Annotated in this window: 217 protein-coding genes, 4 tRNA genes, 3 rRNA genes, 1 other RNA gene, 2 pseudogenes and 1 riboswitch (2 of these 228 running past the window's edge); of the genes and pseudogenes, 141 read left to right on the top strand and 86 right to left on the bottom strand. The window is 58.3% G+C overall.

The genetic code is table 11. From position 1 onward, the window contains the following. Positions 1 to 355 carry the 5' end (the start) of a 3-phosphoshikimate 1-carboxyvinyltransferase gene (aroA, locus tag CKALI_RS09010; RefSeq protein WP_156193035.1) on the bottom strand. 953 nt of this gene lie to the left of the window's left edge, so 355 of the gene's 1,308 nt are visible here — the first part of the coding sequence; the start codon lies at positions 353 to 355; the stop codon falls past the left edge of the window. Positions 356 to 374: 19 nt separating this feature from the next. Between aroA and CKALI_RS09005 the strand changes: the two genes are divergently transcribed. Then, positions 375 to 1,031, top strand: coding sequence for an SOS response-associated peptidase (locus CKALI_RS09005; RefSeq protein WP_156193034.1), 657 nt, complete (start codon positions 375 to 377; stop codon positions 1,029 to 1,031). Here CKALI_RS09005 and ybaK read toward each other — a convergent pair. Further along, positions 1,008 to 1,508, bottom strand: a complete 501-nt coding sequence (gene ybaK, locus CKALI_RS09000; RefSeq protein ID WP_156193033.1) for a Cys-tRNA(Pro) deacylase — start codon at positions 1,506 to 1,508, stop codon at positions 1,008 to 1,010. The two genes, CKALI_RS09005 and ybaK, sit on opposite strands and share 24 nt — an antisense overlap. 74 nt (positions 1,509 to 1,582) lie before the next feature. On the opposite strand from ybaK, the gene CKALI_RS08995 reads away from it, so the two are divergent. The 4 genes from CKALI_RS08995 to CKALI_RS08980 all read left to right on the top strand — a co-directional run bounded on the left by CKALI_RS08995 (position 1,583) and on the right by CKALI_RS08980 (position 4,129). Next, complete coding sequence (locus tag CKALI_RS08995) at positions 1,583 to 2,158, top strand: sigma-70 family RNA polymerase sigma factor (protein WP_156193032.1); 576 nt, start codon at positions 1,583 to 1,585, stop codon at positions 2,156 to 2,158. Beyond that, positions 2,155 to 2,403, top strand: coding sequence for a mycothiol system anti-sigma-R factor (gene rsrA / locus CKALI_RS08990; RefSeq protein WP_156193031.1), 249 nt, complete (start codon positions 2,155 to 2,157; stop codon positions 2,401 to 2,403). Before CKALI_RS08995 ends, rsrA begins: the two co-directional genes overlap by 4 nt. A gap of 95 nt (positions 2,404 to 2,498) precedes the next feature. Next, positions 2,499 to 3,386 carry an ABC transporter ATP-binding protein gene (locus CKALI_RS08985; protein ID WP_231580450.1) on the top strand — a complete coding sequence of 296 codons (888 nt, stop codon included), beginning with the start codon at positions 2,499 to 2,501 and terminating at the stop codon, positions 3,384 to 3,386. 2 nt (positions 3,387 to 3,388) lie between these two features. Continuing rightward, on the top strand, positions 3,389 to 4,129 hold the full coding sequence (locus tag CKALI_RS08980) for an ABC transporter permease (RefSeq protein ID WP_156193029.1): 741 nt from the start codon (positions 3,389 to 3,391) through the stop codon (positions 4,127 to 4,129). 57 nt (positions 4,130 to 4,186) lie between these two features. Here CKALI_RS08980 and CKALI_RS12370 read toward each other — a convergent pair whose 3' ends face one another. The 3 genes from CKALI_RS12370 to CKALI_RS08965 form a co-directional block, all read right to left on the bottom strand. After that, a complete protein-coding gene (locus CKALI_RS12370) occupies positions 4,187 to 4,261 on the bottom strand; it encodes a 50S ribosomal protein bL37 (protein WP_106015642.1) in 75 nt (24 codons plus the stop codon). Between the two features lie 75 nt (positions 4,262 to 4,336). Then, positions 4,337 to 4,597, bottom strand: coding sequence for a WhiB family transcriptional regulator (locus tag CKALI_RS08970; protein WP_156193028.1), 261 nt, complete (start codon positions 4,595 to 4,597; stop codon positions 4,337 to 4,339). Between the two features lie 323 nt (positions 4,598 to 4,920). Beyond that, the gene (locus CKALI_RS08965; protein WP_156193027.1) at positions 4,921 to 5,889 is read right to left on the bottom strand and encodes a diacylglycerol/lipid kinase family protein; all 969 of its coding nucleotides are present in this window, start codon (positions 5,887 to 5,889) and stop codon (positions 4,921 to 4,923) included. A 60-nt stretch (positions 5,890 to 5,949) separates the two neighbouring features. Between CKALI_RS08965 and CKALI_RS08960 the strand changes: the two genes are divergently transcribed. Further along, positions 5,950 to 6,375 (top strand): hypothetical protein, encoded by a 426-nt coding sequence (locus CKALI_RS08960; protein ID WP_407643748.1) that lies wholly within the window; start codon positions 5,950 to 5,952, stop codon positions 6,373 to 6,375. Here CKALI_RS08960 and CKALI_RS08955 read toward each other — a convergent pair. Together CKALI_RS08955 and CKALI_RS08950 are read right to left on the bottom strand one after the other, a co-directional pair. After that, entirely contained in the window at positions 6,372 to 7,643 is a 1,272-nt protein-coding gene (locus tag CKALI_RS08955; RefSeq protein WP_156193026.1) for an Rv3212 family protein, read from the bottom strand. The two genes, CKALI_RS08960 and CKALI_RS08955, sit on opposite strands and share 4 nt — an antisense overlap. After that, positions 7,640 to 9,004, bottom strand: coding sequence for a DEAD/DEAH box helicase (locus CKALI_RS08950; protein ID WP_156193025.1), 1,365 nt, complete (start codon positions 9,002 to 9,004; stop codon positions 7,640 to 7,642). The genes CKALI_RS08955 and CKALI_RS08950 overlap by 4 nt, the downstream gene beginning before the upstream one ends. Positions 9,005 to 9,153: 149 nt before the next feature. Between CKALI_RS08950 and CKALI_RS08945 the strand changes: the two genes are divergently transcribed. The 8 genes from CKALI_RS08945 (at position 9,154) to CKALI_RS08910 (ending at position 21,688) form a co-directional block, all read left to right on the top strand. Continuing rightward, positions 9,154 to 9,378 carry a DUF3107 domain-containing protein gene (locus CKALI_RS08945; RefSeq protein ID WP_156193024.1) on the top strand — a complete coding sequence of 75 codons (225 nt, stop codon included), beginning with the start codon at positions 9,154 to 9,156 and terminating at the stop codon, positions 9,376 to 9,378. 33 nt (positions 9,379 to 9,411) lie between these two features. Further along, positions 9,412 to 10,263, top strand: coding sequence for a DUF3152 domain-containing protein (locus tag CKALI_RS08940; protein WP_407643770.1), 852 nt, complete (start codon positions 9,412 to 9,414; stop codon positions 10,261 to 10,263). 22 nt (positions 10,264 to 10,285) lie between these two features. Then, on the top strand, positions 10,286 to 11,155 hold the full coding sequence (locus tag CKALI_RS08935) for a TIGR02569 family protein (RefSeq protein WP_156193022.1): 870 nt from the start codon (positions 10,286 to 10,288) through the stop codon (positions 11,153 to 11,155). Between the two features lie 66 nt (positions 11,156 to 11,221). Next, positions 11,222 to 14,428 (top strand): ATP-dependent helicase, encoded by a 3,207-nt coding sequence (locus tag CKALI_RS08930; RefSeq protein WP_156193021.1) that lies wholly within the window; start codon positions 11,222 to 11,224, stop codon positions 14,426 to 14,428. Further along, positions 14,421 to 17,765, top strand: a complete 3,345-nt coding sequence (locus CKALI_RS08925) for a UvrD-helicase domain-containing protein (RefSeq protein WP_156193020.1) — start codon at positions 14,421 to 14,423, stop codon at positions 17,763 to 17,765. The genes CKALI_RS08930 and CKALI_RS08925 overlap by 8 nt, the downstream gene beginning before the upstream one ends. A 14-nt stretch (positions 17,766 to 17,779) precedes the next feature. Next, the gene (locus CKALI_RS08920) at positions 17,780 to 18,835 is read left to right on the top strand and encodes a potassium channel family protein (protein WP_156193019.1); all 1,056 of its coding nucleotides are present in this window, start codon (positions 17,780 to 17,782) and stop codon (positions 18,833 to 18,835) included. Next, positions 18,836 to 19,633: an NAD(+) diphosphatase gene (locus CKALI_RS08915; protein ID WP_231580449.1), complete on the top strand. Its 798-nt coding sequence runs from the start codon at positions 18,836 to 18,838 to the stop codon at positions 19,631 to 19,633. After that, entirely contained in the window at positions 19,634 to 21,688 is a 2,055-nt protein-coding gene (locus tag CKALI_RS08910; protein WP_156193018.1) for an ATP-dependent DNA helicase UvrD2, read from the top strand. Here the strand turns inward: CKALI_RS08910 and CKALI_RS08905 are convergent. Beyond that, positions 21,617 to 22,522 (bottom strand): hypothetical protein, encoded by a 906-nt coding sequence (locus tag CKALI_RS08905; protein WP_156193017.1) that lies wholly within the window; start codon positions 22,520 to 22,522, stop codon positions 21,617 to 21,619. The two genes, CKALI_RS08910 and CKALI_RS08905, sit on opposite strands and share 72 nt — an antisense overlap. 20 nt (positions 22,523 to 22,542) lie before the next feature. Between CKALI_RS08905 and CKALI_RS08900 the strand changes: the two genes are divergently transcribed. Further along, positions 22,543 to 23,043 (top strand): M48 metallopeptidase family protein, encoded by a 501-nt coding sequence (locus tag CKALI_RS08900; protein ID WP_156193016.1) that lies wholly within the window; start codon positions 22,543 to 22,545, stop codon positions 23,041 to 23,043. Here CKALI_RS08900 and CKALI_RS08895 read toward each other — a convergent pair. After that, entirely contained in the window at positions 23,040 to 24,341 is a 1,302-nt protein-coding gene (locus tag CKALI_RS08895; protein WP_156193015.1) for a zinc-dependent metalloprotease, read from the bottom strand. The genes CKALI_RS08900 and CKALI_RS08895 overlap by 4 nt on opposite strands. A 91-nt stretch (positions 24,342 to 24,432) precedes the next feature. Between CKALI_RS08895 and CKALI_RS08890 the strand changes: the two genes are divergently transcribed. Further along, complete coding sequence (locus tag CKALI_RS08890; protein ID WP_156193014.1) at positions 24,433 to 25,476, top strand: YlbL family protein; 1,044 nt, start codon at positions 24,433 to 24,435, stop codon at positions 25,474 to 25,476. Here the strand turns inward: CKALI_RS08890 and CKALI_RS08885 are convergent. Continuing rightward, a complete protein-coding gene (locus tag CKALI_RS08885) occupies positions 25,473 to 26,120 on the bottom strand; it encodes a hypothetical protein (RefSeq protein WP_156193013.1) in 648 nt (215 codons plus the stop codon). The genes CKALI_RS08890 and CKALI_RS08885 overlap by 4 nt on opposite strands. Before the next feature lie 4 nt (positions 26,121 to 26,124). Further along, a complete protein-coding gene (locus CKALI_RS08880) occupies positions 26,125 to 26,589 on the bottom strand; it encodes a PPA1309 family protein (RefSeq protein WP_156193012.1) in 465 nt (154 codons plus the stop codon). Positions 26,590 to 26,685: 96 nt separating this feature from the next. Between CKALI_RS08880 and CKALI_RS08875 the strand changes: the two genes are divergently transcribed. From CKALI_RS08875 to CKALI_RS08810, 14 genes are all read left to right on the top strand, one after another. Further along, a complete protein-coding gene (locus CKALI_RS08875; RefSeq protein WP_156193011.1) occupies positions 26,686 to 29,607 on the top strand; it encodes a UPF0182 family protein in 2,922 nt (973 codons plus the stop codon). 247 nt (positions 29,608 to 29,854) lie between these two features. After that, the gene (locus tag CKALI_RS08870) at positions 29,855 to 30,496 is read left to right on the top strand and encodes a DUF3558 family protein (protein WP_156193010.1); all 642 of its coding nucleotides are present in this window, start codon (positions 29,855 to 29,857) and stop codon (positions 30,494 to 30,496) included. Continuing rightward, positions 30,477 to 32,210: a hypothetical protein gene (locus CKALI_RS08865; protein ID WP_156193009.1), complete on the top strand. Its 1,734-nt coding sequence runs from the start codon at positions 30,477 to 30,479 to the stop codon at positions 32,208 to 32,210. The genes CKALI_RS08870 and CKALI_RS08865 overlap by 20 nt, the downstream gene beginning before the upstream one ends. 109 nt (positions 32,211 to 32,319) lie before the next feature. Beyond that, positions 32,320 to 32,393 (top strand) — tRNA-Met (locus tag CKALI_RS08860). Between the two features lie 98 nt (positions 32,394 to 32,491). Beyond that, entirely contained in the window at positions 32,492 to 32,821 is a 330-nt protein-coding gene (locus tag CKALI_RS08855; protein ID WP_156193008.1) for a hypothetical protein, read from the top strand. Between the two features lie 48 nt (positions 32,822 to 32,869). Beyond that, on the top strand, positions 32,870 to 33,508 hold the full coding sequence (locus CKALI_RS08850; protein WP_156193007.1) for a hypothetical protein: 639 nt from the start codon (positions 32,870 to 32,872) through the stop codon (positions 33,506 to 33,508). Positions 33,509 to 33,676: 168 nt separating this feature from the next. Beyond that, positions 33,677 to 34,435, top strand: a complete 759-nt coding sequence (locus tag CKALI_RS08845; RefSeq protein WP_197079672.1) for a hypothetical protein — start codon at positions 33,677 to 33,679, stop codon at positions 34,433 to 34,435. 125 nt (positions 34,436 to 34,560) lie between these two features. Beyond that, positions 34,561 to 34,842, top strand: a complete 282-nt coding sequence (locus CKALI_RS08840; RefSeq protein ID WP_156193005.1) for a FeoA family protein — start codon at positions 34,561 to 34,563, stop codon at positions 34,840 to 34,842. After that, entirely contained in the window at positions 34,839 to 36,770 is a 1,932-nt protein-coding gene (gene feoB / locus CKALI_RS08835; RefSeq protein ID WP_231580448.1) for a ferrous iron transport protein B, read from the top strand. The genes CKALI_RS08840 and feoB overlap by 4 nt, the downstream gene beginning before the upstream one ends. Positions 36,771 to 37,204: 434 nt before the next feature. Continuing rightward, positions 37,205 to 38,701 carry a methylmalonyl-CoA carboxytransferase subunit 5S gene (locus tag CKALI_RS08830; protein WP_156193004.1) on the top strand — a complete coding sequence of 499 codons (1,497 nt, stop codon included), beginning with the start codon at positions 37,205 to 37,207 and terminating at the stop codon, positions 38,699 to 38,701. 11 nt (positions 38,702 to 38,712) lie between these two features. Beyond that, a complete protein-coding gene (locus tag CKALI_RS08825; protein WP_156193003.1) occupies positions 38,713 to 40,272 on the top strand; it encodes an acyl-CoA carboxylase subunit beta in 1,560 nt (519 codons plus the stop codon). 12 nt (positions 40,273 to 40,284) lie between these two features. Next, entirely contained in the window at positions 40,285 to 40,545 is a 261-nt protein-coding gene (locus tag CKALI_RS08820; protein ID WP_156193729.1) for a hypothetical protein, read from the top strand. Between the two features lie 20 nt (positions 40,546 to 40,565). Further along, entirely contained in the window at positions 40,566 to 40,928 is a 363-nt protein-coding gene (locus CKALI_RS08815; protein ID WP_156193002.1) for a biotin/lipoyl-containing protein, read from the top strand. Positions 40,929 to 41,278: 350 nt separating this feature from the next. Next, entirely contained in the window at positions 41,279 to 42,130 is an 852-nt protein-coding gene (locus CKALI_RS08810; RefSeq protein ID WP_197079671.1) for a S1 family peptidase, read from the top strand. Here the strand turns inward: CKALI_RS08810 and hisN are convergent. Both hisN and CKALI_RS08800 read right to left on the bottom strand, forming a co-directional pair. After that, a complete protein-coding gene (hisN, locus tag CKALI_RS08805; protein ID WP_156193001.1) occupies positions 42,122 to 42,898 on the bottom strand; it encodes a histidinol-phosphatase in 777 nt (258 codons plus the stop codon). The two genes, CKALI_RS08810 and hisN, sit on opposite strands and share 9 nt — an antisense overlap. A gap of 9 nt (positions 42,899 to 42,907) precedes the next feature. Beyond that, a complete protein-coding gene (locus CKALI_RS08800; protein WP_156193000.1) occupies positions 42,908 to 43,744 on the bottom strand; it encodes an inositol monophosphatase family protein in 837 nt (278 codons plus the stop codon). Positions 43,745 to 43,978: 234 nt separating this feature from the next. On the opposite strand from CKALI_RS08800, the gene CKALI_RS08795 reads away from it, so the two are divergent. The 17 genes from CKALI_RS08795 (at position 43,979) to rrf (ending at position 63,198) form a co-directional block, all read left to right on the top strand. Next, positions 43,979 to 44,287: a hypothetical protein gene (locus CKALI_RS08795; RefSeq protein WP_156192999.1), complete on the top strand. Its 309-nt coding sequence runs from the start codon at positions 43,979 to 43,981 to the stop codon at positions 44,285 to 44,287. Positions 44,288 to 44,368: 81 nt separating this feature from the next. Then, a complete protein-coding gene (locus CKALI_RS08790; protein WP_156192998.1) occupies positions 44,369 to 44,830 on the top strand; it encodes a hypothetical protein in 462 nt (153 codons plus the stop codon). 11 nt (positions 44,831 to 44,841) lie between these two features. Further along, on the top strand, positions 44,842 to 45,942 hold the full coding sequence (gene prfB, locus CKALI_RS08785; protein ID WP_156192997.1) for a peptide chain release factor 2: 1,101 nt from the start codon (positions 44,842 to 44,844) through the stop codon (positions 45,940 to 45,942). Between the two features lie 93 nt (positions 45,943 to 46,035). Then, positions 46,036 to 46,725: a cell division ATP-binding protein FtsE gene (ftsE, locus tag CKALI_RS08780; RefSeq protein WP_156192996.1), complete on the top strand. Its 690-nt coding sequence runs from the start codon at positions 46,036 to 46,038 to the stop codon at positions 46,723 to 46,725. A gap of 3 nt (positions 46,726 to 46,728) precedes the next feature. Further along, on the top strand, positions 46,729 to 47,631 hold the full coding sequence (ftsX, locus tag CKALI_RS08775) for a permease-like cell division protein FtsX (RefSeq protein WP_156192995.1): 903 nt from the start codon (positions 46,729 to 46,731) through the stop codon (positions 47,629 to 47,631). Between the two features lie 41 nt (positions 47,632 to 47,672). Beyond that, positions 47,673 to 48,161, top strand: a complete 489-nt coding sequence (gene smpB / locus CKALI_RS08770) for an SsrA-binding protein SmpB (protein WP_156192994.1) — start codon at positions 47,673 to 47,675, stop codon at positions 48,159 to 48,161. A 13-nt stretch (positions 48,162 to 48,174) separates the two neighbouring features. Next, positions 48,175 to 48,633 carry a hypothetical protein gene (locus tag CKALI_RS08765; RefSeq protein WP_156192993.1) on the top strand — a complete coding sequence of 153 codons (459 nt, stop codon included), beginning with the start codon at positions 48,175 to 48,177 and terminating at the stop codon, positions 48,631 to 48,633. Next, a complete protein-coding gene (locus tag CKALI_RS08760; RefSeq protein WP_156192992.1) occupies positions 48,617 to 48,979 on the top strand; it encodes a DUF488 domain-containing protein in 363 nt (120 codons plus the stop codon). Before CKALI_RS08765 ends, CKALI_RS08760 begins: the two co-directional genes overlap by 17 nt. Positions 48,980 to 49,022: 43 nt before the next feature. Further along, positions 49,023 to 49,400: a transfer-messenger RNA gene (gene ssrA / locus CKALI_RS08755) on the top strand. 272 nt (positions 49,401 to 49,672) lie between these two features. Continuing rightward, complete coding sequence (locus CKALI_RS08750) at positions 49,673 to 53,323, top strand: phosphoribosylformylglycinamidine synthase (RefSeq protein WP_231580447.1); 3,651 nt, start codon at positions 49,673 to 49,675, stop codon at positions 53,321 to 53,323. Between the two features lie 276 nt (positions 53,324 to 53,599). Continuing rightward, on the top strand, positions 53,600 to 54,586 hold the full coding sequence (locus CKALI_RS08745) for a siderophore ABC transporter substrate-binding protein (RefSeq protein ID WP_156192990.1): 987 nt from the start codon (positions 53,600 to 53,602) through the stop codon (positions 54,584 to 54,586). 89 nt (positions 54,587 to 54,675) lie between these two features. After that, positions 54,676 to 55,653 (top strand): ABC transporter permease, encoded by a 978-nt coding sequence (locus tag CKALI_RS08740; protein ID WP_156192989.1) that lies wholly within the window; start codon positions 54,676 to 54,678, stop codon positions 55,651 to 55,653. A gap of 181 nt (positions 55,654 to 55,834) precedes the next feature. Next, the gene (locus CKALI_RS08735) at positions 55,835 to 56,770 is read left to right on the top strand and encodes an iron chelate uptake ABC transporter family permease subunit (RefSeq protein ID WP_156192988.1); all 936 of its coding nucleotides are present in this window, start codon (positions 55,835 to 55,837) and stop codon (positions 56,768 to 56,770) included. After that, on the top strand, positions 56,767 to 57,522 hold the full coding sequence (locus tag CKALI_RS08730; protein WP_156192987.1) for an iron ABC transporter ATP-binding protein: 756 nt from the start codon (positions 56,767 to 56,769) through the stop codon (positions 57,520 to 57,522). The genes CKALI_RS08735 and CKALI_RS08730 overlap by 4 nt, the downstream gene beginning before the upstream one ends. A 466-nt stretch (positions 57,523 to 57,988) precedes the next feature. After that, a 16S ribosomal RNA gene (locus tag CKALI_RS08725) occupies positions 57,989 to 59,505 on the top strand. A gap of 371 nt (positions 59,506 to 59,876) precedes the next feature. Further along, positions 59,877 to 62,950, top strand: a 23S ribosomal RNA gene (locus tag CKALI_RS08720). Positions 62,951 to 63,080: 130 nt separating this feature from the next. Beyond that, a 5S ribosomal RNA gene (gene rrf, locus CKALI_RS08715) occupies positions 63,081 to 63,198 on the top strand. The 16S, 23S and 5S rRNA genes sit together here, the layout of an rRNA operon. Positions 63,199 to 63,678: 480 nt before the next feature. Here rrf and CKALI_RS08710 read toward each other — a convergent pair. From CKALI_RS08710 to CKALI_RS08700, 3 genes are read right to left on the bottom strand one after another with little or no spacing between them, the layout of a single operon-like run. After that, entirely contained in the window at positions 63,679 to 64,320 is a 642-nt protein-coding gene (locus CKALI_RS08710; RefSeq protein WP_156192986.1) for a DUF3239 domain-containing protein, read from the bottom strand. A 9-nt stretch (positions 64,321 to 64,329) separates the two neighbouring features. Further along, positions 64,330 to 65,949, bottom strand: coding sequence for a DNA repair helicase XPB (locus CKALI_RS08705; protein ID WP_407643769.1), 1,620 nt, complete (start codon positions 65,947 to 65,949; stop codon positions 64,330 to 64,332). A gap of 51 nt (positions 65,950 to 66,000) precedes the next feature. Continuing rightward, positions 66,001 to 68,220, bottom strand: coding sequence for a helicase-associated domain-containing protein (locus CKALI_RS08700; RefSeq protein ID WP_156192984.1), 2,220 nt, complete (start codon positions 68,218 to 68,220; stop codon positions 66,001 to 66,003). 63 nt (positions 68,221 to 68,283) lie between these two features. Between CKALI_RS08700 and CKALI_RS08695 the strand changes: the two genes are divergently transcribed. Then, positions 68,284 to 68,478, top strand: a complete 195-nt coding sequence (locus CKALI_RS08695) for a hypothetical protein (protein ID WP_156192983.1) — start codon at positions 68,284 to 68,286, stop codon at positions 68,476 to 68,478. 384 nt (positions 68,479 to 68,862) lie between these two features. Here CKALI_RS08695 and CKALI_RS08690 read toward each other — a convergent pair whose 3' ends face one another. The 3 genes from CKALI_RS08690 to CKALI_RS08680 all read right to left on the bottom strand — a co-directional run bounded on the left by CKALI_RS08690 (position 68,863) and on the right by CKALI_RS08680 (position 71,819). Continuing rightward, positions 68,863 to 70,482: a solute symporter family protein gene (locus CKALI_RS08690; protein WP_156192982.1), complete on the bottom strand. Its 1,620-nt coding sequence runs from the start codon at positions 70,480 to 70,482 to the stop codon at positions 68,863 to 68,865. Continuing rightward, positions 70,482 to 70,826, bottom strand: coding sequence for a DUF485 domain-containing protein (locus CKALI_RS08685; RefSeq protein ID WP_156192980.1), 345 nt, complete (start codon positions 70,824 to 70,826; stop codon positions 70,482 to 70,484). The genes CKALI_RS08690 and CKALI_RS08685 overlap by 1 nt, the downstream gene beginning before the upstream one ends. Positions 70,827 to 71,198: 372 nt before the next feature. Further along, entirely contained in the window at positions 71,199 to 71,819 is a 621-nt protein-coding gene (locus CKALI_RS08680; protein ID WP_156192979.1) for a resuscitation-promoting factor Rpf1 domain-containing protein, read from the bottom strand. 8 nt (positions 71,820 to 71,827) lie between these two features. After that, a riboswitch (cyclic di-AMP (ydaO/yuaA leader) is annotated at positions 71,828 to 71,978 on the bottom strand. A 396-nt stretch (positions 71,979 to 72,374) separates the two neighbouring features. Here CKALI_RS08680 and CKALI_RS08675 point away from each other — a divergent pair. Further along, a complete protein-coding gene (locus tag CKALI_RS08675) occupies positions 72,375 to 72,761 on the top strand; it encodes a cold-shock protein (RefSeq protein WP_156192978.1) in 387 nt (128 codons plus the stop codon). Here the strand turns inward: CKALI_RS08675 and CKALI_RS08670 are convergent. Both CKALI_RS08670 and CKALI_RS08665 read right to left on the bottom strand, forming a co-directional pair. Beyond that, positions 72,758 to 73,249 carry a DUF2771 domain-containing protein gene (locus CKALI_RS08670; protein WP_156192976.1) on the bottom strand — a complete coding sequence of 164 codons (492 nt, stop codon included), beginning with the start codon at positions 73,247 to 73,249 and terminating at the stop codon, positions 72,758 to 72,760. The two genes, CKALI_RS08675 and CKALI_RS08670, sit on opposite strands and share 4 nt — an antisense overlap. Before the next feature lie 15 nt (positions 73,250 to 73,264). Further along, entirely contained in the window at positions 73,265 to 74,041 is a 777-nt protein-coding gene (locus tag CKALI_RS08665) for a glutaminyl-peptide cyclotransferase (protein ID WP_231580446.1), read from the bottom strand. A 36-nt stretch (positions 74,042 to 74,077) separates the two neighbouring features. On the opposite strand from CKALI_RS08665, the gene CKALI_RS08660 reads away from it, so the two are divergent. Further along, complete coding sequence (locus CKALI_RS08660) at positions 74,078 to 74,746, top strand: DUF3027 domain-containing protein (protein WP_407643747.1); 669 nt, start codon at positions 74,078 to 74,080, stop codon at positions 74,744 to 74,746. On the opposite strand, the gene CKALI_RS08655 is transcribed toward CKALI_RS08660, so the two are convergent. Then, the gene (locus tag CKALI_RS08655; protein ID WP_197079670.1) at positions 74,743 to 75,246 is read right to left on the bottom strand and encodes an aminotransferase class IV; all 504 of its coding nucleotides are present in this window, start codon (positions 75,244 to 75,246) and stop codon (positions 74,743 to 74,745) included. The genes CKALI_RS08660 and CKALI_RS08655 overlap by 4 nt on opposite strands. Before the next feature lie 92 nt (positions 75,247 to 75,338). Beyond that, a complete protein-coding gene (locus CKALI_RS08650) occupies positions 75,339 to 77,108 on the bottom strand; it encodes a chorismate-binding protein (RefSeq protein WP_231580445.1) in 1,770 nt (589 codons plus the stop codon). Positions 77,109 to 77,238: 130 nt separating this feature from the next. On the opposite strand from CKALI_RS08650, the gene CKALI_RS08645 reads away from it, so the two are divergent. Further along, the gene (locus CKALI_RS08645; RefSeq protein WP_156192971.1) at positions 77,239 to 78,696 is read left to right on the top strand and encodes an NCS2 family permease; all 1,458 of its coding nucleotides are present in this window, start codon (positions 77,239 to 77,241) and stop codon (positions 78,694 to 78,696) included. 48 nt (positions 78,697 to 78,744) lie between these two features. Then, positions 78,745 to 79,578 (top strand): TrmH family RNA methyltransferase, encoded by an 834-nt coding sequence (locus CKALI_RS08640; protein WP_156192970.1) that lies wholly within the window; start codon positions 78,745 to 78,747, stop codon positions 79,576 to 79,578. Here CKALI_RS08640 and CKALI_RS08635 read toward each other — a convergent pair. From CKALI_RS08635 to serC, 3 genes are all read right to left on the bottom strand, one after another. Beyond that, positions 79,575 to 80,435: a DUF6928 family protein gene (locus CKALI_RS08635; RefSeq protein ID WP_156192968.1), complete on the bottom strand. Its 861-nt coding sequence runs from the start codon at positions 80,433 to 80,435 to the stop codon at positions 79,575 to 79,577. The two genes, CKALI_RS08640 and CKALI_RS08635, sit on opposite strands and share 4 nt — an antisense overlap. 6 nt (positions 80,436 to 80,441) lie before the next feature. Further along, positions 80,442 to 81,278, bottom strand: a complete 837-nt coding sequence (gene sepH, locus CKALI_RS08630) for a septation protein SepH (protein ID WP_156192966.1) — start codon at positions 81,276 to 81,278, stop codon at positions 80,442 to 80,444. A 95-nt stretch (positions 81,279 to 81,373) separates the two neighbouring features. Continuing rightward, the gene (gene serC, locus CKALI_RS08625; RefSeq protein WP_156192964.1) at positions 81,374 to 82,501 is read right to left on the bottom strand and encodes a phosphoserine transaminase; all 1,128 of its coding nucleotides are present in this window, start codon (positions 82,499 to 82,501) and stop codon (positions 81,374 to 81,376) included. A gap of 640 nt (positions 82,502 to 83,141) precedes the next feature. Between serC and CKALI_RS08620 the strand changes: the two genes are divergently transcribed. Both CKALI_RS08620 and fkpA read left to right on the top strand, forming a co-directional pair. Beyond that, on the top strand, positions 83,142 to 84,440 hold the full coding sequence (locus tag CKALI_RS08620; protein WP_197079669.1) for a citrate synthase: 1,299 nt from the start codon (positions 83,142 to 83,144) through the stop codon (positions 84,438 to 84,440). Between the two features lie 114 nt (positions 84,441 to 84,554). Continuing rightward, positions 84,555 to 84,914, top strand: a complete 360-nt coding sequence (gene fkpA / locus CKALI_RS08615; protein ID WP_156192960.1) for an FKBP-type peptidyl-prolyl cis-trans isomerase FkpA — start codon at positions 84,555 to 84,557, stop codon at positions 84,912 to 84,914. A gap of 74 nt (positions 84,915 to 84,988) precedes the next feature. Here the strand turns inward: fkpA and CKALI_RS08610 are convergent, their stop codons facing one another. Genes CKALI_RS08610 through CKALI_RS08595 form a run of 4 tightly spaced genes read right to left on the bottom strand, consistent with a single transcriptional unit; the run spans position 84,989 to position 88,448 of the window. Then, positions 84,989 to 86,134 (bottom strand): NAD(P)-dependent malic enzyme, encoded by a 1,146-nt coding sequence (locus CKALI_RS08610; protein ID WP_156192958.1) that lies wholly within the window; start codon positions 86,132 to 86,134, stop codon positions 84,989 to 84,991. A 9-nt stretch (positions 86,135 to 86,143) separates the two neighbouring features. Beyond that, positions 86,144 to 87,640, bottom strand: coding sequence for a carboxyl transferase domain-containing protein (locus CKALI_RS08605; protein ID WP_156192956.1), 1,497 nt, complete (start codon positions 87,638 to 87,640; stop codon positions 86,144 to 86,146). A 59-nt stretch (positions 87,641 to 87,699) separates the two neighbouring features. Then, the gene (locus CKALI_RS08600) at positions 87,700 to 88,185 is read right to left on the bottom strand and encodes a hypothetical protein (RefSeq protein ID WP_156192954.1); all 486 of its coding nucleotides are present in this window, start codon (positions 88,183 to 88,185) and stop codon (positions 87,700 to 87,702) included. Continuing rightward, on the bottom strand, positions 88,185 to 88,448 hold the full coding sequence (locus CKALI_RS08595; RefSeq protein WP_156192952.1) for a helix-turn-helix transcriptional regulator: 264 nt from the start codon (positions 88,446 to 88,448) through the stop codon (positions 88,185 to 88,187). The genes CKALI_RS08600 and CKALI_RS08595 overlap by 1 nt, the downstream gene beginning before the upstream one ends. Before the next feature lie 87 nt (positions 88,449 to 88,535). Here CKALI_RS08595 and CKALI_RS08590 point away from each other — a divergent pair, with 87 nt between their 5' ends. From CKALI_RS08590 to CKALI_RS08565, 6 genes are all read left to right on the top strand, one after another. Further along, a complete protein-coding gene (locus CKALI_RS08590) occupies positions 88,536 to 89,408 on the top strand; it encodes an aldo/keto reductase (RefSeq protein ID WP_231580444.1) in 873 nt (290 codons plus the stop codon). Continuing rightward, positions 89,405 to 90,160 carry an enoyl-CoA hydratase gene (locus CKALI_RS08585; RefSeq protein ID WP_156192949.1) on the top strand — a complete coding sequence of 252 codons (756 nt, stop codon included), beginning with the start codon at positions 89,405 to 89,407 and terminating at the stop codon, positions 90,158 to 90,160. Before CKALI_RS08590 ends, CKALI_RS08585 begins: the two co-directional genes overlap by 4 nt. A gap of 21 nt (positions 90,161 to 90,181) precedes the next feature. Beyond that, positions 90,182 to 92,509, top strand: coding sequence for an HAD-IC family P-type ATPase (locus CKALI_RS08580; RefSeq protein ID WP_156192947.1), 2,328 nt, complete (start codon positions 90,182 to 90,184; stop codon positions 92,507 to 92,509). Between the two features lie 304 nt (positions 92,510 to 92,813). Next, positions 92,814 to 93,161 (top strand): DUF485 domain-containing protein, encoded by a 348-nt coding sequence (locus tag CKALI_RS08575; RefSeq protein WP_156192945.1) that lies wholly within the window; start codon positions 92,814 to 92,816, stop codon positions 93,159 to 93,161. Between the two features lie 3 nt (positions 93,162 to 93,164). Further along, the gene (locus tag CKALI_RS08570) at positions 93,165 to 94,781 is read left to right on the top strand and encodes a solute symporter family protein (protein WP_156192943.1); all 1,617 of its coding nucleotides are present in this window, start codon (positions 93,165 to 93,167) and stop codon (positions 94,779 to 94,781) included. A gap of 61 nt (positions 94,782 to 94,842) precedes the next feature. Then, the gene (locus tag CKALI_RS08565) at positions 94,843 to 95,622 is read left to right on the top strand and encodes a hypothetical protein (protein WP_156192941.1); all 780 of its coding nucleotides are present in this window, start codon (positions 94,843 to 94,845) and stop codon (positions 95,620 to 95,622) included. Here the strand turns inward: CKALI_RS08565 and CKALI_RS08560 are convergent. Together CKALI_RS08560 and CKALI_RS08555 are read right to left on the bottom strand one after the other, a co-directional pair. Next, positions 95,611 to 96,501, bottom strand: coding sequence for a DUF1906 domain-containing protein (locus tag CKALI_RS08560; RefSeq protein ID WP_156192940.1), 891 nt, complete (start codon positions 96,499 to 96,501; stop codon positions 95,611 to 95,613). The genes CKALI_RS08565 and CKALI_RS08560 overlap by 12 nt on opposite strands. 397 nt (positions 96,502 to 96,898) lie before the next feature. Continuing rightward, the gene (locus CKALI_RS08555; protein WP_156192938.1) at positions 96,899 to 97,762 is read right to left on the bottom strand and encodes a hypothetical protein; all 864 of its coding nucleotides are present in this window, start codon (positions 97,760 to 97,762) and stop codon (positions 96,899 to 96,901) included. Between the two features lie 252 nt (positions 97,763 to 98,014). Between CKALI_RS08555 and CKALI_RS08550 the strand changes: the two genes are divergently transcribed. The 3 genes and pseudogenes from CKALI_RS08550 to CKALI_RS12365 form a co-directional block, all read left to right on the top strand. Further along, positions 98,015 to 98,275 (top strand): class I SAM-dependent methyltransferase, encoded by a 261-nt coding sequence (locus tag CKALI_RS08550; protein ID WP_156192936.1) that lies wholly within the window; start codon positions 98,015 to 98,017, stop codon positions 98,273 to 98,275. Positions 98,276 to 98,718: 443 nt separating this feature from the next. Continuing rightward, on the top strand, positions 98,719 to 100,197 hold the full coding sequence (locus CKALI_RS08545) for a hypothetical protein (RefSeq protein WP_231580443.1): 1,479 nt from the start codon (positions 98,719 to 98,721) through the stop codon (positions 100,195 to 100,197). A 466-nt stretch (positions 100,198 to 100,663) separates the two neighbouring features. Then, positions 100,664 to 100,885: pseudogene (locus tag CKALI_RS12365) on the top strand (IS481 family transposase); the annotation flags it as partial. 26 nt (positions 100,886 to 100,911) lie between these two features. On the opposite strand, the gene CKALI_RS08540 reads toward CKALI_RS12365, so the two are convergent. Further along, positions 100,912 to 100,984, bottom strand: a tRNA-Arg gene (locus CKALI_RS08540). A 169-nt stretch (positions 100,985 to 101,153) separates the two neighbouring features. On the opposite strand from CKALI_RS08540, the gene CKALI_RS08535 reads away from it, so the two are divergent. Together CKALI_RS08535 and cobF are read left to right on the top strand one after the other, a co-directional pair. After that, positions 101,154 to 101,426, top strand: coding sequence for a hypothetical protein (locus CKALI_RS08535; RefSeq protein WP_156192934.1), 273 nt, complete (start codon positions 101,154 to 101,156; stop codon positions 101,424 to 101,426). Between the two features lie 65 nt (positions 101,427 to 101,491). Further along, positions 101,492 to 102,208, top strand: coding sequence for a precorrin-6A synthase (deacetylating) (gene cobF, locus CKALI_RS08530; RefSeq protein ID WP_156192933.1), 717 nt, complete (start codon positions 101,492 to 101,494; stop codon positions 102,206 to 102,208). On the opposite strand, the gene CKALI_RS08525 is transcribed toward cobF, so the two are convergent. From CKALI_RS08525 to CKALI_RS08505, 5 genes are all read right to left on the bottom strand, one after another. Further along, positions 102,198 to 102,446 carry a mycoredoxin gene (locus CKALI_RS08525; protein ID WP_156192931.1) on the bottom strand — a complete coding sequence of 83 codons (249 nt, stop codon included), beginning with the start codon at positions 102,444 to 102,446 and terminating at the stop codon, positions 102,198 to 102,200. The genes cobF and CKALI_RS08525 overlap by 11 nt on opposite strands. After that, the gene (locus tag CKALI_RS08520) at positions 102,443 to 102,949 is read right to left on the bottom strand and encodes a dihydrofolate reductase (RefSeq protein WP_156192930.1); all 507 of its coding nucleotides are present in this window, start codon (positions 102,947 to 102,949) and stop codon (positions 102,443 to 102,445) included. Before CKALI_RS08520 ends, CKALI_RS08525 begins: the two co-directional genes overlap by 4 nt. After that, positions 102,949 to 103,746 (bottom strand): thymidylate synthase, encoded by a 798-nt coding sequence (locus tag CKALI_RS08515; RefSeq protein WP_156192929.1) that lies wholly within the window; start codon positions 103,744 to 103,746, stop codon positions 102,949 to 102,951. Before CKALI_RS08515 ends, CKALI_RS08520 begins: the two co-directional genes overlap by 1 nt. Before the next feature lie 88 nt (positions 103,747 to 103,834). Continuing rightward, entirely contained in the window at positions 103,835 to 104,521 is a 687-nt protein-coding gene (locus tag CKALI_RS08510; protein WP_156192927.1) for a DNA alkylation repair protein, read from the bottom strand. After that, positions 104,508 to 105,266 carry a 3'(2'),5'-bisphosphate nucleotidase CysQ gene (locus CKALI_RS08505; RefSeq protein ID WP_156192925.1) on the bottom strand — a complete coding sequence of 253 codons (759 nt, stop codon included), beginning with the start codon at positions 105,264 to 105,266 and terminating at the stop codon, positions 104,508 to 104,510. Before CKALI_RS08505 ends, CKALI_RS08510 begins: the two co-directional genes overlap by 14 nt. Before the next feature lie 34 nt (positions 105,267 to 105,300). Between CKALI_RS08505 and CKALI_RS08500 the strand changes: the two genes are divergently transcribed. Further along, complete coding sequence (locus tag CKALI_RS08500; protein WP_156192924.1) at positions 105,301 to 110,043, top strand: ATP-dependent helicase; 4,743 nt, start codon at positions 105,301 to 105,303, stop codon at positions 110,041 to 110,043. Next, positions 110,043 to 110,849 (top strand): DNA-formamidopyrimidine glycosylase family protein, encoded by an 807-nt coding sequence (locus CKALI_RS08495; RefSeq protein ID WP_156192922.1) that lies wholly within the window; start codon positions 110,043 to 110,045, stop codon positions 110,847 to 110,849. The genes CKALI_RS08500 and CKALI_RS08495 overlap by 1 nt, the downstream gene beginning before the upstream one ends. Here the strand turns inward: CKALI_RS08495 and CKALI_RS08490 are convergent. Continuing rightward, complete coding sequence (locus CKALI_RS08490) at positions 110,838 to 111,365, bottom strand: DUF1707 SHOCT-like domain-containing protein (protein ID WP_156192920.1); 528 nt, start codon at positions 111,363 to 111,365, stop codon at positions 110,838 to 110,840. The genes CKALI_RS08495 and CKALI_RS08490 overlap by 12 nt on opposite strands. Before the next feature lie 27 nt (positions 111,366 to 111,392). On the opposite strand from CKALI_RS08490, the gene CKALI_RS08485 reads away from it, so the two are divergent. Continuing rightward, on the top strand, positions 111,393 to 111,806 hold the full coding sequence (locus CKALI_RS08485; protein ID WP_156192918.1) for a YccF domain-containing protein: 414 nt from the start codon (positions 111,393 to 111,395) through the stop codon (positions 111,804 to 111,806). A gap of 56 nt (positions 111,807 to 111,862) precedes the next feature. Here CKALI_RS08485 and CKALI_RS08480 read toward each other — a convergent pair whose 3' ends face one another. The 4 genes from CKALI_RS08480 to CKALI_RS08465 form a co-directional block, all read right to left on the bottom strand. After that, positions 111,863 to 112,495, bottom strand: coding sequence for a DedA family protein (locus tag CKALI_RS08480; protein ID WP_156192916.1), 633 nt, complete (start codon positions 112,493 to 112,495; stop codon positions 111,863 to 111,865). A 108-nt stretch (positions 112,496 to 112,603) separates the two neighbouring features. Further along, positions 112,604 to 113,092 carry a hypothetical protein gene (locus tag CKALI_RS08475; protein WP_156192915.1) on the bottom strand — a complete coding sequence of 163 codons (489 nt, stop codon included), beginning with the start codon at positions 113,090 to 113,092 and terminating at the stop codon, positions 112,604 to 112,606. Between the two features lie 139 nt (positions 113,093 to 113,231). Continuing rightward, complete coding sequence (pgi, locus tag CKALI_RS08470) at positions 113,232 to 114,866, bottom strand: glucose-6-phosphate isomerase (protein WP_156192913.1); 1,635 nt, start codon at positions 114,864 to 114,866, stop codon at positions 113,232 to 113,234. 72 nt (positions 114,867 to 114,938) lie between these two features. Continuing rightward, positions 114,939 to 115,235: a chorismate mutase gene (locus CKALI_RS08465; protein ID WP_156192912.1), complete on the bottom strand. Its 297-nt coding sequence runs from the start codon at positions 115,233 to 115,235 to the stop codon at positions 114,939 to 114,941. Between the two features lie 52 nt (positions 115,236 to 115,287). On the opposite strand from CKALI_RS08465, the gene pcrA reads away from it, so the two are divergent. Continuing rightward, on the top strand, positions 115,288 to 117,651 hold the full coding sequence (gene pcrA / locus CKALI_RS08460) for a DNA helicase PcrA (protein ID WP_156192911.1): 2,364 nt from the start codon (positions 115,288 to 115,290) through the stop codon (positions 117,649 to 117,651). Between the two features lie 154 nt (positions 117,652 to 117,805). Here pcrA and CKALI_RS08455 read toward each other — a convergent pair whose 3' ends face one another. Continuing rightward, positions 117,806 to 118,531, bottom strand: coding sequence for a M23 family metallopeptidase (locus tag CKALI_RS08455; protein ID WP_156192910.1), 726 nt, complete (start codon positions 118,529 to 118,531; stop codon positions 117,806 to 117,808). A 292-nt stretch (positions 118,532 to 118,823) separates the two neighbouring features. On the opposite strand from CKALI_RS08455, the gene CKALI_RS08450 reads away from it, so the two are divergent. The 3 genes from CKALI_RS08450 to purH are packed head-to-tail and all read left to right on the top strand — an operon-like array spanning position 118,824 to position 122,361. Then, positions 118,824 to 120,224, top strand: a complete 1,401-nt coding sequence (locus tag CKALI_RS08450) for a cell division protein PerM (RefSeq protein ID WP_156192909.1) — start codon at positions 118,824 to 118,826, stop codon at positions 120,222 to 120,224. After that, positions 120,214 to 120,783, top strand: a complete 570-nt coding sequence (purN, locus tag CKALI_RS08445; protein WP_156192907.1) for a phosphoribosylglycinamide formyltransferase — start codon at positions 120,214 to 120,216, stop codon at positions 120,781 to 120,783. Before CKALI_RS08450 ends, purN begins: the two co-directional genes overlap by 11 nt. Before the next feature lie 45 nt (positions 120,784 to 120,828). After that, positions 120,829 to 122,361: a bifunctional phosphoribosylaminoimidazolecarboxamide formyltransferase/IMP cyclohydrolase gene (gene purH, locus CKALI_RS08440; protein WP_156192906.1), complete on the top strand. Its 1,533-nt coding sequence runs from the start codon at positions 120,829 to 120,831 to the stop codon at positions 122,359 to 122,361. Here the strand turns inward: purH and CKALI_RS08435 are convergent, their stop codons facing one another. The 4 genes from CKALI_RS08435 to CKALI_RS08420 all read right to left on the bottom strand — a co-directional run bounded on the left by CKALI_RS08435 (position 122,362) and on the right by CKALI_RS08420 (position 125,066). Next, on the bottom strand, positions 122,362 to 122,736 hold the full coding sequence (locus tag CKALI_RS08435) for an RDD family protein (protein ID WP_156192905.1): 375 nt from the start codon (positions 122,734 to 122,736) through the stop codon (positions 122,362 to 122,364). It lies immediately after the preceding gene. Next, positions 122,736 to 123,152, bottom strand: a complete 417-nt coding sequence (locus CKALI_RS08430) for an RDD family protein (RefSeq protein ID WP_156192903.1) — start codon at positions 123,150 to 123,152, stop codon at positions 122,736 to 122,738. Before CKALI_RS08430 ends, CKALI_RS08435 begins: the two co-directional genes overlap by 1 nt. 99 nt (positions 123,153 to 123,251) lie before the next feature. Further along, positions 123,252 to 124,880 (bottom strand): FAD-dependent oxidoreductase, encoded by a 1,629-nt coding sequence (locus tag CKALI_RS08425; protein ID WP_156192901.1) that lies wholly within the window; start codon positions 124,878 to 124,880, stop codon positions 123,252 to 123,254. Continuing rightward, a complete protein-coding gene (locus CKALI_RS08420) occupies positions 124,881 to 125,066 on the bottom strand; it encodes a hypothetical protein (protein ID WP_156192899.1) in 186 nt (61 codons plus the stop codon). 172 nt (positions 125,067 to 125,238) lie between these two features. Here CKALI_RS08420 and CKALI_RS08415 point away from each other — a divergent pair, with 172 nt between their 5' ends. From CKALI_RS08415 to CKALI_RS08360, 12 genes are all read left to right on the top strand, one after another. Beyond that, on the top strand, positions 125,239 to 126,078 hold the full coding sequence (locus CKALI_RS08415; RefSeq protein WP_156192897.1) for an HpcH/HpaI aldolase/citrate lyase family protein: 840 nt from the start codon (positions 125,239 to 125,241) through the stop codon (positions 126,076 to 126,078). Continuing rightward, positions 126,065 to 126,673, top strand: a complete 609-nt coding sequence (locus CKALI_RS08410) for a TetR/AcrR family transcriptional regulator (protein ID WP_231580442.1) — start codon at positions 126,065 to 126,067, stop codon at positions 126,671 to 126,673. Before CKALI_RS08415 ends, CKALI_RS08410 begins: the two co-directional genes overlap by 14 nt. Positions 126,674 to 126,851: 178 nt before the next feature. Next, entirely contained in the window at positions 126,852 to 128,426 is a 1,575-nt protein-coding gene (locus tag CKALI_RS08405) for a carboxyl transferase domain-containing protein (RefSeq protein WP_156192895.1), read from the top strand. 11 nt (positions 128,427 to 128,437) lie between these two features. Continuing rightward, positions 128,438 to 130,456: an acetyl-CoA carboxylase biotin carboxylase subunit gene (locus CKALI_RS08400; RefSeq protein ID WP_156192893.1), complete on the top strand. Its 2,019-nt coding sequence runs from the start codon at positions 128,438 to 128,440 to the stop codon at positions 130,454 to 130,456. 13 nt (positions 130,457 to 130,469) lie between these two features. Further along, on the top strand, positions 130,470 to 131,627 hold the full coding sequence (locus CKALI_RS08395) for an acyl-CoA dehydrogenase family protein (protein WP_156192891.1): 1,158 nt from the start codon (positions 130,470 to 130,472) through the stop codon (positions 131,625 to 131,627). Between the two features lie 2 nt (positions 131,628 to 131,629). Further along, positions 131,630 to 132,112 (top strand): MaoC family dehydratase, encoded by a 483-nt coding sequence (locus CKALI_RS08390; protein ID WP_156192890.1) that lies wholly within the window; start codon positions 131,630 to 131,632, stop codon positions 132,110 to 132,112. Next, a complete protein-coding gene (locus tag CKALI_RS08385) occupies positions 132,109 to 132,939 on the top strand; it encodes an HpcH/HpaI aldolase/citrate lyase family protein (protein WP_156192888.1) in 831 nt (276 codons plus the stop codon). The genes CKALI_RS08390 and CKALI_RS08385 overlap by 4 nt, the downstream gene beginning before the upstream one ends. 6 nt (positions 132,940 to 132,945) lie before the next feature. After that, a complete protein-coding gene (locus tag CKALI_RS08380; protein WP_156192886.1) occupies positions 132,946 to 134,655 on the top strand; it encodes an AMP-binding protein in 1,710 nt (569 codons plus the stop codon). Next, positions 134,656 to 135,351: a CoA transferase subunit A gene (locus CKALI_RS08375; protein WP_156192884.1), complete on the top strand. Its 696-nt coding sequence runs from the start codon at positions 134,656 to 134,658 to the stop codon at positions 135,349 to 135,351. Further along, a complete protein-coding gene (locus tag CKALI_RS08370; protein WP_156192882.1) occupies positions 135,351 to 136,004 on the top strand; it encodes a 3-oxoacid CoA-transferase subunit B in 654 nt (217 codons plus the stop codon). Before CKALI_RS08375 ends, CKALI_RS08370 begins: the two co-directional genes overlap by 1 nt. Before the next feature lie 4 nt (positions 136,005 to 136,008). After that, on the top strand, positions 136,009 to 136,788 hold the full coding sequence (locus tag CKALI_RS08365) for a thioesterase family protein (protein WP_156192880.1): 780 nt from the start codon (positions 136,009 to 136,011) through the stop codon (positions 136,786 to 136,788). A 244-nt stretch (positions 136,789 to 137,032) separates the two neighbouring features. Then, complete coding sequence (locus CKALI_RS08360; protein WP_156192878.1) at positions 137,033 to 137,737, top strand: type 1 glutamine amidotransferase domain-containing protein; 705 nt, start codon at positions 137,033 to 137,035, stop codon at positions 137,735 to 137,737. Positions 137,738 to 137,785: 48 nt separating this feature from the next. Here CKALI_RS08360 and CKALI_RS08355 read toward each other — a convergent pair whose 3' ends face one another. From CKALI_RS08355 to CKALI_RS08310, 10 genes are all read right to left on the bottom strand, one after another. Beyond that, complete coding sequence (locus CKALI_RS08355) at positions 137,786 to 139,216, bottom strand: cytochrome b/b6 domain-containing protein (RefSeq protein WP_156192876.1); 1,431 nt, start codon at positions 139,214 to 139,216, stop codon at positions 137,786 to 137,788. After that, positions 139,213 to 140,112: an electron transfer flavoprotein subunit alpha/FixB family protein gene (locus tag CKALI_RS08350; protein ID WP_156192874.1), complete on the bottom strand. Its 900-nt coding sequence runs from the start codon at positions 140,110 to 140,112 to the stop codon at positions 139,213 to 139,215. Before CKALI_RS08350 ends, CKALI_RS08355 begins: the two co-directional genes overlap by 4 nt. Before the next feature lie 10 nt (positions 140,113 to 140,122). Then, complete coding sequence (locus CKALI_RS08345) at positions 140,123 to 140,890, bottom strand: electron transfer flavoprotein subunit beta/FixA family protein (RefSeq protein WP_156192872.1); 768 nt, start codon at positions 140,888 to 140,890, stop codon at positions 140,123 to 140,125. Positions 140,891 to 140,996: 106 nt separating this feature from the next. Continuing rightward, positions 140,997 to 141,830 (bottom strand): hypothetical protein, encoded by an 834-nt coding sequence (locus CKALI_RS08340; protein WP_156192870.1) that lies wholly within the window; start codon positions 141,828 to 141,830, stop codon positions 140,997 to 140,999. A 313-nt stretch (positions 141,831 to 142,143) separates the two neighbouring features. Continuing rightward, on the bottom strand, positions 142,144 to 142,392 hold the full coding sequence (gene rpsR / locus CKALI_RS08335; RefSeq protein WP_047239834.1) for a 30S ribosomal protein S18: 249 nt from the start codon (positions 142,390 to 142,392) through the stop codon (positions 142,144 to 142,146). 18 nt (positions 142,393 to 142,410) lie between these two features. Then, entirely contained in the window at positions 142,411 to 142,716 is a 306-nt protein-coding gene (gene rpsN, locus CKALI_RS08330; protein WP_156192869.1) for a 30S ribosomal protein S14, read from the bottom strand. Between the two features lie 3 nt (positions 142,717 to 142,719). Next, a complete protein-coding gene (gene rpmG / locus CKALI_RS08325) occupies positions 142,720 to 142,884 on the bottom strand; it encodes a 50S ribosomal protein L33 (RefSeq protein ID WP_156192867.1) in 165 nt (54 codons plus the stop codon). A gap of 3 nt (positions 142,885 to 142,887) precedes the next feature. Next, positions 142,888 to 143,124: a 50S ribosomal protein L28 gene (gene rpmB / locus CKALI_RS08320; RefSeq protein WP_156192866.1), complete on the bottom strand. Its 237-nt coding sequence runs from the start codon at positions 143,122 to 143,124 to the stop codon at positions 142,888 to 142,890. 199 nt (positions 143,125 to 143,323) lie between these two features. Next, the gene (locus tag CKALI_RS08315) at positions 143,324 to 143,923 is read right to left on the bottom strand and encodes a response regulator (protein WP_156192864.1); all 600 of its coding nucleotides are present in this window, start codon (positions 143,921 to 143,923) and stop codon (positions 143,324 to 143,326) included. After that, positions 143,920 to 145,050, bottom strand: a complete 1,131-nt coding sequence (locus CKALI_RS08310; RefSeq protein ID WP_197079668.1) for a sensor histidine kinase — start codon at positions 145,048 to 145,050, stop codon at positions 143,920 to 143,922. The genes CKALI_RS08315 and CKALI_RS08310 overlap by 4 nt, the downstream gene beginning before the upstream one ends. Positions 145,051 to 145,157: 107 nt before the next feature. Between CKALI_RS08310 and CKALI_RS08305 the strand changes: the two genes are divergently transcribed. The 8 genes from CKALI_RS08305 (at position 145,158) to CKALI_RS08270 (ending at position 151,495) form a co-directional block, all read left to right on the top strand. Then, positions 145,158 to 146,018 (top strand): CPBP family intramembrane glutamic endopeptidase, encoded by an 861-nt coding sequence (locus CKALI_RS08305; RefSeq protein WP_156192860.1) that lies wholly within the window; start codon positions 145,158 to 145,160, stop codon positions 146,016 to 146,018. Positions 146,019 to 146,159: 141 nt separating this feature from the next. Next, positions 146,160 to 146,426: a type B 50S ribosomal protein L31 gene (locus tag CKALI_RS08300; RefSeq protein ID WP_156192859.1), complete on the top strand. Its 267-nt coding sequence runs from the start codon at positions 146,160 to 146,162 to the stop codon at positions 146,424 to 146,426. An 18-nt stretch (positions 146,427 to 146,444) separates the two neighbouring features. Continuing rightward, positions 146,445 to 146,618 (top strand): 50S ribosomal protein L32, encoded by a 174-nt coding sequence (gene rpmF / locus CKALI_RS08295; RefSeq protein WP_156192858.1) that lies wholly within the window; start codon positions 146,445 to 146,447, stop codon positions 146,616 to 146,618. 156 nt (positions 146,619 to 146,774) lie between these two features. Further along, the gene (locus tag CKALI_RS08290; RefSeq protein ID WP_156192857.1) at positions 146,775 to 147,470 is read left to right on the top strand and encodes a response regulator transcription factor; all 696 of its coding nucleotides are present in this window, start codon (positions 146,775 to 146,777) and stop codon (positions 147,468 to 147,470) included. After that, the gene (locus CKALI_RS08285) at positions 147,467 to 148,921 is read left to right on the top strand and encodes a sensor histidine kinase (RefSeq protein ID WP_231580441.1); all 1,455 of its coding nucleotides are present in this window, start codon (positions 147,467 to 147,469) and stop codon (positions 148,919 to 148,921) included. Before CKALI_RS08290 ends, CKALI_RS08285 begins: the two co-directional genes overlap by 4 nt. Positions 148,922 to 149,049: 128 nt before the next feature. Further along, complete coding sequence (locus CKALI_RS08280) at positions 149,050 to 150,480, top strand: S1C family serine protease (protein WP_156192856.1); 1,431 nt, start codon at positions 149,050 to 149,052, stop codon at positions 150,478 to 150,480. Positions 150,481 to 150,588: 108 nt separating this feature from the next. Beyond that, a complete protein-coding gene (locus tag CKALI_RS08275) occupies positions 150,589 to 151,221 on the top strand; it encodes a MogA/MoaB family molybdenum cofactor biosynthesis protein (RefSeq protein WP_156192855.1) in 633 nt (210 codons plus the stop codon). 25 nt (positions 151,222 to 151,246) lie between these two features. Further along, complete coding sequence (locus CKALI_RS08270; RefSeq protein ID WP_156192854.1) at positions 151,247 to 151,495, top strand: hypothetical protein; 249 nt, start codon at positions 151,247 to 151,249, stop codon at positions 151,493 to 151,495. 61 nt (positions 151,496 to 151,556) lie between these two features. Here the strand turns inward: CKALI_RS08270 and mscL are convergent, their stop codons facing one another. The 3 genes from mscL to CKALI_RS08255 form a co-directional block, all read right to left on the bottom strand. Next, the gene (mscL, locus tag CKALI_RS08265; protein WP_156192853.1) at positions 151,557 to 151,961 is read right to left on the bottom strand and encodes a large conductance mechanosensitive channel protein MscL; all 405 of its coding nucleotides are present in this window, start codon (positions 151,959 to 151,961) and stop codon (positions 151,557 to 151,559) included. Between the two features lie 174 nt (positions 151,962 to 152,135). Beyond that, positions 152,136 to 152,768, bottom strand: a complete 633-nt coding sequence (locus CKALI_RS08260) for an SAF domain-containing protein (RefSeq protein ID WP_156192852.1) — start codon at positions 152,766 to 152,768, stop codon at positions 152,136 to 152,138. Between the two features lie 2 nt (positions 152,769 to 152,770). Continuing rightward, positions 152,771 to 153,376 (bottom strand): 5-formyltetrahydrofolate cyclo-ligase, encoded by a 606-nt coding sequence (locus CKALI_RS08255; protein WP_156192851.1) that lies wholly within the window; start codon positions 153,374 to 153,376, stop codon positions 152,771 to 152,773. A gap of 62 nt (positions 153,377 to 153,438) precedes the next feature. On the opposite strand from CKALI_RS08255, the gene CKALI_RS08250 reads away from it, so the two are divergent. The 6 genes from CKALI_RS08250 (at position 153,439) to CKALI_RS08225 (ending at position 158,728) form a co-directional block, all read left to right on the top strand. Then, positions 153,439 to 154,350 carry a UTP--glucose-1-phosphate uridylyltransferase gene (locus tag CKALI_RS08250; RefSeq protein WP_156192850.1) on the top strand — a complete coding sequence of 304 codons (912 nt, stop codon included), beginning with the start codon at positions 153,439 to 153,441 and terminating at the stop codon, positions 154,348 to 154,350. Positions 154,351 to 154,381: 31 nt separating this feature from the next. Continuing rightward, positions 154,382 to 155,668: a molybdotransferase-like divisome protein Glp gene (glp, locus tag CKALI_RS08245; protein ID WP_156192849.1), complete on the top strand. Its 1,287-nt coding sequence runs from the start codon at positions 154,382 to 154,384 to the stop codon at positions 155,666 to 155,668. Further along, positions 155,668 to 156,360 carry a GNAT family N-acetyltransferase gene (locus CKALI_RS08240; RefSeq protein WP_156192848.1) on the top strand — a complete coding sequence of 231 codons (693 nt, stop codon included), beginning with the start codon at positions 155,668 to 155,670 and terminating at the stop codon, positions 156,358 to 156,360. Before glp ends, CKALI_RS08240 begins: the two co-directional genes overlap by 1 nt. 116 nt (positions 156,361 to 156,476) lie before the next feature. After that, complete coding sequence (sepX, locus tag CKALI_RS08235) at positions 156,477 to 157,583, top strand: divisome protein SepX/GlpR (RefSeq protein ID WP_156192847.1); 1,107 nt, start codon at positions 156,477 to 156,479, stop codon at positions 157,581 to 157,583. A 30-nt stretch (positions 157,584 to 157,613) separates the two neighbouring features. Further along, on the top strand, positions 157,614 to 158,015 hold the full coding sequence (locus CKALI_RS08230; protein ID WP_156192846.1) for a DoxX family protein: 402 nt from the start codon (positions 157,614 to 157,616) through the stop codon (positions 158,013 to 158,015). Further along, the gene (locus CKALI_RS08225; protein WP_156192845.1) at positions 158,015 to 158,728 is read left to right on the top strand and encodes a zf-HC2 domain-containing protein; all 714 of its coding nucleotides are present in this window, start codon (positions 158,015 to 158,017) and stop codon (positions 158,726 to 158,728) included. The genes CKALI_RS08230 and CKALI_RS08225 overlap by 1 nt, the downstream gene beginning before the upstream one ends. Here the strand turns inward: CKALI_RS08225 and CKALI_RS08220 are convergent, their stop codons facing one another. Beyond that, positions 158,729 to 160,306, bottom strand: coding sequence for a dolichyl-phosphate-mannose--protein mannosyltransferase (locus CKALI_RS08220; RefSeq protein ID WP_156192844.1), 1,578 nt, complete (start codon positions 160,304 to 160,306; stop codon positions 158,729 to 158,731). A 41-nt stretch (positions 160,307 to 160,347) separates the two neighbouring features. Here CKALI_RS08220 and rsmI point away from each other — a divergent pair, with 41 nt between their 5' ends. From rsmI to CKALI_RS12360, 10 genes and pseudogenes are all read left to right on the top strand, one after another. After that, the gene (gene rsmI, locus CKALI_RS08215; RefSeq protein WP_156192843.1) at positions 160,348 to 161,190 is read left to right on the top strand and encodes a 16S rRNA (cytidine(1402)-2'-O)-methyltransferase; all 843 of its coding nucleotides are present in this window, start codon (positions 160,348 to 160,350) and stop codon (positions 161,188 to 161,190) included. 173 nt (positions 161,191 to 161,363) lie between these two features. Then, positions 161,364 to 163,133 carry a BCCT family transporter gene (locus CKALI_RS08210; protein ID WP_156192842.1) on the top strand — a complete coding sequence of 590 codons (1,770 nt, stop codon included), beginning with the start codon at positions 161,364 to 161,366 and terminating at the stop codon, positions 163,131 to 163,133. A gap of 44 nt (positions 163,134 to 163,177) precedes the next feature. Then, positions 163,178 to 165,016, top strand: coding sequence for a methionine--tRNA ligase (gene metG, locus CKALI_RS08205; RefSeq protein WP_156192841.1), 1,839 nt, complete (start codon positions 163,178 to 163,180; stop codon positions 165,014 to 165,016). Between the two features lie 56 nt (positions 165,017 to 165,072). Further along, positions 165,073 to 167,808 carry a cation-translocating P-type ATPase gene (locus CKALI_RS08200; RefSeq protein ID WP_156192840.1) on the top strand — a complete coding sequence of 912 codons (2,736 nt, stop codon included), beginning with the start codon at positions 165,073 to 165,075 and terminating at the stop codon, positions 167,806 to 167,808. Next, positions 167,801 to 168,640, top strand: a complete 840-nt coding sequence (locus CKALI_RS08195; protein WP_156192839.1) for a TatD family hydrolase — start codon at positions 167,801 to 167,803, stop codon at positions 168,638 to 168,640. Before CKALI_RS08200 ends, CKALI_RS08195 begins: the two co-directional genes overlap by 8 nt. Positions 168,641 to 168,827: 187 nt before the next feature. After that, complete coding sequence (locus tag CKALI_RS08190; protein WP_156192838.1) at positions 168,828 to 169,970, top strand: resuscitation-promoting factor; 1,143 nt, start codon at positions 168,828 to 168,830, stop codon at positions 169,968 to 169,970. Between the two features lie 23 nt (positions 169,971 to 169,993). Beyond that, positions 169,994 to 170,869 carry a 16S rRNA (adenine(1518)-N(6)/adenine(1519)-N(6))-dimethyltransferase RsmA gene (gene rsmA / locus CKALI_RS08185; RefSeq protein WP_197079666.1) on the top strand — a complete coding sequence of 292 codons (876 nt, stop codon included), beginning with the start codon at positions 169,994 to 169,996 and terminating at the stop codon, positions 170,867 to 170,869. Continuing rightward, positions 170,866 to 171,801 (top strand): 4-(cytidine 5'-diphospho)-2-C-methyl-D-erythritol kinase, encoded by a 936-nt coding sequence (locus CKALI_RS08180; protein ID WP_156192836.1) that lies wholly within the window; start codon positions 170,866 to 170,868, stop codon positions 171,799 to 171,801. The genes rsmA and CKALI_RS08180 overlap by 4 nt, the downstream gene beginning before the upstream one ends. A gap of 84 nt (positions 171,802 to 171,885) precedes the next feature. Beyond that, positions 171,886 to 173,398 (top strand): annotated as a pseudogene (locus tag CKALI_RS08175) (ABC-F family ATP-binding cassette domain-containing protein); the annotation flags it as partial. 89 nt (positions 173,399 to 173,487) lie between these two features. Then, positions 173,488 to 173,679, top strand: coding sequence for an ABC transporter C-terminal domain-containing protein (locus tag CKALI_RS12360; RefSeq protein ID WP_407643768.1), 192 nt, complete (start codon positions 173,488 to 173,490; stop codon positions 173,677 to 173,679). Positions 173,680 to 173,813: 134 nt separating this feature from the next. On the opposite strand, the gene CKALI_RS08170 is transcribed toward CKALI_RS12360, so the two are convergent. After that, positions 173,814 to 174,416 carry an Ltp family lipoprotein gene (locus CKALI_RS08170; RefSeq protein ID WP_231580440.1) on the bottom strand — a complete coding sequence of 201 codons (603 nt, stop codon included), beginning with the start codon at positions 174,414 to 174,416 and terminating at the stop codon, positions 173,814 to 173,816. A 471-nt stretch (positions 174,417 to 174,887) separates the two neighbouring features. Between CKALI_RS08170 and CKALI_RS08165 the strand changes: the two genes are divergently transcribed. The 10 genes from CKALI_RS08165 to CKALI_RS08120 all read left to right on the top strand — a co-directional run bounded on the left by CKALI_RS08165 (position 174,888) and on the right by CKALI_RS08120 (position 184,475). Continuing rightward, the gene (locus CKALI_RS08165; RefSeq protein WP_156192833.1) at positions 174,888 to 175,997 is read left to right on the top strand and encodes an ABC transporter permease; all 1,110 of its coding nucleotides are present in this window, start codon (positions 174,888 to 174,890) and stop codon (positions 175,995 to 175,997) included. Beyond that, positions 175,994 to 176,674, top strand: coding sequence for an ABC transporter ATP-binding protein (locus tag CKALI_RS08160; RefSeq protein ID WP_156192832.1), 681 nt, complete (start codon positions 175,994 to 175,996; stop codon positions 176,672 to 176,674). The genes CKALI_RS08165 and CKALI_RS08160 overlap by 4 nt, the downstream gene beginning before the upstream one ends. Before the next feature lie 6 nt (positions 176,675 to 176,680). Beyond that, complete coding sequence (locus CKALI_RS08155; RefSeq protein ID WP_156192831.1) at positions 176,681 to 177,244, top strand: TetR/AcrR family transcriptional regulator; 564 nt, start codon at positions 176,681 to 176,683, stop codon at positions 177,242 to 177,244. Positions 177,245 to 177,433: 189 nt separating this feature from the next. Further along, complete coding sequence (locus tag CKALI_RS08150; RefSeq protein ID WP_156192830.1) at positions 177,434 to 177,781, top strand: hypothetical protein; 348 nt, start codon at positions 177,434 to 177,436, stop codon at positions 177,779 to 177,781. A 138-nt stretch (positions 177,782 to 177,919) separates the two neighbouring features. After that, the gene (locus CKALI_RS08145) at positions 177,920 to 179,653 is read left to right on the top strand and encodes an alpha/beta hydrolase (protein WP_156192829.1); all 1,734 of its coding nucleotides are present in this window, start codon (positions 177,920 to 177,922) and stop codon (positions 179,651 to 179,653) included. Positions 179,654 to 180,372: 719 nt separating this feature from the next. Continuing rightward, entirely contained in the window at positions 180,373 to 180,699 is a 327-nt protein-coding gene (locus CKALI_RS08140; RefSeq protein ID WP_156192828.1) for a putative quinol monooxygenase, read from the top strand. A 45-nt stretch (positions 180,700 to 180,744) separates the two neighbouring features. Continuing rightward, positions 180,745 to 181,611 carry a polyphosphate kinase 2 gene (ppk2, locus tag CKALI_RS08135; RefSeq protein WP_156192827.1) on the top strand — a complete coding sequence of 289 codons (867 nt, stop codon included), beginning with the start codon at positions 180,745 to 180,747 and terminating at the stop codon, positions 181,609 to 181,611. A gap of 149 nt (positions 181,612 to 181,760) precedes the next feature. Then, positions 181,761 to 182,270: a hypothetical protein gene (locus CKALI_RS08130; RefSeq protein ID WP_156192826.1), complete on the top strand. Its 510-nt coding sequence runs from the start codon at positions 181,761 to 181,763 to the stop codon at positions 182,268 to 182,270. A 71-nt stretch (positions 182,271 to 182,341) separates the two neighbouring features. Next, on the top strand, positions 182,342 to 183,406 hold the full coding sequence (locus CKALI_RS08125) for a 3-hydroxyisobutyryl-CoA hydrolase (protein ID WP_156192825.1): 1,065 nt from the start codon (positions 182,342 to 182,344) through the stop codon (positions 183,404 to 183,406). Positions 183,407 to 183,437: 31 nt separating this feature from the next. Further along, positions 183,438 to 184,475: a 3-hydroxyisobutyryl-CoA hydrolase gene (locus tag CKALI_RS08120; RefSeq protein WP_156192824.1), complete on the top strand. Its 1,038-nt coding sequence runs from the start codon at positions 183,438 to 183,440 to the stop codon at positions 184,473 to 184,475. Here the strand turns inward: CKALI_RS08120 and CKALI_RS08115 are convergent. The 3 genes from CKALI_RS08115 to CKALI_RS08105 are packed head-to-tail and all read right to left on the bottom strand — an operon-like array spanning position 184,472 to position 188,551. Beyond that, positions 184,472 to 185,584, bottom strand: a complete 1,113-nt coding sequence (locus CKALI_RS08115) for a DUF6882 domain-containing protein (protein ID WP_156192823.1) — start codon at positions 185,582 to 185,584, stop codon at positions 184,472 to 184,474. The genes CKALI_RS08120 and CKALI_RS08115 overlap by 4 nt on opposite strands. Before the next feature lie 40 nt (positions 185,585 to 185,624). Beyond that, positions 185,625 to 186,236 (bottom strand): TetR family transcriptional regulator, encoded by a 612-nt coding sequence (locus CKALI_RS08110; RefSeq protein WP_156192822.1) that lies wholly within the window; start codon positions 186,234 to 186,236, stop codon positions 185,625 to 185,627. Further along, positions 186,233 to 188,551 carry an MMPL family transporter gene (locus tag CKALI_RS08105; protein ID WP_156192821.1) on the bottom strand — a complete coding sequence of 773 codons (2,319 nt, stop codon included), beginning with the start codon at positions 188,549 to 188,551 and terminating at the stop codon, positions 186,233 to 186,235. The genes CKALI_RS08110 and CKALI_RS08105 overlap by 4 nt, the downstream gene beginning before the upstream one ends. Before the next feature lie 180 nt (positions 188,552 to 188,731). Between CKALI_RS08105 and CKALI_RS08100 the strand changes: the two genes are divergently transcribed. Further along, positions 188,732 to 189,778 (top strand): DUF1648 domain-containing protein, encoded by a 1,047-nt coding sequence (locus CKALI_RS08100; RefSeq protein WP_156192820.1) that lies wholly within the window; start codon positions 188,732 to 188,734, stop codon positions 189,776 to 189,778. An 18-nt stretch (positions 189,779 to 189,796) separates the two neighbouring features. Continuing rightward, a complete protein-coding gene (locus tag CKALI_RS08095) occupies positions 189,797 to 190,453 on the top strand; it encodes a hypothetical protein (protein WP_156192819.1) in 657 nt (218 codons plus the stop codon). Between the two features lie 21 nt (positions 190,454 to 190,474). On the opposite strand, the gene CKALI_RS08090 is transcribed toward CKALI_RS08095, so the two are convergent. Both CKALI_RS08090 and CKALI_RS08085 read right to left on the bottom strand, forming a co-directional pair. Next, entirely contained in the window at positions 190,475 to 192,667 is a 2,193-nt protein-coding gene (locus CKALI_RS08090; RefSeq protein ID WP_156192818.1) for an MMPL family transporter, read from the bottom strand. 151 nt (positions 192,668 to 192,818) lie between these two features. Beyond that, a complete protein-coding gene (locus CKALI_RS08085; RefSeq protein ID WP_156192817.1) occupies positions 192,819 to 194,453 on the bottom strand; it encodes a peptide chain release factor 3 in 1,635 nt (544 codons plus the stop codon). A 20-nt stretch (positions 194,454 to 194,473) separates the two neighbouring features. Here CKALI_RS08085 and CKALI_RS08080 point away from each other — a divergent pair, with 20 nt between their 5' ends. The 4 genes from CKALI_RS08080 to CKALI_RS12210 all read left to right on the top strand — a co-directional run bounded on the left by CKALI_RS08080 (position 194,474) and on the right by CKALI_RS12210 (position 198,863). Then, positions 194,474 to 195,487, top strand: a complete 1,014-nt coding sequence (locus tag CKALI_RS08080) for a nitronate monooxygenase (protein WP_156192816.1) — start codon at positions 194,474 to 194,476, stop codon at positions 195,485 to 195,487. 45 nt (positions 195,488 to 195,532) lie between these two features. Next, positions 195,533 to 196,984 (top strand): glyceraldehyde-3-phosphate dehydrogenase, encoded by a 1,452-nt coding sequence (locus CKALI_RS08075; protein WP_156192815.1) that lies wholly within the window; start codon positions 195,533 to 195,535, stop codon positions 196,982 to 196,984. Positions 196,985 to 197,219: 235 nt separating this feature from the next. Continuing rightward, positions 197,220 to 198,677 carry an NAD(P)/FAD-dependent oxidoreductase gene (locus tag CKALI_RS08070; protein WP_156192814.1) on the top strand — a complete coding sequence of 486 codons (1,458 nt, stop codon included), beginning with the start codon at positions 197,220 to 197,222 and terminating at the stop codon, positions 198,675 to 198,677. Positions 198,678 to 198,689: 12 nt separating this feature from the next. Then, on the top strand, positions 198,690 to 198,863 hold the full coding sequence (locus CKALI_RS12210; RefSeq protein WP_197079665.1) for a hypothetical protein: 174 nt from the start codon (positions 198,690 to 198,692) through the stop codon (positions 198,861 to 198,863). A 25-nt stretch (positions 198,864 to 198,888) separates the two neighbouring features. Here CKALI_RS12210 and pth read toward each other — a convergent pair whose 3' ends face one another. The 3 genes from pth to CKALI_RS08055 form a co-directional block, all read right to left on the bottom strand. Further along, positions 198,889 to 199,464 carry an aminoacyl-tRNA hydrolase gene (pth, locus tag CKALI_RS08065; RefSeq protein ID WP_156192813.1) on the bottom strand — a complete coding sequence of 192 codons (576 nt, stop codon included), beginning with the start codon at positions 199,462 to 199,464 and terminating at the stop codon, positions 198,889 to 198,891. A gap of 85 nt (positions 199,465 to 199,549) precedes the next feature. Continuing rightward, positions 199,550 to 200,188 (bottom strand): 50S ribosomal protein L25/general stress protein Ctc, encoded by a 639-nt coding sequence (locus CKALI_RS08060; protein WP_156192812.1) that lies wholly within the window; start codon positions 200,186 to 200,188, stop codon positions 199,550 to 199,552. Between the two features lie 164 nt (positions 200,189 to 200,352). Continuing rightward, a complete protein-coding gene (locus CKALI_RS08055) occupies positions 200,353 to 201,321 on the bottom strand; it encodes an LLM class flavin-dependent oxidoreductase (protein ID WP_156192811.1) in 969 nt (322 codons plus the stop codon). A 115-nt stretch (positions 201,322 to 201,436) separates the two neighbouring features. Between CKALI_RS08055 and CKALI_RS08050 the strand changes: the two genes are divergently transcribed. Further along, positions 201,437 to 202,510: an alkene reductase gene (locus tag CKALI_RS08050; protein ID WP_156192810.1), complete on the top strand. Its 1,074-nt coding sequence runs from the start codon at positions 201,437 to 201,439 to the stop codon at positions 202,508 to 202,510. Between the two features lie 49 nt (positions 202,511 to 202,559). Here the strand turns inward: CKALI_RS08050 and CKALI_RS08045 are convergent, their stop codons facing one another. From CKALI_RS08045 to CKALI_RS08015, 7 genes are all read right to left on the bottom strand, one after another. Continuing rightward, positions 202,560 to 203,537: a ribose-phosphate diphosphokinase gene (locus CKALI_RS08045; protein ID WP_156192809.1), complete on the bottom strand. Its 978-nt coding sequence runs from the start codon at positions 203,535 to 203,537 to the stop codon at positions 202,560 to 202,562. Positions 203,538 to 203,546: 9 nt separating this feature from the next. Beyond that, positions 203,547 to 204,998, bottom strand: a complete 1,452-nt coding sequence (gene glmU, locus CKALI_RS08040; protein ID WP_156192808.1) for a bifunctional UDP-N-acetylglucosamine diphosphorylase/glucosamine-1-phosphate N-acetyltransferase GlmU — start codon at positions 204,996 to 204,998, stop codon at positions 203,547 to 203,549. A 68-nt stretch (positions 204,999 to 205,066) separates the two neighbouring features. Further along, positions 205,067 to 205,795 (bottom strand): putative Ig domain-containing protein, encoded by a 729-nt coding sequence (locus CKALI_RS08035; RefSeq protein WP_156192807.1) that lies wholly within the window; start codon positions 205,793 to 205,795, stop codon positions 205,067 to 205,069. Between the two features lie 49 nt (positions 205,796 to 205,844). Further along, entirely contained in the window at positions 205,845 to 207,044 is a 1,200-nt protein-coding gene (locus CKALI_RS08030) for an MFS transporter (protein ID WP_197079799.1), read from the bottom strand. A 278-nt stretch (positions 207,045 to 207,322) separates the two neighbouring features. Continuing rightward, positions 207,323 to 207,916 carry a hypothetical protein gene (locus CKALI_RS08025; protein ID WP_156192805.1) on the bottom strand — a complete coding sequence of 198 codons (594 nt, stop codon included), beginning with the start codon at positions 207,914 to 207,916 and terminating at the stop codon, positions 207,323 to 207,325. Continuing rightward, positions 207,913 to 208,083, bottom strand: coding sequence for a hypothetical protein (locus CKALI_RS08020; RefSeq protein ID WP_156192804.1), 171 nt, complete (start codon positions 208,081 to 208,083; stop codon positions 207,913 to 207,915). Before CKALI_RS08020 ends, CKALI_RS08025 begins: the two co-directional genes overlap by 4 nt. 28 nt (positions 208,084 to 208,111) lie before the next feature. Next, positions 208,112 to 208,348 carry a hypothetical protein gene (locus CKALI_RS08015; protein WP_156192803.1) on the bottom strand — a complete coding sequence of 79 codons (237 nt, stop codon included), beginning with the start codon at positions 208,346 to 208,348 and terminating at the stop codon, positions 208,112 to 208,114. Between the two features lie 156 nt (positions 208,349 to 208,504). On the opposite strand from CKALI_RS08015, the gene CKALI_RS08010 reads away from it, so the two are divergent. After that, positions 208,505 to 209,092, top strand: coding sequence for a TetR/AcrR family transcriptional regulator (locus CKALI_RS08010; RefSeq protein WP_156192802.1), 588 nt, complete (start codon positions 208,505 to 208,507; stop codon positions 209,090 to 209,092). A gap of 408 nt (positions 209,093 to 209,500) precedes the next feature. On the opposite strand, the gene CKALI_RS08005 is transcribed toward CKALI_RS08010, so the two are convergent. Both CKALI_RS08005 and CKALI_RS08000 read right to left on the bottom strand, forming a co-directional pair. Beyond that, positions 209,501 to 210,376, bottom strand: coding sequence for a hypothetical protein (locus CKALI_RS08005; protein ID WP_156192801.1), 876 nt, complete (start codon positions 210,374 to 210,376; stop codon positions 209,501 to 209,503). Between the two features lie 299 nt (positions 210,377 to 210,675). Further along, positions 210,676 to 210,747: transfer RNA gene (locus tag CKALI_RS08000), tRNA-Gln, on the bottom strand. A 79-nt stretch (positions 210,748 to 210,826) separates the two neighbouring features. On the opposite strand from CKALI_RS08000, the gene CKALI_RS07995 reads away from it, so the two are divergent. After that, a complete protein-coding gene (locus CKALI_RS07995) occupies positions 210,827 to 211,438 on the top strand; it encodes a TetR/AcrR family transcriptional regulator (RefSeq protein ID WP_156192800.1) in 612 nt (203 codons plus the stop codon). Positions 211,439 to 211,455: 17 nt separating this feature from the next. Continuing rightward, complete coding sequence (gene mfd, locus CKALI_RS07990) at positions 211,456 to 215,043, top strand: transcription-repair coupling factor (protein WP_156193718.1); 3,588 nt, start codon at positions 211,456 to 211,458, stop codon at positions 215,041 to 215,043. 68 nt (positions 215,044 to 215,111) lie between these two features. Here the strand turns inward: mfd and CKALI_RS07985 are convergent, their stop codons facing one another. After that, a complete protein-coding gene (locus CKALI_RS07985) occupies positions 215,112 to 216,626 on the bottom strand; it encodes an amino acid permease (protein ID WP_156192799.1) in 1,515 nt (504 codons plus the stop codon). 262 nt (positions 216,627 to 216,888) lie between these two features. Between CKALI_RS07985 and CKALI_RS07980 the strand changes: the two genes are divergently transcribed. Then, positions 216,889 to 217,227 (top strand): MazG nucleotide pyrophosphohydrolase domain-containing protein, encoded by a 339-nt coding sequence (locus CKALI_RS07980; protein ID WP_326519787.1) that lies wholly within the window; start codon positions 216,889 to 216,891, stop codon positions 217,225 to 217,227. A 30-nt stretch (positions 217,228 to 217,257) separates the two neighbouring features. Here the strand turns inward: CKALI_RS07980 and CKALI_RS07975 are convergent, their stop codons facing one another. Continuing rightward, entirely contained in the window at positions 217,258 to 217,656 is a 399-nt protein-coding gene (locus tag CKALI_RS07975) for a hypothetical protein (protein WP_156192798.1), read from the bottom strand. Positions 217,657 to 217,781: 125 nt separating this feature from the next. On the opposite strand from CKALI_RS07975, the gene CKALI_RS07970 reads away from it, so the two are divergent. The 7 genes from CKALI_RS07970 (at position 217,782) to CKALI_RS07940 (ending at position 223,377) form a co-directional block, all read left to right on the top strand. Beyond that, a complete protein-coding gene (locus CKALI_RS07970; protein WP_156192797.1) occupies positions 217,782 to 218,570 on the top strand; it encodes a lytic transglycosylase domain-containing protein in 789 nt (262 codons plus the stop codon). A gap of 111 nt (positions 218,571 to 218,681) precedes the next feature. After that, on the top strand, positions 218,682 to 219,956 hold the full coding sequence (eno, locus tag CKALI_RS07965; protein ID WP_156192796.1) for a phosphopyruvate hydratase: 1,275 nt from the start codon (positions 218,682 to 218,684) through the stop codon (positions 219,954 to 219,956). A 258-nt stretch (positions 219,957 to 220,214) separates the two neighbouring features. Next, positions 220,215 to 220,658, top strand: coding sequence for an FtsB family cell division protein (locus CKALI_RS07960; RefSeq protein WP_197079664.1), 444 nt, complete (start codon positions 220,215 to 220,217; stop codon positions 220,656 to 220,658). Positions 220,659 to 220,677: 19 nt separating this feature from the next. After that, a complete protein-coding gene (locus CKALI_RS07955) occupies positions 220,678 to 221,232 on the top strand; it encodes a DUF501 domain-containing protein (RefSeq protein WP_156192794.1) in 555 nt (184 codons plus the stop codon). Further along, a complete protein-coding gene (locus tag CKALI_RS07950) occupies positions 221,232 to 222,182 on the top strand; it encodes a Ppx/GppA phosphatase family protein (RefSeq protein WP_156192793.1) in 951 nt (316 codons plus the stop codon). The genes CKALI_RS07955 and CKALI_RS07950 overlap by 1 nt, the downstream gene beginning before the upstream one ends. Before the next feature lie 58 nt (positions 222,183 to 222,240). After that, positions 222,241 to 222,314, top strand: a tRNA-Leu gene (locus tag CKALI_RS07945). Positions 222,315 to 222,540: 226 nt separating this feature from the next. Beyond that, positions 222,541 to 223,377 (top strand): Bax inhibitor-1/YccA family protein, encoded by an 837-nt coding sequence (locus CKALI_RS07940; protein WP_156192792.1) that lies wholly within the window; start codon positions 222,541 to 222,543, stop codon positions 223,375 to 223,377. A gap of 68 nt (positions 223,378 to 223,445) precedes the next feature. On the opposite strand, the gene CKALI_RS07935 is transcribed toward CKALI_RS07940, so the two are convergent. The 3 genes from CKALI_RS07935 to CKALI_RS07925 form a co-directional block, all read right to left on the bottom strand. Then, on the bottom strand, positions 223,446 to 223,721 hold the full coding sequence (locus CKALI_RS07935; RefSeq protein WP_156192791.1) for a hypothetical protein: 276 nt from the start codon (positions 223,719 to 223,721) through the stop codon (positions 223,446 to 223,448). 106 nt (positions 223,722 to 223,827) lie between these two features. After that, the gene (greA, locus tag CKALI_RS07930; protein ID WP_156192790.1) at positions 223,828 to 224,358 is read right to left on the bottom strand and encodes a transcription elongation factor GreA; all 531 of its coding nucleotides are present in this window, start codon (positions 224,356 to 224,358) and stop codon (positions 223,828 to 223,830) included. A gap of 72 nt (positions 224,359 to 224,430) precedes the next feature. Then, positions 224,431 to 224,844 carry a DUF4307 domain-containing protein gene (locus CKALI_RS07925; RefSeq protein WP_156192789.1) on the bottom strand — a complete coding sequence of 138 codons (414 nt, stop codon included), beginning with the start codon at positions 224,842 to 224,844 and terminating at the stop codon, positions 224,431 to 224,433. Positions 224,845 to 224,971: 127 nt separating this feature from the next. On the opposite strand from CKALI_RS07925, the gene mca reads away from it, so the two are divergent. The 5 genes from mca (at position 224,972) to CKALI_RS07900 (ending at position 228,766) form a co-directional block, all read left to right on the top strand. Next, on the top strand, positions 224,972 to 225,835 hold the full coding sequence (mca, locus tag CKALI_RS07920; protein WP_156192788.1) for a mycothiol conjugate amidase Mca: 864 nt from the start codon (positions 224,972 to 224,974) through the stop codon (positions 225,833 to 225,835). A 12-nt stretch (positions 225,836 to 225,847) separates the two neighbouring features. Next, complete coding sequence (locus CKALI_RS07915; RefSeq protein ID WP_407643746.1) at positions 225,848 to 226,114, top strand: hypothetical protein; 267 nt, start codon at positions 225,848 to 225,850, stop codon at positions 226,112 to 226,114. 259 nt (positions 226,115 to 226,373) lie between these two features. Beyond that, complete coding sequence (locus CKALI_RS07910) at positions 226,374 to 227,468, top strand: 3-deoxy-7-phosphoheptulonate synthase (RefSeq protein ID WP_156192786.1); 1,095 nt, start codon at positions 226,374 to 226,376, stop codon at positions 227,466 to 227,468. A 14-nt stretch (positions 227,469 to 227,482) separates the two neighbouring features. Further along, positions 227,483 to 228,253: an isoprenyl transferase gene (locus CKALI_RS07905; RefSeq protein WP_156192785.1), complete on the top strand. Its 771-nt coding sequence runs from the start codon at positions 227,483 to 227,485 to the stop codon at positions 228,251 to 228,253. A 12-nt stretch (positions 228,254 to 228,265) separates the two neighbouring features. Beyond that, positions 228,266 to 228,766 carry a flavodoxin domain-containing protein gene (locus CKALI_RS07900; RefSeq protein WP_231580439.1) on the top strand — a complete coding sequence of 167 codons (501 nt, stop codon included), beginning with the start codon at positions 228,266 to 228,268 and terminating at the stop codon, positions 228,764 to 228,766. On the opposite strand, the gene coaA is transcribed toward CKALI_RS07900, so the two are convergent. Further along, positions 228,763 to 229,254, bottom strand: the 3' portion of a protein-coding gene (coaA, locus tag CKALI_RS07895) for a type I pantothenate kinase (protein ID WP_156192783.1). 444 nt of this gene lie beyond the right edge of the window; only the last 492 of its 936 coding nucleotides appear in the window; its start codon lies beyond the right edge, outside the window; its stop codon occupies positions 228,763 to 228,765. The genes CKALI_RS07900 and coaA overlap by 4 nt on opposite strands.

Raw genomic sequence — 229,254 nt, 5'->3', positions numbered from 1 at the left:
CGGTGCCCTTGGCTAGTGCCGCAACTGGGGGAACAAATCGCATGACGGTGCCTGCCAGGCCGCACGCAATGGAGCCACCAACTAACTCGCCCGGCTCGACCCGAATAGTGGTGGTGGGGCTGCCATGGCTTGGCTCGGTGCGGGTAATGACGGCGCCAAGCTCTTCAAGTGCGGTCATCATCAGTTCCGAATCGCGACTAATAAGCGCACCCTTCAACGTCGAGGGATAGCTCGCGAGCGCCGATAAAATCAGAGCTCGGTTGGTCATCGACTTCGAACCGGGCACCGAAACGTTCCAGGTGATCGGGCCCTCGGCCACCGGAGCCGGCCACTGCGCTAAACCTTGAGATTCCATGCACTCCATAATAGGTGGTATGTGCGGACGCTTTGTTCTCTTTACAACAGGTGAGTCTCTGCTGCGAGCCACCGCAGAGCTTATCGACGACCCAACCCGCCCCACCCGGGCACCCCACGGGGCTCCGCCACCCCGCTACAACATCGCACCCACGAACGTCATTCCGATCGTGCGGTTCTTGGCGGAGGAAACCTTGCTGGAACCCGCGCGCTGGGGGCTGCTGCCGCATTGGAAAAAGGACCTGACCGGGGCACCGCTCTTTAATGCGCGAGCGGAAACCATCGCGGAAAAGCCCTCGTTCCGCGATGCCTACAAGCGGGGACGCTGCGTGATCCCGCTCGATGGCTACTACGAGTGGCACGAAAAGAAGCCCTACTTTGTGCGTCCTGCGGACGGGGGAATGCTGTGGGCAGCCGGGCTGTGGGCCACGGGCTTGGATCAGCTGTCGGCCACGATGGTGACCACTGATTCCGTCGCCCCGCTTGACTGGCTGCACCATCGGCTGCCACGGTTCCTCACCAGGGAAGAAGTGGCGCCGTGGCTTACCGGAGCGACGGATCTGCTGCACCCGAGCCCAGCCCACCTGGTGTCCTCGTTGGTGACTTCGCCCGCGGACCCCGCTGTGGGCAACGTCCGCAATGACTACCCGGAGTTAATCAGCGACCAGGTCAGCTAGCTGGGCGTTTGTTGCCTGTTGGAGTGCCTGTGCGCTGAGTTCGATGTCGAGCCCGCGTCGCCCGCCGGAGACGAAAATCGTGTCCCAGTTCGTGGCGCTGTGGTCGATGACCGTGGGCAGGGGGTTCTTTTGCCCGATGGGGGAGATGCCTCCCACTACGTAGCCGCTACTGCGCTCGGCAAGCTTGGGGTCGGCCATAGTCACCTTCGACACGCCGTGCGCCTTGGCTGCCTTCTTCAGGCTCAGCTCATGCGACACGGGCAGGCAACACACCGCTAGTTCGCGCCGGGGACCTTTTCCTGCGGTCAGATCAACCACTAGCGTCTTGAAGACCCGCTCTTTGGCAGCTTGCAGCGCCCCGGCTGCTTCCTCACCATAATGCGTTCCAGTTACCTCAAAAGTATGCAACGTATAGCTGAGTCCCGTCTTTTCTAAGGCGACGAGCGCTGCTGTTCCAGCTTGCTTCTTCCTAGCCACGTCTCTCTCACTTTCTCAATGCGCCTAGAATAGACGAAAGCTTAGCTGCGAAAAAAGAAAGGCCTGCAACCGCGATGAATGACCCCGCGCTGGTCGCGAGATTTGAAGCGGACGCGCTCCCGCTTCTCGACCAACTCTACGGCGGAGCCCTTCGCCTGACCCGAAACCCCGCAGATGCGGAGGACTTGGTCCAGGAAACCTACATGAAGGCCTTCAAATCTTTCGATAGCTTCAAAGAAGGCACGAACCTCAAGGCCTGGCTGTACCGGATTATGACCAATACGTACATCAATTCCTACCGTAAGGCTCAGCGTGAGCCAGCTCAGTTACCCACGGAGGAAATCACGGATTACCAGCTGTATTCCACCTCATCGCACCTGTCCACCGGTTTGGACTCTGCCGAGGTAGAAGCATTGAAAACCTTGCCGGATAACGACATCGTCGCTGCACTGAACGACCTCAGTGAGGAATACCGCATGGTCGTCTACTACGTGGACATCGAGGGCCTTGCGTACAAAGAGGTGGCGGAAATCCTGGATGTGCCCATCGGCACAGTGATGTCTCGGTTGCACCGTGGAAGAAAACAGCTGCGAAAAGTGTTAAAGGAAGTAGCGATCAGTTACGGAATCGGAGCGAAGGAAGAGAAATGACAAGCAAGCCTTGCGACTGCAGCTGTACAGATGCGGTTCTTCTCCTCAGCGAGCTTCTCGACGGCGAGTGCACCCCGGCCGCGCAGGAGAAGCTTCGCGCCAAGATTGCCTCCTGCCCGCATTGCTTTGAAAAGCTTGGCGTGGAGGAAGAAATTAGGGCTATCCTTCGTCGCTCGTGCGCAGAGTCAGCACCGGTTACGCTGCGGCGGCGAATTTCGGTGTCCATCCGCCTAGAACGAGGGTAGCGTTTGTCCTGGCCCCTGCCACTTTGCACTGTCTACACTGGAAGTAGGATTCCACAGTAGAGGAGTGCGATGTGAAAGCGGTCAGGTGTGAGAATGTGCACCGCCTTTATGGAGATTTCCCAGCGTTAGACGGTGTAAATCTCACTGTCGAGTCGCACCAGATTTTCGGCCTCATTGGCCCGAATGGCTCGGGGAAAACGACCCTTCTCAATCAGCTCCAGGGGATAGACGCTCCCACCTCGGGCCGGGTTGAGGTTCTAGGGTTGGATCCGATAAAGCAGCGAAATGAGTTGACGCTGCGTATCGGCTCTCAGCTGCAGGAAGCCGCAGTGATCCCCCGGCTCAAAGTGATCGAAGCGCTCCGGACCTTTGCGGCCTTTTACCCTTCGCATCGAGATCCGACTGAGCTGCTTGAGATGGTTGGTTTGTCGGGTAAGGCCAACGCGTGGATCGATAAGCTTTCAGGCGGGCAGCGACAGCGAGTGTTCATTGCGCTCGCCTTGCTCAACGATGCAGAACTTTTGTTCTTTGATGAACTTACCTCCGCTGTAGATCCCCAATCGCGTCTAAAGATCTGGGACATTCTGCGGGGTCTCCGCGAGCAACAGCGCACGATTGTGCTCACCACGCACTCGATGGAAGAAGCAGCAGCGCTGTGTGACACCATCGCCATCATCGATAACGGGAAGATCATCGCCGAGGGGCCGGTTTCCGAACTTATCGAACGTTATGGTGGCGGGGATGAATTGACCCTAGAAACATCAGAGCTAGATTCCGGGATTCTGGCTGGACTGCCCGGCGTGCGGTCTGTACAGCAACATCAGGAGTCTCTGAGTGTTCGAGGGGTTGGAAACTTTGTGCCTGCGGTCTTGTCCGAGCTTTATTCTCGAGGGGTAGAAATCCGGAGTTTGGACATCCACAAAGCAACACTGGAGAGTGTGTTCTTAGAGCTGACCGGTCGTCGAACTTTGGAGGTGCATTGAAAATGCGTGGCTACCCGCAGCTGACCAAGGCATTGTTGGCCTCAATGTCCCGTGACCCGATTGGCTTCTTCTTCCTCGTCTTCTTTTCGCCATTGCTCCTGATCATTTTCGGCCAGATTTTCGGCAATGAACCCGATCCAGAATTCGGCGGTAGGGGCTTCATTGACAATATGCTGCCGGGACTCACAGTGATCGCCATCATGATGACCGGCGTCATGGCCATCCCACAAAACCACTTGGCTCTGCGAGCGAGCGGGGCACTCGCCCGGCTGCGGGTGACACCTCTGCGAGCCCGGACTTTCGTGGCAGCTGACCTTACGGTGAATTTCCTGTTGGGCTTCGTCGGTGCTGCTTTGACCCTAGTTTTAGGCGTGCTGGTATTCGACATCGAGGCACCCAAGCATGTGCTTGGAGTCCTCGCTGCCTTCGCGCTGGGTCTTCTTGCGATGATGGCCATTGGGTACACCTTGGCATCGCTTTATCCGAGCGTCGCAGCGGCAACGGGCATCGGCAATGTTTTGATGATTGTGCTCATGTTGACTTCGGGGGCATTTATCCCAAAGTCGGTTTTGCCTGCTGGAATTGAGAAAGTGATGAATGCCTCGCCGGTCTTTCACCTCGCTGAGCTCGTGCGGGCCTCGTGGGCTGGTAATTCGTGGCCCACCATTTCCTCAATGGTTGTGGTTGGAACTTTGGTGGTGTTTGGTGTGTTGGGAACAGTGCTTTTCCGGTGGAATAAGTAGCAAAAGAGCACCTGCAAGAATGACTCTGCAGGTGCTCTTTTGACGCGATATATGAACTTATGCGTTAGGGCGCTTACCGTGGTTAGCTTTGCCCTTACGACGGTCCTTGCGCTTGCGGCCACGCTTGCTCATGGCTGCCTCCTTATACGAAATTGAAAGAGAAAATAGTCTCACTCACTGTAGTGGAGTGAGTGATGAAGTTGTTAATTAGACGGTGGTGCGGGTACGGCCGCGACCGCGGTTCTTGCGGCGACGCAGGGCGCGACGCTCGTCTTCGCTCATGCCACCCCAAACGCCAGCATCCTGGCCGGACTCGAGTGCCCATGCGAGGCACTGGGAGGTGACTGGGCAGCGGTTGCAGACCATCTTGGCTGCAGCGATCTGTGCGAGAGCTGGTCCGGAATTGCCTACTGGGAAGAAGAGCTCTGGGTCTTCATCGCGGCATACTGCTTCGTGGCGCCAATCCATGGTGTTTCTCCTAATAAAAGTTCTTACAATACGTTCAAAGGTCAGTCTCTTGGTGTGCAACGCTCACCGGGGACAGCGAAGACTAAGGAGTGCTGCTGGGAGCAATGCCCAGGACACCCTTTGCTTGTTGTGGGTGGCGGTTGTGGCGGTGATGAAGGGCTAGGGTGCTAGCCGGCTCCGTTAGGAGCAGTGTTCATCAGGGCTTAACCTGTTGTACTCAAAGAGTTCGACTGCAGTTTTTCAACCCGTCGTTTTTGTTACCGATGAATCATGACACGTCCGCACGATCTTGGCTAGACCTAAACGCTATTTTGTGGCCAAGATCACTCAATATTTGTCGGATTTGGGCAAATTACATCGATTGCTTTGGGCACAGTGGAGATGTTTAGCGTGGAAGTAATACCGGCATATTCGCCGTCTACCTGCCACTTCAAAGGCTTCGTAGACTCGAGTGTGATTGCGACAGCATCGTCAACTCGCGTTTCCTGTGCATCGACCGGAAAACCGTGCATTCCCGTCAGCGAAGAGCGAGCCACGTTCATAACGGCACGGATGCCACCAATGTCCGAAAGTTCACTTAAGGCATACAGGCTACAGCCGTCCTCGATGCTGTGCTGAGGGTTAGTCACAATCGGTACCGGGCCGGCGTACGTCCATGGGTTCGTATTGGACACAATGATGAAAGGAACATCTCCGGTGACAACTTCTCCGTCTCGGCGGGAAGCCTCGAAGTGAATGTGCGGCGGAGTATGGCGCAGTGCTCGCCAAGCTCCGAAAGAGACAACGGAGTAGTTCCACGGGGTGGCCGGAATGCCGTGGCCGCGCAGGCGGTCCATCGTGTTGATGATTTCGGCATCGAAACCGAAACCTACGTTCACGCAAAACCAACGGTCATTGACGCGGCCGACCGGGAGGCGTCGATAAGTGCCTGCTTTCATCAGTTCGGCGAGCTGGGCAGTCGCCTCCGCCGGGTCATTTGGGAAGCCTAGTGCGCGGACAAACACATTGGCCGAGCCGGTTGGGATGATGCCAACCTTGGGCTGGCGCTCGGGATCCGGGGTATCGCCGATGAGACCACTGACCACCTCATTGACTGTTCCGTCGCCGCCGATAACGATGACCGCATCGAAATCATCCCGGGTCAGGCCACGAACCGTTTCCGCAGCATGCCCCTGATAGTGCGTGGGACGAGCGTGAATGTCAGCAACGTCCAGCAAAGGGGCCAGAGCCTTTCGAAAGACCTTGTCAGTGAGACTGGTCGAATTCGGATTGGAGAGCACGAGGCAACGCATAACAAGACACTTTAGTGGGTCTGTGCCCACCGTGGGAGCCAAGCAAGCTAGGATGTGCCTGTGACGAAAACGAAATCTCCTGTGCCCGCTCCCGTCAAATACGCTGGATACCTGGCCATGATCCAGTCGCTGGTCGGACTGGGATTTGCCGCAGTATTGATCTATCGCGAAATCGTGGGCGAACGAGATGCAAGCATCGTCACAGACACTGACGCTCGGGCCGGACTGATCGGCTACGGAACAGCGATCTACTTCATCATCATTTTCGGTGCGGTGCTGGCGGGTGCGCTCAGCATGAATGCCGGACGTCGCTGGGGACGCGGACCGGTTGCCATGCTGGAGATGTTCTTGCTGGTGGTGGCGTACTACATGTGGTCAGCGGGCCAGCCGGTGTGGGCGGGCATTACTGCGGTTTCTGCGGTCCTCGGTCTTGGCCTGTTATTCAACTCAAAGTCGCTGGCCTGGGCCACGGCCAACCACCGTTAGCCGCCCAGGCCCACCAGGGTATCGCCGCGCTTTTCGACGACCGTCGTTCCAGCAACCGTGAGCGCCACGCGTCCTTGGTAGTCGCCACGGTCGACGGGGATGGTTGACTCGATTTGGCCGTTAGCCCAATTGCCGACCGCGATTCCGCCCTCAATCGGGAACATGATGCGGTCACCAACAGCGACACCTGTGCCGAGTGCTCCTTCAAAAATGACTTCCGCAGCCAGGGACGCCGGGTTCAGCAGGTAAAGGCGTTCACCGTCGAACCAGGTCATATGATGGGGGAGATCGGCGGTTTCGGGGGAAAAAGCCAGATCCGGCGTATTTTCCACATGATCAGCAATGAGCGGGCTGCTCTTCACATCGAGTCGTGCTTTCTCCTTGCCCTGATCGTCATAGGTGATCAGCTTGGCTGGGGCACCAGGAACGTAGACGGCCGCTGCTGTTTGGCCGACGGCGATGAGTTGGGAGTCTGTGCCGGGGATTGCAACGTCGGCTTTAATTTTCGGCTTGCGGGAGTCTTCTGGGGTCGTAGCCTGGAAACGCAGCATTGAGTTGTTTGGCTGGTCAGGGCACTTCTCGACCACAGCAAGCAGTTCTTTGCGGGTGAGGGCGGAAGAGATGACACAATTCTCGTGAGGCTGCAGGTTCGCCTCTTGCTTAGCTACCTTGTCGCCGTATTCCACGGTGCGAACGAGGTCGCTGCGCCACAGTTCTACCCGTTCTGAATTGACGATACCGACGCGGTCATTGGATGAGATCGGTAGCACCTCGTCCCGGCTTGGGGCACTGCGAGTAGAGCGGTACGTGCCAGTTTTGGCATCAATTTGGGTGACATCTCCGCAACCAGCCGCATTGCGATACGTAACGACGACGGATCCGAAAGCTGCGCCGAGTGAGCAGACACCGAGGTCGCGTTCGTAGGACCATACCGGCTCGCCGGTAGTGGCATCGTGGGCGACGACGGTGCCACCTTCAGCTGAGATGACGAGGCCTTCGGAAATCAGTGGCCGGGTGAGGCTGGGGACCGCTGGATTGGATACGCGCCAGCGCTCGTGTAGAGCTGTAGGGGCGGAAGCAAGTGCACCAGGGTTGGTGTAGGTCTCAGCCGGGGGAACGAGGTCCGAATGCCGTATCGGCGCGGTAGCCCATACTGTTCCCACACCGACCAGGGCAGCGGTAGCTAGCACAGTGGCCGCGATGAGGTCCTTCTTCGATCGTTGCAATGGGCCTGTCGAAGCCTGGGGATGACGATTGTGATCGCTCACCTCTTGCGTGCCTTTCGCCGGGGTCGTGGGGAAGTGATTCGCTCTGCGGTTTCATCGCGCTTCGAATCGCCGTGCCGTGACCCCGTACGTGGTCCACGAAGTCGCTGCGTGCTGCTGAAACCACCGAAGACGCGTCGAGATTCGCCAACGCTCGCCTGCGCGTCTTCTGGGATACCCAGCATGGAGTACAGCTCAGGAGAGGTTGAGAACAGCCGTGGCGGTTCCGGCATATCGAGGCCGAGCTCAGAGTTGATCGCCTGCCATTTCGATAGTTCATCGTAACCTACCAAAGTGATGGCGATGCCACTGTGGCCCGCCCGACCGGTACGGCCAATACGGTGCACGTAGGTCATCGGGTCATCGGGGGTCTGGTAATTAATCACGTGGGTGACATCGTCAACATCGATACCTCGTGCTGCGACATCTGTTGCGACGAGAATATCTATGATTCCGTCGCGGAATGCCTGAAGGGACTCTTCACGGGCGACCTGTCCGAGATCTCCGTGGACGGCGCCGACGGTGAAGCCGGCTACACCGAGATCGTTGGCCACTTCCGCGGCGCTGCGCTTGGTGCGGGTAAAGATAATGGTGCGACCACGATCAGCGCATTGAAGTGCGCGGACGATGATTGCTACCTTGTCCATTTGGTGTGCCTGCAGGACGACCTGTTTGGTCGTGGCGTGGGTCTGTTGGGAACCGGCGCTCTCAGCACGGATATGGATCGGTTTGGTCATGAAACTACGCGCTAAGCCAAGGATTGGGCCGGGCATCGTCGCAGAGAACAACATGGTTTGGTGCTGATGGGTCAGCGCCTCCAGCAGCTTTTCGATAGCGGGCAAGAAACCAAGGTCGAGCATCTCGTCCGCTTCATCGAGAACCAAGATGGCCACCTGGTCGAGCTTCAAGGCGCCTTGATTGTGGAGATCGATGAGGCGACCCGGAGTTCCGACAATGACGTCGACCCCCGCCCGCAAAGCGTCAATCTGCTCCTCGTAGGGGCGACCGCCGTAGACAGTGAGCACGCGAACCGGGGTGAACTTTGCCACCTGCTCGAGATCTGCGGACACCTGAACTGCCAGCTCACGGGTGGGAGTCACCACCAAAGCGCGGGGCGTGCCATCGAGCTCCGCAATGTCTGCCGAATCGAAGACTCGGTCAAGCAGCGGAACACCGAACCCTAGAGTCTTGCCCATGCCGGTGCGGGCCTGGCCAATGATGTCCGTGCCATCGAGGGCGATAGGAAGGGTGAGCTCTTGGATGGCGAAGGTGTGGACAATGCCACGTTCGCTCAGCGCTTGGCAGATTTCCGCCGCGACGCCGAGCTCAGCAAACGTGGGGCTGGGTGGTTGTTGAGCAGACACGTTGTTGATCCTAGTCAATGAACAGCCCTTTTGACACCAGCTCAGCCCGCTCACCCATTTGCCAGGCGACCGGACTAATATGAACCGGATACAGCGATGCTGCTTCGAGCGTCTCGCTGGGTAAGAAAAACTGTAGAGAAAAGGACGTTATGGACATCAAAATTGGTTTTAGTGACAGCCCTCGCGAGCTCGCCTTTTCCACCGATACTCCGAAAGAGGAGTTGCAGGCGCGTGTGAGCGAAGTACTCGCTCAGGACAATGGGATGCTGGAGCTTCACGACGACCGTGGCCGCACTTTCCTGGTTAAGGGCTCCCGCATTGCCTATGTCGAGTTGGGCTCTGCCTCGACCCGTCCGGTGGGATTCATCGGTTAATCTGCTGTTATGACTGCTCATCCTGAACCGCCATTGGTGAGGTTTGCCCGAGAGTACGGGTGGCGTGCGTATGCCATTCCAGTACTTTTGGTCATCACCATCTGGGTTTTTGTTGACGTTGTTCGCGGAACGGGAGAGCAGGAAACCGGTGAGGCTGCGCGGACTTCGGTGGCATCAGCCAACGAGGCAACGCCTTCTAGAGGTAACGGTCCAGTTCCGGCCGATGCGAAGCCTATCAATTTGCCGACCGGTGAATTGCCTGTTGGCGGAGCTTTTACCGAGGCCGGCGATAAGTCATACCGCATCGTTGGAAACCCTGGCCCGAAAGTCGGCGAGGGGCGTGAGCAAGCGGTGACCTACGTGGTGGAAGTAGAAAACGGCGTCGATACGGCTGCGTATGGTGGCGACGCTGCTGTTGCGGCAATGGTGGACGCCACCTTGTCTAACCCCATGAGTTGGACGAAAGATCCTGCCTTTTCTTTCCAGCACGTCCGCGCCGAGGATAACCCTACGTTGCGCATCCAACTGACCTCCGTAGGAACGACGCATGAGCTGTGTGGCCAGGATATCGCCATGGAAACGAGCTGCTTTACTTCCGATGGGCAGCGCGTCGTATTGAATGAGTCCCGTTGGGTTCGAGGCGCAATTACCGCCCAGGGAGATATTGGCAGTTACCGCCAGTACTTGATTAATCATGAGGTAGGGCATGCGTTGGGCTTTGCTGGCCACGCAGCGTGTCCACAAAGCGGTGAGCTAGCGCCGATCATGATGCAGCAGACCTTGAGTTTGAATAACTCGGAATTGCACCAGTTGGACCCGAATGAAGCTTATCCGGATGATCAGATGACGTGTGAGTTTAATCCGTGGCCGTTTCCGCGACCGTAGCAGTGTGTGAAAGGAAGAATCGATGAGCGCAGCAACTGGTGAACCGTTGGTACCCGAGCATGTTCGAGCGGCCTTTCATGCCGAGACTGGCGATGCGGTTCCCATGGGATACGCCTGGGACTACGGGTTTCGAATCGGCCAGGTGGTTCTCAGTCCGGTGCTGGATCCGGACAACGCAGCGTGGTCTGCCAAGGTGCGCGAACACCTCCAAGTCGAGGGATTACGCGTTGCCCGTCCGGTGCGCTCGACAGACGGTCGCTTCATTGTCGCAGGTTGGAAGGCCACTAGTTTTGGTGCCGGTGAGCTAGCTTCCGGACGTGTCGACGAAGTCGTCCTTGCGGGGCTCCGCCTTGCGGACGCACTGGCGCAGCTGCCAGCACCCGACTTTGTCGCCGGTCCAGTCACCACAGCGTGGGAACCAAAGGAGATTTACCGCGTCGCCGACCAGGCTGCGTGGGCCGATGATCCTGCAGCAGTGCTGGCCGTAGGTTTAGACGGTGATGCTATTGCCAATGATGAGTTGAAATCTGCTTTGCTTCTCGCGGCTCGCATCAGCGCGCTGATTCCGGAAATCGCTGCACCTTCTCATGTCGGCCACGCCGATATGCTCACCACCACGCTGTTTTCGGGGAGTCAAGCGCCACTGGTCACTGATTTGGTGGCAACGGTCCGGCCACATGGTTACACCGCGGCCTTGGCTGCGGTAGATGGCATGCTTTTCGACGCCACTGACCCCGCCATCATGCACCGATTCTCGCATGTTCCCGATTTCACGGCGCTGCTCATGCGTGCGCTGCTCTATCGAGTCTTCGTCGCGGCACTTCGTGGCGCTGAGCAGGGGAACATCACTGAGCGTTTGGAACGCGTCGCGGATCTCCTCATCAAGGGGTAGAACACATGTTCCAAAAGTTGGGGGTGGTAGAGCGCTAGTGTCCGGTGCCTCTGTCACAATAGATGCATGAATTCCTTCGTTCCATCGTCGCGATTTGCACCGCCTGAAAAACTCAAGGTCACCTTGGTTTCCGCGTCTCCGCCGGCAGGAGAAAATCGCACGTGGGACGGCGAAGCGGCCAAGCTTATTTCTGCCATGAGTGAGCCGAAGCCTGGTGCTTGGCGTGTCACGGGTGTTGCAGATTCCGGCATTACGTCGCTTGTCGTGGACGCTGTCATGGCGCGGATTAAGTCAGGCATCTCACCGTCGAAACTCCTGGTGCTTGCAACGTCGAAGGAATCGGCAGCACTGCTGAGGCGACAATTCGCTCATCTGCTGCCGAGCGTGGGATTCGCCTCTGAGTCTCCGATGGTACGTTCCGTCCACTCTTTCGCCTTTGCGCTCGTGCGTTCAGCTCGTCTCCGCCAGCCTGAGGCACAGGACGATGCCACATTGGGTAAGACCCCGCGTCTCATCACCGGTGCTCATCAAGATCTGATCATCCAAGAACTGCTCCACATTCACGCCGAGAGCCCGGAAAGTTACTGGCCCGAGCAGATTCGTGAAGCTCTCACCTTGGTGGGATTTGCCCGGCAACTGCGTGATTTCCTGTTGCGTGCCCAGGAGCGAGGTCTTGGACCGGAGGACGTTGCCGGACTGGGGCGTGAACATGGCAGGCCAATGTGGGTGGCAGCGGGGCGGTTTCTGCAGGAGTATGAACAGATCTCCCAGCTCAGTGGCGCTCAGCTCTATAATGCCTCCGAGCTCGTGGTCACGGCCCTCGGTCACCTGAATGCCGATCCGGACTTCCTTGCAGATATGCAGGGAAAAGTCGACTCCGTCTTTGTTGACGATGCCCAAAACCTCGATCCCAAGTCGGCAGAGTTGGTCAGCACGTTCGCCAGTTCCGCGCAATGCACTGTGATCGCTGGAAACCCTGAACACTCGGTGTATCACTTCCGTGGAGCTACGCCAGATTTCCTCAAAAATTTCCCGGCGGGGAACGAGGTGGTGTTGGATCGGCGTCGACACGCCCCCGCACAGCGGATCCATTATGCAGAATCGTCGGCGATGGAGAAGCTTGTGGTCGCAGACACACTGCGTCGTGCCCACCTCATTGACGGCATTGCCTGGAAAGATATGGCTGTTATCGTCCGCTCGAGCGGGAGCATCGCAACAGTGCGACGCGCATTGCTTTCTGCAGGGGTGCCCGTGGCACTCGAACCAACTGCCCTCGTACTCAGCGAACAACGCCTGGTGTCCGGCTTACTGCTGGCACTCAAGGCAGTGCAAGAGCCACTGTCCGCGCGGGAGTTGGAAGAGCTCCTCCTTGGGCCGATCGGTGGGGCGGATGCCGTCACGCTACGACGATTGCTCCGAGGACTTCGCCAAGCGGAGATGAAAATTGGCGGGACAAGGCGCGCGAGTGACGTCCTGGCTCAGGCTGTCGCGAGCCCAGGACAGCTTCCGGATTCGTTTATGGACCACCTCACCCCACGTGAACGAGACATCCTCGAGCGAGTGACCGCCGTGATCGCCGCAGGCCGTACTGCGCAGGAATCTGGTGCTTCCATCGAGCTCGTGCTCTGGGAAGTATGGGACGCGACCGGGCTGTCCGACAGACTCATGGCAGCGTCGCTGCGCGGCGGAGCAGTAGGCAGTCAGGCAGACATCGATCTTGATGCGGTGATGGCCCTTTTCGACACAGCCGGTGACTTTGTGGAACGCAACCCACGCGCACCCCTGGAACGCTTCGTCGAATCAATTACTAGCCAAGATTTGCCCAGCGGAACTCGCGACAGACGTGGGTTTGAACCGGACGCCGTTTCAGTCCTCACCGCCCATGGAAGCTTCGGCCAACAATGGCCCGTCGTGGTGGTCCACGGTGTCCAGGAGGGAGTATGGCCCGCACTTGGAGAAACCGGTTCGTTTTTCGGACAAGAAGAGCTTGTTGAGCTGCATGACCGTGGTATTGATCCCAACATCATCACGTCCAAGACGGCAGACAAAGTAGCTGAAGAACGCCGACTTTTCGGCTTGGCAAGCTCGCGTGCCACTGAGGTGTTGGCGGTGACAGCAGTTGTTGCTCCCGATTCGGATGAGGTAGATGAGCCATCTCGGTTCCTCGAGGAGCTATCAAACAGTCCCGATGTGCAGGTCAGCTATGACGGAGCGCGGGAGACATTTGCGGAGTACGTCAGCAACGACCAGTTGCTGGGCGAGCAACAGCGGTTTCCTCGATTGCTTTCGGTCCCGAGTATCGTTGCTGAACTGCGCCGTGCGCTCACTGAACCTTCCACTCCGCCGGAGGCTAGAGCCGAAGCCGCTCGACAATTGGCGCGCCTGGCCGAGGCCGGTGTCTACGGCGCGCATCCTGACCACTGGTGGGGATTGGCTGCGCCTTCAGAACAAGAACCAGTGTTGCGCCCTGCACCTCGAGTCCGGCTCTCGCCATCCAAGATCGAAAGCGCGCTGGTGTGTCCGCTACGAACGGTCTTCAGTAGTTACGGCGAAGATGACGACAGCCCGCTCTACCTGTACAAGGGCATCCTCATTCACGCAGGCGCCGAGGCTTTTGCCGCCGGGGTTCCCCGTGGGGAGATCGAAGAGATTCTACTCACCGCTTTCATCGACAACACCGAGTTTCCAGTTTGGCAACGCGACAACGAGGTGGCTGACTTCCGTCGAACTGTCACACGCACAATGGATTGGTTGGGCGCGAGAACCTTTGAATTGGTCGGCGCAGAGATCAGCGTTGACGTGGAGGTCAGCAAGCTTGCCGACGGCACTCCCATCGATATCTACGGCCGCATGGATCGCCTCGAACGCGAGGACAACGGGAACCTGTGGGTGATCGACCTCAAGACCGGAAAAACTGCTGTCACAGACAAAAAGATCTCTGCGCACCCACAGCTGTTCGCCTATCAATTGGCGCTTGCTGGTGGGGAGATTGTCGAAGGCAAGGTTGAGGGCAGAGGACAAACTCCAAATCCAGAGGCGCTTGGTGGAGGAGTGCTAGTTTACCCGGCAACAGATAACAAAGGAGTCACAACGAGGGCGCAAGCTCCGAAAACAACCGAAGAACTCGATGAGTTTGCAAGCCTGTTGCCCGGTGTTGTCGCTGCAATGACTGGCCCTACTTTCAAGGCCGTAGAAAACAGTGCCTGCAGCAACTGCGTGTTGAAGAAAATGTGCCCAGCTCACCCCGAAGGTAAGGCCCTTACTGATGTTTAATGCCAAGATCTCCCCGGAAAAGTTGGCCGAGGCTCAGGGACAGAAGTTTCCACCGACCCCGCAACAAGCCGCGGTCATTGGTGCAGCTCCCGGACCGATGCTCGTGGTTGCTGGTGCAGGAGCCGGCAAGACCGAGACCATGGCCAACCGCGTCGTGTGGTTGGTAGCCAACGGCTTCATTGAACCCGAGCGTGTGCTCGGCCTGACCTTCACCAGAAAAGCCGCGCTCGAACTGCGTCAGCGCATCAAGCAGCGTCTTGCCACATTTGCACTCACGCCGACGGCTCGTGACATAGACCCCACGGGGGCGTTGCTACGTCTGCTGGAGAACATCAACCCCACGGTGTCTACCTATGACTCCTATGCGGGGAGACTCGTTTCTGAGTATGGCTTGCTGCTACCCGTGGAGCCGACCGCGCGCCTGATCACCGACACCGAACTCTTCACGATCGCACGGGATGTCGTGCTCAACTACGGCGGTCAATTGTCTGTCACCACTCAACCCAAGTCGGTGACCGAAGATTTGCTTAAGCTGTCCGCAGACATTGACAATCACATGGCCGATCTCGACGAAATTGCCACGGAATCCGAGAGTTTCCTGCGGCTTTACGACGATCCCATCAACGATAAAGGCAAGACAGCCCCCTACAACGACAAAGATCGAAGTAGCATTGCGGCGCAACAAAAGCGCCTTGACTTCCTGCCCATGGTGAAGATCCTGCGCGAAAGACTCCAAGAGCTGGAGGTGCTCACGTTTGGCCAGCAGATGACCTTGGCGGCTCAACTAGCTTCGACGCATGCAGAGGTTGGTGCCCGGGAACGCGCAAAGTTCGGTGTCGTCATGCTCGACGAGTACCAAGACACCTCGCATACCCAGCGGGTTTTACTCCGGAGCCTTTTCGGCGGGCATGATCCCAACCTCACTGTGACTGCGGTGGGCGACCCAATGCAGTCAATTTACGGCTGGCGTGGCGCCACGGCAGCAAACTTAGAGCGCTTTGTCAACGATTTTCCGCAGGTGAACAAATCCGGAGAAGTGTTGGCTCCTGCGCCAAAACTCGAGCTCACCACCTCATTCCGCAACCCTTCCGATGTCTTGGCTGGCGCCAATGCTATTGCTGATCATGCCTTCCGCGACCGTCCGGTTTCTCAGCGACCGGTGCAACCATTGGATGCCCTTGACTCGCGTGGGAAAGGTGATGTTCGCATCGGTTGGTTTGCAACGAAGCAAGAAGAAATAGCTTGGATCGCGGATACCTTCGCTGCGATCTTCCACGCTCCGCGCGAAAAAGAGTTCACCGGCGCGGTGCTCGTTCGCAAGCGCAAACACATCGCTGACATCGCCGAGGCGCTCCAAGACCGGGGTGTACCTGTCGAAATCGTCGGCCTGGCCGGGCTGCTGTCGATGCCCGAAATCGCTGATCTCAACGCCATCGCTTCGATGCTCATCAACCCGCAAGACAATGCGGCTGCCCTGCGAATCCTGACAGGGCCCGCTGTCAACCTCGGTGCCAACGACATCATTGCCCTGCACAAGCGAGTGCGAAACCTCGCCGGCCGGGCCTCAGATAGCCCGGATGCAGCACCGACGGATCCACGAGAGAAGCTCCAGTGGATCATCGACAATGCTCACAGCCCGGACCCCAGCGTCACCGCAGGGCTTACCGACGCCATCGCCGACCTTGGCGAACCAGAAAAGTACTCCGCTGAGGGCTATCGGCGCCTAAGTGAACTGGCCGCCGCCTTGCGTTACCTCAGAACGCACAGTGTGGGGCGCAGTATCAGTGACCTTTACGCGGATATCGAAGAGGTCATGGGGATCCGCACCGAAGTACTCGCTCGCCAGGATCCCTTGGTCGACGGCAGCCACGGCACGTCCCATCTAGACGCCTTCGCTCAGCAAGTTGCGGCCTTCGAGCGAACCCCGGGTGCGACCTTGCGCGGGCTGCTCGAGTACTTCGAGCTTGCTCAAGACCAGGAAGACGGATTTGAGCCTGGTGAAGTTTCGGTGCGTTCCGAGCGAGTGCAGTTGCTCACGGTGCACAAGTCCAAGGGGTTGGAGTGGCAGCACGTTGCCGTTATTCATGCCGACAATAAGACGTACCTGGACGAAAGCACCAAGGGCGCTTCAACTGAAACCTGGATGCGCACGTTTACCGCAATCCCCTCGGCGCTACGTGGCGACGCCCGATCGGAGGACGATCTCACCGGTGCACCCGTTTTCGAGCTGGGAGATTTTGACACGCTGAAGGAGCTGCGTACCGCTGTAGACGAACACATCGGAGAATTCCGCTCTAACTACGAAGCCGAGTCTGCACGCTTATTTTATGTCGCTGTTACCCGCAGTGAGGAAACTCTGCTGGTAAGTGCGTCCTACAACGGGAAGGAACGCCAGTACGCCAACGCGCCATACTCGCACCTTTTGACCTGGAAAAAGACGTTGCCAGAGTCTGTCGTGCAGTGGGCCGAGGAACTCGTGCCCGGAAGCGATGAAACAGATGCCGTCACAGCCACATTTCCATACAACGCACTGGGGGAGCGCCGCGGGGCAGTTAAGGCCGCCGCTGAAGCTGTCCGGGCAGCGATGACTGAGCCTCCAGTATCGCGCGCGCAGCAAAGCGAACTCACCACCCAATGGGAGGAAGACGTGAACGCGTTGTTGGAGGAGCACGCCAACCGGGGCAGGGCTGCAATCGATGTGCCTGTGCTGCGCGAGCTTACTGCAACCCAGCTGGTCAGTCTGAAAGAAAACCCGGAGGCCTTTGCCAAGCGCAGTATGCGTCCGGTGCCGTTCAAACCGAATTCCTACGCCAAACGAGGCACCGCGTTTCATGAATGGCTCGAGCGACATTTCGGTGGTTCCGCATTGTTGGAGAGTGATCAGCTGCCAGGATCTGAGGAAGAAGCCTTGGGTGATGCTACGGTGGAGCAACTCAAGGAGCAGTTCCTTGCTTCTGAATGGGCTGACAAAACTCCCGCGCGAGTGGAACAACCGTTTGAAATCACCGTCGGTTCCCACGTTGTCCGAGGCAGAATGGATGCCATCTTCCACGATGGCGCTGACCAACGTCGGGGCTGGATGATCGTCGACTGGAAGACCGGACAGCCACCGACAGGAGAGCAGCTTCGGAATGTCAGCCTGCAACTCGCTGTCTATCGACTCGCTTGGGCGCAACTACTCAGTGCGGAGCTCGGAGAAACAGTGGATCCGACGGAGATCCGGGCGGCGTTTTACTACGTCGCGGCAGGTTTCCCGCTGGAGCCAGGTAAACTACCTGACGCGAGTGAATTGGCCAGCTTGCTGCAGCCTGGTAGCGTCCAGGTGCCCGAACGATAGGACGAGGAGCGCAGATGCGAAATAGGATAGGGGACCGGTTCCGTGGCGACATGGAACTGAGCGATCTGCCGGATCACGCACTGACGAATATCGTTAATATTCCCGGTTCGCGGTACGCCAGCCCGTGGGCGCTGATCATTCGGCGGTTCATTTACGCTACGATTCTGCTCGCTCTGGTGGCTGTCCTCGCCTACCTCGACGAAGGCGGCTACACCGAGCATCTGACGTTTATTGATGCGGTTTACTATTCCGCGGTGTCGATGTCGACCACTGGCTACGGTGACATCACCCCAGTCACGCAGCATGCGCGACTGATGAACATCATCATTATCACCCCGCTTCGAATTGCCTTCCTGATTCTTTTGGTTGGCACTACCTTGTCCGTTCTGACGGAAGAATCCCGTCGCGCACTGCAAATTCAACGTTGGAGGAAGCGCTTGCGTAATCACACCGTGGTCATCGGATTCGGCACCAAGGGCCGCTCCGCCGTCGCAGCTCTGCTGGCCGACGGCACGCCGGCCAGCCAGATCGTAGTCATTGATTCTGACCCCATTGCTCTCGAGCTTGCCTCAAATCAGGGCCTGGCTACAGTTCATGGGTCGGCCACAAAATCAGACGTGCTGAAGCTCGCAGGTGTCACCCGAGCAAAGGCCGTTGTCGTGGCCCCAAACCTCGACGACACTGCAGTTCTGGTCACCTTGTCGGTGCGTGAGATCGCGCCAAGCGCCATGATCGTGGCCAGTGTGCGCGAGTCGGAGAATATGCACCTGCTAAAACAGTCCGGTGCAGATTCCGTGGTCATTTCTTCCGAAACCGCCGGCCGCTTGCTGGGGCTGGCGACAGTGACACCGTCCGTGGTGGAAATGATGGAAGACCTACTCTCCCCGGATGAGGGATTCTCCATTGCCGAACGACTCGTCGGGGAAGACGAAGTCGGCGCCAACCCACGTCACCTTGCAGACATTGTCCTGGGTGTCGTGCGCTCTGGTGAGCTTTACCGAATCGATGCCCCGGAAGCGGAGATCGTGGAGCCGGGCGACCGTTTGCTCTATGTGCGTCGCGTGTTCTAAATGACCCTGCTGCTTGTCACTGCGGATTACCGCATCCTCGTCGATGCCTCCGGCACGCCCGTTTGGCTGCCGCTAGAGGCCGTCGAGGAAGAGCGCTATCTAGAAGCACTGATGTACGTCCCACTAAAAGACGCACCAGATGACTTCGACCCACACGTTCCAACCGAGCCAAGTTTCCCGTATGTTGCCGTGCGAGCCACGATAGACGAACAGCACTATTGGGCAGCTCAAGCAGGCGTGCGCTGGGAAACTATCCGTAGCCATCTCAACGCGCCACACTTGGCAGAACCGGTGGCCAAGCTCCGGTTTAGGGAAGAATTTCGTTATCACCCCACAACAGGCAAGCCCTTGCGCCACGGCGGTGGCAGCGCCCACAGCAATGGAGCTCGACCGCTCTTCCCCCGCATTGATCCTGCAGTCATCGGACTCGTCGAGCTAGCAGGCCAAGACAAAATCCTGCTCGGAAAGAATCGGCTTCGACCCGACTACTTCTCCCTCATCGCAGGCTATGTCGGCCCAGGGGAGACACTGGAGGATGCGTGGGCGCGAGAAGTGCTGGAAGAAACCGGGCGCCGAATCGAAGAAATCCAGTACTGGGGATCGCAGCCGTGGCCGTCGTCAGGCTCGCTCATGATCGCATTCCGCGCCGTGACATCTGATGAAGAGGCATCACAGGCGACTGACGGTGAGCTTGCAGAAATCCTGTGGGCGACTAGAGAAGACCTGGCCAGCTTGCCGTTGGCAGCGCCGGGCAGCATCGCTAGAAAGCTGATTGATCAGTGGTGGAAGGAGCGCTAGATGATAGACCTCAATGAATTGGACGAGGACCAACGGCGGGCAGCCACCGCGCCTCGTGGGCCAGTCTGTATCCTCGCCGGCGCGGGAACAGGTAAAACGCGCACCATTACTTATCGCATCGCGCACCTGATCGACCAAGGGTTCGTCAGCCAAAACCGGGTGCTAGCCGTGACATTCACCAATCGCGCGGCAGCGGAAATGCGTCATCGACTAGGGCTCATGGGTATCGGCGCCGTCCAAGCTCGAACGTTTCACTCCGCCGCGCTTCGGCAGCTGAAGTACTTTTGGCCACAGATTGCAGGAAATCTGCCGTGGCGCATGCTGGATAACAAGTTCCCACTGGTCGCGCGGGCAGCCAGAACTGTGGGAGTGGAGTCAAACACCGAAAACCTTAGGGACTTACTGGGAGAAATCGAGTGGGCAAAGGCGAGCCTCATCACCCCGCAGCAGTATGCCGAGGCCGTCGATAAGGCGCATCGAACCCCACCAGTTCCCGCCGAGAAGGTAGCCGAGGTGTACACGCTATACGAGGCTGGCAAGAACACCGACTCGGGCATGATGCTCGACTTCAATGATCTGCTGCTGCACACCGCGGGTGCATTGGAAAATTCGCCGGCAGTGGCTGAGGAGTTTCGGGAGCAGTATCGCAGCTTTGTCGTGGACGAATACCAGGACGTGACCCCCCTTCAGCAGCGTGTCTTGCAAGCCTGGCTGGGGCAGCGAGACGACCTCACTGTGGTGGGTGATGCGAATCAGACCATTTACTCCTTCACCGGTGCGACCCCGAACTTTCTGTTGGATTTTTCACGCACATACCCGCACGCCACGGTGGCTAGGCTGCAGCGAGACTACCGTTCGACTCCAGAGATAACGAAGCTGGCAAACACCGTGATCGGAAAGGCAACAGGTCGGGTCGCCGGCACGCGCCTTGAGCTGATCGGTATGCGCCCGACAGGTCCCGAGCCGACATTTACCTCCTATCCTGATGAGCCCGCGGAGGCACGGGAGATCGCCAAGCGCATAAAAACGCTCATGGAACAAGGCACACCCGCCAGGGAAATTGCCGTGCTCTACCGCATCAATGCCCAGTCAGCGGTCTTTGAACAGGCGCTTGCCGACGAAGGCATCGTGTACCAAGTGCGAGGCGGCGAAGGATTCTTCCAGCGCAATGAGATCAAGCAAGCAATCACCCAACTCGTGCGTGCAGCGCAGCGCACTGACCTGCCCGAAGAAGCGATAGGCCCTCAGGTCGCAGTGGTTGCCCGCGCGGCCCTCGCCCCAATGGGACTAACGAAAGAACAACCCGAAGGTGCGGAGGCCCGGGAGCGCTGGCAGATGCTCACCGCCCTCATCGAGTTGATCGAAGAGCTCGGCACCGCCACGCCAGATTCCACCCTGCAAGATATCTTGGGTCAACTGCGACAACGCGCTGAGGCCAAGGCTCCGCCGACTGTGGACGGTGTCACGCTGGCTTCTTTGCATGCTGCCAAGGGCCTCGAGTGGGATGCCGTGTTCCTGGCCGGTCTGGTGGAAAACACCTTGCCGATCTCCTTCGCCATCAAAGCAGGAGATGAGCAAGTGGAGGAAGAACGGCGCTTGTTCTACGTGGGAATCACCCGCGCTAGGGAGCATCTGCACTGCTCGTGGGCACTGGCCAGACAGGAAGGCGGCCGGCAGTCGCGCAAACGCAGCCGCTTCCTAGACGGCATCGTCATAGAAGCGGCTGACGTGCCACCGCGCAGCGCGCGCCCAAAACGCTGCCGATCCTGTGGCAAGACGCTGACCTCGCCGCAGGAGAAGGTGGTGGGGCGATGCGACGACTGCCCATCCACAGCCGACGACGCGCTTTTCGACAGGCTTCGGGAATGGCGATTGGACATCGCGAAGGAAATGCAGGTTCCGGCCTACATCGTCTTCACCGACGCCACCTTGATGGCAGTGGCGGAAGCTCGACCTCAAGACGAGGCGGAGCTGCTGGAGATCTCAGGCATCGGACCAGTCAAGGTAGCTAATTTCGGGCAGTCCCTCCTCCAAGTACTGCGCTTCGAAACATAACGGGCAGCCGTCATGCCGCCCAACTTCAAAGCGTTGCGTCTGCCCGAAAGGATCCACCTGCACCACTTGGCCGGGTAACCAGGAACGACCGGGATTGCCCAAAGCTGGAACGTCCAACCCAAAGAATGACAAGACGACGGCCGCGGTCTGAGCTGCGGTCGCCGCTACTGTCACCGGGGCGCCGGAAGGCGAGGAACCAGGTATCTGAGTCAGCACCTGCGGCCAGTGGGGATCAACGTCGGTGCGGTGCAATTGCAGGCATAGTGGACAAGGTCCGAGAGAGTGCGTTGCGATGGGGCCGATAAGGCCACGGCCGTCGATAAGCTGCACCGGAACGAAAAATTCGCGCTTGCCATTGCGCACCGCAGGACCCAGGGCGCGGGCGTGGGCGAGCCTGTCGACAGCCACCAACGGCATCTCCGGCTGCAGGTCTTTGATGAACTTATGGTCGGTCTCGCCACGCAACGGACGGCGTACGATGCAGTCGCTTCCGCGCAGTAGTTCGCAGATAGCGCCCGCGAGCGGGCCACGCCCAACAAGCGCAATGGAGGGCTGCTGGCGGGGGAGCGTGCGCAAAATGCCGTAGGCAGTGAGCTCGGCGATGAGAGCGCGGGAGGCGTCTTCGGTGAGTCCGGATTCCTGCAACCTCAGGAGTAAAGCATGCTCGGCGATCCCAGTTCGGCAAGCAGAAAGCGCCGACACCACCGGGCCGATGTGCTGCGGGGCGATGGAATCGATGACCCCGGAGGTGGTGGCGTCCACCCCGAATTGGATCGCTGGCCCTGGTCTCACCACAATTCGGGCAGCGTCAGATAGCTTTAGTTTGTCCCCCATGTGCCATAGAATATCGTGACATGGCGCGAGAGGTAGAGGTAATTCGTTCAGGTAGGCGAAAGCGCACGATCAGCGCCAAATTGGTGGGGGAGAAGATTCAGGTACGCGTGCCGGAGGGCATGCCTGCGCGGGACGAGGAACGCGAGGTCGCGCAGCTTGTGCAGCGTCTTGAGGCGAAGCTCGCGAAGAATGCCAGTTCACTCTCCGATGCTGATTTGGAACGTCGTGCCCGCCAGTTGAACAACGAAGTCCTGGAAGGGCGCGCCGACTTCACCCGAATCCGCTGGGTGACCAACCAAAACTCCCGGTGGGCGTCGTGTACAGCCGTGACCGGGGAGATCCGCGTCTCGCACCGCTTGCAGGACGTGCCGAGCTACGTGCTGGATGCGGTGATCGTCCACGAGCTCGTCCATACCTTTATTCGCTCCGGCCACTCCGCAGAGTTCTGGGAGTGGGCCGATCGCGCTCCACTGGCTGAACGAGCGAAAGGCTACCTAGAGGCCTACGCCCGCCAGTTTTAGTCTTCCTTGCCCTCGTCGTCCTTCTTCTCGGCCTCGTTCTTCAGCATTTCTTCGAGAGCGTTGATTTCTGCGATGGGGTCGAATTCATCGTTGCCACCCTGGTCCAGCAGTGCGTCGATGAAGGCGGCGGAGTTGTCGAGGTCTTCGGCAACAGGCAAGAAGTCCGGGTGATCCCAGATCGCATCGCGACGCTGCATACCCACCGCAATTTCCACGCGGCGCCACAGCTCCATTGCTTCAGCGACCTTCGGAGCGGAGAACTCAATGCCCACCACACGGGAGAAGGCCTTTTCCGCAGATCCGCCGGTCGCGCGACGGCGACGCCAGGCTTCATTCAAGGCGCTTGTCGACGGCACTCGTTCGCCCATCGCCTGGGTAACCACCAACTCGACCCAGCCTTCCACCAGCGCGAGCATGGTCTCCAGCCTGCTGGTAGCCCCAGCATTACGGGAAGTGATCTTCGGGGAGAGATCCAGGTTTTGGAGGCGTTGCATTGCCTCTTGAATCTTTTCTGGATCCCCGGATTCGAGGCCGAGTTCGCGTGTGGCTTCCTCGATGTGGGAGGTGTCGATAACTAGCCCAGCGGCGTATTCCTCGACGGAGGACACCAGGCGCTCCACTAGCCATGGCACGTGCTTAAACAGTCGCTGACGGGCGGCTTCACGCGCACACACGTACATGAGGATGTCCAGTTCGGTGACCTCAAGATCCTTGGCTATCGCCTTGACATGCTGCGGCATGATCGCGATGGTGCCACTAGGTACCACTGGCAGGCCGAAATCAGAGCCGGTCAGGGCCTGGCTAGCGAGATCGCCCAGGGAGTGTCCCAGTTGCATGCCGAAGTTCATCCCTGACATGGAATTCATGATCTGCATCATTGGGCCGACCATCTCTCGGGCTTCTTCGGGGAGCTGCTCGAGCTGCGCCTCATTCATGCGCTGAGCTACTGGGGTAACAAATCGCTTCCACGTAGGTAGCGTCGCCTCGAGCCATTGTTCGGCATTCCAGGCGGATACGGTGCCTTCGGAAGATGGAAGGACGGTGGCGTCGTCAAGCCACATGTCGGCCAGGCGCACCGTGTCGGTGACCGCCGAGGTCTCTTGTGGCCCCACCGGCGTGACCTTGCCGATTTGTTGCTTGGCAATGCGCTCAGCTAATTCGTAGTTAACGGGCTCGCTGGAGCCACCGGCTTCGAAACCGCCGCCGAACATTTTGCCGAGCTGATTAAAAAAGTCGCCGAAGTTGCCCCCGGGGCCGCCAAAGTTACCGCCGAAAAAGAAATTATTGTTGTCGCTCATAGTCTCCAAAGTACCGCAGCGCAACCCGTGTTCGGCCGTTCCAGCCCAACGCTGTTAGCGAACAGTGTGCGAGCGGGTAAGGTTGCAAGGCGTGAATCGTCGATCAAGGACCGTTATCTGGGGCGCTATCCCAGTAGTGGCGTTTAGCTACCTCATTTCTGCTCCCACCGTGCCGTTCACGGACATTCCGCTCACCGTGCCTTATGCGGCGGAGGGACCTGGGCCTACCTACAACACCCTGGCGGACTATGAAGGCAAAAACATTGTTGACATCTCCGGCACCGAGGTCGACCGCACCGATGGCAACCTGAACATGACCACGGTGTCTGTGCGCACCCAAATGACCCTCGCCCAAGCGATGAGCCGTTGGCTACTCAGCGACGACACCCTGGTGCCTATTGAATCGATTTTCCCGCCCGATATGTCGGAGGAAGAGATCACCGAGCAAAACCAACTGGCGTTCACTGACTCGGAATCTTCCGCGACGTTGGCTGCCTACAGCTACCTCGGTCGTCCGACCGTGGTGGAGGTCGTGGAAATCATGCCTGAAGCGCCAGCAAAGGACCTAGTCACGGTAGGCGATCAGATCGTGAGCATCGATGACGCTAGTGTTCATTCTCCGACTCAGCTGCGCGAGATGATCGCGGGAAAGAACCCGGGGGACAAGGTCAAGATCGGTTTCTCCGGCGGTGGGCAACACGAGGTGACATTAGGGGAGAACCCGCATACTGGCAAAGGATTCCTTGGCATCACGATGACATCAGTGCCTGCCGATAACACCAAGATCGAGTACAACCTCGAAGACATTGGTGGACCTAGCGCTGGATTGATGTTTTCCCTAGCAGTGGTGGATAAACTGAGCCCGGGCTCGCTAACTGGTGGAAAGTTCATTGCCGGGACGGGCACGATCGATGAAGCCGGAGCTGTTGGACCGATCGGTGGCATCACCCACAAGGTACGTGCGGCCAAGGATGCGGGCGCTCAGGTGTTCCTCACTCCAGCGGCTAACTGCGCGGAGGCGGCGTCAGCAAAGGTGGAGGGAATCACGCTCCTGAAGGTGGGGACCTTGGACGAAGCAGTCCGCCAGCTGGATGCCTACAACACCGGTGGCGCTCCAACTACCTGCGGAAATTAGACCGCTTCGGGCTCGGAGGATGGGGAAGCAGTGGCGGTCGCCGGGCGCTGCGCCAAACCGAGGTCGTAGATTCGCTCCAATGGGTCCTGCTTGTCGGAGGAAACCATCTGCTGCATGGTCAGTCCCTTTTTGTTGTCCACCACGGTAATCACAGCCGTGGTGCCCAGGGTGGACCAACCGACGATCCGGTCGCCGGAGTCTTCCACTACGCGTGAGCTGCGCAGTTCCGTCAGCAGCTGGGTGGTGGACGCAGCTTTGGCATCGCCCTTAAAGAACTGGAACTGACCTACCTCCGGGCCGGTACATGCGCTGGAGTCCGGGATGCCGTTGGGGGCGCAATCTTCAAACATTTGGAAGAACTCTTCCGGGGCCAAAGTGCCATACAGCTCGGCCACCTTGCGTACCGAGGACGCTTCCTTGCGCACTGAAGTGGCTGCCGTCTTCTCCGGGCGTTCGCTAGATACCGGAGCCGAAGTGGTGGCGGATGTAGAAGTTTCGGGATCCGAAGTCTGACTCGCCACAGGAGGAGCGGAAGGTTCCGGGGCCGGAGCGTCCTTGCTGCAGGCAGAAAGGCCAAAGACAGCAACCGAGACGAGCGCGGCTGCGAATCCGGTCTTGAGGCGTGTGGGCACTTCAGCAGTCATTAACCTAAAAATCTTCCGTAGGAGCTTCCAAGGTGTAGCGTAGCGCCTGAATCACCTCTGGCGCTACGCCGGGGCCACCACGAAGATCGATCTTGTCTTCGGCAAACGGTTCCGCCAGCTCTTCCTCCGTGGGGCGAATCTGAAGCAGTGTGAGCTCGGAGCCGTCGCGAAGCACGCCAGAATACAACCGGGCCGGCCGCGCCGGGGCACCTGCGTCGCTGAACATAATTTCCTGCGCCAGCACCACGCCCTCAACTTCTGCGGGCCACGCCACGGTGGGCAGGAAGTCCTCGATCGCGCCGGGGATATTATCCTGCACCACAAGGGCGAGGGGTCCCTCTTCCTCAGGGAGCCCAAGCTTTTCGATGCCCACCAGTGCGAACAACGTTGGGTCTGCGTCCCACCCCTCGGCGTGGATGAAATCCACGGCCTCGAGCATGGCCTTGTTGAGCGCTGCGTTCTGTGTCATGTCCAGCCTTTGCGTGAGTCAGGGGTACTTGGATCCCGGCAATACTAAAATCCGTAGAGTATAGGACAATACCGGCAACCTACGAAGGAGTTGGAATTGGCGACCAGCCTACGACCCCCAGCTAGACGCTCGTCCAAGGGGCTCAGCACCATCCTTACCGTACTGACCCTCATTATCGTCGCAGCGCCACTGGCGGTCACGTATTTCACCGACTGGATGTGGTACGGGGAGGTCGACTACCGTGGCGTGTTCACCACCAAGTTGGTGACCCGCATCATTTTATTCCTGATCTTCTTTATCTTCTCCGCAGCGATCGTGTGGACGGCAGGGTTCCTGGCCTTCCGTAACCGACCCGACACTCTGGATTCCTTTGATCTCGATAGCCCCATCCATGGCTACCGCAAGATGGTGGAAGCATCACTGCGCAAGCTGCTGGTTGGCCTGCCCATCCTCGTTGGTGTGCTTGCAGGACTGGCGGGGCAATCCACCTGGCGCACGGTACTGCTGTTTCTGAACCGTGAAGATTTTGGAGTGAAAGACCCTGAGTTCGGTATGGACCTGGGCTTTTACGCCTTTGTGCTGCCGATGTTCCGTATTATTACGGACACTCTTTCCATCTTGCTGGTTATCGCGTTTTTCATCGCGCTGGTGGGACATTACTTGCTTGGCAGCATCCGAGCAGGTGCCCCAGGAATAAAGAGCTATGTCTCCTACGCGGCCCGCACTCAACTGGCGCTGACCGCCGGTCTCTGGATGCTGGTGAAAGTGGCGGGCTACTGGCTCGACCGCTACGACCTCATGGGCAACCAACACCAAACCTTCCACGGTGCTTCCTACACGGACCTCAATGCCTATCTCCCTGCGAAGATCGTGCTCATGGTCATCGCACTGGTCGTGGCTGCTGCATTCTTCTCCGCGGTATTTCTGAAGGACTTGCGTATTCCGGTGCTCGCTGCCGTCCTCATGCTGTTGTCTTCCTTGGTCATCGGAGTGGCTTGGCCACTCATGATGGAGCAGTTCTCGGTCAAGCCGAACCGTGCGCAAAAGGAAGCTGAATCCATTAGCCGCAACATCGAGATGACCCGTTACGCCTACGGCCTGACCGATGACAAGGTGAAATACGAAACCAACTGGGGCACTGACGGTGCCGGTGCTGAGGAGGTTGCTTCCGACGAAGCCACCTTGTCCAATATTCGACTCCTTGACCCGGAAGTGCTGTCCAAGACGTTCACCCAGCAGCAACAGCTGAAGAACTTCTATGGCTTCCCAGAGACCCTGTCTATTGACCGCTACAACGTCGATGGCCAGCTGCGGGACTACGTTGTCGCCGTGCGTGAGCTCGACCCGAATGCGTTGGCTGGAAACCAGCAGGATTGGATCAACCGCCACACGGTGTACACCCACGGCAATGGTTTCATTGGCGCGCCGGCGAACCAGGTGGATGAAGTTGCTCGCGACGTTGGATCGACGCGTGGCGGCTACCCGCTGTACTCGGTGTCCGACCTGCAGACTCAGGAGCGGGGTGGCGAGAATGACATGGGCATTAAGGTTGAGCAGCCTCGTGTCTACTACGGTCCGGTGATCTCTGATGTGCATCCGAACGTGGACTACGCCATCGTCGGTACCTCTGGAAACCCAGTGGAGTATGACGCGGACGGTGTGAACTTCACCTACGACGGCAATGGCGGCGTGGATGTGTCCAACATCTTCAACCGCGCCATGTTCGCCCTGCGCTACCAGGAAATGAACCTTGTGCTTTCCGACCGCATCGGCGAAGGCTCCAAGATCGTTTTCGAGCGCGACCCACGCACCCGCGTCCAAAAGGTGGCTCCTTGGGTCACCGCCGATTCCGCTACCTACCCTGCGGTTATCGACGGCCGGATCAAGTGGATCGTTGATGGCTACACCACGCTCAACAATCTGCCTTACTCCCAGCGCACTTCGCTGACGGAAGCCACTGAAGATGCTCTCAACCCGGACGGCACTCGCCAGAACTTGATTAATGAGCAGACCAGTTACATCCGCAACTCTGTCAAGGCAACCGTCGATGCTTACGACGGCACTGTGGAACTCTACGAGTTCGATACCCAAGATCCATTGCTGAAGGCATGGAAGGGCGTGTTCCCAGACACCGTCAAGCCGAAGTCTGCAATCCCAGCCGAACTGATGAACCACCTGCGCTACCCGCAGGACATGTTCAAGGTGCAGCGTGAGCTGATGGCGAAGTACCACGTCGAAGATCCTGGCGTGTTCTTCACCAATGACGCCTTCTGGTCCGTCCCAGAAGATCCAACCGTGTCTGAGAAGGGCCGACCACTGAACCAGCCACCGTACTACGTGGTTGCCGCCGACCCTGAGACGGGCAAGTCTTCCTTCCAGTTGATCACGCCGTTCCGTGGCCTGTCTCGCCAGTTCTTGGCTGCCCACATGTCTGTGTCTTCCGACCCGGACAACTACGGCAAGATCACCGTGCGCGCTCTCCCAACTGACACTCAGACCCAGGGTCCGAAGCAGGCGCAGGACACCATGATGTCCTCCGATCAGATCGCACGTGACCGCGCGCTGTGGGAGCAGACCAACAAGCTCACCAACGGCAACCTGCTTACCCTCCCCGTCGGCGGCGGGAAGATCTTGTACGTGGAGCCGATCTACTCGCAGCGTAAGGACCAGGAATCTGCGTTCCCGAAGCTGCTTCGCGTGCTGGTGTCCTATGACGGCAAGGTGGGCTACGCGCCGACGATTGCTGAGGCCCTCTCTCAGGTGGGAATCGATCCTCGCGCTGCGAGCGACCTTGATGAGGCCAAGGACATCGAAAAGCCTGCAGAAGGCGCCCCAGCCCCGGCACCGGACGCGCCTGCCCCGGCACCGGATGCTCCGGTTGACCAAGCTGCTGCGGTAGAAAATCTCCGCAAGGCGCTGGACAAGTTGGGCGAGGCCAAGTCTAAGTCCCACGAGGAGTACGGCAAGGCGCTCGACGAGCTGGACAAGGCAGTTGCCGAGGTTCAGAAAGGTCAGTAGTAACTGATCGAAGAAGGCCCCCACAACGGATTTTCACCTAAGGTGATCCTTCCGAATTGGGGGCTTTTCCGTGCTCTCATCAGCCACTGCTGTCACAACTTTAGGGGATCACCTGTGTCTTTTGAAGAATTTTCCGCGCACATGGAACCTTTTGGGCCCCTTCGCCAGTCTCAAGACAATGAGGGCTTCTGCATTTATGATTCGAATCATTGACGCCTGAACTTCACACAACATCTCGGGGGAAACCATGCGCCAACGACTCGGCTCCTTGCGGACGCTCTCAACTGCCATCGCAATCACATACTTCTCACTCAGCCTCACAAGCTGCACACCGCCAGACGCGGACACTGCGCCAAGCAAGGGGGAAACGCCCGCAACGGGCAGCGCAGACACCGCGCCTATCGACGTCCACAGCCCAGCAACCTTTGACCCCAAAGACCCCAACTTCAAACTCTTCGACCCGTGCACCGAACTCGACGACGAAGTGTTCCAGAAGGCGGGGTTGGGGAAAAGGTCGCGGATTGGAGATGAATCTGATGGGTCGTTCCATACCTGTACTTTTGCAACAGATGAGAGTTCTGCGTATTTCGGAACTGTCTCTATTTCAACAAATTCTGTTGATTTCGAGACGGTCGCGAAAAAGACTCACATAGTGAAAACAGAGGCATCCCAAAAAATACCGCAGGTGTATCAGTATCGACTCTCGGAGCAATCCAAGAACGAGTGTGCTTCTGTGGCCCAAACTAGCAGGGGGCAGCTGGACGTTTTGGTGATGTCGTTTGACAAGGCTATGAGTCCGGAGTTGATATGTGGAGAGTCGTTGGCTTTTCTTGAAACTCTTTATGCAGAAGTGGAGATGAAAAGCAGAAATGGAACACGTCGAAATTGATCCGGAGATTCTGTCCAATCAGATTGGTGAAATAGATTCGCTTGCCGCAGAGGTCGGGCAAATCTTTTCTGGTGGTCACCAGGGCACCCTTTCATCCGCCTATTCAGAAGTATCCGGTCTTGATCAGATGGGCGCTTCACATGGCGCAGTGATGCAGGGCGGTGTGGGGTCTGCAGTTCAGACGTTGCAGAAGTACGCGGAGCAGGTCGCATGGCTGCGCGATGGTTTGCGCGCAACGGAGAGGTCGCTCACTGGTCAGGAGGGGCTGGCTAGTCGGGCGTTGCAGATCGCGGATGAAGGTGGCGCTGTGGGGGAGGAGATGACGCTGTTTCCGGCGCGCCCCGATCAGACGTTTGCGGATTTCGACTTCCCTTCGCCGAGTGTGGCGATTCCGTCGAGTTTGTCGGAGCTCAGTGCTGCGTTCGCTTCGACAGATGGTGCAGCGGTGGCTGCTTCGGCGGAGTCGTGGTCGAGTATGGCCAAGAACGCGACGATGCTGGCAGAGAACATTCGAATGACGGCATGGGATATCGCTGAGGTCAATAAGTCGGACAGCATCAACGCGGCCGTCGATAAGGCTCTTGAAGTGGCAGATGCGGCGGATGTCTTTGCTACCAATGCGGGCCTGATGTCCACGTCGGTCACGTATATGGGGCAGGTCGCGGATGCGGGTGCTCTGCATGTGGCCATGGCTGAGCTTGCGATCGCGTTTATCGAGGATCCCGCGGAGCGGGAGGCTGCTGAGCAGGCATTCTTGCAGTCGTTCATGGGCTCGGAGTTTCCCTCAGCGGTCGAAAGTGCGATGCCCGTGATCCGGAACCTCATGAAGCTAGAACAGGGTGGCACTGGTGGTGGAGAGTTGCAGGCGTCGATGGGGCTTGTCGACGGCAACGGCCGTCCCGGCCCATTGGCGCGTCTGAATGCAGGTTCTCAGCAGCTCGAGAGTCTGCTTGCAAATCCGGCACAGATCGGCCCTGGCAGCTTCGCAGAGGTGTCTAAGAACATGGCTGAATTGGACAATGTCAAGCCTGGTGGTGGCGTCGGGTCGATTGGTGGACTAGCGACTGAAGCAGCAGGGGCGGACCTTGGGGCGTTGAATGCAGTGACGCCGGTGGCAGGTATGCCGGGCGCCGGGGCGCATGCGTCGGCAAGCCCCGCGATTGGGTCGTTTGGCGCGCCTGCTGTCGGCGGGATGGCACCGTTCGGGCGTGGTGTGGACTCAGCGGGGCGCGGTGTGGCGCCGGTTGGGCGTGGCGCAGCTTCCATCGACGGCGCGCGCGGTTTTAATCCGGACCTATCGGTGGCCAAGACGCAGGCCGCTGGAGTTGGTGCTGGGGCAGCTCCCGCAGGACTGGGCGGAATAGGCGCAGGCATGGGTGGCATCGCCGGCGGCGTGCCATTTGGCGCCGGCGGCGGGCGCGCCGGGCAGGGGTCAGGAAAAGGAATGGGTTCGGTGCTTGCACCAGGCTTTTCCTCAGGCGTTGCGATGACCGGCCCGAACGGTGCAGTGCCAGTAGCTACTACAGGATCTGCCATGGCTCGGGGGATGATGCCGATGGCTGGCATGCCCATGGCCGCGCAGCAGCAGGAAAACAAGCGCGGCAAAGTCAAGACCGTGACGTCCGCGGTGGAGGAGGAAGGCAACATCGCTGCGTTGCTGGGTGACTTGCCTCCAGTGGTACCTGGGCCGATCGGTGCTTGGGCCCGCGGTTAAGGCTGTGACCAGCGAATTGGTGATTCGGGGCGGGGGTATGTATAGTAATCATCTGTCGCCGAGACATGGTGTTAAACATCAGGTTACGGCGAGGTGAAATATCACCCGTCGCGGGGTGGAGCAGCTCGGTAGCTCGCTGGGCTCATAACCCAGAGGTCGTAGGTTCGAATCCTGCCCCCGCTACTAATCAAGACCCTCAGCCAGGAATGGTTGAGGGTCTTTTTGTTTGACCGAAAGCTGTACCGGGTAGGTCTGTGGCAATCGTGCCTATGCTGGGAACTATGGATCTAGTGAGCGAGGCAACTCGGCGTCGTGAAGCGGCGGCGGGGCAGTGGCAGCAGCTGAGCGGCGGGGTGTCAGCATGCGCGATGGCAAAGAGCGGCGTGAGCTTCCCGGCAGCCAAGCTTGCGGAAGGCAAGGTTGCCGCCCTGGGAGAATTGTTGCGGGCTTTGCGACGCCCGGAGGACGCAATTCAGGAAACAGAAATCCTACGGGGCGTGCGCACTACGTGGGAAGAGAACCTAGCAGAAGCCCAGCGGACGGGAAAATCTCGGGACTGGATCGCCTACCTGACTGGCGGTGTGGACGAACTGAGTGAGCTGGGCGACTAAAGCGCTCTCGCCATTGTCGAGTTGATTTCCCCGGTGGATAATCGATGCATGATGATCTTCGACACCGAGATTTTTGACGAGCCAGTGACACCTGACTACCAGGACACACTCGAAGAAGCGATGCCGGCAGGCAGCGGGCCCGTGGTGATAGGTCGTTCGGCTAGTTTCGAAGACATCATCACATTCACTGCAGGTCCACTTGCTGGATTCGTAGCAACCACGGATGGCGCAGACGCCAAAGAGCTGCGTGCCAGAACGCTGGATGAGTTCATATCGATGCTGAAGAATCCTCTGAATCACGAAGAAGATTCGTGGGAGGCGGAGGATGATGAAGACGTTGAAATCGTCGGCTACTTTGAACTCGTCGATGCGTTTGCCGATGGTACTAGGACTTCACACGACCTCGCAGTGGGGCAGCAGTTGCTCGACACCTTGGACGAGGACCTCGCAGCCGGACTAGATGAGTGGGACACCGGCTATGTCACGCAAGCGACGTGGGCGGCGAAGCTAATGTTCACTTCGCGTGCACAAGCAGAACTCCAGGTTGCAGAATCGAGTGAGCTAGGCACCGAATCGAGCCCTGCGCGCTGGGCTGCCGAAGCTGCGAACAGCTATCTCGCAGACCTGGACCAACTGGAAGAGCGAGCTGCTCTCTTTGAAGATTTCAAGAAGTCGGCTGAGTTGTAACACCAGCACGTTCCGTGGGGGAGCTGCACTTGTGGTTGCCTTCGAAATAAGGCGTTTCTTATCTAAACAACGCTTCATTTCGTCTCAGCTGAACCTTAAAACCCCGGGGTACTCTGGTCATTTGCACTATTGATATGTCCCCAAGTGTTGAAAGGGAGCACTCCGTCGATGGGAAGAGGAATATCAGTAGCCTTTCAATTGGCTGCATTTGTGCTTCTGGTCGGCAGCTGGGTCTACTTGTCAATCGCTCGGCCACAGGTGCAGTGGGTGGCGGACCTCTCAATTCCGCCAGTTCGAAACCAATTCTTCATCGTGGCAGCGGTTTGTGTGTTGTCGATTGCTGCAATGTGGCGTGGGCTCAATTGGAGGCAACTCCTCATCATTTTCCTGGGTGCAAGTCTCGATGCCTTGGTGGCGCACTACTTTTTCAAGATTCCGGCACCGGTCTACCTTGACGTCATCGGTTCAGTGACAGTCGCCGTTTTGCTCGGACCGTCTGCAGGAGCTGCTTCTGCCGCACTCAGTGAGCTGTTGAATTTTCCGTGGCGCCCACACGGGGTGCTTTTTGCGATCGGAAGTATTACTATCGCCTGGCTGGCCGGCTATTTCACACGGATTGGCGGGTTCTCCCGGTTGTCGCTCGCCGCGACTTCGGGATTCTTAATCGGAGCGGTGTCGTCGATGGTGTACGCGCCGATGCAAATTCTCTTTGCAGCTTCACTCGCCGACGAATTCGATCCGCGGACTTTTGTCATCGGAGACCAAGTGCTTTCCAATTGGGTCGGCATCTTCCAAGACTTCACTCATCCGAGCGACCCCTTGGATAAGGCTTTGTCCTGCGTGCTCGCCTATTTGCTGGTTAGGTGGCTGGTGCAGCACAAGATCGTGAAGCCGTTTAAACCTATCGAAAAACCAATTACGCAATAGGTCTATGTTGTAAATGAAAAACCCCTATTGAATTGATGTGTCTCTTCCTGCTAAGGTAAGCCTAACCATGATGTGAACAGGCGATCCTAACTTGGGTCGCGAAACCAGTGGCAAAGGCAAACGACATGTTTCAGCGTTCGGTGGACACCGTGTGTGTCCGAAAAGACTGCATTTCCGCAGACAAGGCCCCAGTGGGGTGCCTTGCCAGCCTTCCGGAATGCTGTTTGGAGCGAGCCATACAGCGCAACCCTGCCCTTGCTATGCGTTTGCAAGAACTCGGCCTTCGCCCTGGCACCAGCGTGAAGTTGGGGCAAAAAGTTGCCGGTGGTGGCCGGATCGTCACGATCGGCACTGCCCGCTATGCCATTGACCGCGACACGCTGCGTCAACTCGACGTACAGCTGTGAGCGGGGGAATCTCCAGCGCACCTAGTTGCCACGCCACCGCCACGACAGCAGTAGCCCCTCAAGGCTCGCAGATCGTCGCGTTGGTCGGTGCGCCCAATTCCGGAAAGTCAACCACCTTTAATGCGTTGACCGGTGCCAAAGTTAAGACGGGCAACTGGCCGGGCACCTCGGTAGAGGTTAGCCGTGGTGTGTGGCGCACTCCCCACCAAACTCTTGATGTCATCGATTTCCCTGGCACGTACTCCTTGGATCCGCTCAGCCCGGACGAAGAACTCACCCGAGAGATGCTCATCGAGCGTCCCGAAACGGAGCGTCCCGATCTCGCCATCGTGGTCGTTGACGCGACTGCGCCGGCCCGCGGGCTAAACTTGGCGTTCCAAATCGCTGAGCAGCCTTATCGCCTCGTCCTCGCTGTGACCAAACAGGACGTCGCCGAAGCGCAAGGCATTTCGGTGGACTTGGCAGCATTGGAAAAGGCGACCGGCATCCCGACAGTTGGAGTCAATGGTCGCAAGTTTCAGGGCTTGGATGAGCTCGAACGAATTGTGCTCGCACAGTTGGATCGCCCGAAACTACAGCTTCGCGCGGACTCGGACGTCGACAAGCGCTTTGCCGACCTCGACGCCGCCACTCATGCTGCGGTCAGCGAGGGTGAGCCGCGCACGACGCTCACGCAGCGTATCGACGCCGTCGCGCTGCACCCGATCGTCGGACCACTTCTGTTCCTAGCTGTCATGTGGCTCGTGTTCACCATCACCACCACCGTTGCCGCGCCGCTCCAAGACGGACTTGAAACGCTCATCACCGGCTGGTTCGGCGGGGTAGTGGGGGATGGGCTCGTCGCGTTGGGGCTGGATCATCCGCTGCTCACCGGGCTGCTTGTCGACGGCCTCATTGGCGGCGTCGGCATGGTCCTGACATTTGCCCCGCTGCTCGCCCTCATGTTCCTTTGCCTAGCAGTCCTTGAGGACTCGGGTTATATGGCGCGAGCTGCCGTCGTTACTGACCGGGTGATGCGCGCGATTGGGCTGCCTGGCAAGGCATTCATTCCTATCGTGGTCGGCTTCGGCTGCAACGTGCCCGCGATCTCAGCTACTCGGGTGCTGGGCAGCGCTAAACACCGAATACTCACGGCGCTGCTCATTCCATTTACTTCGTGTTCCGCGCGCCTGATCGTGTTCCTCATGCTGGCCACGATCTTCTTCCCTGGTCATGCGGCGAGCGCCGTGTTCGCCATGTATGTGCTTTCCATCTTGCTCATCGTGGTGACCGGTCTCGTGCTGCGGAACACCTTGTGGAAGGCCATGCCAAGTGAAGCTCTGGTCATCGACCTTCCGACCTATCAGCTGCCCACAATTCGGATGGCCAGCTCGGTCACGTGGCTTCGCTTGAAAGGCTTCCTACAGACCGCAGGCGGCATCATCGTTACCACAGTGATCGTCGTGTGGCTGCTGATGGCGATTCCTGTGCGAGGCGACCACGCGATTGCGGAAGTTCCGCCAGCGGATTCTGCCTACGGTGTCGTTTCTGAGGCCATCGCGCCAGTATTCAAGCCTGCAGGTTTCGGTTCTTGGACCTTGACGGGGCCACTGATTACTGGGTTCGTGGCCAAGGAAGCCGTTATATCGACATGGTCGCAGGTGTATGCCGTGGAAGATGTGACCGACGAAGCCCCGGAGGCACAGGCAGAAAGCGCGCTATCCCAGCAGATTCGGCAAGACTTCGAACAGGCTTCTGGTGGGCACACCCTGGCTGCAGTCTGGGCTTTCATGATCTTCATGCTGTCCTACACGCCGTGTGTGGCCACCATCGCTGCCCAGCGCCGTGAAATTGGTTCCAAGTGGACACTGTTTGGTTTCGCAGTGCAGTTTGTGGGTTCGTGGCTGCTCGCAGTGTTGGCATTCCAACTTCTCAAGGTTTTCCTGTGACCCCTACCGAAAAAGTGCGAGAGGCCATTCTTAGCGGTGTCACGACTGTCGAACGGATCGCTTCTAAGACGGGTCTGCGTCAGGGGACGGTCCAGCTGATTCTCGAGGATCTCGAGCTCAGCGGCGGCCTAGTCAGGGAATCATTGTCGTCCTGTCCGAGCTCCGGCTGTGGTTCGTGTGGCCAGTCCACCGGTTGCAGTGGGGCGCAGGGTTCTCGTGGGCCAGTGCTCCTCAAACTCACACAAGCAGACTCAAAACGTCATTCTTAAAGCGGGAAAACCACGTAACCGGACGGTTATGTCCAAGGTCACTGTGAAGTATGGCACCGATTTGCACCTAGTTTGTCCAGGTCACACTTTGAATATAACCGCTGAGACGTGCACGGAAGGGAATCTGGCCTGCAGCTAGCTACCAGCTCACCTAACCTTAGGGACATGAGCCCACGAAAAATTGGTGTTACTGAAGTTGCCCTCCGTGATGCCCACCAGTCCCTCATGGCCACCCGCATGGCGATGGAAGACATGGTCGGAATCTGTGAAGAAATCGATCAAGCTGGATTCTGGTCCGTCGAGTGCTGGGGCGGTGCGACATTCGACTCCTGCATCCGCTTCCTCAATGAAGACCCATGGGAGCGCCTGCGCACGTTCCGCAAGTTGATGCCTAATTCCCGCCTGCAAATGCTCCTACGTGGCCAGAACCTGCTGGGTTACCGCCACTACGAGGACATGGTGGTGGACAAGTTCGTCGAAAAGTCCGCAGAAAACGGCATGGATGTCTTCCGCGTTTTCGACGCACTCAATGACCCTCGCAACCTCGAGCGCGCGATGAACGCCGTGACCAAGGTTGACAAGCACGCCCAGGGTACGATCTGCTACACCGTCTCCCCGCTGCATACGGTGGAAGGCTACATCGAGCAAGCAGGTCGCTTGCTGGACATGGGCGCCTCCTCCATTGCGCTCAAAGACATGGCTGCGCTGCTCAAGCCACAGCCTGCCTACGACATTGTCAAGGGCATCAAGGATAAGTACGGCGAGGACACCCAGATCAACGTCCACTGCCACTCAACTACCGGCGTAACGCTAGTTACGCTGATGAAGTCCATTGAAGCCGGAGCCGATGTCGTCGATACGGCCATTTCTTCCATGTCCCTCGGCCCGGGCCACAACCCGACCGAATCCCTGGTCGAGATGCTCGAAGGTACCGAGTACGACACGGATCTTGATATGGACAAACTGATCAAGATCCGCGACCACTTCAAGGCAGTGCGCCCGAAGTACAAAGAATTCGAGTCCAAGACTCTGGTCGATACCAACATCTTCCTCTCCCAGATCCCGGGCGGCATGCTCTCCAACATGGAGTCCCAGCTGCGCGCCCAGGGCGCTGGCGACCGCATCGACGAAGTGATGCGCGAAGTACCTGTTGTCCGCAAGGACGCCGGATACCCACCTCTCGTGACTCCGTCTTCCCAGATCGTCGGCACCCAGGCTGTGTTCAACGTCCTGATGGGCCGCTACAAGGTCATGACCGCAGAGTTCGCCGACCTCATGCTCGGCTACTACGGCGAGTGCATCGGCGAGCGCAATCCTGAGCTAATCGAGCAGGCTGCGCAACAGACCAAGAAGGAAGCCATCACCTGCCGCCCAGCTGACCTGCTCGAACCAGAATGGGGCAGTCTGCAGGAGCAGGCTGCGGCACTTGAGGGCTTTGACGGCACCGACGAGGATGTCTTGACCAACGCGCTGTTCCCGGGCGTTGCGCCAGGCTTCTTCAAGGCTCGCCCTGAAGGACCAAAGAACGTCGGAAAGACTGCAGAGCAGCTCGAAAAGGAGAAGGCTGCTGCCTCCGGAGCTTCCAACGCAGTGCAAGAACCAATCCAGTACAAGGTCACCGTCGGTGGCCGCAGCCAGACCGTCAAGGTCGAGCCAGCCTAAAAGGACAAGACATGACGAACCAAGATCCAACTATGCAAGAGCGCCTCGACAAGCTTGCCGAGGCCAAGCACAAGGTCTCCCTCGGCGGCGGCGAAGCCAAGCTCGAGAAGCAGCATGAGCGCGGAAAGCTCACCGCTCGTGAGCGCGTTGACCTGCTGATCGACGATGACACCTTCCGCGAAACCGGCATGTTTGCCAAGCACCGCACTACCGAATTCGGCATGGACAAGGCTGAGGCCCCAGCCGATGGCGTCGTCACCGGCGTTGGCGCTGTCTTCGGACGCCCGGTCCACGTCGCGTCCCAGGACTTCAGCGTCATGGGTGGCTCCGCGGGCGAGACTCAGTCCAACAAGGTCGCCGCCATGATGGAAGCTTCCGCAACTACTGGCACCCCATTCGTTTTCATTAACGACTCCGGCGGAGCGCGCGTCCAGGAAGGCATCGACTCCCTTTCGGGTTATGGCAAGGTCTTCTACCAGAACGTTTTGCTCTCCGGCTTGGTCCCGCAGATCTCCATCATTGCTGGCCCGTGTGCCGGTGGTGCTGCGTACTCCCCAGCGCTGACCGACTTCATCATCCAGACCCGCAAGGCCAACATGTTCATCACAGGCCCAGGCGTGATCAAGTCTGTGACCGGCGAAGTTGTCACCGCAGAACAGCTCGGTGGCCCTGATGCGCACATGGCGAAGGCTGGCAACATCCACTTCATTGCCGAGGATGACGAGCAAGCGATCATCATCGCTCAGAAGCTCCTGAGCTTCCTTCCTCAGAACAACACCGAAGAGCCACCTGTGGTGGATCCGGACTACGTTGTCGAGCCTGACGAGTCCCTGCGCGATATCGTTCCGGTGGAAGGCAAGAAGGGCTACGACGTCCGCGAAGTGATCGCCCGCATCGTTGACCGTGGTGACTTCCTCGAATCCCAGGCAGGCTTCGCGCCGAACATGGTTGTCGGCTTCGGTCGCATCGTTGGTCGCACCGTGGGCATCATTGCCAACCAGCCGAATGTCATGTCCGGCGTGCTCGACATCGACTCCTCCGACAAGGGCTCGCAGTTCATCCGCTTCTGCAACGCCTTCAACATCCCACTACTCACACTTGTCGACGTCCCTGGCTTCATGCCGGGTGTCGCCCAGGAGCACGGTGGCATCATCCGTCACGGTGCCAAAATGCTGTATGCCTACTCCTCGGCAACGGTGCCAAAGATCACCGTGGTCCTGCGTAAGTCTTACGGTGGAGCCCACCTGGCTATGTGTTCCAAGGACCTCGGCGCAGACCGCGTCTTTGCCTGGCCAACGGCTGAGATCGCCGTGATGGGCGCCGACGGCGCCGTGAACGTGGTCTTCCGCAAGGAAATCGAAAACGCGGAGGATCCTGAGACCAAGCGGGCCGAACTGGTTCAGCTCTACAAGGACACCTTCTCGACGCCATTCATGGCGGCATCCCGTGGCCTGGTCGATGACATCATTGACCCGGCTGTCACCCGTGGCGAAGTAGCTATGGCTCTCGAGGTCCTGGCCAACAAGCGTACGACCCGCCCTGCCAAGAAGCACGGCCTCGGCCCAGCGTAAGGCGGACTCATGATGACTGACATGACTAGCAAAGAGCTGCAAGAGCTCGTCTCGCAATTGTCCCTCAGGCTTGACTCTGTCGAGGCTGAGCTCGCCGAGTTGAAGAAGCGCTCCGACCAAGAGATCCCAGAGGACGTCCTCATGGCGATCAGCGCAGCGGTCTCCGCCTACCTGGGCAACCGCGGCAAGATCAAGGCCGTGAAGTTCTCGCGCCATCGCACGTGGGCGGCGCAGGGACGCCAAGCTGTCCAGACCCGAAGCCAGCAACTCTGATAGGTGTTCGAAGGAAGATTATGAAACTCAAAGTAACCGTCAACGGTGTCGCCTACAGTGTCGATGTCGAGGTAGAGGAGGAGCAGCGCACCCTCGCCCCGATCGTCTTCGGTGGCGGTACCGCATCCCTGCACTCCGAACCGTCCAACGCCAAGGTCTCCGGCACCTCCCTCAATGCCGTGACCGCGCCATTGGCAGGCTCTGTCTTCAAGGTGCTCGTTGCAGAAGGCGACACCATCGAGGCCGGCCAGGTCCTCCTGATCTTGGAAGCCATGAAGATGGAGACCGAAATTACCGCCCCTAACGCCGGTACAGTCACCGCGATTCACGTGGAGCCTGGCGACCCGGTTCAGGGCGGTCAGCCTCTCATCGAAATCGCTTAAGACCTCCTGAAAAATCCCTCGCTGCGTACAGCGAGGGATTTTTGGTGTTCGACTTCGCAGCACTGTTTTCGATATATGAAACACAATATCGCGGGTAGAAACCGTGCGATTCGGCTGTGGGAGTCCGCATTTCGTCGGTGTATGGGGTTCCACAAATTGGGTTGTGCCGGGCAAAGTCATGTCGGGTAACTCGCTCGCAGCCCGATCGGGGGTGCCTGACTCTCGCAAGCCGGACAACGTGCCAGGATAGCGGGGTGTAGAAAACTGCAGCCAATAACATCCGCCACATTGGTAACAGTTCTTGTATTCTGTATCGAACAGTTATTGCCCACCGTGAAAGTTTGTGAGATATGTCCCTCAAGCGCCCTGTCCGTGCACTCATCGGATCCTCGATTGCGGTGCTTGCCTTGTTGGCAGGCACATCATCGGCGCAGGCATACGAGGCAGCACCGGCAACTTTTGAAGGCCTCGTAGACGGTCCGAATTATCACTGGCGCACAGATATCCAGGCTCAGGTCATGGCACAACACCTCGGTCCTGTACTGCACCGAGTTCCGGGCAGTTGGTTCAACGCGCCTGACATCCCGGCCGAGGCGAAAGCACATGAAGGTGCAGGTCAAGCTCTCTTCGGTCCCGGTACGCCGCTGTTTATCAGTAACGAAAAGATGTGTACCCTCGCAGTCGCGGGGTACGACATGCACGGCAACAAGGTCGGTATCACTGCAGGACACTGCGGCGCAGTCGGTGCCGAGGTCTTTTCTGCGGACGCTCCGAACGCGGGCGTAGCCGGCCATGTTGTGCAGGTAGCCCCAGACCTAGATTTTGCGGTCGTTCAGTTCAATCAGACGGCGCAGCTCACCCGCTCATACAATGGCGTGACGATTAATGCCGTGGGTGGCCAACCGGCATTTGGCCAGCAAGTGTGCAAGAAGGGCGTGGCCACCGGCTACACCTGTGGTGTGGCATGGGATGCCTACAACTCGCAGGTCTGCGCGATGCAGGGTGACTCGGGTGCGCCGATGTTCCAGGGCGATCGTCTGATCGGCGTAATTTCTGGCGGTAACCCGATCGTTCCGGCAGGCCCGTGCACCAACCCATGGCAGGGCCCGCTGCACATGCCAACCCTGGCCTCGCCAATCGATCGGATTCTTGAACGCTTGAACAGTCAGGGCGGCACGGGCGCTGGCTTCTACCTAGCGTAGGTAGCTCAGGGCGGCGTCGTGAAGCTGCCCATTGGTGGCGATGGCATCGCCACCGTGGGGTCCATCCTCGCCTGCTAGGGATGTGAAGCGACCGCCGGCTTCGGTGACGAGCACGGCTAGCGGAGCGAGGTCCCACAGGCTGACCTCGGGCTCAGCTGCGATGTCGACTGCCCCCTCTGCCACGAAGCAGTAGGACAAGAAATCGCCGTAGCCACGCAGGCGCCAAGTGTCGTCGGCGAGGCGGATGAAGCCGTCGCGAAGGCCTCGGTCGCGCCAGCCGTCCAGGGAAGAGAAAGATACGGACGCGTCCTCGATGGCCGACACTCCAGACACGCTCAGCTTCTTTGGCGAGCCGCCATTAAATGCGCGCCACGCACCAGAGCCTTCGGCGGCCCACCAACGGCGGGCGAGGGCCGGTGCGGAGATGACACCGACCACGGGCTGGCCGTCGACAAGCAGGGCGATGAGGGTGGCATACACCGGAACTCCGCGCACGAAGTTCTTGGTGCCGTCGATGGGGTCGATGACCCACTGGCGGCCCTCAAGCACTGCGTCTCCGCCAAATTCTTCGCCGAGGATGGCATCGGCTGGGCGGTCGGTGGATAGACGCTCGCGGAGTGCCTCCTCTACGGCAAGGTCAGCATCGGATACCGGAGTCAAATCTGGCTTGGAGCTAACCTGCAGGTCAGAGGCTTCAAAACGGTCGAGGGTGATCTTGTCAGCAATGTTTGCCAGCTCTAGAGCCAGCGCAAGGTCTTCTGCGTACATGCGTCCAGCTTAGAACAGGGCGAGGGCTTCATTCACCGCTTTCTCGTTTCCGGCCAGGCACCACGTGACCCCGCCGGCGTCAAACTTCACAGCTTTGCCGCCCGCGCCTTCGACCAACGCACGACCCGGCAACCAATCCCAGGACGCGACCGTGTGCTGCAGCCACAGCCCCAATGTGCCGTCCGCGACGCTGCCCAGATCGACCGAGCCAGCGCCAAGCATGCGCAGGCTGGCCACTTGCTCTGCCACCTTTTGCCACGCCTCCCGCACTGGTTCCTGCGCCAGATAAGTGGGGTGGAGGTAGGTGCCGAGGCCCACCAAAGCGAGGGGATTATCGCCTAGCTTCTCGACGTCCTTGCCATCCCTTGTGGTTGGAATATTCGGTCCGCCGAACCAGGTGTACCCCATGGCGGGGCGGTGTACTGCGCCGAACAGGAGCTCATCTGGATCATCCGGATCGCCTTTAACCAGGGCGATTGCTGAGCACCAGTAGTCAGAGCCTGTTGAGAAGTTGTAGGTGCCATCCACCGGATCAACGACCCAGGTGCGACCGGAAATGCTTTCCCGGGCAGCACCTTCCTCGCCGAGAATTCCATCCTCTGGGCGCAGCGTTTCCAGAGCTCCGGCGATAAAGCGTTCGGCAGCCTTATCGGCCTCGGTGACAACATCCGACACCGAAGTCTTCTGTTCAGTGGTGATGCCCAGCTCGCGGATGCGCCAGGCGAGACGGCCAGCATTGAAAACCAGCGTCTGTGCGAGATGTTCGTCGGTGTCCTGATCGTGCGCGATCACAAAGGTTTTTGTGAAGGTGTCGATCATATCGGTGAAATTCTGTGGAACGGCCATAATGTCTATTGTGCCAATCTGGTTCCTGAGGGATAAATTAGTGGCATGTATATTCCCGCTGTGGTGATGTTCATAGGTGGGACAATTGTGTCTGCTGCCGTTCACCTATGGGCTCGAGTTTCAGAAGATTTCCCTGAGCGACCTGCGGGTCTATCGATGCCAATAGTGGCATTGCTGCCACTGGCCACTAGTTTCGTACTGTTTTTCAATTCTTTCAAGAATTTCGGAGACAGCTTGAATCTATCAGCGAGTATTCCGCTCGCGTCGATCCTGATTGCTGCGCTCGCTTCGACATTCGTTGGATTCCACGCGAAGTACCTGATTTCAGGGTTGACCGCTTCCGGTTGGGGTTCCTTGATGGGGACAACTTTGGCCTGGGTCCTGGTGACAGCGCAGCGGGGATCGGATCCACTATGGGCGAACTCCCTGTTTTTCGTGTGCTTGGCTCTGGTCGGGGTCCAGTCGCTCGCTGGTCTATTGCTTGGGCTGTGGTCTGATCATCGGGATCGGGACGAAATTCGGCCGGGTGCAGCCGTGAAGTAGCATCGATGGCTTAGAACTTGGGTGATTCTGACGAACTACAGGCGAAAGCGAGACAGAAGCCAATTGTTAGCGATCGGGATTGTGGCGTCTGCAATTGTCGCGGGGGTCGTTGCTGCCTTGCAGCTCATGGAAGAGCCACTACCTAGGGCGCGGCGAAACATGCTCCTCGTTGTGACCAGCCTGGTGCTGGGAGGAGTCGCAGCAGGTCTGGCGATTGCCTTTGATGAAGCTGGCCAATGGGGGAATTGGGAATACAATGTGCCCTGGATCCTGGGGCTTTCTTCTTTCGTGCTCGCAAGCGTAATTCTGCGGCCCCGTCGCTCCGAGTTGGTGATCGTGTGGTGGTCGGCAGCCTTGAGCTTTCTCACCGCGTATGGCACGTGGGAAGCGGGCCCGGGAGATGACGGAATGGGCGCGCTGCTGACCGTGATCATGTCGGCGGGTTGCATCGTGGCGCTGGTGGTACTCATACTTGCAGTTCTCGTAGTAAACCTCGCTGATCGTGGGACAGCCCGTTCTCGTCCCTCGAAGCACCTGCAGTAAAGTGGGGGACTATGCGCCCGGAGATTTCTGCAGAACTAAGCCAATTGGACACCACCCTCACCAGTATTGAAAAGGTGATGGATCCGGCAGAAATGTCTGACCGCGTGCGCGAACTGGAGCAAAAGGCCTCTGACCCTTCGCTGTGGGATGACCCCGACAATGCCCAGCAAGTGACCTCGGCGCTCTCCGCCGTCCAGGCCTCCCTGCGTAAAGTGACGGACCTGCGCCAGCGTCTCGAAGACCTGCCGATCATGTACGACCTCGCCGAAGAAGAAGGTGAAAGCACGGAGCTTGCCGACGAAGAATTGGCCGAGCTACGGGCTGATATTGCCTCTCTCGAAGTCAAGACCATGCTTTCGGGCGAATACGATGCCCGCGAGGCCGTGATCAGTATCCGTTCTGGCGCCGGTGGCGTCGATGCCGCGGACTGGGCTGAAATGCTCATGCGCATGTACGTGCGTTGGGCGGAGAAGAACGATCACAAAGTGGATGTCTACGACATTTCCTATGCCGAAGAAGCTGGCATCAAGTCCGCCACCTTCGTTGTCCACGGCGAGTACATGTACGGCACGCTGTCCGTGGAGCAGGGCGCGCATCGACTGGTGCGCATCTCTCCCTTTGATAACCAAGGCCGCCGCCAGACGTCTTTTGCTGAGGTAGAGGTGCTGCCAGTCGTAGAACAGACGGACTCCATCGACATCTCAGACTCCGAGATCCGCGTCGATGTCTACCGGTCTTCGGGCCCTGGTGGTCAGTCTGTGAATACTACGGACTCAGCAGTTCGACTGACCCACATTCCGACCGGCATCGTGGTGACCTGTCAGAACGAAAAATCCCAGATTCAAAACAAGGCCTCAGCGATGCGCGTTCTGCAGGCGAAGCTGTTGGAACGCAAGCGACAGGAAGAGCGCGCCGAAATGGACGCCCTCGGAGCTGGCGGCAACGCCTCCTGGGGCAACCAAATGCGCTCCTACGTGCTGCATCCTTATCAAATGGTGAAAGACCTGCGGATGAACTACGAGGAAAACGACCCGTCCAAGGTGCTTGATGGCGGGATCGACGGCTTCTTGGAAGCCGGCATCCGCTGGCGGATGTCGCAGGTGGAGCAATAACTCTTCTGATCGGGCTGTTTCGAGGATTGACTTCGCTTCGGAATACGCTGTCAAGAGTTTCCATTGAGGGGAAAGTCAACTACTGTTGCCAGTGTGATTAGATTCGACCAGGTGACAAAGTCTTACAAGACCTCGACCCGCCCGGCGCTGGACAACGTCTCGGTAGAGATTGAAAAAGGGGAGTTCGTCTTCCTCATTGGCCCGTCCGGCTCGGGTAAATCGACATTCCTTCAGCTGATGCTGAAGGAGGAAGTGCCGACCTCGGGCGATGTGTTCGTGTCGGATTTCCACGTCAATAAGTTGCGGGGCGGGCAGGTGAACAAGCTGCGCCAGCACATTGGCTACGTGTTCCAGGACTTCCGGCTTCTGCAGAAGAAGACGGTCTACCAGAACGTGGCCTTTGCCCTAGAGGTGATCGGTCGCCCAAAGAACACTATTGAAAAGTCGGTCATGGAGACGCTGGAAATGGTGGGGCTCGACGCCAAAGCCAACCGTATGCCGGCCGAGCTTTCTGGCGGTGAACAGCAACGTGTCGCTATCGCGCGCGCTTTTGTGAACCGTCCGCTCGTCCTGCTCGCAGATGAGCCCACCGGCAACCTCGACCCAGACACCGCCCAAGACATCATGGTGCTGCTCAACCGTATTAATAAGTTCGGTACCACTGTGATCATGTCCACGCACAACGCGCAGGCAGTGAACAACATGCGTCGTCGCGTGATCGAGCTGCACATGGGCAAGCTGGTCCGCGACGAAGCACACGGCGTGTACGGAGAGGGGCGTTAACTCATGCGACTAGGTATCGTTTTCCGCGAAGCATTCCAGGGGTTGGGTCGCAACCTGACCATGACCATCGCGCTCATCATTACTACTGCGATCTCGCTCGCACTCCTTGCGACCGGTTTTTTGGTCACCGGCATGACTGAGCGCACCAAAGAGATCTACCTTGACCGCGTCGAAGTGATTGTGCAGTTTGATGAGGCAATTTCCGCAGGTGATAAGGACTGTACGACCCCGCAGTGCGCGGAGGTGAAGACCAAGCTCGAAAATCACGAGGGCGTCGAGTCCGTAACGTTCCGCAACCGCCAGGAGTCCTACGAGCGATTTGTGAAGTTGTTCCAGGAGACCGACCCGGTCTTGGTGCAGGAGACATCTCCGGACGCACTGCCGGCAGCGCTGCACGTGCGACTGAAGGATCCGCTGAAGAACGAAGCGATCAACGAGGTCCGTGACATGCCACAGGTGGACGGCGTACTGGACCAGATCGATGACCTACGCGGCGCCACCGACAACCTCAACGCGATCCGCAACGCGACCTTCCTGGTGGCTGCCATCCAGGCCATCGCTGCGATCTTCCTCATCGCGAATATGGTGCAGATCGCTGCCTTCAGCCGCCGCGAGGAAATGACCATCATGCGCATGGTCGGCGCGTCCCGCTGGTTCACGCAGGCACCGTTCGTGCTCGAGGCAGTGGTGGCGACGTTCCTCGGTTCCATCGCTTCTGTGCTGGGCTTGTACCTGGGCAAGAAGTTCGTGCTCGATCCGGCGCTGCACGGGCTTTACGACGCCCAGCTGATCGCCCCGGTCACCACCGATGACATCTGGGTGGTTGCCCCGGTTGTCGCGCTGATCGGATTGGTGTTCGCGGCACTGACAGCGCAGTTGACGTTGAGACTGTACGTGCGAAAGTGATTTCGTAGAGCCTACCCTTCGCGGTAGGCTCTATTTTTGTTATGGCAAAGAAGAAAAAGGCGACGAACAACCCGGTCATTGCGACAAACCGCAAGGCCCGGCACGACTTCACCATCCTGGAAACCTATGAAGCTGGCATTCAGCTCGTAGGCACCGAGGTGAAGTCGCTACGCGAAGGCAAGGCCTCGCTTGTCGACGCCTTCGCCACGATCGACAATGGCGAAGTCTGGCTCCGCGCGCTGTATATTCCGGAATACACCCAAGGCCACTGGACTAACCACACGCCGCGACGCAGCCGAAAGCTGCTCATGCACCGGTATGAAATCGACGCCCTGATGGGCAAGGTTCGCGATGGCAAGCGCACCCTTATTCCGCTGTCCCTGTACTTCAAGGACGGTAAGCTGAAGGTCGAATTGGGTCTCGCCCAAGGTAAGCAAGACTACGACAAGCGCCAGGATATTAAGCGGCGCACCGAGGAGCGGGAAGTCACTCGCGAGCTCGGGCGTCGCATCAAGGGGATTAACGCCTAAGAGGGGATCCGCGGTGGAGACACGCAAATTTTTCATCATCTGCAATGCGGTAGCAGTGTTCGTGGCTCCTCTGATCGTTCTCTTCGGCCGTTTTGCGGGCGGAAATGCCGGGTGGCTCGTTGTCATCTTCCTCTTCGGTGGATTCCTGGCTGTGTCCGGAGGCTACTTGATCCTGCTACTTGTCGGCTTGATGCTCGGCGATGGCCGAAGCCGCTTCGATCGAAGCCTCAAGGTGCTTTGGTGGTTCGGCGCCGCGGCGACAACCTTCGCGATGTGGCTCATTCCTGATGCAGGTGACGCGCCCAATTCCGAGACAGTCCTTTTGGATTTCGGGTCGATGGACAAAGAGACGGCGATAGAGATAAACAGCCGATTGTCCGAAATTTTCGGGATCCTCGGAGTTCTGAGCTTCTTCGGCTGGATTCTCCTCTGCATTGTCGATCGAGTGCGTCGCCATGCCGCGCATCGCTAAAATTCACGACCTTCTCTTAGACGTACCACAGGGCACCTTCGCGCTGGTAGATCGTTTGTGGCCGCGCGGGATTTCGAAAGCGGACTTCGGGCCGGATCTGTGGGCGAAGGGGGCAGCGCCGTCGACAAGCCTGCGGAAGTGGTTCCATAGCGGCGGCGACTTTTCGACGTTCACCGACCGGTATCGAGCCGAGCTCGACGCAGCGCTTGCCGACGGCGATCCAGACCTAATCAGCCTGCTTGACCTCGTTCGTGCTGGGGATGTGACGCTGGTCTACGCGTCTAAAGACCGAGACCGTAACCATGCGCAGGTGCTTGCACAATGGCTCGAAGAGAGAGTAGAGTAAGTAAATCCTGCTGGAGAATCGCAATTCCGGCCAGCAGGGATACGGGGTCGATTCTGGTTTCGACTACGTATATTGAGCCAGGGGAAGCGTGCCGGTGCAGGCTAGAGACCACCGTAAGCGTCGTAGCAAAAAACAAGCGCAGAGAACACTCAGCGCGACTACGCCCTCGCTGCCTAATCAGCGACTAGCGTGTCTGCCGAACCAGGTAGGTTCCTGACCTGGACCTCGGCATCGACTTAGAGGAACTTGCTCTACCGTCGTGTTGACGGGGCGGTAGGGGACACCCACCGACAACTGGGCTCATCATCCGGACATGTTCGACTGATCCGGAGGGCCGAGTAGAGATTCCGCGCGAACTGCGCACGGAGAAGCCCTGGCGAGGTGACGTAGGACCCGGGTTCAATTCCCGGCGGCTCCACAAATTAGAAACCCCAGTTCAGAAATGAGCTGGGGTTTCTTTTTCTTTCGTAGTCAGTAGTGGGTCTGGTCGGCGAGTTGGGCGGCTGTTGGACTCGAAAGCCCTTTCGTGAACACGGCTCCACAAGCCGACACCGTGTCAAAGGTAGGGCACCGAATTCGAGTGCGCCCACCCTCTAGAATTGGTATCAGTCACTCGCGGGCAATACGCTGGTGGAGACGACCGTCTAAGTAGAGCTATGGGAATCTGGAGGCACGATGGTTCAGCGTGTGTACGTGGAGAATCGCGAAGGTGGGCACGCTGCGGCCCTCTCGAAGGAGTACGGCGTCAAGGTGCGCATGCTCAATCGTTACGACGTCGAAGGTACGACGAACGAGGAGTTCGACAAAGCGGTCAAGCTCGTGCTCTCCGAGCCCCAGGTAGACAACACTTTCGCAACGCTGGAGGAGGCCGGAATTGACGGCCAGATCCTCGCAGTGGAGCCATTGCCTGGTCAGTTCGACCAGCGCGCCGATTCCGCTGCTCAGTGCATCCAGTTCCTCTTTGAAAAGCAGCGCCCCCAGGTGCGCACCGCTGTGCTCTACGCGGTCGAAGGTGAGATCCCTGAGAAGATGCGCACCGACCTTATCAATCCAGTCGAAGCGCGAGAAGCGAATCTGGAGCTGCCCGAGACCTTGACTATGAGCGTCGAGAAGCCTGCGGACGTCGAGAAGCTCGAGGGCTTTACCGCGCTTTCCGACGCCGACATCCACGCCTTCGTGTCCGGCCAGGGCCTCGCGATGGACACCGACGACGCGATCTTGATCCGTGATTACTTCGCCTCTGAGGATCGCGACCCGACGATCACCGAGCTCAAGGTCATCGATACCTACTGGTCGGATCACTGCCGTCACACGACGTTTGAAACCGTCCTCGATTCGATTACTTTCAATGAGCCAGCCGCAGAAGCCGCGTACCAGGACTACCTGGCAGCGCGCGAATCCATCAACCGCACCAAGCCCGTCACTTTGATGGACATGGGCACCATCGCAGCAAAGGTGCTGCGAGCCACGGGCAAACTCGACAAGATGGATGTCTCCGAGGAGATTAACGCCTGCACCGTGCACGTCAACATCACCGTCGACGGCAAGGAAGAGCCGTGGTTGCTGCTGTTCAAGAACGAGACGCACAACCACCCGACCGAAATTGAGCCATTCGGTGGCGCTGCGACCTGTATCGGTGGCGCAATCCGCGACCCACTCTCCGGCCGTGGCTACGTCTACGGCGCGATGCGCATCTCCGGCTCAGGCAACCCGCTGGAGACCACGACCCGCGAGGGCAAGCTGCCACAGAAGACTATTGCTCGCGTTGCTGCTGCAGGCAACTCCTCTTACGGTAACCAGATCGGCCTGGCCACCGGACTCGTGGACGAGCTGTACCACCCAGGCTATGTGGCAAAGCACCTGGAAATGGGTGCTGTTGTCGCAGGTGCTCCGGCGGCAAATGTTCGCCGTGAAGTTCCTGCGGCTGGCGACCTCGTGGTCCTGGTCGGCGGAGCTACCGGACGCGACGGTATTGGTGGCGCGACGGGTTCCTCGAAGAAGCACACCGTAGAGTCCCTGACTACCGCGGGCGCAGAGGTGCAAAAGGGCAACGCGCCTGAGGAGCGCAAGCTGCAGCGCCTGTTCCGTAACCCGGAGTTCTCCCAGCTCATCAAGCGCTGCAATGACTTCGGCGCAGGTGGCGTGGCGGTGGCAGTCGGCGAACTCGCTGATTCCCTCGAGATCAACCTCGATGCTGTGCCAAAGAAGTACGAGGGTCTTAACGGCACTGAACTTGCGCTATCTGAGTCCCAAGAGCGCATGGCGATTGTGGTCGAGGCAAAGGACGCAGCAAAGCTCATCGAGCTGTCCAACGAGGAAAACCTCACCGCAGTCATCGTCGCCGAGGTGACCGATTCCGGCCGCATGCGCATGAACTGGCGCGGCAACGCCATCGTCGATCTCTCCCGCGAATTCCTGAACACCAACGGCGCGAAGAAGCACGTCACCGCTGAGATCGCACCTGCCGGTGACTGGCGAGCAGCAGGCCGCGAGTGGGCTCGTTCGGCCGATTTCAACGAATCCTTCCTCGGCATGGCATCGGATCTGAATGTTGCCTCCAAGCAGGGCCTGTCCGAGCGCTTCGACTCCACCGTCGGTGCCGGCACCGTGTTGATGCCGTTTGGTGGTACCCGCCAGGCCACTCCAATCCAGGCGATGGCGAACACCCTGCCTGTGCTGGGGGAGACCACCAACTGTTCCGTCATGTCCTGGGGTTACAACCCATACCTGACCGAAGCCAGCCCGTACCACGGCGCATACCTCGCAGTCGTCGAGTCCGTGTCCAAGCTGATCGCCACAGGTGCCTCCATCGATGAGACCTACCTGTCCTTCCAGGAATACTTCGAGCGCATGGATTCCGCTGCGGCCTGGGGCAAGCCAGCTGCTGCGCTGCTTGGCACCATCAAGGCCCAGCTCGGCCTTGGCGTCGCCGCGATCGGTGGCAAGGACTCGATGTCCGGCACCTTCGAAGAACTGCACGTTCCGCCGACAGTCATCTCCATCGCGGTCAGCCACGATGACGCGCGCAATGTGGTGCCGAACCACTTCAAGGCCGCAGGTCACACCGTCACTCTGTTGTCGCCATCGTTGGCTGCTGAAGAGGACACCGCTTTGGCTGGCTTGCCGACGCCAGAGTCCCTCCTCGCCAATTACAACACCGTCACTACGTTGATGCGCGAAGGCAAGGTCCTCTCCGCCTACACCCCAGGTTTCGGTGGCGTGGCAGAGGCCGTGCTCAAGATGGGGCTGGGCGAGGCCATCGGCTTCGCTTTCGCCGAGGATGCTCCGCTGTACGACTACGCCTACGGCGCATTCGTCCTCGAGTGGGCAGATGGCGTCGAGCCGACCGCCGGCGATGTCCTTGGCGCTACTCAAATGGGCGGATTCACCTTCCGCGGTGCAACGGTTCCGTTCGAAGAGGCGGAAGCCGCTTACCTCGGCACGCTGGAGCCGGTGTACCCAACCGCTGCAGAGCAGGTTGGCTCAACCGAGCTGGCGGGGACTGTGGGCGTCGAAAAGCCTGCTAATAAGCCCACCTTTGGTGGCGCAACTCCAACGGCCCTGATCCCAGTCTTCCCTGGCACCAACTGCGAGTATGACTCCGCGCGTGCGCTCCAACGCGCGGGTATCGAGGCGGAAATCCTCGTCGTGCGCAACCGCACCCCAGAGGACATCGCTGAGTCGGTAGACCGCATGGCCACGGCGCTGGATCGCTCCCAGATGCTCTTCCTGCCGGGTGGCTTCTCCGGCGGCGACGAGCCAGACGGTTCCGCCAAGTTCATGACATCCTTCCTGCGCAACCCGGCTCTGACGGCGGGCGTGCAGGGGCTTCTCGACGACCGTGGCGGCCTCATCCTCGGCATCTGCAATGGTTTCCAGGCTCTGATCAAGCTGGGTCTGGTGCCATATGGCTCCATCGTGGAGCCAGGTACCGAGACTCCAACCCTGACGTTCAACACCATTGGCCGTCACCAGTCGCGCATTTCGCGCGTGCGCGTGGTGAACAACAACTCACCATGGCTGTCCAAGGTGAATGTTGGCGACGTCTTCGCAGTGCCGATTTCGCACGGCGAGGGTCGCATTACAGCAGGGGAGTCCGAATGGGAGCGTCTCAAGGCTGCTGCCATCACTCAGTATGTTGACGCTGCTGGCGAGCCGCTGATGGACATTTCTGTCAACCCAAACGGCGCACTGTTTGCGCTGGAAGGCATCATGTCCGAGGATGGTCGCGTCCTGGGCAAGATGGGCCACTCTGAGCGTATCTCCGGTTCGACTTACAAGAACGTCCCAGGAGAGTACGACATGAAGCTATTTGAGTCGGCAGCGGAGTTCTTCCGCAAGTAGCGACTCGATGTAGGGGCGTTTCGGACAAAGTCCGGAGCGCCCTTTCGCTATTTCTGGTGAACCGGGTGTGACGGCGTTGTTTCGACTTTTTGCAGCACAAGGGCCATTTGGGGCCAGGTGAACGCGAGAGAAGAGGGGGTAGGTTCAATTACCTCACAAAAAAGTTGCGTAATTGAGCCCAGGTAATGCTAACCTAACTACAGCTTAGGCAAGGCTTACTTACTCCTCGGGTATGAGTTCTCAGGATGACTACCCATGACAACCAAGGATCAGCTTATGTTTTCTTCTCGACTCCGCACTCTGACTGTGGTCTCCGCTGCAGCTTTCGCCCTCACTGCCTGTGGTGGTGGAGCTGCAGAAACAAAGGATGAGGCAGCCGTCAAGACTGTCCAGATCGAGGACAATACCGGTACTCACGAAGTGCCGTCGCCTCCGAAGTCCGCAGTGTCCTTGGCGAACCGCAACTTTGAAACACTTGCCGACTGGGGCATTGAGGTTAAAGCTGCGCCAAAGCCGTTGATCCCAGGCACTGTTGACCTCGGCAAGGGCGATAGCGTGCTGGATCTGGGCATGCACCGCGAGCCAAACCTGGAAAACCTCGTGGCCGCGCAGCCCGACCTCATTTTGGGTGGCCAGCGATTCCTCCAGTTCGAGGAAGAGATCAAGAAGCTGACGCCGGATGCTGCCTACCTCAACTTCGATGTCCGCCCGGACAAGCCGATCGATTCTGAACTCAAGCGTGAGACCACCGCTTTGGGCAAGATCTTCGGCAAAGAGACGGAAGCCGACAAGCTGAACAAGGATTTCGATGCTTCTATCCAGGCTGTCAAGGACGCATACAAGTCGGGTGAGACTGTGATGGCAGTAAACGTTTCTGGCGGTGAATTCGGCTACATTGCGCCATCCAAGGGACGTACTGTCGGCCCGATGTTCGACCTGTTCGGCTGGAAGCCAGCCCTCCAGATTGAAAATGGCTCCACAAACCACATGGGTGATGAAGTCTCTGTTGAGGCAATTGCTCAGTCCAACCCGGATTGGATCATCGTTCTCGACCGCGATGCAGGCACGACTGCTGCGAAGGAAGCTGGCTTCCGACCTGCGGAAACTGTCCTGAAGGAAAACCAGGTCCTGCAGAACGTCGACGCAGTAAAGAAGAGCAAGGTGATCTTCCTGCCTGCCGACACCTACACCAACGACGGTATCCAGACCCACACGGAGATCTTTAACTCCATCGCCAAGGCCTTCAAGGCCTTCAAGGGCTAAAAGGTCTGAAAACCACTGGTCATGCCTGGCAACCGCCGGGTGTGGCCTTTGTGCATGTCCGGACCCAAACCGAAAAAGAGAGGACACTCATGACTGCAGTTCGCGCGCAGGCGACCCGAGGCAGACTTCTGGAGTGGCGCCTAATTGTTGGAGTTGCCGCGATTATCGGCCTGCTCGTGCTGTCGCTGTTTGTTGGTGCCTATGACATCCTTGGGGGAGCCGAAGGCAAGGAGATCTTTGCCATCACTCGCATCCCTCGGACGGTGGCATTGGTGCTGGCCGGAGCTGCGATGGCCATGAGTGGTCTGGTGATGCAGCTGCTCACCCAAAACCGTTTTGTGGAGCCCACGACCACGGGAACTACGGAGTGGGCGGGTCTTGGGCTGCTGTTTTCGATGATCTTTTTCCCTGAGGCCGGTCTGATGCCTCGGATGATCACCGCGGTCATTTTCGCGTTTGTCGGCACCATGGTCTTTTTCGCATTCCTGCGTCGCGTTACTCTGCGATCGTCACTGATCGTGCCGATTGTCGGCATCATGCTGGGCGCCGTGGTCAGTTCGATCTCGACCTTTATCGCTCTCAAGCTGGACAAATTGCAAAGCCTAGGCATTTGGTTCGCTGGATCTTTCACCTCCGTGCTTCGTGGGCAATACGAGGTGTTGTGGATCGTGGCTTTGGTAGTCGTGGCCGTGTTCTTCTTTGCGGATCGCTTGACTGTTGCCGGGCTGGGGCAAGATATTGCCACCAATGTCGGCCTTGACTACAACAAAATCATCGTGATCGGCACCGGCTTGGTGGCGGTGGCTACTGGTGTCGTGACTGTGGTCGTCGGCAATTTGCCCTTTATTGGCCTGATCGTCCCGAACGTTGTCTCCATGTTCCGTGGCGATGACCTACGCAGCAACCTGCCGTGGGTGTGCGTGCTCGGAATCGGCATCGTCACCGTGTGCGATCTCATCGGCCGCACTATCATCGCCCCCTTTGAGGTTCCGGTGTCCCTGGTCCTCGGCGTATTGGGTGCGATCGTTTTCATCTACCTGATTGTGAGGCAGCAGCGACGTGCCTAATCTTCTTCCGCTCCGGTTCAAGGTGCGTCGCACCCCGCCTATCGACGTCGCCGTCGAGCATCCACCTGCCCAGCCTTTCGATCCCTGCCGCACATGCACGGGAAGTTGTATCCATAGACATGGGGCAGGCTGCTTTGCGACGCCTAAAGTTCGCTCACGCTATTGGCTGACGCTCAGCATCATGATCGGTTTGAGCGCCCTCTTTGCTTTCGGTCTACTGGCTTGGGGCAACCCCATGCCATTTGGCACGCCAGGCTTCTGGCTGATTGCGGAACGTCGCGCGACTGCAATCATCGTGATGGCGATTGTCGCGTTGGCGCAAGCGATGGCGACGGTGACTTTCCAAACGGTGACCAACAACCGCATCGTGACCCCATCAATCATGGGGTTTGAGGCACTCTACATGGTCATTCAAACTTCGGTCGTGTTTTTCTTTGGCGCGGCCGGGCTTGCAGCGTTCTCGGGGACGTGGCAATTCATCACCCAAGTGATCCTGATGGTGGGGATGAGCTTGGTGCTATACGGCTGGCTGCTGACCGGGCGTTTTGCGAACATTCAGGTGATGTTGCTCGTTGGCATCGTCATTGGTGGTGGCCTTGGCTCGCTGTCTACCTTCATGCGTCGTCTACTCAGCCCGAGCGAGTTTGACGTGCTCACAGCGCGGATGTTTGGCTCCGTCACTAATGCCAAGACAGAGTATTTGTGGTTAGCGATTGTATTAGTGCTGGCCGCTACGCTGGGCATCGTGCTGAGGGCCAAGGTGCTTAATGTGGTGTCCTTGGGTGCCGATCTTGCCAATAACCTCGGAATTAACCACCGCCACGCATCGATCTACTTCCTGGTGTTGGTCTCGGTGCTGATGGCAGTCTCCACCGCTTTGGTGGGGCCGATGACCTTCCTCGGCTTCTTGGTAGCGACATTGACCTATCAGTTCGCGGATACCTATGACCATCGGGCCGTCCTGCCCATGGCAACCATCGGCGCTTTCCTCGTCTTGACCTCTGCCTACTTTGTCATGAACCACATCTTCTATGCCCAGGGTGCGGTTTCCATCATCATTGAGCTTGTGGGCGGCTCATTGTTCCTATTTGTCCTGCTGCGAAAGGGCCGACTGTGATTGAACTTGCTGGCGTAAAGAAGAAATACTCGTCCACTGTGGAGATCGGCCCGGTCTCTCTCGAAATCCCCGCCGGGGGAGTGACATCCCTCGTCGGGCCGAATGGCGCGGGCAAATCGACGTTGCTGACCATGATCGGCCGGCTTCTTGACATCGACGAAGGCACCATCCGCATCGGATCACTCGATGTGGCATCGACGAAGTCAAAGGACCTAGCGAAGATCGTCTCTATCCTGCGGCAGGAAAACCACTTCATCACCCGCCTCACTGTCCGACAGCTCGTCGGCTTCGGCCGCTTCCCACACTCCCAAGGGCGCTTGACCCGCGATGACGAGCAGATAGTCTCGCGCTACATCGACTTCCTCGGTCTCAGCGAACTCGAAGGGCGCTACCTCGACCAACTGTCCGGTGGTCAGCGCCAACGTGCGTACGTGGCGATGGTGCTCGCCCAAGAAACGCAATATGTGCTTCTCGACGAACCCTTGAACAATCTCGATATGGCCCACAGTGTCCAGATGATGCGACATCTGCGGGACGCTGCCACGACATTCGGCAAGACAGTGGTTGTGGTGCTCCATGACATCAACTTCGCCGCTAAGTACTCCGACTACATTTGTGCCGCCAAAAACGGCACGGTGGTCCAATTCGGCACGCCGGAGCAGATCATGCAGGACGATCTCCTTACGGACATCTTCAACACCCCAGTACAGGTAATCGAGCGGCCAGATGGCCTCCTTGCTTGCTACCACTAAATGCTCGATGACCTGGCGATTTGTGTTCTTATCCGATAGTGCGTAACTTAGTCCAGGTCAGCGAGACAGTGTGACCGAAAAGTTACACGAAAACGCTGCATGACGAAGCGGATTTTGACTAACAAATCTAAATCAGCTACAGTCGGACAGGTCGCCTTAAATGGAGTTAACAACAAGTTAATTCCAGGTGGGTGTGCGTGTGTTGTTTGAGAACTCAATAGTGTGCCAAGTACTTATTTTTTAAGTTGTTTTTGGTTGTGTGTTGGTGCCGGCAGGCCCGTGAGGGGTCTGTGTAAGCATTAATACTCAATTTTGTGGCTTTCTTTTCTTTCCTCGTCGGATTTTGGGGGAGTCACGTATTTTTGGACAATCTAGATAGAGGCAGGCCTTTTGGGGTTTGTTTTTGCTGGTTGTTTGTTTTTTTGCTAGGTAGTTGGGCTTTTCATAGTTCTGATTATTTTGATCTTTTATGGAGAGTTTGATCCTGGCTCAGGACGAACGCTGGCGGCGTGCTTAACACATGCAAGTCGAACGGAAAGGCCCTTCGGGGTACTCGAGTGGCGAACGGGTGAGTAACACGTGGGTGATCTGCCCTGCACTTTGGGATAAGCCTGGGAAACTGGGTCTAATACCGGATACCTACCATTGTTTAGTGTCGATGGTGGAAAGCTTTTGCGGTGTGGGATGAGCCTGCGGCCTATCAGCTTGTTGGTGGGGTAATGGCCTACCAAGGCGTCGACGGGTAGCCGGACTGAGAGGTCGATCGGCCACATTGGGACTGAGACACGGCCCAGACTCCTACGGGAGGCAGCAGTGGGGAATATTGCACAATGGGCGCAAGCCTGATGCAGCGACGCCGCGTGGGGGATGACGGCCTTCGGGTTGTAAACCTCTTTCGACAGGGACGAAGCTAACGTGACGGTACCTGTATAAGAAGCACCGGCTAACTACGTGCCAGCAGCCGCGGTAATACGTAGGGTGCGAGCGTTGTCCGGAATTACTGGGCGTAAAGAGCTCGTAGGTGGTTTGTCGCGTCGTCTGTGAAATACCGGGGCTTAACTTCGGAGCTGCAGGCGATACGGGCATAACTTGAGTGCTGTAGGGGAGACTGGAATTCCTGGTGTAGCGGTGAAATGCGCAGATATCAGGAGGAACACCAATGGCGAAGGCAGGTCTCTGGGCAGTAACTGACGCTGAGGAGCGAAAGCATGGGTAGCGAACAGGATTAGATACCCTGGTAGTCCATGCTGTAAACGGTGGGCGCTAGGTGTAGGGGTCTTCCACGACTTCTGTGCCGTAGCTAACGCATTAAGCGCCCCGCCTGGGGAGTACGGCCGCAAGGCTAAAACTCAAAGGAATTGACGGGGGCCCGCACAAGCGGCGGAGCATGTGGATTAATTCGATGCAACGCGAAGAACCTTACCTGGGCTTGACATACACCAGATCGCTGCAGAGATGTAGTTTCCCTTGTGGCTGGTGTACAGGTGGTGCATGGTTGTCGTCAGCTCGTGTCGTGAGATGTTGGGTTAAGTCCCGCAACGAGCGCAACCCTTGTCTTATGTTGCCAGCACGTTATGGTGGGGACTCATGAGAGACTGCCGGGGTTAACTCGGAGGAAGGTGGGGATGACGTCAAATCATCATGCCCCTTATGTCCAGGGCTTCACACATGCTACAATGGTCGGTACAACGCGTTTGCGACACTGTGAGGTGAAGCTAATCGCTGAAAGCCGGCCTCAGTTCGGATTGGGGTCTGCAACTCGACCCCATGAAGTCGGAGTCGCTAGTAATCGCAGATCAGCAACGCTGCGGTGAATACGTTCCCGGGCCTTGTACACACCGCCCGTCACGTCATGAAAGTCGGTAACACCCGAAGCCAGTGGCCCAACCTTTTAGGGGGGAGCTGTCGAAGGTGGGATCGGTGATTGGGACGAAGTCGTAACAAGGTAGCCGTACCGGAAGGTGCGGCTGGATCACCTCCTTTCTAAGGAGCTTTTTTGGCTCACAGTTGTGAGCCGTGTACACCAACTCAGTCACCGAGTGTGTGGCTGTTGGTTTATGAATCGGGTGGAGACTAACTAGCCGCTTATATGGTGGTGGTCATCACGACCGGAAATATGACTTAAATATGTTTTTGTGCTTGGCATGCTGTTGGGTGTCTGGAATGACACTGTTGTGTTGTTTCAATGGGCTCCTTGCTTTCTGGTTGCGTGACTGTTTCTTTGTGGGATGGTGTGGTTGCTGGTTGTGGGGGGTGTGTTGTGTGAGAACTGTATAGTGGACGCGATGCAATTTTTATTGTGTTTCTTTGTTTTTTGTGGCATATATTTTGTTTGTGTTTGCCTTTTGTATGGTGTTTTTGTTACTTAAGGGCGCACGGTGGATGCCTTGGCATACTGAGCCGATGAAGGACGTGTAAGGCTGCGATAAGCCTCGGGGAGTTGCCAATAGAGCGTTGATCCGAGGGTGTCCGAATGGGGAAACCCAGCTAGGGTTATGCCTAGTTACCTGCCCATGAATTCATAGTGGGTGTGGGGGTTACGCGGGGAAGTGAAACATCTCAGTACCCGTAGGAGAAGAAAACAATTGTGATTCCGTCAGTAGCGGCGAGCGAAAGCGGATGTTTGGCTAAACTGCATGCGTGTGATACCCGGCAGGGGTTGCGTGTGTGGGGTTGTGGGAGCAAGCTGTTCCAATACTGCCGTGTTGGTCGTGTGTGTTTGTGTGTTAGGGGAAGTGGTGTGGAATCGCCTGCCGTAGACGGTGAGAGCCCGGTACCTGAAAATGTGCAAGCCATGCGTGTTTGTTTCCCGAGTAGCAGCGGGCTCGTGGAATCTGCTGTGAATCTGCCGGGACCACCCGGTAAGCCTGAATACTCAGTGTGACCGATAGCGGATTAGTACCGTGAGGGAATGGTGAAAAGTACCCCGGGAGGGGAGTGAAATAGTACCTGAAACCGTGTGCCTACAATCCGTCAGAGCCCTTTGGGGTGATGGCGTGCCTTTTGAAGAATGAGCCTGCGAGTCAGCGGCATGTCGCGAGGTTAACCCGTTGTGGGGTAGTCGTAGCGAAAGCGAATACTAACTAGTGTGTTTAGTGGCATGTCTTGGACCCGAAGCGGGGTGATCTACCCATGGCCAGTGTGAAGCAGCTGTAAGAGGTTGTGGAGGCGCGAACCCACTTAGGTTGAAAACTGAGGGGATGAGTTGTGGGTAGGGGTGAAAGGCCAATCAAACTCCGTGATAGCTGGTTCTCCCCGAAATGCATTTAGGTGCAGCGTTGCATGGTGCTTGCCGGAGGTAGAGCTACTGGTTGGTTTAGCGGGACTACAATCTTAGCGACGTCAGCCAAACTCCGAATGCCGGCCAAAGTTAGTGCAGCAGTGAGACTGCGGGGGATAAGCTTCGTAGTCGAGAGGGAAACAGCCCAGATCGCCGGTTAAGGTCCCTAAGAGTGTGCTAAGTGGAAAAGGATGTGGGATCGCTTAGACAGCCAGGAGGTTGGCTTAGAAGCAGCCATCCTTGAAAGAGTGCGTAATAGCTCACTGGTCGAGTGGTTCTGCGCCGACAATGTAGTGGGGCTCAAGCACACCACCGAAACCGCGGCAATATATTTATATGTTGGGTAGGGGAGCGTCGTGTACTGCGTTGAAGCATCCGGGTAACCTGGTGTGGAGTGTACGCGAGTGAGAATGCAGGCATGAGTAACGAATTGATGAGTGAGAATCTCATCCGCCGGATGACTAAGGGTTCCTGGGTCAAGCTCGTCTTCCCAGGGTGAGTCGGGGCCTAAGGCGAGGCCGACAGGCGTAGTCGATGGATAACGGGTTGATATTCCCGTACCCGAGTGTGCGCGACCATGGTGAATCAGTGATACTAACCACCCTGAAACACCTCGTGATGCTCTTTGAGTGTTGTGTGGTGTGGATGCGTGGGGCCTGATCTGGTAGTAGCTAAGTGATGGGGTGACGCAGTGAGGTAGCCGAGCCACTTATTGGATTGTGGTGTAAGCGTGTAGCCCGCGGCCTAGGTAAATCCGGGACCGCATGTAGGGTGAGGCGTGATGCGTACCCTTTAAAAGGGGATGTTGGTGATCCTGTACTGTCGAGAAAAGCCTCTAGCGATGTGCATATTCGGCCCGTACCCCAAACCGACACAGGTAGTCAGGTAGAGAATACTAAGGCGTTCGGGTGAACTGTGGTTAAGGAACTCGGCAAAATGCCCCCGTAACTTCGGGAGAAGGGGGACCACAAGCGGTGATCGTTTTTACAACGTGAGCTGGTTGTGGTCGCAGAGAATAGAGGGAAGCGACTGTTTATTAAAAACACAGGTCCGTGCGAAGACGATAAGTCGATGTATACGGACTGACGCCTGCCCGGTGCTGGAAGGTTAAGAGGACCTGTTAGGACGTAAAGTCCGAAGCGGAGAATTTAAGCCCCAGTAAACGGCGGTGGTAACTATAACCATCCTAAGGTAGCGAAATTCCTTGTCGGGTAAGTTCCGACCTGCACGAATGGCGTAACGACTTCCCTGCTGTCTCAACCACAGGCCCGGTGAAATTGCAGTACGAGTAAAGATGCTCGTTTCGCGCGGCAGGACGAAAAGACCCCGGGACCTTCACTATAGCTTGGTATTGGTGTTTGGTGCGGTTTGTGTAGGATAGGTGGGAGACTGTGATGCAGCATCGCTAGGTGTTGTTGAGTCGTTGTTGAAATACCACTCTGATCGTAGTAGATACCTCAACCTCGGCCCATGATCTGGGTTAGGGACAGTGCCTGGTGGGTAGTTTAACTGGGGCGGTTGCCTCCTAAAGAGTAACGGAGGCGCCCAAAGGTTCCCTCAGCCTGGTTGGCAATCAGGTGGTGAGTGTAAGTGCACAAGGGAGCTTGACTGTGAGACTGACAGGTCGAGCAGGGACGAAAGTCGGGACTAGTGATCCGGCACTGGCTTGTGGATGCGGTGTCGCTCAACGGATAAAAGGTACCCCGGGGATAACAGGCTGATCTTCCCCAAGAGTCCATATCGACGGGATGGTTTGGCACCTCGATGTCGGCTCGTCGCATCCTGGGGCTGGAGTAGGTCCCAAGGGTTGGGCTGTTCGCCCATTAAAGCGGCACGCGAGCTGGGTTTAGAACGTCGTGAGACAGTTCGGTCTCTATCCGCCGCGCGCGTGGAAACTTGAGAAAAGCTGTCCCTAGTACGAGAGGACCGGGACGGACGTACCTCTGGTGTGCCAGTTGTACCGCCAGGTGCATGGCTGGTTGGCTACGTACGGAAGGGATAACCGCTGAAAGCATCTAAGCGGGAAGCCTGTTTCAAGATAAGGTTTCTTTTGAGGTTCCCCATAGACCATGGGGTTGATAGGCCAGATCTGGAAGCACAGCAATGTGTGGAGGTAACTGGTACTAATACACCAACTAACAAAACCCAAACATGGGGCACGCAACAGCAAACAAAACATCTTGCCGCAAGCAAAAACAAATGAATAAATCGCGTCCACTATGCAGTATCTGACACAACACCCACACCACATGTGTGTGTGGCCGATTGTCACAGTTGTGTCGGTGGTTATTAGCGTGAGGGAAACGCCCGGTCCCATTCCGAACCCGGAAGCTAAGCCTTACTGCGCCGATGGTACTGCACCTGGGAGGGTGTGGGAGAGTAGGACACCGCCGACCAAAAACTTAACAAACCAGAAAGACCCAGGATACCCCTGGGTCTTTCTGCTATTTCTAGGCACTGACACGCATCGTTGAAAGTCCCGCTGAAACCAAACGAGGCCTCAGAGGGTCTCTTGGTGTTTGAGCCGAGTGCGAGGGAAGTAGATGTCCTATGTGGTATGTCCATCACGTCAATTGGCAAGAGTCAATGGTGAAAGGCTTCACCGAAGATGGGGAGTGGAGTTGTTCCCCAGTAGGCTCTCACGAAATAGGGGCGGTGCTATCGCTGCGCCTAGGCTTGTTCTTCGTTGCCGGCCGGAAACCGTAGGTCAGGGGTGCTGGGCACACCTGGTCGGTTCGTCAGGAAGGGCAATTAAAGCGTCAGAAAATGCTGACATGCGTTGCTAGTCAATCTCTCCTGGTTTGCTGTCCTACAGGTGCTTGAACCTGACAAAAGAAAAACCCGGCCGCAGCCGGGCAATTCAAGACGTGCTCTGATTAGAGGATCAAAAGGTTCATGTCGGTAGCTTTGACTTTTTCAAGCTTATCAAGGTGCTTTTGCAGGGTGTTCCACTCATTCTCCGGGATGGCCTTTTGAGCTTCCTTTACAGTCCCTGCATCAGCCGTTCCCCACGCTATGGGCATAGGGGAGATCTCATCCCAACGATCGGAAGTCGAAACTGAGCGACGCCCGGCTACCGCGACGGCAGGCACGCGCTCGCCGACCACGCGTTCGTGACCGCGGAGGTTAGTCATATTGCGGATTGCGAGGGCCGGGACCGGCTTGCCGGAATCGGAGGCATTGGCGTCGACAAGCGCCATGAGAACCATGCCGCGGGGCAGGACCTCCGCAACCATGGCTGGAACTAGTGGGTAGCTTTCAAACATTGCCTGAGCAGAGCCCATTTGGCGCGGCAGGATGAAGATGAGTGCAAAACAAAACAGCGCAAAGGTTCCCAGTCCGATGGCAACGGCTAGTCCCCATGGGGCACCGTCGGAAATGCGCATGACTGCGAATGCAATCAGAGCCAGGACGAAGCCGAAGATGCCGGCAGAAATTTGGAGCCTAGTGGCGTCGCGGGAGAACTCGTTGTTCTTTTTGTTGTGCTCAGAGTCGACGGTGAACTGAAATTGTCGCATGGGATCCTTCTAAATGTCTTCGGCATCGATGATTCGGTAAGCGTAGCCCTGCTCGGCAAGGAAACGCTGGCGATGAGCTGCATATTCAGCGTCTAGCGTATCGCGACTGACCACGGTGTAAAAGTGGGCCTCGCCGCCGTCTGCCTTGGGGCGCAAAAGTCGGCCGAGGCGCTGGGCCTCCTCCTGACGGGACCCAAAAGTTCCAGAGATCTGAATAGCCACTGCTGCTTCAGGCAAGTCGACAGAAAAGTTGGCGACCTTGGAAACGACTAGCGTATCTAGCTGACCAGTGCGAAAGGCCTCAAAGAGCTTTTCTCGTTTCGCATTCGACGTCTTGCCCTCGATAACTGGAACATCAAGCTCAGCGCCAATTTCCTCCAATTGATCTACGTAAGCGCCGATAATGAGGGTCGGCATGCCCGCGTGACGCTTCAGAAGGCGGCGGATCACCGGCATCTTCGCAGCAGAGCTGGCGGCGAGTCGATAGCGGTCAGCAGGCTCAGCAGTAGCGTAGGTCATGCGCTCCGAGTCCGGCATTGTCACGCGGACCTCAGTGCATTCGGCCGTTGCGATGAAGCCTTGAGCTTCGAGATCTTTCCAGGGCGCGTCGTAACGCTTGGGGCCAATGAGGGAGAAGACATCGCCCTCCCGACCATCTTCGCGCACCAAGGTGGCGGTAAGACCCAGACGACGGCGAGACTGCAAATCCGAAGTCATGCGAAAGACTGGGGCGGGAAGCAGGTGGACTTCGTCATAGATGATCAGGCCCCAGTCGCAGGAATCGAACAGCTCGAGGGCGCGGTATTCGCCCTTCGTCTTGCGGGTGACCACCTGGTACGTCGCAATCGTGACGGGACGGATCTCCTTCTTCTCACCGGAGTACTCGCCAATCTCTTCCTCCGTGAGCGTGGTGCGACGCAGTAGCTCGTCCCGCCACTGACGCCCAGCCACCGTATTGGTCACCAAAATCAGCGTGGTGGCCTGCGCCTTCGCCATGGAGGCCGCGCCGACCATCGTTTTACCGGCGCCACAGGGCAGCACGACTACGCCCGAGCCGCCCTCCCAGAAAGAGTCGGCCGCATACTGCTGATAGTCGCGCAACGCCCAGCCGTCTTCGACCAAGGAGATTGGGTGTGCTTCGCCGTCCACATATCCGGCTAGGTCCTCGGCCGGCCAACCGACCTTCAGCAATTCCTGCTTCAGCCGTCCGCGCTCCGACGGATGTACCAAGATTGACTCAGCATCGATAGCGGCGCCGAGCATAGGTTTGATCTTCTTGTGCCGTTGCAACTCCGCCAGAATCGCAGGCTCCTTGGACTCCAGAATGAGACCGTGCGCAGGATGTTTGTGCAGGCGCACGCGCCCGTAGCGTGACATCGTCTCCGCAATATCCACCAACAGCGGCTGCGGCACTGGAAAGCGAGAGTATGTTTCCAGCATGTGAATGACTTGCTCCGCATCGTGCCCGGCGGCCCGCGCATTCCACAACGCAAGGGGAGTAATGCGATAGGTGTGAATATGCTCCGGGGCCCGCTCAAGCTCGGCGAAGGGGGCGAGCGCAGCGCGCGCTTCCCCTGCGCGTGGGTGGTCGATCTCCAGCAGGATCGTCTTGTCGGACTGGACGATCATCGGGCCATCAAAATTCACCGGTTCACTCCTTGTATAAAGGTCAAACCACCATTATTGCACTATTACCTCAGTGATTCGGTGCACCTGGAAGCGGTGGACATCGCCGGTGGTCGTGTCGATGGCGTCGATAAGGCCCCCGGCGACAGTGACGGGACGCACCACGCGATGGACAGCAATGCCGTGCTTATCGACGAAGCCCAGCGTCACAGTCTTCCCCGCGCGGGCCGCAGCCTGCAGAATGCTGAGGGTTTCGGAGGCAGGTGCGCGGGTACCGGAGGCGACCGCGTCCCGGGCTGTGTCGCCGCGGCGAATGGCAGCCACTGCGGCTTCGATGCGTCCTTCGTCGATAGCAGTTGCTTCGGGGCGAGTATCTGGTTGCGGGACACGGGACGGCTCCGGGGCCAGATCGAGGCTGAGGCCATAAGCATCCTCAGCGATCGGCTGGAATCCCGCAGCTCGCAGTGCCTTGATGACCTGGATAAGCGGTGCCTGAGCCACAGCGACGGTGGGCGCGATGGCCCTTAGTGCAACGGCGTCACCAATGGCCGCGACGGCCTGCACGATGAGCGAAGGGTCGTCGCAACGCAGGTAACTCATCGCAGGACCACCGCGGAGGCTACCGTGTTTGCGCGCAACATCATCGACGAGATATCCGATCGACTGTGGCAGTTCCATTACCGACAGCTCACCCAGCCGCGACATGATGTCCTGCCCGCTGAGCCCGGAATCCAGTGCTCGCCTTATCGACGCTTCCGTGACACGGTAGACACTGGCAAGCCCGGAGGACTCGAGATCAGCGACGCGATCGACAAACTTCTGGGAGCGCGGAGTGAGTGGTCCAGGCGCGAGCATCGTCATGTCAGCCTGAACGATGAGCTGTTCCACCGCATCCGGCACATTGATCGTGTCGAAGCGAATAGAGCTCGTGAGAATGCCTTCAGAAATGGCGCCGATCCAGGCAGCCTCAGCTTCCAGCTCAGCAAAGGTTGTTTCGGTCAACGCCGTTCCGGTGAGCGGGTGGCGGAATCGGAAGTAGGTCAGTGTCTCTGCGGTGCTGGCACCGGGTGGTAGCGAGCCGAGAGCGTCGATAAGCTGCCCGCGCCATTGTGGAATGCGTTCGTCGCGCATCTCTCGGGAGAGCAGGTGGACCTTAGTTTTGTCCTTGGTGGTACCCAGCAGCCACGGCGCCCACGGGCTGGTGCGCCAGCCGTGCAGGAGGGTTCGAAGCTGGTCTTCCAGCGAACTACCGAGCCATGCGTCCGCCTGTGGGGTGGGTGCGTAGTAGTCGCCGCCATCATCGTCATCAGGTAGCGGTTCCGGCACACCACGCGCGATCAGGCCAGCCGCAATAGAAAGGCACATCAGACGAGCGATGTCCTCCTCGGTGGTCTCCAGTGCTTTAGTCAGCCGGCTGATCATCCGCACGCCCACAGCGCCGCCCTTGAGCGTGGAGACTGGGCGCTGGCCGAGCTCCTGGATGAGCAAGCGGGTCAATCGGCAGACCTCAAGGCCAGCTGAAATTCCGGCCTGATCCGCAACCTCAATGGATGTCGTGCTTTCCGCAGGTGGGCACCTCAACGGCAGACTCCGACTACCGGTTAAGGCATTTCGGACCGTTTGCGGCAGTTGCACGGTGGACTCATCTACCCGATGGAGCAGGCCCTGCGCGATGAGTTGCGGGATGGGGCGCGTTGGATCAGCATCCAGTGCTGCGTCTTTCGTCACGCCAGTGCCGCCAGAGAGTGCCAACGTTTGAAGAATTTTTGTCGAACGCGCCGACAGCTGGGCAAGCTTGTCAGCCAGATCATCTGGAGCAGGCTCTGCATCGGGCAGGAGCTGCCAGCTGTGGGGGAGTGCAGACATGGCTTCTTGGACAACCAAGAACCTGTCCTCGCCGAAGAGCAACCCATACTGCTTCAGCTTGGCAATGCTCGCCTCTACTTCGATGGGAAGTGGGCCGTCAATGCCATGAAGCTGGGTACGCTCACTAATGATCCCCACCACTTCGGGGGCAGAAACCGGGGTAAACTCCCCGCCAATCGCGGCGACGGCCTCCAACACCAAGAGGTCGGTGGTATTGAGGGAGTGCAGCGCCCTGCTTACCGACGCCCGGAGTTGCAAACGCGCAGCTAAAGGCCCAATTCCTGGCGGGAGTGGCAGCACTGTGTCGGGACGCAAAAGCAACAATCTCGACAGGTGCTCGTCATCAAGGCTCGCGAGCCACTCTCGGAAAGTCAGGGTGGGGTCACCCGGGGCAGTAGGTTTTTTCATGATTATTCAAGTTTAACGCTCCGAGAAGTGACTTTTTCCGTCAAGGTTTGAAACAATAGGAGCATGGCAAAAATCGAGAAGAATAGCTACGTCGATCCGGGCTGGCCAGAGCACCTCCCGGAAACCAGCGGTCACCCTGTTACGGAATTGGTTTCTCGTCTCGCTGGTGCATCCAGCCCTTACGGTGACGACATGCCATTCCCACTTCCAGCAGAGAAGATCGGTTACGTCCACCCATACACCCAAATCAACAAGTAACACTTGTAGATCTTTAGTTCCCCGAAGGGGCCCACGGCATTGAGCTGTGGGCCCCTTCGGCGTTTGTCCTATCTCTACTGCATCGTCAATGCGGCGCTGCTGCTGGCCTACTACTCCAAGTGGTGGCGATACTGGCAGCACAAAAGACCCTAGGCTTGGCGCTGGCACTAGCGGTTATCCCTACGGCAATGTTCTTTGTCTCCGGGATACTCCTGCACCATTGGCTGCTTGTTGGGGCCGCGGTGATGTTCGGAATAGGACATGTCTTTATTACGTATCAGACGCATCGGGATTGCGAATCCTGACCGCCAGGAACTGCGCTAAATACAAAACTGAGAGCCCCCGAAGGGGCTCTCAGTTTTCAGCTCTGGGGCGTCGAGAAGCTTAGTGCTGGACTGCCTTTTCCACACCGACACCGGTGAGGGAACGGACTTCCATCTCAGCGCGCTTGAGCGGGAAGTTATCCGGCTTGCCGAGGTACGTGCCGATGATGCCCATGAGGAATCCGACCGGGATCGCGATGATCGATGGGTTGGTCAGCGGGAACCATGCGAAGTCCATATTCGGGAGCATGGCGGTCTTCGCGCCGGACACTGCCGGTGAGAAGATGATCAGGATGATCGAGGTCAACAAGCCACCGTAGATGGAGAACAGAGCGCCGGTGGTGTTGAACTTCTTCCAGTACAGGGAGTACAGGATCGTCGGAAGGTTTGCGGCTGCCGCGATACCGAAGGCGAGCGCCACCAGGAAGGCGATGTTCTGGCCCATGGCACCGATGCCCATGACGATGGCGAGGATACCGATGACCACAACGGTGATGCGGGAAACCCGGACCTGCTCCTCTTCGGAGGCCTTACCGTCGCGCAGCACGGAGTTGTAGATGTCGTGCGCCACCGAAGCGGAAGCGGTGATGGCCAGGCCTGCGACCACAGCGAGGATCGTAGCGAACGCGACTGCGGAGATACAAGCCATGAAGATGGTGCCGCCGACCTTGGAGGACAGCAGGAGGACTGCGGAGTTTGCGCCACCTGGAGCGTTGGCAATCTGGTCAGCGCCGACGAGGGCAGCTGCGCCGTAGCCCATGATGACGGTCATGAGGAAGAACACGGCGACGATAGCGGTGGTCCAGACGATGGAGCGGCGTGCTTCCTTAGCGGTAGGCACGGTGTAGAAACGCATCAGGACGTGCGGCAGACCAGAAGTACCAAAGACCAGGGCGAGACCAAGGGAGATGAAGTCGAGCTTGGTCAGGGTGTTCTTGCCATACTTCAGGCCTGGGTCGAGAATTGCGTCGCCCTTCGGGTGGTTAGCCACGGCTGCTTCCAGCACAGCGTTGAAGCCACCCTTGACCGCGACGAAGGTCAGGATCGTGATGATGATGGAACCGCCGACGAGGAGCACAGCCTTAATCATCTGGACGTAGGTGGTGCCCTTCATGCCGCCGACCAGAACGTACACAATCATCAGCACGCCCACGATGGCAACGACGATAGCCTGCGCGGCCTTACCGTTGATACCCAGCAGCAGGGCGACGAGTCCACCTGCACCGGCCATTTGGGCGATGAGGTAGAACAGGGAGATCGACAGGGTGGAGATTGCCGCCGCCATGCGGACTGGCTTCTGGTTGAGGCGGAAAGACAGCACGTCAGCCATAGTGAACTTACCGGTGTTACGCAGCGGCTCGGCCACGAGAACCATGGCCACCAGCAGTGCGATAAGGAAGGCGACGGAGTACAGGAAGCCGTCGTAGCCGCTCAGTGCGATAGCGCCGGTGACACCCAGGAAGGCAGCTGCGGAAAGGTAGTCGCCGGAGATGGCGAGACCGTTCTGCCAGCCGGTGAAGGAAGCGCCGCCGGTGTAGAAATCGGAACCCTTCTGGGAGGTCTGACGGGTTGCTCGGACAACGATGGTCATCGTTGCCACGATGAACAGCACGAAAATCGAGATGTTCAGGATTGGATTGCCGGTGGAGACCTGCTCTTCGGCTGCGAGAATGTAATTCATTAGGCCACCGGGCTTTCTGGGGTGGTATTGGTCATGGAGTCACGAAGGGCAGCAGTTGCCGGATCGAGCTTGGTATCAGCGAATCGGACGTAGATCCACGTAACGAGGCCGGCCGTGGCGAACTGCGCCAGGCCGAGGACCATACCGACGTTGATGGCGCCGTACAGACGCTGAGAGACAAAGTCGGTGGCAAAGGTTGCCGTGACGATGTAGAAGATGAACCATGCAAGGAATGCGAAGGTCAAAGGGAAGGCAAACTTCCGGAACGTGCTGCGCAGTTCGAGGAACTGGGCAGATTCGCTGACCTCAAGGAACTCTTCAGAAGTTGGAGTTGTGGATTTCATACTCACCTCACGTGCATATAGCGATGTCTGTCACCTTTGTGAAGAACATGTGTGATGCTACACACAAAGCAAGTGTGACGCACATCAATCCTGCATGCGGGTGTGAACTGTAGCAAACTTCATGCTTTGCAACCTTGTGAAGATTTGGCGAAAAGTTGGTTTTGTTAATCCTGTCTTGTGGTTGTTGGGGGTAATTTTTGGGGCTTTTGTAGCCACCTTGTGGTGTGTGGTGCCGGCAAGTCACAGATTTGAAGGAAAGGGGGAGAAGGGTGGCAATCCCGGGAAAGGGGGTAATTGTAGACAAGGAAAAACCGCGCTCACCATCGCGTAGAGCAATGGTGAGCGCGGTGCGCTCTCCTTGGAGGGGGAGAATTAAGAGCTGGTTGCAACCTGGGTCAGGTCGGTGTTCATGATCTTGGCTACGTTGCCCTTGTTGGCGTTGTAGAAGTCGATCACGGCCTGTGGGGTAGCCATGCCACGAGCGGAGAAGAAGGCCTCGATCTGGGCAAGTACTGGATCCTTAGCAGGTGCTGGAGCAGGAGCTGCCTGCTCAGCTGGAGCATCGTAGACAACTGCTGCAGGGGCTGCGACTGGAGCTGGTGCTGGAGCAGCGGCAACGTTACGAGGGGTTGGGGCGGAGTTCAGGCCCAAGCGTGCGGAGCAAGAAGGCCATGCGCCCCAGCCCTGGCCGGCGAGAACGCGCTCGGCAACAGCGATCTGCTGCTCGCGGCTTGCCTGGTATGCGTAGGTAGCGAATTCCTGGCCACCGTATGCGCTCCAGGTGGATGGGGAGAACTGCAGGCCGCCGTGGTAGCCGTTGCCGGTGTTGATGTTCCAGTTGCCGCCAGCTTCGCAGCCTGCGAGACGATCCCAGTCGGAGTCGGATGCAGCGGAAGCGGTCGGAGCGAGCAGGGTAGCTGCAGCGCCGAAAGCGATGGTGGTAGCGGCAAACTTTGCCTTGAGGGATGCGGTCTGAGCAGAGTGACGTGCCATGTGTAAAAAGTTCCTCTCATGTAACGCCTGCGAGGTTAGCTGTCGGGTTCGGACGGAGGATCTTAGATTGCCCGGCCTCTTAGGTAGTGAGGCTTCACCCCAAGGGAATATCCCGTAAGTGGGTTCCCCGCCCCTGTCTGCATATGAAGTTTCAATTGATGGTGAACTTGTATTGCACTGAATTGGTGCCCGTCGCCTACTCCCAGACAGGGTTAGGCGATAGAGTAGGTGTCAACGAGCGCCGTGCTTGAGACCTAACGGTACTGGTTTGTCGCTGTGGAGTCACGTCTCGCAGCTTGGAATTGCCTGCCAATCTCATTTCGATAACGAAATCCCAGCGTAGCTCGGGGAAATTTTCTCTGTGAACTGTGTCACCCATGTCGTTAAGCTGGTAGCGATGTGATCGATGTGGCCAGTGCTATTCAAGTGGCTCACGCGCCCCCGAGACGTGTTATTCATAATTAATGGAGTACAATTTAGGCTTTATCTTGACTCGCTGGAGGCGCCAGTACACCGGCCGCCCAAAGCTTGCACAAACTGTAGGGAGGTTCGATCATGCCAATCGGCAAAGTGAAGTGGTTTGATGTGGAGCGCGGTTTTGGTTTTGTTTCCAACCCGGGCGACGAGGATGTCTACGTTAACCGTCAGGTCCTACCAAAGGGTGTGACTGAACTGCACCCGGGTCAGCGCATCGACTTCGATTTCGCCGCTGGTCGCCGTGGCCCACAGGCGCTGCGCGTAACGGTGCTTGACGACGCCCCATCCCGCAAGCCACAGCACAAGTACAAGCCAGAAGACCTGGCTTCCATGATCTCCGACATGATGACCCTGCTGGAAACCAGTATCCAGGGGCCACTCTTGGCTGGCCGCTACCCTGATCGCAAGGAGGGCCGCCAGGTGGCGGAAATCCTGCGCGCTGTGGCGAAGGAGCTGGACGCCTAGGCCGCGTTGATGGACCAGACCACGGTATAAGGGGTTTCCACTCCAGCAGCATCGTGGCCAATCAGTACAGTCGATACCTCGACCACGACCAAGCGTGGTCGAGGTTCGCCGTCTGCGGACCCTTTGATTTCGACTTCTTTTGCCTCATGGCTCTTGAAATACTGCTGGCTGTTGGCCGCAGGGTCGTCGTAGATCTTGAGCACCGACCAGTCGTGGTCATAAATGTCCTTGGGGACCTCGATCTTCAAGGTGTCATCGGCGCCGACGCTGATCTGCGGAACCTCGCCCTCTGGGCAGTCAACCCCCGGCTCACACACCATATAAGGCTTAATTTGCTGGCCATTTGCTTTGATCGTCACCTGATCCGGCTCCGGGCCGGGACGGCTATTCCACCAATTCTGGAATGCGATGGAACCTGCAACCACCGCGATCACAGCCACGATCAAAATCAGGAACTGGATCAGGTTTTTCTTTCGCTTCGCTGCCATGGTTGATAATGCTAGTTAACTCTTCGGCACAAACCGAACTTCGTACACATCGGGCCACCGCTTTCCGGTGAGGTAGAACCGGTCGGTGCCGGGGATGTGTGCGATGCCGTTGAGGACATTGTTCGGGTCGCGGGTCGCATTGTTGGACAGGCCTGAGGCGTCGATAAGCCCAAGCACCTCGCCCCCAGGGCTGAGCTTGACGATCTCCGTGGTCAAGAAACGGTTCGCATAGATCGCGCCGTCGGCGCACTCGAGCTCATTGAGCTTATCGACGCCCGTCGCCACGCGTCCCTTTTCCGCGAACGTGACCGAGTCCAGGACACGTAAGGACTCGGTGCCGTCAGACATGTAGAGGGAAGCGTCCAGGGCACACAGCCCCCAGCCCTCGCCGGGAAAACTAGCCTGGCCGATGACCTCAAGAGTCTCGGGATCGCGCTGGTAGGCCACGCCATTTTGCCACGTGAGCTGCCAGATAGCGTCGGTTGTCTGGGCAATGCCTTCGCCGAACTCCGTTGCCTTGAGATCCGCGCTCGCCACCTCAGCGCCATCCATCGTGCGACGGTAGATTCGACTTTCGCCGAGCCAGCCCGTGCCCACGATGAGCTCGTTAGGATCCCGCCGCGACACTTCCAATCCCTGGGTGAAGGACCCGGGATCACCGGGCAGTGTGCGCACAATCTCGACGGTGAATTGAGCGGCGCCGGACTCTGGAACTGGATCCGGTGCGGGGGCGGTACCGCAACCGGAGAGCAGGCTGCAAGTGGACAGGAGGCCGGCAAATGTGGATCTCATAACTATCCATTTTGCCCCATCGGACATAATGGGTCTGTGGCATCTACTAAACGAGGACACCGAGGACCCCTGTTCGACTCCCGCGCGATTAGCATCGCACGGCGAGCGCTCGCCGAGATGGGCGAGGACGGCGTGGGAGCGCACACGGGTGTCTCGGTACTGTCGCGGGACGCAGTAGCGCATCATTTCGCTGCTGATGTTCCCGGTTACCGCGGCTGGGAGTGGAACGTTATCCTCGCCTGCGCGGAAGGCTCACGGTTCGTCACCGTCAACGAGGTCGCGCTCATGCCAGGGCGCGACGCACTGCAGGCACCGGACTGGGTCCCATATGAAGATCGCGTGCAGCCTGGCGATCTACAGCCGGGCGTGTATATCCCGCCGCGCGCAGACGATGAACGCCTGGAGGACACCGATTCCGGCCGCACCCTGACCAAGAAGGGTTTCGAGGATTCCCTCAAGCGCTGGCGCGAGGAATATGGGCCGACGACCGAAAGCGCGGAGCTTTCTCAGCTCAAGTGTGAGACCTGCGCGTTTTTCCTTCCGGTGACGGACATCGGCAAGTTTTTCGGCGTGTGCTGCAATGAGTTCTCCGACGACGGTCATGTCGTGCACGCCTCCTATGGCTGTGGCGCGCACTCGGAAACCCCGGGGCCTAAAAATCTAGCGACCCAAGAGCACACGCCTTTCGACGACGAACGCTTCTAAACCCTGTCGGCCAGCGCCCACAGGCGTCGATTGATCTCTGTCACGGGATAGTCGGCGCTCGTTGTTCGCACCCCCGAAAAGGCGTTGAGCAGCCACATCGGCCGGGAGAGGTCCTCGACAGTGATCACATCTTGGGTGATAGGCAGTAGTCTGCTCAGTTGCTGAGCCGTGGTCGATGGCAGAGCATCAGGATGCGCCGAAAGGACCGGTCCGTCGCGCCATACGATGAGCGCGGAGAATAGCCCTTCTACTATCAGCCCCTTCTCGTCGATCAGCACGCCTTCATCGAAGCCTTTCGCTTGCGTCTCTTGGTGCCGGGCAGCCAGCCATGCGAGATCCGGACCCTTAATCGTGGGCTGGGTCCGTTCATCCAGATGGGGCGTGGGATCCACTCGAATCACCTCAGTGAAGGGCCGATCCGGGCGAAAGAGCACCTCGGCTGTGTCCGTGACCTGCGGAAAACAGGGTTCCGGGCCGAATGCGCGCAGCTCGGCTCTCACGCTGCGGATGCGATCGGGTGTCAGCCCTAGCCGCTGGAAATGAGCGCCCAGATTGCGCACACGTCCATCGACCATTCTGAAGCTGGTCACGGTCATGGCTGCTCCAGCAGCAGTCGGAAAGGTGTAATTTTCACCAGGACCTCATCGTATTCCTCATCAGGATCGCTCAGCGCCGTGATTGCGCCGCCTGCACCGTAGCTCAGGTGTTGTCCCTCCTGCACTACGGTGCGGATGAGAATCGAGAAATCGGCATCTCCGGTGGCCGAAATGTATCCCATGCAGCCGGAATAGAACCCTCTGTCTGTGCCTTCCAAGTCAGCGAGGATATCCATCGATCGTTGCTTCGGTGCGCCGGTCATTGAGCCACCGGGAAAAGCCGCTTGGATCGCATCCACGGAGCCCACTCCCGGCGCAAGATCGCCGGTGATCGTCGAAATCATTTGGTGCGCCCGGGAAAAGGTGTGCACTGCGCATAGCTCGGGAACGCGGAGGGAGCCCGGGACACAGGAGCGAGCCAAGTCATTACGAAGCAAATCGACAATCATCAGGTTCTCGGCGCGGTCTTTTGTGCTGTGCGAAAGCTCAGCTCGCAGGCGCTCATCTTCAGCGGCGGAGTCACCGCGCGGACGAGTTCCCTTAATCGGAGAAGCCGAGATAAGCCGCTGTCTAATCTGTAGAAATCGTTCCGGTGACGCGGACAACACGTTCACGGGCCCCAGGAACAGACCCGCCATCGGCGACGGCGCTACCTCACGCAGCCGCAGGTACAACGCCAGCGAATCCGCCTCACACTCGGCAGAGGCACTGGTGGTCAAGCACAGCTCATAGGAATCTCCGGCCGCAATTGCTTCCTGGCACTGTGCGATGAGCTCCGCGTACTCGGCTCGATTGTGGCGCAGCGCGATCGATGCCGACACCGCCACTGGTGACGGTGCAGAACGCAGCGTAGGCAGCTCACGGTTGTCCTGGCTGATCAGCCAGGCTTCATCGCCGCACACTTGATAGACGACTTCCGGAGCCAGCAGTTCACCAGCCACAAACTCGCCGCCATCTCGTCCCCCGGAAGCCTCATAAGGCAGCACGCCCAGCGCGCCGGGCACGAAGTCGACTGGTGCAGGATCCGAATCCGCAGCCAGCACGCCATGCGGGATCTGATGAGGGGACACCAAGCGATGCCCCGCTCCGACCAGATGCATACCGTCGTCAGTCGCGGTGTCCAGCCACGTCACGTAAGGGAACTCAGCGCGCCACGTTGCGACCAGGTCCGCCAGATTCACGAGCGGCGCCCGGCGGCGGTGCCAGATGGGGAGGACTCCAGTGGCGTCGACAAGCTGCCGCATGAGCTGCTCGCCATGGGCGCTGCCAATGGATTCAGGGTGGAACTGCACACCCCACTGGGGCTTATCGACGCGCCGGAGTGCCATCACAGTGCCGTCGTCCGCGCGGGCCAGGACCTCAATGTTCGTCGGCTCGGTGACTTCGAGCGAGTGGTAGCGGATGACCTCGAAAGGCGAGGGGATGCCTTGAAAGATCCCGGTGCCGTCGTGGTGGACGTTGCTGGCTAGTCCGTGTCGCGGATGCTGCGCGCGAGTGACCTGGCACCCGGCATCGAGAGCGATGGCTTGATGCCCGAGGCACACGCCGATGACGGGAGCGCTGCCGGCGAGCGCGTCGGCGCAGCTACCGATGTCAGCTGGATTTCCGGGGTGCCCGGGGCCGGGGGAGAGGATGTAGAGGTCGGCTTTGGGCAGGGGGATGTCGTTGGGCACGATCTCCGGCATGATCCCCACGGCGCGGTAGATGAGGTCGCCGAGCAGGTGGGTGAAGGAATCGTGGTTATCGATGAGTAGGATCTTGGTCACTTTTGGGTAGCCCATTTCAGGTTTTGATGTAAATATCCTAGCTCTCCAGTTGCTTTAGCCGGGAGGTGGGTGGGACTCTTTAACGGGCACTAGTCAACAAAACTAGTGCAATTGACTGTTTGGAGAACTCATGACGGCAACTGCCACGCCACCAAAGGGTGCGCTCGATAAATTCTTTTCCATTAGTGACCGCGGATCGACCGTCGGGACCGAGGTTCGCGCCGGCATCGTGACCTTCTTCGCTATGGCGTACATCATCATCTTGAACCCGCTGATCATCGGCACGATTGAGGATCACACCGGCCACGCGCTCGGTCTGCCACAGGTTGCGGCGGCGACTGCGTTGGCTGCTGGCGTGATGACCATTTTCTTTGGTCTAGTGGCGCGTTATCCGTTCGGTATCGCCACTGGCCTGGGCATTAACACCCTTGTGGCAGTGACCATGGTGGCCGGAGAAGGCCTGACCTGGGAAGAAGCCATGGGACTGGTGGTCATCGACGGTATTATCATCGTCCTCCTCGCCATTTCCGGCTTCCGCGTTGCTGTGTTCAACGCCATCCCGGATTCCTTGAAGGCCGCCATGGGGGTCGGCATTGGCCTGTTCATCGCGATGATTGGCCTGGTCGACTCCGGTTTCGTCCGTCGTATTCCGGACGCCGCGGGTACCACCGTGCCGGTTGGCCTGGGTATTAACGGCTCGATCGCTTCCTGGCCAACCTTTGTTTTCGTCATCGGTCTGGTTATCTGTGGCATTTTTGTCGCGCGTAATACTCGTGGCGGACTCTTCTTTGGCATCGTCATCACCACGATCATCGCCATGATCGTCGAGGCTCTCACGGGAGCTGGCCCATCCTTCGCAGATGGTAAGCCAGTTCCTACCGGCTGGTCCCTGGCAGTTCCCGAGATGCCTAAGTCCCTCGGTGGTATGCCGGATCTGTCCATCGTCGGTGCCGTCGACTTGTTCGGAGCGTTTTCTCGAGTCGGCGTGCTGGCGGCTACCTTGTTGGTGTTCACCCTGGTTCTGGCCAACTTCTTTGACGCGATGGGCACCATGACTGCGCTCGGCAAGCAGGCAGGTCTGACCGACGAGCATGGCAACTTGCCAGATATGAAGCAGGCCCTGGTCGTCGAGGGTTGCGGCGCAATCGTCGGCGGTGGCATGTCCGCCTCCTCCAATACCGTCTACATCGACTCCGCAGCGGGCATCGCCGATGGCGCACGCACCGGTCTGGCCAACGTAGTAACCGGCGTGCTGTTCCTGCTGGCCATGTTCCTCACTCCGCTGTACTCCGTTGTGCCGATTGAAGCGGCAGCGCCAGTACTCGTGATCGTCGGCGCCCTGATGATGGGCCAGATTCGAGAAATCGACTTCACTGACTTCTCCATCGCACTGCCAGCATTCCTCACCATCGTGGTCATGCCTTTTACCTACTCCATCGCCAACGGCATCGGCGTGGGCTTCATCGCTTATGTCTTCATGGCTATGGCTTCCGGCAAGGTCGCCAAGGTGCACTGGCTGCTGTGGCTGATCTCTGCGCTGTTCATGGTCTACTTCGCTATTGATCCAGTGATGGCGCTGTTCCAATAACCTCCTGCTAAATCTCCATACCCGGGTGCACCTTTGTAGCATTTGGGTATGGAGATTTCGCATATTTCGGATCCATCTGATCCGCGGCTCGATGACTTCCGCGACCTCAAGCACTCCGATAATCGCCCTGACCTGCCTGGCGGCAAGGGGCTAGTTATCACGGAGGGACCGCTAGTGGTGCGTCGCTGCCTGGAGTCGCGCTTTCCGGTGCGCGCGCTCTGCGGCTTCGAAGCAAAGCTCGAGTCGTTCCTTGCCGAGCCGGGCGTAGCCGAGCTCGTGGCAGGGATTCCGATTTACTGCGTGACCCGCGAGGTGCTCGCAGAGGTAGCCGGTTACGACATGCACCGCGGTTTACTCGCCGCGGCAGATCGCGCACCGGCGTTGTCCGTGGCCGAGGCTATTGAGGGGGCCCGGACGGTGGTGATCCTGGAGGGGGTCGGGGATCACGAAAATATTGGCGGAATTTTCCGCAATGCGGCCGGAATGGGTGTCGATGCGGTGTTGTTCGGTGCTGCCTGCGCGGATCCGCTGTACCGCCGTTCGGTGCGCGTGTCCATGGGGCATGTCCTGCGCACCCCGTTCGCGCACTTCGGTGGAACACCCCGGACATGGCAGCACGAACTTGGGCTTCTCGACGGCTTCCGCCTCGTTTCCCTCACCCCGAACACGGATACTTTGCTCAAGGAAGCTTTAGAAGGCAATCCGGACAGGGTAGCGCTCTTGGTAGGGGCCGAGGGGCCGGGGTTGACGGAGCGTGCGATGCGTGCGACGCACGTGCGAGCGAAGATCCCGATGACTCCGGGCACAGATTCTTTAAACCTGGCCACGGCCGCAGCCATCGCCTTTTATGAGCGGCAGCGGGCGCAACTACAACTGGACTAGCCGCGGTCGGTGTGCCGCAGTTTGTCCTGTACGACTTCTTTGAGCGTGCGCAGTCTGCGCCCCACTCGGCGCGCCAGTTGCTTGGAGCCATGTACTGCGGCTCCCATGTGGTTGTCGGCCGGCTGCGGGGCAGGGGCGTCTTCGTAGTCGTCGTAGTCGCGGGTGTTCGGGTTGATGCCGAGTTTGGTGGATGCTGCGGAGACGACGTCGGCTACTGACTTGGCAGTCTTGGGGGATTGAATGCGCGGCTCTTTTCGACCATCAATGGCGTAGCCCACTACGGAAAGGTCGGGCCCCTCCGCCGAAATGTCTACGCCCAACCAGTGCACGTCAGCTTCGTGAACGAGATCGATCGGGTCAAACGGGAGATCGATGCCGCGTTTCGGGCCGGTGGCGCGCTCACCAGACCAGAATGGGTTCTCGAAGGCCTCTGGCAAGCCGATGTCTTCGTAAACACGGTCGCGGCGCGCACAAAAGCTGCGCCGAATCTTGCCTTCCCGCCAATGGGCGATACCGCCGAAGCCGGTGTCAGTATTTTCTGCGAAAGCGTAGACATCTCGCGCGGTGACGGAACTGAGCAACTTTGGGCTCAGCTCGGAGAGCACCGTCATATTAGAAACCAGGGTTTGTACGATTGTGATCCCGGGATAGCCGGCGATATAGAATTCGCCCTTTGATACCGCTACCGACCGATTCAAGGGAAACTGTCCGAAAACAGCGATCGGCCACGTGGGATCCATCAGAGCGAGGTATTTGCGGCCGAACCCGCGATCCGCCTTAGGCTCGGCGGACAACACTGCTGCAGGGTCGTCGGCATTGACGAACCACAGCGTGACCACGGCGTCGTGCGGCTGCATGGGGCGCTAGCTCCTCGGACGCTTTGTGTTAGTGCGCACGCCAAGAAGCACATCCTCCCAATGCGGGGTGACAGCCTTTCTGCGACGCTTCTGTGGCTGAGGCTGAGAATCCGGGTGCTGGAGAAGTTCCTCTTCGGTTTCTTCCACTAACTCCGGTTCTGGATCTTCATGAACCGGGGAGATCGAGCGGATCGCGGGCTGGCCGAAGTCAGGATCAGTGAGATCGGCGGCAATGGCGTTGCGGGCCACTGCCGTGGCATTGCTCACGCCGTGCGCGTGATAGGACCACTCGGCCGTGTTGTCGGAATGCCCGGCCTGCCAGGTCACTCGTACTACCCACTGCCCGGACGGATCCTTGTAGGCATCCCACGTTGACGTGGTGAGGTCGTTGCCACGAGCTGCGAACGCGGTGGCCAGCACTTCCCACAATGTGAGCTTTGCTGGGCCGTCTTCGCGCACCGGATGGGAACGCTTTGCCATGTCAGCGATGCGGGCGCGCTCGATGAGGACTGGGTGCGCAAACGGCTCAATGCGGGCCTCGGTGACATCGTTCTCAGCTGCCACCTGGGCGATCGTGGCGCCCGAACGGATACGTTCCTGGATTTCACGGGGACGCATCTTCAGTGGGGCGGACAGACGCGGGTCGATTTCGCGCGGTACGGGCTTGTCTTCGACAGGTTCCGGTTCCGGCTGTGGTTCTTCTTGCACCTCGGGTGCCGGGGATTTGCCGTCGATAATTGCCCGCAGGTCGTCGGTGACCTCGATGAAGAAATCCTCGTCACCTGAGCGCAACACCAGCGAGGTGGCGGTCGATTCGGCTGCTACGAGCGTGAGTTCGCGCAAAGGTTGCTCCTTATCGAGGTTGGGCGTGTCACAGACCACTGTAGACCAAAAAAGCGCAGCAACGTGGGAGTTACTGCGCTTTCGAGGGGGTGTGTTTAGGCGGTTGCGTGACCGTTATCGATCGCCCAGTCGATGGCCTTGGTCAGCTTCTCGACGTCCGTTGAATCGATCGCTGGGAACATACCGATACGCAGCTGGTTGCGGCCGAGCTTGCGGTATGGCTCGATGTCCACGATGCCGCTTGCGCGCAGTACCTTGGCGATCTTGGCTGCATCGATGTTGTCGTCGAAGTCGATGGTACCCACGACGAGGGAGCGCTTTGCAGGATCCTGAACGAATGGGGTAGCGCCCTCGCGAGCCTCAGCCCAGTTGTAAAGGATGTCGGAGGAAGCAGTGGTGCGCTTGACCATGCCGTCTAGGCCGCCGTTGGCGTTCATCCACTTGACCTGGTCATCCATCATGAGCAGGGTAGCAACTGCTGGGGTGTTGTACGTCTGGTTCTTGCGGGAGTTGTCCACGGCCGTCTGCAGGTTGAGGAAGGCTGGGATGAAGCGGTCGGAAGCGTTGATCTTCTCGATGCGCTCGATGGCTGCTGGGGACATTGCTGCGAACCACAGGCCGCCGTCAGAAGCGAAGCACTTCTGTGGGGAGAAGTAGTAAACGTCAGCGTTCTTCATGTCCACTGGGAGGCCGCCAGCGCCGGAGGTGGCGTCGATGGCAATGAGAGCTTCGGTGTCCGGACGAACAACGGGCACCATCGCACCGGTGGAAGTCTCATTGTGAGCCCAACCGATGAGGTCAACGCCTTCGATGGCCTGTGGGGCTGGGGCGTCGCCTGGCTCGGCCTCGATCACGACTGGAGCCTCGAGCCATGGAGCCTGCTTGGATGCCTTGGCGAACTTAGAGGAGAACTCGCCGAAAGACAGGTGGCCGGACTTCTTTTCGATCAAGCCGAAGGTCGCAGCATCCCAGAATGCGGTGGCGCCACCGAGGGACAGGACGATCTCGTAGCCCTCTGGCAGGGAGAAAAGGTTGGACAGGCCTTCGCGCAGGGAGCCTACGACATCCTTGACCGCAGGCTGGCGGTGAGAGGTGCCGATAATGCCGGTTGCGCCGCTGACGATAGCGTCGATCTGTGCAGGGCGAACCTTAGAAGGCCCGCAGCCGAAACGGCCATCTTCCGGGAGGAATTCTGCTGGCAGAGTAGGGAACTGATCGGACATGGACCAACCTTTTCTAGATGCTTCTCGGGAATACGAGGTGATTTCAAGATTGCGCATATTCTACCCCGTAGAGATTGCATGAAAGTGAAAGTATGCAAACTTGGGGGTGCTTGAGAGCTGTATTGCAGGCTTCGCAAACTTGGGTACGAATGTGTGTAGTCAAGCAAATCTGCCAACGTAATCAACGGCGTGACCTGCAAGGTTGCAGTAGTAAGGGGGTGGATGAAAGAAAATGGGGCAAAAATGTAGGCGCCGTCACAATTTTTGCTATTATGTGCGGTATCCCACGATGCCTTGGGTGGTCACCAGGGCTCGTGAACTTTAAACGGTCAAAATCATGCCGGCACAGAGTTCTCGGGGTGCGTAACAGCTCACAAACAGTCTATTGGCTTCCACAAGGTTAAGAAATTGGCAACCGCTTTGTGAAACAATGGGGCATATTGTGTAGGTTTGCCTAAGTTGCAATATGATGTGGCTCATACGCGCAAAGCTCCAGCGCGCCTTCCTTAGTGTGAAAGGTAGGCTCTAGTGGAGGATATTAAATGCCTGACACAAGTGGCGACAACTAAATAGCACTACCCGCTGACAGCGCCGATAGCCCAACAGGGATCCTGGCCTGTGAACAATCGAAAGGGAAACTGTGGCTTCTGATAACAACGAAAAGGCCGTACTCCACTACCCAGGTGGCGAGTACGAATTTGACATGATCCGCGCTACCGAAGGTAACGACGGTATCGTTCTCGGCAAGATGCTTTCTGAGACCGGTCTTGTCACTTTCGATCCAGGCTATGTAAGCACCGGATCGACCGAGTCTAAGATCACCTACATCGACGGTGACGAGGGCATTCTCCGCTACCGCGGCTACGCCATCGAAGATCTTGCTAAGCATGCCACCTTTAACGAGGTCTCTTACCTCCTCATCAACGGCGAGCTCCCAACTCAGGAACAGCTCTCCACCTTCAACGACGAGGTTCGCCACCACACCCTCTTGGATGAGGACTTCAAGGCACAGTTCAACGTGTTCCCGCGCGACTCTCACCCGATGGCCGTGCTTGCATCATCCCTGAACATTCTCTCTACCTACTACCAGGACACCCTGGACCCACTGAACCCAGAGCACCTGCACAAGGCAACCATTCGCCTGATGGCTAAGGTGCCAATGCTGGCCGCATATGCTCACCGCGCACGCCACGGCGAGCCGTACATGTACCCAGACAACTCCCTGAACGCACGTGAGAACTTCCTCCGCATGATGTTCGGCTTCCCAACCGAGCCATACGAGGTTGACCCACTTCATGTGAAGGCTCTGGACCAGCTCCTCATTCTGCATGCAGATCACGAGCAGAACTGCTCCACTTCCACCGTGCGCATGGTTGCCTCTTCCCAGGCCAACATGTTCGTTTCCGTTGCAGCTGGTATTAATGCACTTTCCGGCCCGCTGCATGGTGGCGCTAACCAGGCTGTTCTGGAGATGCTGGACGAAATCAAGTCCAACGGCGGCGACGCAACCGACTTCATGACTCGTGTCAAGAACAAGGAAAAGGGCGTCAAGCTCATGGGCTTCGGCCACCGCGTGTACCGCAACTACGATCCACGCGCTGCCATCATCAAGGAGACCGCACACGAGCTGCTGTCCAAGAACGGCAACGACGAGCTCCTCGAGCTGGCCATGAAGCTCGAACAGATTGCACTCGCGGACGATTACTTCATCTCCCGCAAGCTGTACCCGAACGTGGACTTCTACACCGGCCTGATCTACCGCGCTATGGGCTTCCCAACCGATTTCTTCACCGTGCTCTTCGCCATGGGTCGCCTCCCTGGCTGGATCGCACAGTACGTTGAGCAGGTATCCCAGCCAAACGGCAAGATCTACCGCCCACGTCAGATCTACACCGGCGAAGCTCTTCGCCCATGGTTGCCTCGCGACCAGCGTGGCTAAGCCTCGTAAGTAGCCTTTGAGCCAAATGCCTCCCACTTTGCGTAAGCTTTGGGGGAGGCATTTGGCTCATATTCTTGTTTTGAACATCAAAATACCTTGAAGGAGTTTTTCGTAATGGAAAAGCCAGTCATCGAACCACAGCAGGGTCCTGCTCCAGAAGACCTCGTCATTGTCGACCTCATTGAGGGCGAAGGTGCCGAAGCACAGCCGGGCGGCATGGTTGAGGTCCACTACGTGGGCGTCGACTTCGAGACCGGTGAGCAGTTCGACTCCTCCTGGGATCGTGGCCAGACCATCGAATTCCCACTGGCAGGCCTCATCGCAGGCTGGCAGGAAGGCATTCCGGGTATGAAGGTCGGCGGTCGCCGTCAGCTCACCATTCCGCCAGAGGCAGCTTACGGCCCAGCTGGTGGTGGACACCCACTGTCCGGACGCACCCTCGTCTTCGTGATCGACCTCGTGGGTACCAAGTAAAGTTCAGACGCCAAAAGGCCCGCCCTACGGACTAGGGAAATGACTAGTCCGTAGGGCGGGCCTTTTGGCGTGCGCTACTTCCTAGCGATAGCAGCTGCTTGTACAGCCTTCGCCACCGCAGGAGCAACGCGCGGATCGAGTGGCGACGGCACAATGTGATCGACATCGAGATTCTCGCGGGCGATGTCGGCGATCGCGCGCGAGGCTGCGAGTTTCATCGTCTGCGAAATCTCCGTCGCACCAGCTTCGAGGGCACCCTTGAAGATGCCGGGGAAAGCCAGCACGTTGTTGATCTGATTCGGAAGGTCGGAACGGCCGGTGGCGACCACGGCGCCGTACTTGCGCGCAAGCTCCGGATCAATTTCCGGGGTGGGATTGGCTAGTGAGAACAGGATCGGGTCTGGAGCCATGAGCTGGAGCTGTTCCTCGTTCACATGTCCTCGCGAGAGTCCGATGAAAACATCTGCTCCTAGCAACGCGGTTTCTATGCCTCCAGAGAGCCGGTCAGAGTTAGTGATTCGGGCGAGTTCCTGCTTAACCGAATTCAGCGGGGTGCGATCCGGGTGAATGATGCCTCGGGAATCGACCATCACGATGTTCTTCACGCCTGCTGCGATGAGCATCTTGGCCGTCGCAACGCCCGCCGCTCCGGCTCCTGTGATGACGACCTTGAGGTCAGACAATTTGCGACCGAGCAGCTCGGCAGCATTGCGCAGGCCTGCAGTGATGACTACGGCGGTGCCGTGCTGGTCATCATGCATGATCGGCATATCCAGGGCTTTGATCAGGCGGCGCTCGAGCTCGAAGCAGCGGGGAGCGGAGATGTCCTCAAGGTTGATGGCGCCGAAGGACGGCGCGATGCGGACGATGGTGTCAAAGAGCTCATCGATGTCCAAGGTATCCAGCACAATCGGCACAGCGTTGAGTCCGGCGAAGCGTTGAAACAGCTGGGCCTTGCCCTCCATGACGGGCAGGGCAGCTTGGGGGCCAATGTCGCCGAGTCCGAGCACAGCGGTGCCGTCGGAAATGACTGCGACGGTGTTGCCTGTCCAGGTGTATTCGCGGACGAGAGCCGGATCCTCGTGAATCGCCTCGCAGACCCGAGCGACACCAGGGGTGTACGCAATGGACAGGTCACGGGTGGTTTCGAGTGGGCGGGCCGATGAAACGGTCAGCTTGCCACCGCGGTGGGCATCAAAGATTTCCTGGTCGCTGATCATTTACTTAGGTTACTGTAGCTGAGCTAACTTTTCGTAGTGTTGGAAGCGGAGTTCACGACCCACTCGCTGCGGATTGTGATCAAGTTCCCACAATGTGTGGCTGATCGTGGTCAGAACTCGGTCAATGAAGGCATCTGGCTCGTCCGCAGCGTCGCCGATTTCTGGGATGATCGCGTCTACAATTCCCGCCTTAAGCAGGGAATATGCGGAAACATCCTGTTCTTCCATCATCTGTGGTGCGTGTTCTGTATCACGGTAGATAATGGCAGATGCCCCTTCTGGGGGAAGCGGCGACAGCCAGGAGTTGCTGGTGGCCAGGACGCGGTCGGATGGAAGCATAGCCAAGGCACCACCTCCGCAGCCTTGTCCGAGGATGATGGAGATGGTTGGGACGTCGAGATCGACCAACTCTCCGAGCGTTCGCGCGATGGACCCAGCCATGCCGTGCTCTTCGGCAAATTTGGACAGTTCCGCGCCTGGCGTGTCGATGATGGAGACCAGAGGTAGTTGCAGTTGGTGCGCTAGTGCAATGCCACGGCGGGCCATGCGCAGCGCCTCGGTGCCGAGGGGATGTACGCCGTGTGGCGGTTGTTGGTGTCGGTCTTGGCCGATGAGAACCACGGGGCGGCCGTTGATCTTTGCCAGCGCAACCGTGACAGCGGGGGAGCGTCGACCATCGCCACTGCCCGAGAGCTTAATGAGGGATGAACGCAGCTTAGTCACAATGTCCCGAACTCCGGGACGATCCGGACGACGCGTGCACAGAATTGAGTCCCACACGCTGCCTGGGGTAGGCGTGTCAACATCTGGGAGTTCTGGTTGAGTCGCTGGCGCCTCGGAAAGCAGAACCTCGTTGATCTTTTGCACTGCTTCGCGTAGGTCAGCAGGAGAGACTACACCGTCGATGACGCCGCACTTGGCCAGGTTTTCTCCGGTCTGTACCCCTTCCGGCATCGGGTTGCCCGTGGTGAGTTCCACTACGCGCGGGCCGAGGAAGCCAAGGAGGGCGCCGGGTTCCGCGAAGGTGAAATGACCTGCAGAGCCCCATGACGCCATCACTCCGCCAGTGGTCGGGTTGCGGAGGTACACCAGGAACGGCAGGTGCTCGTCTTTGTGTCGGGAGACCGCGGTGGTGATGGACACCATGAGTGCAAAGGCGGGGGTGCCTTCCTGCATGCGGGTTCCGCCCGAGGAAGGGGAAATGAGGAGCGGTAGTTGTTCTGCGGTAGCGCGGTGAATGCCGTCCATAATGCGGCGCGCGGTGGCGGCGCCGATGGAGCCGCCGAGGAAGCTGAACTCGCTGAGAATAGTGGCTACTCGACGCCCATTGATCGTTCCTTCACCAGTGATAACAGACTCGTCGACGCCCGACTTCTCGCGCGCACGTTCAAGTGCAGCGCGGTAGTCTTCAGAAATGTCGCCATACTCCGGTGGGGTGTCCCAGCTGACGTAGGAGTCAGGGTCGAGTACTTGGGAAATGAGATCGTTTGCGCTGGTGCGAGTCATAACTTAAACGTAGCTAAACCCACACCAACAAGGTGCGGGTTTCGGGCTAATGGGGGTGGCTATTCTTCGTCTGGCTTTTCCCATGCCAAAGCGAGGGCTGGGTAGCTGCCAAAAATGAGGGTGGCAAGAAGTAGGAGCCAGCCGACAATCAGGGTTTCGGCGTGGGGCATTCCGGTTCCGAATAACGTCCTTGCGATGAGGTAAAAGGCGAAGGCGGAGCCGGAAAAGGACAGCAGTTTAGCTGAAAATGAACGGTGCCTTTCCAGGCGTTCGAATTGGTACTCGTCGAGCGCGGACACGGGGGCTTGATCTTCACTGTCGATAGTGATTCGGATCATTGTCCATGTGCTTGCGAGAACAAGCATGAGTGCTGCAAAGACTAGAGAAAATGCAGGCGCAACGAGGACTAGAAAGGCGCTGGCTGCAGCTATGCCAGTAACAACCAGGTGCAAAACAACAAGTTTGCGCCGGGCGCGTTGGGGACGGAGCCGGGGAAGCATATTAGCAGTGAGTTCTTGCTGCTTGCGGTAGCTTTCGAGCTTCATTATTTGTCTCCTTGGTAGATCTGGGTGGACATCGGGGTGAATTCGGTGCGTGAGAAGATCGCTTCGATGGGGAGATTGAAGGCCTCGGAAAGATTCATGGCGAGGTCGAGGCTGGGGTAGTGGTCGCTGCGCTCGAGGGCGCCGATGGTTTGGACGTTGACTCCGATTAGTTCAGCGAGCTGTGCGCGACTCAGGCCGCGCTCGGTTCTCAGTAATCGGATCCGATTGAATATTGGCTTTGACGGTTTTTTTGCTGGGCTCACAAAATAAAGTGTTGTATAAACACAACAGTTTGTCAAGATTTAAGAATTTTGATGCAGGCGTGGCCCGAAACGCGTTTAATGGGAGATATGACTGAAGCCACAATTAGTCCGGCTCTCCAGTTCCGAGATGGCACCGAGTTTCCGCAGCTCGGCCTCGGTACGTGGAAGTTGCGGGAGGAAGAAGCAGAGCGCGCCGTGCGCACCGCCATTGAGGTGGGCTATCGCCACATCGACACCGCGGCCATCTATCAGAATGAAGAAGCCGTGGGCAAGGCGATCCGCGACGCTATCGCAGCAGGCGAGGTCACTCGCGACGAGCTCTTCGTCACCTCCAAGCTGTGGCACAACCAGCAGGGCGAAGATACTGCCACCGGTTTCAACCAGTCGCTGGAACGCCTCGGCCTGGACTACCTGGACCTGTACCTCATCCACTGGCCATGGGCATCAGCCGACCGCTATGTGCGCTCGTTCGAGGAAATGGCGAAGATCCAGGGCCTTGGCAAGGTGCAGTCCATCGGCGTATCCAACTTCTACCCAGAGGTGCTGGACCGACTCATCGCAGAGACCGGTATCACCCCGGTGTGCAACCAGATCGAGGTTCATCCCGGTTTCTCGCAGCCAGAATTGCGTGCCTACCACGAGGAACACGGTATCGTGACCGCCGCGTGGTCCCCGTTGGGGTCGGGAGCGATCGTGGATCTGGCGTCGATAAGCGAGCTCGCTGAGGAAACTGGGCGCACAAACGCGCAGGTCATCTTGCGCTGGCATCTTCAGCTTGGCAACCTTGTTATCCCTCGTTCGAGCAATCCTGAGCGGATCGCGGAGAATTTTGGCATCTTTGACTTTGAGCTCTCTGACGCGCAGATGGCTGCCATCACCGCTCTGGATAACGGCCCAGACCAGGGGCGTCGAGGAGCGGACCCACTTGTATTCCCCGAGCCCGAAGGGACGAACGAATGAGCAATCTCCGCCAGGACGTTGATGGGCGCGTGCTCATCCTCACGATTGATCGTGACGAGCGCCGCAACGCCCTCGACGCCGAGCTGTGCATGGACATTGCCGATGCCGTGAACGACATCTCCCTGGAGAATGAAGCCCCGATTCGGGCGGTGCTCATTCGCGGGGAGGGGAGTGCGTTCTGCGCTGGCGCCGACCTTGGTGACGATGCCGGCGGAGTATATGGGGATAACTTCCACACCAAGCTCCAGCACATGCTCACCTCCATCATGAACTGTCCCGTACCAGTCATCGCAGACATTCAAGGTCCAGCGGTTGGTGCGGGAGTCCAGCTTTCCTTAGCCTGTGACCTGCGAGTTGTTGGCCCGAACGCCTGGTTCCTTGTCCCACCGGCCAAGCTCGGTTTCGCCTTGGACAACTGGACCATTCGTCGCAGCGTCGAGCTGCTCGGTGGCTCCGTCTCCCGTGGCGTTTTGCTCGCTGCTCAAAAGATGGACGTCGACCAAGCCCACAATGTCGGTTTCGTGCACCTGCGTGGCAATGCGGACGATGCTCTTGCTTATGCGCACGAAGTGTCTGGAAACGCGCCCCTGTCTATGCGGCACCTCAAGAGCGTGCTTAACGACGGCGGTTTCGGTTTCGAACTTTCCGCCAAGCAACAGCAGGATTACTTCGCTGTCTGGCAGAGCGAGGATGCTCAGGAGGCTCGCATCGCACGCAAGGAAAAGCGCGCACCTGAATTTAAGGCCCGGTAACCTGCACTATCATTAGCTCTCATGAGCTTTGTGACCCCACCGCACGGTCTTTCCTTGACAGAAGTTTCGGATCGGCGCGGCCTCGGGCAGGTCAATGTGGTCACGCGGAAGACAGGGCGCACGGTCGGGCAAATCGTGCGTGCCAACGTCTTCACGCGGATCAACGCCATTCTTGCGGTGCTGTTCGCGATCGTCATGGTCACAGGTAGTTGGATCAACGGCGCTTTTGGCCTGCTCATTATCGCGAACTCGAGTATCGGCATTATCCAGGAGGTTCGAGCAAAGCGGACGCTCGATCGGCTGTCGATCCTCGGCGAAACCAAGCCCCGTGTGATTCGCGATGGTGTCTCAGTTCAGGTCGCGCAAGGAGAGATCGTGCTGGATGATCTCATCGAACTCGGCGCCGGCGACCAACTTGTGGTGGATGGAGTGATCCGGTCGGCCGCTGAGCTCAAAGTGGATGAGTCCATGCTGACCGGCGAATCGGATCCAGTGGTCAAGCGAGACGGAGACAAGGTACTCTCCGGTTCCTTCGTGGTTGCTGGCGAAGGCACCTACCAAGCCACCGCTATCGGCCCTGACGCCTATGCTGCCAAGCTCATCGCAGCTGCGGGCGCCTTTTCGCTCACCGATTCCGAGCTGCAGCGAGGCATTGACAAAATCCTCAAGATCATCAGCTGGCTGTTGATTCCCACCGGCGCACTCACTATTTGGACGCAGCTTGGCCGTACCGAGGCGCCACTCAATGAAGCGATTTTGGCCATGGTGGCCGCCCTCGTGCCTATGGTGCCAGAGGGGCTTGTACTCATGACGTCTATTGCGTTCGCTGTGGGGGTGGTGCGTCTGGGGCGTCGACAAGCGCTGGTCAACGAGCTCGCCGCGATCGAGATGCTGGCGCGCGTGGACGTGGTGTGCCTGGATAAGACAGGGACACTTACTGAGAACCGGATGGATCTGCTGCGCGTGGAAAAGCTGGCAAACCTAGATATCGAGCCTGAAGCAGTTCTGCGCGCGATGGTCGCCGCTGACAACCGGCCCAACGACACCATGCGTGCGATCGGCGAGGGGGTTGCCGGAGAAACAGCGTGGCAGGTCGAGCGGGCCGAGCCGTTTGATTCCGCGCGCAAGTGGTCGGGTGTGGATCTTGGGCCGCGGGGTAGTTGGGTGCTGGGCGCCCCGGATATGCTCTGCTCGGACCCGTCCGTGCTTGAGCGCGTGGCCGCAGACTCGGACAACGGCCTGCGTGTGTTGTTGCTGGGCCAGGTACCTTCGCTGGATGATGTGACACTGGCGACCGTTACACCCGTCGCTAAGGTCGTGTTGCAGCAAAAGGTGCGTGCCGATGCAGCCGCAACCCTGCAGTTCTTCACCCGTGAGGACATGGCGGTCAAGGTTATCTCGGGTGACAATGCGGTATCTGTTGGGGCGGTTGCGCGGCAAGTGGGCATCGAGGGCGAAATTGTGGACGCCCGGAACCTCAAGCCAGGAGACGTACTTAGCGCCGCAGTGTTTGGCCGCGTCAATCCTGGTCAGAAACGCGACATGGTCGAGGAGCTGCAGCGCGCCGGGCACTGCGTGGCAATGACTGGTGATGGTGTCAACGACGTGCTCGCGCTCAAAGCGGCAGATATCGGTGTGTCTATGGGCTCGGGTGCTCCCGCGAGTAGATCGGTGGCGCAGGTGGTGCTGCTGGACAACAGCTTTGCTACCTTGCCGCACGTCGTTGCTGAGGGCCGCCGAGTAATTGGCAACATCGAAAGAGTAGCCAACCTGTTCCTGACCAAGACGATTTACTCCTTGGTGCTCGCGGCGGTAATGGGGATCTGGGGGCTGGCCTACCCATTTCAGCCCATCCACGTGACGATGATCGGCTGGTTCACCATCGGCATCCCGGCGTTTGTGCTGTCGCTCGGGCCTAACACCGAGCGCGCTCGTGGGGGCTTCGTGCGTCGGGTGCTGGGGTTGGCGGTGCCGTTCGGACTGCTCATTGCGGCGTTTACCATTGGCTTTTGGGTCTGGCATTACCCGACGGAGTTGGGTGGGGTGGAGCATCGTCAGGTGTCCACTGCCACGCTCGCGGTGCTGCTGACGATGGCGATGTGGGTGCTCGGCGTCGTTGCTCGCCCGTTAACGTGGTGGAAGATCGCCCTGATTGGCGCAGGGGCCGCAGGATACCTCGCAATCTTCCTGATCCCGGTGCTGCAGCGGTGGTTGCTGCTGGATGCCAGCAATGGGCAGCTGCTTGTCGACGCCCTCCTCACCGGTCTCGCGGGTGCTGCCGCGATTGAGCTCGTGCGACTACTTTCGCCATCAACACAAAGTTGGCTATTGCGTCGCTTGCGAAGCTAATAGTTGCAATTTTCAGACCATTAACAAGATTTGCAAATAGTGGTGAATGGCATTCATGGGGGTGAATTGCTTTTCTATATAGATAAAGGTCAGCCATGCTTGTGGGGGTGGTTGTTAACTTGCTAACTAAATTCTTGGGCAGAAGAGTTCAGCATTGCAATGTGAGCTAGGTAACTTCACTTGCAAGCGGAAATTGTGACCGGCTACACACTGTCAAGGTGGTGAAGCCTTGGGTCACGACCGTCACCCTGTTTAGACAATTGCAAGAAATTGCAAGATTCAAGAAAGCGAGAGGACCGCCACGATGAGCACCGGATCTCACCCGCAGCTCACGCGCCGTGAACCAACGGCCGCGGAGTTCCGCGCGATGCAGCAGAGCCCTCAGTTCCAAGAACTGCGCTCCACTTTCCGCAATTTTACGTTCCCTATGTCCGTTCTCTTCTTTGTCTGGTTCATCGGCTTCGTGCTCGTGGCCACCTACATGCCAGACCTGATGGCTACCAAGGTGTTCGGCAAGATGAACCTGGGCATCGTTCTGGGACTGCTTCAGTTCCTCACCACCTTCATCATCACGTGGGTGTACATCAAGTTTGCTAACAAGAACATCGAGCCGCGTGCTACCGCGATTCGTCAAGAAATGGAAGGGATGTAAAAGGTGTCCAACACTTACCTTCTCGCAGCCGAGTCCAACACCGGCAACCCCGTTCTCAACATCATCGTCTTTGTTATCTTCATCGTGGTCACCATGGCCATCGTGATGCGCGTGGGCAAAAAGACTTCAGACGCATCGGATTTCTACACCGGTGGTGCTTCCTTCACCGGTACCCAGAATGGCCTTGCCATCGCCGGCGACTACCTCTCGGCAGCGTCGTTCCTCGGTATCGTCGGTGCGATCGCGCTGACGGGCTACGACGGATTCTTGTACTCCATCGGATTCTTCGTCGCATGGCTGGTAGCCCTCCTGCTGGTGGCTGAGCCACTGCGTAACGTGGGTAAGTTCACCATGGCTGACGTTCTGTCTTTCCGCCTGAAGCAAAAGCCAGTTCGTATGGCAGCTGCCATGGGTACTCTTTTCGTGTCCCTGTTCTACCTGATCGCTCAGATGGCTGGCGCCGGCTCCCTCGTGGCCGTGCTGCTGAACCTGCATGGTAAGACTGAGCAGGCCATCGTCGTGGTCATCGTCGGTATCATCATGATTGCCTACGTCCTCATCGGCGGCATGAAGGGCACCACCTACGTCCAGATGATTAAGGCCGTGCTCCTGGTGGGCACCGTGGTTATCATGACCGGCCTCGTGTTCTTCGCAGTCAAGGGTGGTTTCAACGAGCTGTTCACCAAGGCAGTCGAAGCCCACGGCGGCAACGAAGCATTGCTGAAGCCAGGCATGAAGTACGGCAAGACGGAGATCTCCAAGCTGGACTTCATCTCCTTGGGCCTCGCACTCGTGCTGGGTACTGCAGGTCTGCCACACGTTTTGATGCGTTTCTACACCGTGCCAACGGCTAGGGAAGCTCGTAAGTCTGTAACCTGGGCTATCATCCTCATCGGTGCGTTCTACCTGATGACCTTGGTTCTTGGTTACGGCGCTGCAGCCCTGGTTGGCCCAGAGCGCATCAAGGCAGCTCCTGGCGGCGCAAATGCTGCAGCACCACTGCTCGCACTCGAACTTGGTGGCTCCTTCTTCATGGCCATCATCTCCGCGATTGCCTTCGCTACGGTTCTTGCTGTGGTTGCAGGTCTGGCGATTACTGCCTCTGCTTCCGTTGCACACGACGTGTACCACTCCATCATCCGTAATGGTCAGTCCACGGAAGAAGAACAGGTCCGCGTCTCCCGCATCACCGTAGTTGTCATCGGTGTCGTGGCGATCGTCCTCGGCATCCTGGCCATGAGCCAGAACGTGGCCTTCCTGGTGGCCCTGGCCTTCGCTATCGCAGCGTCCGCTAACCTGCCAACCATCCTGTACTCGCTGTACTGGAAGAAGTTCAACACCACTGGTGCTGTCACGGCGATCTACTCCGGCCTGCTCTCCGCGCTGGTTCTGATCGTGTTCTCCCCGGCAGTGTCCGGCTCGGCTACGGCAATGTTCCCGAACGCTGACTTCGCTTGGTTCCCGCTGGCGAACCCAGGCCTCGTCTCCATCCCACTCGGCTTCCTCGGCGGTATCGTCGGTACCTTCATCGGTAAGCCGGACAACATGGATGATCTGCAGTCTGAAATGGAAGTCCGTTCCCTCACCGGCGTCGGTGTGGAAGCTCCGGTCGACCACTAGTATTCACTCTCAAGTAGCCCGCGATTCCAGCTTTGCTGGGACGCGGGCTACTATCTTTTTCGTGACTCGAACTTCCACTCGCATCGGCCTAGGCTTGCTGGTCCTGGGCATCCTGGGGAGTTTTGTCGTGGGCACCATCACCCTAGATGAGACGGCAGTGGAGCCACCTCAGTTGCCTCTGCTGGAAGAGGGCGTCGCCGCGCTCAGCGACTATGTCGATCGTGAAGCATTAGACAATTTTTCCGAGTATCCAGGCGGGACTCAGTTGACGTTCGTGCGACTTTCCGATGGTCAGCACCACGGTAGTGCTACCGAAAGGTTTCCGCGCCCCGCGCTCAGCTTGGCCAAGCTGTATATCGCTGATTATGTGCTACTCACAGGGGATAAAGAGGATCACGACTCGGCCGTTGAGATGATCGAAGCCTCGGACGATGTCGTCGCCGATCAGTTAATGGAGAAGTATCCGGAAGCTATCGATGACACTGCACGTCGTTACGAGTTGTGGTCGACTTTTGCAGGCGAGACCTGGGGGACCAGCCAGACGTCAACATATGACGTGGTGAAGTTCCTGCGATTGAAATTGCAGCACGATCCGGATTCCGATCTCCTGGATGCGATGCACTATAGCCACGAGTTTGCGTACGACGGCTACCAGCAGAACTTTGGCACCTCGACCCTCCCGGGTGCACGGGGCACGAAATGGGGATGGTCGGATGATAGGGAGTTGCACTCGTCGGTAAGCTTCGGCGACGACTTCGTGGTAGCCGCCGCCGTGCAGGGGTCCGCGGACGACCTGACCGCGCTGGTCAAGCGTCATGTGGAACCTGTACTAGCTCGATAGGCCGCGTGCCTTGTTCACCATGTTGATGGCGTCGTTAATCTGCTGCTGGCTTGGGAGCTTCACATTGCCAAGCTGTGGTGGCAGCATGCTGGAGAGCTGATCCGTGTTCGGGATAGCGGGGATCTGCCCCGGCGCAGGGGTTGGGGCATAGCCTGGCTTCCACTGGCCCCAGTCGTGTGCGTACACGTTGTTGATGTCGACCTCAACGCCACTGATATTTTCTTGCCACTTGGCCTTCTGGTGGATGGTGGTGCGGGGGTGGATGCGGCCGGCGGAGCCCCAGTCGTGCATCCAGAAGAATTCGCCGAGGCCGTCGGCGATAGCCCAGTCGATGACGTTGTAGTTGCCATAAATGCCTAGTCGCAGGCCGGCACCTTCCAGTGCGGTCTTGAACGCGCGCAGGTAGGGGCGGATCTGGCCGTCGTATTGGGCGCGGGTTGGGTTGTCATCGATCGCGACGTAGATCGGGCGTCCGGTTGGGCCGCCGGCAGCGGTGTGCAGGGCGATGGCCTGTGGGGCGTGGATAGCCGCGCCTGCAGCGCCCTGGAGCCAGTCTGCGGTTTCAGCGCGACCGAACTGGTACACAGATGCAACCTCGAGGCCTGCGTTGGAGAAAGCCTTGGTCTCATCGATCCGAACTGGCTTGCCGAGCATCCAGTTAGCACCCGGGCGTCGCTCGGATACGTAGCGGACAGCGCCGAGGTGGCCCCGCGCCTTGACATCCTGCGCGTTTGGTACGCCGCCGGAGTAGTCGATAACAGTGCCGACGGGCGCGCCGAGTGCGTGAGCTGCAGGGAGCTTATCGACGGCGCTGGCAGCGATTGGCGCAACAGCGGCCAGGGCGCTGGCTTTGAGGAACGAACGACGAGAGAGGACCACAGGAAACTCCAGTTGCTTTTATTAACTCATGAGTTCTTTTTATGAACAACAGTCACAATAGCAACTAGATGGGGTGGTGGCTAGGGGAGTGGAGAAATGTGAAAGTCGAATCCCCAACATTGAGCAATGGGAATTCGGCCTAATATATGTGCCCCGAGAAGAATCGAACTTCCGACACCGGCTTTAGGAGCCTATCTGATCTTAACCTGCCGCAACTGGGTCTTCCTGGGGCTGTGCCGCGGCCCAAAAGATTGCAGGCAAAGCCCGCCTAGGCCCGCAGGACCATCTATCTTTCTGCCGCGGCACAGTTGATAGGGGTGATCTAGCATGATTCCCTTAAGAATCGCCTCCACCCGTAGGGCGCGAGGCCAGTCTTTCTTCGAGAACTATCGGTGTGTCATGGCTTGTCACCTGGTCGTAAGTGACACACGGATCGAAGTCCAAAGATTCGGATCGCTTCTTTCAAGACCATGAATACTCCGGAAACTGCAGGACCGATCTCACCGTCTAAGCTGGCGGTAAGCGTGACAATCTTCTGGCCCTTTGCGATAGCTTCGGGAACTTTTGCTCCCAGTTGCTTCATTCCGTATTGGGAGCGGGCATGGGCTGCTGCACTACCCGATCTCCACTGGTTCGAGATTCCGTATCGAAACCACTTGGTGTCTGAATCGTCGCCCTTAAAGTTTTCCTTGATTGTTTGCTCAATGACGTCGGTTTGATTCAGCTTCTGCTTCTCTACGTTGATGCCCAATCCTGCTGTTTCAACGATTTTCTGCAGCCATTCTTGTTTTGCCCTTATCTGTGCGACGAGCGATTCCGTCTTATCTGGTTCCCATCCGTCAAGTCGGGGGATTGAATTGAATTCCGCGATCTGTTCTTGAAACTCCTGAGATTTCATGATGCACAGTCGCTTTTGTCGGACTTGCCGGGTTGGGCCAGAAAGTAACCACAGGGCATTAGTTGATGCAATCAATCCAGTTCGGCAGACGGTCATGTAAGCAGTAGGGTAAGTCCTCTGCATTTGAGTGATGGACGTGATTGCGAAGTGGAGGTGTTCAATCGCAATACAGAGCTGGTAGTAGATAGCAACATCCATTTCCAATTCTCCGAGAGAGTCACACGCTAAGGAGCTTCGTTCCTCGGGTTTCGGTGGTGTGCGAGTTAGCTCAAGCCACTCTTGAGCTTTCGGTTCGATCGCCCTAATGCGATCCAGCCATTCGGCTTCTTCGAGAGTTAGGGCGTTGTGAGGGTGAATTGCCATTGCTTAATCGTATCTACCGGCGAGCATGATCTTTCTCTACATGAAGAAATCCGCAGGGGAAAGGTATTCCTGCGGATTTCTAACCGTCCGAGACAGCAAGAGATTGGGGGCACCCCACGCCTCGCAATACGGTTGGTTCGATGTGCAGCAACTGGAGTGCCAGGGCAAACGCTGTGAATCCTTGTAATACAATACTTGGAATTGGAGGCGAGGATCTTGGTGACATTAGTTGAACGTGCAGAAGTCTGAAGAGTGGAAGCACTTGACAAGATTGGGCGAGAAAACTTAGACGTTTCCGAACAGTTCTTCACGGCGTCGACAGTAGCTTCGGTCATGGCAGATATGCTGGTAGGTCGAGATTTTTGTAGGAAATCTGTCAGGTTGCTTGATCCAGGTGCTGGTACCGATATTCTGTCTGTCACAGTCATTGATCGAATTAAAGAAGTTTCTCCAGATACGAGTGTTGATGTAGTTGCAGTTGAGAAAGAGCCCTCTACTACACCTTTCTTGTGATAAACGCTCAAAGACTATGCAGAAAGTATTTCCGGATTCACCTACGATGCTGTTGGTGGCGTAGAAGCCGAGAGTACCAGGGACTTCAGAATTGAGGCGGACTGGGGACGCAGAAGACATGAGACACACCTTTCGAAGCGGGGATAATGTCATCTCTGTCTTGGGTGTCGGCTCTGCCGGTACGGGGCACTTAGCGGTGTTAGTCTTCATGCACTTTGTGAGCATTCTACGATCAATTCATGCGCACTTCATGACCGACGATTTCTACATTCTAGGTGCATTTGGCATGCATCCGACGGCTACTTTTCAGACATTCGATGAGTGCCGAAACCTGCATTCTCCGTCGGCAGTTGCAAGCAAACCGTGAACAGACGGTAATACGGTAAAGCTAAAATGGGGGTTATCCATTTTTGCAGGGCTAATGAGTTCTTTTTCAGATTGGCATGGAATTGAAAACCAAGAATGTTTTGACTTCGGAGCGGGATCGGCAAGGTTGGATAATCGCAGATGACCAAGCGCCAATTTCAGCAGCGTTATCACGACAAGAAGATCGATGTGTGATCTCACTAGTTTCGGATTACGTCGAGCCTGAGAATCGTTGGACAGATTCAGTCAATCCTCGCGATGCCTGGAGCCATCCTTTTGACTTCCTTTTCATAGATGAGTTGGGGCAAGTCGAGGTAGCAAACTGCTGGACAATTCAAGTCCGTGGCGCGGGGCCATTTCAGGGAGTTGAACGGTGGGAACTGCAACCTCAACACCTAATTTTCGATGGAAATGGCAAGACATGGGAGAACGCATCTGAAGTTGTCTCGTACGTGCCGATGCTGCGGCACTGGATGCGAGAGGATGCAGAGCTTATCGATTCGAACTACGGAGACGACAATAACTGGCTGGAGATCAATCTCAAGAAATCGAAGTCAATTCTGTTTCGAGGACAGTTGAAGCATGAGATCATTCTTGAAGCTCGTACTGAGTCAATCGGACTTGGCAAGGGGATACAAGCATTTAGTATTGCTCGAATTATTACCAAGTTAGATAAATCAGAAGAACGTGATATTGCGATTGAGGAACATACCGCAGTTCTGGAATTTCTTTCGATCATATATGGTCAACCAATTGGATTTACTCAGCGAAGTGTTAGCTCTAGTTGCAATCCGATACTTAACTTCAATCATCAACCAATCAATCCTGACTATTGGAGGGAATGTAGAGTCGAATCCTTAGGTAACGAGGATGCTTTGCTTGATGTAGAAGAAGGTCGAGATCCTGAGGCGTTAATTCGATACTCCACGGAGAATCCAGAAGTTTTTTCTCGCTGGCTAGAGTTCTGGGCGAATAACAAGCCGGGTGTGGATGCTCTAAAACGAGCTTTATCTGAAAAGATTTCTTGGGAAAATCGGCTATTAAATGTAGCGGTTGCGGTAGAGGAATTCGGGCATAGAATCCCAGGTCAATCGGAGCGGGGAACTCTAGCTGAAAACTTCCCCGTCTATTTGAAACGGGTATGTCTCAGCATGCCGAGGATTGTAATGATGCATCCTGAACTATGGGCTAACCGATTTAACGCCGCGTACAAAGGTATCAAGCATGCTGACAATGACTATCCTGAACTAGCAGAAATCGTTCGAACAGCAGATCAGGGCATCAACTGGCTTCGGGCCTGGTGTTGTTTCCAAATAGACCCTGATAATCCGATTATGGATTACACCTGGAGTCGTATAAACAATATCGAAGAGTTTTATCCGAAATCGCAAGAAGATTTAGCAAATGACAACTGGGCAAGTTTGTTGACAGACGAGGAGTGGAAACAGGAAAGCGCTCGGTTAACCAAGGCGAATAGCAACTATCGTTGGAATCGAGCTGATGTGTTTAACTTTGGTGAGCAAAACAGCGATTCTGAAGGGGAACATGGAGGCTAGGCTCCACTTGGTGCGCTGAGTCCTGACGACTGCAAGGTTGTCGAGAGTGATTTGGCTCATACTCGGTCAGTGAACCTCCTGCATAGTGGGGTATCAATGTAGTTCGTTGCGTTGTCGGCTGGCGGGATAACAGACTCAGCCAAAGCTGATGGGGAAGCACTGTTCTAGTGACATAGGCAGTGGCATTTTAGACAAATTGTTTAGTAAAGCTGGAAAACGGCTGTGAGGTCACGACCGTAGTAGTGCCCCCGAGAATGTCTGGTTCGGTGACATCGTTCTGTATGTCTTATGAGATCGTTCCGCCTTGGCCTGCAGGGATGTCCTACAACATCGATCCGGTTTCACATCGAATGGGGCGAACTGCCCAGGAATTGGCAATGCCCGTGTCTTGAGACATCATTCCACCATGCATAGACAATGAAGAACTCAGGCAAGCCGTCACCCACAATCATCATCGAAACCCTACTGGCACAGCCAGCTACGCCGCCTATATATCGGACGCCAATGGGCAGGAGAGCCCATCACCATGATGTGCATCGACCACCACGTCGACATCAGAATCATCGCTACCGGGGCAAAAATCGCCGCCTAAACGCTCAACGACGAAACCATCAGCTACAACCAAAAAGACAACGAACTCACCCCACCCCGGGGCAACACAAAAAGAAAAAGTCCCGAAACACCGTAGGAACGATGTCTCGAGACTTCACAATGTGCCCCCGAGAAGAATCGAACTTCCGACACCGGCTTTAGGAGAGCCGTGCTCTATCCACTGAGCTACGAGGGCAACGCAATTGCTGCTGAAAAGAGTTTAGCGCACTGACAACGGTGACCAAATCATGTGTTCGGGGGACACTTTTGGGGGTTGAAATACTGGAATTCGAGCGAAACGAGGGCGGTTGGGCTTAGGCTAGAACAAGGATTTGTCAATTACTTAGAAGGACTAGGTGTTTCCCATGGCCGAGCTGAAGCCAACTTTTACTGACGTTAACCGCCGCGACATCTTGGCTCGTATTATCACTAAGAACGACGTTCCTGTGCTCTCCGTGGAAGAAATCCTTGAGGACGGCACCACCAAGCGCATGATGCTGCTCAACAAGTACGATGCTAAGCAGCTCTCTGCTATGTGCGAGCTTTACCTGCAGCAGATCTTCTCTGTGCAGTTCAACCAGAACACCAGCTCCCTGTCTCCACAGGAGATGGCTGAGATCTTCCAGGATCTGAGCTAGTTTCACACGAAGCGACGCCACCACATGAAGTAGGTGGCGTTTTTCTTTTGCTACAAATGGACACTATGCAGCACATTGAAGTCATCGGCATCGGTGCCGGAAACCCAGATCATCTGACTCTGCAAGCCGTCGAGGCTTTGCGCCGGTCGGATGTAGTGGTGGCGCTGGACAAGGGTGACACGAAGGCCGATCTGCTCAATGCGCGACGGGAAATCGTCGATAAGCATGCGCCCGGCACCCCGATCGTCGCAGTGACCGACCCCGAGCGCGACCGCAACCCCGCCGACTATAAGGCTGAGGTGGAGCGGTGGCACCAAGAGCGCGCACAGCTGCTTCTCGACGCCCTCCCCGCCGAGGGCACTGCCGCATTCCTGGTCTGGGGCGATCCATCACTGTATGACTCCACGCTGCGCATCATCGAGCGGATGCGTGGCCTCGGGCTAAATGCCACGGTGACCGTGACCCCAGGGATTACCGCAGTGCAGGCGCTGACTGCCGCCCATGGGATTTTGATCAATCGGATTGGCGAAGATATCCGCATCACCACTGGCCGCGCGCTGGTGGATGGCCCGATGACGAATGCTGTGGTCATGCTCGATGGTGGGGCTGCCTGGATGCACGCGCCTGATGCAGAGATCTGGTGGGGTGCCTACTTGGGGACCGACAAGCAAGTGCTCCGCCACGGCCTCGTCTCCGAGATCGGCATTGACCTGGCACAAGAAAAAGCCGCGCTTCGAGAAAAGCACGGCTGGATCATGGACATTTACTTACTTAGGAAGTAAGTCGCGCGAACTTGCGCATGGCCACCTTGGGGAGCGGATTGGTGGCGTAGGAGCCGTCCGGGTACTTCACGGTCGGCACGATGCGGTCTCCGCCATTGACGGACTCGACCCACGCCGCAGCCTCGGCGTCTTCCTCGACATCAATCTTGGTGTAAGGGACTTTCGCCTCGTCGAGGGCGGCGACGAGCTTCTGGCAGAACGGGCACCATTCGGTGGTGTACAGGGTGAGCTCACTCATCGGGAGCTCCTTTCGTAGGTGAGGAATCGGTAATTGAGCGGGGTCTTGTCTGGATCCGACAGGAGATGGCCCTGTTCGGAGATTTGCCAAGGTGTCTCGGCGACCAGCTTAAACTCATCCAGCGCTGGCGCATAGACCGCGTTCTTCGTTGAGCTCAGCTTCGTGTCGATTTCCGTGACAATGACGCGGGTGACCTGGGGCAGAGTATCGGCGTAGACGCGACCGCCTCCCATGATCCAGGCATCCGTGTCCGGCAGTGTGGTGATCACCTGAGCGCCACGCGACCAGTCGCCGGGCTCACGGCTGGATAGCACGTAATTCTCGCGGCCGGGGAGTGGGCGGAAGCGCTCGGGAATGGATTCCCAGGTAGCACGGCCCATGATGACTGGGGATCCCAGCGTTGTTGCCTTTAAGTGCTTAAGGTCCTCCGGCAAGTGCCAGGGCATATCGACGCCGTCGCCGATAATTCCGTCGCGGGACTGCGCCCAAATCGCCTGCAACACTAGACGGCGACCTGGCCTTTGATCGCAGGGTGTGGATCGTAGCCTTCGACGACACAATCCTCAAAGGTGTAGCTGAATAGGTCGTGAGCCTTGTTCAGCTGCAGCGTAGGGTAGGCGCGTGCCTCGCGGGACAGCTGAGTCTTGACTTGCTCCACGTGGTTGTCGTAGATGTGGCAGTCTCCGCCGGTCCAGATGAACTCGCCAACTTCCAGGCCAGCCTGCTGCGCAAACATGTGCGTGAGCAGGGAATAGGAGGCGATGTTGAACGGTACCCCGAGGAACATGTCGGCGCTGCGCTGATACAGCTGACAGCTGAGCTTGCCGTCCGCGACGTAGAACTGGAAGAGCAGGTGGCAGGGTGGCAACGCCATGTTCTTGATTTCCGAAACGTTCCACGCAGAGACGATGTTTCGCCTGGAATCCGGGTTATTCTTTAGCGTCTCCAGTGCCTGGCTGATTTGATCAATGTGGCCACCGTCAGGTGTCGGCCAGCTGCGCCACTGCACGCCGTAAACCGGCCCCAGTTCGCCGTCTTCAGCGGCCCACTCATCCCAGATATGGATGTTGTTGTCTTGTAGCCACTTCACGTTCGATGAGCCCTGTAAGAACCACAGCAGCTCACCGACGATCCCCTTCCAGTACACCTTCTTGGTGGTGATCAGCGGGAACGCCTCTGCGAGGTTGAAGCGGATCTGCTGGCCGAACAGGCTGGTTGTGCCGGTTCCTGTGCGGTCATCCTTCTTGGCGCCTTCGCGCAGGATCTTGGCCAACAAATCTTCATAAGGGGTCGAAATCATGACTACTACCGTAGTCGGAAGTCCATCGAAATATCGATGTGCCCCATGAAGACCCCACGAACATTGGAGGTAGTCGCCGGGGACCTGCTTAAAAGTGCTTGAGCGCCTCGCGCCGGGAAAGTGGCTGCAACTCATGGGCGTCGACAAATGCCCGTACCCACGATGGGTTGTAATGGGCGTAGTCGCGAAGCGCCCAGCCAATGGCTTTCGCGATGAAAAACTCGCGGTCGGCCAGATTCGGCTCGATGCACTCGGTGAGCAACGAAGTGTCCACATCTGCCTTGCGGTGGAGCTGGCTGATGATGGCGTAGCGACGCACCCACATGTCCTTATCGCGGGCCCACTCACGCATCATGGCTGATGCTTCAGTCGGGTAGGCAGCGAACATGTGCTCCTGCACCTTCACTACCGAATCCACTAAGTCCCACCAGGCGCCCTCGCGGACGATCTGTTTCACCAAACCCATGGCGGTGAGCGTCAGCCGTTTCCGATAGCGCGGCAACGTGAGCGTGAATATTGCGGCTCGTCGCTCGTCGCGAGTGGCTGCCTCCGTCCAAAGCGCGCTGACTTCCGCCAGCAGTACAGCTTCGGAAGGATCAGCGCCGAGCACCTCCAGGGAGTGCACATTAACCAGCCGACGCAAATCAGCGGTGACCATGCCCACCATAGGTTCGGTGGTTTTGAGGTACCGCTGTTGTGCCTCCGCTCGCTCGGGGTCGGCGAGCTCGGCAAACGCTGGACGCAGAACGGTTGCTAGTTGACTAGTAAGAACCATGTGATTCGAGGTATGCCGCTGCATGCCCGATGATGTCTTCGGCCAGCTCAGGACGGCAGATGAGCAGATCTGGCATGTAGGTGTCCTTGTTGTTGTAGGACAAAGGATCACCGTTCAGTCGGGAGCAATGCAGACCGGCAGCTTTGGCCACGCCTACCGGTGCGGCGGAGTCCCACTCGTACTGGCCACCTGCGTGGACGTAGGCATCGGCGTCGCCAAGCAGAACATGCATGGCCTTTGCTCCTGCGGAACCCATGGGGGTGAGCTCGAAGCCCATGGAATCTGCAATGTGCTGGGCTACCTTTGGTGCGCGGTTACGAGAGACCACGATCTTGCGGGAGAGCGGGCCGGTGACGGCCTTGGACTCCTCGGAGCTGAACACAACGCCGAGGTCAGGCAGGGCAACGGCAGCCTGGATCGGCTGGCCGTTTTCTACCAGCGCGATGTGCACTGCCCAGTCCTGGCGGCCACCAGCGAACTCCTTGGTGCCGTCGAGTGGGTCGATGATCCATACGCGGTCCTTGGCCAAGCGGGACTGGTCGTCCGCGGCCTCTTCGGAGAGCACGCCGTCTTCTGGGCGGTGCTGGGCGATTACCCGGGCGATCCAGTTTTGTGCGAGGTCGTCGCCGGCGTCGCCAAGCGCGCGGTCGCGGAGCAGACCTACACCGCGGACACCCTTCAGGATCTCACCGGTGCCGAGGGCCAGTCGGAAAGTAAGGCGTGCGTCATCAATGGAAGCAGTCATATGATTCATGCTAGTTGTTTGGTTACATAGAAGCATGACTACGAACATTCTTGACCGCTTCCGCCCACATGTGCGGACATGGTTCACGGATGTTTTCGCAGCTCCGACGCCCGTTCAGGAGCAAGCGTGGGAAGAAATTTCGGCCGGGTCGCATGCGCTAGTTGTCGCCCCGACCGGCTCCGGTAAAACTCTTGCAGCGTTTTTGTGGGCGATCAATTCACTCGTCGATCAGCCGGAGCAGCCTGCCTTGCCCGCGCTTATCGACGCCCCGCTGCGGCCCACTCGCCGCGGCGGGAAAGTAAAAGTGCTGTACATCTCACCGCTGAAGGCACTAGGCGTGGATGTGGAGAACAACCTGAGGGCACCGCTGCTTGGAATTAGCAGGGTTGCCGCCAGGCTCGAGATGGCAGAGCCGGAAGTCACGGTTGGGGTGCGCTCCGGAGATACCCCAGCCAGCGAGCGAAACCGGCAACTCAGAACTCCGCCGGATATCCTCATCACCACTCCAGAGTCGCTGTACCTCATGCTCACGTCCAAGGCTGCGGCGATCCTCGACGAGGTCCACACCGTCATCATCGATGAAATTCACGCCATGGCGGGTACCAAGCGTGGTGTCCACCTGTCTCTCACTTTGGAAAGACTGGCCGAGGTTGCGGGCGATTTCCAACGCATCGGCCTGTCCGCCACGGTTCGTCCGCTCGAACGGGTGGCGGCGTTCCTGGGCGGCGACCGCCCAGTCAGCCTGATTGCCCCGCAGTCGGAAAAGCGCTGGCAGCTGGATGTGCATGTTCCGGTCGATGACCTGTCGGACCTGCCAACTCCCGATCAAGGCTCTCCGATCGGGGAAGCGGTCCTCGATGATCCGCACGGTTTTGGCGGCCCGACACCGGCACAGGAGTCCGCACTGCCGCAGCAAAAATCCATCTGGCCATTCATTGAGCAGGAGCTCTACCAAGAGATTATGGCCGCCCAGTCCACCCTGGTGTTCGTGAATTCGCGGCGCAGCGCCGAGCGCTTGACGTCACGCCTGAATGAGCTCTACGCGATCGAACACGACCCTGCTGCACTGAGCCCTGAGTTAAGACGCGACCCCGCGCAGCTGATGAAATCAGTGGATGTGGCAGGGAAAGCTCCCGCGATCATTGCTCGCGCTCACCATGGTTCTGTGTCCAAGGAGGAACGCGCCCAGACGGAAGCCGCCTTGAAAGCAGGCGAATTGAAGTGCGTCGTGGCCACCAGCTCCCTCGAGCTGGGTATTGACATGGGTGCCGTGGACCTAGTGGTACAGGTGGAGTCCCCACCGTCGGTGGCTTCTGGTTTGCAGCGCGTGGGGCGCGCCGGGCACTCGGTAGGCGCCGTATCTCAAGGCTCGTTCTACCCGAAGCATCGCGCTGACCTGGTGCAAAGCGCGGTAACCGTGCAGCGGATGCGCCAAGGGCTCATCGAGGAACTCAAGGTGCCGCAGAACGCGCTCGATGTTCTCCTACAGCAGACCGTGGCGGCGGCGTCGATAAGCGATGTGCACGTGGACACCTGGTACGAGTGCGTCCGCCGCGCCTACCCCTATCGTGACCTGCCTCGCGACGTCTTCGATGCGGTCATCGACCTGGCCTCCGGCGTGTACCCGTCGACCGATTTTGCCGAGCTCAAACCCCGCGTAGTGTTCGATCGCACCACCGGCACACTCCAGGGGCGGCCGGGTGCGCAGCGCGTTGCGGTCACCAGTGGCGGTACCATCCCGGACCGCGGCATGTTCGGGGTGTTCCTCGTGGGGTCCGAGGGTGCCCCGCGCCGCGTCGGCGAGCTGGACGAGGAGATGGTGTACGAATCCCGCGTGGGGGACGTCTTCACCCTCGGCGCGACCAGCTGGCGCATCGAAGACATCACGCGCGACCAGGTACTGGTCAGCCCCGCGCCAGGACACACCGGACGCCTGCCATTCTGGACCGGCGATCAGGCAGGACGTCCTGCCGAACTGGGGCGCGCGGTGGGGGCATTCCGTCGTGAGGTGCACGCGAACCCCGGCGTTGCCACCGACTTGGATGAGCGCGCCAGGAACAACCTCATCGCATTCCTGAACGAACAAGAGGAAGCAACCGGCATCATTCCAGACGAGCAAACCCTGGTGCTGGAGCGTTTTCGTGATGAGCTGGGCGATTGGCGCGTCGTGTTGCACTCGCCGTTCGGTAGGGGAGTGAACGCAGCTTGGGCGCTCGCAGTAGGCGCTCGGATTTCAGAAACCACCGGAATGGACGCGCAGGCAGTAGCGGGTGACGATGGCATCATCTTGCGCCTGCCCGAGTCCGACCGGGAACCTTCCGCCGATCTCTTCGTCTTCGATGCCGACGAGATCCGGGACATCGTGACCGAGCAGGTAGGAAACTCGGCGCTATTCGCCTCCCGTTTCCGTGAGTGCGCCGCCCGCGGTTTGCTGCTCCCGCGACGCAACCCTGGCAAACGGGCCCCGCTGTGGCAGCAACGCCAGCGCGCCGCGCAGCTGCTGGACGTCGCCCGAAAGTACCCGAGCTTCCCGATCATCCTGGAAACCGTCCGCGAATGCCTGCAGGATGTCTATGACCTGCCGGAGCTGACCCAGGTACAAAAGGATCTCGGCTTGCGGCGCATCCGCATTGCCGAGGTCACGACCGAACAGCCGAGTCCCTTCGCCTCCAGCCTGTTGTTCAACTACACCGGCGCATTCATGTACGAGGGCGATTCGCCACTGGCGGAAAAGCGCGCCGCCGCGCTGGCACTGGATCCAAGTTTGCTGGCTAAGCTGCTCGGAACGGTGGAGTTGCGTGAACTGCTCGATCAAGATGTCATCGCTGAGATCCATGCTCAGCTGCAGCGCACCACCCCTGACCGGCGCGCCCGCACGGCAGAAGAACTGGCCGACACGCTCCGTCTCATCGGACCGATTCCGGTGTCTGACCTGGAAAACCACACCGACGTTTCCTTGGGTGCTGCCCTTGATCAGCTCGCAGGTCGAGTCATGGTGGTGCGCATCGCTGGCCGCGACCACCTCGCCCAAAGTCTCGACGCTCCGCTGCTTCGCGACGCGCTCGGCATCCCCGTCCCCGCTGGTGTCTCCGCCCAGGCCACGGTCATCACTGACGCTTTGGCACAGCTGGTGAACAGGTATGCCCGCAGCCGGGGGCCCTTCACAGTGGCAGAGTTGGCTGAGGTCTTTGGGCTCGGGCACTCCACGGCGCTCGCGGCAATCCAGGGCGCACTGAGCCAGAAAGTACTGGTAGAGGGGCACTTCCGGGCGGGAGTTGAGGCAATGGAGTACTGCGCGGTTGAAGTGCTGCGTAGAATTCGCTCGCTGAGCTTAGCTCGTGCGCGGGCGGAAGCAGAGCCAGTCTCTACCAGTGCGTTCGCCCGTTTCCTGCCCGAGTGGCTCGGCGTCGCTCCAATCGGGGAAAGCCCAAAACTGCACGGCGCCGATGGCGTGTTTCAAGTGCTGGAGCAGCTGGCCGGCGTGCGTTTGCCGGCCAGCGCGTGGGAAGCGCTCATTCTGCCGAGCCGCATTTCTGACTACCACCAAGGCATGCTCGACGAGCTCACTGCCAGCGGTGAGATCCGCATCCTTGGCGCGGGCGTCGCGGCGGCCAAGGATCCGTGGATCATGCTGCTGCCAGCAGACTACGCTGCCGAACTTGCCCCCGAACAGCACGACGCGGCGCTGTCGCCGCTGCAGGAGCAGGTGGTGGAGGTCTTGGGTAAAGGCGGCGGCTTCTATTTCGCTGACCTGCTCGCAGAGCTAGATGTCCCGGCTCTCGAAATCCGCGACGCACTGTGGAGCTTGGTCGATGCTGGGCTGGTCACCCCGGACAGCTTTGGTGCTATCCGGGCGCGGCTTTCTGGAACCTCGGTCAAGGGCGCCGCACATCGTGCGTCCAGGCGCCCCACCCGCGGCCGCCTGCGCATGGGTCGAACCTCCTTTGCACAGAGCCAGCAGCAAGGGACCCCGCCTGACATGCTGGGGCGCTGGTCGCTTGCCGTCACGCCCAGCACTGATACCACCTCGCGTTCGGTCGCACACGGCGAAGCGTGGCTCGATCGCTATGGCGTGGTCACGCGTGGTTCGATCGTCGCGGAGGACGTGCTCGGCGGCTTTGCACTGGCGTATAAGGTGCTTTCGCGCTTCGAAGAAAACGGCAAGGCCCTACGCGGCTACCTGATCGAGGGGCTGGGCGCCGCCCAGTTCTCCACGCCGTCGATCGTCGACAGGCTGCGTGGCCTCGCAGATAGCCCCGATCTTTCCGGCTGGCCTTCCGGCGCCGACGACCCCCACTGCTATGTCCTGGCGGCGACTGACCCCGCCAACCCTTACGGCGCGGCGCTGCCATGGCCGGACACCGAACTGCGCCCCACCCGCGCTGCCGGGGCACTCGTGGTGCTTGTCGACGGCCTGCTCCTCGCACACCTTGGGCGCGGCGGACGCACCCTGAACCTGTTTTTCGACGAACTCCCAGACGGTGTCGGCGAGAGCACAGAGCAACTGGCGACTCGCGTTGTCCAGGCGCTGGGTGCGGTCATATCTCACGGCCGAATGAGCCGGATTGTGGTGGAAAAGATCAACGGTGAGTCGGTGTTCGACACGCCGATGCTCGGCGCATTGAAAACAGCAGGCGCGTCGATCACTCCCAAGGGACTGCGGATCGGTGGGCAGACAGTCCCTGCCCGGAAACCAGTCACGCGCACCCTGGAAGACATTTCTTTTGATGACCCTCCTCCAATGAGCTTTGGCAATCCCTTCGGCAGGAGGCGCTAATGCCCGAGGGAGATTCTGTCTACCAACTGGCCAAACGCCTGCAGTTCATGCGCGGGCGCGAGGTGCTTTCCACGTCGCTGCGCACCCCGGCAACCGCTCTGGAGTCCTTTGATGGGGAGCGCGTGCAACGCGTTTGGCCCTACGGCAAGCATCTATTCATGCAGTTCACCGGCGGCAAGGTGTTGCACACCCACTTGAAAATGGAGGGCACCTGGTCGGTACACAGGAAAGGGGAGAAGTGGCGCAAGCAGGGCTACAAAGCTCGCGTTGTGTTGGTGCTTTCCGAACAGCCCACACCGATCGAACTCGTTGGCTTCGAACTCGGACTTGTGGCGGTGTTCCCCGCGAACGAGTACGTCGATCGAATGGGATACCTCGGGCCGGATGTGCTCTACCCCGACTGGGAAAACTACGGCTTCGCCGAAGCTAAACGACGCATCCTCGAAACCCCGATCCGGCCTATCGGCTCGGCGTTGCTCGATCAAAAGAACCTCGCGGGCATCGGCAATGAGTACCGCGCAGAAGTGTGTTTCCTCGCGGGAATCCATCCTGCAACCCCAGTCTCTGACGTTGATCTGGACAAGGTACTGGGGATTTCCCGTCGCATCATGTGGGCGAATCGAAACTCGCCGATTCGCGTGACCACCGGGGTCAAGCGCGCCGGGGAGAACGGCTATGTATTTGGCAGGGAAGGGAGGCCTTGCCGTAGGTGTGGCACACCGATCCTCAAGAGCTCGCTGCAGTGGAGCGTGGATGAACTCGAACGGATTATCTGGTGGTGCCCGAACTGCCAGCTAGGGCCCTAGCTCCTTGATGCGGTTATTTGCCTCCAGCAAGCGTTTTTGTCGATCCTTCTCTTCCTGCTTGGCAAGCTTTCCAAAGGTCTTCTCGTCGGACTCATTGAACTTCAGCGCAGCCCGAGACAACATCATTGCGCCACCCGCGGCTAACATGCCTAGCCAGGAATAGCTCCAGCCGAGCATCAGGCCGAGGAAAAAGAGTCCGCCACCAACCACGCTGAAGACTACATCGAGTCTCTGCACTAGCTCGCCCTTCTTTTTCAGCTCCATCAGTTCCTGTGACGCGTCGGACGGCTGTGCGACGGGAAGCTGCGGGGTGAGTGAACCGGCCTGGAAGGGGACGCCGCCGGGGAGGTCGTCGAAAAGCGGGCGCAATTCGCCCAAGGTGCGCGCGACGGCTGCCTTTTCGGTGCGGTCATTGAATTCCGTGATGTCGAGTCGGCCTTCGGCGTAGTGGGTGCCGAGCGCTTGGAGGGCGGTCATCCGTTCATTGTCGGAGAGTCTGAGTTCGTCGTGGCTCACTGGGCACTTCCTAGTTATGCTTGGGGTATGAAGACCATCTTAAACATCATCTGGGTCATTACCGGCGGAATTTGGCTGTCGCTCAGCTACTGGGTAGCCGGGCTTATCGCTTGCCTGTTTATCGTTACTATCCCAGCCGGAGTGGCGAGCTTCCGCATCGCTAATTACGTGCTCTGGCCATTCGGTCGAACCGTGGTCCAACCAGCTCATGGAAGCTCACCGCTCGGTGCAGTGTCGAACGTGATTTGGTTCCTCGTTGCGGGTCTGTGGCTCGCAGTTGGTCACGTCACCACTGCTGCGGCTCAGGCCGTCACCATCATCGGACTGCCACTGGCCTGGGCAAACATCAAGATGATTCCAGTCACGTGCTTCCCATTCGGCAAGACAATCGTCAACTCTGATGCCATCCCATTCGGTTACGAGCCAATGGTCAAAATGTAGTTCTACATTTAAAAAAGAACCGGACCTTGCCTATGTTGGCAGGTCCGGTTTTTGTTTTAGTTCTGCGCTTCAGCAGCACGCTTGGACTTGATATCGCGACGGATCAGGTAAACCAAGAGCCAGACCAAGGCTACGGCGACGATCGCGTAGACCACGTTGGAATACTTGTCGATGACATCGGCGACGATCGTGTAGCGGTCGCCCAACCAGTAACCCAGGGTCACGAGGATCGCATTCCATACTGACGAACCGATCGTGGTGTACAGACCGAACTGGAATAGATTCATGCGGTCGATGCCTGCTGGGATCGAAATCAGGGAACGAATACCGGGGATTAAGCGACCGATCAGGATTGACCACGTGCCGTACTTATCGAACCAATGCAGCGACTTGTCCACATCCTCGCGGGTGGTCAGCCACATCCAATCGGCAATCTTGCGCAGGCGCTCAGCACCGACCGCGGCACCCACCCAATACAGGATGTACGCGCCGACCACGGATCCAATGGTCGCAAAGATGAAAGCCAGGTAGACGTTCATCTTTCCCTGCGCAGCCGTGAAACCGGCCAGCGGGAGGACAACCTCGGAAGGGATCGGCGGGAACAGGTTCTCCAGCAGAATCGCTACACCGACGCCCGGAGCGCCGAGCGTCGCCATGAGAGAAACTACCCAGTCAACGATGGAAGACAAGATTGCATAGGTCCTTATCTATGAAAGAAGTCGGTACCGGGAAAGCGTATCAGAAGGGGGCCACCATGTAGAGCGGGCAGCGCGGGGCGCAATGCGAAAAGAACCAGGCTAGCCAATACGATAGGCCAGCCCCCAACCCGCAGCGCAGACCTTTTCGAGCCTTGGGATGTGGCTTTCCAAAATATCTCGCACCCACTGTCGATCCTGTTCCCAAGGAAGAGCCTTGTCGATTTCCTCATTGGTGAGGGTTTTCAAATCGGACACTGCCGCTTGAAGTTGATCTGGGTACACGATTCCGAAGTAGGGAATCCACCCTGATTCCGTATGGGTAACTTGTCCCTCAAATAGAGCATATGCGGGACGTGAGGGGGCTAAGACTTGTTGGAAGGGGCGCCAGGCTTTGTCCACCGAGAGCCAGTTGTCAAAGACAATTGGTGAGTTGAGAGGACTTTCCTCAAATTGCCATCCCATGGCCCAGGCCAAGATCAAACAATGTGCGTCGCATTGGGGGCTGTTGATGAAGAACTTTGCCGATTGTAGTTCTGCCAATTCGAGAAAACGTGGATCAATTTCATAAGCGTCGTGTCTGATTCCCATGCCCCGCATAGTGTCAGAAAACGATGATCCGGACCGCCGGCTTCTCCCGGCTCTTGTGGATAACTCGAGCTATCCACAGGTAAGAGTGAACCCGGCCGCATCTCTATTGAGATAGGGCCGGGTGTGCACTAAAGTCTTGCTACTTCTGCGCGCGGTACCAGTTGATCAGCGCGTCGGTGGAGGAGTCGCCGGATTCAGCCTTTTCGGAGCCAGTGACGGCAGGGAGCAGATCGCCGGCCTGCTTCTTGCCTAGCTCGACGCCCCACTGGTCGAAGGAGTTGACATCCCAGATAACGCCTTGGATAAAGGTGATGTGCTCGTACAGCGCGATGAGTGCACCGAGTACAGCTGGGGTGAGTTCTTCCGCCAGGATGGTGGTGGTTGGGCGGTTGCCTGGCATGACCTTGTGGTTCACCAACTCGGCAGACACACCTTCTGCAGCAATCTCTTCTGCGTTCTTACCAAATGCGAGCACCTTGGTCTGTGCGAAGAAGTTAGACATCAGCAGGTCGTGCATGGAACCTTCGCCGGTAGCCGTTGGCAGGTCTTCCTTCGGGCGAGCGAAGCCAATGAAGTCAGCAGGAACCAGGCGGGTGCCCTGGTGAATCAGCTGGAAGAAGGCGTGCTGGCCGTTGGTGCCTGGCTCGCCCCAGTAGATCTCGCCGGTGTTGCAGGAAACTGCAGAGCCGTCGCGACGCACCGACTTGCCATTGGATTCCATGGTCAGCTGCTGCAGGTAGGCAGGGAAACGTGCGAGATCCTGGGAGTATGGCAGGACGGCGTGGGTTTCTGCGCCGTAGAAGTTGGAGTACCAGACGCCGAGCAGCGCCATGAGTACCGGCACATTCTCTTCAAAAGGAGTGGTGCGGAAGTGCTGGTCCATGGCGTGGAAGCCCTCGAGGAAGCGCATGAAGTCCATCGGGCCGATCATGGCCATGAGGGAGAGTCCGATGGCGGAGTCCACGGAGTATCGGCCGCCTACCCAGTCCCAGAAGCCGAACATGTTTTTGGTGTCGATGCCGAATTCTGCGACCTTCTCGGCATTGGTGGACACAGCCACGAAGTGCTTGGCAATCGCGGACTCGTCGCCGTCGAACGCTTCCAGCAGCCAGCGCTTGGCAGCGTGAGCGTTGGCCAAGGTTTCCTGCGTGGTGAAAGTCTTGGAGGCAATGACGAACAGCGTAGAACCCGGATCGAGGATTTCCAGCGTAGCGGACATGTCTGCCGGGTCTACGTTGGAGACGAACAGTGCGTCGATGCCGGCGACAGCGTAGGGGCGCAGCGCCTTGGCAGCCATGGCAGGACCGAGGTCAGAGCCACCGATGCCGATGTTGACGATGGTCTTGATGGTGTGGCCAGTGTGGCCGAGCCATTCGCCAGAACGCAGGTCGCGGGCGAAGTCGCGCATGCGGCCGAGTACCTCGTGCACATCGGCCGCGATGTCCTGGCCGTCGACCTCGAGGGATGCCTCCACCGGCATGCGCAGCGCGGTGTGCAGGACGGCGCGATCTTCGGTGTTGTTCAGGTGCTTGCCGGTGAACATGTCCTCGGTGCGCTCTTTGAGCTGAGCTGCTTCTGCAACGGCGATCAGTCGATCAATCACGGCAGAGTCCACGAGGTTCTTGGACAGGTCGACACGCAGACCAGCGGCATCGAAGGTCAACTTCGAGGCGCGCTCCGCATCGGCGGCGAACAGCTCACGCAGGGTGCTGCCGGAGAAAGTGTCGTACTGCTGTGCCAGTTCGTTCCACTGTGGGGTGGTGGTGATATCCATGGTGCTCAAGCTCCCAAAGGTTAAAGGTGTATAACTTAGCTCCACAGTAGTTCGGTATGCGCGATCGCGCTGTTAACCTAGTTTGCCTCGCCCCATTCGGAGCAAAATTGCGGCCAGAGCTGGGCCTTCTTCTCCGATCTCATCGCGGAAATGGTTGATAATGGCCACCTCGCGGGTGTGGACGAGTCGCGTGCCACCGGATCCCATGCGGGTGCGTCCGATTGCTTGGGAGACTTCGGTGCGACGCTTGACGGCCTCGAGAATGACCTGATCCAAGCGGTTGATTTCCTCACGGTACTTCTGGATTTCCGCATCGGAAAGTGGATCGTCGGTCCCGGAGGGCATCCGAATTTCAAATTGTTCGCTCATGGATAACTATTGTGCCACCTCGCTTAGCTGCCCAAGTAGGCTGTTAGGCATTATGAACAATAGTGTGAGTTCTGGGAGCCCGTTTGGGCGGCAGCGGGCGTCGATAAGCAGTGCGGACCTTCTCATGGAGCTGAACCCGCAGCAACAAGCGGCGGTTGAACACCGTGGCGTCCCGCTGCTCATCGTGGCCGGCGCAGGGTCCGGCAAGACCGCAGTGCTCACGCGCCGCATCGCCTACCTGCTGACCCAGGGCGTACACCCGGGCCAAATCCTCGCCATCACCTTCACCAACAAAGCCGCGGCGGAGATGCGCGAGCGCGTGATCAGCCTGGTCGGGCCCGAGGCGGAGCGCATGTGGGTGTCCACATTCCACTCCACCTGCGTACGGATCCTGCGGCAGCAAGCTGGGCTTATCGACGGCCTCAACACGAACTTCACCATCTACGACAGTGACGATTCGAAGCGTCTGCTGACGATGATCGCGAAGGATTTCGATCTGGACGCCAAGCGGTTTACCTCCCGCGGCCTGGCCAATGCGATCTCGAATCACAAAAATGAGCTGGTCGGGCCCGAGGAAGCGCTCGCTCAGGCTGGCGGCGAGCCCTATGCAACCACGGTGGCAAAGGTATTCGCCGAGTACCAGCGCCGGTTGCGCGGCGCGAATGCCGTGGACTTTGATGACTTGATCGGCGAGGTCGTGTTCCTGTTGCAGGCGCACCCGGAGATCGCGGAGCACTACCGGCGTCGCTTCCGCCACGTGCTCATCGACGAGTACCAGGACACCAACCACGCCCAATACATGCTGGTTGCCACCCTGGTGGGGCGGCCTTCCGACGATCCGAACGCGGTGCCGCCGGCCGAGCTTGCTGTGGTGGGCGACGCCGACCAATCGATCTATGCCTTCCGTGGCGCGACGATTCGCAACATTGAGGAGTTCGAGAAGGACTATCCGGAGGCGCGAACCATCCTCCTGGAGCAGAATTACCGTTCTACGCAGACTATTCTCTCTGCCGCGAACGCAGTGATCGCACAGAACGAGAACCGACGCGAAAAGCAGCTGTGGACAGCCCTGGGCACCGGCGAACCCATCGTCGGCTACGTCGCCGACAACGAGCACGATGAGGCCCGCTTCGTCGCCTCCGAGATCGATCGCTTGGTGGATGGCGGCATGAACTTCGGCGACATCGCCGTCATGTACCGCACCAACAACGCCTCCCGCGCACTGGAAGATGTGTTCATGCGCACCGGCGTTCCTTACAAGGTGGTGGGCGGAACCCGCTTCTACGAGCGCAAGGAAATCCGCGACATCGTCGCCTACCTGCGCGTGCTCGACAACCCGGGCGACGAAATATCGCTGCGACGCATCATCAACACCCCGCGCCGCGGCATCGGTGACCGCGCCCTAGCGTTCATCGGCGTGCACGCCCAGCAGCACGGTATCTCCTTCGGTGATGCGCTTATCGACGCCGCCAAAGGCGACGTCAACCTGTTGGGAGGCCGTGGCCGCAACGCCGTGGCCAAGTTCAACGAGATGATGGACTCGCTGCGTACGTCGCTTTTTACTGATGAATCGCCGAACCTTGGCGCCGTGGTTTCCAGTGTCTTAGATGTGACCGGCTACAAAGCCGAGCTGGAGGCATCCAATGATCCACAGGATGGCGCTCGCCTGGATAACCTCAACGAGCTCGTCTCCATCGCCCGTGAGTTCACCTCCGAGGCCATGAATCTGCTGGCATTTGAGGACTACGAACCGGTGGAAGGGGAACCCGTACCGGGTTCACTACAGGCCTTCCTGGAACGAGTGTCCCTCGTGGCCGATTCTGACGAGATTCCTGACAACGAGCAGGGCGTGGTGACCCTCATGACACTCCACACCGCCAAGGGACTGGAGTTCCCGGTCGTGTTCGTCACCGGATGGGAAGATGGCCAGTTCCCGCACTTGCGCGCTCTTGGCGATCCAGTCGAGCTCGCTGAAGAACGTCGTTTGGCCTATGTGGGCATTACCCGCGCCCGGAAGCGCTTGTATCTCACCCGAGCGATGCTGCGTAGTTCCTGGGGCAATCCGCTGACCAACCCGGCATCGCGATTCCTAGGTGAGATCCCGTCGGACCTTGTTGACTGGAAACGTGAGGAGCCAACTGGTTCCTATGGATCGGCGTGGGGTAACCAGAGTTCTGGTTGGCAGCGACCAGCAGAGCGTTCGGCCCCAACTCGTTCAACCATGCCGAAAGCTCCGAAGCGCAACAATGATCTCCACTTGGTAGTGGGGGACCGCGTGAATCACGACAAGTATGGCCTCGGAAAAGTGCTGTCAGTTGACGGTTCAGGCCCAAGGGCAACCGTCACGATCGACTTCGGTTCCTCGGGCACTGTTCGTCTGATGCTCATCGGTGGCGTGCCGATGGAGAAGCTGTAGCGCTGGTTGTTGGGGCGGCGCTTGGCTCGATGAAATTTGTCGCTCGACATCAAATTTCATGTCGGAGCGCCCCGGAATCTCTCTGATTGCTGCCAAATGACAAAGCAGTAGGGCCGTCTCGAACGAGACGGCCCTACTGCTTAAACCCGAAGAACTAAGAGATGGTGATTCCGCGCTGAGCGAACCAAGGAACTGGATCGACTGGGGTCTTGCCATCTGGGTGGATCTCGAAGTGCAGGTGGGAACCGGTGGAGAAGCCACGGCTACCCATGCCAGCGATCTTCTGGCCTGCGGTGACCTTCTGGCCTGCAGCGACATCCAGGGTCTCCATGTGGCCGTAGATGGCTACGGAGCCATCCTCGTGCTGAACGCGAATCCAGTTGCCGTAGCCGGAAGCTGGGCCGGACTCCAGAACGGTGCCGTCCATGACAGAGATGATTGGGGTGCCAATGGAGTTGGCGATATCAATGCCATTGTGGTTGGTTCCCCAGCGAGGACCGAATGGAGAGGTGAATGCACCTTCGGCTGGCTTTGCTACCTGTGGGGCGCGAGCTGCGAGATCAGCGGCGACGCGCTCCTGGTTGTACTGGATAGCTTTGTTGATCTGCTCGTTCAGGTTAGCCATTGGCTTGAACTCTGCGATAGCAAGGATCTGTGGGGTCTCATTGGAGAGAACCGGGGCTGCATCTGCAGCAAGTTCGATCTGTGGCTGAGCTTGCACCTCAGCGTTGGTAGCTTCAGCTACCGCAATTCCGCCTGCACCTGCTGTGGATGCTGCGCCAGTTGCGACTGCGACGAGTGCGACGCGTCCTTTGGTCGTCGGCGAAACGCTCTGCTTGCGGTGGCGACCGGCGCCGGTCCGCGTTGCGCGCTTGTGCATGTAGCCTTCTTCCATCGTTACTCACAAAACAACATTTTGTGACCGTCTCGTTACCTAACGAGAGATTACGATAGCGGTTCGTTACAACCTCGGCAAGTGAATTCCTCCGAATCGGAAAAAATACTTCCCGATTAGTGGCAGAAGTTTAAAGGTGAGGTTGAAAGTTAGCCGCCCTCGCGGTGCTTTTCACTTGTTAAGTAGTATCTCAGCTAATTCATAGATTGCGCAAATTTTGCGACATTTCCAAGTGCCTTGCCCGTCTCTGTTGTCGCGGCGTGGCACAGTGGAAGAGATGAGTAAAAACACTAGTCCACAGGCACGTCCGGCCCGAAAGGTGCGCGGTCGCAAACGTGATAATTTGACCCCGGACGTCGGTAAGCGCGCTCGTAACAAAAAGGGTCCAGCGCCCGATAGAACCGATAATGTGGCGCGCTTGCGTGAGTTTCTTCCGCTCACGCTCATTGCTAATGTGATCATCGTCTCATTCTTGATTGTGTTGGCGTTGGCGGGCCTTTTGCTCACGAGTTCCAGCTTCGTAGCGTTGCCCGCGAGCATCGCGCAACTGTGGCTCGTTGCTAATGCCTCGCCGGTCGCAAGTTCCAGTGCAGAACTCGGTTTCGTTCCGCTGCTGCCGGCAATGGGAGTCATCTCAATAGTTGCTTGGCGCGTCTATTCAGTAGTGAAGGAAAAAGTCTCTCTCGCCGATCTGGCGATTCTGGTGGCGTGCGTGCTGGGCGTGCCGCTGTTGCTCACCCTCACCGCGCTCGCCATGCTTCTCGACGCCGCAACCGTCCTGCCCGTCGCCGTCCCCAACGCGGGCGTGGCGCTCGGTCGCACCTTGCTGGTTCATGGAATAGCAATGGGTGTGGGTATGGGGCCCCGGCTGTGGCAGGCGCTCGGGCGCCGCTATGCGCCGGATCTGCCACTGTTTGACACCTTTAAAGTGGCGTTGCGGTTCTGGGGCTCATTGATCGCAGCTGCCTTGGTCATTGTTGTAATCTCGCTGGCGATGCACGCTGATGCCGCAAGCGAGGTTTATCGCCAGCTCAGTGGTCCTGGATCTGCGGTCGGTCTCACAGCCCTTAGTGTGCTGTACTGGCCCAATATTCTCATCGGGCTTGCATTTGTGCTCCTCGGTGGTGAGATCGCTCTTGCTGACGGTAGTTTCAGCCTGTTCGGTGCCTACCTTGTTCCGCTCCCACCACTACCGATTCTGGCTGCCGTCCCGGGCAGCGTGTGGAACTATGCCTGGCTTATCCTTCTGGTCCCGTTGGTTTTCGCAGCGCTGGCCCAATACAAATACCTGCGCGCAGCCGCTCACCCGTTTCGAGACGCGGGAATCATAGGTCTCTGGAGCCTGCTGATCGCACTCGTTGCCCTGGCTTTCTCAACTGGCAAGCTTGGCGGCTATGGAGTAGTAGGCCCGGTGTGGTGGCTAGCTCTTGTCACCGCGCCAGTGTGTCTGTGGGGAGCGGGCCTTATTATTGCGTCCGTCGGCTGGTTCCTCGATTCCCGAGCGCCGGTTGAGGAGTTGATCGATGAGCCGGTTGAGGAGCCTGTCGAGGAGCTGGAGCCAAAGGCGTCGGAAGAGCTCGAGGAAACTAGTTCCGACGAGGCTGCGGAGTTAGCGGAGCCGGAAGAAGAGGGTAGTGGCGAGGAAGAGATTGAAGGGGAATCCAGTGATGGCAAGTAGATCAGTAGTAATCCTTGCGTCGGGTACCGGCACGCTCGCAGAATCCATCATCCGCAGCGCTGGAGATGGCTACCAAGTTGTTGGGGTGATTGTTGATCGTGAGTGCAGAGCTATGGATGTTGCTCGCGATAATGGTGTGGCTTTTGAGGCTGTTATATATAAGGACTACGACGCTCGCGAGGAATGGAACCGCGCGCTTGTCGACGCCATCGCTGCATTCACCCCTGACCTCATCGTTTCGGCTGGTTTTATGCGCATTCTGGGCGAACCAGTATTGGAGCGATTTGGCGGAAAGATCATCAACACCCACCCGGCCCTGTTGCCTTCCTTCAAAGGTGGCCACGCCGTTCGCGATGCTCTCGATTACGGGGTGCGAGTAACTGGATCGACGGTGCATGTCGTAGATGCGGGCGTCGATACGGGCCCGATCATTGCCCAGGTTCCGGTGGCAGTCGAGATCGGGGATACCGAGGAAACCCTGCACGAACGCATCAAGGTTGCGGAGCGTGCCCTCATTGTGCGGGTACTGAATTCGTCTAATCCCTTTGCAGCGCAATAGTATCGAAGTCGACTACCACACATCTGGGAAAGGGTTGGACGTTTGATGAGCGAAGATCGCAAGGACATTAAGCGCGCGCTCGTGTCGGTCTATGACAAGACCGGTCTCGAGGACCTCGCGCGTGCACTCAACGAGGCTGGGGTGGAGATCGTGTCCACCGGTTCCACGGCTGCAAAAATCGCGGACCTGGGTATTCCAGTCACCCCAGTAGAGCAGCTCACCGAGTTTCCAGAGTGCCTTGAAGGTCGCGTGAAGACTCTGCACCCACGTGTTCATGCGGGTATCCTCGCTGACACCCGCAAGGAAGACCATCTGAACCAGCTCGCTGACCTGGGCATTGCCGCCTTCCAGCTCGTTGTGGTCAACCTGTACCCATTCCGTGAGACCGTCGCTTCCGGTGCCGACTTCGACGGCTGTGTCGAGCAGATCGACATCGGAGGCCCATCCATGGTTCGCGCAGCAGCAAAGAACCACCCATCCGTGGCTATCGTCGTAGATCCAGCCCGCTACGGCAACGTCATCGAAGCTCTCGGCAAGGGCGGATTCACTGTCCAGGAACGCCGGGAACTCGCTCGCGATGCATTCCTGCACACTGCCTCCTACGACACCGCCGTGTCCGAGTGGTTTGTCGCCCAGCTTTCTGAGGCTGATACGACCGCTACGCTGCGTTACGGCGAGAACTCTCACCAGTCCGCCACCGTCACCCGCATTGGTACCAAGGGGCTGGCCAACGCCAAGCAGCTGCACGGCAAGGAAATGTCCTACAACAACTACCAGGACGCCGAGGCTGCTTGGCGAGCCGCGTGGGATCACCAGCGCCCTTGCGTGGCCATCATCAAGCACGCTAACCCTTGTGGCGTTGCCGTATCCGACGAGTCCATCGCTGATGCGCACCGCAAAGCACACGCCTGCGACCCAGTGTCGGCATATGGTGGCGTTATCGCCGTCAACCGCGAGGTGTCCGTCGAGATGGCCAACCAGGTCAAGGACATCTTCACCGAGGTCATCCTCGCTCCTTCCTACGAAGAAGGCGCAGTAGAGGTTCTGGCTACCAAGAAGAACATCCGAATCCTGGTCGCCGAGTACGAGGCACCTACCGAGGAACGCAAGTTCATCTCCGGTGGCGTTCTTACCCAGGAACCAGACCTCTACCAGGCTGAGGGCGACAAGACCGAAAACTGGCAGCTCGTTTCCGGCGAGGCTCTTTCTGTTGAAGAGCTAGCCGAGCTCGAATTTGCATGGCGCTCCGTCCGCGCCGTCAAGTCCAACGCCATCATCCTGACCAAGGATGGCGCGGCTGTGGGCGTCGGCATGGGCCAGGTCAACCGCGTCGACTCCGCCAAGCTGGCCGTCGAACGCGCCAACACGCTGGCCGAAGGTGAAGAGCGCGCCCGTGGCTCTTACGCCGCTTCCGATGCTTTCTTCCCATTTGCCGATGGCCTCGAGGTACTGCTGAATGCTGGCATCAAGGCTGTCGTCCAGCCTGGTGGCTCTATCCGCGATGCTGAGGTCTTCGAAGCAGCAAACAAGGCTGGCGTCACCATGTACGTCACCGGAGTGCGTCACTTCTCGCACTAATTAGGCGCAAGTAGGACAGGGTGCTGAAGGGACTTCCTTCAGCACCTTTGCTTTTGCCAAAGTGTCCATAAGGTTGTCATTTCTGAGGTAGGCAATGATCCCCTTCACGAAGACGAGCGCCTGAAAGCCGAGCGGGACGAACCACCAGAGGTTGCGGACGATCGACCACCTACGACCGCGGGCGTATACCACCTCCATGCCGAGCAGTGCTTGGCCGATAGAGCGCCGGGCTATCAGTTCGCACAGGATCTTATAGCTACCGAAAATGGACCCGTACCAGGGCTTTAGTTCCCAGGGGATCAGCGCGAAAATCGCGGCGAAGACGCTGGCATCAATGATAAATGCGATAAGCCGAGAGGTTGGTTCTTGCTGCACTATTTCCTTCCAACAATCACTCGGGCACCGGCCCATTCATCGAAGATTGAGCGACGATCCTGTGATTTGTACAAAGTGGCGATCAGCAACAGAAGCGTGACGGTACCGACTATCTGCCCAATGCTCTCATTCAGCAGCATGACTAGGCCCGGAAGCAGGAGCCAAGAGTTCCGGATAACTGCAGTAATTAGGGCGGGGTAGCGGTCGGGGATCACCTTGAGTCCGAGCTTTCCGATCGTGGTGCCCCAAAGCGTCTCCAACACAACCTTGTATGCGTAGAAACTCAAGGAACTGATCGCGGGAGCATCCCAGAGGAGCGTGTCCGAGGTGAAATACAGGACCAGGGTCCGAACAATCCCAACGGTCCAGATGTCAACAAAGTAGCCCAATGCTCGTCCAGAAAATGTTGCAGGCATAGTTCCATTCAATCAAAGAAGCTGTGATCAGTCTGGCCAATGCAAAACAGCTGGGCGCCCTGTCTCCAATAACAGGTTCCCAGCTGCTACTCGAGCTAATTACTTCTGCGAAGCGATGCCAGCTTCCCAGGTTACGTAGCCGCCATCGAGGTTGATAGCTTCGATACCCAGGCCAGCAAGAGTCCGGATTGCGATGTGGCCACGCAGCCCCACGCGACAGAAAACCACCACAGGGCCACCGTTCGCGAGTTCACGTACCTCTTCGATGCGCTCGCGCAGATCATCCACCGGGATGTTCACGGCGCCAGGGATCGGCTCGGCCTCGAACTCGCCGGGGGTGCGCACGTCGATGAGTGGCAGCTCAGAAGAGGCAAGCTCGTGCCACTGGATCGTCTTCTCACCTGCGACCATGTTGTCGTTCACCATGCCGATGAGCGCAACTGGGTCCTTGGCCATGCCGAACTGCGGAGCATAAGCCAGCTCGAGGTCGGCTAGATCGGAGGCCGTCAGGCCACCGGTCATGGCGGTGAGGATGACGTCGATACGCTTGTCGACGCCCGCCTCGCCCGCAGCCTGAGCGCCCAAGATGGCGTCGGTGGCGGGATCAACCAGCAACTTGAGGGCCAATTGCTTCGCGCCCGGGTAGTAACCAGCGTGGTTGATCGGGTGAGTGTGGATCGCGCGGTATTCGCGGCCGGCAGCCTGCAGGCGCTTTTCGTTCCAGCCGGTTCCTGCGACAGCAAAGCCGAAGGCTCCGATGATGGAGGTGCCGAAAACTGGGCGCGTGGTTACCGGACGACCGGCAATCACATCGGCGATGACGCGACCATGTCGGTTCGCATTCTGAGCCAGGGGCAGCGGGTTGTCGGAGCCGTCGAGGAAGTCGCGCTTCATGACGGCGTCGCCCAAGGCGTAGATGTTCGGCACATTGGTGCGGCCGAACTCGTCAACCAGGATGTGACCAGACTTGGCCGTCGTGATGCCAGCTTCGGCAATGAATGCGGCATCTGGGCGCACGCCGATAGCTGCGATGACGATGTCGGCAGGGAACTGCTCATCGCCAGCTGTCACGTCCTTCTCGCCAATGGCCGTGACCATGGCGTTGGTGCGGACATCGATGCCGTTCTGCTCCAAAACACGCTGCAGCAAGATGGCGATCTCTGGATCGAATGGCGCCATGACCTGCGGGGCTGCCTCGATCAGGGTGACCGAAAGACCACGGTGCTGCAGGTTTTCTGCCACCTCAACGCCGATGAAACCACCGCCGATAACGACGGCAGTCTTCACATCTGGGGAGACCAGGGACTTGATGTGGTCGAGGTCTTCCACAGTGCGCAGCGACGCGGCGCGCTCGATGCCTGGGATCGGCGGGATGAATGGCTGTGCGCCTGGTGCGAGGACGAGGTCGTCGTAGGACTCAACAGACTCGTTGCCGGTGGCGAGGTCGCGCACCACCACGGTGTTGGCGGCGGTGTCGATCGAGATGACCTCGTGGAGCACGCGCACGTCAATATTGAAGCGATCGTTCAGTGACTCTGGGGTCTGCAACAGCAGCGCTTCGCGGTTTTCAATCACGCCACCGAGGTGGTAGGGGAGACCGCAGTTGGCGAAGGAGACGTAGCCGGAACGTTCAAAGACAGTGATGTCGCGGTGTTCGTCGTTGCGACGCAGACGGGTCGCAGTGGACATGCCACCCGCAACACCGCCGACGATGATGGTGCGTGACATTTAGCGGCCCCCGAATAGGTTGGAAAGGAAGCCGCCGCCCTTGGACGCGCGAGCCTCGGCAGTGGTTTGTGGGTTGCACTTGCAACGGTTGGCGGGGGCAACGCTAGCCATCACTTGATCAACGTGGCTGCCACAACCGGTCCACGTGGTCTTGCCACACTTTGGGCACTTTGCTGCACTGCACATACTTATCTCCTAGGGGATCGAGATGGGAACACTTACTTCCAGTGTCCCACGAACTGACGTTTAGGAGAACATTAAATTGACACAAGTTTATTCCGGTGGGGGCACCCGCAAGGCGAAGGTTGTGCTCTATTCTTTAGTTAACCGAGATTAACTAACGCCCAAGGAGCCTGACATGCACTTCGACCATCTCATCGCGGGTCCCGCTATCTTGTTTGCCCCAGCAGGGCGTGCAGACATTATCCCTAAGGCTGCGGCAAAGGCGGACATGGTCATTCTTGACCTCGAGGACGGGGCAGGAGATATCGACAGGGAAGAGGCCTACCGCAATATTGCGGAATGTGGGCTTGATCCCCAAAAGACCATCGTCCGCGTGGTGGGGCCTGACTCCGAGCACTTCACCAATGACGTTGAATTCGTGCGGACCACCCCGTATTCGCTGGTCATGGTGCCTAAAGTTGTCGACCATATCCCGGCCGAGCTATCCGGGCTGCAGGTCATCGCAATGGTGGAGACACCACAGGCCGTCGTGAAGCTTCCCGAGCTTGCTGCGCACCCCGATGTAGTCGGCATGTTCTGGGGTGCCGAGGATCTCACCGTGCTTCTTGGCGGCACGCACTCGAGGTTGCAGCTGGATGAGGGGGCGCCTGCCAGTCGACCAGGTCCGTACCGCAACGCCATGGCGCTCACCCGATCTCTGATGCAGATCCATGCTGCCGCGCATGGAAAGTTCGTCATTGACGCAGTTCATGCAGACTTTCGCGATGAAGAGGGCCTGTTCTTGGAGGCGGTGGACGCTGCCCGTTCTGGCTTCATCGGTTTCGCCTGCATTCATCCGCTGCAGCTAGACGTGGTGCGTCGCGCATTCGCGCCTGCCCCGGAGCAACTTGAGTGGGCGCGCCGGGTCGTTGCGGAGGCGCAGAACTTTCCGGGCGCATTCAAGCTCGATGGGGAGATGATCGACGCGCCACTGATTTCCCAGGCGAAACGGGTGGTGGCGCGTGCCAACAGCTAGGGAACTTGCCAAGATTCAGCGTCGTAAGGAACTGCTGGCTGCGGCGGCTCGCATCATGGCGGTGCGGGGCTTCCATCAAACCCGTCTGAGTGATGTCGGTGCCGAGGTGGGCATCTCTGGCCCGGGCGTGCTGCGCCACTTCGCCAGCAAGGATGAGTTGCTGGAGATGCTGCTGGTAGATATCTCGATCAGGCTTGTCGACGGCGCTCGAGCCGCCATGGCGGAGCATGCGGAATCTGGTTCAACGGACCCAGAAGATCTGATGCGCGCCCTCGTAACGCGCCATGTGGAGTTCGCTTCGAATGAGCCGGACATTATTAGGGTGCAAGGGCGCGAAATTCACAATCTGGAACCGGAAGCACTAACTAAGGTGCGTTCGTTGCAGCTGACCTATCTGCGCCTGTGGACTGATGTGTTGCTGGAGTGTCGGCCGGACCTGGGCCGCGCCACTGCGCGCCTTCGTGTTCAGCTGGCTGCAGGCCTCATTAACTCGGTGCGCTACGTGATTCATTGGGCTGGGGAAGATCTGGTGCGGGAACAGGCTTATCTGATGGCTGTCGATGCGCTGCTCTCTGGGGGTATTCGCAAGGGGTGACGTGGATCACTTGGGCTGGGGACGAAAAGGGTGCATATAGCACCCTTTTTTCATGCGTCACACTTTGCAAACGTGTGTGACGCAAAATTAACAACGAGACCTTAGTGTTCTGGGTCACATAACTGGGTACGCTCTGTTTTAAGTTAATCGTCATTAACTGAAAGTTGGAAGCGAACCCATGACAGCACCACAAACGAACCGCCAGCGCCACGAAGAACTCGTCGCGGAACTGCGCGAAAAGGTATCCACCGCCGCCCAAGGTGGCTCGGAGCGTGCCCGCGAACGACACGTGAGCCGTGGCAAACTGCTGCCACGTCAGCGCATTCAGGAACTCCTGGATCCGGGTAGCCCATTCCTCGAGGTAGCTCCACTTGCCGCAGGCGACATGTACGAAGGAAAGGTTCCTGCTGCGGGTGCCGTCGCCGGCATCGGTCTCGTTCAGGGGCGCCGCTGCATGATCGTTGCCAACGACGCAACGGTCTCCGGCGGTACTTACTACCCGATGACCGTAAAGAAGCACCTGCGTGCCCAGGAAATTGCAGCCGAGAATCGTCTCCCATGTATCTACCTGGTGGACTCCGGTGGCGCAATGCTCCTGAACCAAGACGAGGTGTTCCCGGATCGCGACCACTTCGGCCGCATCTTCTTTAACCAGGCTCGCATGTCTGCGGCTGGGATCCCACAGATAGCCGCTGTGCTCGGTTCCTGCACCGCTGGTGGCGCCTATGTGCCGGCGATGTCGGACGAAGCTGTGATTGTGAAGGAGCAAGGCACCATCTTCCTGGCGGGCCCGCCACTCGTGAAGGCTGCCACCGGCGAAGACGTCACTCCAGAAGATCTTGGCGGCGGTGATCTGCACTCCAAGACCTCCGGCGTGACTGATCACCTCGCGCTTGACGATGCTGACGCCCTGCACCGCGTTCGTAAGATCGTGGATACCTTCCCGCAAGACAAGCAACCAGAGTGGGATGTTTCTGAGCCGTCCGAACCGGTGCGTGACCAAAAGGAGCTGTACGACGTCGTCCCAGTGGATGCCAAAGTTCCTTATGACGTACGTGAAGTCATCGAAATCATTGCCGATGGCGGCGAGTACCAGGAATTCAAATCCGAGTACGGTACCACCCTGGTCACTGCATTCGCCCGAATCTACGGACACCGCGTCGGCATCATCGCCAACAACGGCATCCTGATGAGTGAGGCAGCGCAGAAGGGGGCGCACTTCATTGAGCTGTGCGACCAGCGTGGCATTCCGCTCATCTTCTTGCAGAACACCACCGGCTTCATGGTGGGCCGCGAATACGAGGCTGGCGGCATCGCGAAGCACGGCGCCAAGATGGTCAACGCCGTCGCCACGGCCCGCGTTCCGAAATTCACCGTTGTCATCGGCGGTGCCTTCGGTGCTGGCAACTACTCCATGTGTGGCCGCGCCTACAGCCCGCGTTTCTTGTGGATGTGGCCGAATGCTCGCATCTCGGTGATGGGCGGCCCACAGGCTGCTATGACCATGTCCACCGTCCGTCGGAATCAAATCGAGCGCGGAGGGGATACCTGGTCCGCAGAGGCGCAGGAGGAGTTCGAGAAGCCGATCCGCGATCAATTCGAGCGCCAGTCCAGCCCGTACTACTCAACCGCCCGACTGTGGGACGACGGCGTCATCGACCCAGCCGATACCCGCCGCATCCTCGGCCTCGCACTCGACGTGGCCGCCGGATCCCCATTGCCAGATACCGCCTTCGGCGTCTTCCGGATGTAGGAGAAACTCCCATGATAGATACCGTATTAGTAGCCAATCGCGGCGAAATCGCCTGCCGCGTCATCCGTACCCTGAAAGAACAGGGCGTCACCTCCGTCGCCGTGTACTCCGATGCCGACGCCGATGCACCACACGTGCGGGAAGCCGACATCGCGATCCACATCGGACCATCTCCTGCTCGCGAGTCCTACTTGGTGATCGACAAAATCATCGACGCCGCCAAGCGCTCCGGCGCCCAAGCCATCCACCCTGGCTATGGCTTCCTGTCCGAGAACGCCGAGTTCGCCCACGCCTGCGCTGCCAACGACATTGTGTTCATCGGCCCGCCGGCCAGAGCGATCGAGACCATGGGCGACAAGATTTCTGCCCGCGCTGCCGTCGAGGCCCGTGATGTGCCAACTGTTCCAGGCATTTCCCGCCCTGGATTATCCGATCAGGAGATCATCGAGGCAGCTCCCGGCATCGGTTTCCCAGTGCTCATCAAGCCATCCGCAGGCGGCGGTGGCAAGGGTATGCACCGCGTGGAGAGAATCGAAGACCTGGCGGAGGCTTTGAAGACGGCGCGTCGAGAAGCAGCGGGCGCATTCGGTGACGACACCCTCTTCCTCGAGCACTTTGTGGACACCCCGCGCCACATTGAGGTGCAGGTCATGGCCGATACGCACGGCAACGTCATCCACCTCGGCGAGCGCGAGTGCTCTCTCCAGCGCCGCCACCAGAAGGTCATCGAAGAAGCGCCATCGCCGCTTCTCGACGCCGAGACCCGCGAGCGCATCGGCCAGGCAGCCTGCGATGCAGCGCGATCGGTGGGTTACGTTGGCGCTGGCACCGTTGAGTTCATCGTGCCATCCGCCCGCCCGGACCAGTTCTTCTTCATGGAGATGAACACTCGCCTTCAGGTCGAGCACCCAGTAACCGAAGAGGTCACTGGTCAGGATCTCGTCGCTCTTCAGCTGACCGTGGCTAGGGGAGAGCAGCTCCCGATAACTCAGGAGGACATCCAGCTCACTGGCCACGCTATCGAAGCCCGCATCTACGCCGAGGACCCAGCCCAGGGATTCCTGCCAACCGGCGGCCGCGTTGTTTCCGTGACTGAGCCAACCGGACCAGGTGTGCGCGTGGATTCCGGCATCACCGACGGCTCCGAGATCTCTTCGCTCTATGACCCGATGTTGATGAAGGTCATCGTTCACGGCTCCGACCGTGCGGATGCGCTCGCCAAGCTCGATAAGGCCTTGGCCGAAACCACCGTTGCCGGTGTCACCGTGAACACGGACTTCTGCCGCTACCTGATGAAGGTGCCGGAGGTTGTTTCCGGAGACCTGGATACCGGGCTGCTGGACCGAGTCACCGACGGATATGAAGCCACTGCAGTGTCCGATGATGCACTCGTCGCAGCTGCCCTCATGTGGATCGCTCAGCGCTGGCCATCCGGCTCGGTCTCTGCCTGGGCCACCCCAGATGGCTGGCGACCAGGTCGTACCGCACCGCAGCGCATTCGGTTTGCCTATGGCAAGGGCGACACGTTGGTCACCATCCAAGGATCACCGGCGGACGCCGAAGTGACTGTGCACGACCACATCGCTGGCCATGCCGCTGATACCGACGAACAGCAGCCAGTCACGGTCCGCGCCACGATCCACCAATTGGGCCAGCAGTGGCGCGTGACCATCGACGGCACCTCCGCCAAATGGTCGCTTGCCGAACTCGCGCCGGACTTCGCCCACATCGTCCTCTCCGGGCCGGAAGGCTCCTTCGAGCTGCGCCGCACTGAAGTGGTGCGATCCGCAAGTGACGACGGTGGCGCTGGCGATACCGAACTGACCTCCCCAATGCCGGGCACGCTCATCGCCCATTCGGTCGAAGACGGCGCTCAGGTCGCAGCTGGCGACGCAGTCCTGGTGGTGGAGGCCATGAAGATGGAGCACACCCTCCGCGCCGCTGTCGACGGCACTGTCACTTTCCACGCCCAGCCGGGCGAACAAGTCCCGGCCGGAAAACTCCTCGCAACCGTAGAACCACAGAACTAGAAAGGCACCAAAAATGACTGATATCAACATCTCCGACCTGCCAGAAGAGTACCGCGAGCTGCAGACCGTCGTCCGCGAGTTTGCCAACGAGGTTGTGGACCCAGTGTCCTACCAGCATGACAAGGACCACTCTTTCCCATACGAGATCGTCTCCGGGATGGCCGAGATGGGCCTGTTCGGACTGCCATTCCCTGAAGAAGTTGGCGGCATGGGCGGTGACTACCTCTCCTTCGGTATCGCTCTGGAGGAGCTGGCTCGCGTCGACCAGTCCGTTGCCATCACCTTGGAAGCTGGTGTCGGCCTGGGTGCAATGCCGATTTTCCACTTCGGTAATGACGCTCAGAAGGAAAAGTGGCTCCCAGAGCTCACCGCCGGCACCAAGCTGGCAGGCTTCGGCCTCACCGAGCCAGGCGCGGGTTCCGACGCCGGTGCTACTCGTACCACCGCTGTGGAAGACGGCTCCGACTTCATCATCAACGGCTCCAAGCAGTTCATCACCAACTCCGGCACGAACATCACCTCTTTGAACACCGTGACTGCTGTCACCGGCGAGCGCGACGGCAAGAAGGAAATCTCCACCATCATCGTGCCGACCGACACCCCTGGTTTCGTTGCCGAGCCGGCCTACGACAAGGTTGGCTGGAACGCCTCCGACACCCACCCACTGACCTTCGCGGATTGCCGTGTGCCACAGGAGAACCTGCTGGGTGAGCGAGGTCGTGGCTTCGCCAACTTCCTGTCCATCCTGGCCGAGGGGCGCGTCGCCATCGCAGCCCTTGCTACCGGTGCCGCACAGGGTTGCGTGGATGAGTCCGTCAAGTACGCCAAGGAGCGCACCTCCATGGGCCGCGCCATCGGCGAGTACCAGGCGATTTCCTTCAAGATCGCTCGCATGGAGGCACGTGCGCACACCGCACGTTTGGCATGGATGGCTGCTGCAGCTCGCATGGCCAAGGGCCTGGACTTCCGCAAAGAGGCGTACATCGCCAAGCTGGTTTCCTCCGAGGCAGCCATGGACAACGCCCGTGACGCAACTCAGATCCACGGTGGCTACGGCTTCATGAACGAGTACCGCGTGTCCCGCCACTACCGTGATTCCAAGATCCTCGAAATCGGCGAGGGCACCACCGAGGTGCAGCTCATGCTGATCGCCCGCGGACTGGGGCTGTAGTCATGGCCGATATTGTTCAGCGCGGACTTTGGTTCGAAGAATACGAGGAAGGCGCGCGCTACCTGCACCGCCCTGGCCGCACCGTCACCGAGACCGATGATGTCGTGTTCACCACCCTCACCATGAACACCCAGCCACTGCACCTCGACGCGCACTGGTCCTCCCAGCAGCCGGGCTTCGGTGGCGAGCGCCTGGTCAACTCGATGTGGACCCTGTCCACCGTGGTCGGTCTGTCTGTTGGCCAACTCACCTTGGGCACCATCGTCGCCAACCTCGGCTTCGACGAAATCGCATTCCCTAAGCCGATGTTCCACGGCGACACCCTCTACGCGGAAACTGTGTGCAAATCCAAGCGCCTGTCTAACTCCCGCCCGGGTCAAGGCATCGTGGAGCTCGAGCACATCGGTCGTAACCAGCACGGCGATATTGTCTGCAAGGCCGTTCGCAAGACTTTGGTGCAATGCGATCCGGAGGGGCAGTCATGAGTGGCTGGACTCCGCTAGGGCCTGCGATCCTGTTCACCCCGGCCGATCGAGCGGATCGCTTCGACAAGGCGGCCGAGCGCGCCGACATGGTCATCCTTGACCTGGAGGATGGCTGCCAGCCAGCCAACCGCGAACAGGCGCGCCGGGCAATCGAAGCCTGCGAGCTCGACCCAGCGAAGGTCATCGTGCGCATCAATCCGCCACATTCCACGGACGGTGCGCTCGACTTGGCCAGCGTAGCCAGGACCCCATTTCGCCAGGTGATGGTGCCCAAGGCGGAAGGCACTGCCGATATCGCCGCCGTCACCGCAGTGCTTAACGACGCCCAAGTCATCGCTCTCATTGAGACCCCGCGGGGAGTGCTGCGTGCCGACGATGTGGCTGAAGCGCCTGCCGTCGTGGCCATGTTTTGGGGAGCTGAGGACCTGGTAGCTGGCCTATCGGGTACCGCGTCGCGGCATGCGGATGGCACGTATCGGGACGTCGCAAAGCATGCCCGTGCGCGTGTGCAACTGGCCGCCGCTGCTTTCGACAAAGCCGCGCTGGATTCGGTGTACATCGACATCCCGAACAAGGACGGGTTGCGGGCAGAAGTAGAGGACGCTGCCGCGCTCGGCTACGCGGCGACAGTCTGCATCCACCCTTCGCAGGTTGAGGTGATTCGGGAGGCTTACCAGCCCACCCCGGAAAAAGTTGAGTGGGCGACACGATTGCTCAAGGAAGCCGAGAAGAACCAAGGTGCCTTCTCCTTCGACGGCCGCATGGTCGATGAACCGCTGTTTAGACAAGCACAAGCCATTATCAATCGAGTTCGCACAGAAAGTTAGACCGCCATGACAACCTCACTGAGCACTATCAAGACCAAGTCAACGTCCTACGGTTCCATCGTGGTGGACGACAACGGACAGCTGATGTCCCACGTCATTGGGGCTGGAGTAGACCAGGGTGCCGCGCCGCTGCGTGAGGAAACCTTGGGCCAGATCCTGCGACAGATGGTGGAAAAGTACCCGTCCCGCGACTGCATCGTGGACGTGTACGCGGACGTGTCCTTCACCTACGAACGCTTCTACAACCGCGTCCTGCGACTTTCCAGTGAGCTGATTCGCCGCGGCTACCGGCGTGGGGATCGCATCGGAATTTGGTCGACGAACCGCTGGGAGTGGCTCGTGGTGCAGTGGACCTGCCACCACCTCGGCCTGGTGCTGGTCAACATTAACCCGGCCTACCGCCAGTCCGAACTGAACTATGTGGTGGAAAAGGCCGGCATCAAGCTCGTGTTCGCGGCTCGTCGCTTCAAGGACTCGGAATACCGCACAATGCTCAATGAGGCCCGCAAGCAGCGTGGATCTCAGCTGAAGGAAGTTATCTACTTCGGCGGTTCCGAGTGGTACGACGCGATGCACGGCGACATCGATGACCTGTCCGAGTACGTGGCTGAGGTGAAGAACACCGATGCGATCAACATCCAGTTCACCTCTGGCACCACGGGCTTCCCGAAGGGCGCCACGCTCACGCACCGCAATATTTTGAACAATGGCTTCTTTGTGGGCGAGAACCTGGGCTACACCGAGGAAGACCGCGTCTGCGCGCCGGTGCCATTCTTCCACTGCTTCGGCATGGTCATGGCCACCATCGGCATCTTTTCCCACGGTGGTTGCCTCATTGTCCCCGCGCCATCTTTCAAGCCACGCGAAACCCTCATGGCGGTGCAGGCGGCGAAGGCTACCTCGCTCTACGGCGTACCAACCATGTTCATCAAAGAGCTCGACGAGGCACACGACCACGAGGAATACGGCTCTCCCTACGGCCTGGATACCCTGCGCACCGGTATCATGTCCGGCACCTCATGCCCGTCCAAGACGATGCGCGAGGTGATGGACAAGTTCAATATGAAGGACATTTCGATCTGCTACGGCATGACGGAAACCTCCCCGGTGTCTTTCCAAACCCGCTCCGATGCACCTCTGGAAAAGCGCGTCGCCACCGTCGGTCAGATCATGCCGCACATTGAGTGCAAGCTTGTCGACGAAGAAACCGGCGAAACGGTGCCCGTTGGTACCCAAGGCGAGATCTACGTCCGCGGCTACTCAGTGATGCAGGGCTACTGGGAGCACCCTGAGAAGACCGCTGAAGCCATCAGCGAGGATGGCTGGATGCGTTCCGGCGACCTTGGAACCTTCGATGAAGACGGCTACCTCATGGTCACCGGTCGCCTGAAGGATATGCTCATCCGCGGCGGCGAGAACATCTACCCACGCGAGATTGAAGAATTCCTCTTCACCCACCCGAACGTGGTGGATGCGCAGGTCATCGGTGTACCGGACGATAAGTACGGCGAGGAAATCATGGCGTGGATCATCCTCGATGATGAAACAGAGGACCTCACGGTAGACGAAATTGCCGAGTTCGCGCAGGGTAAGCTGTCGCGCCACAAGATCCCGAAGTACGTCCACATCGTGGATTCCTACCCGATGACGGTCTCCGGCAAGGTCCGTAAGGTCGAGCTGCGCGAAATGGCACCACGTGTATTGGGGTGGGTGTAAATGGATAAGGTTCGCTCCAACGTCAAGGAATTGGTCGGCGACGTTGTCCAAGACGGCATGACCATCGCGGTCGGCGGGTTCGGCCTCTGCGGCGTCCCGTTCCTCCTCATCGAGGCGCTTCGCGACGTCGGTCGCCGCGATCTCACCGTGGTGAGCAATAACATGGGTGTCGACGGCAAAGGCCTCGGCCTGCTGCTGGAAAACGGCCAGGTCCGCAAGGTGCTCTCGTCTTATGTCGGCGAGAACAAGGAATTTGCTCGCCAGTTCCTCGCTGGGGAATTAGAGGTTGAGTTCAATCCGCAGGGCACGCTTGCCGAACGGCTTCGCGCTGGTGGCGCAGGTATTCCAGCGTTTTACACGGCGACGGGCGTCGGCACGCTTGTCGCTGAGGGGAAGCCGACCGCAGAATTCGACGGGCGGGAGTATGTGATGGAGCGTGGCATCGTCGCCGATGTTGCTCTCGTGCACGCCTACCAGGGCGATGAAGCCGGAAACCTCATCTACCGCCGCACCGCCCGCAACTTCAACCCGCTCTGCGCGGAGTCAGGGCAGGTGACGATCGCCGAGGTGGAAAACCTCGTTGGTATCGGTGAGATCGATCCGGACCTCATTCACACCCCGGGCGTACACATCGACCACATGGTGGTCACCGACCTGGACAAGCAGATTGAGCAACGCACGGTAAGGAGCCGGTAATGCCTTGGACTCGTGATGAAATGGCAGCTCTGGCAGCTGCCGAACTGAAAGACGGCGACTACGTCAACCTCGGCATCGGAATCCCCACCATGGTGGCTAACCACCTGCCACCTGGGGTGTCGGTCGTGCTGCAAAGTGAAAACGGCATCCTTGGAATGGGGCCGTTCCCGTACGAGGGCGAGGAAGACGCCGACACTATTAACGCAGGTAAGCAGACCGTCACCCTCATCCCGGGCGCTGCCACCTTCGACTCTGCCACCAGCTTCGCCATGATCCGTGGTGGCAAGGTCAAGATGGCTGTCCTTGGGGCGATGGAGGTCGCACAGAACGGCGACCTGGCCAACTGGATGATCCCGGGCAAGATGGTCAAGGGCATGGGTGGTGCGATGGATCTGGTCGCCGGCACCCCTCGCGTAGTGGTCATCACTGATCACGTGGCCAAAGACGGCTCCCCGAAGTTGGTGCGCGAATGCACGTTGCCGCTGACCGGTGTCGGAGTGGTGCAGCGCATCATCACCGACCTAGGGGTCTTCGACGTCGACGGTGATCACCTAGTGCTCCGTCAGCTCGCGCCCGAGGTGACGCTCATGGATATCGAGAAGAACACCGCAGCTAACTATCGTGTCGAGCTTGACGACGCATTGCCGGAGTAGCGGGATGACAACCTCATTCTTCACTCGAATCTCGGGCGACACCTACCAGCCAACCATTCATGCGGAAGGGGCCTGGTCAACCGAGGATTATCACTTCGCTAGTCTCGCGGGCTTGGTTACGCATGTGATTGAGCAGCACCGTGTTCAGCATGACGGCGGAAAGCTCGACCTGAGCCGAATCTCTTTCGACATTCTGGGGCGACTGCCGTTACAAGCGGTTTCCATCGCCGTGGAAGTAAAGCGCCCCGGTCGTACGATTGAGCTGGTGGAGGCTGTTGCGACCATCGGTGATCGACCGGTTATCATTGCCCGCGCTTGGTACCTCGCTACCTCGGATACTTCGGCAGTGGAAGGCGTTGAGTACGAACCGCTTCCAGCGCCCGAGGACTGTCCCGAGCGGGCGTTCAGCCAGGAATGGGACGGCGGATACATCGGGCAGATCGTTGCGCGCCAGGCCACCCGAAAGCGCGCTGGTCGGGGAGCGACCTGGTTGACCTCGCCGCACACGCTTGTCGACGGCGATGACCCCATCCCACTCGCCGAATTCATCTGTCGGGTTGATCCGGCTAACGGCATTAATCCTCGGCAGTCTTCCGAAGAGTGGGCGTTTCCGAATGTGGATCTCACGATTCACCTGTTCCGGCAGCCTGCGGGCGAGTGGACCGGGCTCGATACAGCTGTGACGTGGGGGCCGCACGGGATTGGGCTCACGGCATCGACCTTGCACGATATCAACGGCCCGGTCGGACGCGCGGAGCAATCATTGACGCTGCGCAAAATGTAGTCAGCGGCGAATGAGTGTCCTTGTCGTGGGTATCTGTTTGTTAGCCCCAGCAGATACCCACGGCATGAAGACATGAGTTGCAAGCCTAAAGCCAAGGGCGAACCACATCATCTTTTTCGGCTGGGAGTGACCTTAGGGTCGCTCCCTTTTTCGATAACAGACTTCAAAAGTCCTAGGCGTACTGCAGGAAGGTCGGTATAAAGGGGCACACAATGCTCAAGCGACCTAGAAAGGATGACGAATAATGACCACAGTACTTTTCGTCGTGTCCGCTGCAGATCACTGGACTCTCAAGGATGGGAGCCAGCATCCCACCGGATTCTGGGCCGAGGAACTAGCCGAGCCACACAGGATTTTTACTGAGGCGGGATTTGAGTTGACTCTGGCGACGCCGGGTGGACAAGTGCCGGTCGTCGATAAGCTCAGCCTTGGGCTCATGGGAGGTACCCCGGCCAAACGCGAGAAAATTCGCGCCTACTTGGACAAGATTTCAGGCTGGCTCGAGTCGCCGATGCGGTTGGATGAAGTCGCTGAATCGGAATTTGATCTCGTGTTTTATCCAGGTGGGCATGGGCCGATGGAAGATCTCGCGGTGGATCTCGTTTCCGGTGCCTTGCTCCGAAACCGACTTTTGTCTGACCGACCGCTTGCGTTGCTATGTCACGCCCCAGCAGCCGTACTTGCAGCGCATGACGAAAACGGACACAACCCATTCGCGGGTCGAACTCTCACCGCGCTTTCCAATGTGGAGGAACGGATGAACTATTTCTCCTGGAAAGCAAGGTGGCTGCTTGAGACCGAGCTGAAAGATGCGGGAATCAACTATCAAAAGGCCACCTTCCCTTACTGGTCGCACGTGGTGACGGACGGCAATCTGTACACCGGTCAGAATCCACAGTCGTCGGTGGAACTTGCAGAGCTGTTAGTTCAAAAGCTCAAGCAGCAATAGAAAAAGGGGCAGCTCTCGAAACGTGAGAACTGCCCCAATTGTTGGGCGCTAGCGGTTGGTCACCTCACCGAATGGTCGCGCGATCTGCGCGAGCACCAGTGGCTTGGCGGCGAAAGCGGCGCCGACAGTGACAAGCACGGCAACCAGGAACAAGATGATCCCGAGCCAGCCACCGTCCGGGGAAGCAGCGAACATGTGTCCCAGATTCTTCTTGACGCCCGTGGCAAACACGAGGAATACGTGGCCGATGATGAAGAGGACGAAGTAGAGCATCGTCGGGAAGTGCAGCTTACGAGCAATCTCCACTGGGAAGAAAGTCCACTTCTTCGGCCACCAGTTGCTCATGCGGAAGCCCGTGGCAGCTGCGAGTGGTGCTGCTATGAATACAGTGATGAAGTACGCCACCTGCTGTAGCGCGTTGTAGTGGATCCAACCATTTTCGGCCGGCCAATCCAGAGACAAGTACTGGATCGCGGCAGAGGCCATGTTCGGGAAGATCTCCCAACTCGTCGGCACGATGCGCATCCACTGGCCGGTAGCGAACAGCAGCACGATGAACACTGCACCGTTGAGCAGCCACAACAAGTCCAGCGACGTATGGAACCAAATCGTCAGCGAGACCTTCTTCCCGGACTTCGAGGTGAAGAACGCAGGTGGTTTGCGCTCACCACGAATCTGCAGGCCGGTGCGGATGATCATCACCATCAGGAACATGTTGAAGAAGTGTGACCAGCCCAGCCACGCAGGCAGTCCCACCGGCGCATTGTCCGGCATCGGTGCGACACCCGTGTAGCGCTGCGTAAAGTCCGAATTGTTCATGAACCCGCGCGCGGCAAATACCGCGACAACGAGCAACGCCAACACGCCGATGCCCGCTGCGATGGCCTTTCCGAGCCACGCTGGCTTTTCGACGGCCGGTTCCTTCTTTACCTGTTTCGCCTGCTGCGCTGGCTGCTTGGCTGGCTTTGCCACCGGTGCGGCAGCCGCCGGTGCGGCAGTTGGCACCGCCGTGGCGACAGGTGCCGCCGCAGCTGGTGCTGCTGGCGCGACCGGGACACTTGATTTAACTACCTGCGCGACCTGGGCGTTCGTGATCTCTGGCCATGGCTGGCCGCCTGGCACGCGTGGCAAACCGCGGCGCAGGGAAACATCGGTATAGGTGACGTCTCGCTTCACCTCCGCTGGCTGAGCTGCAGCAGGTTCCGGCGCGGCAGTCGCTGCAGTCACCGGGGCAGCCGCAATAGCGACCGCGGCAGCAGGCGGCCACGGCTCGCCGCCTGGCACGCGTGGCAATCCTTGGCGCAGACTCTGCTCCTGGGTTGTGACAGCCGGAGCTGCTGGTGCCTCCTGAGGTATGGCAGAAGCTACAGTCGCGGCGACTGGCTCCGCGGCGGCCGGTGGAGTGAAGACGCCTTCAGGAGGCCACGGCTCGCCACCGGGGATCCGGGGCAGTCCTCGTCGCAAAGCGGGCGCTGTCATCGGCGGGCCTCGATTTCCTCAATCAGCTTGGGCACGATTTCGAAGACGTCGCCTACGATGCCAAAGTCTGCGATCTCGAAGATTGGAGCTTCTGGGTCCTTGTTAATCGCGACGATGTTCTTGGAGGTCTGCATGCCTGCCAGGTGTTGGATCGCGCCGGAAATACCCAGCGCCAGGTACAAATCAGGAGAGATGGAGACACCGGTCTGTCCGACCTGAGCGTTGTGTTCGATATAGCCAGCATCCACCGCAGCACGGGAAGCGCCGACCGCAGCGCCGAGGGAATCAGCAAGCTTGCCCACCAGCTCGAATCCCTCAGGGGAGCCGAAACCGCGACCGCCGGAGACAACCTTCTTCGCTCCCACCAGCGCTGGGCGGCCAGTATTGGCTTCAATCGGGGAGGAATTCAGGACAGTAGCGAGGCGACGCTCGCCCGCGGAGACATCCACCGTTGACACCGTGCCCGCACCCGCCGCAGCTCGCTCGCTGACGGCGCCCTTGCGCAGCGTCACGATCGGCGCGCCAAACGTTGGCGCAGAAGTCACGTTGTAGCCACCGCCGAAGACGGAGTGCTTGATGATGATGCCTTCTTCGTCCTGGGATACCCCAATGGCATCGGTAGCCAGCGCGAGCTTGAGACGCACCGACAGGCGAGCAGCGATGTCACGACCCGTGGCCGAGTTGGAAATGATGATAGCGGCGGGGGCCTCCGAGGCGTAGACCTGCTCGGCGGCGTCGATAAGCGCCTCGGCTGGGGCAGTGAAGATCTTCTCGGCGCCCAGCTCAGCGAGCCCGCTGGCGTCGGCGGCGAGGGCGATGGGGGAGCCGAGTTGAGCAGCGGCACCGAGGAGCTCGGCGGCGTCGGCAGGGGAGGAGGTGATGACGAGGATATTCATGGCAGGCTCCTTAAATGAGGGAATTGGCGGCGAGGAAATCGGCGAGCTGTGCGGCAGCGGTACCGTCATCGGTAATCTTCGTGCCTGCTTCGCGCGGTGGGCGTTGGGACGCCTCGGTCATAATCAGGCGCGGGTGGGAGAAATCCTCGGGGTCTACGCCGAGATCTGTGCAGGTCAGCGTGGTGAGTGGCTTCTTCTTCGCAGCCATAATTCCCTTGAAGTTCGGGTAGCGCGGATCAGGAAAGGACTCGGTAAGGGAGACAACCACGGGAAGCTCGGCTTCGACCTCCTGGGTCGCGTCCTCCGTGGAACGCTTGCCTTTCGCAGTCTGATCCAGGCTCAGCTCCGTGAGCTGGGTCAAGTAGGGCCATCCCAGGTGCTCCGCGATCATCGTCGGGAGTACGCCGGCGTTGCCGTCCGTGGAAAGGTTGCCCGCCACGACCAGGTCATAGCCCTGCTTTTCGACGGCCTTGGCCAGCACCTCCGCAGTGAGCGTGAGATCTGCGCCCTTCAGATTTTCATCTGCGATATGCACGGCTTCATCTGCGCCCATGGCCAGACCTTTGCGGATGCTCTTTTCGGCGCTGGCAGGGGCCATGGCGAGGAGGTGAACCTCGTCGCCATCCCGTTTAAGACCCAGCGCTGCCTCGATGGCGCGCTCACAGATCTCATCAAGGACGTTGTCGGCATTTTCGCGATCGGTCAGACCCGTTTCTGGGCTGAGGTGGCGTTCACCGTAGGTGTCAGGGACTTCCTTTACGAGCACGACGATCTTCACAATGCATCCTTTCCGCAGGTCGTTCGAGGGTGCGGGTGTTTCAGTTAATGGTCATTAACCAATTTAGCGGATGCGATGTGATCTAGGCAACGTTTTTCGGGAATTGTTAGTTTTGGGGGATTTCTTGGACCTCCGGAGGTTGTTCGCCGTGGACACGGCGGTAGAGCAAAGTGATGGCGATCCAGTAGGCGAGCAACCCTTCAACAACGCCCGATACGAGATAGGAATGGCCTTCGCCTGTGAAAATGCCGATGCCATACCTGCGGAATTGATCGAGTAGTCGCACAGTAGGGGAGACGCCTTCGAGTTGATCCTGATTGAAGACGAACGTGTAGACACCCACCATGTGGAACAGGCTAAATAGGCCAACGATCAAACCGCCCAGCATCGAGTTGAGATAGCTGTCCATTCCGCCGATTTGACGCAGCTTGCCGAAACACCACCCGCTGATGCCGACACCGGAGGCGAGGGCTGCAGAAGGCGGATCGATGGGAAGTAAAACGAAAGAGACGGCTAGGGTGGTGCAGACCGCATACCGGGGACCGTAGAGCAGCGCTGCAATAACGACGCCCACCGAGACTAAATCGAGCCCAATGTCATGAAGTCCCGGGATCACGTAGGTGGGGACAGAAACAATGGCCGTGGTCAGAAGCCCCAGCAAGTTAAGAACCACTGCGAATACTGCCATTCCCCAGCTCACATTTCTTCGGCTGAGCCAGAATGACAGTCCTAAAGTCGCAAGAAGAAGCGCAGCTGTTACCCAGGCAAAAGGCTCTGAGTGGATCGTCCAATAATTAGGGCGAAGTGAGAAGTGATCCGGGTCGGCAGGCGGGAACAACATCAAGTTCAGCCACAAGGCGACCAAAAGCCCCAAAATTGCCCAATCCCACGGACTGGATTCCTCGGTGCCTGCCACTAGCCACCGGCTTTTTACGTTCATTGCTGTTCCTACTGCCCTAGGAGACGCTACCTCGTTTTACTCTAGTTTGAGACTACTTCTATGCTCGTTGAAAAGCATTGTGGTTGCGGCAAAGTGGCGTCCGATGTCCAATGCTGCCTCGATCTCGAGGGATAGCCAGTCTGTGAGATGACGGGCTCCAGCAACAAACAAAAAAGAGGCCCTCGGTAAAAACCAAGGGCCTCTTTCAAAAGTTGTGCCGTGTCACGATGGTCAGCGGCACAAGCTCGCTGTGTTATCGATTAGCCACCGAATCTAACCAGTGGCAGAGCGTTTTAGCGTTGACTCAGTCGACTTAACGGCTGGTGAACGGCAGGAGAGCCATCTCGCGGGCGTTCTTCACAGCGGTAGCGACCTGGCGCTGCTGCTGAGGGGTCAAGCCCGTGACGCGACGAGAGCGGATCTTGTGGCGGTCGGAGATGAAAAGGCGAAGGGTGTTGATGTCCTTGTAGTCGACCTTCTCAACGCCAGCTGCCTTGAGTGGGTTCTTCTTTGGGCGGCGGGACTGCTCGATCCGCGCCTTCTTCATGTTAGTGCGCTTCATTGTAGGCAAATCTCCCTATTACCAGCTGGACTTACGGACGCCCGGCAGCTCACCGCGGTGAGCCATTTCGCGCATGCGGACACGGGACAGACCGAACTTACGAAGGAAGCCGCGTGGACGGCCATCAGCTGCGTCGCGGTTGCGAACGCGTGCTGGGGAAGCGTCACGTGGCTGACGGTTCAACTCGAACTGGGCGTCGAGACGCTCTTCGTCAGTGGAATTAGGGTTCTTGATAATAGCCTTGAGCTCAGCGCGACGCTCCGCGTAGCGGGCGACGATTTCCTTGCGCTGCTCGTTCTTGGCGATCTTAGACTTCTTAGCCATAGATTATCGCTCCTCGCGGAATTCGACGTGCTTGCGGACGATCGGATCGTACTTCTTCATGGTCATACGGTCCGGGTTGTTGCGCTTGTTCTTACGGGTGACGTAGGTGTAACCGGTGCCAGCCGTAGACTTCAGCTTGATGATTGGACGAATGTCATTACGTGCCATGGGTTAGATCTTCTCCCCACGTGCGCGGATCTGAGCGACGACGGACTCGATGCCGTCGCGGTCGATGACCTTCAGGCCCTTGGTGGATACGGTCAGGGTGATGGTGCGTCCCAAGGACGGCACGAAAAACTTACGACGCTGCACGTTGGGGTTCCAACGGCGAGACGTGCGTCGGTGCGAGTGGGAAACGGTCTTGCCAAAACTTGGCTTCCGTCCCGTTACCTGGCAAATAGCCGACATAACTTTCTTTCTCCTAGCCGCCCACCTGCAACTAGACGAAAGGCGCCGCGCCTAACTAACAGGTTAGGGGCGCACTTGAGTCGGCTGAGGAGGGCGAAAACGAATATTTCGACAACAGCAAGGGGAAACCTTACCGCTTGCAGGATAAAAAACCTAATTGCCTAGTCGAGCACGCTTATCGACGCCACACCAGTCACAATCACATCGCCCGAGCGAGTTTCAGAGCCAATTGAGTTCGATCCGAAACGTCGAATTTTCGCAACAATTGAGAAACGTGATTCTTCACAGTTCCCTCAGCAAGGAAGAGTTTAGCGGCGATCTCGCGATTGTTCATTCCGAGCGCAACCAGTCTGGCCACTCGAGATTCCGCAGGAGTGAGAATGGAGAGCTCATCATGGCGTGCGAAGCGTGCGACCCGAGGGTCGAGCACCAAACCGCCGTCAGCAACTGCCTTGATGGCTTCCACAAGTTTGTCGAGCTCGACATCTTTCAACAGGTATCCGGAAGCACCCGCGTCGATAAGCTGCGAGACGGCTCGGGCATCCTCGAAGGTAGTCAGAACAAGCAACTGGATCCCTGGGTGGCGATCTCGGCAGCTGCGAACCAGGCCGAGCCCGTCAAGCTCGGGCATACGAGCATCGGTGACCACGACATCAGGCTGAATCGAGTTGATGACGGCGAGAGCCTGGTTACCGTTGTGGGCGGCACCGACGACCTCGATATCGGGCACCTCTTCAAACATGAGCTGCATGCCACGGAGCAGGAGCTCATGGTCGTCTACGAGAACGATGCGAATCATGCCACTACCTCTACCTGCGGCAAAGTGAGCGATAGGGTGAAGCCGCTCGAAGTGTCGAAGGCGAGCGACGCACCGAGCTCAGCGGCGCGGTCTCTTAACGATCGAAGACCGAACCCTGGCGAAATGTCACCAACCACATGGCCGTTATCTCGGATTCGGAACTCGATGGGGGAGCCCGAGCGCAGGCTCATGTGGATCTCAGTGGCATCGGAGTGGCGCACCACATTCGTTAGTGCTTCCTGTGCGAACCGGAGCGCCAGGAGAGCCTGCTCTTCTGAGAGAGCCTCAACGTCAGATTCAAAGCTCACCTTCAAACTCGTGGTGGAAAAGGAGTCCGCAAGCGTGCGGATAGTAGTAAGCGGGTTGTTGTCGATGGCGATTGGGTTCATCGCGCGTACCACTTTTCGCATGTCATCGATGGCCTCGGAGGTGAGATCGCGGGCGATACGAGTTTCCTCTAGAGCCCGCTCCGGGCGCGTAGACATCGTCTTAGCTACGTAATCCAAGCTCATGCACACCGCAGTGAGCTTATGTCCAAGGCCATCATGCAAGGTGCTCGCGATGCGCGCGCGTTCTTCATTGATAGCCAAGTCTTGGCTTTGTTCCAGCTGGTGCTGCAGTTTGGCGTATGCGTTTGCTCGTTCCTCGTCTAACTGCACCGCACCTTTGAGCAGCAATGCGAAATTGAGGCCACACGCCATGAGAAGTGCCATCGCAGTTGCTTCCCACACCCCGCGGATCACATTTCCGCCCACAACGGCGTGCAACACAAAGGTCGAGGCGGATAGAAGGAAAAGGTATCCCCATGCCCACCGGCTATTCACACTGAAGATCAGCTGGGTCAACGCTAGCCACAACATCGCCATCCCGAGCAAATTGCCAATGAGGATGAAGCCCACCGTGGATGCCAGGGTGAAAAAGACAGCCGTCACCGGCGACGATTGTGGCGCACGCTTCCAGCGGTGCCACGTCACAATCATCACCGCGAGAGTGCTAACAGAAAGGACCCATCCGAGGGTGTCCTCGACATATCCAAAGACGCGTAGATAAAGGGCAATGGTGATGTAGAAAAAAGCGTCGAAAAGTTTGGGGTCAATGACGCTGTTGCGGAAGGAACGACCAGCCATACCTTCGAGTGTAGGTAGCAGGCAGTGCAAAAACTCATGACCACGGTCATGGGTTGTCATGACTGGAGGGCGTGGCCGTCAGGGGGAAGCCGTCAGAGACTAAAAGCATGACTACACCATCTCTTCCTAAGCCCTTGGTGCCACCCACCTGGTGGGGGCTGGCCTTGCGCAGCATCGTGGCAGTGGGCATCCTATTTGGCGCGAATATCGCCGCCGGCGCGATCGTCTACAAGGTGGTGCCCAGCGATAATCTCAGCCACTATCAACAATTGTGGGCTGTGTCGGCAATCTTCATTATTGTGTTCCTGCTGGTGTGGGCTGCCGTCGCAACGTGGATCAAGCTGGTTGAGCGCCGCCCATTCAGCATCACGGGAATGCGTTTCCACCGGAAGTGGGCAAGTGGGCTCGCCGTTGGCACGCTGCTGAGCGCGGCAATTGTCGTCGCAACGCGAGCGCTTTCCACGTCTTTGTTTCCGAATGCACCGCGCGAAGTTATCGATGGATCGCAACTAGGTGAAGCGACCTGGTTGACATTCACCGTCTTCATTCTGGGGCGAGCCTTTTTCTTGCAGGGGATTCCAGAAGAGCTGCTGTTTCGCGGCTGGCTGTTTCAGCTGTTGCCACAGCGGCCGAAAGTTACACTTGCCTTCACGACGGCCGTATTCACCGTCATTCACCTCATTTCCAATGGCGGACAGCAAAGCACACTCGATCGCTTCCTTTATCTGATGCTGCCGCTCGGCTTCGGATTGCTCGCGGGAACGCTGGTCATGCAGACAGGAAACTTCTGGCAGGCTGCAGGAATCCACGGCGGATTTCACGTGGGCACGGTACTTTCTGCGTTTGTGATGCCGTCCAGTATGGTCGCCATTGACTGGGTAGTGATCGGAACGGGGTACCTCGTGGTGGCTGTGGGACTGTTGAAATTCGGGAAGCGTCGTCGGCAAGCAAATGTAATTTCTTCCTGACTTCAGCAGGGTGTATAGTCTTTGCGGTGCTGACTTTTGTCAGCTGTACTTTGACAATCCCAACTCAGGCACGATCGGTGGCCGCCTTAAATAATGGCCATGCAGAAGCGACCTGAAGTTCAATCCTGAGGGAATAAAAATATGAAGAAGGATATCCACCCGGATTACCACCCAGTGGTATTCCAGGACGCAGGTACGGGCTTTAAGTTCCTGACCAAGTCCACCGCCAAGGGCGAGCGCACCATCGAGTGGGAAGACGGCAACGAGTACCCACTCATCGTCGTTGACGTCACCAGCGAATCTCACCCATTCTGGACCGGTGCGCAGCGTGTCATGGACACCGCTGGCCGCGTCGAGAAGTTCAACCAGCGTTACGGTGCACTCGCGCGCCGTAAGAAGACCAAGTAAAGAAGGAGGGAAAACAAAATGGCAGTTCCAAAGCGTCGTATGTCGCGTGCAAACACCCACGCACGTCGTTCCCAGTGGAAGGCTGACAATGTCGCCCTCCAGACCGTCAAGATCGATGGCCGTGAGGTTCAGATCCCACGTCGCCTGGTCAAGGCAGCTCAGCTCGGTCTTGTAGACGTAGAGCAGTTCTAAGCTTTTAGCGAATTCTGGCTAAAAATTTAAAGCCGATTCAATCCTGATAACACTTTTAAGGATTGGGTCGGCTTTTACTTATGTTGATGCTTTAGAATATACAGACAAAACCGAGTATTCGGACCATCTCATTTATCTAGTCAGGCGAATAACCCCATGAAACTCCTTGTTGTCGATGACGAACAGGCCGTTCGCGAGTCCCTGCGTCGCTCCCTCTCCTTCAATGGATACGAGGTGCACTTGGCCGACAATGGCGCTGCTGCACTCGAAATGATCCATAAAGAGCAACCAGATCTGGTCATCCTCGACGTGATGATGCCCATTCTGGACGGACTTGAAGTGTGCCGCACGCTCCGTAGCGGTGGCGACAATCGGCCAATCCTCGTCTTGACTGCTCGTGATGGTGTCTCGGACCGAGTTGCTGGCCTGGATGCGGGTGCTGACGACTACCTCCCGAAACCATTCGCCCTTGAGGAGCTCCTGGCTCGAGTTCGTTCGCTGCTACGTCGCTCTTTCAATGAGTCTAACGGCGCAGAAGAGCAGAGCGCAGAGCTTGTTTTCGAAGATCTACGTCTCAACACCGAGACCCGCGAGGTCTACCGTGGTGAGCGTCAAATCAGCCTGACTCGCACCGAGTTTGCATTGCTTGAGTTGCTGTTGTCGAACCCTCGTCGGGTGCTGAGTCGCACCCTGATCTTGGAAGAAGTGTGGGGTTACGATTTCCCAACGTCCGGTAATGCCCTGGAAGTTTACATTGGGTATTTGCGTCGCAAGACCGAGGCGGAAGGAGAATCCCGTCTGATCCACACTGCTCGTGGCGTCGGATATGTATTGCGTGAGAATGCGCAGTGATTCTCACGAATCCAGCGGCGGAGGACGTGCCGCTACCTAGGGACAATTGGCAGCGCAGTTCCTGGAGCAAAGCTCCATTGCGCTGGCAGTTGGCGATCGTCACTGCGGTAATGGTTGCTGCCGCGGTGAGTGTCATGACTATCGTTGCCTATTGGACGGTGTCTACATCCCTCAACCGCACAGTCGACAGCAACCTCACGACGACCGCGCAGTCGGTGCTCACGAGGAGCGAAGACCCGGAGTTTCAAAAAGAAATCCATCGCGAACTGGCGGTGTTCAAAAACTACAATCCAGACATTCAGATCCAATTTTTCCCTCCTGGTGCCGCGCAGGGAATCGGTGATGACATCGTCCTCGTTGTTGAAGGCCAAGTAATTCGTGGCGAGACCAGCATGACCCTGCGAAATCAGGGTGATGAGCGCGTCATTGCCATGAATAATCCGGCCGGTTCAACCGTTGTTCTCTCGCAAGACCTCGGCCCGACCTACACGTTGGTCAGTTCCCTCGGCATGGTGCTCCTCATTATCGCCGGACTGGGTACATTGATGGCTATTGCAGCCGGCATGGTTGTTTCGACTACTGGTCTGCGTCCCGTGACTCGGCTGCAACGCGCAGTCGAGCATGTGACTGCTACGGACTCCCTGGAGCCGATTGAGGTTCATGGTCGAGACGAACTGGCGCAACTAACTCGAAGCTTCAATGACATGCTGGAGTCGCTCGATGCGTCGAGAAGGCGCCAAACTGAGCTTGTCGCAGATGCAGGACATGAGCTGAAGACTCCGTTGACATCGCTACGCACCAACATCGAACTGCTCATGATGGTGAGCAAGTCGCCGACCCCGAACTTCTCCTCTGCGGACTTACATGACCTGGAAAAGGACGTGATCGCACAGATCGATGAGCTGTCTACCTTGATCGGTGACCTGGTCGACCTCGCCCGCGAGGATGCAAAGCAAGGCGAGATGGAACTTGTTGATCTCGAAGACACCATGGCGAGCTCTCTAGAGCGAGTGCGTCGCCGACGCCCTGACGTACAATTCACTTTCGAACGCGCCGAGTGGTTCCTCAAGGGTGATTCCTTTGCGCTAGGCCGTGCCACCGTCAACCTGATGGACAACGCAGCTAAGTGGTCGCCACCGAATGGGGTCGTCCGGCTCTCGATGGAACCTATCAACGAGCATTCGATCCATGTCAAGGTCGCGGACTCTGGCCCAGGAATTCCAAACGACGAACGTTCGAAAGTCTTCGAGCGCTTCTACCGCTCGGTTCAAGCTCGTTCGATGCCGGGTTCCGGGCTCGGCCTGTCGATTGTGAAGCAGGTGATCGAGCGCCACAATGGCACCATTGAGGTGCGGGATTCCGACGACGGTGGCACCTTGATGCAGATCACTCTCCCGGGTGGTTCCACCCCGGAAGCCGGTCAAGCTTCTGCTCGGATCGCGTCCCGATAGAACTCAAGTTCCCCCAGTGCAGTAGTGCTGGCGGGGACTTTTTTGGTTCAGCTAACGTACAGTAAGTGTTCAGTTAAGTGCTGGAGCGGTTTCAGAGCTTCAACAGTGGAGAAAGGTTCAATAGTCACATGAACAATAATTCTGGGTCCTATCCGAACGATGGCCAGCCACTTGATGCGACGGCTAGCGGCGACGCTCCACGAAACCCCTACGCACAACTAAGCGGTGGAAATAACCCACAATCGCCGCAACACACGCAGCAGTACACACAGTGGGGGCCGGCCGGTTCGGAGAATGCGCCGAACACTTCAGCCCCACAATCGCCTGAAGCTCCGCTCGGCAATGCGACCCCGCAAAGCGCAAATACCACGCAGTTCTCTCAATGGGAACCAGACACGGGGACCGGAAACTTACAGACACAGCAAGCCGAGCCAGCTATCGGCCAAGCCCAGGAACCTCAGCACTTTGCGGCACCGAAGAAGGAGGGTCGCAAGGTGGGGCTGGGCGCTGCATTGGCGCTGATGCTTGCGGCGTCAGTGGGTACCGGTGTAATCACTGCGGTTGCGCTCAACCAGGCGTCGCCAAGCGGTACCGTGTACAGCTCTCTGCAGCAGGATTCAGTGTCTCGCGCGAGCACCGCACAGCCGGGTTCCGTTGAAGAAGTGGCGCATCGGGTCCTACCTGCGGTTGTGTCCATCCAGGTCTCTACCCGCAATGGATTTGGTGAAGGCTCGGGCTCGATCATTTCCTCGGATGGGCTCGTACTGACCAACAATCACGTCGTAGGTGACGCTAAGCAGGGGGGTGCGATTGAGGTCAATCTCAACGATGGGTCAGTTCACCCGGCGGATCTCATCGCCGGCGATGCGAGCACCGACATTGCAGTAATCAAGATCAGAGATGTCTCCGGCTTGCCGACGCTGTCCTTCGGTAATTCTGATGAAGTGACCGTTGGCCAGGAAGTTGTCGCCATCGGTTCGCCTTTGGGGTTGTCTGCGACCGTTACTTCGGGCATCGTGTCCGCGCTCAACCGACCAGTACGCGCCTCAGGTGGTAACGGCGGCGAAAGCTCGCTTATCGACGCCATCCAAACCGACGCCGCCATCAACCCCGGTAATTCGGGTGGCCCGCTCGTGGACATGGAGGGCAACTTGATTGGTATGAACTCTGTTATTGCCTCGATGAGTCAGGGCAGTGGCGAGCAGTCCGGTTCCATTGGTTTGGGCTTTGCAATTCCTGCCAATCAGGCGAAGCGGATCGCAGACCAATTGGTCAAGGGCGGCCAGGTCAAGCAGCCAATGATCGGCGTGAAGGTATCACAAAACTCCAACTATCGCGGTGCGTTGATTGCGGGAGTAGATGCCCAGGGGCCTGCTGGTAAGGCGGGTATTTCTGAAGGAGATCTGATTACTAAGGTCAACGATCGGCTTATCGACAATGCTGATGCTCTCATCGCCGCTGTGCGTTCGCACGACTTTGGTGAGACGATCAAGTTGGAGGTTACTAATCCGAACTCGAAGCAAACTCGAACGGTAGAGGTCACCTTGCCTTCGGAGTAACAAACCAGCCCTTTCGGTATCTTTTCTAGTTGCGTCGGTTTATTCTTCGAATAAGAGAATTTAACTAGTAGCGCCCACAAAACTTCACTTGTAAAGGACACGAACACTATGCCAAGCCAGGCGACCTCGGGGGAATTCACCGACGATCTCATTGAAAGGGACGTAATCCCTGACACCGGTCTCAGCACTGCTCTGTTAGATGGCGTCGATGAGCCCGATGCAGACTTCCTAATCGCGCAGGAAAACGAGGCGCTAAAGGCTTCGGCGCCACGTCGCGCCCTCGTGGTTCTGGTGGCGGATCATTCCCTGTGCACGGGAGAGGACGCTGATCGTTTGGTCGCCGAATTGCTTGCCGAGGATGGTTTCGCTGTTGATGCTGTGGTGGAGGTTCGCGCGAAGAAAGCAACCATTCGGAAAGCTATCGAAACTGGAGTCGTGGGCGGAGTGGACCTCGTCTTGACCGTGGGTGGTGTGGGTGTCGGCCCTCGTGACAGGACGCCAGATGCTACTCGTGCAGTTTTGGATCAGTTGCTTCCTGGCATTTCGCAAGCACTGCGAGCCTCTGGTCTTGCTTGTGGCGCTATCGATGCCGTGACTTCCCGTGGGGTGGCAGGTGTGTCCGGTTCGACGGTAATCGTTAACATGGCTGCTTCTCGCGCTGCAGTGCGTGATGGCATGGCTACTTTAGGTCCGCTGGTTCACTTCGTGATTGACCAACTCCAGACCGTCTCCGTGGACTAAGCACGGACAACCTAGAAGGAACTCAATGGAAGAAAGCTCCGGACCGCGCAGACGACGACGGGCCGTTCGCCCGTCGGATGCGGAAGACATTGATCGTTCATGGGATAGTCCAGAAGCTGCTGAGCTGTTCGCCGACGCTGCGGATGTGAGCGACCCCCGCGCGAGCGACGACTTTATCGTGGTACTCGATGATTCCGAGGCAGACGACACACCAGACAACGGTGAACTCGATGAGGAATTCTGGAAGGACCAGCGCCCTCCTCATTCCGGCTAAATATCTAGTGAAAACACAACAACCCGGTACCTACTGGTACCGGGTTGACGTTTAGGAAAGCTTAGACGTTGCGGGACTTCAGCAGGTCGCGGATCTCCTCGAGGAGCTCAGCTTCGATGGAAGCAGGGGTCTCATCGTCCTCGTTTGCGCCCATGCGAGCAGCCTGGATTTCCTTGAGCTTATTCATCGGAGCAACCAGGATGAAGTAAACCACTGCAGCAATGATGAGGAAGTTCAGAGCGGCGGTGATGATGGCGCCGAAGTCAACGAAGGTGTTTTCGTTGCCGGAGACGACATAGAAGCCGAGGCCCTTTACCTCTGCGCCGCCCAGCGCAGCGATGAGTGGGTTGATGATGTTTGTGGTGAAGGCGGTCACAATGGCGGTGAACGCGGTACCGATAACAACGGCGACAGCAAGATCGACAACATTGCCGCGCATCAGGAAGTCTTTAAAGCCCTTAAGCATGAATTTGCTCCTCTAATTTAAGGTATTGAAAAGTTTTACGTTGCAAACCCTATGGCACCTGCCATTGATTTGCATGACGAAGCAACTGTATCCGATATTAGTGAGGGAATGGCAATAGAACGACCGAGCATTAACTGTAATGTTCACAGATTCGGGCATTAGGAGTGGGATAAGTCACGCCAAGGGTGTCAGGACGACGGTCAGCGCAGTTCCTAATGACGCTGCGGCAACCCGCTCTGCACTGGGCTTATCCATGGCAAGCAATACGGTTCCAGCTTCCGTACTATCTGTCTTTCGGGCGGTTCCGAATATAACTCTCGCGCCTTCGGCGATAGTTGTGGCCTCTGCGCTAGAAGGGGCAGAGACAACCGACACCTGTGCGCCTGGGATAGCGAGTTCGGCCGCAGCTGGGTCTACCAGCTTGATCGGTACCAAGGTGTCAGCACCAGCACCGAATGCGGCGCTGAGCTCGGGGCCCAGTAAGTGGTGTTCCTGGAGGAAGTCTCCTGGACGGAGTGGAGTTGCTACCACTCGGCCAACTGCATCCTCGGGCACCAGAACACCGGAAGAGAACTCGAGCTTTTGGGGCAGCGAAGTGGATGCGAGGTGCTCAGCCTTGATGATCGAGCCGGGGACAAGCTCTGCGGTGACCACTACGTAGCGATGCGTGGCTCCGAGTCGCTCGCCGACAAATAGTGCTGCGGCAATGACGAATAGCACGATGGCGAGGAGACGGCGCGCGAATTGGGTGCGGCGCCAACTCGGCGCGCGCAGGGAAAGCGGAATGCGTTGAATAAAAGTGTCCACACTTAGTTAGACTGACGCGCGCCTTGAAAAGGTTCCGTCACACAGAAAATTTCTTGCGGGGTGATGATCGCAGACATCGGTGCGTCGTGAGGCTCATGGGGGACTGAGTCTAAGAGCTCGTGGCTGAACAACAGCGATACGGTCACTGGGGCGGCAAGCGTTGCGAGCGCTCGATCATAGTAGCCACCGCCCTTGCCCAGCCGATATCCATCACGATCGGCGGCCAGAGCAGGAACAATGATGATGTCAACGCTGTCCAAAGGGTGGCCGGGCAACAAGGGGCCGTCCGGCTCCGCAATTCCAAAAGCTCCAGGCCGAAACGCCAGGTTTTCCGAGTACTCGACCCAGCTCATGCTGAAGTCGGGGTTGGACACCGGGATGATGACCTCAAATCCAAGTGCATGGAGGAATAGGGCGAAATCGATACCGCCAGGCTCGGTATCTACTGGCATATAAGCGGCGACGCGGTGAGCACCACGTTTATGGAGAAAAGTGGCCACATGTGTGCGAAGACCTGCGTTTTCGGTCGAACGGGTGGCAGGTGACTGCGACCGGCGGGCGTCGAGAAGTCGCCTGCGCAGCTCCTGCTTACTGGCAGGCTGTGTCATACCTGCCACACTAGCCGAGTCGTTGCCCGGAAACAGAAGGCGGACAGGTATTCTTTGGGATTATGACCCTTCCCATCCAAGAGCATAAGTATGCAGTGAAGACAGTGATTGTTCCTGCAGCGGGCATGGGCACCCGTTTTCTGCCTGCTACCAAGACGGTGCCAAAAGAGCTGTTGCCGGTGGTAGACACCCCTGGTATCGAGATGATCGCCGAAGAGGCCGCAAGCTTGGGTGCAACCCGTCTTGCTATCATCACCGCTCCGAAGAAGCAGGGCGTCATGGCTCATTTCGATCCGTATCCAGAGCTTGAAGAGACGCTGAGCGAACGCGGCAAGGAAGAACAGCTGGCTAAAGTGCGTCGCGCCCCTGAGCTGATCAAGGCAGTGGCGGTAGAGCAGGAACGTCCGTTGGGCCTAGGTCACGCGGTGGGACTTGCGGAAGCTGTACTAGATGAGGACGAAGATGTCGTAGCTGTCATGCTTCCCGACGATCTTGTCCTGCCTACTGGCGCGATGGAGAAGATGGCAGAGGTACGCGCACAATTCGGTGGCAGCGTGCTCTGCGCTGTTGAGGTGCCTCTGGAAGAAGTTTCTAACTACGGTGTCTTCGACATCGAGGAATGTGGCGAGGACCATGTGAAGAAGGTGCGTGGCATGGTAGAGAAGCCAGACGCCGAAGACGCCCCTTCCAACTTCGTGGCCACTGGACGTTACCTCCTCGACCGCGAGATCTTCGACGCGCTGCGCAAGATCAAGCCTGGTAAGGGCGGCGAACTGCAGCTGACCGACGCCATCGAGTTGCTCATCGAGGATGGCCACCCAGTTCACATCTTGGTGCACGATGGCATTCGCCACGACCTCGGAAATCCTGGTGGCTACATTCGTGCCTGCGTAGACTTCGGTTTGAAGCACCCGGTGTATGGCAAGGGTCTAAAGCACTACATCACCGAGTTGCTCGCCGAAAGCGACAGCTAAGCCTCAACGGCGGGGAAGGAACTTCACGCGCGTGCGCTCCGTAGAACAGCAACTGGACATGGTCACCCAAGCGGTGATCACACCTGAACCTGTCCGCATCGCCATCGCTGAGGCCCATGGCCTGATGTGTGCGGAGGAAGTTCAAGCGTCTCGTGCCCTTCCAGGGTTCCCGCAAGCCGCCATCGATGGCTACGCCGTCCGTGCCGTAGATGTTGGTGGCGCTCGCGCCCTGACCAATCGAAATCCAGCGCCAGAGGATGCCGAGGGGCAGCCAGCGGTGGTGGTGGAAAAGTCACTCCCCGTAGTGGGGGAAGTGGCTGCAGGTTCACAACAGCCGCTGCGTTTGCAGCCCAAGCAGGCAGTTCGTGTACATACGGGTGCCCCGCTTCCCGCGCTGGCTGATGCCGTCTTGCCTCTCGAATGGTCCGATCGTGGTACCAAACGGGTCATCGCGCACCGACCGGTGAAATCAGGTGAGTTTGTGCGCCGCGTTGGCGACGACATTCAGCCGGGCGATGTCGCAGTGACCCCTGGGTCAATTCTCGGCCCCGCACATATCGGCTTGTTGGCTGCCGTCGGGCGAAGCAAAGTGTTGGTGTATCCGAAGCCGCGGGTGTCCATCGTCTCCATCGGTCCTGAACTGGTGGATATTGATCGCGAGCCGGGTCTCGGCCAGGTCTATGACGTGAATTCCTACGCACTGGCAGCGGCGGCCCGCGAGGCAGATGCCGAGGTGCACCGGGTTGGTGTGGCAGCCGGCGAGCCGCGACGCCTGCGCGAAATCATTGAAGGCCAGCTCATGCGCAGTGAGATCGTGGTCATTTCCGGAGCGGTTGGTGGCGCTGCGTCGCAGCGTGCCCGCGAGCTGCTCGGGGAGCTGGGTGAGCTCGACATCTCTCGCGTGGCGATGCACCCCGGTTCGGTTCAGGGATTTGGCCTGCTTGGCGACGCCCGCATCCCGACTTTCCTTCTGCCCAGCAACCCGGTCTCGGCGCTGGTGAGCTTTGAGATTTTTGTTCGCCCTTGTATTCGCGCAGCATTGGGTAAAAGTTCCACACGACGTCGTCATGTGCGCGCCAGGGCACTGGCACCAATCTCTTCGAAGGAAGGCCGTCGCGGTTACGTCCGAGCCCGCCTCATGCGCGATGCGGAAACTCAGGACTACTTGGTCGAGGGACTTGGCGGGGCTACCGGCGCCCCGGCCCACCTGCTGGCGGGTATGTCGGAAGCGAACGCTCTGATCCGCATCCCAGAATCGGTGGCAGAGGTGCGACCAGGCGATGTCGTCGACGTGATCTTCCTCGGCCTGGGCAGCTAATGGTTGTGCCATTTTTTGGCTTCCCCAGGATTAAGGTCCGGGAAGCCGAAGATCCTCGACACCCCGTCCATCCGGGTTGGCCGGAAAGTACTCATGGGGTCACGCTGGCTGACGGCGCGTCCCTCCGCCTCCGCCCGCTCTTAAATAGTGATGGTGCCGCTTGGCGACAGCTCAGGCTGGCAAATCAGCAGTTTCTCCAGCCAGTCGAACCCACCGTGTCGAGCACCTGGGAAAATGCGCATACGCGACAAGCCTGGAACCGCACATTCTCGTACCTCCGGATGGGTGCCGGGGAAGGCAGTATCGTGCCTATGGTGATCGAACTGGAGGGGAAGTTCGTCGGACAGCTGACGCTCGGCAATATTCAACGCGGGGTGTCCAACGAGGGCTGGATTGGCTATTGGGTTCATAGTGAGGTGACGGGAAGGGGCGTCGCTAAGGCGGCGGTGGCGCTCGGTACCGACCTTGCTTTTCAGCGAATCGGGCTGCATCGCGTCACGGCTACCTATTTGCCGTCGAACCCTGCGTCAGGTGTGGTCTTGGCGGCAAATGGCTTCGTCGAGGAGGGGGTGCTACGTCGCAATTTGCATATCGACGGCCAATGGCAGGATCACATCTTCATGGCGCAGGTCGAAGATGATTTTGAGCGCAGCTGTGTCGACCGGCTCCGAGATAACGGCGTTATCGCTTAAGGACATTCTTACGTGGCTGCACGGCGTGGCACCACTGCGGTGCGGAAGCAGCTCGTTAACCTCTGAAAGGTATAGCTCAACGTATTTACCTATCGTGAAAGGCAGGGTGCTCCCACGTGTCCGGAACTCTCCCCATCGTTCTGATCGTGGTGGTGTGGCTGTTTGTCCTGACCCCGATCGCACTTCGTGGCCGCAAACCGATTCGCCATACCAACGAAGCCTTTGAAGAAACTCGCGTGATTCACGCCGGCGGCGAGGAACTGCAAGCGCAGCGACGTCGTCCACGTCTAACACCTGCAGATATGCACGTGAGCGAGGGGACTGAAGAAGACCTGGAGTATGTTGAGCCCGATGACATCTTGATCGACACTGATGCCGATGCTCCTCGTCTCGGCGATCGGATCGGTCACGCGTTCGGGCGTTTTGGGCGTCCGAAGACGGCAGAAATCAGTGAGGACGATGCCCCGCAGGGTACTGCTGTTCGAGTCGATTCCTACGACGTCGTTGACGGCGCCGTGGTGGCAGAACTGCCGCGCTCCAAAGATCTGGACCAAGAGCCGGGGGACGCCGTTCCGGTGTCTGCGTTTGAGGATGACGAAGAGTACGACACCTATCCTTACGACGATGCCTACCTTTCTCCGGCTGATTTCCTCCACGACGATGCCACTTATGAGACGGCAGAGACGTACGAGCCGGAATACACGGAAGAGGACAACGTTGAGGAGTCTTTCGCGGACGATGAACTTTCCGTCGAAGACCTAGAGTTCGCCGCACGCCGTCGCGGACGCGGTGGCTACGACCCAGAAGCTGACGCCGAAGCCACCGCCCAACGTTTCAAGCAGCGTCAACGCACCCTCCTCATTTTGGTGGCGGCGGTTCTGATCAGCGCCGTGGTTGCTGCAATCATAGGCGGACTGGCGTGGATCGCCCCTGCCGTGGCCGTCATCCTCACCGCTGTGTACTTGTTTGCACTTCGCCAACAGGTGCACCAAGAACAGGCCTTACGTGCTCGCCGTATCCGCCACATGCGTCGCGCACGCATGGGTGTCCGCTCCGCGGAAAGCCAGGAGCTAGGCCTGCCTTCTCGACTTCGACGTCCAGGTGCCGTTGTGCTCGAACTCGATGACGATAGCGCTGATTTCGCTGACCTGCCAGAAACTCGGGCAGCATTTGAGCCGCAGTTGGACCACCACGCCGAGTCCGAGCCACGCCGAGTGGGCTAACCCAGGCGGCTTCGTTGTACGCTATGTGCCATGGATAAGCCGGTCGTTAGAGACATCACCCTGCTCCTGCTCCGCGCAGTCTTGGGCTTTGTTTTCATCGCTCACGGGTGGGACAAATACTTCATCACCGGCATGGTCGAAACTACCGGCCAGTTCAGCGCGCTGGGTATCCCACAGCCCAAGCTCTCAGCCTACTTGGTGGGCACCACGGAATTGATTGGCGGAGCGCTGCTCGTCATCGGACTGCTCACCACGCTGGTGGCCGGGGCGCTCGCACTGCTGATGGCAGCCGCATTGTATTTCGTCCACCTGGAAAACGGCATTTTCGTGGCGCAGGGTGGGATTGAATTCACCGCTATCCTCGTCGCTGCGCTGTTCGTCGTCGTTGTCTTCGGCTCGGGTCGGGCAAGTATTGACGGGGCGCTGAGCTGATGATCAGCTGCGCGCAAGTCCAAGCGGCCCTGTCAGCCCGACTCGATGGGGAACCCAGTGGAGTCGACGATGACATCGTGGATGCCCACCTGTCTGGCTGCAGTGACTGCCAAGAATTCTTTGAGCGTGCCACTGCGCTCAGCCGCATGCTCACGTTCCAAGACACCGCCACCATGGATCAATTGGAGGCCCCTGATCTGTCGGCGGAGATCCTGGCGGGAGTGGAGCCGGTGCGGCGTCGACAAGCTGCCCGTATCGCCCTCAGCGGGGTCGCCGTGCGGGTCTTGCTCGCGGTGCTGGGCGTGACCTACGTGGCATGGGCGGTAGCGCTCCTCACCGGGGTCGTGGCGCTTGCCACCGGCGGACTGCCTTCGGGAACCTTGCTATCTTCCGACGACCCGGTGCTTGCGGGTCTGCTTTTCGACGCCGCAGCCTTCCGCATCGCTCTGGCCTTCGGACTTTTCTTTGCTGCGTGGCGCCCTAACAGCGCGGCCGGGCTATTCCCAGTGTTCGGCGCGCTGCTCATGTTCAGCCTGGGCTTCGCGGTACGCGATATGGTGCTTGGCTTCGCCTCCGCAAGCGACATCTTCGGTATCGGGCTGATGCTGGTGACAGCGGTCGTCGTGCTCAGCGCATGGATCACCACCCTCCAGCAGGGCACCGTTGACCGACTGGTGCGCTCGGTGACGGCTGCCCCACAGGGCGATTTCTAGCTAGCGCCAGCTGCGCAGCCACATGATCGAGTTGTAGTGCTCCTCGGTCATGAGCGTGCCGTAATAGATCGGGCTGAAGTAGAAGAAGCCGATAATTACCAGGGCTAGGTAGCCGATCACGATGGACTTTCCTAGGGTTAGCGGTTCTTTGATGCCCGGAATTCGGAACGTCGCTTGCGAGTTCGCGATGAGACCCAACGTGAGCGCGAGCATCACGATGGTAAATGGCACGAGTGGAATGGCGTAGAAGAAGTACATTTGGCGGTCATAGGCGATGAGCCATGGAACGAAGCTGGCGGCGAAACCGACCAGTGGCACGAAGAAGCGACGATCCTTGTGGATGATCAGACGCCATAACGCCCACAGCACCACGGGAACGGTCAGCCACCAGATGGCCGGAGCACCGAAGAGGTAGATCATGCGACGGCAGTTATCCATGCCCTCGCAGCTTTCGCCAGTTTGGGAGTAGTAGAGCACCGGGCGAGAGGCGACGAGCCAGGACCACGGCTTGGAATCCCAGGGGTGGGAGTGTCCGCTGGAGCTAGTGAGCGAGGCATGGAATTTCAGTACGGAGTCGTGGTAGTAAAACCAGTTGGCCACCGAATCGGGAAGGTTGTAGTACCACTTCTCATCGGTCAGAGTTCCGTTTTCCTTGGCGTGGCGGTAGACCGAGGTTTCTCCGGCGAACCAGGCGCGCCAGGACCAGGCGTACAAAGCGACAGGCAGGATGACCACGCTGGCAAATGCAGGCAGGCTGTCGCGCAGGAGCGTACCGAGCAGGGGCTTGGCCACTTTGTACTGGCGTCGCAGGAGATAGTCCAGCAGGACGGTCATGACGCCATAGAAGGCCATGTAGTACAGGCCCGACCACTTTACGGACAGCGCGAGTCCGAGGAATACGCCAGCGGAAAACCGCCACCAACGGAAACCAAACCTGGGGCCGTACTTGCTGACATACACGTGGCCGTCAATGTAAGCCCGGTACATGCGCTGGCGCATTTGCTGGTGATCGCGAATGAAGCAGTAGGTGGCAGCTACCACGAACCCAGTCAAGAAGATGTCGAGCATGCCGAATCGACCGGCGACGAGGATGACGCCGTCGGAAAGCGCTAGGATGCCCGCGAACGCGGCAACGGCGGGGGAGTGGCTGAGTCGGCGCGCGATGGCCACAATCAGCAGCACGGTGATCGTAGAGAAAAGGGCAGTCATTACGCGCCAGCCCAGCGGGCTGTACCCAAACACCATTTCGCCCATGGCAAGAAGCTGTTTCGCCAAAGGTGGGTGCACCACCAAGCCGTACGCCGGATTAGATTCGATGCCACCGGTCACCGGGTTGTCAGTGGAGGTGACAATGTCCCAGGCCTGTGGCACGTAGTGCTTTTCGTCGAAAACCGGAGTGCCATTGTCGGTGGCGTCCCCGAGTTTGATGAAGCGAGAGACAAATGCCAACACCATGATGACGATCATCTGAACAGTGTCGGTGCCGGTCCATTGGAATCGGGTCGGCTCTGGGATGTTCAGTGTCTCCGTGCGGACTCTGGGTTTGGTTTCTTCAACGATGTGGGCCACGGGTTTCATATTAAGTAATGTGCACTGACTTTGTGCAATGCTTGGAGGTTATGGAAGCACTTACCGACCTCCCCCGTGGCGTCATCATCGCTGCCACTCCGCTCGGCAACCCCCATGACGCTTCACCTCGCTTGGTGCACGCGCTCGAAAACGCGGATGTTATCGCCGCCGAGGACACTCGTCGCACTCGCAACCTCGCTGCGGCGCTCGGGGTCGAGATTAGGGGACAGGTGGTTTCCAACTTCGATCACAACGAGCAAGGCCGGGTCACGCAACTCATCGAAGCAGCTCAGAGCGGTAGCGTGCTCGTGGTGACCGACGCAGGCATGCCGTCCGTCTCGGATCCGGGTTTCCCACTCGTCGAAGCCGCCCACGATGCCGGGGTCCCCGTCACCTGTTTCCCTGGGCCCTCCGCTGTCCCGACGGCCTTGGCGTTGTCGGGGCTGCCGGTGAGCCGATTCGCCTTCGACGGCTTTGCTCCCCGCAAACAGGGTGCGCGCCGGGCGTGGCTGGAAAAGCTCAAAACTGAGGAGCGTGCGGTGTGCTTTTTCGAATCCCCGCACCGCATTGCGGACACGCTTGCCGACGCCGCTGAGGTGCTGGGACCTGAGCGGAAGGCAGCGGTGTGCCGGGAACTCACCAAAACCTTTGAAGAAGTGCGTCGCGGGACGCTGCCGGAGCTGGCGGAATGGGCTGCTGAAGGCGTGCGGGGTGAGATTAGCGTGGTGATTGCAGGAGCAGAAGCCCGAGAGATAGATGTGGATTCCTTGGTAGAGATGGCGCTGGAACGCGTCGCGTCCGGTGAGCGAGTCAAGGCGGTGGCGGCCGAATTGGCGACTCAGTACGGGGCATCCAAAAAGGAAATTTACGACGCAGTGATTGCACACAAATAGCAGCAAGCAGTAAATTGTTATAGCTCTGTAATGCTTGCTCTATTGATAAGTGGATTGCCCTGCGCTTTCGCCAGTTACAAATTGATAACAAATGACTGTTTAGCTTCTCCTGCTGCTGTTTGGGGTGGCTGGTTCGTTTGAGTTTCCAATAGCTACCGTTCGATGGTGGAACAATGACGCCGTCTGAATCGAAAGTAAACATCGTGGAATCGACGGAGCCAGAACAAGTTGACGGCTCCGCGACTGCCCTCCTGGCTGAGATGATCGACCGGGACGAGGCATACGACGAATCTGTCCTCGACCCCGACATCGACTACGCCTTCGAAGACGAGTCAGCTGGAATCAACTGGCCTGTGACTGTCTCCGCCGCACTCTTCGCGGTCCTCGCTATCGTGTGGGGTCTAGCTTTCCCGGATGACCTCGCCAGTTTTGCCTCTACTGGGCTGAGCTTTGTGGTCACCAATTTCGGCTGGGCCTTCGTCCTTTTCGGTACCGTGTTCGTGGCATTTACTATCGCGATCGCCCTGTCCAAATTCGGCAGGATCAAACTCGGGCGCGACGATGAAGAGCCCGAATTTTCTACGCCCTCCTGGATCGCCATGATGTTTGCCGCCGGCATGGGCATTGGCCTCATGTTCTTCGGCACTGCCGAGCCGTTGACTTTCTACCGCGCTGGAGTTCCGGGGCACCAGGAGCGCGAGGTAGGAACGGCGTTTGCCACCACCTTGTTCCACTGGACGCTGCATCCATGGGCGCTTTACGCCATCGTCGGGCTGGCGTTGGCATACGCCACCTTCCGCATGGGAAATAAGCAACTGCTGAGCTCGGCATTCATTCCGCTTATCGGCAAGCACCGCGCCGAAGGTGTTCTGGGCAAGCTTATCGACGTCCTCGCCATCATCGCCACGCTGTTCGGCACCGCCTGTTCCTTGGGAATTGGCGCCACGCAGATCAGCGCTGGCCTGTCCGCAAGTGGTGTGATCGAATCTCCGAGTCAGCGCACAGTGGTCATGATCGTCTTGGTGCTAACGCTCGCCTTCCTTATCTCGGCCATGTCCGGCGTCGGTCGGGGCATCCAGCTGCTGTCAAACACGAATATGGTGCTTGCCGCGCTGCTCGCCATCTTCGTATTCGCGTTCGGGCCGACCGTTTCCATCCTCAACTTGATTCCGGGCAGCATCGGAAACTACCTGAGCTCCTTCTTTGAGATGGCCGCTCGTACCGCCGAATCTGCCGACGGTACTGCCGGTGAATGGCTCAGCGGGTGGACCATTTTCTACTGGGTGTGGTGGATGTCCTGGAGTCCATTCGTCGGTACGTTTATCGCTCGCATCTCCCGTGGGCGCACTATTCGCGAGTTCATCGTTGGCGTCATGCTGATTCCTTCCGCAGTTACCGTTGTCTGGTTTGCCATTTTCGGTGGCACCGCGGTCACCTTCGAACGACAGGGCCGTTCCATCTGGGGTGAAGGCGACTCCAAGCGCATGCTCTTTGACATGCTTCACCAACTGCCAGGTGGCCAGATCGCCGGATTCTTGGCCATGATCCTGCTCGCCGTCTTCTTCATTACCTCTGCAGACTCGGCTTCCACGGTGATGGGCTCGATGAGCCAGAACGGCCGCCTCGAAGCTAAACCGTGGATTACGGGATTGTGGGGCGTGCTCACCGCCGTTATCGGCCTGACCATGCTGCTCGCTGGGGGAGAGGACTCCCTGGCAAACCTGCAAAGCGTCACCATCATCGTGGCTAGCCCGTTCCTCATCATCCTGGTGGCCCTTATGTTCGCCATCGTCAAGGGGCTGTCCGAAGATCCGCTCTACTTGGAAGGAAAAGAGCACGCCAAGTTCCAGCGCCGACTCGCACGCGAGCACCGGATCCACAAGGAAATGCTGCGACGTCAGCGGCGACGCCGGGAGAAGACTGGGCAGCAGCGGCGTCGATAAGCCTTGTTGTACGTGCCTATTAGGTGACCAGTAATGTAGTGGGCATGACAAAGTCTGTGCTCGTAGCTGTTGCCTGGCCGTATGCCAACGGACCCCGCCACATCGGACATGTGGCGGGTTTCGGCGTTCCATCTGACGTTTTTGCGCGCTTCCAACGAATGCGTGGCGCGGATGTGTTGATGATCTCGGGCACCGACGAGCATGGCACTCCGCTGCTGGTACAGGCTGAAAAAGAAGGTGTCACTGTTCAGGAGCTGGCCGATCGGTACAACCGCCAGATCGTGGAAGACTTGGCTGGCCTGGGCCTGACCTACGATCTGTTTACCCGCACCACCACACGCAACCACTACGCCGTGGTGCAGGAGCTGTTCCGAGGCTTGCATGACAACGGCTACATGGTTAAGCAGACCACCATGGGCGCCATCAGCCCATCCACTGGCCGCACCCTGCCGGACCGCTACATCGAAGGCACTTGTCCGATCTGTGGTGCTGGCGGAGCCCGTGGCGACCAGTGTGATAACTGTGGCAATCAGCTCGATCCGGCCGACCTCATTGATCCAATTTCCAAAATCAATGGCGAAACCCCGAAGTTCATCGAAACCGAGCACTTCCTGCTGGATTTGCCGGCGATTGCCGACTCCCTAGCTGAATGGCTCAAGGCGCGCGAGGACTGGCGTCCAAACGTACTCAAGTTCTCTCTTAACCTGCTTGAGGATATTCGTCCACGCGCCATGACCCGCGACATTGACTGGGGTGTGCCGATTCCGCTGGAGGGCTGGCAGGACAACAACGCCAAGAAGCTCTACGTGTGGTTCGATGCCGTGGTCGGTTACCTGTCTGCCTCCATCGAGTGGGCCTACCGATCTGGGAACCCGGAAGCGTGGCGCGAGTGGTGGACTGCCGAAACCGCGGAATCCTTCTACTTCATGGGTAAGGACAACATCACCTTCCACTCCCAGATTTGGCCTGCGGAATTGCTGGGCTACCGTGGGTTGGGCTCCCGCGCTGGTGAAGCTGGCGAACTCGGTGAGCTGCAGCTGCCAACAGAGGTGGTCTCCTCCGAGTACCTGACCATGTCGGGCTCCAAGTTCTCTTCCTCCAAGGGCGTCGTTATTTACGTCAAGGACTTCCTCAAAGAGTTCGGCCCAGATCCGCTGCGCTACTTCATCGCTGTCGCCGGCCCAGAAAACAATGACACCGACTTCACTTGGGACGAGTTCGTCCGTCGCGTGAACAACGAGCTAGCTAACGGCTGGGGCAACTTGGTCAACCGCACTGTCTCCATGGCGCACAAGAACTTCGGCGAAGTACCAACCCCGGGCGAGCTGACCGAAGCAGACGAGAAGATCCTCAAGTTGGCCACCGACGCCTTTGATGTGGTCGGCGATGCTCTGGAGCACAATAGGTTCAAAGCCGGTATCACCCACGCCATGCACGTTGTGGGCGAGGCGAACGCCTACATCGCCGAGATGGAGCCGTGGAAGTTGGCAAAGGACGAATCCCAGCGCGAGCGCCTGGCCACTGTCCTGCACACCGCGCTGCAAGTCGTTTCCGACTGCAACACGCTCCTTACCCCGTACCTGCCACACATCGCACAGGCGGTGCACGAGACTCTCGGGCGCGAGGGCGTGTGGGCGGCAACCCCGTCTATCGTGGATGTCCAGGACGACATGCCAGTGTCCCCAGTGGGCGCGAATCTTCCTGCCGAAGGGCGCACGTACCCGGTGATCATGGGCCACTACTCGGCGCAGCAGGCCGTGTGGGAGCGTGTCCCAGTTGTCCCCGGAACCCCGTTGGAAAAGCCGAAGCCACTCATTGCCAAGCTGGAACCAGAACTTGGCCAAACGGGGCCTGAATGGGCTCCGGTTCAGCCTCAAGCGTAGGTAGCTCGCCTCGCTAACCCGGCTCTTACACATGCGGTTGGAGTTATGGTGGGAACATGAGCACCATTTCCCAGCCACAGTCAGTGGAGATCAATCGCCTGATTGCCAACTTAGGGGCGGATCTCGATAGCGGCTTAAGCTTGGCCGAGGCAGATGACCGTCTGGCTCAATACGGGCCAAACTCCCTAGTGTCGACGCCCCCGGTCCCGGTGTGGCGTCGATTTTTGGCCCAGTTTCATGATCCGCTGATCTACCTTCTGCTGGGAGCCATCGCCATCTCACTCGGAGCCTGGTGGTTCCAGGGGCACCAGGGCTGGCCTATCGACGCCATGGTCATCCTGTTCATCGTCGTCGCCAACGCCTGCATCGGCTTCTTCCAAGAGTCGCGCGCTATTGATGCCGTGGCAGCGCTGCGACGCATGACGAGGTCGCAAGTAACAGTCCGCCGAGGTGGACAAGCTCGACTTATCGCTGCCGATGACCTTGTTCCCGGAGACATTTTGCTCCTGCAAGAAGGTGACAACGTCGGAGCCGACGCTCGGCTCGTCGAGGCGAACGCGTTAACCATCGCGGAGGCAGCGCTAACTGGCGAATCCACAGCGGTAACGAAGCACCCCGGCCGAATCGAGGGCGAGGTCCCGCTCGGTGACCGACACAATATGGTGTTTCGAGGCACCGCGGTAACTCAGGGCACCGGTGTTGCTGTGGTCACAGCGACTGGAATGGATACCGAAGTCGGCGCCGTCGCGACCATGCTCAGCGATACGGAGCAGGAAGAGACCCCGCTAGCGAAAGAAATCGCGTCAGTGAGCCGTTGGCTTGGCGTCATCGTCATCGTGATCGCGGTTCTCGTGATGGTCACCATCAGTCTGACGAGCAATATTGCCACCATGTCCGATGCAGTCACGGTCCTGTTTCTCGGAGTTTCGCTCGCGGTCGCCGCGGTCCCTGAGGGGCTGCCTGCGATCTTGTCCATCGTCTTGTCTATTGGCGTCCAACGCATGGCTGCGCGCAATGCGATTGTCAAAGACCTGCATTCGGTGGAGACTCTGGGCTCCGCGTCAGTGATTTGTTCGGACAAAACGGGCACACTCACCACCAACGAGATGACCATCCAACAGGTCAAAACGGAAGGCGGAACCGCCCACATCGCCGGAGTCGGATACGAACCCATCGGTGAGGTGACGTGCTCAACTGGCCAAGACATCAACGAAGTCTATGACGTCCTTGCCGGCGGTGCCCTTGCCTCCAATGCTGAATTGCATCGCGAAGCCGACGACTCCTGGGAGATCGTCGGGGATCCCACTGAGGCAGCGTTTTTCGTGGCGGAACGAAAGCTCGCGGATCCGATCGACCGAGAAACTCGGTATGAGCGCAGGGGTGAGGTGCCGTTTTCTTCCGAACGAAAGCGGATGACCACTCTGAGCCGTGACCGTGAGACGGGTGAGTTCGTGGTGGTGATGAAGGGCGCGCCCGATGTCGTCGCAAAGTACTGCGCGCAGGTGGACGAGGCACAGGTGCGCGCGGATGTAGCGGAGCTGTCCGACCAAGCCTTGCGCACCATCGGCATCGCTTCTCGACGCCTCCACCCCGAGCACATCAGTGAAGATCTGGAAGATCTTGAACGCGAGCTGATCTATGAGGGCACTGTCGGCATGATCGACCCGCCTCGGCAGGAAGTACGGGAGGCTATCGCCCAGGCTCAGCGCGCCGGTATTCGCGTCGTGATGATCACGGGTGATCACCCCGCGACTGCGCTGCGGATTGCGCAGGATTTGGGGTTGGTGACGGCCGGTGGAACCGCCTTAAGCGGAATAGAGCTGGATAAGCTCACTGATGCAGAGTTTGCTGAAGCAGTTCAGGATGTCAATGTGTTCGCCCGCGTTGCCCCGCAACACAAGCTACGCATCGTTGACGCCCTCCAAGACGCGGGCCATGTGGTGGCGATGACTGGTGACGGCGTGAACGACGCGCCTGCGCTGAAATCCGCCGACATCGGCGTTGCGATGGGCATCACGGGAACTGAAGTAACTAAGGATGCAGGAGCGATGATCCTCAGGGATGACAATTTCGCCACCATCATCGCAGCGGTGCGCCAGGGGCGCGACATCTTCGACAACATCAAGAAGTTTCTCCGCTACTTGCTTTCTTCCAACATGGGCGAAGTGTGCACCGTCTTCTTTGGCGTGATATTTGCCGGAGCGTTGGGGCTGCGGGGTGCCTCGACAGAAGATATCGTGCTGCCGCTGTTGGCTACCCAGATTTTGTGGATCAACCTGATTACCGATACCGGGCCGGCACTCGCCCTCGGACTCGATCCGGAAACAGATGACACTATGGGGCGCCCACCGAGGGCAACCCATGAGCGTGTGATCAACCTCGGCATGTGGGGCATCATTTTTTGGGTGGGTGCCGTCATGGCCATATCCGCGCTGCTAACGATGGACTTCTTCCTGGTTGGGGGATTCATCCCGGGCTCGGACAACCTAGAGGTGGCTCGAACTGCGGCGTTCACCACCTTGGTTTTCAGTCAGCTGTTCAACGTATTTAGCTCTCGATCCACCACGCACTCGGCCTTTAAAGATATTGCGAGCAACCAATGGCTGCTCGGAGCTGTGATCCTCGGGGTTGTGCTGCAGTTCATGGTCGTGGAAGTTCCTTTCCTCCAGAGTGCCTTCGGAACGGCATCCCTGGATTTCGAGCATTGGGTCGTCACCATTGGATTTGCTTCTTTGGTGCTGTGGGCGGAGGAAAGTCGAAAGTTGATCGCTAGGATTAGAAACCGTGTCTAAGAAGAAGCCTCGTCCTATCCCTGAACCAGCTCCCTTCCTCCCCGGACTGATCGATGCCCACACACACCTTGCCTCGTGTGGAGCGCGCACAGAAGAGGAGATCCGAGCCATCGTCGACCGTGCCGTCGAGGCCGGAGTGGATCGGATTTGTACGGTGGGGGACGGGCTCGCAGAGGCGGAGGCTGCCCTCGCAGCAGCGCAGCTCAACGAGCGCGTGTACGCAGCCTGCGCGATACACCCGACTCGTGCGCAGGAGCTTGACGACGCTGCCAAAGCCCGACTGACTGAAATGGCCGCTGAACCCCGCTGCGTCGCCATCGGAGAAACTGGACTCGATACCTATTGGATTGGTAAGTCCGAGACCTGCGCTCCGCTGGACGTGCAGGAAGAGGCGCTGCGGTGGCACATTGACCTCGCTGTGTCTTCGGGAAAGGCATTGATGATCCACAATCGGGAAGCTGATGAGGGATTGATGCGGGTGCTTGCGGATGCGCCACAGCCGGTAGAGACGATTTTGCACTGCTTCTCTTCACCGCTCGATGTCGCGCGTGAGGCGCTGGATCGTGGTTACGTGCTGAGCTTTGCCGGCAATGTCACCTTCAAGCGCAATGATGAGCTCCGTGAAGCGGCACGCATTGCACCGCGGGGACAGTTCCTCATTGAAACGGATGCTCCATATATGACAGCGGAACCGTATCGGGGTTCGCGTAATGAACCTTCTTTTGTTGGACACGCTGCTTACTGCCTGGCGGAAGTTCGAGGCGAGGATCCTAAGGAACTGGTCGAAGCCCTTAATGCCACGTTTGACCGTGTCTATGGCCTTATGCCTTGAGCGATCGAAACTATTAGTAACTTCACAGGATTGAAAAGAGCAAGGTGGGCTGTGACTCGAGTGGCTCACTGTGGTTTTGTGTGTATTTGAGACACGCGCGTGATTTGGGGCTTGCTGGACTTCATTGATTCGTTACCGTACCGTGACGTCAAGAACCGAACCAATGTGAATGTGAGTGATTTCTGCCGTGGGTCAACACCAAAAGTCTCGAATTAACCGCCTTAACTCGACGCACTCTATGCCGTTGCGTCTGGCCACTGGCGGCATGCTCGCGACGCTCCTGGTGGGCGGCGTTTCCGCTGTTGCCATGAAGAAGGATGTCGTCTTGGACGTCAACGGTGAGGAAATTGCCCTCACCACCTTCTCCGGCGATGTCGCTGGCGCTCTTGAGCAGGCTGGCGTGAGCATCCAGGCGCGTGACCTCGTCGCGCCGAGCCCAAGCCAGACTCTTGCTGATGGCGAGCGTGTCACTGTTCGTTCCGCCAAGCAGGTGGCAGTGGTCATCGATGGCCAGCCAACCCGCGTGACTTCCACGGCACTGACCGTCGATGAGCTCATGCAGGAAGTTGGCGGACAAAATGCCGCTAGCAAGCTGTCCGCCCCGACTGATCAGCGGATTCCCCTCGAAGGTTTCACTCTCGATGTGGTGACGCCGAAGATCCTCAAGGTTGAAAACGCTGGCCGCGTCACCTACACGCAGCTGGCTGCTGAAACTGTTGCGGACGTACTGGACAATGAAGGCATCAAGGTTGACGGCGATGACAAGGTTGTCCCAGCCCTTGATACCCGCGTGACCGATGACACCGCCATTCAGGTAACCAAGGTGGACATTGAGTCTGTCACGGCTACCGAAGACTTCACCCCGAAGCCGACGTACATCGATGACCCTGAGCTCGCCAAGGGCGAGGAAAAGGAAGACAAGCCTGCCGTTCCGGGCAAGCGCGATGTAACCAAGCAGATTCGCAAGGAGAACGGCAAGGTCGTTTCCGAAACCGTCGTCAAGGAAACCGAGGTTGCCCCGGCAACCCCGGCCACCATCAAGCGTGGTACCAAGGAAAAGCCTGCTACCCCGTCTGTGGCAAGCGGTTCCGTATGGGATGCGCTCGCGCAGTGTGAGGCGACTGGCAACTGGGCCATCAACACCGGAAATGGTTTCTCTGGCGGTCTCCAGTTCACCCCGTCCACCTGGCTTGCTTTCGGTGGCGGACAGTACGCGCCGATGGCTTACCTGGCTTCCCGTGAAGAGCAGATCGCCGTTGCCGAGAAGGTTCAGGCTGCCCAGGGTTGGGGCGCATGGCCTGCATGTACCTCCAAGATGGGGTTGCGCTAAGCCTTCCGGTAGATTCATCAGGTATGGATGCACAGCTGCTCGGCCCGGTAGAAATTCGGCAACTCGCGGAGAAACTGGACGTTACTCCGACGAAGAAGCTGGGGCAGAACTTTGTCCACGACCCGAACACCGTTCGCATGATTGTGGCTGCCGCGGAGGTATCCGACCAAGACCACGTTGTTGAGGTCGGACCCGGGCTTGGTTCGCTTACCCTCGCCCTGCTGGACACGGTGGCTGATGTCACCGCTGTTGAGATCGATTCCCGTCTGGCCGGCGAGCTGCCAAGCACTGTGCAATGGCGCGCGCCCGATCATGCAGACAAGCTGCGGATCATCCTGAAGGATGCGCTCCAGGTCTCCCATGCTGACTTCGAAGCTGCCGGGGCACCGTCTCCAACCGCGTTGGTGGCAAACCTCCCATATAACGTTTCCGTGCCGGTGCTGCTGCACCTACTAGAAGAGTTCCCCTCCATCAAGCGCGTGTTAGTGATGGTTCAGGCGGAGGTCGCCGACCGGCTCGCAGCCAGCCCGGGCTCCAAAATCTACGGTGTCCCCAGCGTGAAGGCCGCTTTCTACGGGGATGTTCGTCGCGCCGGGTCTATCGGAAAGAATGTGTTCTGGCCTGCGCCGAAGATCGAATCCGGTTTGGTGCGCATCGATCGCTTCGCCCCAGGTACCGAGCCCTGGCCTCTCGATGATGCGACCCGCTCCCGCGTCTTCCCGCTTATCGACGCCGCGTTCGCCCAGCGTCGCAAAACCCTGCGTGCCGCGCTGTCCGGCTATTACGGGGGCGGAGCTGCCGCCGAGGAAGCCCTGGTGCAGGCTGGAATCAGCCCGAGTGAGCGTGGCGAAAAGCTCGGCGTTGCCGACTTCGTGCGGCTTGCCGGAGTGACCAAATGACAATCCTGACCGCACGCGCCCACGCAAAAGTAAACCTCCACCTCGGGGTCGGGGATGCCCGCGAGGACGGCTACCACGAGCTGGTGACAGTCTTCCAATCACTGAGCCTGCACGACGACCTCGAGGTCGAACTCCTAGATCAGTCAACTGCTGAAGGCTCCATCGTGCGCAGCCTCAGCGTCACCGGGCTTGGTGCCCCAGCCGTGCCCACCACACCGGATAATTTGGTGTGGAAAGCCATCGATATGGCGACCGAGCTGCATCGTTCCCAGGGCGGGGCCCCACTGCCGATGATCGATATTCGCCTGCGCAAGGGCATTCCGACTGCTGGTGGCATGGCCGGCGGGTCTGCTGATGCGGCTGCTGCGCTGCGTGTGATGGGGCAGATGGCGTCGATAAGCACTGCCGATTTGCTGCCACTGGCGGCCCGACTGGGCTCAGACGTGCCGTTTACGCTGCTCGGCGGAACCATGCTCGGCACGGGACGCGGCGAACAATTGGTGCCGCTGCTTTCGCGCGGGACTTATCATTGGGCGCTGGCACTCAATAGCGCGGGCTTGTCGACGCCCAAGGTCTTCCACACACTCGATGACATGCGTGCGGCTCGCCCGGATATGGCTCGAGCTGGAGACATCAAGGAGCTGTCGGCGGCGCTCCTCAGCGGTGATCCGCATGAGGTGGCGAAGTACTTGGCAAATGATCTGCAGGCCCCGGCGCTGTCGCTGCTGCCACAGTTGCGCCGCACTCTCAATGCTGGTGAGACTGCTGGGGCGCTGGCCGGAGTGGTATCCGGCTCCGGGCCAACCGTGGCGTTCCTGTGTGAGTCTGCGGAGCAAGCTGTTGACGTGGCAGATTACGTGCTAGACACCGGTGTGGCTACCTCCGTGGCCGTGGCGGAGGGGCCAGCTGGTGGGGCGGAGTTAGTGGGATAGTTCGCAGTGGCCGGGATTGCTGCAGCGTACGCTTTTCGTCAATAGAAAGTGTTCGCGGTCTATGCATTAGAATTGGCTTTCACCATGGCAAACCTGATTAACCTTGAAAATGTCACGAAGTCTTTTGGCTTGAAGACACTCCTTGATGGAGTCTCCCTCGGCGTCCAAACCGGCGAACGTATCGGCGTCGTCGGTCTGAACGGTGGTGGAAAGACCACGCTGCTGGAGATCTTGACGGGTATTGAACCGCCTGACGAAGGTCGCGTGTCGCACAATAGTGAGCTGAAGATGGCCGTCGTTACGCAGCGGGCTGAGCTTAACCCCGAGCACACGGTGGCTGATGTTGTGCTGGCCCCGCTGGGACTGCAGACATTTGAATGGGCCTCGAATGCAGCGGTTCGTGAGGTGCTCAGCGGTCTGGGAATCGTGGATCTGGGCTTAGATACGCTGGTGTCACGCTTGTCTGGTGGCGAGCGTCGTCGCACGAACCTTGCCGCCGCGCTGGTGCAGGACTTGGATCTGGTGGTTCTGGATGAGCCGACCAACCATCTCGATGTCGAAGGTGTGCAATGGCTGGCATCGTATCTGCTGAAATCCAAGATGGCTTTGGTTGTGGTCACACACGATCGTTGGTTCTTGGACACCGTGGCCACCAAGACGTGGGAAGTCCATGACGGCACCGTCGACACCTATGAAGGTGGATACAACGACTGGATGTTTGCGCGCGCTGAGCGTGCTCGCCAGGCCGATGCCATTGAACAACGCCGGTTGAATCTGGCCCGCAAGGAGCTCGCCTGGCTGCGTCGCGGTGCGCCGGCCCGTACGTCCAAGCCGCGCTACCGGATTGAATCCGCGGAGGCGCTCATCGCGGATGTGCCCGCACCGCGCGACTCCGTCGAACTCATGGCCTTTTCTAAAAAGCGCCAAGGCAAAGTCGTGATTGAGCTGGAGGATGCCCGCGTGGAAACACCGGACGGGCGCCTGCTTGTCGACGACCTCACCTGGCGGCTCGCTCCTGGCGAGCGCATCGGTCTCGTTGGTGTCAATGGCTCCGGCAAGACCACCCTCTTGCGTACCTTGGCGGGGGAGCACCCCCTTTCTGCCGGTCGTCGTATCGAGGGCAAGACCGTGGAGTTGGGCTGGTTGCGTCAGGAACTTGATGATCTTGATCCGACGCTGCGTTTGATTGATGCCGTGGAACTGGTGGCCAGCTATGTGCAGATAGGCAAGAAGGAAATGTCGGCCTCGCAACTTGCAGAGCGCCTTGGCTTTTCCGCCAAGCGTCAGCGCACCCCGGTTGGTGATCTCTCAGGTGGCGAGCGTCGACGGTTGCAGCTCACCCGCGTCCTAATGGCCGAACCGAACGTGCTGCTCTTGGACGAGCCGACAAATGACCTGGACATCGATACCCTCCAGGAGCTCGAATCCCTACTCGACGGCTGGCCAGGCACCCTCATCGTGATTTCCCACGACCGTTATCTGATTGAGCGGATTTGTGACTCCACCTGGGCGCTCTTTGGCGATGGGAGGTTGACCAATTTGCCCGGCGGCATTGAAGAATACCTGAACCGTCGCGCGGCAGCGGCTGCAGCAGAGGGAGGTGTCATCGACCTTGGTGAGAAGGACTTGCCTGCCAAGGAAGAACCGAAGATCGACGCCGCCACTCATCGCCGCGTGCAAAAGGAAATGAACGCGCTGGAGCGCAAGATGGGCAAGCTTCGAGATGCCGTCGCCAAGTACAACGCCGACATGGCTGTCGCCGCGGAGACGATGGATACAGCAAAGCTCACCGAGCTCAACGCCGCGATGAACAAAGCGCAGGATGAGCTTGATGAGTTGGAAATGCAGTGGCTGGAGCTGGGCGAAGAGCTGGAGTAGCTACTTATCGCAGAGAGCTTCGCTTCGCTCCATGTGGCATACCTTGAGGCCAACCAGCTTGAGAAACGGACCAAGAATGCTGCGCAGCACAACTGCCGGTCCTGAAATCGACGTCGTGAACTGCAGGTGACCCGTTACGGCGCCAGGTTGTCCACCGCGTACTGCGCCTCCTCTGGGGTAAATTGCTCGCCGTACTCGGAGACAAGCTGGTCATAGATACTATCGGGTGACATGCTCATGTTCTTTTGGTAGGACTTCGCCTTTTCGAGTGCGTTCTTGTTGAAGTCTGCCTTCAGGTTATCGATCGCGTACTGTGCCGCCTCGGGCGAGAACTTCTCGCCGTACTCGCTGGTCAGCTGATGGTAGATCCCGGCCTTCGACATGTGCATCGTTTTGGAGTATGACTCCGCCTTCTTTAGCGCGGACTTCTGCTCCACGGTCACCTTCGGGGCTTCCGCAGGCTTTTCGGCGACCGCAGCCGGCTTCTCCGGTGCCGCAGGGGCTTCCGCAGGCTTTTCGACGACGGCAGCTGGCTTCTCCGGAGCTGCTGCGGTCTCGCTCGGCAACTGCGCTAGCGGAGCTGGTGACATGTTGGTTACCTCCGTTGTCACAGGGGCTGGGGAAGTGGTGGTGTCGCCGCCACCAATGATGGCGTTGCAGGCCACGGCCGCGATGAACACGCCACCGATGATGGCACCCCACTTGACGCATCCGCCCTTCTTCTTGACGGGTGCCATCGGCATAGTGGGCTGAGTATATGGATTTTGGGGGTTCTGCGGGTAGGTCATGATGATCTCTCCTCGTTCAAGTTGTGTAGCCGGATTGCTGCGGTGGAATCGAACAAGACTGAGATTATTAGTGACACAAGACGCTTTGATTAGTCATTCGAAAATGTGGAATCGGATTCGCTACCCGAGGCGGGGTTGTGGCCGGTAGGGGTGCTTGCCGGGCAGGTTGGTTCGAATGGATAGGTGAGGGGGTTGGGTGTCAATGTGATGGACTTTGGAAACCGGGTCAATTCGCATGTGGGGTAAAAGGGGCTTGGTTGTCGAGCTGGGCGACCTGGAAACGTTGTGGATAAACGAATAAGGGAGATCGGCCGACTGATTTTGGCGACACGGTGTCGCTAAGTTATGCTTTGTGGGAATGTTATCGACACCATGTCGGTAACATGAGTTACTGTCCGCGCACCCGCGAAAGAACCCACTATGTACCTAGCTTTTAGAGACATGCTTTTTGCGCGCAATCGTTTTGCGCTCATGGGCATGGTTCTCGGACTCATGTCCATCCTCATCGTCATCATTTCGGGCCTCACCTCCGGCCTCGTGCATGATGGCGTTTCCGGTCTCAAAGCCTTAGATGCGAAGGCCATCGCATTCGAAACGGGCACTGAAACCGATTCTGCCTTCACTCGCTCCGAGGTAGCGCTCACCGACGCTAACAAGCTGTCCGATGCCACCCCACTCGGTCTGACCATCGTTAACGCCAAAAACCAAAACAACACTCCAGTCGATCTGACCTTGATGGGTGTCGTCCCAGGTTCCTTCATCGCTCCGGAAGGTTTGCCTAAGATTCAGCCACGTACCGACGGCCAAGCAACGAGCACGCCTCACGACGTCATCCTTTCGGAAAACCTGCAAGAGGACGGCGTCGCCATCGGTGACGTGATCACGCTTGATCGAGTGGGAACAACGCTCAACGTCGTTGGCTTTACTGAAGACCAGCGCACCTTCGGCCACGTTGCCATGGCATATGTGCCGATCGATGTGTGGCAGGAAGTCCACGCTGGCGCACGTGCCGGTGAAGCAGCGCGCCCTGAGGCCTACGAAAAGGCCTCGGTGATCGTTTCCCAAAGTGCCGACATCCCTGCAGATACAGGGCTTGACGTGCGCACGCTGAAGGAGTCCTTTGACTCCTCGCCAGGCTATGCAGCGGAAACGCTGACTCTGATGATGATCCAGTGGTTCCTTTACATCATCGCTGCCCTGGTTACCGGCGCTTTCTTCCTCGTTTGGACTATCCAGCGGGCAGGTGACATCGCCGTTATGCGTGCCATGGGCGCCACCAAGGGGTTCTTGCTCAAGGATTCCATGGGGCAGGCCGTCATCATTTTGGTGCTGTCCATTGTCGTTGGCTCCATCATCGCAACCTTCATGGGCTTTGGACTGGAAAACACAGGAATGCCCTACTTGGTCGAACTGACGCCGGTTTTGATTGGCGCACTCACCTTGTTCATTTCGGGTCTCATTGGTGCCTTCGTCGCGGTTCTTCGTGTGACTCGTACAAATCCACTCAACGCTCTGGGAGAAAACCGATGACCAACGCCCTTGAACTCAGCGATGTCTGCATCGATTACGGGGACGGAGAAAGCGTCGTGCATGCTCTCGACCACGTTTCCCTTTCCGTTAAGCCGGGAGAATTCGTCGCAGTTGTCGGCCCGTCTGGTTCTGGCAAGTCCACCTTGCTGGCAGTAGCCGGAGCGCTCACTACTCCCGATAGCGGGTCCGTAAAGATTGCCGGAACCGATGTAGCCGGAATGAACGACGCTCAGCTAGCCAAGATGCGCCGCGATCACATCGGCTTCGTATTTCAATCCACCACAAATCTGCCAGCGGCACTCAAAGCCAAAGAACAGTTGGAACTAGCGGCCCGTATTCAGGGCAAACGCGGTCGACGTAGCGTGACCGAATTGCTCGCTGCTGTGGAAATGGAACACCGCGCAGATTACCGCCCAGCCCAGCTCTCTGGTGGCGAGCGCCAACGAATCGGCATCGCCCGCGCCCTGGTCGCCGGGCCAGAATTGTTGCTGGTGGACGAACCCACCGCAGCGCTCGATCGGAACCGATCACACGACATTGTCCGCCTTCTTGCAGAAGAATGTCACGACCTCGGCGTCGCTGGCGTCATGGTGACCCATGATTTAGACGTCCTTGAGTACTGCGATCGCATCTACGAGATGACTGACGGACGGCTCACTCCTGCTGCACTAAGCTAAGCAGCTATGCCAAAGATTTCTGGATCCTCTGTAGCCGAGCATCGTGCGGCACAGCATAAAGCTGTCTTGGCTGCTGGGCTTCGTTTGATCGTTGAGCAGGGCGGGCAGCTGCCGTCGATAAGCGAGGTGGCGCGGGAGGTTGGCCTCGCCCGCTCCAGCGTTTACCTCTACGTCTCATCGGGGGAGGACCTGCTGGTTCAGCTATTGCTGGCGGAAATCCCCGCTGGACTTGAAAAGATCTCCGCAGAGATTCCGGATGGAGCTACGCAATCGGAGAGAATCGCAACGTATGCGGGGGCCACGTTCGATCTGTTTGTAGACGGCGACCATGGGCCGCTCACGGTGGCCGCGAGCCAGAACTCTTCGGCGTTCGCCGATCAGCGGGTCCAAGAAGCACACGCCGAACTCGTCGATGCGCGACAGCGACTGCTGGGTGTCGACGAGCTCTCCTGCGAGCTTATCGACGCCGCCATCGGCAAAGCTGCCAATTATTGCGCGCAACACCCGGAACAGCGGGATCAGATTCGCGCCAAGCTGCAGCGACTCAGCATCGCGATGGCAGAGGACTGACTCATCCCCGTGTGACCCTTGTGTTCTGATGATGTGTGAATATGCGGTTCTGACTGCTTAAATACGCGCCCTTGAGTGTGCGATCAGCCGGTTGCGGGCTCAAGAAGATGTTACGAATGCGCTGGCTCTGACGATTCACGCTATGTAGCTGACTGAAGCTCAGGCTCAGTAGGTTGAGCTGGAGGCAAAGTGGGTGGAGTTGGAGTGGTGCTGGCGTTGTGCCAGATCGTTATCCCACACGCTCAGGGCGATCACAACGGCACCGTTGGTCCCACTCGCAACCTGGAAAATCTCCGCTCGAATCTCGTCTGGACCGTGGTCTTGGGAGAGCGCAAGTTCATTGACGATTTGAATTTGAGCTTCGTCAGTGCGCCACCGTCTACTAAAATGACGTACAACCTCATCAACGGTATCTGGGTCTACGACACAAATCGAGGCTCCATCTTCACTACCAGCTGTGCGTTGGTATTGAAGCCGCAAGTCGTCGAACGTTGCCTTGCGACTCTGTGGACTCGAACTATCTTCTTCATGAATTAGTAAGTGCATACCCCGAATGCTAGCCGTTAAATAAGTAAAGGGTAAGTATTTATCAGCAATTGCTGGCAAATTGTAAGTCTAGGGTGACGGTTATGTGATTCGATACACTGGACATCCCGGTAGAAGTGAGGGACGCCCATGAATGTGATCGAGAAGCCGCATGTGCTCTCGTTTTGGCGTCGCTGGCGTCTCAATTCGTGGGGCTTGATTCTGGGCGGCATGATGTTTGCGGTGGCCGCGACCCCGTCTCTGCTCCCACGTGATTGGCTCTTCCAGGCAATGGCCAGCGGTTTCTCCGCGGCATCCGGATATGGCTTAGGAGTCTTCCTCAATTGGAACTGGCGGAACTGGGGCAGGGAAGTGGCCGCCGTATTCGGTCACAAATTCCTCAAGGCCTTCGCGATGGAAGAAGAGTACGCGGCGCTCAAAGAGCTGACTGATTTCCCGGAAAAGGTGTGGTTCCGGATAGAAATGTCCTTGCTGGGCGTTGTTCTGATCTGGGTCACCTACATCTCTGTTTCTGCGGTGCGCTGGCAACGCGAACTTCACCAATATATGGGCATTCCCACTCACTTCGGCTGGGAAGCGCTAGGGATTCTTCCGCTCGGACTCGGCATATGGGTGCTCATCCTCCTGCTCGTGCACTGGATGCTTGACCTCGGCAGACTCGTTGCCCGGATCGCCCCAGATCGTTGGACGGCAGCCGCGCGCTCGATTATCGCTACCGCAGTGGCACTGGGCTTGGCACTGTGGCTTGTCGATTCCGTCATTCCCGGCACCGTCATCCGCGTCTTTGAAAAAGGCGCTGCAGTGACCAACAGTGCACCTGATCCAAGTCTTAAGCCACCGAAAAGCCAGTTCAGGTCAGGTTCGGAGTACTCCTTCAACCGGTGGGAAGGCCTCGGCTCCCACGGCTCCCGCTTCGTCAGCCTCGGAATGGACGGCTCCGAAATCGCGGAAGTAACGGGAGAGCCCGCCAAGGAACCAATTCGACTGTTCTCGGGTCTCAAGAATGGTGACACTCCTGAAATTCAGGCGGATCGCCTGGTAGCCGAGCTACATAGGACCCAAGCCCACGAACGTAAAGCTGTGCTCATCGCGGGCACGACGGGCACTGGCTGGGTCAACCCGACCGCTGCCCAGTCTTTTGAGCTTCTCTATGGCGGCGACTCTGCCATCGTGGCCATGCAATACTCCAACCTGCCCTCGCCGGTACAATTCGTGGCGTCCAAGGATCAGGTCCACGAATCCGGCAAGATTCTTGTGGAATCGGTTCTAGCCTGGCGAAACAGCCTGCCCGCGGAGGGCCGCCCAGAGCTCTACTTGTTTGGTGAGTCCCTGGGAACCACCCAGGGGGAAGGCGCGTTTAGCGGTGTCAAGGACATCACTCGTCAAGTTGACGGAGTGCTGTGGGTGGGGCCGCCGAACTCTAATGAGCTGTGGGCGTCGTTAAGCCTGCGTCGCGACCCCGGCACTCGCGAGGTTGCGCCCGAATTCGGCGGTGGTACCACGGTGCGGTTTGCGGAAAACTCACGGCAGATTGGACGCATGCTTCACGACGATGCCCCGTGGAACCGCCCGCGCGTCCTGTTCATTCAACATGCTACGGATCCCATTGTGTGGTGGTCGCCGAATTTGCTGTTCTCCCAGCCAGACTGGCTCAAGGAATCGCCGGGAATTGGACGGCATCCGAGCATGAGCTGGCAGCCCCTGGTGACGTTTTGGCAGGTCACTTTGGACATGGCCAACTCCGTGAGCGTGCCGACCTATTATGGCCACAACTATGGCACGGAGGTCTTGGATGGCCTCGCGGCGATCACGGGTTACCAAGGTGATCTGGAGCCACTGCGCGAGGCCCTTGAGGTTTACTAGGTCGCAGGGCTTGATCGTTTTGCTGGAAGCAGGGATACCGTAGCCGTTGCTGTTTAAGGGTTTCGAAGTGAATCTCAAGATCAAAACGCTGCAGCTGAGCTCAGAAGAACCAGTTCAACGCAAAATGGTCAGTACGCGGGTTTCTTTACTGGCACGGAGTAGACCGCACTCAGAATTCCCGAGACGCATTCAGTATGTTTGACGGGGCATACCTTGCTTCGACTTCGTCGTAAATGTCAATGAGTTCAGACACGCTAATTCTGCCGTGTTTCGCTAGTTGAGCGGACACAAGTTCTTCTACGTCTCGATCGATTAGCTTGGTCATACCAATAAACATAGCACGGGTGCTGCACAGCTGGTTGAGTGCTTAACGTAATGCTATTGGAAGGTGTTTCCCAATCAAAAAGCAGATTGTCGGTCGTGTTGGAACAATGTTTCCGCGCAGTTTCGTTGAAAAGGCAATTGGGCATTACGTATAACCTGTTCTAATGAGCTGTCCGGGATATTGGAGTCCAACAGTGGGGGGGCGTACCAACATCATCGGGTTCTTTATGCGGAGTTCGGTATTTTATTAACTCGTCCCAAAATCCCCACGGAATCCCATTGCTCAGTGGCGATTCCGTTCAGAAGTGGCACATATGGCATGCATGGAAGGATAGGAAAAACGCTCTGAACTGCACTAACCGCGCAGTCAAAGCTCACAGACTACAATCGCCCCCATGATCCTTATCAACGTGAAGTACAAAGTTCGCCCAGAATTCGTCGCTACCTTCCGTGAACAAGTAGCTGCGTTCACCGACGCTACCCGCGCAGAAGAAGGTTGCTTGTTTTTCGAATGGTACAAGTCCACTGACGAGGACGATGTGTTCATTCTGGTAGAAGGCTTCAAGGATGACGCCGCCGAAGCTCACGTCGCCTCTGATCATTTCAAGCATGCATGCGTCGACATGCCGAAGCTGCTTGTGGAAACTCCAACAATCATCAACACCCTCATCCCAGGCAAAACCGAGTGGGACGAAATGACTGAATTCAAGGTCGAAAACTAAAAGGTAAATTTTAGGTTAAGCCTTGGGGGAAGTAGGCTGATAACCATGGGAAAAGTTAAGCCACCAAAGCTATCCAAAGAGGCCTACGAGGCCGAACTCAAGCGTCTGCAGGCCGAACTTGTTGACATGCAACAGTGGGTGGTGGAAACCGGCGCGCGCGTCGTCATCGTGATGGAAGGTCGAGACGCTGCCGGTAAGGGCTCTGCGATCAAGCGCATCACGCAATACCTCAACCCGCGCACCTGTCGCATCGAGGCCTTGCCTGCCCCGAACTCCCGCGAGCAAGGCCAGTGGTATTTCCAGCGCTACGTAGAAAAACTCCCGACCGCAGGTGAAATCGTTATCTTCGACCGCTCCTGGTATAACCGTGGCGGCGTTGAACGAGTCATGGGCTTTTGCACTTCTCAGGAGTACCGTCGCTTCCTTCACCAGGCCCCGATCTTCGAGCGCCTGCTGGTCGAGGACGGCATCCTACTGCGCAAATACTGGTTCTCCGTTTCCGACGAAGAGCAGGTCAAGCGTTTCAAGTCGCGCCTCAAGGATCCGCTCCGCCGCTGGAAGCTCTCCCCAATGGACCTGCAGTCCATTACCCGCTGGGAGGACTACTCCCGAGCCAAGGATGAGATGTTCATTCACACCGACATCCCCTCCGCACCGTGGTACACCGTGGAATCCGAGGACAAGAAGCGCTCCCGCATCAACGTCATCAACCATTTGCTGAGCTCGATCCCTTACGAGAAGATCGAACGCCCGCTGCCAGAAATCCCGGAGCGCCCAGAGTCTGTCAATGACTACGTCCGCCCACCGCGCTCTGACTTCCGGTATGTTCCAGACGTGGCCGCGCACCTTGAGGAAGAGCGACTCGCAGAAGACAAGCCGAAGAAGAAGGCAAAGAAGAAGACTAAGAAATAGTCCTTCGCGACGAGTAAACGCAGGCCACCACACCGACAGCTGTGGTGGCCTGCGTTCTCGCGTTCAGAGCATGTGGGATCCTTGAAACGCTCGTCATTGTTGCAGCGATAGTTTGTTTGAATGAACCGCTTTGAAAGGCTGGTTGGCGCATGGATATCAAATTTCGGGCACTTGCTGGAGTGTTGATGTTCGTTGGTTTTCTAGCTGCGTGTTCTGGTGAGCACACCGTCCCCACACCTACCGCATCCTCGGTCTCCACTTCACGGAATGCGGAGTCGCCACAGCCGTCGTCAGAGATCGCGCAGCCCGAATATGAAGCGGTCGATCCGACATACTTCTTCGGGCGTAACGGCTTTCCAATTTTCAATATTCGTACTAACTCGTCGGTGGTGAACTTCTGTGGAATGCAGCAGGACTTGGTCTTCTGTGGGGGCGTCGGTCCGGGGAATACTAACCAGGTGGATCTCACCGCTGGCGGCGCGCGGTATTACGTTGGCGAAGGTCCGCTGGAGCCGCAGCTTAAGTATCTCGAACCCGGGCAACGAGTTAGTTATGGACAAGCTGAATGTGCTGTCCGGACAGACAAGACCGTGGAATGCTCTGTTGGGAAGACTCGGATCTTGATTGACCCATCTACCCGGAAAATTACTGAGTTCTAACCTCCAGGCATCGGGTCCCTTCTAGGGGTAACTCTCCACATCGCCGCTAGAAGTGTGGCAAACTACAGCCTGTGGAAAATGTAGCGCAGAACACACCGGTACTGGCACACGTCGAGGGATCCGCGGGCATCCTTGAGCTCAACCGCACTCGCCAGCTGAATGCGATCAGCGGCGAGATGGTCGACATCATCAGCGAGGCGCTTCATCAGTGGGCCGACGACGATGCTATTACCCACGTCGTGCTGTTCACCAAGGGAATGAAGGTATTCTGCGCCGGTGGCGACATCAGGGCAGTGCGTGACGACGCCGCCGAAGGCAAACACGAGCGTGGTGATCATTACCTCACCCGTGAATACCGCCTCAACCTGCAGATCGCGGACTTCCCTAAGCCGTACGTCTCCTTCATTGACGGTTCCGTTCTAGGCGGAGGAATTGGCCTGGCGATGCTCGGCAGCCACCGCGTGGTCACCGAGAACTCCTTGGCCGCAATGCCAGAAATGGCAATCGGCTGGGTGCCCGATGTCGGCACCACCTACTTCATGGCCCACATGGTGGGCGAACTTGGCCGACCAATCCCGGCACTCGCATCCTTCGTTGGTTTGACCAGCTACCCGATGTCACCTGCAGACATGCTGTTCACCGGACTGGCCACTCATTTCGTCCCTAGTATCGCCCTCGATAAGGCCATCGATGCTGTTATCCAAGAGGGACCGGTGGCTCTCGAGCGATTCGCGACGGACTTCGCCCAGGAATCGCACGTGCGCAAGTACTTGCCGCTCATTGAGGACATTTTCGGTCGCGAGACCTGGCCGGAGATAGACGCAGCGATCGGCGGTGCGCCGGATGCCGCTTTCCGCGAAAGTATCCGGGACTTGATGCACGCCGCGAGCCCCACCGCGATCGTGGCTGCAACGGAAACCTATGCCGCCAACCGCAAGGCGCAATCTTTGCAGGAAGGCATCAACAACGAATACCTCATCGGCGAACTCCTGCGCCGGGATCCAAACTTCCATGAAGGCGTTCGTGCAGTGCTCATCGACAAGGACGCGAAGCCAGCATTTACCCCGGCCAACGCCCTAGAGGTAGATCCGGAGCCATATCGGGCAGCTATCGCGAATGCTCGACAAATCGTGTAACCGGGCACACATTTTATGGCACACTGGGGTCATGACTGCACCAGAAGTATTGACCTCAACTCGTTCCTCCACCGGCATCCTTGAGCTCAACCGGCCTAAGGCACTCAACGCCTTAGATCCTGAGATGATCGCCATCATCACGGCAGCCTTGGAAGAGTGGCGAGATGATCCTGAAATCCACCGCGTGGTTGTCGTTTCCAATTCTGAAAAGGGCTTCTGCGCTGGTGGTGACATCAAAGTTGTTCGCGAGCGCGCTCTAGAAGGCGATCACGAATTTGGTGATCAGTTCCTTCAGGCCGAGTACACGATGAACGCCATGATCGCGAACTACTCCAAGCCATACGTGGCGATCATCGATGGCGTCGTCATGGGCGGTGGCCTAGGTGTGAGTGCGCATGGTAGCCACCGCGTTATCTCCGAGAAAGCGTTTGCTGCCATGCCAGAAACCGCCATCGGGTTCATTCCGGATGTCGGCCTGTCTTGGATGAGTACGCATGTGGAAAGCGCCGAAGGCATTCCGTTGCCGGCTGTTGCTAAATTTGTGGGCATTACCGGTTACCGCATGCAGCCAGCCGACATGCTTTATAGCGGCCTAGCAACTCATTTCGTACCGAGCGAAAAGATCGGCGACTTCACTGACATGCTCATCGCGGAGTCAATCGACGAAGCGTTGGAGAAGTTTGCTGAAGAGTTCACGGAAGAATCGTTCCTAAATCAACACCGTACAGTGATCGAAAAGTGTTTTGGCCACGACTCCTGGGCAGAGATCGAGGCAGCCCTAGGTCAGTGTGAAGACCCTGAATTCGTCGACCTCGTGTGGGACTTGTTAAGTAGCGCCAACCCAGCCTCCGTCGTTGCGACCACCGAGCTTTACACAGCCAATGCCGAAATCGATTCCGTAGAAAAGGGCCTCAACAACGAGTACGCCGTCGGATCCGTCTTGCGTCGCCAGCCGAACTTCCCAGAGGGCGTGCGAGCTGTGCTAGTTGACAAAGATCGCCAGCCGAAGTTTGACCCAGCGAAGCCAGCAGATGTGGACCCGATTCAGTATCGTTCGGTACTGTCTTAGCTTCGACCCATCCGGAACCGGTCGTATGCAGCGAGAGCTCGCTGCTTATCGACGCCCGCGGGAACCTGTCGCTCCTTCATAGCTGCGACTCGTTCCGGCTGAGGCGCAGGCAGGCGCAGCGCTGGGTGATCGACGAGGAGCACCGCGTACGCGGTGGGTGACAGCGGAGCGAACGCATGCGTCCATATCCCGACGATTGGTTTGGCGACATCGATGAGATCCCAGTCGAAGGCGCGCTGCGCTGGCATTGTGCGGGCTACCAACGCCGGGATGTTATTGGCGTAGCCGAAGTCGAGGATCGCCCTAGCCCGTGATGCCGCCTGAGAGCGAGCAAAGTAGGGCAGAGCGTGGGTGGCTGTCCACACGTCGTCCTCGACCACGGCGAGCAGGGTTGCCGTACAGGTCAGGGGAGTTTTCTCCGCAGAAGTGAGATGAGCCTGGCCGGAAGCAGGATCGAAATAGGCTCTCGGGTTGGGGTAGATGGCTTCAAAGAACAAGCGGTGTTCTTCAGCGAAGTAAAACGCGTCCGCACGGACGTCATCAAGGCTGAGACCGCCGGCGATGTCATACACGGCACCATCGCGGCGGGTTAGGACGGGGGTTTCAGGAAGTTCGCGGACGGCAGCGAACACCTCGAGGCATCGATCTAGGTGAGCTGCCGGAGTCTCCGCTGCCGTGGCTTGCAGCAGAGCGCGCTGGGGATTGGAGCGCAGCCAATCTCCTTGCAAAGCAAGGACAACAGTGCGGTCGTGGAACGGGACTTCGATGATCGGCGCATTTTGGTAAATCGTGCGGGCGGCCGAGATGAGCTCGGGCTGCATTTGATGGGTTCCGATGAGCTCCGGAATGCCGAACACACTAGCAGCCTCGGCGATGCGCGTCGACTGCCAGGTGAGATGTCCCTCGTCGACCTCTGCAACTAGGTCAGCAGGAAAGGTGAGGTCAGCGCCGCCTCGGCGCTGGAATCGAACCTGGAAACCTTCCGAATTCTGGTTGATTTCCCGCGAAAGGACCTCACCCAGCAGTGCTTGGAAGTTGAAATCTACATCGACGCGATCAATGTAGCCGTCCCACGCAACCTCACTAATCGAGTTTGGATTTTCAAGCACTGCGGGTCCTTTCTAGTGTTCCTACGTGCAGCTGTCCAGCTTATCCCTGCTGCTGCCACGTTGTGGTGGTGCCTTGACGCAGCAGGGCAAAGGCCTTGTCTGCGAACGCATGCAGTTCCGCGGTGGAATAGCTCGAGTCCGGTTCAAAGTAGCGGGAAAGGCACATACCCGCAGTATGAACTGTGTTCTGCAGGGTCAGCCGCACGAGGTCTGGATCGGTCGTCGGAAAGCGGTGTTGCCAGAACTCTTCGAAGCGACAGTGCAGTTGCCGGACCTCATTGTGTGGCGGCAGGGCGCAAACTTGATCGAGCTGCTGGCCGATCGACGCGATCATACTGATCGTGCGCAGCAAATCGGAATCCTCCGAAATCACACCGTGCACTATCTTTTCGAAAGCAGTGACGATATCCGTATCTGGGGGCAGCTGCTCCATGCTGCGCTGTACCTCGTCAATGGACTGCACCACGAACTCGGAAAGCGCCTCTTCACGGGAGGCGAAGTAATTGTGGAACGTGCGAGTTGACACTCCGGCAGCCTCCGCGACTGCCGCGACAGTCAGGGCTTGTTCGCCCTGTTCGAACATGATGGTCGCGGCAGCAGTGGCAAGGGCTCGCCGCGTGGCGACCTTTTTGGACTCCCGGAGGTTACTCATTTCGCTAGTGCCTCGCCTTCAATATCAACCTTTGGCAAGATCCTATCGATCCACTTCGGCAACCACCAAGCTCGCTCGTCGAGCAAGAACATAGTGGCCGGAATGATCATCATGCGTACGACGAAGGCATCGAATGCTACTGCGACCGCGAGGGCAAAACCCATCGTCTTAATAAAGGCCGCATCTTGCATCATGAACGCCGCAAACACGGAGATCATGATCAGCGCCGCTGCGGTTACTACTCGAGCGCCGTGCTTGAAGCCATTCGACGTGGCGTTACCGGCGGTCTTGCCGTGTGCCCAGCCTTCTCGCATGCGGGTCACCAAGAAGACTTGGTAGTCCATGGCCAAGCCGAAGACGAGGCCGATGAGCATGATGGGGAGGAAGGAGAGGAGCGGCTGTGGGTCGTCGATAAGCCCGAGCCAGCCCTCTTGGAAGAAGCCCACGGTGATGCCGAAGGTGGCGGCGACCGAGAGCGCGAAGCCAGCGGCGGCGATCAGTGGGACCCAGATCGAGCGGAATACCAGCATGAGCACCAGGAATGCCAGGGCGAGAACAATCGCGATGTAGGGCAGCAGCACGTTCTGGAGGCGGGCGGAGATGTCGTCGAAAATTGGCGTGACACCAGTGATGCCGTAGGTGGCGCCGGTGGCTTCCTCGAAGGCAGGGACGTGATCGCGCAGCGCAGTGAGGGTTTCCGAGGTGCGTTCGTCCGTGGCGCCGTATTTCGGTGTGATCATGATTTGGGCGGTGTCGAGGCTGTCGGTGGTCTTGACCACCTGCGCATTCTCGACGCCCTCGGTTGCGGAAATCTCGCTGAGCGCAGCGCCCATTGCCTGCTGGCGCTGCTCAGGAGCCACATCGACCAGGTCTACGAGGGCAATCATAGGGGCGTTGCGGCCGGGACCAAAGGCCTCAGCGGTGGTTTCGTAGGCCACGCGGGCAGGGGAGCCAAGGGGCTCGGATCCGTCTGTTGGCATAGCCAGGCGCAGTTGGCCGGCAGGAATGGCCAGCAGGCCGAGGAAGACTACGCCAAGCACGAGGTGCAGGATCGGGCGGTTGCGGATGCGACGCACCCACAGCAGTCCCATGGTTGGCTTTTCGTCCTCTGGGTCAGGTGCCTGCACACCAGGGACGCGCGCGGCGAATACCTTGGTGCCGAGCAGCCCCAACACGGCAGGTAGGAAGGACAGAGCTACGAGCACTGCGATGACCACGGTTGCGGCGGCGGCGAGTGCCATCGCGGTGAGGAATGGGATGTTGATGATGGACAGCGCGGTCAGTGCAATGATGACGGTGATACCGGCGAATACGACGGCTGAGCCAGCCTTGCCCACGGCCAGACCCATGGCTTCCGCACGCTGGGCGACGGTGGTCTTCTTGATTTCTGCAGCAAGTTCCGCGGGTGTCAGGTCGTTTCCGATCTGGGCGATTAGCTCGTTGCGGAATCGGGAAACGATGAAGAGCGCGTAGTCGATGCCCACGGCCAGGCCGATCATCGATGCCAGCGTCGGCGTCATGTCATTGATCGAGTCGGTGAAGGCGGTGCCGAGCATCACGCCCAGCAGGCCGATGGCGACGCCGACGACGGCGGAAATCAGCGGCATACCGGCGGCCACGAACGACCCGAAGGTGATCATGAGAACCAGCGCGGCGACAGCAATACCAATGAGCTCCGAAGCCATGCCCATTTCGCCCTGGCCGGAGAATGCCTGTCCGGCGTAGGACACCTGCAGGTTATCGCTGGCAGCAGCGTCCAGAGTGGACTTCAAATCGGTGCGGTCAGCGGCGTCAATATCCATCGCCGAAGCAGCGTCGAAGGCGACATTGATGGTGCCGGTTCGGCCGTCCTCGCTGAGCGGAGAAAGCGCGCGGATATCCGCGGCGATCTGCTCTTCCGGCACGCCTTGTGCGGTCTTGGCTTCCGTGAGCTGCTGTTGCATACCCATCGCGGCTAGCTGTGGGGCGACGATCGCTTCCGTGTTTGCCAGATATGGCTTGGACTGAAGGTCTTGCACGAGCTTTGCGACGGCCGCTTCCTGATCTGGGTCCTGCAAGGACTTCCCGGCAGGTGCCTGGACAACGATCGATCCAGTAGGAGCGGAAGCCATATCGCCGGCGTCTGGGAAGCGTTCTTGCATCTTTTCCTGAGTGACTACAGAGTCGAGCCCAGGAATAGAAAAGCTGGTGTTGGTGGACTTGGAGAAGGTGGTGGCCAAGCCACCGAGCGCGAAAAGAATGATGAGCCAGACGGCGATGAAGCGCCACTTGTGGTGGTAGGCGGATTTTCCGATTCGGTAGAGAAATTTCGCCACAGCGAAGTCCTTAATGTTGTGTAGAACAATAACAATTGCATATTGTATGCAAAATTGCGCACGGCGTGCAATGTAGGAGTTGATGGTGTGCAATTTTCGCTAATGTAGATTGGGAGTGTTCGAATTAGCGGAGATCCTTGGCCAGCTCAAGTACCTAAAGTCAGATGTGGAGAATCGGCGTTGACCTTTGAATTAATCTTCATCGCGCTGATGAATGCGTTGGTGTTTTGGTCGGGCACGTTGCTCACCCGATTGGCTCCACGGACTACCGCCTTTGGATATCGAGTCTCGGAGGACTTCGATAGGCGAGCGGTATTCCGCCCCTTCACTCGTGCCCTTGAACTTGCGGCCGTTGCGGCATTCATACTGACACTCGCCCTGGATATCGGGGCAGGAGCCTTACTCGGATTACTGGCGCTGCCTCTGACGTTGTTCCTTTGGTTCCATGGTCGGAGCAAAGTCCGCCCACAGGAGTTTCATGGCGAGCCTACTGGCTCGGTGACAGATGATGCTGAAAACCTCATCGAGGTGCCACCGGTCTCTCTGCTCGGCTATTGGCTCGGTCTGCTCGTAATCGCGGTAACCGCTGCCTACGTCGCAGCCCGATGGGCCAACATTCCGGAGCGCTTTGCTACGCACTTTTCCGGCAACTGGGAGCCCGATGCTTGGTCTGACAAGTCCGTGTTGGGAGTATTCGGACTGACTTTCCTCAATTTCGGACTGCTGGTGTTGATGGCCGGCAGCGTCCTGCCGTTCCTAAAACTAAAGATTTACGCTCGCACTGATCCGAGTGAGGCGGGTAAAAAGGCCACGGGCGCCGTAATTTCTGCAGCGGCCACTGCCCTTGGATGGTTCACATGTGCATTGGTCGTGTGCTTGAGTCTGATGCAACTATCTATAGTGCTGCCAGCTTGGCAATCCGCTGGAACCTTGGCACTTATCGGAACGCTGGCGGCCTCGATCGGCGGTACCATCGGCATGATCGCGTACATCATGGTCAAAGCGGACAAGGCGCGTGGGGGATTAAGACCCCAGTTCAATTACCGTGATGATGATCAGTTCTACAAAGGTGGGATGTTTTACAACAACCCTAATGACCCAGCTCGCGTCGTGGATAAGCGCGACGGACTCGGAGTCGACTTCAACTATGCCCACGCGCCGGGCAAGATCTTCGCGGTCGCCGTCGTTGTCCTGCTGGTCGCCCCGCTGCTGCTACTGTTTCTCTAAACAACCAAGGAGGGGCACATGTGGCATGCGGTCAGCTTCGCGCTGATGGACTCAATTAACGTCCTGCTCATCGGCGTGATCGTGACGATCGGCGTGCTGCTTCCCCCACGCGCTGCTTATCGACGCATCGCGGCGCTCCTCGTCGGCGGCGACTGGTTGGGCGTGTTCCTGCTGTCCATCCCCACCCTGGCCGTGTTCGACCTGATCAAAGATAAAGTCCAGGCGGCGCTGGAATCGCCTGTGTTTGGCATTATCCTCATCGCGGTAGGTGTGCTCGGAGCCGTCATGACGTTTCGCGGCGGAGACAACACCGCGCTGGTGAATAAGATCATGCAGCCGCTGCAGGTGCCCACGTGGAAAACCGCAGCCACGGGCTTCGTTCTCGGCGTGGTGCAGTCGGCCACTTCGGTGCCGTTCTTTGCCGGTTTAGCGTACCTGAGTGCTGGAGGATTTAGCGTCGGATTCCGCTACACAGCGCTGTTTCTCTACGCTACGCTGGCGCTCAGCCTGCCGTTCCTCACCGCAGTGCTCATCGGCTTTGTTCGAGCCTTCCCGAACAGCCCAGCTGGCCGCGGTTTCGAATGGGCTCGAAACAATACGGAAATCTTGACCCCCATCGCTGGTTATGGAGTGTCATTGATTCTTACGATCATGGGCATCGCACACCTCGTTTGACGCAGCCCCAGATGCAATATTTCACTTGCGGCTGAACGACCTCTCACCGAGCATGAACAGGATTGCCGGGATGATGGTCATGCGGACGAGGAAAGCGTCGAAGAATACCGCCGTAGCTAGGGCGAATCCCAGCGTCTTGATAAAGACAGCATCATGAACCAGGAATGATGCGAACACGGCGATCATGATGAGCGCTGCCGCGGACACGACGCGAGCACTGTGCTGGAAACCGCTGTTAATGGCGTCACTGGCGCTCTTGCCGTTCAGCCACGCCTCACGCATCCGTGACACGAGGAACACGTGGTAGTCCATGGCCAGGCCAAATACGAGCCCAATCAGGATGATCGGCAGGAATGAGACCAGGGGCTGTGGGTCGTCGACAAGCCCGAACTTGCCCTGCTGGAACAGCGCCACGGTGACCCCGAACGTCGCGCCAATGGACAGCACGAAACCGGCTGTGGCGATGATTGGCACCCACAGCGTGCGAAACACTGCGGCGAGCACGATGATCGCGAGCACCAACACGAGCGCAATGTAGGGCAGCAGCGCGTCGGTGAGGCGGTTGGAGAGGTCGATGAACACGGGGGTCATGCCGGTGATGCCGTAGCTCAAGCTTGTCGACGCCTCCACCCCAGCAGCGTGCTCCCGCAGCCGCGCTACGGTTTGCGCCGCTCCCTTGTCGGTAGCGGTGTAGTCGGTGGTGATGAGGAGCTCTACCGTATCCAGGCTGTCGGTGGCGCGGATCGGCTGGACGTGGGAGACACCCTCGATCTTGCTCATCTCCTGAGCTGCCTTGAAGATCACCTTCTTGCGGTCGCCTTCGCTGACTTGCGCAGCATCAACCACTGCTGCGAGCGGGTAGTTGCGGCCGGGGCCGAAGCCGGATTCGATCAGGTCGGCGGAGGTACGGGTGTGCGAGCCGAGAGGTGCTGAGGAATCAGTCGGCATGGCTACCTGGAGGTCCTTTGCCGGAGCTGCACAGAGAACTAAGAAAATCACCGTGGGCACCAAGATGACAGCCGGGTGCAACTTGAGCATCTTCACCCACCAGCGCGCAAAGGAGGATGATTGCAGGCTCTTCTTGCGAGGGCGAGGAAACAGTCGTTTGCCTGTGAGGCCTGCCAGTGCCGGCAACAGAGTCAGCGCTAGCAGCACCGCTAGCGTCACCGTTCCGGCGGCCGCGTGAGCCAAGGCGGTGAGGAATGGGATGTGGAAAATGGTCAGGGATACCAGGGCAATGATGACAGTGAGACCAGCGAAACACACTGAGTGCCCAGCTGTGGAGATCGCGATGCCCATTGATTCCGCACGCGGGCGATCCGGATTCTTTTCGATTTCATTGCGGAAACGAGCCAGGATGAACAAAGAATAGTCAATGCCGACAGCCAGGCCGATCATTACCGCAAATGTCGGGGCCAAGAAGTTCACAGCATCTGAGAAATGCGTGCTGAGCAGGATGCCGGCCATACTAATGGCGATACCACTCAATGCCGAAACGATAGGCATGCCTGCTGCGACGAGAGATCCGAAGGTAAGCATTAGGACTAACAGAGCAACAAGCAGGCCGAGCAGCTCAGCTCCCATGGACAGCTTGTCCATCCCGGTGAAAGCTTGCCCGAAATAGGACACCTGGAAATCGGGGTTGTTGAAGTCGTTGATGAGCTTCGCGGCTGAGTTCAGCTCTTCCAGCGGCACCCGACCGCCTTCGTCAACGCGGAATTGAACCTCTAAGATGCCGGTATCCTGCGTGGCGTTCAGCGGGCTGACAGCGCGAACATCTCCCTCAATGACGCTCGTCGGGAAATCGAACTCTGACTCTTCCCGATAGATGCGTTCGCGCAGCTCCTTGTGCGCCTCCATTGGGTCTTTAATGTCTTGGTCTGGAGCTGCCGCAGGGTGCTCCTCCAGTTTGGAGATCAACTCCTGCAGCATGGCGTAGTTGTCCGGATCAGAGAGCGTTTCGCCTTCCGGCACCTGCACCACAACTTTCCCGACGGGCAACATCTCGCCTTGCGGGACAGGGGGGAAGCGCTCGTCCATGAGCGCGCGGGTTGTCAGACTCGGCAGGTCGGGGATCGAAAACTCACGAGAAAGCGGAGTGGAGTACGCAGCCGCGAGCGCCGCAGCACCAGCGAAAACGAGTACCCACGTGAGGAGCGGAATCCACCAACGCCGATACACGGCCTGGCCAAGCGAGAACAACAGCCCCGACATCCCTAATAGTAATCCTTAAGCTCTAAAGTTTAGATAACCAAGTAAGGATACCCTGTTCAGAATTGCGATGCTGAATGGGGAATAGTGGGATAAATCCAGCCCAATCTTGGCATAAAACCGAACTGAATAGTCCCAGGCAGGAGTCGCATTCCTAGTCGGCTACCAACGGCTCCATGGTGAGCTCGGGGTGCTCTTTCTCGATGAACGCGAGCTTCCACTTGTCGCCAAACAAAGCGATGAGTTCACCATCGGTGCGGGTGAAGATTTCCACGCCACGTTGACGGCCGAGTTCGGGCGCGGATTCCGCGTCGGTGCGTCGGGCGACGGAGTATGGGATGGCTTCGGTGACGGTTTCCACGTTGTATTCGTTTTCCATGCGCGCTTGCATGACTTCGAACTGCATGGGGCCGACGGCGGCCATGACCGGGGCGGCATCGCCACGCAGGTCGTTGCGCAGAATCTGAACCACGCCTTCGGCGGCGAGCTGGTCGAGTGCCTTGCGGAACTGCTTGTACTTGCCCAGCGACTTGGCGCGCAGCGTGCGGAAGTGCTCCGGCGCGAACTGTGGCATTGGTGGGAACTGAACCTTATTGCCTTCGAAGATGGTGTCGCCAGGCGCGAGAGATCCGGCGTTGACCAGGCCGACGATGTCACCGGGGAAGGCGGATTCGACGGTGGAGCGGGTGCGGCCGAAGACGGTTAGAGCGTACTTGGTGGAGAAGCTTCGGCCCGATTGTGCATGCGTGACTTGCATGCCACGATCGAACTCGCCGGAAACGACGCGCATAAACGCAAGGTTGTCGCGGTGGTTCTTGTCCATGCCAGCCTGGACCTTGAACACGACGCCGGAGAAGTCATCCTCAATATCACGACTTTCGTCGAAAGTGCCAGTGGCAGTCTCAATGGCCTTGGGGTCTGAAGCACGCCCTCGTGGTGATGGTGCCAGCAAACACAGCGTATCCAGAATTTGGTGGACACCGAAGTTCAGCATTGCGGAGGCAAAGATGGTCGGCGAGGTGGTGCAATTTTCAAAGAGCTCTTGATCGTGGACCGCGCCGTCCATTGTCATCAGCTCGACCTCTTCAACGGTGGTATTCCACACATCGCCTTCGCGAGCAGCAGCTTCGTCGGGAGAGTAGTGCTCCTCTGGAGCGATGGTTGAGCCGCCAGCGGTGCGCAAGAAGTGGATGTATTCGTCCACTTCTCCGTCTTCAGTGATTCGAGCCAGTCCGCGGAAGTCGCCCGCCTCGCCCACCGGCCAGAACATCGGCGTCGGCTGCAGCTGGATTTCGGTGACGATTTCGTCCACCAGCTCCAGCGGCGAGCGTCCCACGCGGTCCCACTTATTGATCACCGTGACGATCGGTAGACCACGTGCCTTACACACCTTAAATAGTTTCAAGGTCTGTGGCTCGAGGCCTTTGGAGGCATCGACGAGCATGACAGCGGCGTCGACGGCGGTGAGCACGCGGTAGGTGTCTTCGGAGAAGTCCGCGTGACCTGGGGTGTCCACCAGGTTGATCATGTATGGCTCGCCCTCGTGGCCTTCGGGGGCGTACTCAAACTGCAACGCCGAGGATCCGATGGAAATGCCACGTTCCTTTTCCATGTCCATCCAGTCAGACACAGTGGACTTGCGGCCTGCCTTGCCGTGGACCGCGCCCGCCTCGGTGATCACGTGGGCGTGCAGCGCCAGCGCCTCCGTCAGCGTGGACTTACCAGCGTCAGGGTGTGCGATCACGGCGAAGGTACGGCGGCGGGAGGCCTCGGTTGCAATGGAACTCATGGGGTATAAGAATAGCTCGCATGACTGTTCTAGCCCAACTGTCCGCGCCCATCATCGCAGCTCCCATGGCTGGCGGTCCCTCGACACCCGCGCTTGTCGACGCCATCGCCAGCGAAGGCGGCTTCGGTTTCCTCGCAGCTGGCTACTTGAGCCCCGAAAAACTCCGGGAACAAATGGAAGCCGTGACCTGCGAGCGATACGGCGTGAACCTGTTCTATCCGCAGGCCCCGGCGGCAGACTTGGCTCCGGTTGCGGCTTATGCAGAGGAACTAGCCCCAGTGTTCGAAGCTCATGAAGCTTCGGTGCCGGATTATGCCTCCGCTGATCCTTCGGATGCCTTCGCAGCCAAGCTGGATGTAATGTGCGAACTCCGCCCAGCTGTAGTGAGCTGCACATTCGGCCTCTTCACAGTTGACGAAGTAGATCGGCTACACGAATGCGGCATTGAAGTATGGATGACGGTAACTAACCCCGCTGATGCTCGCGAGGCTGCCGAGCGAGGTGCCGATGTCCTCGTAGTGCAGGGACCTGAGGCCGGCGGACACCGGTCGACGCTGACAGTGGAAGAAGAACCTGACGCGCGGCCACTGCTGGAGTTGTTGGGGGCTCTGGACGTCGATAAGCCAGTTGTGGCAGCGGGCGGGCTAACCAACGCTTTCGCAGTTGCTCAAGCGTTGGAATACGCGGATGCCGTCGCTTGCGGCACCGCCTTCCTGTTGGCGGACGAAGCCGGGACATCCGAACTGCATCGCGCGCAGGTAGCTAGGGGAGGGCGTACCGCCACCACGCGTGCGTTTTCCGGGCGCATCGCGAGGGGCATCGAAACGCAGTTCATGTGCGATCACGCCGATGCCCCCGCAGTTTACCCCCATGTGAACACCTTGATGAAGCCCATCCGCAGCGTAACCTCTGACACAAACTATGTGGCTGCTTGGGCTGGTACGCAGGTAAAACACGCCTTTTCGGGGTCAGTGGCGGAGATTGTTTCTGCCCTGTGTGAGGGGGATCGAGAAATGAATACCAAAACCCTGTAAATTCGAAAGTGTATGTCATTTGAACCATTTACCGTGGAGGACCACATGTCGGAGCAGACCCCGATTTCGCAGGCAGACTGGAACGAGCGCGTAGAGCTCGCTGAGAAGATGATCCCGTTGATCGGCAAGTTGCGCCGCGAAAACAACGTGGTCGTGTCTATTTTTGGTCGTCTGCTGGTGACTGCGACGGAGATCGACATCATCAAGTCGCACCGCTACGCTCGTCGCATCACCGAGCACGAGCTTCCGCTTTCCCAGACCCTGCCAATCCTGGAGGAGCTGGTGAAGATGGACCTCGGTACCGTCTCCATCGACCTCGGCGCCCTGGCCACCAAGTTCGAAGCTGAAGGTGGCGACCTGCGCACCTTCCTTGACCGCGAGCTTGACGACGTCATCGGCACCGCCGACAAGACCCCGCAGACCGACATTGTGCTCTACGGCTTCGGCCGCATCGGCCGCCTGCTCGCCCGCATCCTGCTGGCTCGCCAGGCCATGTACAACGGCCCACGCCTGCGCGCCATCGTCGTCCGCAAGAACGGTGACCAGGATCTGGAGAAGCGCGCCTCGCTGCTGCGCCGCGACTCCGTCCACGGCGCTTTTGAAGGCTCGATCACCGTTGACGAAGAAAAGAACATCATCTGGGCCAACGGCACCCCAATCCAGGTCATCTACTCCTCCGACCCAGCCACCGTCGACTACACCGAGTACGGCATCAACGATGCCATCGTCGTGGACAACACTGGTCGCTGGCGCGATCGTGCAGGCCTCGAGCAGCACCTGAAGTCCAAGGGCGTCGCTCGTGTGCTGCTCACCGCACCAGGCAAGGGTGATATCAAGAACGTTGTTTACGGCGTGAACCAGAAGGACATCACCCCTGAGGACCAGATCCTCTCCGCTGCGTCCTGCACCACGAACGCCATCACCCCAGTGCTTAAGGTTCTGGACGAGAAGTGGGGCGTGAACTACGGTCACGTCGAGACGGTCCACTCCTTTACCAATGACCAGAACCTCATCGACAACTTCCACAAGGGCGCTCGTCGTGGCCGCGCTGCCACCCTGAACATGGTCATCACCGAAACCGGCGCCGCCAAGGCCGTATCCAAGGCGCTGCCACAGTTCGAGGGCAAGCTCACCGGTTCCTCCATCCGCGTTCCGACCCCAGACGTGTCCATGGCTGTGCTCAACCTGAACATGGTCAACGACGTGACGGTAGAAGACGTCAACGACTACATCCGTCAGGTTTCCCTGGTGTCCGAGCTGCGTCAGCAGATCGACTACATCAAGTCCCCTGAGGTTGTCTCCACCGACTTCGTCGGCTCCACCCACGCAGGTGTTGTCGACGGCCTGGCTACCATCGCCAAGGGCAAGCAGCTCGTGCTTTACGTCTGGTACGACAACGAGTTTGGCTACTCTAACCAGGTCATCCGCATCGTCGAAGAGATGGCCGGCGCGCGTCCCAAGGTTCGCCCAATGCGCCTTGAGCTGACCGAGGTCTAATCAACCACGCTCCTTAAAGCCCGTCATTCGGATGGTTTCCTCCCGCAGGGGAGGACATCTGATTGGCGGGCTTTTGCCCCTTTAATCGGGTAGACATTCAATCAATTAGTTGAACGTGGAACTATCGCCTAACCATACAAAGGGGCTTAAATCATGTGAACTGGGTCATTTGATAATAATTTTCAACTCTTTGGACGTAGCTTGGGGATGGAACCAAAAGACAAGGAGTTCAAGGATGTCTGACATCGTCATATTAGGGGCGGGCGTCTCGGGCCATACCGCTGCGCTGCATCTCAGCAGGTTACTACCTGAGGGACACACCATCACGGTGGTTTCGCCGAACGCCGACTGGAACTGGATCCCAAGCAACATTTGGGTCGGCGTGGGACGCATGGACAAAAAGAAGGTGCTGTTTCCGCTAGGACCCGTGTACCGCAAGAAGGGAATTCGCTTCGAACAAGCGCGGGCGACTGCGCTTTGGCCTGAAGGCGATGAAGCAGACTCTAGGCCAGCTGTGGACATCGTCTGCACCGATAAAGCGCGTAGCGGTGAACAGAAACGGATCCGCTACGACTACCTCATTAATGCCACTGGACCACAGTTGCGGTTTGACCTAACTAAAGGACTCGGGCCAGAAGGTGGACACTCCCTCTCTGTCTGTACAGCAGAACATGCAGTCGCAGCAGCTCAGGGGCTTGCGGACACCATTCGTGAGTTGAAGAAGGGGAACCCACAAACTCTCATCGTAGGCACTGGTCACGGAACCTGTACTTGTGAGGGTGCAGCCTTTGAGTACGCCTTCAACGTCGAACACGAACTCCGTGCCGCCGGTGTGCGGGACAAGGCTCGGTTGATATACCTTACTAACGAACCGGAACTCGGCGACTTCGGTGTCGGGGGCATGGTATTCAAGCAGGAAGGCTACGAAACCACCTCGAAAATTTGGACCGAATCCCTGTTCCGCGAACGAGGGGTGGAAGCCATCACAGGCGCGCATGTCCATGAAGTCAAAGATGGTGTTGTGCACTTTGAGACCCTCGACGGTACTTTTCACGACCTTGAGTTCAACTTCGCGATGCTCCTGCCACCATTCGGAGGAGTGCCCCTCACCGCGCACGCCCCAGATGGCTCGGACATTTCCGAGCGGCTCTTTGCACCCAACGGCTTCATGAAAGTCGATGCAGACTACAGCAAGAAGCCTTACTCAGAGTGGAAGGCCTCAGACTGGCCAGAGACCTGCCTCGCCGCAGCGTATGACAACATCTGGGCCGTCGGCATTGCCTTTGCGCCCCCGCACCAAATATCCGAGCCAAGGACCACACCAAACGGCACGCTAATCGCACCTGCGCCACCACGCACCGGCCAGCCCTCCGGTGAAATGGGTAAAGCCGCAGCGCTTTCCATTGTTGAGCGCATCACAAAGGGGCCGGACGCGAAGCTGCACACGGCCTCAATGGCCCGACTCGGTTCTGCCTGCGTGGCATCCGCCGGCACAGGACTCACCACGGGATCCGCGGCATCGATGGTCATGATGCCGATCGTGCCCGATAAAGACAAATACCCGTCAGGCCGAGACCTGCGCTACACCACCGGAGAAATCGGGCTGTCCGGACACTGGACAAAGCTTCTCCTGCACTACATGTTCATCTACAAAGCCAAGGGACTGCCAGGATGGCAGTTCATCCCGGAATAAGGAGATCCTACCGTGTTGGACAACACTCCTAAGAAAGCAACCGAGCCCTACATTCGCAACCTCAACCACGCGCCGTTGCCAACGGAAAGCACGCTCAAACGCAGGAAGAGCATTCCATTTCAGCTGGTCCGATTTGCGGTGAGCAATCTACGGCTCGCGCTCATGGTCTTTGGCGGAAAACACTAGCCCGAATTGTGAGGAAACCGTGGGGCTATTTGCCGTGGATTGTATTCTGGGCAAATTCGAGCCCATGGGACACAATCAAAGTGGCGCCCTCTGCTGCATCCGCACAGATCGCTCCGAGATCGGCGGCTTCCTGCGCCGAAAACGGTTTGAGCACGTAAGACGCCGGGTCCTGTCGACCCGGCGGGCGCCCGATCCCGATGCGGATGCGCAGATAGTCTTTTGTACCCAAAGTCTGGCTGGTCGAACGTAGCCCGTTGTGTCCGTTTTCGCCGCCACCCTTCTTGAGTCGCACGGTGCCAAAGTCCAGGTCCAGCTCATCGTGGATCACAATGACGTTCGCGGCTGGGACTTTGAAAAAATCACACAGCGCACGGATAGGACCGCCGGAGAGATTCATGAAGGTGCGAGGCTTGGCCAGAACCACCTTAGTATCGCCGATCCGGGTCTCCAGGATGTCCGAGTTGGACTTCTTATGGCTGCTGAAGGAACCCATGTGGTCGTCTGCGATTTGATCAACAGCGATGAAGCCGACGTTATGACGCGTGGTTTCGTAACGAGAACCCGGATTGCCCAGGCCAACGATGAGGTAGGGGTCTGACATACAAATCATTCTAGTGTTGGAAATGGAAAAGCAGACTATCGAATCTCGAGGGAATCGATAGTCTGCGTTACCAAATTCAGCAGGTTTACTCTGCGGACTCTTCTGCAGGAGCCTCTTCTGGAGCGTCTTCAACAACGCCAGCTGCCTCTGCAGCCTCGTCGGCTTCTGCCTCGTTGTCTTCAGGTGCAACGAAGTTGATCATGAGGACATCTGCCTCGTCGGTCAGCTCGGTGCCCTCAGGCAGCTCGATGTCGCCTGCGAGGATCTGGTCGCCAACAACCTTGCCAGCAACGGAGACGACGATCTCCTCTGGGATGGACATAACGTCTGCGAGGACGCGGATGGTGTCGGTCTCCTGGATCAGCATGGTGCCAGGTCCTGGCTCGCCAGCGGTAACGACAGGAACCTCGACCTCAACCTTTTCGCCCTTCTTGATGGCGAGGAGGTCGGCGTGGTCGATCTGCCAGTTCAGGACGTTCTGGTCGACGTGCTTGATCATGGCAAGCTGCTTCTCACCCTCGATGTCCACGGTCACAACGGTGTTCACACCGTGGTTACGAACGATCTTGGTGAACTCGATGCGGTCGACGGTGATGTGCAGTGGCTCAAAGCCCTTTGCGTAGATGACGGCAGGAACAAGACCTGCGACGCGAGCGCGGCGGGCGAAACCCTTGCCGAACTCCTTACGTGGTGCTGCAACAAGTGCAATTGCCTCGTTAGACATAATGTGCCTCCAATAAAGTGTTTGTAGAAGGCCGCCAGACAAAGCAAAAGCCTGCGGCCAACTCGCGGATAGTGTCATCGTCGAGTTTTCGCAGGCTTGAAGTGAAAACCATCGCGTCGATAACGGCCCAAATTAGGTGCCCTCGCCGAGACCTACGGATATTATCACGCCAATTCGTTCCCTAGCAAAGTCAGTGTACGCAGCTGTCCCTCGACGCTTGGGGAAGCCAGCGTAGTGATGAGTTCGTCGGCCTGATACTCAGTGGCGAAGTCTCGGAAGTACTCCGCCACCTGGTCCGGCTTGCCGACGGCCGTGTACTGCAACATGGTGCGCACCTGCTCTGCAGCAGGCGAGACCATCAGCAGCTGCTTGTCGGCCTCGCTGAATTTCCGATTGCGTCCGACCAGGGCTTCGACCCGCAATTCGAAGGTCTCGTTGGCTTCAGCGATTGCTTCATTCTCGTCTTCGCTGACGATGGCGTTGAGTGCCGCAATGAAGTACGGCTCCGGGTGACGCTCAGACGGCTGGTAGTTGTCTCGATACACCATGGCTACTTGGCGAAGGTGCGTAGGTGCGAAGTGGGAGGCAAAGGCATAGGGGAGGCCCAAACGAGCTGCCAGCTCGGCACCGAAGAGAGAAGATCCCAGGATATAGAGCGGGACGTTGGTGCCGCGACCTGGGTATGCATTGATGTGCTGGGTTCCGTCTCCCAGGAATTCTTGGAGCTCCACGATGTCAGCTGGGAAATTCTCGGCTGCCGCCGGGGAGCGTCGCAAAGCACGCAGCGTCATCTGATCGGTGCCAGGAGCGCGCCCGAGCCCGAGGTCAATGCGGTCGCCGTGGATCGTGGCGAGGGTACCAAACTGCTCTGCGATGACGAGGGGGGAGTGATTCGGCAGCATGACACCGCCGGAGCCGAGTCGAATCTTCGTCGTGTGATCGGCAACGTGCCCGATGAGCACGCTCGTTGCCGAAGACGCGATGGTCGGCATGTTGTGGTGCTCTGCGTACCAGACGCGCTGGAAACCCTGTTGTTCCGCTTCTTGGGCGATGCGTACAGAATTGTTGATGGCTTCTTTGATAGGAGTTCCGGGGTGGACATGAACTAGGTCGAGAACCGAAATGGATAACATGCGATTTCCTATGCAGATGTGGGTTGGTAGACATTTCAACCAAAATTAGACGCGAGATATTTCCGATTGTTTTTGGTTTGGGAATACTCGGTGATCATTGGGCGTTGAAACCAGCATGACTGAACTCTTCGCGCCGGTCCAGATCGGGGCTATTACTCTTCCCAACCGTATGGTCATGGCACCATTGACACGCAGCCGCGCTGATCGCGACGGTATCCCTTCAGAACTACATGCGCAGTACTACTCGCAACGCGCCACTGCCGGTCTGATTGTGTCGGAGGGAACCTTCACGGCAGGATCGAACCGGGCTTTCCCAGGACAACCGGGACTGGAGAACTCAGAGCAGCAGGCAGGATGGGCCCGCGTCATGGATGCGGTGCACGCGCAGGGCGGGCACATCTTCGTACAGCTCATGCACGCTGGTCGTCTGACGCATGCGGAGCTTGCAGACGGCCACCACCCCGAGGCGCCATCTGCTATTGCCTCCGGCACTGCGGTTCGTGATTGGAACGAACGCAAGGAATGCCCAACACCCCGTGCCTTGGAAGCTTCGGAACTCCCCCGAATCGTCGAGCAGTTCCGTACTGCCGCACGGCGTGCGATCGATGCGGGTGCTGACGGAGTGGAAATCCACGGAGCCAACGGCTATCTGCTGAACGAGTTCCTGAGTGACGGCGCCAATCAGCGCATGGACAATTACGGTGGCTCCCCACGCAACCGATACCGCCTCATTGAGGAGGTTCTACGGGCTGTTGTCCACGAGATCGGTGCCGAGCGGGTGGGCATTCGCTTCTCGCCGGGATTGCCGACTCAGGGCATCACCGAAACAGAGGTGCTGGAAACTTATGGTGGTCTGCTCGATGCAGTCGCCGACCTGAGCTTGGCCTATGTTTCTTTCATCTGCGCAGCTCCCGCAGGGCTTACATTGAGCGACCTCGCGGTCCGAGCTCGTGCGAACGGAGTCACCAAGGTGTTGTCCAACGTGTGGTCGCCGGAAGGCACCGATCGGGCGCTGGCTGAGCAGCAGCTGGCGCAACCCTATGTTGATGCCGTCGTAGTCGGGCGCGCGCTGATCGCGAACCCAGATCTGGTGCGCCGCTGGGCTGAGGACCTGCCACTTAACGAGCCGGATCCAGCGACCTTTTACGCCGGCGGTGCACGCGGCTACACCGATTATCCAACCTTGTAGTAACGCCAAAGCTCCCTATCCAGTCGGATAGGGAGCTTATTAAGGTCGGTTACGCCTGGCCCTCGAAGAGAGTGGTCACAGAGCCATTCTCGAAGATTTCCTTGATGGTGCGAGCCAACAGTGGAGCGATCGACAAGACGGTGAGGTTGTCCCAGCCCTCGCCGTTCTGCGGGAGTGTGTCGGTGGTGATGACTTCCTTGGCACCGCACTGAGAAAGGCGCTCGCGAGCAGGGTCGGAAAAGACACCGTGGGTACAAGCGATGATGACATCGCCAGCGCCTGCTTCGCGGAGCACGCCGACGGCACCAGCGATGGTGCCGCCGGTGTCGATCATGTCGTCGAGAAGCACGCAGGTCTTGCCCGCGACATCACCGACAACGCGATTGGCAACCACCTGGTTGGCTACCTCGCTGGAGCGGGTCTTGTGGACGAATGCCAGTGGGGCGTCGCCAAGGATGTTGGCCCACTTCTCGGCAACCTTCACGCGACCGGCGTCAGGGGAGACCACGCAGATGTTTTCGAGGGAGTAGTTGTTCTTGATGTAGTCCGTGAGAATCGGCATGGCGTGCATGTGATCGACTGGACCGTCGAAGAAGCCCTGAATCTGATCGGTGTGCAGATCCACGGACACGATGCGATCTGCACCAGCAGCCTTGAGCAGGTCAGCGACCAGGCGAGCAGAGATAGGCTCGCGACCACGGTGCTTCTTGTCTTGGCGGGCGTATGGGTAGAACGGCAGGATCGCGGTGATGCGCTTGGCAGAGCCACGCTTCAGAGCGTCGATCATGATGAGCTGTTCCATCAGCCACTTGTTCAGCGGCTGGGTGTGGGACTGGATGACGAAGGCATCGGAGCCACGGACAGACTCTTCGAAACGGACGAAGATCTCGCCGTTTGCGAAGTCGCGTGCGGTCATCGGGGTGAGCTCAACGCCCAGTTCTTCAGCCACAGCCTCGCCGAGTTCTGGGTGCGCGCGCCCAGAAAACAGCATAAGGTTCTTGTGGCTTTCGGTCCAGTGTGCGGTCATAGACGCAGCCTAGCCTTCCTGCTCAGTGGTATTCATCTCGCGCAGAGCCGCTTCAGCCGCCTCAGCTGCAGCGGTGCCCGGGCGCTTCTGCTGGACCCAGCCCTCAATGTTGCGCTGGCGTCCACCGGAAACGACGAGAGCTCCTGGCGGGACATCGTCTTTAATTACTGTACCCGCACCCGAATAAGCTCCATCGCCTACGGTCACTGGAGCGATGAACATGGTGTCGGAACCAGTGCGGACGTGGCTGCCCACAGTGGTGTGGTGCTTGTTCACACCGTCGTAATTGACGAAGACGGACGATGCGCCGATGTTGGAATGCTCGCCGATGGTGGCATCACCGACGTAGGTCAGGTGTGGCACCTTGGAGCCGGTACCAATCTGCACGTTCTTAGTCTCAACGAAGCCACCGAGCTTGCCCTTGGCACCAAGCTTGGTGCCTGGGCGCAGGTAGGTGAATGGGCCGACCGTAGCTTCGGCACCGATCTCGGAGTCGAAAGCATGGGTGCGGATGACGGAAGCGCCATCGCCGACGGTGACGTTGACGAGGGTGGTGTCCGGGCCGATTTCAACGCCGTTGCCGATGACGGTTTTGCCGCGCAGCTGGGTACCTGGGTGGATGACAACATCCTGGCCGATCTGGACGTCGACGTCGATGAAAGTGGAAGCTGGGTCGATGAGGGTGGCGCCACCGCGCATTGCGATTTCACGCAGGCGCTCATTGAACACTTGGTTCATAGCGGCGAGCTGGACGCGGTCGTTGACACCAGCGATCAGCATTGCGTCATCGATCATGTGCCCGCGAGCGATTTTGCCCTGACGGCGAGCGATACCCACCACGTCGGTCAGGTAAAACTCTCCCTGAGCATTGTTGGTGTCAAGCTGAGTCACGGCCTCGCGCAGGAGCGCTGCGTCGAAGGCGTAGACGCCGGAGTTGATCTCTGTGATGAGCTTCTGCTCGGCAGTGGCGTCCTTCTCCTCCACGATGGAGGTGACACCAGCGTCATCGCGCACGATGCGACCGTAGCCGGTAGGTGCGTCGAGCTGGGCGGTCAAGACGGTGACTGCGGCATCGCCGTGCGTTTCGACGAGTCCCTGTAGTACGTCGCCACTCAGCATTGGAACGTCAGAGGTAGTGACGACAACGGTGCCTTCGTAGTCCGCAGGCAGAGCTTCCAGCCCGCACGCTACCGCGTGGCCGGTGCCGTTTTGTTCTTCCTGGACCGCGGTTTTTACGCTCATTCCAAGAGTTTCGGACTCTGCTTCAAGAGCGGGAACAACCTGGTCGCGACAGTGTCCTACCACTGCGATTAGGTGCTCTGGCTTGAGTGCAACTGCTGCATGCAGTGCATGGGCAAGCATCGTGCGTCCTGCAACTTCATGCAGCATCTTTGGCTTTGCAGATTTCATGCGGGTGCCCGCACCTGCAGCAAGGATGACTACCGCCACCGGATTCGTCATGGATCTCCGATCAATTGATTGAGTTTGGCCTCATTCAAATTTACCGCAGACTAAGTACCGAGTTGGGACTAGCGGGAAAATAGGATCCGGAAAATGCTCAACAAGGCATCCCAGAGGGTGCCAAAGCTGCTGCCCATGCCCGCCTTTGAGTCTCCTACGGGAGCCGGAGCAGGGGTGGTTTCCGGAGCCGGAGCGACGGACGTGGTCGGCTGATCCTGCGGGGGAAGAGGGGGCTCATTCATGTAGCCGCCGTCTTTCACCACAATCGGCATTGAAACTGCGAGTGAGGTGGCATTGTTTGCCCACACCTGGGCGGTGTAGGTCCCAGCGAGGGTCGGCGTGCCGACGAGTGCATTGACTGCGGCATCGTAGGTCAAGCCTGTAGGCAAGCCAGAAACCTGCACTCCGGTGAAACCGGTGAAGTCTGCAACAAGGGGGATATTCGCAGGGCTGAATGCGTTGACGGTGACGGGAGCTTCTGGCGCAATCGGGCCGGCAACAATGCCGTGCACGGTCAGTGGGATCATCGTCGTGTAGGCGTTGGTTTCGTCGTTGGCCCAGACTTGGATTTGGTATGCACCTTCGAGGGTCGGGGCACCGACGAGGGAATTGGTTGCGGAGTCGTAGGCCATGCCATCGGGAAGTCTGGACACCCGAACGTTTGCGTACTGAGTGAATTCTGCAGGAAGTGGGATGGAAACCTGAGAATAGGCTGCCACTGGTTCGGTCTCTGCATGCGCGATTGGTGCGGCGAACAGGGAGGCAGTGACGAGGGTTGCTGCAAGGATGCGTTTCATTGCGCTAATCTTTCCAATTTACACAGCTAATGAGAAGTTTTTATTCAGGTTATTTTGCGGTGCTCACTTCTTCGAGATTTCGGCCCAACAACGCGCCGATCAGGCCCATGGCTGCTAGGAACAATAGGGCCGCATGTGGTCCCCAATGCGCGATTCCACCAGAAATTGCGCCTGCCAGCAGCAGGATCACGCCCATGGCTGTGTTCGCGACGGCGACGTAGCGGGTGCGAAGCTCACCCTCTGCCATATCCACAACATAGGTCTTGCGCCCGACACGGATCGCGGTGTGAATGAGGTGAATAGCAAAGAAACCAATCGGCATCACCCACACGTTAATGACGTCAGCGAGCCAGAGAGAGCTGGCGACCAGCGTCAAGATGACGACCGAGGCCGCCAGGGCGCCGTATTGCATGACGCTTTTCGACGACCGATCCGCCCACACGCCTGCAACTCGGCCGCCAACGATTAAAGCAATTCCTGTCGCCAGCAAGAACGCGCCCAGACTGTTGGGCGAGAGCATAACAAGGAAGGTAGGGGAAAGCGCCGAGACGAGAAGTAGCGATCGCACTATGACAAAGGTGCGGAACTTTCTGTCCTCGTTGAGCAGTTGCCGCGAATCAGACAACCAATTGTTTGGCGCTTGTTCCTGTTCCTCGGGGATTGGTTCACGGATGGTCCCGAAAATTGCGCCAGCTAGCAGCCATGCGGCAGCGGAGAAAAAGATCAGCCCAACAAGTACTGAGACTGGCGGTGTCTTGCCGAGCAACATCAGCGCCGCACCGATCGCGACGACTGACACCCCGCCAACCATCGCTGCGGTACCGGTGATACGTCCGCGCCGACCTTTTGAAATAGTTCGTCCCTGCACGTCCTTCGAGGCGATCGAACAAAAGGCGCGGCCCAATGCCAACGCGCCGAGCAGCGTTACGACGGCCCATCCCAAGGCAGAGCCTTTGAGGAAAAGTACACATGCGCCGATTCCGGCAGCCGCAATACCTTGAATGATTGAACCAATGACCCAAATCCGAGTTCGACTCTTTTGGCGCACCACCCATGGCGTCAGTGCAGCCTGAGGAAGCATGGATCCCGATTCCCGAATCGGCACTAGCATTGCGGAAAAGAAACCCGGTGCTCCCGCGATATGCAGTAAGTAGGGAAGTACGGTTTTCGCTGCGACGACTTGATCGCCGATGCTTTGCAGCCCGTTTGCGCCGATAAAGCGTCGAGCGTTGAAATCCTCGTTATCCAGCTTCGCCATAGATAACCATGGTAGCTGGGTCTTCTTTTGACTTCGTGAAAAGAAAAGGGCCCTAGAAGGGCCCTTAATTCTGAATTGCTGCAGCTTTGCAGTTTTAAGCTATGTGATGACGCAGGATGAGTACACGAGCTGCAGTCACGAGAAATATTGCTGCGAGTGCTGAAACCACTGGGAACTCAAGTCCGGTGGAAGCAAGCACACCGCGTTCAGACTTGGTTGTCTCAGGAGCAGCCTTCGGGGCGAATTCCTACTGTGAGGGGTTGCAATGATTACTGGTCAGAGCTCGAGATTCTGGTGCTGTGTTTGCGCAGGTGTGCGAGGAGAAGAAGGCCAAAGCCAAACAATGTCCACGAAATCAAGGTGGCCCAAAGAATAGTCGTAGGCGCTTCGGGGAAGTAGGACTCGGTGCGCAGCAAAGCTGCGGAGGAACTTGGGACGAAGAATTGTCCGATAGCGCCCCAATGCCACGGCAGAAACTCCTTGGGCCGGGTGGCTGAGGAAATTGGGTTCGCGAGCAGCATCGTCGTCATGGCTGCGATCGGAAGACCAGGGGTGCCGATCAGCGCTTTAAGTCCCACGATGAATGCGGTGGTTGCGGATAGCGACAGACCGATGACTAGCGCATTGATCAGGAAATTGCCGGCAATGACTTGAGAGCCGAACTGGAGGATTCCCGCTAAAGCTAGTCCGCCAAGAATGCCGTACAGCACCAAAGCGCCAGCAGATTTACGGCTTCCCTTGATCATGAAGCTAATGAGGACGCCGCCGACGATGCCGCCGAGAACCATTGGGAAGCCAGCGACAGTCAGACCAGTGCCACGGGAGTCGTGTTCGGTAAACGGCCTAACGTCCGTGACTTTCACTGTCGCAGGGTCGCTGGCAGAGATGTTGCTGGTGCGCCGTCACGCGCTGCCTCAAACACCTTTTCTTGCATCTGGGCTTCCATGCCAGCACTGATCTGAGTGAGCATTGGAGTGATCACGCTGCTGGCGGCAGATGCTGTGATCAATTCCGGCGCCTTCGGATCCATGATGACGGCGCCGTAAACCTCGCGACGTTCAATCTTGGCGAGCGCTTCGTCGCGTGTATCGACTTCCTGGACGTTGAGAAAGCTCGGATGGCAACTTCGCGGTTGCGGTGTCAATTTGCTTTTGTTCGCCCACGAAGGCGATAGGAATGTGCTTGGGTTCTGCGGTGAGGGATGGCCAAGCAAAAGCGAGAAGGACGATGCTCACGATGGAGGCGGCTGCTGCGGCGATTTTCAGGGCATGTACCCAGGTGGAGCTTTCGGCCATGGTGGCCTCCTTTGTGTGCAGATTAAAAATGAATCGGCGTTCATTTTGTGACGTGGCAAGCCTAAATGTGATGTTTGCACATGTCAAAATGAACGTTCATTTTATTTCGTCGCTCTCGGCAGCTAGGGTAAACATCAAGAGTCTAGAGAGGAAGTCATGCCACGAGTAAGCTCCGAACACCGAGAACACATGCGGAAACGAATTATTGACGCAGCCATTGTGTGTATCGGTCAAAAAGGATTTGCCGGAACCTCGATGAATGACATTGTCACCGAAGCTGGCGTATCGGCTGGGGCTGTATATCTCTATTTCAAGGGAAAATCCGACATTGGTCTGGCCGTGGGGCGATCGTTTCTCACTGGGCAAGGTCTGTTGGTGGAAGAACTCACAGCCGACTCACTGCCTACTCCAGCGCAATTATTCACACAGCTCAGTGAGCACCGCTCCGAGGCGCACTATCTGCCCGTCTTGGCGACCCAGGTTTGGGCTGAGATAGGTCGCAATTCGGGTATGCGCGAAGGAGCGTGTGACATCATTGAACAACTCACTTCAAGGTTTGAACGGTATTTTGTGGCGTGGTTCCAAAAGCAAGGCGCAACAGCAGCTCAAGCTCACAATCGTGCCACTCTAGTTGTTCCTGGGTTCATTGGGCTGCTGCAAGGCGGGGTTCTTAGTAGCGCTATGGTGCCAGGCTCGGAAGATCGATATTCCGCCTCGGCAAGCATGCTTCTCGAGTTACTGTAGCGAAAACCCTGGAGTCCCCGCAATATACGGCAAGTAGGGCAGAACTCTTTTGCTGTGACCATTTGATGGCCGATGTTTTGCAAGCTGTTCGCCGTGATGAATCGACGAGAATTGTAGCTTTCGTCGTTGAGCCAGCCATTTGTCGACCTTGTCAGAGCACAACGAAAGGACTGTAACAAAGTGGCAGCCAATGAAGCCTCCTTGTAAATTAGTGGCCAAAAGAGCCGCAATCCTAGCCGACCTGTTTGGAGGCAGAATTTGGCTAGGGAACAGGCAAGTGCTTTCTCACCGTCCGTGCTCACCGGCTCTAACAAGGATAAAGCCATAAGTTGCAGTGAAGGGGTTGGGAAAATAACAAAAGCCCGGCCGTTTCAAACGGCCGAGCTTAATGTTTAGAGAAAACTAGGCTTATGCCTGGCGACGACGCAGTGCAACGATTGCGCCTGCAGCAATGGTCAACAAGACAGCGATTGCGCCCAGAGTTGCTGGGTAGGAAACGCCGGTGGAAGCAAGCATGCCGCGGTCGGACTTGGTGGCCTTCGGTGCAGCCTTAGGGTCGACTCCCTTCTGCGGCGCAGCCTTAGAGTCGATGCCCTTCTGTGGTGCAGCCTTAGGGTCGATGCCCTTCTGTGGAGCCTTTGCATCACCCTTGACCTCAGTGGTCTTAGGAGCTTCTGGCTTCTTCTCTTCTTGCTTCTGGGAAGAACCTTCGGAGGATCCACCGGAGCTCAGCGCAACGGAACCCAGCGCGAGGGCGCCTAGACCGAGGCCAGCAGCGAGCTTAGGGTCAATGTCTGAGGAGCCAGAGGACCCGGGAGCTTTGGTCTCGGTGGTCGTTGGAGTCGTTGGGGTGGTCGTCGGGGTGGTTGGCGTGGTTGGAGTCGTTGGGGTGGTCGTCGGGGTGGTTGGCGTGGTTGGAGTCGTTGGGCAGACAACGGTGACTGGTACGGATGCGGAGCCATTTACTCCGGCGAAAGAGCCGGATACAACTACTGTTGTTAGGGCAGTATTCGAAGTGGTTCCCGAAATCTTCCCGTCAGCGCCCATAGTGGCTGTAGGGGAGAAAGCCGGGTTGGTTGCGTTGATGGCTTGAACCGTGGTAAGTCCCTGCGTTTGGGCGAGAACTACCAGTTCTGGCCACTGTTGTTCCACTGCGAGCTTGGCATCGCCAGTGAACGTGCAGGTTGTCTGTGCGAAAGCTGGGGTGGTGAGACCGGAGGTAGCGATAGCGATGGCGGTCGCGGAGGCAGCTACTGTGCGTGTGTTGAAACGGAAGATGGTCAAGGTGACTCCTGAAGTCTAGGAATTGATTCGTTTGAATTATCGAACTTAGGTAACGTCTTGTTTCGCCATTTCAGAAGTCTGTTATTCAGATGTTATATAACACTAAATAGTTTTCTGTGTCGATAATTGTGCTGAACTGCAGTACAAAGCCCGTATTCAGGAGAATTCTTTCTAGTTGGAACTTTTTGCTGATGGGGAAGTGGGGGGCGTATTGGGGGTGTCTGATTAGTGGAAAGCTCAAAAGGCTAATGAGAATAAAGGCCCCAGCCGCGCCGGATCTAGGCTGAAGCCAGAAAGAGCTTCCCCACCAGGACTCGAACCTAGAATGACGGTACCAAAAACCGGAGTGTTGCCAATTACACCATGGGGAATCACAGCAAATCTGTGTACAACGACTTTACATCAAAGGTCCCGAAAACAAATAACAGGGTGTCAACTAAGGTTTAGGTCATGAGTGTGAAGCGGATGACGGGGAAGCAACGTCGCGAGCAGCTGATCGAAATTGGTCGGGCTGTCTTTGCGGAAAAGGGGTTTGCGGCCGCAAGCGTCGAGGAAATCGCGGCGCGTGCGGCGGTGTCCAAGCCCGTTGTCTATGAGCACTTCGGTGGCAAAGAGGGGCTCTACGCTGTGGTGATTGACCGCGACATGCAGGCCTTAGAGCAAACGATAACGGGGTCGTTGGCGTCGGGAAGCTATCGCGATCGGATTGAGCGGGCGGTGATGGCGCTGCTTACCTTCATCGAGGAGCACCCGGATGGCTTCCAAATCTTGGTCCGCGACATGACCCCAGGCAAGAACCGCACCTATTCCACGCTGCTCAATGATATCGTCGCCCAGGTTTCTCATATCCTTGGGAAGGCTTTTGAGAAGAGTGGTTACGAGCCGGAGTCGGCGGTGCTCTATGGTCAGTCACTGGTCGGCATGATTTCTGGCACTGCGCAGTGGTGGCTGGATGTTCGTGAGCCGAGTAAAGAAGTAGTGGCGAGCCATATCGTTAACCTGTGTTGGAATGGACTCGCGCATCTGGAAACGAGCCCAAAGATTACCGTAGGAGAGCAGTGAAAAAGTCCGAAGCGCCCATGCTGGCGGGACTGCTAAAGGTTGCGGGCCGGGACCCTAAGATCAAGGGTCTACTGGAGAACGTCGGCGAGTCGCGCCTGCACATCACAGCGATCGATCAGGCGAGACCGTGGGTGATCGGTGCCCTCGCACAGCGGGCGCCGATCCTTGCCGTCGTGGCCACCGGCCGTGAGGCGGAAGACCTCACTGCGGAGCTCAAAGCCCTGTTGGGGGACAAGGTTGCGTGGTTCCCTAGCTGGGAAACCTTGCCGCACGAGCGGATGAGCCCCGGCCTGGACACCGTGGGCAAGCGCGCAGAGGTCCTGCATAGCCTGGATCAGCTCCAAGTTGTGGTGACGGCGGCGCGGGGTTTTTGCCAACCTCTCTTATCGACGGCTGAAGGTCGCGCAGCGCTCACTATTGAAAAGGGTAAGGATTACGAATTTTCCGAACTCGCGGAAGCTCTCGTGTTCCGTGCCTACAACCACGTGGACATGGTGGCGCGCAAGGGTGATTTTGCTACCCGTGGTGGCATTATCGATGTGTTCCCAACCACTGCTGAGCATCCCGTCCGCCTGGAGTTTTGGGGTGACGAGGTCACCGATATTCGTGCTTTTGCGGTCGCGGATCAGCGCACGATCCAGGATCTTGACTACGAAGCGATCGACATATTTCCAGCCCGCGAACTCCTGATTACTGAGGACATCGCGCAGCGGGCAGGCGAGCTGGCCGTGCAGCATCCGGGGAATGCCTCATTGGTGGAATTGCTCACCAAGATTTCGGATCGGCAGTCGGCTGACGGCATGGAGGCTTTGATACCGGCGCTCGTGGACACTCCGATGGTGACCTTGCCGGAACTGATGCCGGACACTACCCACGTGGTGCTCATGAACCCGGAGAAGATCCGAACCCGCATCGCAGATCTGCAGGCTACGGATGCCGAATTCTTAGCGGCAGGTTGGGAAGCCGCCGCCATGGGCGCAGATGGGCCGATTGCCGCCGCTGGACTTGATCTAGAAGCCAGCTCTTACCGATCTTTCGAATCCCTCATGGTCGGCAACAACGTCTGGACTATTGCTCCTCCGGGCATGATTTTCGCCTCCGAGGAGGAAACGCTTCCGCTCGCATTTGATGCAGCTCCCGCACCGCGCGGTGATTTGAAGGAAATCGAAAAGCTGATGGCGTTGCTGCTCGCACATATCAACGGCGGTGGCAGGGCGGCCTATGTCGCGCCGGCCGCTGGCGCAATCAAGCGCATGACAGAGCGTTTCAAAGAAAACGGTATCTCTGTCAAGGTGGCGACCCCCGGCTGGCAGCCGTCAGAGGGTGAGGTGACCCTGTATCAGGCGCTGGCACACAACGGACTGGTTTTTCCTGGCCCAAAGCTGGTTGTGGTCACCGAAACTGATCTGACGGGTAACCGCGTGGGTGATATCGCCGGCGCGAAGCGTCGTCCCGCCCGCAAGCGCAACCGCGTCGATCCGCTCGCCCTCAAGCCCGGTGACCTGGTGGTACATGAAACGCACGGCATCGGTCGCTTCCTCAAGATGACGGAGCGCACCATCAAAGCTGGTGACGAAACGTCCCGGCGCGAGTACCTGGTGCTTGAGTATGCACCGTCGCGTCGCGGTGGCCCCGCTGACCAGCTCTATGTGCCAATGGATGCACTGGACTTGCTGTCAAAGTACGTTGGCGGCGAGAAACCGACGCTATCCAAGATGGGTGGCTCGGACTGGAAGAACACCAAGAAGAAGGCCCGCGCCGCAGTGCGCGAGATCGCCGGTGAACTCGTCGAGCTGTATGCCAAACGCCAATCCGCGCCAGGCCACCCGTTCGGTCCGGATTCGCCTTGGCAACACGAGATGGAAGACAATTTTCCGTACGTGGAGACCGAAGACCAGATGCTGGCTATTGATGCCGTGAAGACGGACATGGAAAAGCCAGTGCCGATGGACCGCGTGATCGTCGGCGACGTTGGTTATGGCAAGACGGAAGTGGCGGTGCGCGCTGCCTTCAAGGCCGTTCAAGACGGTAAGCAGGTCGCTGTGCTCGTACCGACGACGCTCCTCGCGCAGCAGCACTTGTCTACTTTTGAAGAGCGCATGGATGGTTTTCCGGTCACGATCCGTGGCCTATCCCGCTTTACACCTGGCCGCGAGTCAAAGGAAACGCTGAAGGGGCTTGCCGACGGCACCGTCGACATCGTCATCGGCACCCACCGTTTGCTACAGACCGGCGTGCACTGGAAGAACCTCGGTCTGGTCATCGTGGACGAGGAGCAGCGCTTCGGTGTCGAGCACAAGGAACACATCAAGGCGCTGCGCACCGCGGTGGATGTGCTCACGATGTCCGCAACCCCGATCCCGCGCACGCTGGAGATGTCTATGGCCGGCATCCGAGAAATGTCCACGATTCTCACTCCGCCAGAAGATCGCCACCCTGTGCTGACCTATGTGGGCGCGCAGGAGGAAAAGCAGGTCGCAGCGGCGATTCGGCGCGAACTGCTGCGCGACGGTCAAGTGTTCTACGTACACAATAAGGTTTCATCCATCGAAAAGAAGGCCCGGGAAATCCGTGACTTGGTTCCCGAAGCTCGCGTCGTGGTTGCTCATGGCCAGATGTCCGAGGAACTGTTGGAACAAACCGTTCAGGGTTTCTGGGACCGCGAGTACGACGTCCTGGTGTGTACGACCATTGTGGAAACCGGCTTGGATATCTCCAATGCCAACACACTGATCGTCGAAAATGCCCATCACATGGGTCTGTCACAGCTGCACCAGCTGCGTGGTCGAGTGGGGCGCTCCCGCGAGCGCGGATACGCCTACTTCTTGTACCCTAAGGGCGCAACGCTAACTGAGAACTCGTATGACCGCCTGGCTACCATTGCCCAGAACAACGACCTGGGCGCCGGTATGGCGGTGGCGATGAAGGACCTGGAGATGCGTGGCGCCGGCAATGTGCTGGGCGCCGAGCAGTCCGGACACATCGCTGGAGTGGGCTTTGACCTGTATGTTCGCCTGGTGGGGGAGGCCGTGGAGGCTTTTCGGGCTATGGCTGACGGCAAGGTTCTTGACGCTACCGACAAAGAACCGCGCGAGATCCGCGTTGACTTGCCCGTCGACGCCCACATTCCGGAAAGCTACATCAACTCCGAGCGTCTGCGCTTGGAGGTCTACCGCAAGCTCGCAGCTTCGACGTCAGAAGCTGACCTGGTCCTGGCTGTGGAGGAAATGGAAGACCGTTACGGTCCGATTCCGGTGGAGGTTTCGCGTTTGCTTGCCGTCGCTCGCTTGCGTCACGTCATGCGTTCCGCGGGACTGACAGATATCGCGACACAGGGAACTCGTATCAAGATTCATCCGGTTGAGCTGCCGGACTCGAAGCAGGTGCGTCTCAAGCGACTATTCCCTGGTGCCACCTACCGCGCCGCAGCTCAGGCGATCCAGGTGTCCTTCCCGAAGGCTGGTAACCGGATCTCCGACCCGCAATTGCGAGACGTGGAATTGGTTCAGTGGCTCGCCGACTTCATTTCCAAGATGTTCGACGTGGCCACTGTGTCTGTAACTGGCGGTCAATCGGAGAATAAGCGGGTAATTTCGATCAGCTAAGTGCAACGGGGTGCTTTTCGACGCCCAAGCCCCGCCAACTGGGCGTCGAAAAGCTGCGTTGTGCTGTCCTAGAGTTCGAGGGCGCCAGTGGACAGTCCATAGGCCGCGAAGCAGGCACCGATGACTACTGCGGCGACGATGACCCATTCAAAGGTGTTGAACCACTTGTCGCCATTCTTGATGCGCTGGCTGATGTATGGGATCAGACCAGGCAGGATCAGCAGAGTACCGAAGAGCAGGTAGGTGACGTCTGCTGCGTAGAACAGCCACAGGGAGTAGATGAAAGCGATGATCGCGATGAAGAGGTGCTTGCGGTTTTCCTGTGGGGTGACAGCTGGGCCGGAGTCGTCGAAACGCGTACCCGCATGCGGGTGGGTCATTCCCTTGCCACGCGTGGTGAGCAGCAGCAGGTAGAGGGAAGAAAAGACGTACGGGAGCATGTACATCATCGTGGCTAGCTGCACCATCGAGGTATAGGTGGTCTCGTTGAGGAAGAAGACGATGACACACGCTTGGATGACTGCAGTGGAGATGAGCTGCGCGGAAAACGGTGCGCCGTTCTTGTTGAACTTGCCGAAGCGCGCTGGGAGCAGACCATCAATCGCCATCAAGGTGATGGGCTCAGCACACAGCATCTGCCAGGAGATGTAGGCGCCAAGCACCGAGATACACAGGCCGAGGGAAATCAGCGCGCCACCCCACGGGCCAACGACTGCCTCGAGAACTCCGCCGAGAGAGTTGTCGCCGAGGGCGGTGAGCTCTTCCTGAGTGAGGACACCGAAGGAAAGGGTTGTCACCGAAACGAGCAGGGCCAGCACGGAGAAGAAACCGATGATGGTTGCGCGGCCGACATCCTTACGGGTACGTGCCTGCTTGGAGTAGACGGATGCGCCCTCGACACCGATGAATGCCCACACGGTGAAGAGCATCATGCCCTTGATCTGCTCCATGACGGAACCGCTGGATCCGCTGCGTCCCCAAATGTCGAAAGTGAATTTATCCCAGCTGAAGCCGAGGAAAGCCACCAAAATGAGGAAGGCGAAGATTGGGAGCAACTTGGCCACGGTGGTCACCATGTTCATGGCTGCAGCCTGCTTGACACCGCGGGTGAGCATGAAGAAAATCACCCAGGTCAGGATCGAAACGGCGATCGCAGATGCCAGGCGATTCTCGGAAGAAAAAAGTGGGATGTAGTGGCCGAGCGTGGAGAAGAACAAAGTGGCGTAGCCGACCTGTGCGATGACCGAGCCGAGCCAGTAGCCCCACGCAGAGGCGAAACCAACGAAGTCGCCGAGGCCCGCGCGGACATAGGAGTAAACGCCGGAATCCAGGTGAGGCTTGCGGACTGCGAGCGCCTGGAAGACAAAGGCGATGGACAGCATGCCGATACCGGCGATGCCCCAGCCGATGAGCATGGCGCCGGGAGCGGCGACCGATGCGGCTTGCTGAGGCAGTGCAAAAATGCCCGCGCCGACCGTGGATCCGATGATGAGGGAAACCAGGGTCCACATGCGGACCGTATTCTTGTTAGTGGCAGTGTTGTTCACTGTTACCGGTGCTTTCGTGGTGGTAGTCACTGGCATAGGGTAGCCATAGTCGATGAAGAGCTTCTACTTGTAATTAAGCAGATCTTTCTTGATGATTGGCGTATTTTATTCGCACTTGCGTCAGTCTTACAAATTTTTAAGGGTCATAAGCTGGGAAGTGTTAACTTATGGATGGTGTTGAGTGATGGTGAGTGAGCAGTTTTTCCCAGGAAAAGGCGCCCCCATTCGGGGGGATTCACTAGTGCGGGTGCAGTGGGTAATGGCGCGTGCACTGGAAATTGGGGAGTGGGAACGCTCAATGACTCACCAATCTCTTATCCCTTACTTAAGAGAGGAGGTGGCGGAGTTTGCCGAGGCGGTGGAGCAGTGGGAAACTGCGGGGGCGGAGGATGAGCTACTGGCCGAGCTGTCAGATGTCCTGCTGCAAGTTCTCTTTCATGCTGAGCTGGCTAGGCGGCGTGGCGCCTTCGACTTATCTGATGTGGCTGCAGCCTTCGAGGGAAAAATGCGCAGCCGGGCACCGTACCTCTTTGGTGATGGTGTGGATATTGTTCCGGAAGCGGAGCAGGTGCGCCTGTGGCAAGAGGGAAAAGAGCGCGAGAAGGCGCAGAAGAAAGCGCAACGGCCCCGCGAATAATCAGCGAGGCCGTTGGCTAAGTGTGAGTGTTTAGTTGGAAAGCAAAATCTTTAGGTCTGCGATTTGCTGTGGCATCTCAATGGATCCCATAACCTTTGGATCCTCCTTTACGATGCCGCACTCAAGTGCACGGTTTGATGCGTCCATTGCTGCCTTATTAACCATGATCTGAGCCTCCTCGCCGCCCATGTTTAATCCGCCGAGCACTTCAGTGCCGGTGGACTTGATCTTGGCTGCGAGCTCGGACTTGGTGGTCGGTCCGGTGACCAGGTTGAGGCTGGTTAGGGTGGCGTTGAGGGATGCGCAGTCTGCGCCAGCAAGATAGTTGGTATCGAGAAGTCGAAGCGTGTCGAGCGGGCCTGCAAAGGCGGTCGTCGAAAAGCTCAGAGTGGCGAGGGTGGTGAGCAGGCTGGCTGCGATTTTGCGCATGGCGTCCTTAGTTGTCGCTAATAAAATACACCCATGATGTTACGAAAGTGATTGAAGTTACGCAAGGGGATTTTGTTGTTTCCTTGAAACGTTGAAAGCCGTGGCGAGTACTATGATCGTTCCCTATGGGTTTGGGAGCTAAAAAGGCGTTCGGGTGCGGACTTGTCACGGTGCTGGCCGTGGTCCTTGTCATTTCCCTCGTGGGGTGGGTGCTCTCTGCCATGCACGCGCCCAACCCGCTGCGCCCTAGGTTGAACGTGCCTGACGATGTTCCTCCGGCCGGCGCGGTAGAAGTCCCTCACATCGATGTCAATGCTTCCGGCCGTACCTCGCTCAAGCTGGGATTCTGGGCGGAACCTCTGGCCAAGGAGATTGATGTCGACCCGGCAGCTATCCAGGCATACGGCAATGCCGAGCTGATTGCGCAGCAAAGCTGGCCTGATTGTCACCTGCGCTGGAACACCCTCGCCGGTCTGGCGCAGGTAGAAACTCGTCATGGCACTTATACCGGAAAGCTTTTTGAAGGCGCTTCCATCGGCGCAGACGGTGTGGTGAGCCCGCCGATTTATGGCGTCAAACTCGACGGCTCCCCAGGGTTTGCTGATATCGGCGACACAGATGACGGGCTTATCGACGGCGACACCGAACACGACCGGGCCGTAGGGCCCCTCCAGTTCATCCCAGAAACGTGGAAACGCTATGGGCTCGACGCCAGTGGCGACGGAACCGCCGACCCGCACAATATTGACGACGCCGCCGTCTCTGCAGCCAACCTGTTGTGCACTGCCGGCGGAGATCTGTCCACCCCCGAAGGTTGGACTCGTGCGATTTACTCTTATAACCAATCTGACAAATACATTGCTGACGTGCGAGATGCTGCTGCTTCTTACGCATTGAGGCAGCCTGCATATTAGGCAATTGAGGGGATTGATGGCTGGGTTCCGAAATTCGTGCCACAATTGAAGATAGGTGTGACTGGTTCGCGCCCAGAACTAAAACAATCCTTATCACTTAGGAGGCCAACAGTGGCTGAGATCATGCACGTATTCGCTCGTGAAATCATGGATTCCCGCGGTAACCCAACCGTCGAGGCAGAGGTCGTTCTTGACGATATGGCTCACGGCCAGGCAGGTGTTCCGTCTGGCGCATCCACCGGTGCTCACGAGGCTCACGAACTGCGTGATGGCGGCGACCGCTACCAGGGCAAGGGCGTTCTGAAGGCTGTTGAAGCTGTCAACGAAGAAATCGCAGACGAGCTCGCAGGTTTCGAGGCTGATGATCAGCGCGCCATCGACCAGGCCATGATCGACCTCGACGGCACCCCAAACAAGTCCCGCCTCGGCGCAAACGCCATCCTCGGTGTTTCCATGGCTGTGGCAAAGGCAGCCGCTGACTCCGCACAGCTGCCACTGTTCCGCTACATTGGCGGCCCAAACGCTCACGTCCTGCCAGTACCAATGATGAACATCCTCAATGGTGGCGCACACGCTGACTCCGGCGTTGACGTCCAGGAGTTCATGATCGCCCCAATCGGTGCTGAGTCCTTCGTTGAGGCTCTGCGCATGGGTGCTGAAGTGTACCACACCCTCAAGTCCGTTCTGAAGGAAAAGGGTCTGTCCACCGGCCTGGGCGACGAGGGCGGCTTCGCTCCATCCGTTGAGTCCACCAAGGCAGCACTCGATGTCATCGTCGAAGCCATCGAAAAGTCCGGCTACAAGGTAGGCGAGGATGTCGCTCTGGCACTGGACGTTGCTTCCTCCGAGTTCTTCAAGGATGGCAAGTACCACTTCGAGGGTGGCGAGCACACTGCTGAAGAGATGGCCAAGGTCTACGAGGACCTCATCGCTCAGTACCCAATCGTTTCCATCGAGGACCCACTGCAGGAAGACGACTGGGAGGGCTATGTTGCTCTGACCGCTGCTATCGGTGACAAGGTTCAGATCGTTGGCGACGACTTCTTCGTCACCAACCCAGAGCGTCTTGCCAAGGGCATCGAAATGAAGGCCGCTAACGCTCTCCTGGTGAAGGTCAACCAGATCGGCACCCTGACCGAAACCTTCGACGCTGTCGAGATGGCACACCGCAACGGTTACCGCACCATGATGTCCCACCGTTCCGGTGAGACCGAGGACACCACCATCGCTGACCTCGCAGTGGCATTGAACTGTGGACAGATCAAGACCGGCGCACCTGCTCGTTCCGAGCGCGTCGCTAAGTACAACCAGCTGATCCGCATCGAGCAGATGCTCGGCGAAGCTGCTGTCTACGCAGGTCGTTCTGCATTCCCACGCTTCAAGTAAGCGCTTGTAGATAGCCCGGTTCCCTCCACTCGGAGGGAACCGGGCTATTTGTTTGCAACGAGAAATAAGACGTCTCCCACGCCCCGATAAAGTCAATCGGCGTGCCACGTGACTGCTGTGACACAAGGGAACTAGGATATTGAAGTAATGCCACTCAACCCGATGAACTCGAAAAGCCGCGTCCCGGTGAAAAACCGCAGGTCCGATGCGAAGCTTCGTGCTGCCAAAAACACAAAGCGCCCGCTTAAAATCGGGGTAGTGGAGCTCATCGTTCTCATCGCGGTCCTCATTATCTTCTTACTGACCATCGCATTGCCATTGCGCAACTATTTCGAGCAGCGCAATGAGATTAAAGAAGTCAGCGCCTCCATCGCACAAAAGCAGAAACACAAAGATGAGCTGCTCGGGGAACTGGATCGCTACAAGAACAAGGCTTACTTGGATGAGCAGGCCCGCAACCGACTCGGGGTAATCGCCCCGGGCGAAGTCGCTTTCCGAATTATCGACCCCACGATGACAAACGACGACACCCTCACATCCACTACCACCGAGGATGAGAAAAAGGGACCGTGGTACGAGGCGCTATGGGGGGCAGTTGCCACTCCTGCGGAGGCACAACAGGATTCCGACCAAGAGCAGCCGACTCCGGAAATGAAGCTGCCGGTCAAGCCGACGGAGCCAATTCAGCCAATACAGCCGTAGCCATGACACAATAGCTTCCATGACTGTTACTGAAGCTCAACTTGCAGCCGTAGCTAAGCAGCTGGGTAGGGAGCCCCGCGGTGTCGTGGAAATCTCTTACACCACGCCTGACGGCTCACCAGCCGTCGTGAAGACTGTCCCTCGCCTCGAGGACGGCACCCCGTTTCCGACGCTGTATTACCTCACGGAGCCACGTCTGACCGCAGAGGCATCGCGGCTTGAGGTCGCGCACGTGATGAAGTGGATGCAGGAGCGCCTCGCCACCGATGCGGAGCTACAGGAGGACTACCTCAAAGCTCACGAGCACTTTCTGGCCGAGCGCAACAAGATGGAAGATCTGGGCACTGACTTCTCAGGTGGCGGCATGCCCGATCGCGTCAAGTGCCTGCACGTGCTGATTGCCTACGCCCTGGCCGAGGGGCCGGAGCGGGTGCGGTTTGGCACTGAGGCAGTGGCAATGGCCGCCGAACATGCGAACCTGCGCGGGACTGCTATTCCGGAGGATTGGCCAACCTGCCAAGAATTAGGAATCGACCTCGCCGATTTCGACTTCACGCACGCTGAGGTCAAGTAGTGGCGCGCGTAGCCGCAGTGGACTGCGGAACAAACTCGCTTCGCCTGCTGGTTTCGGACTTCGACGGCAAGGAGTTCACCGACGTCTACCGTGGCATGAAGATCGTGCGCCTTGGCCAGGGCGTCGATGCAACGGGGCGGATTTCTGATGATGCCATCGTGCGTGCGCGGGTGGCGCTGACGGAGTTCGTGGAGATCATGAAGCGCGAGGGAGTCGTGGCGCTGCGCATGGTGGCTACCTCTGCCACGCGTGATGCTGAAAACCGCCAAGACTTCATCGATATGACCGCCGAGCTACTTGGGCAAGTGATCCCCAATACCAAAGCGGAAGAGATCTCGGGTGAAGAGGAAGCTCGCCTTTCTTTCCAAGGTGCAGTCACGGATCTACCCGAGCGTTGCGAAACCGTGTGCGTGATCGATCTGGGAGGCGGTTCGACGGAATTTGTCGTCGGCAAGCGAGATGGCACTATTCTGGGCGCCTACTCCGCACAGATGGGCTGCGTCCGCCTCACGGAGCGCATCATGACCTCCGATCCTGCCACCCCAGAGCAGGTGCAGCAGGCGCGTGAGTACGTCGCCGCGCGCCTTGTCGACGTCCAATCCGCGGTACCTATCGAACTGGCGGATACGTTCGTTGGCGTCGCCGGCACGTTCACCACGATCTCTGCTATCGCGCAGGGACTGGAGTCGTATGATCCGAAGCACATTCACGGCTCGGAGCTGCGATTTGAGGCATCGAAGGTACTCACAGGCGCGCTGATCGCTGAGACTTCCGCCGAGCGCGCCTCGCACCCAGTGATGCATCCAGGGCGCGCTGATGTAATCGCCGGTGGTTCCGTGGTCGTTGACGGGATCATCGACATGATTGCCGAGCGCACCGAAGTCCGGTCCCTGATCATTTCGGAAAAAGACATTCTCGATGGCATCGTCGCTGGCTTAGTGGCACCCTAATTTTCTCCCCGCCCGAACCGTGGATTAATCTTTCAAGAGATGCCGCGTTCGGGCATCAGCCCCTATAGCCCAATTGGCAGAGGCAGCAGACTTAAAATCTGCAAAGTGTCGGTTCGAGTCCGACTGGGGGCACACAAGAACAAGCAGGCCAGGATAATTTTCTGGCCTGCCTTTTAGGTTAGTACCTTTGAAGCGCGGCCCTTGGTTCGTTACGCTCGTCGCGTGATGAAAGACAAATTCTTTTAGAAGTTCTTTGAAACAACGGGAACTTTCCTGCGCTTGCTTGCGTTGAACATAGCGAGTGCTCCCGGAAAAGGAAGCACAACCAAAAGACAAAATGTGAAAGGAATGGGACCAAGTGCGAAGCAGCAATCCTGTTTTTAGTTCCCTGACCAAGACCAAGACTGCAGCAGGCCAGCAGTACGGCCAAGCCGGTTATGGCCAGTATGGCCAGAATAACTATGGACAGGCTGGCTACGGAACTCCGTACGGTGCCGGTGCAGGTTACGGCGCACCTACCGGTGAGCGCGCCATGACCGTGGACGATGTCATCTCCAAGACGAGCCTCGTGCTCGGCATTATCGTCGCCCTCGCTGCTTTGAGCTTTGGGCTTGGCCTGTTCGTTAGCCCAATCCTGGCACTCGCTGCCTTTGGTATTGGTGCCATCGGTGGCCTCATCATGGTGCTGGTTGCGACCTTCGGCAAGAAGTGGGGATCTGCGCCAGTGACCCTGGCTTACGCCGCTTTTGAGGGCCTGTTCGTCGGTGGCTTCACCTTCCTCATGGCTGGCTCGAACGGTGGCATGATCGGCCAGGCAGTCATCGCAACGATCGGCGTGTTTGTCGGCATGCTGTGGGTGTACAAGGCTGGCGTCATTCGCGTTACCCCTAAGTTCACTCGCTTCATGACGGCCGCCCTGGTCGGCGTGCTGTTCCTCTCGCTGGGTAACCTGATTGGCGCCGTGCTTTTCGGCTTCAACCCGCTGCGTGGCGATGGCCCGATGGCCATCCTGTTCTCCGTCGTCTGCATCGTGCTGGCATCCCTCAGCTTCCTTAACGACTTCGATGAGGCAGATCAGCTGATTCGCTCCGGCGCACCTGCCAAGATGGCGTGGGGCGTGGCACTTGGCCTGGCTGTGACCCTGGTGTGGCTGTACACCGAGATCCTGCGCCTGCTGAGCATCCTGCGCGACTAGCATTCCGGATCCGATAACCGACAAGAGCTCCCCAGCTACAGCTGGGGAGCTCTTCGCGTTGCAGGGAGTTAGGGGTAAGCCAGTTCTCCCTCCACGTAGAGATCTGTGAACGATTCGCCGATGGGGGAGGAAAGTGACACCTGAACGTCCCGTGGTTCAACATCGGGGCTCACCAAGGTAGCGTGGCCTTCCGCGGAATCCTGCTGCCACGAGTCCCACACAATACCGATCAGTCGCGTCGAGTCATCTACGCACTTAAGTGATAGCTCCGTGGGGCGCTGTGAAGGCTTGCCAAAGCAATCGATGTAGCCAGGAACATCAGCGCTGGAAGCTACCTCGCCCACAGCAGTAGCTACTTTCAGTGGAGACTCGTTTTGGTGCGCTGGAGAACAAGAAGAAAGTGCCGCCGCAGTGAGTAACACTGTGGCGGCACTAAGGCGTTGATTCACCTTATGCGTTGTTCTTCTCGGCGCGCAGGCGAGAAGCCTTTTCAGAGTTATAAGGCTCGGCAGAAACCAGGGTGACAGAGATGGTCGTACCGTTTGGAGCCTGGTACTCGCGAGTCTCGCCCTCGCGAGCGCCCAGGATGCACACACCCAGTGGGGACTGCTCAGAGTAGGTCTCCAGGTCAGGGTTCTCAGAGGCAGCAGCACGGGTACCGATCAGGAAGGTCTCCTTCTCGTTCTTGTCACCGTTGTAGTAAACGTGGACGACGGAACCGACGTGTGCGACACCCTCTTCGATACCAGCGCGCTCCGTGGTGGAGTTAGCCAGAATTTCAGAAATCTGCTTAATGCGGGCTTCTTCTTGATCCTGCATCTCGCGGGCTGCGTCGTAACCTGCGTTCTCCTTCAGGTCACCCTCTTCGCGGCGTTCGTTAATCTCAGCTGCCACCACTGGACGGTGAGCGATCAGGGCATTGAGCTCCTCTTCGAGCTTCGCCTTCGTCTCCGGAGTGATGTACTGCTTGTTTTCAGCCATGGTGAAAGAACCCTTTCAAAAGATGTTTGCCCAGGAAAGCACAGTTAGTGCCCGAATTTTAGCACAAGGGAATTAGCCAGCCAGGTGAGCGGGTAGCTTATCGGAGCAACCGTAAACCTTGCCTGCCACCGGAACGTCGCGGGAAGGGATGTCGATCGGGAAGCGCTGCGTCTTCGCACCACCAGGTTCGATGACGAACTCGCGACGGCCGACCTCGGCCTTGTCGTAGTTCATCGAAGTGATGATGCAGTATGCCGCGACATCGGGGTTGTCACGAGTGACATCTACGTTGACCCGGAGGGTGTGGTCGTCGACAAGCTCAAAGCCCGCGGTCGTGGCAGAGACGGTGACGGCATTGATTTTCTGAAAGTACTGGAAAGCGACAACGGCTAAGGCAATGACAAAAATCACCGCGCCCACCGCAATAATGGGGCCAACGACGCCACGCTTGGTCGGTTCGCCGTAAGTAGCGGATGGAGCAGTCATAGTTTCCTCGCAAAGACGTCAAGTTAGGTGCACAGATGACAATACCGAAGCGCGCTTACCTAATTCGAATTGTGGGGGCTACGATGGTAATGAGGACATGGCCACAAGGATGAAGGATGGACACTACGTGAGCGGACTCAGGTTATTGGCAATTCATGCCCACCCCGACGACGAAGCCAGCAAGGGCGCGGCCACCATGGCGCGCTACGCTGCTGAAGGTCACGACGTCATGGTGGTGACCTGTACCGGTGGTGAACGTGGCAGCATCCTCAACCCTGCAATGGAAAAGCCAGGCGTACTCGAAAACTTGCCCGCGGTGCGCCGCGAGGAAATGGCTGCGGCTATGGATGCCCTCGGAACGCAGCACCGTTGGCTCGGCTATGTCGACTCCGGCTTGCCGGAAGGGGATCCGCTTCCGCCACTGCCGGAAGGCTGTTTCGCGCTCGCAGATACTGACCAGGTAGTGCGTGAGATCGTCCAGATTCTCCGCGACTTCCGTCCACACGTCATCATTACTTATGACGAAAACGGTGGCTACCCGCACCCAGATCACCTGAAGGTGCACGAGGTATCTATGTTGGCGTGGGAGAAGTCGGGAGACAAAAACTACCACCCTGAACTCGGGGAGCCGTGGGATCCACTGAAGCTGTACTACACCCATGGCTTCATCCGTCAGCGCATGCAAATGTTCCATGATCTGCTGATTGCGGATGGAAAACCAAGCCCATACACGCCGTTTCTGGACCGTTGGAAAGCGCACAAGGGCGACATCATGCTGCGCGTGACCACACAGGTCCGATGCGATGACTACTTTGACCATCGTGATCGAGCGTTGCTCGCGCACGCCACCCAAATTGATCCGGCCGGCACCTTCTTTGGCACTCCGATCGAAGTGCAGCGTAAGCTGTGGCCGACGGAAGAATTCGAACTGGCGCAGACCCGAGTGAAGACGTCGATCCCGGAAGACGACCTGTTCGCAGGTATTGACTAAGGAGTTATCCTCGTGGACCTTCTCATCCTGGCCCAACAGCAGAGCACACCGCTGGGCCCCGAATTTGGCAAGGCATCGCCAATCGGCCTTCTCGTGATCGTCGCCCTGCTTGTCGCGGTGATCTACCTTGGCTGGGCTTTTTCCCGACGCCAGGGGCGTTTGGTGCGGCGTCAGGCGTTCGCCGAAGCACGCGGGTTGAACGTGTTTGACGAAAAAGCCATTGATGAGGCCATGGCTGCCGAGGGTTTGCTCGGCAATGACAAGAAGCACCTTATCTAGAGCACCCCTTCATTGGTGTAGCTTCACCAGGCCTTTTATCGAAAAAGGGTAGCCCGTTCCAGACTGTGGTACCTTTTGTCTCATGTTCATGTGGCGATTTTATTTTGACAAGGCTTGCGGAGGTTTTCCCGCACGACCTATCACGTCGTGATCGCTACCTGAGCCACTAACCACCGCAAGCCTTAAGCAGTCCCGCTTTCCATGACGGAAAGCATCGGGGCTGCTTTTTTGTTACCCGAAATCAACGTAGAGGAAAGCCATGAGTGCACCTGTGTCCCTGAACAACGCGGCGTCGACAAGCAACAGGCGCGTCGTCGCCTTCCACGATCTGCCCACCCCAGCCGAACTTCTCGCACGCCTGCCGTTGGCACCGGAGCTTGCTGCAAAGGTTGAGCACGATCGCCAGGAGATTGCGGATATTTTCGCAGGCGAGGATGATCGCCTCGTCGTTGTCGTTGGCCCTTGCTCCGTGCATGATCCGAAGGCCGCGCTCGATTACGCGCACCGACTTGCTCCGTTAGCTGAACGTCTCAGCAACGATCTGAAAATCGTTATGCGCGTGTACTTCGAAAAGCCGCGCACCACGGTCGGGTGGAAGGGCCTGATCAATGACCCGCACCTTGATGGCTCCTACGACATCGTGCACGGCTTGGAACTCGCCCGCAACGTCCTGCTCGAGGTACTCGCCACCGGCTTGCCCGTCGGCTGCGAATTCCTCGAGCCAAACAGCCCGCAGTACTACGCGGACGCTGTCGCATGGGGCGCCATCGGTGCCCGCACGACCGAGTCTCAGGTGCACCGCCAGCTTGCCTCTGGCATGTCCATGCCGATCGGTTTCAAGAACGGCACCGATGGTGGCATCCAGGTAGCAGTCGACGCCGCCGAAGCCGCCTCGCACCCGCACTTCTTCTTCGGCACCTCCGATGAGGGGCAACCGGCCGTCGTTGAAACCGCAGGCAATGACAATTGTCACATCATTTTGCGCGGTGGTAGCGGTGGCCCGAACTACGGCGCCGCTGACGTCGAAAAGGCGCTGCAGCTTAACGACGGCCAGCACCTCATGATCGATGCGTCGCACGCGAACTCGGGCAAGGATGATGTCCGTCAACTCGAGGTCATCCGTGAGATTGCCGAGCACATCGCCAGTGGCCAAGAGTCCATCGCCGGCATCATGATCGAGTCCTTTTTGGTCGCAGGCGCACAGAAATTAGATCCAGAAAAGCTGCGTCGCAACGGTGGTGAGGGACTGGTGTACGGGCAGTCTGTCACTGATAAGTGCATCGGTATTGATGACACCGTCGATCTGCTCGCTCAGCTTGCGGCTGCGGTTCGCTCCCGACGCGCAGCCCTATAGCTACACTTGGGTGTGTGAAAGTTCTGCCGAATTTGCTGTACCCGTTGTACGAGAATCACCTGCAACGGGAGCTGAAGGGGCGCAAGCAGCCCAAGCACGTTGCCATCATGTGCGATGGCAACCGTCGTTGGGCGCGCCAGGCTGGATTTACTGATGTCAGCCACGGACACCGAGTGGGAGCCAAGAAAATCGGTGAGATGGTTGGTTGGTGCCAGGACACCGAGGTGGAACTGGTAACCGTATACCTACTGTCGACCGAAAACCTGGGCCGGGAAAGCAGTGAGCTGCAGCTGCTTTTCGACATCATCAGCGATGTCGTGGAGGAGCTTGCAGCTCCGGGGCTCAATTGCCGGGTCCGTTTGGTCGGTCACCTTGATCTACTGCCCGAATCGGTAGCTGAGCGGCTGCGTAAGGCTGCCGATGGCACGCAGGACAATAGCGGCGTGGCCGTCAATGTGGCGGTGGGCTACGGTGGCCGACAGGAAATCGCTGACGCAGTACAGGATTTCATTCGCGAAGAGATTGCCGCCGGCACTCCATCCGACAAAATCGCGGACAAGGTCAGCGTGGAGTCCATCTCGGAGCACTTGTACACCTCTGGGCAACCAGACCCTGATCTCGTGATCCGGACCTCCGGTGAACAGCGCCTTTCCGGATTCCTCCTGTGGCAGTCGGCTTACTCCGAAATCTGGTTCACCGACACCTACTGGCCGGCCTTTAGGCGCATCGACTTTTTCCGCGCACTACGCGACTACTCCTCCCGAAGCCGCCGCTTCGGCAAATAAGAATCGAGCATCATGACTCTCCTCGTCACATACAACACGAACTATGGTTCCACTGAACGTTATGCGAGGGAGTGCGCGCGCAGGCACGGCACCGAAGCTGTGCCGCTGGATGAAGCCCAAGCAGAAGCCGCCGAGAAGATCGTAGTGTTTTCCCCTAATTACGCTGGCCAGGTTGCTGGGGCCAAGTGGCTGTTGGGGCACGATGTCGCTGGCAAGAAGGTCGCCCTTGCCGTTGTCGGCATGACCTTGCTTGAGGAAGTGCGTGCCAAAGATCCTATTGCTGCGGCTCTCGGTGAGAAAGCCTCCGAGATCACCCGCTTCTATTTGCCAGGGCGCCTGGCCTACTCCGAGCTCAATCGCGTACACAAAGGCGTGATGTGGGGGTTGAACAAGATGCTCAAAGCGAAGAAGAACCGCACTGCCAATGAAGAAGCCATGTATGCGTCCTATGGCACGGATGAGGACCGAGTCGACTTTGCGGAACTTGATCCCATTGATGCCTGGCTCGCCTAGATCTTCCGCATGCGGACGCGTTCTACCTCGTGGTTTGCATCCTTAAACAGCTGCAAAGACGCGCGCACGCGAGTGGGGAGAATGTTCTCCACCAAATTCGGTAGGTTTACGGACTGCCAGATTTCGCGCGCTTCGGCGCGCGCGATGTCGTCGTCAAGCTTTGCGTAGTGGGAAAAGTGCGCGCCTGGCTTGCTAAACGACGTCTTTCGCAGCTGCAGGAATCGGTCGATGTACCACTTTTCGATGTGCTCGGTGCGCGCGTGGACGTAGACCGAAAAATCAAACAAGTCCGACACCATCAGGGTGGGGCCAGTTTGTAGGACGTTGAGCCCTTCCACGATCAAAATGTCGGGCTTGTCGACGGAGATGAACTCGCCAGGCACTCGGTCATACAAGGTATGCGAGTAAACCGGGGCCATGACCTCGCGTTTTCCGGATTTTACGTCCGTGACAAAGCGCATCAGTGCCCGCTGGTCGTAGCTCTCGGG

Origin of the sequence: Corynebacterium kalinowskii (assembly GCF_009734385.1) — a bacterium.
Taxonomy (GTDB): Bacteria; Actinomycetota; Actinomycetes; order Mycobacteriales; family Mycobacteriaceae; genus Corynebacterium; species Corynebacterium kalinowskii.
The sequence above is the reverse complement of the archived record's forward strand: the minus strand, read 5'-3'. Positions and strand labels throughout refer to the sequence as shown.

Excerpts from the sequence above, each read along its gene's own strand:
- CKALI_RS08495 (WP_156192922.1), top strand. The coding sequence starts at position 110,043 with ATGCCCGAGGGAGATTCTGTCTACCAACTGGCCAAACGCCTGCAGTTC.
- CKALI_RS08505 (WP_156192925.1), bottom strand. The coding sequence starts at position 105,266 with ATGACTGCTTCCATTGATGACGCACGCCTTACTTTCCGACTGGCCCTC.
- CKALI_RS08425 (WP_156192901.1), bottom strand. The coding sequence starts at position 124,880 with ATGTCACGCACCATCATCGTCGGCGGTGTTGCGGGTGGCATGTCCACT.
- pgi (WP_156192913.1), bottom strand. The coding sequence starts at position 114,866 with ATGGATATCACCACCACCCCACAGTGGAACGAACTGGCACAGCAGTAC.
- CKALI_RS08900 (WP_156193016.1), top strand. The coding sequence starts at position 22,543 with ATGGCGCGAGAGGTAGAGGTAATTCGTTCAGGTAGGCGAAAGCGCACG.
- CKALI_RS08670 (WP_156192976.1), bottom strand. The coding sequence starts at position 73,249 with ATGGCAGCGAAGCGAAAGAAAAACCTGATCCAGTTCCTGATTTTGATC.
- CKALI_RS08880 (WP_156193012.1), bottom strand. The coding sequence starts at position 26,589 with ATGACACAGAACGCAGCGCTCAACAAGGCCATGCTCGAGGCCGTGGAT.
- CKALI_RS08580 (WP_156192947.1), top strand. The coding sequence starts at position 90,182 with ATGAGCTTTGTGACCCCACCGCACGGTCTTTCCTTGACAGAAGTTTCG.
- CKALI_RS08700 (WP_156192984.1), bottom strand. The coding sequence starts at position 68,220 with ATGAAAAAACCTACTGCCCCGGGTGACCCCACCCTGACTTTCCGAGAG.
- CKALI_RS07900 (WP_231580439.1), top strand. The coding sequence starts at position 228,266 with ATGACTCTCCTCGTCACATACAACACGAACTATGGTTCCACTGAACGT.
- CKALI_RS08170 (WP_231580440.1), bottom strand. The coding sequence starts at position 174,416 with ATGGCACCCGTCAAGAAGAAGGGCGGATGCGTCAAGTGGGGTGCCATC.
- CKALI_RS08385 (WP_156192888.1), top strand. The coding sequence starts at position 132,109 with ATGAGTGGCTGGACTCCGCTAGGGCCTGCGATCCTGTTCACCCCGGCC.
- CKALI_RS08340 (WP_156192870.1), bottom strand. The coding sequence starts at position 141,830 with ATGAACGTAAAAAGCCGGTGGCTAGTGGCAGGCACCGAGGAATCCAGT.
- CKALI_RS08280 (WP_156192856.1), top strand. The coding sequence starts at position 149,050 with ATGAACAATAATTCTGGGTCCTATCCGAACGATGGCCAGCCACTTGAT.
- CKALI_RS08810 (WP_197079671.1), top strand. The coding sequence starts at position 41,279 with ATGTCCCTCAAGCGCCCTGTCCGTGCACTCATCGGATCCTCGATTGCG.
- rpsN (WP_156192869.1), bottom strand. The coding sequence starts at position 142,716 with ATGGCTAAGAAGTCTAAGATCGCCAAGAACGAGCAGCGCAAGGAAATC.
- CKALI_RS08645 (WP_156192971.1), top strand. The coding sequence starts at position 77,239 with ATGACGGCAACTGCCACGCCACCAAAGGGTGCGCTCGATAAATTCTTT.
- cobF (WP_156192933.1), top strand. The coding sequence starts at position 101,492 with ATGCAGCACATTGAAGTCATCGGCATCGGTGCCGGAAACCCAGATCAT.
- CKALI_RS08840 (WP_156193005.1), top strand. The coding sequence starts at position 34,561 with ATGTTTCAGCGTTCGGTGGACACCGTGTGTGTCCGAAAAGACTGCATT.
- CKALI_RS08270 (WP_156192854.1), top strand. The coding sequence starts at position 151,247 with ATGGAAGAAAGCTCCGGACCGCGCAGACGACGACGGGCCGTTCGCCCG.
- CKALI_RS08120 (WP_156192824.1), top strand. The coding sequence starts at position 183,438 with ATGACTGCACCAGAAGTATTGACCTCAACTCGTTCCTCCACCGGCATC.
- CKALI_RS08070 (WP_156192814.1), top strand. The coding sequence starts at position 197,220 with ATGTCTGACATCGTCATATTAGGGGCGGGCGTCTCGGGCCATACCGCT.
- CKALI_RS08575 (WP_156192945.1), top strand. The coding sequence starts at position 92,814 with ATGAGCACCGGATCTCACCCGCAGCTCACGCGCCGTGAACCAACGGCC.
- CKALI_RS08130 (WP_156192826.1), top strand. The coding sequence starts at position 181,761 with ATGGATATCAAATTTCGGGCACTTGCTGGAGTGTTGATGTTCGTTGGT.
- CKALI_RS08665 (WP_231580446.1), bottom strand. The coding sequence starts at position 74,041 with ATGAGATCCACATTTGCCGGCCTCCTGTCCACTTGCAGCCTGCTCTCC.
- CKALI_RS08360 (WP_156192878.1), top strand. The coding sequence starts at position 137,033 with ATGACCACAGTACTTTTCGTCGTGTCCGCTGCAGATCACTGGACTCTC.
- CKALI_RS08500 (WP_156192924.1), top strand. The coding sequence starts at position 105,301 with ATGACTACGAACATTCTTGACCGCTTCCGCCCACATGTGCGGACATGG.
- CKALI_RS08930 (WP_156193021.1), top strand. The coding sequence starts at position 11,222 with ATGAATTCCTTCGTTCCATCGTCGCGATTTGCACCGCCTGAAAAACTC.
- mscL (WP_156192853.1), bottom strand. The coding sequence starts at position 151,961 with ATGCTTAAGGGCTTTAAAGACTTCCTGATGCGCGGCAATGTTGTCGAT.
- rpmG (WP_156192867.1), bottom strand. The coding sequence starts at position 142,884 with ATGGCACGTAATGACATTCGTCCAATCATCAAGCTGAAGTCTACGGCT.
- CKALI_RS08405 (WP_156192895.1), top strand. The coding sequence starts at position 126,852 with ATGACAGCACCACAAACGAACCGCCAGCGCCACGAAGAACTCGTCGCG.
- CKALI_RS08870 (WP_156193010.1), top strand. The coding sequence starts at position 29,855 with ATGCGCCAACGACTCGGCTCCTTGCGGACGCTCTCAACTGCCATCGCA.
- CKALI_RS08865 (WP_156193009.1), top strand. The coding sequence starts at position 30,477 with ATGGAACACGTCGAAATTGATCCGGAGATTCTGTCCAATCAGATTGGT.
- CKALI_RS08165 (WP_156192833.1), top strand. The coding sequence starts at position 174,888 with ATGTACCTAGCTTTTAGAGACATGCTTTTTGCGCGCAATCGTTTTGCG.
- CKALI_RS08060 (WP_156192812.1), bottom strand. The coding sequence starts at position 200,188 with ATGTCTAACGAGGCAATTGCACTTGTTGCAGCACCACGTAAGGAGTTC.
- CKALI_RS08420 (WP_156192899.1), bottom strand. The coding sequence starts at position 125,066 with ATGTGCAGTGCAGCAAAGTGCCCAAAGTGTGGCAAGACCACGTGGACC.
- CKALI_RS08815 (WP_156193002.1), top strand. The coding sequence starts at position 40,566 with ATGAAACTCAAAGTAACCGTCAACGGTGTCGCCTACAGTGTCGATGTC.
- CKALI_RS08635 (WP_156192968.1), bottom strand. The coding sequence starts at position 80,435 with ATGCAGCCGCACGACGCCGTGGTCACGCTGTGGTTCGTCAATGCCGAC.
- CKALI_RS08510 (WP_156192927.1), bottom strand. The coding sequence starts at position 104,521 with ATGGTTCTTACTAGTCAACTAGCAACCGTTCTGCGTCCAGCGTTTGCC.
- CKALI_RS08925 (WP_156193020.1), top strand. The coding sequence starts at position 14,421 with ATGTTTAATGCCAAGATCTCCCCGGAAAAGTTGGCCGAGGCTCAGGGA.
- CKALI_RS08910 (WP_156193018.1), top strand. The coding sequence starts at position 19,634 with ATGATAGACCTCAATGAATTGGACGAGGACCAACGGCGGGCAGCCACC.
- CKALI_RS08680 (WP_156192979.1), bottom strand. The coding sequence starts at position 71,819 with ATGGCACGTCACTCTGCTCAGACCGCATCCCTCAAGGCAAAGTTTGCC.
- CKALI_RS08695 (WP_156192983.1), top strand. The coding sequence starts at position 68,284 with ATGGCAAAAATCGAGAAGAATAGCTACGTCGATCCGGGCTGGCCAGAG.
- purN (WP_156192907.1), top strand. The coding sequence starts at position 120,214 with ATGGCAAGTAGATCAGTAGTAATCCTTGCGTCGGGTACCGGCACGCTC.
- smpB (WP_156192994.1), top strand. The coding sequence starts at position 47,673 with ATGGCAAAGAAGAAAAAGGCGACGAACAACCCGGTCATTGCGACAAAC.
- CKALI_RS07975 (WP_156192798.1), bottom strand. The coding sequence starts at position 217,656 with ATGCGCAAAATCGCAGCCAGCCTGCTCACCACCCTCGCCACTCTGAGC.
- CKALI_RS08920 (WP_156193019.1), top strand. The coding sequence starts at position 17,780 with ATGCGAAATAGGATAGGGGACCGGTTCCGTGGCGACATGGAACTGAGC.
- CKALI_RS08055 (WP_156192811.1), bottom strand. The coding sequence starts at position 201,321 with ATGTTATCCATTTCGGTTCTCGACCTAGTTCATGTCCACCCCGGAACT.
- CKALI_RS09005 (WP_156193034.1), top strand. The coding sequence starts at position 375 with ATGTGCGGACGCTTTGTTCTCTTTACAACAGGTGAGTCTCTGCTGCGA.
- CKALI_RS08465 (WP_156192912.1), bottom strand. The coding sequence starts at position 115,235 with ATGAGCGAACAATTTGAAATTCGGATGCCCTCCGGGACCGACGATCCA.
- CKALI_RS08745 (WP_156192990.1), top strand. The coding sequence starts at position 53,600 with ATGTTTTCTTCTCGACTCCGCACTCTGACTGTGGTCTCCGCTGCAGCT.
- CKALI_RS08915 (WP_231580449.1), top strand. The coding sequence starts at position 18,836 with ATGACCCTGCTGCTTGTCACTGCGGATTACCGCATCCTCGTCGATGCC.
- CKALI_RS08380 (WP_156192886.1), top strand. The coding sequence starts at position 132,946 with ATGACAACCTCACTGAGCACTATCAAGACCAAGTCAACGTCCTACGGT.
- CKALI_RS08035 (WP_156192807.1), bottom strand. The coding sequence starts at position 205,795 with ATGAAACGCATCCTTGCAGCAACCCTCGTCACTGCCTCCCTGTTCGCC.
- CKALI_RS08310 (WP_197079668.1), bottom strand. The coding sequence starts at position 145,050 with ATGGCTGGTCGTTCCTTCCGCAACAGCGTCATTGACCCCAAACTTTTC.
- ftsX (WP_156192995.1), top strand. The coding sequence starts at position 46,729 with ATGCGACTAGGTATCGTTTTCCGCGAAGCATTCCAGGGGTTGGGTCGC.
- CKALI_RS08855 (WP_156193008.1), top strand. The coding sequence starts at position 32,492 with ATGGATCTAGTGAGCGAGGCAACTCGGCGTCGTGAAGCGGCGGCGGGG.
- rpmB (WP_156192866.1), bottom strand. The coding sequence starts at position 143,124 with ATGTCGGCTATTTGCCAGGTAACGGGACGGAAGCCAAGTTTTGGCAAG.
- CKALI_RS07955 (WP_156192794.1), top strand. The coding sequence starts at position 220,678 with ATGACTGTTACTGAAGCTCAACTTGCAGCCGTAGCTAAGCAGCTGGGT.
- CKALI_RS08085 (WP_156192817.1), bottom strand. The coding sequence starts at position 194,453 with ATGAGTTCCATTGCAACCGAGGCCTCCCGCCGCCGTACCTTCGCCGTG.
- CKALI_RS08210 (WP_156192842.1), top strand. The coding sequence starts at position 161,364 with ATGACGCCGTCTGAATCGAAAGTAAACATCGTGGAATCGACGGAGCCA.
- CKALI_RS08590 (WP_231580444.1), top strand. The coding sequence starts at position 88,536 with ATGACTGAAGCCACAATTAGTCCGGCTCTCCAGTTCCGAGATGGCACC.
- CKALI_RS08155 (WP_156192831.1), top strand. The coding sequence starts at position 176,681 with ATGCCAAAGATTTCTGGATCCTCTGTAGCCGAGCATCGTGCGGCACAG.
- CKALI_RS08365 (WP_156192880.1), top strand. The coding sequence starts at position 136,009 with ATGACAACCTCATTCTTCACTCGAATCTCGGGCGACACCTACCAGCCA.
- rsrA (WP_156193031.1), top strand. The coding sequence starts at position 2,155 with ATGACAAGCAAGCCTTGCGACTGCAGCTGTACAGATGCGGTTCTTCTC.
- purH (WP_156192906.1), top strand. The coding sequence starts at position 120,829 with ATGAGCGAAGATCGCAAGGACATTAAGCGCGCGCTCGTGTCGGTCTAT.
- CKALI_RS08110 (WP_156192822.1), bottom strand. The coding sequence starts at position 186,236 with ATGAGTAACCTCCGGGAGTCCAAAAAGGTCGCCACGCGGCGAGCCCTT.
- pcrA (WP_156192911.1), top strand. The coding sequence starts at position 115,288 with ATGAACAATAGTGTGAGTTCTGGGAGCCCGTTTGGGCGGCAGCGGGCG.
- rpsR (WP_047239834.1), bottom strand. The coding sequence starts at position 142,392 with ATGAAGCGCACTAACATGAAGAAGGCGCGGATCGAGCAGTCCCGCCGC.
- CKALI_RS08355 (WP_156192876.1), bottom strand. The coding sequence starts at position 139,216 with ATGACAGCGCCCGCTTTGCGACGAGGACTGCCCCGGATCCCCGGTGGC.
- pth (WP_156192813.1), bottom strand. The coding sequence starts at position 199,464 with ATGTCAGACCCCTACCTCATCGTTGGCCTGGGCAATCCGGGTTCTCGT.
- prfB (WP_156192997.1), top strand. The coding sequence starts at position 44,842 with ATGCGCCCGGAGATTTCTGCAGAACTAAGCCAATTGGACACCACCCTC.
- CKALI_RS08585 (WP_156192949.1), top strand. The coding sequence starts at position 89,405 with ATGAGCAATCTCCGCCAGGACGTTGATGGGCGCGTGCTCATCCTCACG.
- CKALI_RS08180 (WP_156192836.1), top strand. The coding sequence starts at position 170,866 with ATGACAATCCTGACCGCACGCGCCCACGCAAAAGTAAACCTCCACCTC.
- CKALI_RS08685 (WP_156192980.1), bottom strand. The coding sequence starts at position 70,826 with ATGAAATCCACAACTCCAACTTCTGAAGAGTTCCTTGAGGTCAGCGAA.
- CKALI_RS08475 (WP_156192915.1), bottom strand. The coding sequence starts at position 113,092 with ATGGGAATCAGACACGACGCTTATGAAATTGATCCACGTTTTCTCGAA.
- CKALI_RS08830 (WP_156193004.1), top strand. The coding sequence starts at position 37,205 with ATGAGCCCACGAAAAATTGGTGTTACTGAAGTTGCCCTCCGTGATGCC.
- CKALI_RS08515 (WP_156192929.1), bottom strand. The coding sequence starts at position 103,746 with ATGATTTCGACCCCTTATGAAGATTTGTTGGCCAAGATCCTGCGCGAA.
- CKALI_RS08825 (WP_156193003.1), top strand. The coding sequence starts at position 38,713 with ATGACGAACCAAGATCCAACTATGCAAGAGCGCCTCGACAAGCTTGCC.
- CKALI_RS08145 (WP_156192829.1), top strand. The coding sequence starts at position 177,920 with ATGAATGTGATCGAGAAGCCGCATGTGCTCTCGTTTTGGCGTCGCTGG.
- CKALI_RS08400 (WP_156192893.1), top strand. The coding sequence starts at position 128,438 with ATGATAGATACCGTATTAGTAGCCAATCGCGGCGAAATCGCCTGCCGC.
- metG (WP_156192841.1), top strand. The coding sequence starts at position 163,178 with ATGACAAAGTCTGTGCTCGTAGCTGTTGCCTGGCCGTATGCCAACGGA.
- rpmF (WP_156192858.1), top strand. The coding sequence starts at position 146,445 with ATGGCAGTTCCAAAGCGTCGTATGTCGCGTGCAAACACCCACGCACGT.
- CKALI_RS08415 (WP_156192897.1), top strand. The coding sequence starts at position 125,239 with ATGCACTTCGACCATCTCATCGCGGGTCCCGCTATCTTGTTTGCCCCA.
- CKALI_RS07970 (WP_156192797.1), top strand. The coding sequence starts at position 217,782 with ATGGGTTTGGGAGCTAAAAAGGCGTTCGGGTGCGGACTTGTCACGGTG.
- CKALI_RS08885 (WP_156193013.1), bottom strand. The coding sequence starts at position 26,120 with ATGACTGCTGAAGTGCCCACACGCCTCAAGACCGGATTCGCAGCCGCG.
- CKALI_RS08015 (WP_156192803.1), bottom strand. The coding sequence starts at position 208,348 with ATGGCCGAAAGCTCCACCTGGGTACATGCCCTGAAAATCGCCGCAGCA.
- CKALI_RS08820 (WP_156193729.1), top strand. The coding sequence starts at position 40,285 with ATGACTGACATGACTAGCAAAGAGCTGCAAGAGCTCGTCTCGCAATTG.
- CKALI_RS08160 (WP_156192832.1), top strand. The coding sequence starts at position 175,994 with ATGACCAACGCCCTTGAACTCAGCGATGTCTGCATCGATTACGGGGAC.
- CKALI_RS08045 (WP_156192809.1), bottom strand. The coding sequence starts at position 203,537 with ATGACCGCACACTGGACCGAAAGCCACAAGAACCTTATGCTGTTTTCT.
- CKALI_RS08255 (WP_156192851.1), bottom strand. The coding sequence starts at position 153,376 with ATGACACAGCCTGCCAGTAAGCAGGAGCTGCGCAGGCGACTTCTCGAC.
- CKALI_RS08080 (WP_156192816.1), top strand. The coding sequence starts at position 194,474 with ATGACTGTTCTAGCCCAACTGTCCGCGCCCATCATCGCAGCTCCCATG.
- CKALI_RS08945 (WP_156193024.1), top strand. The coding sequence starts at position 9,154 with ATGGACATCAAAATTGGTTTTAGTGACAGCCCTCGCGAGCTCGCCTTT.
- CKALI_RS12360 (WP_407643768.1), top strand. The coding sequence starts at position 173,488 with ATGAACGCGCTGGAGCGCAAGATGGGCAAGCTTCGAGATGCCGTCGCC.
- rsmA (WP_197079666.1), top strand. The coding sequence starts at position 169,994 with ATGGATGCACAGCTGCTCGGCCCGGTAGAAATTCGGCAACTCGCGGAG.
- CKALI_RS08455 (WP_156192910.1), bottom strand. The coding sequence starts at position 118,531 with ATGCACAAGCGCGCAACGCGGACCGGCGCCGGTCGCCACCGCAAGCAG.
- CKALI_RS08275 (WP_156192855.1), top strand. The coding sequence starts at position 150,589 with ATGCCAAGCCAGGCGACCTCGGGGGAATTCACCGACGATCTCATTGAA.
- hisN (WP_156193001.1), bottom strand. The coding sequence starts at position 42,898 with ATGTACGCAGAAGACCTTGCGCTGGCTCTAGAGCTGGCAAACATTGCT.
- CKALI_RS08605 (WP_156192956.1), bottom strand. The coding sequence starts at position 87,640 with ATGACTCGCACCAGCGCAAACGATCTCATTTCCCAAGTACTCGACCCT.
- CKALI_RS08390 (WP_156192890.1), top strand. The coding sequence starts at position 131,630 with ATGGCCGATATTGTTCAGCGCGGACTTTGGTTCGAAGAATACGAGGAA.
- CKALI_RS07995 (WP_156192800.1), top strand. The coding sequence starts at position 210,827 with ATGAGTGTGAAGCGGATGACGGGGAAGCAACGTCGCGAGCAGCTGATC.
- CKALI_RS07980 (WP_326519787.1), top strand. The coding sequence starts at position 216,889 with ATGACTCACCAATCTCTTATCCCTTACTTAAGAGAGGAGGTGGCGGAG.
- CKALI_RS08905 (WP_156193017.1), bottom strand. The coding sequence starts at position 22,522 with ATGGGGGACAAACTAAAGCTATCTGACGCTGCCCGAATTGTGGTGAGA.
- CKALI_RS08090 (WP_156192818.1), bottom strand. The coding sequence starts at position 192,667 with ATGTCGGGGCTGTTGTTCTCGCTTGGCCAGGCCGTGTATCGGCGTTGG.
- CKALI_RS08980 (WP_156193029.1), top strand. The coding sequence starts at position 3,389 with ATGCGTGGCTACCCGCAGCTGACCAAGGCATTGTTGGCCTCAATGTCC.
- CKALI_RS08250 (WP_156192850.1), top strand. The coding sequence starts at position 153,439 with ATGACCCTTCCCATCCAAGAGCATAAGTATGCAGTGAAGACAGTGATT.
- CKALI_RS08760 (WP_156192992.1), top strand. The coding sequence starts at position 48,617 with ATGCCGCGCATCGCTAAAATTCACGACCTTCTCTTAGACGTACCACAG.
- CKALI_RS08525 (WP_156192931.1), bottom strand. The coding sequence starts at position 102,446 with ATGAGTGAGCTCACCCTGTACACCACCGAATGGTGCCCGTTCTGCCAG.
- CKALI_RS08350 (WP_156192874.1), bottom strand. The coding sequence starts at position 140,112 with ATGAATATCCTCGTCATCACCTCCTCCCCTGCCGACGCCGCCGAGCTC.
- CKALI_RS08610 (WP_156192958.1), bottom strand. The coding sequence starts at position 86,134 with ATGATCAGCGACCAGGAAATCTTTGATGCCCACCGCGGTGGCAAGCTG.
- CKALI_RS08850 (WP_156193007.1), top strand. The coding sequence starts at position 32,870 with ATGATGATCTTCGACACCGAGATTTTTGACGAGCCAGTGACACCTGAC.
- CKALI_RS08970 (WP_156193028.1), bottom strand. The coding sequence starts at position 4,597 with ATGGATTGGCGCCACGAAGCAGTATGCCGCGATGAAGACCCAGAGCTC.
- CKALI_RS08290 (WP_156192857.1), top strand. The coding sequence starts at position 146,775 with ATGAAACTCCTTGTTGTCGATGACGAACAGGCCGTTCGCGAGTCCCTG.
- glmU (WP_156192808.1), bottom strand. The coding sequence starts at position 204,998 with ATGACGAATCCGGTGGCGGTAGTCATCCTTGCTGCAGGTGCGGGCACC.
- CKALI_RS08485 (WP_156192918.1), top strand. The coding sequence starts at position 111,393 with ATGAAGACCATCTTAAACATCATCTGGGTCATTACCGGCGGAATTTGG.
- serC (WP_156192964.1), bottom strand. The coding sequence starts at position 82,501 with ATGTCCGATCAGTTCCCTACTCTGCCAGCAGAATTCCTCCCGGAAGAT.
- CKALI_RS08095 (WP_156192819.1), top strand. The coding sequence starts at position 189,797 with ATGTGGCATGCGGTCAGCTTCGCGCTGATGGACTCAATTAACGTCCTG.
- CKALI_RS08845 (WP_197079672.1), top strand. The coding sequence starts at position 33,677 with ATGGGAAGAGGAATATCAGTAGCCTTTCAATTGGCTGCATTTGTGCTT.
- CKALI_RS08200 (WP_156192840.1), top strand. The coding sequence starts at position 165,073 with ATGAGCACCATTTCCCAGCCACAGTCAGTGGAGATCAATCGCCTGATT.
- CKALI_RS08225 (WP_156192845.1), top strand. The coding sequence starts at position 158,015 with ATGATCAGCTGCGCGCAAGTCCAAGCGGCCCTGTCAGCCCGACTCGAT.
- greA (WP_156192790.1), bottom strand. The coding sequence starts at position 224,358 with ATGGCTGAAAACAAGCAGTACATCACTCCGGAGACGAAGGCGAAGCTC.
- rsmI (WP_156192843.1), top strand. The coding sequence starts at position 160,348 with ATGGAAGCACTTACCGACCTCCCCCGTGGCGTCATCATCGCTGCCACT.
- CKALI_RS08640 (WP_156192970.1), top strand. The coding sequence starts at position 78,745 with ATGGAGATTTCGCATATTTCGGATCCATCTGATCCGCGGCTCGATGAC.
- CKALI_RS08240 (WP_156192848.1), top strand. The coding sequence starts at position 155,668 with ATGGTTGTGCCATTTTTTGGCTTCCCCAGGATTAAGGTCCGGGAAGCC.
- CKALI_RS08995 (WP_156193032.1), top strand. The coding sequence starts at position 1,583 with ATGAATGACCCCGCGCTGGTCGCGAGATTTGAAGCGGACGCGCTCCCG.
- CKALI_RS08375 (WP_156192884.1), top strand. The coding sequence starts at position 134,656 with ATGGATAAGGTTCGCTCCAACGTCAAGGAATTGGTCGGCGACGTTGTC.
- CKALI_RS08800 (WP_156193000.1), bottom strand. The coding sequence starts at position 43,744 with ATGGCCGTTCCACAGAATTTCACCGATATGATCGACACCTTCACAAAA.
- CKALI_RS08705 (WP_407643769.1), bottom strand. The coding sequence starts at position 65,949 with ATGATCGTCCAGTCCGACAAGACGATCCTGCTGGAGATCGACCACCCA.
- CKALI_RS08300 (WP_156192859.1), top strand. The coding sequence starts at position 146,160 with ATGAAGAAGGATATCCACCCGGATTACCACCCAGTGGTATTCCAGGAC.
- CKALI_RS08230 (WP_156192846.1), top strand. The coding sequence starts at position 157,614 with ATGGATAAGCCGGTCGTTAGAGACATCACCCTGCTCCTGCTCCGCGCA.
- fkpA (WP_156192960.1), top strand. The coding sequence starts at position 84,555 with ATGGAAAAGCCAGTCATCGAACCACAGCAGGGTCCTGCTCCAGAAGAC.
- CKALI_RS07910 (WP_156192786.1), top strand. The coding sequence starts at position 226,374 with ATGAGTGCACCTGTGTCCCTGAACAACGCGGCGTCGACAAGCAACAGG.
- CKALI_RS08545 (WP_231580443.1), top strand. The coding sequence starts at position 98,719 with ATGGAATTGAAAACCAAGAATGTTTTGACTTCGGAGCGGGATCGGCAA.
- CKALI_RS08140 (WP_156192828.1), top strand. The coding sequence starts at position 180,373 with ATGATCCTTATCAACGTGAAGTACAAAGTTCGCCCAGAATTCGTCGCT.
- ppk2 (WP_156192827.1), top strand. The coding sequence starts at position 180,745 with ATGGGAAAAGTTAAGCCACCAAAGCTATCCAAAGAGGCCTACGAGGCC.
- CKALI_RS08220 (WP_156192844.1), bottom strand. The coding sequence starts at position 160,306 with ATGAAACCCGTGGCCCACATCGTTGAAGAAACCAAACCCAGAGTCCGC.
- CKALI_RS08020 (WP_156192804.1), bottom strand. The coding sequence starts at position 208,083 with ATGGATCCGAAGGCGCCGGAATTGATCACAGCATCTGCCGCCAGCAGC.
- CKALI_RS07985 (WP_156192799.1), bottom strand. The coding sequence starts at position 216,626 with ATGCCAGTGACTACCACCACGAAAGCACCGGTAACAGTGAACAACACT.
- CKALI_RS08555 (WP_156192938.1), bottom strand. The coding sequence starts at position 97,762 with ATGGCAATTCACCCTCACAACGCCCTAACTCTCGAAGAAGCCGAATGG.
- CKALI_RS08710 (WP_156192986.1), bottom strand. The coding sequence starts at position 64,320 with ATGCGACAATTTCAGTTCACCGTCGACTCTGAGCACAACAAAAAGAAC.
- CKALI_RS08895 (WP_156193015.1), bottom strand. The coding sequence starts at position 24,341 with ATGAGCGACAACAATAATTTCTTTTTCGGCGGTAACTTTGGCGGCCCC.
- CKALI_RS08395 (WP_156192891.1), top strand. The coding sequence starts at position 130,470 with ATGACTGATATCAACATCTCCGACCTGCCAGAAGAGTACCGCGAGCTG.
- CKALI_RS08740 (WP_156192989.1), top strand. The coding sequence starts at position 54,676 with ATGACTGCAGTTCGCGCGCAGGCGACCCGAGGCAGACTTCTGGAGTGG.
- CKALI_RS08450 (WP_156192909.1), top strand. The coding sequence starts at position 118,824 with ATGAGTAAAAACACTAGTCCACAGGCACGTCCGGCCCGAAAGGTGCGC.
- CKALI_RS08050 (WP_156192810.1), top strand. The coding sequence starts at position 201,437 with ATGACTGAACTCTTCGCGCCGGTCCAGATCGGGGCTATTACTCTTCCC.
- CKALI_RS08075 (WP_156192815.1), top strand. The coding sequence starts at position 195,533 with ATGTCGGAGCAGACCCCGATTTCGCAGGCAGACTGGAACGAGCGCGTA.
- CKALI_RS08600 (WP_156192954.1), bottom strand. The coding sequence starts at position 88,185 with ATGAAGCTCGAAAGCTACCGCAAGCAGCAAGAACTCACTGCTAATATG.
- CKALI_RS08010 (WP_156192802.1), top strand. The coding sequence starts at position 208,505 with ATGCCACGAGTAAGCTCCGAACACCGAGAACACATGCGGAAACGAATT.
- CKALI_RS08370 (WP_156192882.1), top strand. The coding sequence starts at position 135,351 with ATGCCTTGGACTCGTGATGAAATGGCAGCTCTGGCAGCTGCCGAACTG.
- CKALI_RS08690 (WP_156192982.1), bottom strand. The coding sequence starts at position 70,482 with ATGAATTACATTCTCGCAGCCGAAGAGCAGGTCTCCACCGGCAATCCA.
- CKALI_RS08735 (WP_156192988.1), top strand. The coding sequence starts at position 55,835 with ATGATCGGTTTGAGCGCCCTCTTTGCTTTCGGTCTACTGGCTTGGGGC.
- CKALI_RS07925 (WP_156192789.1), bottom strand. The coding sequence starts at position 224,844 with ATGACTGCTCCATCCGCTACTTACGGCGAACCGACCAAGCGTGGCGTC.
- mfd (WP_156193718.1), top strand. The coding sequence starts at position 211,456 with ATGCTGGCGGGACTGCTAAAGGTTGCGGGCCGGGACCCTAAGATCAAG.
- CKALI_RS08935 (WP_156193022.1), top strand. The coding sequence starts at position 10,286 with ATGAGCGCAGCAACTGGTGAACCGTTGGTACCCGAGCATGTTCGAGCG.
- CKALI_RS08965 (WP_156193027.1), bottom strand. The coding sequence starts at position 5,889 with ATGCGTTGCCTCGTGCTCTCCAATCCGAATTCGACCAGTCTCACTGAC.
- CKALI_RS08675 (WP_156192978.1), top strand. The coding sequence starts at position 72,375 with ATGCCAATCGGCAAAGTGAAGTGGTTTGATGTGGAGCGCGGTTTTGGT.
- CKALI_RS08535 (WP_156192934.1), top strand. The coding sequence starts at position 101,154 with ATGGCCGAGCTGAAGCCAACTTTTACTGACGTTAACCGCCGCGACATC.
- CKALI_RS08315 (WP_156192864.1), bottom strand. The coding sequence starts at position 143,923 with ATGATTCGCATCGTTCTCGTAGACGACCATGAGCTCCTGCTCCGTGGC.
- CKALI_RS08430 (WP_156192903.1), bottom strand. The coding sequence starts at position 123,152 with ATGCCTGCAACATTTTCTGGACGAGCATTGGGCTACTTTGTTGACATC.
- CKALI_RS08305 (WP_156192860.1), top strand. The coding sequence starts at position 145,158 with ATGACTACACCATCTCTTCCTAAGCCCTTGGTGCCACCCACCTGGTGG.